The sequence below is a fragment of the Paenibacillus apiarius genome, from assembly GCF_017052585.1.
GTDB classification, from domain to species: domain Bacteria; phylum Bacillota; class Bacilli; order Paenibacillales; family Paenibacillaceae; genus Paenibacillus_B; species Paenibacillus_B apiarius.
Window position 1 is genome coordinate 3,272,672 of record NZ_JAFFHZ010000001.1, and the last position, 230,686, is coordinate 3,503,357.

The 230,686-nt window shown below is 47.8% G+C and carries 186 protein-coding genes, 1 tRNA gene and 1 pseudogene (1 of these 188 only partly in view); 143 read left to right on the forward strand and 45 right to left on the reverse strand.

Translation table 11 applies throughout. The features are described 5' to 3' along the window. The first annotated feature begins 377 nt into the window (after window positions 1-377). From JSQ80_RS14760 to JSQ80_RS14820, 13 genes are all read left to right on the forward strand, one after another. Complete coding sequence (locus tag JSQ80_RS14760; RefSeq protein ID WP_206095803.1) at window positions 378-1,541, forward strand: hypothetical protein; 1,164 nt, start codon at window positions 378-380, stop codon at window positions 1,539-1,541. 1 nt (window position 1,542) lies between these two features. Beyond that, window positions 1,543-2,181 carry a hypothetical protein gene (locus tag JSQ80_RS14765; protein ID WP_206095804.1) on the forward strand — a complete coding sequence of 213 codons (639 nt, stop codon included), beginning with the start codon at window positions 1,543-1,545 and terminating at the stop codon, window positions 2,179-2,181. A gap of 5 nt (window positions 2,182-2,186) precedes the next feature. Then, the gene (locus tag JSQ80_RS14770; RefSeq protein ID WP_206095805.1) at window positions 2,187-2,978 is read left to right on the forward strand and encodes a toll/interleukin-1 receptor domain-containing protein; all 792 of its coding nucleotides are present in this window, start codon (window positions 2,187-2,189) and stop codon (window positions 2,976-2,978) included. 650 nt (window positions 2,979-3,628) lie between these two features. Further along, window positions 3,629-3,877 carry a BlaI/MecI/CopY family transcriptional regulator gene (locus JSQ80_RS14775; protein WP_336245845.1) on the forward strand — a complete coding sequence of 83 codons (249 nt, stop codon included), beginning with the start codon at window positions 3,629-3,631 and terminating at the stop codon, window positions 3,875-3,877. Window positions 3,878-4,619: 742 nt separating this feature from the next. After that, a complete protein-coding gene (locus JSQ80_RS14780; RefSeq protein ID WP_206095807.1) occupies window positions 4,620-5,246 on the forward strand; it encodes a hypothetical protein in 627 nt (208 codons plus the stop codon). A gap of 86 nt (window positions 5,247-5,332) precedes the next feature. Further along, window positions 5,333-6,484 (forward strand): SAP domain-containing protein, encoded by a 1,152-nt coding sequence (locus JSQ80_RS14785; RefSeq protein WP_206095808.1) that lies wholly within the window; start codon window positions 5,333-5,335, stop codon window positions 6,482-6,484. Between the two features lie 67 nt (window positions 6,485-6,551). Next, a complete protein-coding gene (locus JSQ80_RS14790; protein WP_206095809.1) occupies window positions 6,552-6,749 on the forward strand; it encodes a hypothetical protein in 198 nt (65 codons plus the stop codon). Between the two features lie 137 nt (window positions 6,750-6,886). Further along, a complete protein-coding gene (locus tag JSQ80_RS14795) occupies window positions 6,887-7,708 on the forward strand; it encodes a hypothetical protein (RefSeq protein ID WP_206095810.1) in 822 nt (273 codons plus the stop codon). Window positions 7,709-7,877: 169 nt separating this feature from the next. Then, on the forward strand, window positions 7,878-8,261 hold the full coding sequence (locus JSQ80_RS14800; protein ID WP_206095811.1) for a hypothetical protein: 384 nt from the start codon (window positions 7,878-7,880) through the stop codon (window positions 8,259-8,261). After that, window positions 8,177-8,680, forward strand: coding sequence for a hypothetical protein (locus JSQ80_RS14805; protein WP_206095812.1), 504 nt, complete (start codon window positions 8,177-8,179; stop codon window positions 8,678-8,680). Before JSQ80_RS14800 ends, JSQ80_RS14805 begins: the two co-directional genes overlap by 85 nt. A gap of 510 nt (window positions 8,681-9,190) precedes the next feature. Continuing rightward, entirely contained in the window at window positions 9,191-10,141 is a 951-nt protein-coding gene (locus tag JSQ80_RS14810; RefSeq protein ID WP_206095813.1) for a nucleoside hydrolase, read from the forward strand. Then, window positions 10,141-11,097, forward strand: a complete 957-nt coding sequence (locus tag JSQ80_RS14815; protein WP_206095814.1) for a nucleoside hydrolase — start codon at window positions 10,141-10,143, stop codon at window positions 11,095-11,097. The genes JSQ80_RS14810 and JSQ80_RS14815 overlap by 1 nt, the downstream gene beginning before the upstream one ends. A gap of 76 nt (window positions 11,098-11,173) precedes the next feature. After that, window positions 11,174-12,388: a NupC/NupG family nucleoside CNT transporter gene (locus JSQ80_RS14820; protein ID WP_206095815.1), complete on the forward strand. Its 1,215-nt coding sequence runs from the start codon at window positions 11,174-11,176 to the stop codon at window positions 12,386-12,388. A 107-nt stretch (window positions 12,389-12,495) separates the two neighbouring features. On the opposite strand, the gene JSQ80_RS14825 is transcribed toward JSQ80_RS14820, so the two are convergent. Then, complete coding sequence (locus tag JSQ80_RS14825; protein ID WP_206095816.1) at window positions 12,496-14,025, reverse strand: flavocytochrome c; 1,530 nt, start codon at window positions 14,023-14,025, stop codon at window positions 12,496-12,498. A 283-nt stretch (window positions 14,026-14,308) separates the two neighbouring features. Here JSQ80_RS14825 and JSQ80_RS14830 point away from each other — a divergent pair, with 283 nt between their 5' ends. Both JSQ80_RS14830 and JSQ80_RS14835 read left to right on the forward strand, forming a co-directional pair. After that, on the forward strand, window positions 14,309-14,833 hold the full coding sequence (locus JSQ80_RS14830) for a DUF4241 domain-containing protein (protein ID WP_206095817.1): 525 nt from the start codon (window positions 14,309-14,311) through the stop codon (window positions 14,831-14,833). 436 nt (window positions 14,834-15,269) lie between these two features. Further along, the gene (locus JSQ80_RS14835) at window positions 15,270-16,433 is read left to right on the forward strand and encodes a copper amine oxidase N-terminal domain-containing protein (protein WP_336245738.1); all 1,164 of its coding nucleotides are present in this window, start codon (window positions 15,270-15,272) and stop codon (window positions 16,431-16,433) included. Window positions 16,434-16,632: 199 nt separating this feature from the next. Here the strand turns inward: JSQ80_RS14835 and JSQ80_RS14840 are convergent, their stop codons facing one another. From JSQ80_RS14840 to JSQ80_RS14850, 3 genes are all read right to left on the reverse strand, one after another. Further along, complete coding sequence (locus tag JSQ80_RS14840) at window positions 16,633-18,687, reverse strand: serine hydrolase domain-containing protein (RefSeq protein WP_206095818.1); 2,055 nt, start codon at window positions 18,685-18,687, stop codon at window positions 16,633-16,635. Window positions 18,688-18,825: 138 nt separating this feature from the next. Next, the gene (locus tag JSQ80_RS14845) at window positions 18,826-20,097 is read right to left on the reverse strand and encodes a sensor histidine kinase (RefSeq protein WP_206095819.1); all 1,272 of its coding nucleotides are present in this window, start codon (window positions 20,095-20,097) and stop codon (window positions 18,826-18,828) included. A gap of 1 nt (window position 20,098) precedes the next feature. Next, entirely contained in the window at window positions 20,099-20,839 is a 741-nt protein-coding gene (locus tag JSQ80_RS14850; protein ID WP_206095820.1) for a LytR/AlgR family response regulator transcription factor, read from the reverse strand. A gap of 263 nt (window positions 20,840-21,102) precedes the next feature. Between JSQ80_RS14850 and JSQ80_RS14855 the strand changes: the two genes are divergently transcribed. Both JSQ80_RS14855 and JSQ80_RS14860 read left to right on the forward strand, forming a co-directional pair. Continuing rightward, the gene (locus JSQ80_RS14855) at window positions 21,103-21,285 is read left to right on the forward strand and encodes a DUF3934 domain-containing protein (RefSeq protein WP_206095821.1); all 183 of its coding nucleotides are present in this window, start codon (window positions 21,103-21,105) and stop codon (window positions 21,283-21,285) included. 38 nt (window positions 21,286-21,323) lie between these two features. Next, entirely contained in the window at window positions 21,324-21,767 is a 444-nt protein-coding gene (locus JSQ80_RS14860; protein ID WP_206095822.1) for a HEAT repeat domain-containing protein, read from the forward strand. A gap of 157 nt (window positions 21,768-21,924) precedes the next feature. Here JSQ80_RS14860 and JSQ80_RS14865 read toward each other — a convergent pair whose 3' ends face one another. The 5 genes from JSQ80_RS14865 to JSQ80_RS14885 all read right to left on the reverse strand — a co-directional run bounded on the left by JSQ80_RS14865 (window position 21,925) and on the right by JSQ80_RS14885 (window position 28,448). Further along, the gene (locus JSQ80_RS14865) at window positions 21,925-22,713 is read right to left on the reverse strand and encodes a response regulator transcription factor (RefSeq protein WP_206097611.1); all 789 of its coding nucleotides are present in this window, start codon (window positions 22,711-22,713) and stop codon (window positions 21,925-21,927) included. After that, window positions 22,706-24,406 carry a sensor histidine kinase gene (locus tag JSQ80_RS14870; RefSeq protein ID WP_206095823.1) on the reverse strand — a complete coding sequence of 567 codons (1,701 nt, stop codon included), beginning with the start codon at window positions 24,404-24,406 and terminating at the stop codon, window positions 22,706-22,708. The genes JSQ80_RS14865 and JSQ80_RS14870 overlap by 8 nt, the downstream gene beginning before the upstream one ends. A 153-nt stretch (window positions 24,407-24,559) precedes the next feature. Continuing rightward, window positions 24,560-26,215, reverse strand: a complete 1,656-nt coding sequence (locus JSQ80_RS14875) for an ABC transporter permease (protein ID WP_087434498.1) — start codon at window positions 26,213-26,215, stop codon at window positions 24,560-24,562. Next, window positions 26,212-27,318, reverse strand: coding sequence for an ABC transporter ATP-binding protein (locus tag JSQ80_RS14880; RefSeq protein ID WP_206095824.1), 1,107 nt, complete (start codon window positions 27,316-27,318; stop codon window positions 26,212-26,214). The genes JSQ80_RS14875 and JSQ80_RS14880 overlap by 4 nt, the downstream gene beginning before the upstream one ends. A 107-nt stretch (window positions 27,319-27,425) precedes the next feature. Next, window positions 27,426-28,448 (reverse strand): ABC transporter substrate-binding protein, encoded by a 1,023-nt coding sequence (locus tag JSQ80_RS14885; protein ID WP_206095825.1) that lies wholly within the window; start codon window positions 28,446-28,448, stop codon window positions 27,426-27,428. A gap of 699 nt (window positions 28,449-29,147) precedes the next feature. On the opposite strand from JSQ80_RS14885, the gene JSQ80_RS14890 reads away from it, so the two are divergent. From JSQ80_RS14890 to JSQ80_RS14905, 4 genes are all read left to right on the forward strand, one after another. Then, window positions 29,148-30,614, forward strand: coding sequence for a type I restriction-modification system subunit M (locus JSQ80_RS14890; RefSeq protein WP_206095826.1), 1,467 nt, complete (start codon window positions 29,148-29,150; stop codon window positions 30,612-30,614). Further along, complete coding sequence (locus JSQ80_RS29750) at window positions 30,607-31,764, forward strand: restriction endonuclease subunit S (protein WP_206095827.1); 1,158 nt, start codon at window positions 30,607-30,609, stop codon at window positions 31,762-31,764. The genes JSQ80_RS14890 and JSQ80_RS29750 overlap by 8 nt, the downstream gene beginning before the upstream one ends. A 31-nt stretch (window positions 31,765-31,795) precedes the next feature. Then, a complete protein-coding gene (locus JSQ80_RS14900) occupies window positions 31,796-35,143 on the forward strand; it encodes a DEAD/DEAH box helicase family protein (RefSeq protein ID WP_206095828.1) in 3,348 nt (1,115 codons plus the stop codon). A 98-nt stretch (window positions 35,144-35,241) separates the two neighbouring features. Then, window positions 35,242-36,225: a restriction endonuclease gene (locus JSQ80_RS14905; RefSeq protein ID WP_087434504.1), complete on the forward strand. Its 984-nt coding sequence runs from the start codon at window positions 35,242-35,244 to the stop codon at window positions 36,223-36,225. Between the two features lie 223 nt (window positions 36,226-36,448). Here the strand turns inward: JSQ80_RS14905 and JSQ80_RS14910 are convergent, their stop codons facing one another. Beyond that, a complete protein-coding gene (locus JSQ80_RS14910) occupies window positions 36,449-36,904 on the reverse strand; it encodes an IS1 family transposase (protein ID WP_206095829.1) in 456 nt (151 codons plus the stop codon). A 178-nt stretch (window positions 36,905-37,082) separates the two neighbouring features. On the opposite strand from JSQ80_RS14910, the gene JSQ80_RS14915 reads away from it, so the two are divergent. From JSQ80_RS14915 to JSQ80_RS14935, 5 genes are read left to right on the forward strand one after another with little or no spacing between them, the layout of a single operon-like run. Next, complete coding sequence (locus tag JSQ80_RS14915) at window positions 37,083-37,520, forward strand: nucleotide-binding protein (protein ID WP_087434506.1); 438 nt, start codon at window positions 37,083-37,085, stop codon at window positions 37,518-37,520. Between the two features lie 31 nt (window positions 37,521-37,551). Continuing rightward, entirely contained in the window at window positions 37,552-39,099 is a 1,548-nt protein-coding gene (locus JSQ80_RS14920; protein WP_087434507.1) for a TIGR02677 family protein, read from the forward strand. Between the two features lie 20 nt (window positions 39,100-39,119). Then, complete coding sequence (locus JSQ80_RS14925; protein ID WP_206095830.1) at window positions 39,120-40,358, forward strand: TIGR02678 family protein; 1,239 nt, start codon at window positions 39,120-39,122, stop codon at window positions 40,356-40,358. Window positions 40,359-40,370: 12 nt separating this feature from the next. Next, window positions 40,371-44,501 carry a TIGR02680 family protein gene (locus JSQ80_RS14930; RefSeq protein WP_206095831.1) on the forward strand — a complete coding sequence of 1,377 codons (4,131 nt, stop codon included), beginning with the start codon at window positions 40,371-40,373 and terminating at the stop codon, window positions 44,499-44,501. Between the two features lie 36 nt (window positions 44,502-44,537). Further along, entirely contained in the window at window positions 44,538-45,956 is a 1,419-nt protein-coding gene (locus tag JSQ80_RS14935; protein ID WP_206095832.1) for a DUF2399 domain-containing protein, read from the forward strand. 298 nt (window positions 45,957-46,254) lie between these two features. Here the strand turns inward: JSQ80_RS14935 and JSQ80_RS14940 are convergent, their stop codons facing one another. After that, a complete protein-coding gene (locus JSQ80_RS14940) occupies window positions 46,255-47,610 on the reverse strand; it encodes a helix-turn-helix domain-containing protein (RefSeq protein ID WP_206095833.1) in 1,356 nt (451 codons plus the stop codon). Window positions 47,611-47,970: 360 nt separating this feature from the next. On the opposite strand from JSQ80_RS14940, the gene JSQ80_RS14945 reads away from it, so the two are divergent. The 3 genes from JSQ80_RS14945 (at window position 47,971) to JSQ80_RS14955 (ending at window position 49,584) form a co-directional block, all read left to right on the forward strand. Continuing rightward, complete coding sequence (locus JSQ80_RS14945; RefSeq protein WP_206095834.1) at window positions 47,971-48,495, forward strand: hypothetical protein; 525 nt, start codon at window positions 47,971-47,973, stop codon at window positions 48,493-48,495. A gap of 6 nt (window positions 48,496-48,501) precedes the next feature. Next, the gene (locus JSQ80_RS14950) at window positions 48,502-48,996 is read left to right on the forward strand and encodes a hypothetical protein (RefSeq protein WP_206095835.1); all 495 of its coding nucleotides are present in this window, start codon (window positions 48,502-48,504) and stop codon (window positions 48,994-48,996) included. A 210-nt stretch (window positions 48,997-49,206) separates the two neighbouring features. Continuing rightward, complete coding sequence (locus JSQ80_RS14955; RefSeq protein WP_206095836.1) at window positions 49,207-49,584, forward strand: hypothetical protein; 378 nt, start codon at window positions 49,207-49,209, stop codon at window positions 49,582-49,584. A gap of 65 nt (window positions 49,585-49,649) precedes the next feature. Here the strand turns inward: JSQ80_RS14955 and JSQ80_RS29755 are convergent, their stop codons facing one another. After that, a complete protein-coding gene (locus JSQ80_RS29755) occupies window positions 49,650-50,105 on the reverse strand; it encodes a GNAT family N-acetyltransferase (RefSeq protein ID WP_336245739.1) in 456 nt (151 codons plus the stop codon). Window positions 50,106-50,301: 196 nt separating this feature from the next. Continuing rightward, a complete protein-coding gene (locus tag JSQ80_RS14965) occupies window positions 50,302-50,538 on the reverse strand; it encodes a hypothetical protein (RefSeq protein ID WP_206097762.1) in 237 nt (78 codons plus the stop codon). Window positions 50,539-50,970: 432 nt separating this feature from the next. On the opposite strand from JSQ80_RS14965, the gene JSQ80_RS14970 reads away from it, so the two are divergent. The 13 genes from JSQ80_RS14970 (at window position 50,971) to JSQ80_RS15030 (ending at window position 66,043) form a co-directional block, all read left to right on the forward strand. After that, the gene (locus tag JSQ80_RS14970) at window positions 50,971-52,131 is read left to right on the forward strand and encodes a CdaR family transcriptional regulator (protein WP_206095837.1); all 1,161 of its coding nucleotides are present in this window, start codon (window positions 50,971-50,973) and stop codon (window positions 52,129-52,131) included. A gap of 85 nt (window positions 52,132-52,216) precedes the next feature. After that, window positions 52,217-53,965 (forward strand): sugar phosphorylase, encoded by a 1,749-nt coding sequence (locus JSQ80_RS14975; RefSeq protein ID WP_206095838.1) that lies wholly within the window; start codon window positions 52,217-52,219, stop codon window positions 53,963-53,965. Next, entirely contained in the window at window positions 53,962-55,125 is a 1,164-nt protein-coding gene (locus JSQ80_RS14980; protein ID WP_206095839.1) for a glycerate kinase, read from the forward strand. Before JSQ80_RS14975 ends, JSQ80_RS14980 begins: the two co-directional genes overlap by 4 nt. Continuing rightward, window positions 55,122-56,471 carry a glycosyltransferase family 4 protein gene (locus JSQ80_RS14985; protein ID WP_206095840.1) on the forward strand — a complete coding sequence of 450 codons (1,350 nt, stop codon included), beginning with the start codon at window positions 55,122-55,124 and terminating at the stop codon, window positions 56,469-56,471. Before JSQ80_RS14980 ends, JSQ80_RS14985 begins: the two co-directional genes overlap by 4 nt. Further along, entirely contained in the window at window positions 56,468-57,805 is a 1,338-nt protein-coding gene (locus JSQ80_RS14990) for an ABC transporter substrate-binding protein (RefSeq protein ID WP_087434516.1), read from the forward strand. Before JSQ80_RS14985 ends, JSQ80_RS14990 begins: the two co-directional genes overlap by 4 nt. A 61-nt stretch (window positions 57,806-57,866) precedes the next feature. Then, window positions 57,867-58,769 (forward strand): carbohydrate ABC transporter permease, encoded by a 903-nt coding sequence (locus JSQ80_RS14995; RefSeq protein ID WP_206095841.1) that lies wholly within the window; start codon window positions 57,867-57,869, stop codon window positions 58,767-58,769. Window positions 58,770-58,782: 13 nt separating this feature from the next. Beyond that, the gene (locus JSQ80_RS15000) at window positions 58,783-59,601 is read left to right on the forward strand and encodes a carbohydrate ABC transporter permease (protein ID WP_206095842.1); all 819 of its coding nucleotides are present in this window, start codon (window positions 58,783-58,785) and stop codon (window positions 59,599-59,601) included. 17 nt (window positions 59,602-59,618) lie between these two features. Beyond that, entirely contained in the window at window positions 59,619-60,314 is a 696-nt protein-coding gene (locus JSQ80_RS15005) for a GDSL-type esterase/lipase family protein (RefSeq protein WP_206095843.1), read from the forward strand. Between the two features lie 5 nt (window positions 60,315-60,319). Continuing rightward, window positions 60,320-61,960 carry an MGH1-like glycoside hydrolase domain-containing protein gene (locus JSQ80_RS15010; protein WP_206095844.1) on the forward strand — a complete coding sequence of 547 codons (1,641 nt, stop codon included), beginning with the start codon at window positions 60,320-60,322 and terminating at the stop codon, window positions 61,958-61,960. Window positions 61,961-62,029: 69 nt separating this feature from the next. After that, window positions 62,030-63,844, forward strand: a complete 1,815-nt coding sequence (locus JSQ80_RS15015; RefSeq protein ID WP_206095845.1) for a class I mannose-6-phosphate isomerase — start codon at window positions 62,030-62,032, stop codon at window positions 63,842-63,844. After that, on the forward strand, window positions 63,837-64,745 hold the full coding sequence (locus JSQ80_RS15020; RefSeq protein WP_206095846.1) for an ROK family protein: 909 nt from the start codon (window positions 63,837-63,839) through the stop codon (window positions 64,743-64,745). Before JSQ80_RS15015 ends, JSQ80_RS15020 begins: the two co-directional genes overlap by 8 nt. A gap of 284 nt (window positions 64,746-65,029) precedes the next feature. After that, window positions 65,030-65,542, forward strand: a complete 513-nt coding sequence (locus tag JSQ80_RS15025; protein ID WP_206095847.1) for a ferritin — start codon at window positions 65,030-65,032, stop codon at window positions 65,540-65,542. Between the two features lie 132 nt (window positions 65,543-65,674). Next, window positions 65,675-66,043 carry a DUF4180 domain-containing protein gene (locus JSQ80_RS15030; RefSeq protein WP_206095848.1) on the forward strand — a complete coding sequence of 123 codons (369 nt, stop codon included), beginning with the start codon at window positions 65,675-65,677 and terminating at the stop codon, window positions 66,041-66,043. 91 nt (window positions 66,044-66,134) lie between these two features. Here the strand turns inward: JSQ80_RS15030 and JSQ80_RS15035 are convergent, their stop codons facing one another. Continuing rightward, window positions 66,135-66,722: a TetR/AcrR family transcriptional regulator gene (locus JSQ80_RS15035; protein ID WP_206095849.1), complete on the reverse strand. Its 588-nt coding sequence runs from the start codon at window positions 66,720-66,722 to the stop codon at window positions 66,135-66,137. Between the two features lie 65 nt (window positions 66,723-66,787). Continuing rightward, entirely contained in the window at window positions 66,788-67,411 is a 624-nt protein-coding gene (locus JSQ80_RS15040) for an HXXEE domain-containing protein (protein ID WP_206095850.1), read from the reverse strand. A 256-nt stretch (window positions 67,412-67,667) separates the two neighbouring features. Here JSQ80_RS15040 and JSQ80_RS15045 point away from each other — a divergent pair, with 256 nt between their 5' ends. From JSQ80_RS15045 to JSQ80_RS30020, 4 genes are all read left to right on the forward strand, one after another. Continuing rightward, window positions 67,668-68,942, forward strand: coding sequence for a DEAD/DEAH box helicase (locus JSQ80_RS15045; protein ID WP_206095851.1), 1,275 nt, complete (start codon window positions 67,668-67,670; stop codon window positions 68,940-68,942). Window positions 68,943-69,005: 63 nt separating this feature from the next. Beyond that, window positions 69,006-69,293, forward strand: a complete 288-nt coding sequence (locus tag JSQ80_RS15050) for a hypothetical protein (RefSeq protein WP_087434528.1) — start codon at window positions 69,006-69,008, stop codon at window positions 69,291-69,293. Between the two features lie 228 nt (window positions 69,294-69,521). Continuing rightward, window positions 69,522-69,980, forward strand: a complete 459-nt coding sequence (locus tag JSQ80_RS15055; RefSeq protein ID WP_206095852.1) for an Abi family protein — start codon at window positions 69,522-69,524, stop codon at window positions 69,978-69,980. Further along, window positions 69,925-70,425: an Abi family protein gene (locus JSQ80_RS30020; RefSeq protein WP_206095853.1), complete on the forward strand. Its 501-nt coding sequence runs from the start codon at window positions 69,925-69,927 to the stop codon at window positions 70,423-70,425. The genes JSQ80_RS15055 and JSQ80_RS30020 overlap by 56 nt, the downstream gene beginning before the upstream one ends. A gap of 316 nt (window positions 70,426-70,741) precedes the next feature. Here the strand turns inward: JSQ80_RS30020 and pgtP are convergent, their stop codons facing one another. Then, window positions 70,742-72,109: a phosphoglycerate transporter PgtP gene (gene pgtP / locus JSQ80_RS15065; protein ID WP_206095854.1), complete on the reverse strand. Its 1,368-nt coding sequence runs from the start codon at window positions 72,107-72,109 to the stop codon at window positions 70,742-70,744. A gap of 377 nt (window positions 72,110-72,486) precedes the next feature. On the opposite strand from pgtP, the gene JSQ80_RS15070 reads away from it, so the two are divergent. The 5 genes from JSQ80_RS15070 (at window position 72,487) to htpG (ending at window position 78,342) form a co-directional block, all read left to right on the forward strand. After that, entirely contained in the window at window positions 72,487-73,407 is a 921-nt protein-coding gene (locus JSQ80_RS15070) for a substrate-binding domain-containing protein (protein WP_206095855.1), read from the forward strand. Then, the gene (locus tag JSQ80_RS15075) at window positions 73,404-74,864 is read left to right on the forward strand and encodes an ATP-binding protein (protein WP_206095856.1); all 1,461 of its coding nucleotides are present in this window, start codon (window positions 73,404-73,406) and stop codon (window positions 74,862-74,864) included. The genes JSQ80_RS15070 and JSQ80_RS15075 overlap by 4 nt, the downstream gene beginning before the upstream one ends. Next, the gene (locus tag JSQ80_RS15080; RefSeq protein ID WP_206095857.1) at window positions 74,833-75,501 is read left to right on the forward strand and encodes a response regulator transcription factor; all 669 of its coding nucleotides are present in this window, start codon (window positions 74,833-74,835) and stop codon (window positions 75,499-75,501) included. Before JSQ80_RS15075 ends, JSQ80_RS15080 begins: the two co-directional genes overlap by 32 nt. Before the next feature lie 124 nt (window positions 75,502-75,625). Continuing rightward, window positions 75,626-76,126, forward strand: coding sequence for a hypothetical protein (locus JSQ80_RS29135; RefSeq protein ID WP_240463671.1), 501 nt, complete (start codon window positions 75,626-75,628; stop codon window positions 76,124-76,126). A 335-nt stretch (window positions 76,127-76,461) separates the two neighbouring features. Beyond that, complete coding sequence (gene htpG / locus JSQ80_RS15090; RefSeq protein WP_206095858.1) at window positions 76,462-78,342, forward strand: molecular chaperone HtpG; 1,881 nt, start codon at window positions 76,462-76,464, stop codon at window positions 78,340-78,342. Window positions 78,343-78,427: 85 nt separating this feature from the next. On the opposite strand, the gene JSQ80_RS15095 is transcribed toward htpG, so the two are convergent. Beyond that, on the reverse strand, window positions 78,428-78,673 hold the full coding sequence (locus JSQ80_RS15095) for a type II toxin-antitoxin system RelE/ParE family toxin (RefSeq protein ID WP_206095859.1): 246 nt from the start codon (window positions 78,671-78,673) through the stop codon (window positions 78,428-78,430). Between the two features lie 370 nt (window positions 78,674-79,043). On the opposite strand from JSQ80_RS15095, the gene efeO reads away from it, so the two are divergent. The 3 genes from efeO to JSQ80_RS15110 are packed head-to-tail and all read left to right on the forward strand — an operon-like array spanning window position 79,044 to window position 83,060. Further along, entirely contained in the window at window positions 79,044-79,931 is an 888-nt protein-coding gene (gene efeO, locus JSQ80_RS15100; RefSeq protein WP_206095860.1) for an iron uptake system protein EfeO, read from the forward strand. A gap of 3 nt (window positions 79,932-79,934) precedes the next feature. Continuing rightward, complete coding sequence (efeB, locus tag JSQ80_RS15105; RefSeq protein ID WP_206095861.1) at window positions 79,935-81,251, forward strand: iron uptake transporter deferrochelatase/peroxidase subunit; 1,317 nt, start codon at window positions 79,935-79,937, stop codon at window positions 81,249-81,251. 30 nt (window positions 81,252-81,281) lie between these two features. Next, entirely contained in the window at window positions 81,282-83,060 is a 1,779-nt protein-coding gene (locus tag JSQ80_RS15110; protein WP_206095862.1) for an FTR1 family iron permease, read from the forward strand. Between the two features lie 12 nt (window positions 83,061-83,072). On the opposite strand, the gene JSQ80_RS15115 is transcribed toward JSQ80_RS15110, so the two are convergent. Continuing rightward, window positions 83,073-83,642 (reverse strand): SLOG family protein, encoded by a 570-nt coding sequence (locus JSQ80_RS15115; protein ID WP_206095863.1) that lies wholly within the window; start codon window positions 83,640-83,642, stop codon window positions 83,073-83,075. 224 nt (window positions 83,643-83,866) lie between these two features. Between JSQ80_RS15115 and JSQ80_RS15120 the strand changes: the two genes are divergently transcribed. The 8 genes from JSQ80_RS15120 to JSQ80_RS15150 all read left to right on the forward strand — a co-directional run bounded on the left by JSQ80_RS15120 (window position 83,867) and on the right by JSQ80_RS15150 (window position 93,995). Beyond that, window positions 83,867-84,718: a DUF6612 family protein gene (locus JSQ80_RS15120; protein ID WP_087434541.1), complete on the forward strand. Its 852-nt coding sequence runs from the start codon at window positions 83,867-83,869 to the stop codon at window positions 84,716-84,718. Window positions 84,719-84,839: 121 nt separating this feature from the next. Further along, window positions 84,840-84,974, forward strand: coding sequence for a hypothetical protein (locus tag JSQ80_RS29510; protein ID WP_272491215.1), 135 nt, complete (start codon window positions 84,840-84,842; stop codon window positions 84,972-84,974). Between the two features lie 247 nt (window positions 84,975-85,221). Further along, window positions 85,222-86,661 (forward strand): SWIM zinc finger family protein, encoded by a 1,440-nt coding sequence (locus JSQ80_RS15125; RefSeq protein ID WP_206095864.1) that lies wholly within the window; start codon window positions 85,222-85,224, stop codon window positions 86,659-86,661. 12 nt (window positions 86,662-86,673) lie between these two features. Next, window positions 86,674-88,542 (forward strand): HEAT repeat domain-containing protein, encoded by a 1,869-nt coding sequence (locus JSQ80_RS15130; RefSeq protein ID WP_206095865.1) that lies wholly within the window; start codon window positions 86,674-86,676, stop codon window positions 88,540-88,542. A 78-nt stretch (window positions 88,543-88,620) separates the two neighbouring features. Then, window positions 88,621-89,724, forward strand: coding sequence for an ATP-binding protein (locus JSQ80_RS15135; RefSeq protein WP_206095866.1), 1,104 nt, complete (start codon window positions 88,621-88,623; stop codon window positions 89,722-89,724). Beyond that, a complete protein-coding gene (locus JSQ80_RS15140) occupies window positions 89,682-92,063 on the forward strand; it encodes a DUF5682 family protein (protein WP_206095867.1) in 2,382 nt (793 codons plus the stop codon). The genes JSQ80_RS15135 and JSQ80_RS15140 overlap by 43 nt, the downstream gene beginning before the upstream one ends. Window position 92,064: 1 nt before the next feature. Further along, window positions 92,065-93,276 carry a VWA domain-containing protein gene (locus JSQ80_RS15145; protein WP_206095868.1) on the forward strand — a complete coding sequence of 404 codons (1,212 nt, stop codon included), beginning with the start codon at window positions 92,065-92,067 and terminating at the stop codon, window positions 93,274-93,276. A 278-nt stretch (window positions 93,277-93,554) separates the two neighbouring features. After that, complete coding sequence (locus tag JSQ80_RS15150; protein WP_206095869.1) at window positions 93,555-93,995, forward strand: OsmC family protein; 441 nt, start codon at window positions 93,555-93,557, stop codon at window positions 93,993-93,995. Between the two features lie 498 nt (window positions 93,996-94,493). On the opposite strand, the gene JSQ80_RS15155 is transcribed toward JSQ80_RS15150, so the two are convergent. The 3 genes from JSQ80_RS15155 to JSQ80_RS15165 form a co-directional block, all read right to left on the reverse strand. Continuing rightward, entirely contained in the window at window positions 94,494-95,096 is a 603-nt protein-coding gene (locus tag JSQ80_RS15155; protein WP_206095870.1) for a hypothetical protein, read from the reverse strand. A 188-nt stretch (window positions 95,097-95,284) separates the two neighbouring features. Further along, window positions 95,285-96,772 (reverse strand): hypothetical protein, encoded by a 1,488-nt coding sequence (locus JSQ80_RS15160; protein ID WP_206095871.1) that lies wholly within the window; start codon window positions 96,770-96,772, stop codon window positions 95,285-95,287. Between the two features lie 128 nt (window positions 96,773-96,900). Continuing rightward, window positions 96,901-97,590, reverse strand: coding sequence for an RNA polymerase sigma factor (locus tag JSQ80_RS15165; RefSeq protein ID WP_240463672.1), 690 nt, complete (start codon window positions 97,588-97,590; stop codon window positions 96,901-96,903). Between the two features lie 190 nt (window positions 97,591-97,780). On the opposite strand from JSQ80_RS15165, the gene JSQ80_RS15170 reads away from it, so the two are divergent. The 14 genes from JSQ80_RS15170 to JSQ80_RS15235 all read left to right on the forward strand — a co-directional run bounded on the left by JSQ80_RS15170 (window position 97,781) and on the right by JSQ80_RS15235 (window position 116,003). Beyond that, a complete protein-coding gene (locus JSQ80_RS15170) occupies window positions 97,781-101,263 on the forward strand; it encodes a DPP IV N-terminal domain-containing protein (protein WP_206095872.1) in 3,483 nt (1,160 codons plus the stop codon). Between the two features lie 340 nt (window positions 101,264-101,603). Next, the gene (locus tag JSQ80_RS15175) at window positions 101,604-102,200 is read left to right on the forward strand and encodes a 5' nucleotidase, NT5C type (protein ID WP_206095873.1); all 597 of its coding nucleotides are present in this window, start codon (window positions 101,604-101,606) and stop codon (window positions 102,198-102,200) included. Beyond that, entirely contained in the window at window positions 102,182-103,999 is a 1,818-nt protein-coding gene (locus tag JSQ80_RS15180) for a LamG-like jellyroll fold domain-containing protein (protein ID WP_240463673.1), read from the forward strand. The genes JSQ80_RS15175 and JSQ80_RS15180 overlap by 19 nt, the downstream gene beginning before the upstream one ends. Window positions 104,000-104,042: 43 nt before the next feature. Next, entirely contained in the window at window positions 104,043-104,855 is an 813-nt protein-coding gene (locus JSQ80_RS15185; protein WP_206095874.1) for a DeoR/GlpR family DNA-binding transcription regulator, read from the forward strand. A gap of 356 nt (window positions 104,856-105,211) precedes the next feature. Beyond that, on the forward strand, window positions 105,212-105,946 hold the full coding sequence (locus tag JSQ80_RS15190; protein WP_206095875.1) for a glycerophosphodiester phosphodiesterase: 735 nt from the start codon (window positions 105,212-105,214) through the stop codon (window positions 105,944-105,946). A 34-nt stretch (window positions 105,947-105,980) separates the two neighbouring features. Continuing rightward, window positions 105,981-106,952 (forward strand): ABC transporter permease, encoded by a 972-nt coding sequence (locus tag JSQ80_RS15195; protein ID WP_206097614.1) that lies wholly within the window; start codon window positions 105,981-105,983, stop codon window positions 106,950-106,952. A gap of 78 nt (window positions 106,953-107,030) precedes the next feature. Beyond that, window positions 107,031-108,758, forward strand: coding sequence for an extracellular solute-binding protein (locus JSQ80_RS15200; RefSeq protein WP_206095876.1), 1,728 nt, complete (start codon window positions 107,031-107,033; stop codon window positions 108,756-108,758). 128 nt (window positions 108,759-108,886) lie between these two features. After that, window positions 108,887-109,756 carry a carbohydrate ABC transporter permease gene (locus JSQ80_RS15205; RefSeq protein WP_418888903.1) on the forward strand — a complete coding sequence of 290 codons (870 nt, stop codon included), beginning with the start codon at window positions 108,887-108,889 and terminating at the stop codon, window positions 109,754-109,756. A gap of 25 nt (window positions 109,757-109,781) precedes the next feature. Next, window positions 109,782-110,672, forward strand: coding sequence for a CehA/McbA family metallohydrolase (locus JSQ80_RS15210; protein WP_206095877.1), 891 nt, complete (start codon window positions 109,782-109,784; stop codon window positions 110,670-110,672). 9 nt (window positions 110,673-110,681) lie between these two features. Then, window positions 110,682-111,593 (forward strand): metallophosphoesterase family protein, encoded by a 912-nt coding sequence (locus JSQ80_RS15215; RefSeq protein WP_206097616.1) that lies wholly within the window; start codon window positions 110,682-110,684, stop codon window positions 111,591-111,593. Then, on the forward strand, window positions 111,577-112,932 hold the full coding sequence (locus JSQ80_RS15220) for an MATE family efflux transporter (RefSeq protein WP_206095878.1): 1,356 nt from the start codon (window positions 111,577-111,579) through the stop codon (window positions 112,930-112,932). Before JSQ80_RS15215 ends, JSQ80_RS15220 begins: the two co-directional genes overlap by 17 nt. Before the next feature lie 214 nt (window positions 112,933-113,146). Next, window positions 113,147-114,202: a Delta(5) desaturase DesA gene (gene desA / locus JSQ80_RS15225; protein WP_206095879.1), complete on the forward strand. Its 1,056-nt coding sequence runs from the start codon at window positions 113,147-113,149 to the stop codon at window positions 114,200-114,202. Between the two features lie 68 nt (window positions 114,203-114,270). Then, on the forward strand, window positions 114,271-115,407 hold the full coding sequence (locus JSQ80_RS15230; RefSeq protein ID WP_087434564.1) for a sensor histidine kinase: 1,137 nt from the start codon (window positions 114,271-114,273) through the stop codon (window positions 115,405-115,407). Then, a complete protein-coding gene (locus JSQ80_RS15235) occupies window positions 115,404-116,003 on the forward strand; it encodes a response regulator transcription factor (RefSeq protein WP_206095880.1) in 600 nt (199 codons plus the stop codon). The genes JSQ80_RS15230 and JSQ80_RS15235 overlap by 4 nt, the downstream gene beginning before the upstream one ends. A gap of 812 nt (window positions 116,004-116,815) precedes the next feature. Here JSQ80_RS15235 and JSQ80_RS15240 read toward each other — a convergent pair. From JSQ80_RS15240 to JSQ80_RS15265, 6 genes are all read right to left on the reverse strand, one after another. Then, the gene (locus JSQ80_RS15240; protein WP_206095881.1) at window positions 116,816-117,193 is read right to left on the reverse strand and encodes a DUF3899 domain-containing protein; all 378 of its coding nucleotides are present in this window, start codon (window positions 117,191-117,193) and stop codon (window positions 116,816-116,818) included. After that, window positions 117,194-118,852 (reverse strand): peptide ABC transporter substrate-binding protein, encoded by a 1,659-nt coding sequence (locus JSQ80_RS15245; RefSeq protein ID WP_206095882.1) that lies wholly within the window; start codon window positions 118,850-118,852, stop codon window positions 117,194-117,196. 63 nt (window positions 118,853-118,915) lie between these two features. Continuing rightward, complete coding sequence (locus JSQ80_RS15250; protein WP_087434568.1) at window positions 118,916-119,869, reverse strand: ABC transporter ATP-binding protein; 954 nt, start codon at window positions 119,867-119,869, stop codon at window positions 118,916-118,918. Next, entirely contained in the window at window positions 119,850-120,884 is a 1,035-nt protein-coding gene (locus JSQ80_RS15255; protein ID WP_206095883.1) for an ABC transporter ATP-binding protein, read from the reverse strand. Before JSQ80_RS15255 ends, JSQ80_RS15250 begins: the two co-directional genes overlap by 20 nt. Window positions 120,885-120,896: 12 nt before the next feature. Then, entirely contained in the window at window positions 120,897-121,844 is a 948-nt protein-coding gene (locus JSQ80_RS15260) for an ABC transporter permease (RefSeq protein WP_087434570.1), read from the reverse strand. A 1-nt stretch (window position 121,845) separates the two neighbouring features. Further along, window positions 121,846-122,772: an ABC transporter permease gene (locus JSQ80_RS15265; RefSeq protein ID WP_206095884.1), complete on the reverse strand. Its 927-nt coding sequence runs from the start codon at window positions 122,770-122,772 to the stop codon at window positions 121,846-121,848. A gap of 526 nt (window positions 122,773-123,298) precedes the next feature. Here JSQ80_RS15265 and JSQ80_RS15270 point away from each other — a divergent pair. From JSQ80_RS15270 to JSQ80_RS15305, 8 genes are all read left to right on the forward strand, one after another. Beyond that, window positions 123,299-125,119 (forward strand): sensor histidine kinase, encoded by a 1,821-nt coding sequence (locus tag JSQ80_RS15270; protein WP_206095885.1) that lies wholly within the window; start codon window positions 123,299-123,301, stop codon window positions 125,117-125,119. Then, window positions 125,097-126,638: a response regulator transcription factor gene (locus JSQ80_RS15275; protein WP_206095886.1), complete on the forward strand. Its 1,542-nt coding sequence runs from the start codon at window positions 125,097-125,099 to the stop codon at window positions 126,636-126,638. Before JSQ80_RS15270 ends, JSQ80_RS15275 begins: the two co-directional genes overlap by 23 nt. Window positions 126,639-127,225: 587 nt before the next feature. Beyond that, entirely contained in the window at window positions 127,226-128,002 is a 777-nt protein-coding gene (locus tag JSQ80_RS15280; protein ID WP_206095887.1) for a DUF4367 domain-containing protein, read from the forward strand. A gap of 315 nt (window positions 128,003-128,317) precedes the next feature. Beyond that, window positions 128,318-129,556, forward strand: a complete 1,239-nt coding sequence (locus tag JSQ80_RS15285) for an ABC transporter substrate-binding protein (RefSeq protein ID WP_206095888.1) — start codon at window positions 128,318-128,320, stop codon at window positions 129,554-129,556. A gap of 113 nt (window positions 129,557-129,669) precedes the next feature. Next, window positions 129,670-130,620, forward strand: a complete 951-nt coding sequence (locus tag JSQ80_RS15290) for a carbohydrate ABC transporter permease (protein WP_087434578.1) — start codon at window positions 129,670-129,672, stop codon at window positions 130,618-130,620. 5 nt (window positions 130,621-130,625) lie between these two features. Next, a complete protein-coding gene (locus JSQ80_RS15295; protein ID WP_206095889.1) occupies window positions 130,626-131,450 on the forward strand; it encodes a carbohydrate ABC transporter permease in 825 nt (274 codons plus the stop codon). A 202-nt stretch (window positions 131,451-131,652) separates the two neighbouring features. Further along, window positions 131,653-133,737, forward strand: coding sequence for an amylo-alpha-1,6-glucosidase (locus JSQ80_RS15300; protein ID WP_206095890.1), 2,085 nt, complete (start codon window positions 131,653-131,655; stop codon window positions 133,735-133,737). 129 nt (window positions 133,738-133,866) lie between these two features. Next, entirely contained in the window at window positions 133,867-135,480 is a 1,614-nt protein-coding gene (locus JSQ80_RS15305; protein ID WP_206095891.1) for a glycoside hydrolase family 13 protein, read from the forward strand. A gap of 948 nt (window positions 135,481-136,428) precedes the next feature. Here the strand turns inward: JSQ80_RS15305 and JSQ80_RS15310 are convergent. The 4 genes from JSQ80_RS15310 to JSQ80_RS15325 form a co-directional block, all read right to left on the reverse strand. Then, on the reverse strand, window positions 136,429-137,700 hold the full coding sequence (locus tag JSQ80_RS15310; RefSeq protein ID WP_206095892.1) for an IS110 family RNA-guided transposase: 1,272 nt from the start codon (window positions 137,698-137,700) through the stop codon (window positions 136,429-136,431). 148 nt (window positions 137,701-137,848) lie between these two features. After that, a complete protein-coding gene (locus JSQ80_RS15315; protein WP_206095893.1) occupies window positions 137,849-138,778 on the reverse strand; it encodes a DUF5677 domain-containing protein in 930 nt (309 codons plus the stop codon). A gap of 152 nt (window positions 138,779-138,930) precedes the next feature. Further along, window positions 138,931-140,367 carry a UvrD-helicase domain-containing protein gene (locus tag JSQ80_RS29760; protein WP_206095894.1) on the reverse strand — a complete coding sequence of 479 codons (1,437 nt, stop codon included), beginning with the start codon at window positions 140,365-140,367 and terminating at the stop codon, window positions 138,931-138,933. 23 nt (window positions 140,368-140,390) lie between these two features. Further along, window positions 140,391-142,295 (reverse strand): ATP-dependent helicase, encoded by a 1,905-nt coding sequence (locus JSQ80_RS15325; protein ID WP_206095895.1) that lies wholly within the window; start codon window positions 142,293-142,295, stop codon window positions 140,391-140,393. A gap of 147 nt (window positions 142,296-142,442) precedes the next feature. On the opposite strand from JSQ80_RS15325, the gene drmA reads away from it, so the two are divergent. The 7 genes from drmA (at window position 142,443) to JSQ80_RS15360 (ending at window position 153,645) form a co-directional block, all read left to right on the forward strand. Beyond that, on the forward strand, window positions 142,443-145,739 hold the full coding sequence (gene drmA / locus JSQ80_RS15330; protein ID WP_240463674.1) for a DISARM system helicase DrmA: 3,297 nt from the start codon (window positions 142,443-142,445) through the stop codon (window positions 145,737-145,739). Between the two features lie 5 nt (window positions 145,740-145,744). Beyond that, a complete protein-coding gene (gene drmB, locus JSQ80_RS15335; RefSeq protein ID WP_206095897.1) occupies window positions 145,745-147,496 on the forward strand; it encodes a DUF1998 domain-containing protein in 1,752 nt (583 codons plus the stop codon). A 22-nt stretch (window positions 147,497-147,518) separates the two neighbouring features. Further along, a complete protein-coding gene (locus JSQ80_RS30025) occupies window positions 147,519-147,695 on the forward strand; it encodes a phospholipase D-like domain-containing protein (protein ID WP_418888875.1) in 177 nt (58 codons plus the stop codon). A 6-nt stretch (window positions 147,696-147,701) separates the two neighbouring features. Then, window positions 147,702-149,768 carry a 3'-5' exonuclease gene (locus JSQ80_RS15345; RefSeq protein ID WP_206095899.1) on the forward strand — a complete coding sequence of 689 codons (2,067 nt, stop codon included), beginning with the start codon at window positions 147,702-147,704 and terminating at the stop codon, window positions 149,766-149,768. A gap of 547 nt (window positions 149,769-150,315) precedes the next feature. Beyond that, window positions 150,316-152,058 (forward strand): AIPR family protein, encoded by a 1,743-nt coding sequence (locus JSQ80_RS15350; protein ID WP_206095900.1) that lies wholly within the window; start codon window positions 150,316-150,318, stop codon window positions 152,056-152,058. 70 nt (window positions 152,059-152,128) lie between these two features. Next, window positions 152,129-153,397: a DNA cytosine methyltransferase gene (locus JSQ80_RS15355; RefSeq protein WP_206095901.1), complete on the forward strand. Its 1,269-nt coding sequence runs from the start codon at window positions 152,129-152,131 to the stop codon at window positions 153,395-153,397. 68 nt (window positions 153,398-153,465) lie between these two features. Next, complete coding sequence (locus tag JSQ80_RS15360; protein WP_206095902.1) at window positions 153,466-153,645, forward strand: hypothetical protein; 180 nt, start codon at window positions 153,466-153,468, stop codon at window positions 153,643-153,645. A gap of 231 nt (window positions 153,646-153,876) precedes the next feature. On the opposite strand, the gene JSQ80_RS29765 is transcribed toward JSQ80_RS15360, so the two are convergent. Further along, window positions 153,877-154,104, reverse strand: a complete 228-nt coding sequence (locus JSQ80_RS29765; protein WP_418888876.1) for a DoxX family protein — start codon at window positions 154,102-154,104, stop codon at window positions 153,877-153,879. A gap of 376 nt (window positions 154,105-154,480) precedes the next feature. Between JSQ80_RS29765 and JSQ80_RS29140 the strand changes: the two genes are divergently transcribed. From JSQ80_RS29140 to JSQ80_RS15385, 4 genes are all read left to right on the forward strand, one after another. Next, entirely contained in the window at window positions 154,481-154,717 is a 237-nt protein-coding gene (locus tag JSQ80_RS29140; RefSeq protein WP_240463675.1) for a helix-turn-helix domain-containing protein, read from the forward strand. A gap of 666 nt (window positions 154,718-155,383) precedes the next feature. Beyond that, entirely contained in the window at window positions 155,384-155,935 is a 552-nt protein-coding gene (locus tag JSQ80_RS15375; RefSeq protein WP_206095903.1) for a hypothetical protein, read from the forward strand. 10 nt (window positions 155,936-155,945) lie between these two features. Then, window positions 155,946-156,908, forward strand: a complete 963-nt coding sequence (locus tag JSQ80_RS15380; protein WP_206095904.1) for a hypothetical protein — start codon at window positions 155,946-155,948, stop codon at window positions 156,906-156,908. Window positions 156,909-156,958: 50 nt separating this feature from the next. Continuing rightward, window positions 156,959-157,693, forward strand: a complete 735-nt coding sequence (locus JSQ80_RS15385) for a hypothetical protein (RefSeq protein WP_206095905.1) — start codon at window positions 156,959-156,961, stop codon at window positions 157,691-157,693. An 806-nt stretch (window positions 157,694-158,499) separates the two neighbouring features. Here the strand turns inward: JSQ80_RS15385 and istB are convergent. Both istB and istA read right to left on the reverse strand, forming a co-directional pair. Continuing rightward, on the reverse strand, window positions 158,500-159,225 hold the full coding sequence (gene istB, locus JSQ80_RS15390; protein ID WP_206095906.1) for an IS21-like element helper ATPase IstB: 726 nt from the start codon (window positions 159,223-159,225) through the stop codon (window positions 158,500-158,502). A 117-nt stretch (window positions 159,226-159,342) separates the two neighbouring features. Next, window positions 159,343-160,716: an IS21 family transposase gene (gene istA / locus JSQ80_RS15395; RefSeq protein WP_206095907.1), complete on the reverse strand. Its 1,374-nt coding sequence runs from the start codon at window positions 160,714-160,716 to the stop codon at window positions 159,343-159,345. Window positions 160,717-160,894: 178 nt separating this feature from the next. Here istA and JSQ80_RS15400 point away from each other — a divergent pair, with 178 nt between their 5' ends. From JSQ80_RS15400 to JSQ80_RS15440, 9 genes are all read left to right on the forward strand, one after another. After that, entirely contained in the window at window positions 160,895-161,149 is a 255-nt protein-coding gene (locus JSQ80_RS15400) for a hypothetical protein (protein WP_206095908.1), read from the forward strand. A 56-nt stretch (window positions 161,150-161,205) separates the two neighbouring features. After that, a complete protein-coding gene (locus JSQ80_RS15405; protein ID WP_206095909.1) occupies window positions 161,206-161,523 on the forward strand; it encodes a hypothetical protein in 318 nt (105 codons plus the stop codon). 497 nt (window positions 161,524-162,020) lie between these two features. Continuing rightward, complete coding sequence (locus JSQ80_RS15410) at window positions 162,021-162,671, forward strand: hypothetical protein (RefSeq protein WP_206095910.1); 651 nt, start codon at window positions 162,021-162,023, stop codon at window positions 162,669-162,671. Between the two features lie 167 nt (window positions 162,672-162,838). After that, window positions 162,839-164,059 (forward strand): IS256 family transposase, encoded by a 1,221-nt coding sequence (locus tag JSQ80_RS15415; RefSeq protein WP_206095911.1) that lies wholly within the window; start codon window positions 162,839-162,841, stop codon window positions 164,057-164,059. A 191-nt stretch (window positions 164,060-164,250) separates the two neighbouring features. Next, a complete protein-coding gene (locus tag JSQ80_RS15420; protein WP_206095912.1) occupies window positions 164,251-164,658 on the forward strand; it encodes a hypothetical protein in 408 nt (135 codons plus the stop codon). 127 nt (window positions 164,659-164,785) lie between these two features. Continuing rightward, entirely contained in the window at window positions 164,786-166,399 is a 1,614-nt protein-coding gene (locus JSQ80_RS15425; RefSeq protein ID WP_206095913.1) for a glycoside hydrolase family 13 protein, read from the forward strand. 250 nt (window positions 166,400-166,649) lie between these two features. After that, window positions 166,650-166,910: an ATP-binding cassette domain-containing protein gene (locus JSQ80_RS30030; protein WP_206095914.1), complete on the forward strand. Its 261-nt coding sequence runs from the start codon at window positions 166,650-166,652 to the stop codon at window positions 166,908-166,910. Beyond that, window positions 166,840-168,180, forward strand: a complete 1,341-nt coding sequence (locus JSQ80_RS15435; protein WP_206095915.1) for an ABC transporter substrate-binding protein — start codon at window positions 166,840-166,842, stop codon at window positions 168,178-168,180. The genes JSQ80_RS30030 and JSQ80_RS15435 overlap by 71 nt, the downstream gene beginning before the upstream one ends. Window positions 168,181-168,566: 386 nt before the next feature. Further along, the gene (locus tag JSQ80_RS15440; protein ID WP_240463676.1) at window positions 168,567-169,163 is read left to right on the forward strand and encodes a hypothetical protein; all 597 of its coding nucleotides are present in this window, start codon (window positions 168,567-168,569) and stop codon (window positions 169,161-169,163) included. Between the two features lie 376 nt (window positions 169,164-169,539). Here the strand turns inward: JSQ80_RS15440 and JSQ80_RS15445 are convergent, their stop codons facing one another. Beyond that, entirely contained in the window at window positions 169,540-169,758 is a 219-nt protein-coding gene (locus JSQ80_RS15445) for a helix-turn-helix domain-containing protein (RefSeq protein ID WP_206095916.1), read from the reverse strand. A 121-nt stretch (window positions 169,759-169,879) separates the two neighbouring features. Between JSQ80_RS15445 and JSQ80_RS15450 the strand changes: the two genes are divergently transcribed. The 9 genes and pseudogenes from JSQ80_RS15450 to JSQ80_RS15485 all read left to right on the forward strand — a co-directional run bounded on the left by JSQ80_RS15450 (window position 169,880) and on the right by JSQ80_RS15485 (window position 180,512). After that, a complete protein-coding gene (locus tag JSQ80_RS15450) occupies window positions 169,880-170,179 on the forward strand; it encodes a hypothetical protein (protein WP_206095917.1) in 300 nt (99 codons plus the stop codon). Window positions 170,180-170,413: 234 nt separating this feature from the next. After that, window positions 170,414-172,192: an MrcB family domain-containing protein gene (locus JSQ80_RS15455; protein ID WP_336245742.1), complete on the forward strand. Its 1,779-nt coding sequence runs from the start codon at window positions 170,414-170,416 to the stop codon at window positions 172,190-172,192. 26 nt (window positions 172,193-172,218) lie between these two features. Continuing rightward, window positions 172,219-172,620 carry a hypothetical protein gene (locus JSQ80_RS29775; RefSeq protein WP_336245743.1) on the forward strand — a complete coding sequence of 134 codons (402 nt, stop codon included), beginning with the start codon at window positions 172,219-172,221 and terminating at the stop codon, window positions 172,618-172,620. Window positions 172,621-172,819: 199 nt separating this feature from the next. Next, window positions 172,820-175,008, forward strand: a pseudogene (locus JSQ80_RS15460) (DUF2357 domain-containing protein). Window positions 175,009-175,582: 574 nt separating this feature from the next. Next, window positions 175,583-176,023 carry a hypothetical protein gene (locus tag JSQ80_RS15465; RefSeq protein WP_206095918.1) on the forward strand — a complete coding sequence of 147 codons (441 nt, stop codon included), beginning with the start codon at window positions 175,583-175,585 and terminating at the stop codon, window positions 176,021-176,023. Window positions 176,024-176,096: 73 nt separating this feature from the next. Continuing rightward, on the forward strand, window positions 176,097-177,113 hold the full coding sequence (locus JSQ80_RS15470; protein WP_206095919.1) for an ABC transporter permease: 1,017 nt from the start codon (window positions 176,097-176,099) through the stop codon (window positions 177,111-177,113). Beyond that, a complete protein-coding gene (locus JSQ80_RS15475) occupies window positions 177,110-178,396 on the forward strand; it encodes an ABC transporter permease family protein (RefSeq protein WP_206095920.1) in 1,287 nt (428 codons plus the stop codon). The genes JSQ80_RS15470 and JSQ80_RS15475 overlap by 4 nt, the downstream gene beginning before the upstream one ends. Beyond that, entirely contained in the window at window positions 178,396-179,070 is a 675-nt protein-coding gene (locus tag JSQ80_RS15480) for an ABC transporter ATP-binding protein (RefSeq protein WP_206095921.1), read from the forward strand. The genes JSQ80_RS15475 and JSQ80_RS15480 overlap by 1 nt, the downstream gene beginning before the upstream one ends. A gap of 101 nt (window positions 179,071-179,171) precedes the next feature. Then, complete coding sequence (locus tag JSQ80_RS15485) at window positions 179,172-180,512, forward strand: extracellular solute-binding protein (protein ID WP_206095922.1); 1,341 nt, start codon at window positions 179,172-179,174, stop codon at window positions 180,510-180,512. A 495-nt stretch (window positions 180,513-181,007) separates the two neighbouring features. Here JSQ80_RS15485 and JSQ80_RS15490 read toward each other — a convergent pair whose 3' ends face one another. Next, window positions 181,008-181,421: a phage holin family protein gene (locus JSQ80_RS15490; protein ID WP_206095923.1), complete on the reverse strand. Its 414-nt coding sequence runs from the start codon at window positions 181,419-181,421 to the stop codon at window positions 181,008-181,010. 453 nt (window positions 181,422-181,874) lie between these two features. On the opposite strand from JSQ80_RS15490, the gene JSQ80_RS15495 reads away from it, so the two are divergent. From JSQ80_RS15495 to JSQ80_RS15545, 11 genes are all read left to right on the forward strand, one after another. Beyond that, on the forward strand, window positions 181,875-182,099 hold the full coding sequence (locus JSQ80_RS15495; protein WP_087434593.1) for a helix-turn-helix domain-containing protein: 225 nt from the start codon (window positions 181,875-181,877) through the stop codon (window positions 182,097-182,099). 232 nt (window positions 182,100-182,331) lie between these two features. Further along, window positions 182,332-183,549, forward strand: coding sequence for an AraC family transcriptional regulator (locus JSQ80_RS15500; RefSeq protein WP_206095924.1), 1,218 nt, complete (start codon window positions 182,332-182,334; stop codon window positions 183,547-183,549). 48 nt (window positions 183,550-183,597) lie between these two features. After that, complete coding sequence (locus tag JSQ80_RS15505; protein ID WP_206095925.1) at window positions 183,598-184,626, forward strand: ABC transporter substrate-binding protein; 1,029 nt, start codon at window positions 183,598-183,600, stop codon at window positions 184,624-184,626. Between the two features lie 13 nt (window positions 184,627-184,639). Continuing rightward, window positions 184,640-185,482 (forward strand): alpha/beta hydrolase, encoded by an 843-nt coding sequence (locus JSQ80_RS15510; RefSeq protein ID WP_206095926.1) that lies wholly within the window; start codon window positions 184,640-184,642, stop codon window positions 185,480-185,482. A gap of 15 nt (window positions 185,483-185,497) precedes the next feature. Then, complete coding sequence (locus JSQ80_RS15515; protein WP_206095927.1) at window positions 185,498-186,283, forward strand: 2,3-dihydro-2,3-dihydroxybenzoate dehydrogenase; 786 nt, start codon at window positions 185,498-185,500, stop codon at window positions 186,281-186,283. Between the two features lie 26 nt (window positions 186,284-186,309). Continuing rightward, a complete protein-coding gene (gene dhbC / locus JSQ80_RS15520) occupies window positions 186,310-187,548 on the forward strand; it encodes an isochorismate synthase DhbC (RefSeq protein WP_206095928.1) in 1,239 nt (412 codons plus the stop codon). Between the two features lie 3 nt (window positions 187,549-187,551). After that, window positions 187,552-189,189, forward strand: coding sequence for a (2,3-dihydroxybenzoyl)adenylate synthase (locus tag JSQ80_RS15525; RefSeq protein WP_206095929.1), 1,638 nt, complete (start codon window positions 187,552-187,554; stop codon window positions 189,187-189,189). A gap of 20 nt (window positions 189,190-189,209) precedes the next feature. After that, the gene (locus JSQ80_RS15530) at window positions 189,210-190,178 is read left to right on the forward strand and encodes an isochorismatase family protein (protein WP_206095930.1); all 969 of its coding nucleotides are present in this window, start codon (window positions 189,210-189,212) and stop codon (window positions 190,176-190,178) included. 15 nt (window positions 190,179-190,193) lie between these two features. After that, entirely contained in the window at window positions 190,194-197,396 is a 7,203-nt protein-coding gene (locus tag JSQ80_RS15535; RefSeq protein WP_206095931.1) for an amino acid adenylation domain-containing protein, read from the forward strand. Beyond that, complete coding sequence (locus tag JSQ80_RS15540) at window positions 197,389-197,616, forward strand: MbtH family protein (RefSeq protein WP_206095932.1); 228 nt, start codon at window positions 197,389-197,391, stop codon at window positions 197,614-197,616. The genes JSQ80_RS15535 and JSQ80_RS15540 overlap by 8 nt, the downstream gene beginning before the upstream one ends. Further along, window positions 197,613-199,064, forward strand: coding sequence for a DHA2 family efflux MFS transporter permease subunit (locus JSQ80_RS15545; protein ID WP_206095933.1), 1,452 nt, complete (start codon window positions 197,613-197,615; stop codon window positions 199,062-199,064). The genes JSQ80_RS15540 and JSQ80_RS15545 overlap by 4 nt, the downstream gene beginning before the upstream one ends. 11 nt (window positions 199,065-199,075) lie before the next feature. Here JSQ80_RS15545 and JSQ80_RS15550 read toward each other — a convergent pair whose 3' ends face one another. Then, window positions 199,076-199,291: a hypothetical protein gene (locus JSQ80_RS15550; protein WP_206095934.1), complete on the reverse strand. Its 216-nt coding sequence runs from the start codon at window positions 199,289-199,291 to the stop codon at window positions 199,076-199,078. Window positions 199,292-199,832: 541 nt separating this feature from the next. Between JSQ80_RS15550 and JSQ80_RS15555 the strand changes: the two genes are divergently transcribed. Next, window positions 199,833-200,033 carry a hypothetical protein gene (locus JSQ80_RS15555; protein WP_206095936.1) on the forward strand — a complete coding sequence of 67 codons (201 nt, stop codon included), beginning with the start codon at window positions 199,833-199,835 and terminating at the stop codon, window positions 200,031-200,033. 82 nt (window positions 200,034-200,115) lie between these two features. On the opposite strand, the gene JSQ80_RS15560 is transcribed toward JSQ80_RS15555, so the two are convergent. After that, window positions 200,116-200,838, reverse strand: coding sequence for a MerR family transcriptional regulator (locus tag JSQ80_RS15560; protein WP_087434632.1), 723 nt, complete (start codon window positions 200,836-200,838; stop codon window positions 200,116-200,118). Window positions 200,839-200,948: 110 nt separating this feature from the next. On the opposite strand from JSQ80_RS15560, the gene JSQ80_RS15565 reads away from it, so the two are divergent. Next, window positions 200,949-201,683, forward strand: a complete 735-nt coding sequence (locus JSQ80_RS15565) for a CPBP family intramembrane glutamic endopeptidase (protein ID WP_240463677.1) — start codon at window positions 200,949-200,951, stop codon at window positions 201,681-201,683. 703 nt (window positions 201,684-202,386) lie between these two features. Here JSQ80_RS15565 and JSQ80_RS15570 read toward each other — a convergent pair. Further along, window positions 202,387-202,830, reverse strand: coding sequence for a MarR family winged helix-turn-helix transcriptional regulator (locus JSQ80_RS15570; RefSeq protein ID WP_206095937.1), 444 nt, complete (start codon window positions 202,828-202,830; stop codon window positions 202,387-202,389). Window positions 202,831-203,022: 192 nt separating this feature from the next. Next, window positions 203,023-204,075 (reverse strand): NADH:flavin oxidoreductase/NADH oxidase, encoded by a 1,053-nt coding sequence (locus tag JSQ80_RS15575; protein ID WP_206095938.1) that lies wholly within the window; start codon window positions 204,073-204,075, stop codon window positions 203,023-203,025. Window positions 204,076-204,768: 693 nt separating this feature from the next. Here JSQ80_RS15575 and JSQ80_RS15580 point away from each other — a divergent pair. From JSQ80_RS15580 to JSQ80_RS15595, 4 genes are read left to right on the forward strand one after another with little or no spacing between them, the layout of a single operon-like run. Further along, the gene (locus JSQ80_RS15580) at window positions 204,769-206,187 is read left to right on the forward strand and encodes a Toprim sub domain-containing protein (protein ID WP_240463678.1); all 1,419 of its coding nucleotides are present in this window, start codon (window positions 204,769-204,771) and stop codon (window positions 206,185-206,187) included. Then, window positions 206,163-207,572, forward strand: a complete 1,410-nt coding sequence (locus JSQ80_RS15585; RefSeq protein ID WP_206095939.1) for a hypothetical protein — start codon at window positions 206,163-206,165, stop codon at window positions 207,570-207,572. Before JSQ80_RS15580 ends, JSQ80_RS15585 begins: the two co-directional genes overlap by 25 nt. Beyond that, the gene (locus tag JSQ80_RS15590) at window positions 207,526-208,236 is read left to right on the forward strand and encodes a hypothetical protein (protein ID WP_206095940.1); all 711 of its coding nucleotides are present in this window, start codon (window positions 207,526-207,528) and stop codon (window positions 208,234-208,236) included. The genes JSQ80_RS15585 and JSQ80_RS15590 overlap by 47 nt, the downstream gene beginning before the upstream one ends. Continuing rightward, the gene (locus JSQ80_RS15595; RefSeq protein ID WP_206095941.1) at window positions 208,233-211,451 is read left to right on the forward strand and encodes an AAA family ATPase; all 3,219 of its coding nucleotides are present in this window, start codon (window positions 208,233-208,235) and stop codon (window positions 211,449-211,451) included. Before JSQ80_RS15590 ends, JSQ80_RS15595 begins: the two co-directional genes overlap by 4 nt. Window positions 211,452-211,608: 157 nt before the next feature. On the opposite strand, the gene JSQ80_RS15600 is transcribed toward JSQ80_RS15595, so the two are convergent. After that, complete coding sequence (locus tag JSQ80_RS15600) at window positions 211,609-212,475, reverse strand: LysR family transcriptional regulator (protein ID WP_206095943.1); 867 nt, start codon at window positions 212,473-212,475, stop codon at window positions 211,609-211,611. Window positions 212,476-212,609: 134 nt separating this feature from the next. Here JSQ80_RS15600 and JSQ80_RS15605 point away from each other — a divergent pair, with 134 nt between their 5' ends. Continuing rightward, window positions 212,610-213,599: a zinc-binding dehydrogenase gene (locus JSQ80_RS15605; protein ID WP_206095944.1), complete on the forward strand. Its 990-nt coding sequence runs from the start codon at window positions 212,610-212,612 to the stop codon at window positions 213,597-213,599. Window positions 213,600-213,838: 239 nt separating this feature from the next. Next, a complete protein-coding gene (locus JSQ80_RS15610) occupies window positions 213,839-214,390 on the forward strand; it encodes a delta-aminolevulinic acid dehydratase (RefSeq protein WP_206095945.1) in 552 nt (183 codons plus the stop codon). A gap of 315 nt (window positions 214,391-214,705) precedes the next feature. Here the strand turns inward: JSQ80_RS15610 and JSQ80_RS15615 are convergent, their stop codons facing one another. Next, window positions 214,706-215,809 (reverse strand): mechanosensitive ion channel family protein, encoded by a 1,104-nt coding sequence (locus tag JSQ80_RS15615; protein ID WP_206095946.1) that lies wholly within the window; start codon window positions 215,807-215,809, stop codon window positions 214,706-214,708. Window positions 215,810-216,039: 230 nt separating this feature from the next. Here JSQ80_RS15615 and JSQ80_RS15620 point away from each other — a divergent pair, with 230 nt between their 5' ends. The 8 genes from JSQ80_RS15620 to JSQ80_RS15655 are packed head-to-tail and all read left to right on the forward strand — an operon-like array spanning window position 216,040 to window position 223,878. Beyond that, complete coding sequence (locus JSQ80_RS15620; protein WP_240463680.1) at window positions 216,040-216,306, forward strand: acyl carrier protein; 267 nt, start codon at window positions 216,040-216,042, stop codon at window positions 216,304-216,306. Continuing rightward, window positions 216,299-217,744 carry a peptide ligase PGM1-related protein gene (locus JSQ80_RS15625; protein ID WP_206095947.1) on the forward strand — a complete coding sequence of 482 codons (1,446 nt, stop codon included), beginning with the start codon at window positions 216,299-216,301 and terminating at the stop codon, window positions 217,742-217,744. The genes JSQ80_RS15620 and JSQ80_RS15625 overlap by 8 nt, the downstream gene beginning before the upstream one ends. A 47-nt stretch (window positions 217,745-217,791) precedes the next feature. Continuing rightward, entirely contained in the window at window positions 217,792-218,886 is a 1,095-nt protein-coding gene (locus tag JSQ80_RS15630) for a hypothetical protein (RefSeq protein ID WP_206095949.1), read from the forward strand. After that, on the forward strand, window positions 218,883-220,058 hold the full coding sequence (locus JSQ80_RS15635) for a radical SAM protein (RefSeq protein ID WP_087434614.1): 1,176 nt from the start codon (window positions 218,883-218,885) through the stop codon (window positions 220,056-220,058). Before JSQ80_RS15630 ends, JSQ80_RS15635 begins: the two co-directional genes overlap by 4 nt. A 27-nt stretch (window positions 220,059-220,085) precedes the next feature. Continuing rightward, the gene (locus JSQ80_RS15640) at window positions 220,086-221,141 is read left to right on the forward strand and encodes an ABC transporter ATP-binding protein (protein WP_206095950.1); all 1,056 of its coding nucleotides are present in this window, start codon (window positions 220,086-220,088) and stop codon (window positions 221,139-221,141) included. Beyond that, window positions 221,095-222,000, forward strand: a complete 906-nt coding sequence (locus JSQ80_RS15645) for an ABC transporter permease (protein WP_206095951.1) — start codon at window positions 221,095-221,097, stop codon at window positions 221,998-222,000. Before JSQ80_RS15640 ends, JSQ80_RS15645 begins: the two co-directional genes overlap by 47 nt. 6 nt (window positions 222,001-222,006) lie before the next feature. Then, window positions 222,007-222,846: an ABC transporter permease gene (locus JSQ80_RS15650; RefSeq protein WP_206095952.1), complete on the forward strand. Its 840-nt coding sequence runs from the start codon at window positions 222,007-222,009 to the stop codon at window positions 222,844-222,846. A gap of 36 nt (window positions 222,847-222,882) precedes the next feature. Beyond that, on the forward strand, window positions 222,883-223,878 hold the full coding sequence (locus JSQ80_RS15655; RefSeq protein WP_240463681.1) for a hypothetical protein: 996 nt from the start codon (window positions 222,883-222,885) through the stop codon (window positions 223,876-223,878). 251 nt (window positions 223,879-224,129) lie between these two features. Here the strand turns inward: JSQ80_RS15655 and JSQ80_RS15660 are convergent, their stop codons facing one another. The 3 genes from JSQ80_RS15660 to JSQ80_RS15670 form a co-directional block, all read right to left on the reverse strand. Further along, window positions 224,130-225,335, reverse strand: coding sequence for an MFS transporter (locus JSQ80_RS15660; RefSeq protein WP_206095953.1), 1,206 nt, complete (start codon window positions 225,333-225,335; stop codon window positions 224,130-224,132). 278 nt (window positions 225,336-225,613) lie between these two features. Next, on the reverse strand, window positions 225,614-226,462 hold the full coding sequence (locus JSQ80_RS15665) for a WYL domain-containing protein (protein WP_206097621.1): 849 nt from the start codon (window positions 226,460-226,462) through the stop codon (window positions 225,614-225,616). After that, complete coding sequence (locus tag JSQ80_RS15670; protein WP_206095954.1) at window positions 226,437-227,768, reverse strand: helix-turn-helix transcriptional regulator; 1,332 nt, start codon at window positions 227,766-227,768, stop codon at window positions 226,437-226,439. The genes JSQ80_RS15665 and JSQ80_RS15670 overlap by 26 nt, the downstream gene beginning before the upstream one ends. Before the next feature lie 185 nt (window positions 227,769-227,953). Here JSQ80_RS15670 and JSQ80_RS15675 point away from each other — a divergent pair. The 3 genes from JSQ80_RS15675 to JSQ80_RS15685 all read left to right on the forward strand — a co-directional run. Beyond that, a tRNA-OTHER gene (locus JSQ80_RS15675) sits at window positions 227,954-228,018 on the forward strand. Window positions 228,019-228,365: 347 nt separating this feature from the next. Then, window positions 228,366-229,895 carry a TROVE domain-containing protein gene (locus tag JSQ80_RS15680; protein WP_206095955.1) on the forward strand — a complete coding sequence of 510 codons (1,530 nt, stop codon included), beginning with the start codon at window positions 228,366-228,368 and terminating at the stop codon, window positions 229,893-229,895. Between the two features lie 24 nt (window positions 229,896-229,919). Then, window positions 229,920-230,686: the 5' portion of a nucleotidyltransferase domain-containing protein gene (locus tag JSQ80_RS15685; RefSeq protein WP_206095956.1), read on the forward strand. The gene runs 34 nt beyond the window's last position; only the first 767 of its 801 coding nucleotides appear in the window; the start codon lies at window positions 229,920-229,922; its stop codon lies off the right edge, out of view.

A 230,686-nucleotide genomic window follows, 5' to 3' on the forward strand; every position in this document is an offset into this window, starting at 1 on the left:
GTTGTTCAAACACCGTGAGTGTAGAATGTAACCCCACGAAGCGCTCCCCTAGCAAGACTAACAAAACATGAATTTTTACAATAATTTTCTGTTGAATGATGTGTGCGAACAGTGTCATTTTCTAAAAATAATTATGATATATAATAGCTGACCTGTAACATTTAAATTGTTAGAGATTGCAAGTCATCAATATGTGTTGTAAAATCGAATTAAGGGGAACTAATGTTCCCTTATGAGTGAAAATTCGGCAATTTATTCATCTTAATATCCAAATTAAGTATTGGATTGAATCTCTCGCTGTGCTAATTTAAAGGAGGAAGAGGAATATGTGGAAGCTATGTGCATAAAATTATAGTTGCTTACTAGGAGGCGCTACATTGGCCAAACAATTAATTCTACAAAACATTCCGGAAGAGAAGGAAATTATAACTTTAGAGCACTCACTCAAAATGTTAAATTATAACGAGATAATAGAAGTAACTAAACAACATAAGGTCAAAATTAGTGAGAAGATTAGAAAGAAAAGTGATTTAGAAAAATATCTATGTCAGCAGTTTAAAGCAGGGTATATAGCGTCTAATTTTTTTAATGCTATAAGAGAAAGAGCTTTTAATCCGGAATTGAATGTATCAGATGGTTTCTATTTATCTTTTTCTGAACCGATTAACCTTACAGAAGAAAATTTAAAACAACATGTAACAAGTGCAAATGCTGAGATAAACGAGTTTCAAGATATCTATGAGGCAGAAATAGAATTACTTGACTATAGAAATCGAATTGGAAAGTTGTTGTTTATGAGAAAACAGAATAAGTTTGCTTACGATAGAAACAGTATGTTTAGTACGAAATTTCTTGAAGAACATAAGATACTTGTTGAAATAAATTTCGCAAAACAAATAGTGTATTTTCAAACCTCAAATGTCGGTAAGTTCAGGATAATCAGAACAGTAGTACAGGATTTTCTAAGTATAATATTGGGGGTAGATAAACTGAAATTATTTCCTCCAAAAATGTCACAGCAGTTAAGTTTTGTAATAAATGAGGATGGTGACTCTGCAACAAGATATGAAAAGATTAATTCAAACACAATTAAAGTACTTGATCTACTCCTTGAAATAAACAATCACACATCAAAATTCAGTGAGTTTGAATGTATTGATATCACATTAGACCATGAGGATTCAAAAAAGAAGAATACTAAAGCTAAAATAACCACACAAACATTTGGTGGCGGAGATTTATTAGCGACTGATGCTGTCAAAAATTTAGTTTTAGAAGGAAGAATTATTTTAGAAGTGGATTTTAAGATTGTTTATAATGAGACACTTGAGGATGAACAAACTAGAAAACATACTGTAATGGCAGGAATAGTAAGCAACAACAGGGAATTTTTTCGTATTTATATGCATAATAATGATCTCGATATGAAACAAGTTATTAATAGAGCATATAACGAGTTGAACAGTGTATTTATTGAACATTTTTCAGCAAAGGAACTTAGAAACGAGGACGGGATAAAAAAATTATTAGGCTTAAGATAGTGTGGTGATTACCATTTTTCCCACAAAGTATGCCTTTGTCTATACTAATCAAGAATCAAATCCCGATACTTTTCGGTTCGGTTCACATGATGAGGAAGTAAGTCGATGGAAGAATAAAGATGATTATAATACTTTCGATAGTGTTTTAGGTATTATTTGTAGAGAACAATTAGATATCTTAACGGTAGGTATGAATGTTATTAGTGAAGATGGTATTATATGGATATTACTAGAAGGTAGTGAGTTTAATGGAGAAAACCATACAGTATTAGAAGAATTGTTTTGTAATAGCATAAGGAAATGTATGGTTACAGATAAGAAACTAGTCAGTAGCTTATTTACTGAGGATTTTAGTGATAATTTACTTGAAATATCCATTGAACGACACGATTACTATGAAGTTCTTCCCAATAATTTTTATTACGGAAGTCAGCTTAATTATTCTTCAGAGTACGAATCAATTATTAATGAAGATGGAGTTGAAATAATGAGTTTTAAACTTCAGCCGCATAATAGTGATTCAACTATTACTTTCATAAACGAAAACCTTATTGAATTTAGCCAGTTTAGCCACGAAACAGAAATGAGAAATCAAATATGTGCTTTATCAGCACTTTTTAATAAAACTATAAAAGGATAGTTGATATGAGGAAAATATCGATTACGATTTCAGAAACCAATACGCAAACGATTCACTTAACGGAACACGAAGATTGGGAAGAAGATGGATTTTGTGCGGATTTTTTTATAGTAAACAAAAATATTCCGGAAAAAGAGTACCTATACATAGTCAAAAAGCAGTCAGCTAATTTGAAATGGTTGAATGTTGAAGGTAATAGGTTCATTTTTGACTTAGGTTTATTAAAGCAAACTTATGATAAATTATTTATTGATTGCGATTGGATGAAAGGTATGGTTTGTCTACCTCCACATAATGATATTGATATAATCAACAAGATACCAGTCGTAAGTTTCCATATGTCAAAGGGGGAAATAGAAATGAATACTCCCAAAAAAATATTCTTGAGTCATAAAAGTAGTAATAAACCTATGGTAAGAAATTATTTCAATCTCCTTAAAGAACTAGGGTATGAGCCGTGGTTAGATGAGGATGCTATGGTAGCAGGAGTTAATCCAGATAGGGGGATTGTTGAAGGTTTTAAAGACTCATGTGCCTGTGTGTTTTTTATTACTCCAGAATTTAAAGATGAAAAATTTTTAGCTGATGAGATTGATAATGCAAGGCACGAAAAAAGACAAAAAGGAGATAAATTTTCAATAATTACTCTACAATTTCAAGACGAACATGGTAACGTGGGTGTAGTACCGGAATTGCTACAAAGGGCCATATGGAAAACCCCCTCTAATGAATTGGAAGCTTTTAAAGAAATCGTTAGAGCATTACCTATTAAATTAGGTAGCCCAATATGGAGATAATTAAAGCGACATCATAACAGCAATATATTCATCTTGGATGAATAGTTTTGTAGGGTAACATAGAAAATAAAAATGTTTTTCAAGCAAAGACTTCCACATCATGATTTAGCAAAATAATTCAAACTGAACTTCTAAAAAAGCAAGAGTTGCTAAACCCTTTCAGTCCAAGTTAACTTGATGATTGGAGACCTATGAAAGTTGTAACCGAAATGATCACTTCGAAGCCCACTGATGAGGCCGAAATAGATAGCCACTATTCCCTTCTCGAATTTAGACTTAGACGATGCCACAACGGTCCAATTATTAGAAACAGCAAGGCTAAGTGAAAAGTTGGTGCAGTTATCGTGAGTAGAATTGAACACATCCCCCTTCTACGTTAACATGAAGGGGATTTGTTTTGTCAACAACAGTCTCCAGTGACGACAAACCTGCTTATTATCAGAGGTTTAATGATTTGATAGTTAGGAACAGAAGATAGAAATGATATTCGTGCCATAACTATATTACAAGGTGTAGTGCGAATCAAAAGAATGAATGTGGATGGGTCAAGGATTGAACCGTTTTTTGGTCCACTCGAATCCAAAGTAATGGATATGGTCTCTTAAGCATTAGTCAAGTACAGTCAATCTTAACGAAAGAAACCCATTACAATCAATGCAGTGATGACAGTAATGAATCGGCTAGTGGAGAAAGGTCATCTGACGAAAGAGACAGCGGGGACGAGAAAAGGACACGAACTTGTTGTCAAAAACGCCTACTTTGAAAATATTTTGCAATATTTTGCATTGGCTTGTGTTGGCGTAGATATTGAGAAAATGCTTTTTCGATTTGATGATTGGAATTCGCGAGCAGTCTTAATTCCGTCAATAGATGAGCAACGAAAAATCGTATTCATTTAGGATAAGATCGAAAAACTGGAATTGTTCAAGAAGTGCATGATACAGAAAATCTTCTCAAAGAAGATTCGGTTCAAGGATAATAATAGGTTTAATTTCCAATTATGGGAATGATTGAAGCTGAGCAGTATAGCAGAGTCTTTAGACTACGGATTAAATGCAGCAGCAACAGAATATGATGGGGAAAATAAATATATTCGAATTACTGATATTGATGATAGGTCTCACATCTGCAGCGCTTGCCCACAATTAGAGAGAGTAAATATTTCAGAGAAAAGCACGTATATATTCATTTCAAGTCTGGTCCTAGAGGCTGGGACCATTCAAGAAAAATCCTGAGACTTTGAAGAACATAGGTCAACTTCATGCTAACGTGCCATTAGATATAATAATACCATTGATCAGGATGAGACGGTGGTAAAGTACTCAGCAAACTTATTGCAACAATGGAAACAAAATCACGAGTATAGAATTCTTACTGTTACAGGAATTTCTTTAAATAGAAAATCGTCGCATGTTGTTTTATATGAAAGTAATATTGGTGAACAGAAGTCAGTTACTTAGAAATCAGAGGCAATTGAGGCAATGTCTCCTGAACACTATCCCGCCGAGGAAAGGCCTAGCATTATATCAATGGCTTATTCCCATCAAGATAAATCACCAAAGTTTTGGGTCACCGAATGTAACCACAACAAAATATATCACTTATTAAGAAATAATAATTGATCTTAAGGATGATGATAGAATGAAAAAACGAGTATTTGTTTTTGATGAAACCTTTAATAGTAACAATAATTCATGCCCAATGATTAATCTTAGAAAAGAATATAGCCATATAAGAGGATATCACGGATGCCGTGCTCTTAATTTAGATGATTACTATGAAAATGGAATTGTTCCGATTAATGAGAATGAAACCTTAAAACGCGCTTTATATTTGTTGCACAATGATAAGATTAGTGAAGATATGATAGTCAAGGTATTTAAATCGCACTGGATTAGATTAATGGAAACGCAAAAATATGTGTGGTTTACTCTAACAAAAAATGAGTTGATTGATTTTTGTGGGCATTATTTAATATACGGCAGCGAATTTATTTGTGGTATGGCAGCAGAACTGCGTTGCCAGGAAAATTTAAAAAAAGGAATTCCTACGATTTTTCATTGTGATATTCCGATTGAAAAGATTCCATCTGATTATTTAGAAGATTTAAATGAAAAAGTTCAAACGGGAGATGGATATAATTGCGGATTTAAAATTATTGGATCAATTAGTAAAAACGAGATTGTAAAGTGTGAACATCCCAGAAAGATTTTAGATCCTCTGAATGGTTATATACCGTATTATTGTCACCAGAATGCTACCGAGTGATAAGGAAGGAGTTTCATGGCGCTAAATGAAATATTATATTATGTCCAATGTGGGGCTTTTCATATAATTGGAGAGAGGGGGATATCATGTCATTCTTTGACTTTTTCAGAAAAAAAACAGTTAAGGCCGAGAAGCTTTGGGTGCAAAATAAAGTACCAACCGGAAATTCAAAGCAAACTAAATCAGTTACATCACCAATAGTGAAGGTGACGACGCAAATAATGCCATCTGGGACAGATGACGTCATTCCGGCCGAGAAAAGAATTAAAAATGCCAATGTAAGCAAGCATGGATTATATCCTCACGAGGTTTTAGTGCTTTATTATGCCGGTTCGTATTTCACCGAAGGAAATTCTTTTCAAGGCTTTTGGTGGTACAAATATGGTGTGAGGGATGTTGATAATTGCCTCCGTTCCCTGCTTGACCGAGGATTTCTGCAAGTTGGAAACTTACAGAGTGCCATTGAGAAAGAGACCGCAACAGTCTTAAAGAGTGAATTGAAAAATCACGGGCTTAAAGTGAGCGGTAAAAAAGACGAGCTAGTACAGCGTCTGATGGCAGAGGTATCTCATGAAGAGCTTAACTCTCGTTTTGCTAAAAGAACATATCAATTAACTGAACTTGAAAAGAAGGCACTTGAAGAGGAGGATTATGTGCCATATATACATCGGCATCCAATTGAAAATATGGATATATGGTCACTTAATAAAATAATATATGAACCCCCATATATGTCATATCGCGATAAAATATGGGGTTATCTTAATAAGCGTAGTATGGAGCATTTTTCAGTTGGAGATTTTGGCCTATATAGAAATTGTCGATATCATATGTATCTTTTTCTGATGGAAGAGAAAAGGTTAAAAGATGCTCTGGGTATGTTATCAGAAGTGGTATTTTATGATTTAAGTGGGCTTGGCAATAACTACAATCCGCAGTATCTCTCCATTTTTGCTAAGAACTTCTTCCCTTACAAAGATTCTACCGTGACAATGGCACCTGGCATCACAAGTGCTGTTATACAATGCCAAAAAGAACTTGATCTAACGGACAAGGAACTCAAAACAGCAATGATTGACCGAATGAATTGCCTGAGTACTCCTTTACATCTTTTCACACCAGAAGAATGTGTGGATATTGTATTTATGGAAAGCCGTGAGGATACCGAGGCAATAACAAAAATATATGCAAAGGCAAAGCGGCGATTCAAGCAGAGTTTTCCTGAAATTAAATGTTGAAATCAGAGCTAAAACTTCGAACGATGATCATATTAAAAATTGGTTGTGGTTGAAAGAGGGGGGGAATATGAACTGGCAGCATTTTCAAACACATAATGAAGCACCAACACAGGCTTTTGAATCAATGTGCAATCAATTGTTTGACCTATGGTGCGAAAAAACATATCCTGATTCTTTAAAGACAGTTACCATTGTAAATGGTTCAGGAGGTGATGGTGGCGTTGAATCTTTTGCAAGATTAAAAAATGGAACTATTTTCCCTTAGTCTATGCGTGGATGTTAACTACTGTTAATAATATTGAAAGAGTTGGTTATAAACGAGGATTAATGAAGTGGGCTTCTACACAACCTTCTGAATTTTATAAACTGTTCGAGTGTACATGTAGCACTAATGATCCCCAAATGAAAGAAGATTTACTTTCAATAGCAATGGGGACTGTATTTATGCTTGAAAAAGGATATCCTTACATTAAATTATTCAGTGATTGGATGATTAAAAATGTTTTCGCTCCAGATAAAATTAGTATGTACTATAGTTGTGCTATTCGCTATTACAGCAGAGCTATTGTTGAACGATCCTATGCCTTTGGTGAAATAAAAGATGAAGATGTCGATAAGAGCCGTCCACCATATCATACAAGTGGAACTATCCCTCTTAATCGCGAGGCTACTTCTGGTACCCGGATGGGCGGCTTTGGACCAATTGATTATGATTTGGCAAGATATGTTCTATGTGAGCCTATGGAGAGGATGTTTTTTAGCCGCCGCGGTAGTGATAAAACTACAGAAGGGGGTGACTTTACATGGTATTTTTCTGAGAAAGAAATTGAAGAAATGCTGTCTAACGAAGAAATTTTTCTTAATGAGAAATGCAGCACCAAATTGAAAGAAATTCAACTTGCACATAAACAGACAAGGAGATTCTGGTATCGTCTAGATGACTTAATTGATGACAATACAGATGCCAGCATATCAAATTCGAAATCTCCTACTTACGTATACAATAAAGAAGCAGATAGCTTTTTGCTAGAACATGCGCATATTTTGGAAATGGAATCACTTAAACCTAATCAATTTGTTCTTTCAGCCGCATATGCTTACATCTTGTTACAGGGATGGAATGAAGAAGTGTTCCACTGTCATCCTAATGGAGGCAAACCTGGAGAAGTAATTGGTGTTGATATTGCAATTATGCGGCAACTCATGGTTCCAAAAGTAGCGTAACGACTTCTTGCGAGAAGTATATATGGTGTGCACGCAATGAAATTTTAGGGTATCTATCAGATCGATTACCGTTTAGAGATTTTGAAAGAGAACCATCATTGCTGAACGATTATGGATTACTTGATCTTGGTTTATTCCGGAGGAACTATCACCTTCAATAAATGAAAACATGGGAGAAGATGTTATTAGAGATTGGATTATAAATGCTCCTACCCCTAATTTTGAAAAATGGATTGATATTCGAGATTTCAATCATGAAATTGCACAAGAGGAGAGAAAGACTTGGATATCCTTATATAGTTTTAATTCTGTATCTAACAGTTTGGGCGGAGAATCACTTATGTGGATTTCTTCAGCAATCGCAAAAGACCATTTTAAATATTTGATAAGCGACATAATAAAACGAAAAGATTTTATAGCCCGTGAATTAAGTAATCCAGAAGATTTACATTCTTCTACTGAAACACAGTGTTATATCACCCCAAAAGAAATATTAGTTGGAAAAATGAATGTTATAATGAAATCGCTAATATTTCCATTGATGTTAATGTAGGGGGTTTTGTAAATTATACAATTGAAAAAGCAGTTGAAGAATGCACGGCTAATTATCCCGAATTTGGTGATGTATATTATAAATTGCCTTCCAGAATTATTCGCGAGATGCTGGGTATCTGTGATGGAGACGGATATAAGTATTACAATGGAGAAAAACAGCTTAAAGCAATTTGTTTTAAAGCAGGAGAAAAGTGGCATGACTCACAATCCTATCTATGTGTGGATCGCGAAAAACTTCTTTTGCAGTTAGACCATCTCAATTTCAAGATCTTTTGGACAGTTAGATTACTTAGACAAGCTACTTCAAAATCGCATGAGAAATATCCTAAGCTTCATAGCCGAAATGATAAATGCTGGTTGGTTTGGTTTGAAGACGGAGAATTAAGAACTCAGCTATTTTCAGATCAGATTGACTAAAATTAACTCTAATGATAGGAAACGATTTTAATTTGGAAAATCTTTACTTAAAAGGTGTAATAGTGCCAAGAAAATAATCCAAATAGGTAAATTTTCTGAAATAGATACCCTGCCGCAATGGGATAACAGCTTCGAACGTCATCTTTTTTTATCAGCAACACATGCGGAGTGTCCGCCTCATTGCCGATTTGAAACGGCTCTAACAACTGTGAATTCAATTCCAACCAGCCCTCTCCCCGCAGAAGGCTTTTTTCTTATCTTGAACGCCTGAGCAGGATGAGTGTCAGGCACCACATTCTCCAGCGGTTTGCTAGCTCATCACTTTCACCCGCCCCCACTTTTTGGATTCTTATATTTTTTCATTAAGTATATATTTTTTAGAGAAATTTTAGTATTATTTTTAATTGGAATCCGAATAATAAATATTGATTTAATATTTTTGTTCGGTTTTACAACGTCTTATACATTGATACAAAACTTACATTTACTGCAAATGGGAATGGAGATAAGATGAAGAAAAACATTTATTTTAACCATGATGGCGGCGTTGATGATTTAATTTCGTTATTTTTGTTATTGCATATGGACAATGTGGAGTTGACGGGTGTGTCGGTCATTCCGGCGGATTGTTACTTGGAACCGGCTATGTTTGCCAGCCGTAAAATCATCGACCGTTTCGGTAACGGCGGTTTGGATGTAGCCGCGTCGAATTCCCGCGGGAAAAATCCGTTTCCGAAGGACTGGCGCATGCATGCGTTCTATGTTGACGCCCTGCCGCTTCTGAACGAATCCGGTAAAGTGGTGACTCCTGTAGCGGACAAGCCGGCACATCTTCATATTATAGACACGCTGCGCGCAACGGAAGGCAAGACGACCTTGCTGTTTACGGGCCCGCTTACCGACCTTGCCCGCGCATTAGATATCGATCCGGCGATTGAAGAAAAGGTAGAACGCCTGGTATGGATGGGCGGCACCTTCCGCGAAGCAGGCAATGTGCATGAGCCTGAGCATGACGGAACGGCAGAGTGGAACGTATTCTGGGATCCGGAAGCGGCTGCTCGCGTATGGGCCAGCGGGATCGAGATTGATCTGGTGGCACTGGAAAGCACGAATCAAGTGCCGCTTACGCTCGATGTTCGTGAGCGCTGGGCTGCGGAACGCAAGCATATCGGCGTTGATTTCCTCGGCCAATGCTATGCGATGGTGCCGCCTCTTGTTCATTTCTCGACGAACTCGACATACTATCTGTGGGATGTCTTAACGACAGCGTTCGTTGGCAATAGCGATCTTGTGAAGGTGCAGACGATTAACAGCATGGTGATTACGGAAGGCGCAAGCCAAGGCCGTACTGTTGAAACAGCGGACGGACGCCCGGTACATGTCGTTTATAACGTGAATCGTGATGCATTCTTTGATTACATTACGGAATTGGCGAAAAAAGCAACGGAGAGGGATTTGTAATGTCAGAGAAAAAGCGAGTTATTATTGATACCGACACGGCTGGCGACGATACGATTGCCATTTTAACGGCACTTCACTATTTTCAAGTCGAAGGCATTATGATTACCGGCGGCAATGTCCAGTTCGATCAGCAGGTTGAAAATGCGCTCTACACCGTTCAAGTCGCGGGAAAAAGCGGACAAGTCCCTGTCTACAAAGGGCATGAGCGCCCAATCATGGGGCTTGGCCAAAAAGAGCATCGCACGGTTGAGGATGTACACGGCAAGGATGGAATGGGCGATTCGTTTTTTGAAAAAGCAGTTCAGTCTCCCAAAACAGGACATGCCGTCGATTTCCTTATTGATGCAGTTCATAAAAATCCAGGAGAGATCCATCTTATCGCGATTGCGCCGTTAACGAATATTGCGATGGCGATCAAGAAGGATCCGACCATTGTGCCGAAAATCCCGCATCTGTACATTATGGGCGGAACGAACAATGCGCTAGGAAATATTACGCCGAGTGCGGAGTACAATTTCTACGTTGATCCCGAAGCGGCCAAAATCGTGCTTCATTCGGGTATTCCCATCACGATGGTTGGTTGGGAAATGTGCACGCAATATTCCATCATGGACGATAACGACCATGAAGAGATCGAGGCGCTGGGAACGAAAGGCGCGAAATTCTTCAAAGATGTCAACAAGGTCGTCATGAGATTCAATAAAACGGTTCATCGCCTGAACGGTACGACGCATCCGGATACGCTGCTCGCAGCCGTGGCGGCGGACGAGAAGATTATGGCGAAGTCCAATCTGTATCACGTTGATGTCGAAACCGTCGGTGAGCTGACAAGAGGCTACAGCCTTGTGGACATTAACAATCGTTTGGAACGCACGCGCAATGTTCGCGTCTGTGAAACGATTGATCGAGATGCTTTTAAAGAAATGCTGTTGGACGTATTGAAAGCCATTAACTAACGACTGCGAATAGCCGCTTACAGCCCTTTCGCTTTTACATTCTGGGTCATTGACACGATGAAGAAAGGATAGGTATATGCAATACATTTGGGGACTTGTAGGAATCTTAGGCATTTTTTTGATAGCATTTGCGTTTTCGAAAAATCGCAAAGCGATTAATCCGAGAACGGTGATTGGTGCGTTTGCGATTCAATTCATTTTTGCATTGATCGTGTTGAAGTGGGAATTCGGCAAAAAGATGCTGAACTACTTGGCTGCGGCCGTTCAGAGCATCATCGATTCCACGAATGCGGGCATTCAGTTCTTGTTCGGCGGGATACTGGGTGCGGAAAAGGCGGGCTTTACGTTCGCCCTGCAGGTACTGCCGATTATCATCTTCTTCTGTTCCTTGATAGCGGTTCTGTACTATCTCGGCATTATGCAGTGGGCTACGAAAATCATTGGCGGATTTTTGGCAAAGGTGCTCAAAACGAGCGAAACGGAATCGATGTCAGCGGCTGCGAATATTTTCCTGGGTCCGACAGAAGCGCCACTTGTGGTCAAGCCTTATATTGAGAAAATGACCAAGTCGGAGCTGTTCGCGATCATGGTCGGCGGACTGGCGTGCGTCTCTGGTTCCGTTCTGGGCGGATACGCGATGCTTGGCGTTCCGATTGAATATTTGCTTGCAGCGGCATTCATGGGAGCGCCGGGCGGCTTATTGCTGGCCAAAATTATCATGCCTGAAACCGATCATCATCTTCGAGTGGAACGGGTGAGCATGGTAAAGGATACAGAGTCCCGAAATGTTATCGATGCCGCGGCTCGCGGAGCTTCGGACGGGCTCAAGATCGCTGCCGGCGTAGGCGCCATGCTGCTGGCATTTATATCGCTCATTTTCTTGGTGAACATGATCATTGGCTGGGTTGGCGGCGTGTTCGGAATCGAGGCGCTGACGCTGGAGCAAATTCTAGGCTACCTGTTCGCGCCGATTGCCTTCCTGATCGGTGTTCCATGGAATGAAGCGCTGCAGGCAGGTTCCTTCATCGGTCAAAAGTTCGTCTTGAACGAATTTGTAGCGTACACTTCGTTTGCGCCTGAGATTGTAAATCTGTCTCCAAAAAGTGTTGTCATCATCAGCTTCGCGCTCTGCGGCTTTGCCAATCTGGCTGCGATTGCGCTCCTCATTGGAGGCTTGGGCGGGATTGCGCCTTCAAGAAGACAAGATCTTGCCGAGATGGGCTTCCGTGCGGTCTTTGCCGCAACCTTGGCTAACCTGATGAGTGCGGCTATTGCCGGGATGCTCGTGTAGCAGCACCGGCATCATAAAAAGGAACAGCTAAGCAAATAAACAAACGCTTGGACTATGATGAGCCCAAGCGTTTGTTGTTTGCTACGTGAAAAGAGGAAGCTGATATCTTATTGTGCTTTTACGAATTCAGCCGATTTTATGCCGGCTTGGCGGCCGAAGATGATGATCTCTGCAACGGAGTTGCCGCCGATACGGTTTTGACCGTGCAAGCCGCCTGTAAGCTCGCCTGCTGCGAACAAGCCAGGAATAGGTTGGCCGTCTTTATTCAACACTTCTGTGTTCGTATTGATTTTCACGCCACCCATGGTGTAGTGAATTCCAGGGGCGATTTTGATTGCATAGTATGGCGCGCCGGACAAGTCGTTGTCCATCGCAGTTGTTCTGCCGAATTCGGCATCCTTTTTATTCTTCACTGCGCTGTTCCATGTATCCAGCGTCGCTGTTAGCTGATCTGCCGGAACACCAATTTCTTTGGCTAAAGCCTCGATCGAATCGCCCTGAATGACAAAGCCCATTTTTTCATACTGCTCAATCGCTTTAGCGCGGGATTTTACGCCAGAATCAAATACAAGATAAGCTGATTTTTCAGGCAGCTTATTGATTGCAGCCGTGACATTGTCACGAGTGTCCAGCTCGTTGGTGAAACGTTTGCCCTCACTAGAAACAAGGATCGCTCCTTCACCGCGGACCGCTTCCCCGATGAGATAGGATTTGTCCTGCTGTACCGTAGGGTGAACCTGGATTTGATCCATATCTACCGTTACACCGCCGAGTTTTTCAATCATCTTAATGCCGTCACCGGTGCTGCCTTCTTGGTTTGTTGTCACAAGACCTTTCAGATCGGAGCGAACCTCGCCAATCATATCCATGTTAGCGCCATAACCGCCGGTTGTCACAACGACAGCATCCGCTGCAATCGTTTTCTCATCCTTCTTGTCGAAGAGGACCTTAACACCGTTTACTTTGCCATCCTTCTCCGTAATTTCCGTCACATTAGCATTTACAAAAAGAGGAATTTCTTTCTCGTGAATATTTTTCACCAAGCCGTTGACAAGATATTGACCTACCGCTGAGCCGTCTTCAGGACGGTGTGTGCGCTTTTCGTTCATACCGCCTGTAATTGTGATATTGTTCAAACGAATCCCGATCGAATCGAGCCAATCAATCGCACTTGCGGAATTATCAACGAAGAAACGAAGCATCTCTTTGTCGTTCGTGTCATGACCGCCTTTTAAAGTCTCTTCGTAAAATAGATCATTGTTGTCCTCAATGCCTTGCTCTTTTTGGAACTTGGTTTGGGAAGCATTCATCCCGGAGGATGATTTCATCGTATTGCCGCCGGCAATCGGCATTTTTTCGAAAATAACCGGGTTCATGCCTTTTTCTTTTGCCTCAAGTGCAGCAGACATTCCGGCACCGCCTGCACCGACAATGATGATATCATAGTTATCTTTTAATTGATCGATGGGTGTATAGTTGGTTGCAGAAGCTCCCGAAACGGCTTCCGTTTCTTTCGACTCCGCCGGTTTTTCATTGCCCTGACTCTGGTTTTGATTCTGGTTCCCGCTGCCGCATCCCGCGATCACGAGCATGAAAGTGAGAACGAGAATTAACGTTGCTGCTACTTTCTTTTTCATGTTAACCACCCCGTTTTTCTACGATGTTATTTAGATGAACATAAAGAGCCCAACGAAAAAGAAGAGCTTTTTTAGGTTCACTTTATTTTAATATACTATCGCCTCCATTTCTAGTGATTTATTTCACAATTTTTCGTCTGTGATCTTGCATCGGGTTTCTAAAATACAATTTCCAGCTCTTATGAGAGATCCTTCCGGAAAAGGATACGCCTGGCATATATCGAATATGGACGGAAGAAATGCTATTGTATGTATAGGGAAAAAGGAGAGAGGAGGAATCGCGATGATTACTTCATTGGGCCAATTTGAAATTACATCCGGTAAAGTGGTTGTATCCGATCCTTGCTATGAACGGAATGAAAATACGCTGATTATGGGTGTGCTGGACAATGTAAGCAACGGAACGTGGGCCGCTCAGGTACATAAAACCGAGGTTCGGGATTGGGGCGAAGCTTGCGCCAAGCTCATTGCTTGCCACATATCGGCTGCTGATAAGCAAGATGAACTCGAATGGGTGAAGTGCCATTTTATTGTCGGGGTGGATAGCGGTCAAGCGGGGATCTTTGACGTCGGCAAGTATCGAATTCCGGACACCGAAGCTCAAGGGACAGATTCCGATACGGATAGCGACTGGTATTTATCCTGCTGCGACATTACGGAAAGCGATGAGGATGCCGGTGTCATGGACGGGGGCGTCGTCTCGCATTCCGGCTTTGGAGATGGAGGCTATGCGGCGTATGCTGCCACAAATACTCAGAACCAAGTTATAGGAGTCAAGATTATTTTCATTAAAGATGCAGAGCTATAAGAGAAGAAATGGCGGCAAAGTCTTAGACGGGAGTGCCGTCCAATGCTTGCTGTGGATGTTTAAGTTAACTGTCAAAGCCCAAGCATAATGATGTCGTGAAGGGGGGCTTTTTTGTGCACTCAAGAATATGGCCAGCTTTGCTAGGTTCTATTAAAATTGGACTTCGGGAAATTGATTTAAGCAGGTGACTGGGCAGATGCCTAGGCAGGGAAAGATAACTACAGTACGGACATCCTGCTTTACAAAATTGCGCAACTTGGTTCATAGGGTGGATGTTCTGACAAGTGTTGCATATTATATAATCCCTTTGTGCGACGTTTGAATAGAAAATCCGAACCCATCGGAGAAGCTGAGGTAGTGTCATATGAGCTGTATGAGAAAATTTCTTTTTTGCATGTTAGCTATAGCTTTAAGTTCAGGAATCTGTCTCCCCAATGTGAGTGCTTCCCCCATCCGAGTCACCGTGGACGGGCATGATGTGGCTTTCCCGGATGAACCTCCGTATGTTGATAGAAAATCGAACCGTACGATGGTTCCAGCCAAATTGGTCTCCGAAAAGCTCGGAGCAAAAGTAAAGTGGAACGGGGCATTAAATCAAATCGCTTTTACGCATAAAAATGACACCATCACTTTGGGGATTGGCGACAATCATGCGCAGGTGAACGGAAAGACGGTAACCTTCGGTGGGGGAGCGATGGTCAAAAACGGCCGCACGATGGTTCCGCTTCGCTTCATCAGCGAAGTCTTTCATGCTGATGTAGATTGGAAGCCGGAGCGCAATCAGGTCATCATCACCACTTCTGTACATAACGTTCCTAAAGGCACGTGGATGTGGGATAGCAAACTCATCGAAAGGGACCCGGACAAACTAATCAACTTTGCAAGCGATAATCATGTGACATCCGTGTATCTTCAAATTGATGTCGATATCGCTCCGACAATATATGAAGACTTTATTCGAAGCGCCAAAGAGAAGCATATAAACGTGGAAGCACTCGCGGGCCGTCCCGATTGGGCCTACAAGTCGAAGCAGGATCAAATCAAAAAGTTTATTGCATGGGTCAAAAACTACAATGCATCTGTAGGAACGGAAGCGAGGTTTGACGGTCTGCACTTTGATATTGAACCTTATCTTTTAGCCGAATGGAAGACAGACAATAAGGCGGTTCTTGAAAGCTGGATGGACAATTTGAGGTTGATCGAGAAGGAAACCAAAGATAGCGACATGAAAATTACGTTAGATGTTCCTTATTGGCTGAATACCGTAAAGGTTCCGGGCACGGAATACAGCTTCAGCGCATGGTTATTGGAGAAGTTCGATTGTCTTGTGATTATGGATTACCGCAATTTTGCATTAGGCAAGAATGGGATTGTGGAAAATGCGAATGCGATGATGAGAGAAGCATCGACTCTTAACAAAGAAGTGATCGTTGCCGTGGAGACCGCTAAAAATTTGGAGAGTGATCGGACATCGTTTTATTCCAAGAGGATAGAAGCCATGGAAAAGGAGCTGCAAGCAGCTCATCAAAAACTGTCTCGATATTCAAGTTATGCGGGCTTTGCGATTCATGACTTCAAAAGCTGGGAAGCGATGAAATAAGCAAATTCTGAATCAGATCGCGAGTAAAGGGACAAACATCTCCGTAAGTCTTAAATTCCCCACCCTGATTAGCCGTCATTTTCGCATGAGCTACTTACAATAAAAAGTCCCGATGAACACTTGCTTCACCGGGACTGACTTTGCGGTTCACGACTAACTTTACTGCCGCTTCATTCAGAATAAGCATGATTCCATAGATTTATTCATTATTCAAATTGATTTTAAATACGTCCCCTCCATTACCACCAAAAACGATCATCCCGCCTTCAGGCAGTACTGCCGAATGATTGTGGCTTGCCTTCGAAAAGTTCACAACCTTTCCCTTCGCGTCATAAACGGCAAATCCCCCGCTTACCGGAGCCTCAACGGTCATGACTCGATTGGCTGATTTTTCATTAATCGTATACCATACAGCCTGACCATTGGATGGTATGTTGCAAAATGAATCATTCCCTTCATAAATGGGTTGAATCGCATCTTCACTGATATAGGATTGTCCATCGATCACTAAATGCTCTGCAAGGTTCTCGTTATAGAAATTCAAATCAAAAACATCTCTTCCGTTTATAATAGGGATATTAGTTACATTTGCGGCTTTATTCTTATCAACAATTTTAGTGCCGGATGCGTATCCATGGTTGATATCGACGGATATATTTTTAGCCAGAAGCGCTTTGATCAGATACTTGACTGAAGTTATTTTTTCATCCAATGCGTAGTAATTTTTTCCGTCTCTATGTTCCCATACTGTTTTAGTTGATTGATTTAGAGGATTGGAATCTAGCTTTTGATATTCATACATCACCATAACCGTTTGACCTAATCCCGGAAAATTGATATAAGTGTTAAGTTTTAAATAGGTTTTTCCATTCTTCGGTTGGTCAAAGCTTATGGCTACATTGCCATCGTTGTTTTTAAATTGTCCATTGCCCGTATATACATATTTTTGAGGCGGTATCAATCCGCTTACTAGAGCGGGTAAATCAATCTCTCCGTTCTTTACCTCCAGATTTACCGTTTTACCTACGGTACCGTATAATCCAGAGTAAGCAAGCAAATCCGATGGCATGTCGACTTTCAATGGTGGTTCAAATGTTTTTTCAGGCAGGAGCTCTTTAATGATGCCTTTGGTTCTTGCATATTCTAATAAAACATTAGATGCAAGAATACTATTGTAGATAGAACTCCCTCCAGATGAAAGCACAGCGATAGAAATATCATGTTCGGGTAGGGTAGTCAAATTCGCGTGATACAGTTGCGTATCTCCACCTTTGGATAATGCGGTTATTCCGTAATCACTAAACGGTGCTAAACGGACGGCATCCCAACCAAGACCATAATTAATGGTGTTTGTCTCTTCAGAAACCCACACTCCCTTTCTATACTCATGACTTTGCATCGCTTTTGCTGACTTCTCAGATAAAATATCCGTTCGATTCCCGATTAATACATCAGCGAACTTAACTACTTCTTCGGCAGTGGAGTAGATGCCCCCTGTCCCAATGAGATTGACATTCTCAACGGGTAAAGCCTGATCTATCGCAGGAAAATAAGTTTTTGCGAGCTTGTCTCTATCAAATGAATCACGTGGTGTTTTAGTAGAGATTAAGTGAAGAGGCTTGCTAATAGAGGTTTCAAGGAATTCACTGTAACTTAACCCGCTTACTCGTTCGATCAAGATTTCAAGCAGCTGAAAACCATCGTTACAATATACCGCTAATTCGCCTGGGTTTGACTTTAAGACTTCTGATTGTAATTTGACCAATAATTCATCATGGTTTTTCGTATCATTGTCATTAAACAAAAAGCCATTCTCATAGTGAGAACCGTAAAGTCCTGAAGAATGATTCATTAACATGCGCGGCGTAATCTTTTTGTATCGTTCATCTGCCATTTTAAAGTCCTTGATATACGTGATTAGTGGTTTATCAATATCAATTTTTTTAGAATCAGCTAACATCATCGTTGCAGCAGATACATACATTTTACTTACCGAGCCTATTCCCAACATCGTGTCTTTGGTTATCGGATCCTTGGTAGCTTTATCGTATACACCAGCGCTATCGGATAAAACAATGGATCCATGATCCATAATCGCATACTGCAATCCACTTACACCATAATCGGACACGATCTTCGAAGCCAGCCCCTGTGCCTTTTCTTTTACAGTATCATTATTCAATTGAGCAAAAGCAGGGGTGGCCGGTATTGCAATAAGCATAGCGGTCATTAATATAGAAACCATCTTCTTCATTATTAATTCCTCCTCCGTAATTCTTTCCAGATTTTACTTGCTGAATTCATCATACAAGGAAGAAGGCTGTTATATTAAAAAGCACCCTGAAACGAAAAAAACAATCCCTAAACAACATGTTGTCTAAGGATTGTTCGTTTAAAATGGCAGCAGGACCATATTATTAAATACTTTATGTTTCGTTTCAAAGGTCATATGACCACCGTATTTGTCGCAGATTCTAGCTATATTTGTTAATCCAATACCATGAAAATCCGGGTTTGGTTTTTGGCTGCATAAGTGTGCAACTTCATTCTCCATATGATTCAAGATGTGAATGAGAAGGGTAGACTCGGTAGAATGTATTTTTATAAGAATGTACCTATCTTCTGCGATTTTTACATTTTTAGAAGCTTCTATTGCGTTATCTAGCATATTTCCAATGACAACACATAAGTCATAACGGTCAATATGGACTTCTTGTGAACATAAGTTAAGCTTTGTATCTATTCTTATGCCATTGGCTTGTCCAATATTAAGCGTATTTGTGACAAGGGCATCTATAACCAGATTCCCCGTATTAACCCGTTGATAGGCTCCTTCGACTTTATTTAATGTAGTCTTAATATGTTCCATTGCTGCTGCTAACTCATTTCGCTTAATACACTCTTCAATATACAAAAACTGTTGATTCGTATCATGAATGATTCTTTTAATGGATTTGAAGCTGTGAACGACTTTTTCGTAATTCGCATCCTGATAGTCCATCTGATGTTGCAGCTGAGCATTCTCATGCATGAATTGAAATTTATCAACGATATTATCAAAAATATAGACAATCATAACGTTTAAGAAAAGAAATCCAATGATGGAAATGAAAGAATAAACGTTCTTATAAGTTAGAATATTCAGCTGGTATATACTTACGATAGGAATAACCAAAAATAATGCATAGTAACGATAATGCAAAGAGAAACTTCTACGTTTTACAAGTAGTCGTATGATCTGAATGATAGCAAACATGATCATGCAACTGAGTAAAATAGCTTTCGTGTAGGCTATTTGATCTTGTTCATTTACAGGGTCAAAGCTAAAGTCAACTGAATCTAGGGTATAAAAAAGATAAAGGGATATAAAATTAGTTAGAGACATTAAAACACCGTAAAGTATAGTAAAAATGAACTTGGTTTTAAATTCTACTGTATAAGATTGCGCAAAACTAAATATCACAAGCAAGGGTAAAATCGAAGATAGAATAGGAGCGACGGGAACAACTAGATATAGGTAATCAAGCACCCCAAAGATAATGAAGTAAATGAATCGGTTTTGTTTTTTAGCTGATTTATCAAAAACCGAGTTGAAGAAAAAATTAACTTGAACACCCATCAGAAGTACAATGCTTAAGACAATAGGCACATTATTTTGAATCATATCAATCGACCCTCATAATCATAAATTTGGTGTAAACATCTTTAACCTCTTTAATTTTAGAACGGCCTATGGGTAATTCCATACCATTGGACATTAGAACAACTCCGCTAGCAAACTTCCTCACATGAAGCAGGTTAATAATAATGGAACGATGGATTTGCAAGAAGTTACAGTCTTTTAGGGCCAAAGCATAATCTGAAATGGTGCCTTTGCTTTCATAGATTTGGTTAGAGGTAATAAAATGTAGTTTGCTTTTTATGGTTAAGCTTTTGGCAGCTTCAATACTAATGAGGTCATCATATTTTAAAACGACTTCTTCGTAGGCTGATTTAATGACCATAAACTTTTTATCAAGTGCTCGAAAGTATTGGCATAGCTTGATGATTTTCTCCTCCAAGATCGAGGGGGCAATGGGTTTTATCAAATACTGGAATGTCATGACGTCAAAACTTTCCACCATATATTTAGGGTAGCTTGTCAGAAAAATAATTTGTTCATCCAGGTTATTTAACCCTCTTATTTTTCGGGCTGTTTGAATTCCGTTCATTCCACCCATTTCAATATCCAAAATCAAAATATGGAATGGAGTTTCATGACGCTCATAATAGGATACCAACTGCTCTCCCGAACCGAATAATTCGATTTCAAACTCTATATTTGTCTTTATCGACAAAGTAAGCAGAATGCTTTTAACAAGCTCTCTTTGTTTTCCCTCATCATCGCAAATAGCCACTCTGTACATAAATGATACACCCCTCATTTCAGTAAAATACTGGAGCTGTATGTAAACATCATACAATCATTTGTCTTTTTATAAACAACTTTTGGATGAAATGAATATTCAAATCCCTCAAATGCATTTCAACTGCAAGCCTCTCTCAGAGATAGGTTGTGTCGGGTTAGGCTTTTGATTTTAGTACCTAGCTTTGATATAGTAAGCTAGTTAATGGATAAAACCAACCAAGGACGGGGAACTCTACATACAAACAATCATGGAGTGATTATATGAGTAAAGCTAAGAGTAAAGGTGGAACAGGTAGAGGAACGGACAAAAAGGGTTGGAATAGATGGCAAGCTAGTGCAAAGAGAGCAAAAAACAAACCAAAACCTTATACAAGCAAAGGTACTAAAAAAGTGGATGGCGCAAAGACGGATGGCGCAAAGAGCACCAGCAATAAAAAAGGATAAAGGTGTGAAATCCGGGATTTGAAAGGAGATGGGATCGTTTGGATAATCAAGAAGTGATAAGCGAATTACCTTCAAATTATGAGGAATTAAAAAAATCTGTGAATCGCACGTCTAATTGGAGAGAACGTTTGGATGCTGTTGAAGAGTTAGGTCAGTGGAAAAACAAACAAACAATCAATCTACTAAGGCATAGAATGATTAGCGATGATGTGTATCAAGTTCAAGAGGCTGCTTTTCGTAAGCTCAAGGAATTTGGCGAAGATGTCCAATTGCCATCAAGGAAAAAAGGCGACTTGATTAAAGGAGTTACTAAAATCTTGTTGAGAATTAAGAAGAGTTTGCCAGAAGGTCATACGTATGAAGAGTTCAAAGAGAAGTTAAAAAAGATGAGAATTGATGTGTATGATACGTACGAAGGCGACAAGGGCGCTGACTTCGATAAATGGCTTGAAAATACGTGGGCATCGTTATCATACGCCTGAGTACGCAACAGTGATGAACACCTCCAAGAAATCGTGATGGGCAGCGATGAAATAAGCAACTTCGCCGTAGCAGAAAAACACCTCTTCATTTTGCCGTGTGAATGAGCCAAGCCATCACCGCCTTACAGAAGAGGTGTTCTCTGCATGAGTTACGATGCTAAGCGTTCTTATCTCCGAAATATTCTTGATACTGGCTTGGCGTGACGTGGGCGTACTTTTTGAAGATGCTAATAAAGTACTTGTAGTCGCTAAATCCGATATCCTGCGCAATCGTATATACTTTGTTATCGCCAGATTTCAGTAAATCCATCGACTTGTGGATACGATAGCGGTTGAGAAACTCATTGAACGTATAGCTTGTCTCTGCCTTGAATTTCTGATTCAAGTAATAGGCGCTTAAGTCAAGCTGATCCACAAGGTCATGGATGCTGATTTTTTTCGCATAATTCTCCTGTACATAGGCGATCATTTGGGACACATATTTCGATGTCTTCGTTTCTTTCTCTAAAAATTTGCTGTTCAGAATCTCTTCTTTTTCTTGCGGATGATTGGAGATGATTTCATATTTGCGTATGAGATCGACTTTTGCTTTGGCAGATTCCAGTGCTGCAATCAATTGCTCATCCTCTAATGGCTTCACCAGAAACTCCGTCACGCCTAACTGTAATGCTTGCTTGGCGAGATGAAATTCATTATAGCCCGAGATGATAATGCTGCTAAAGGTATGCTTCTGCAGTCCCTCTCGAATCATGGAGATGCCATCCATAATCGGCATGTTGATATCCGTAATGACAATATCCGGCTCAAGCTCGCAGATTTTTTCATAGCCATCCTGTCCGTTAAGCCCTTCTTCAATCACGATACAATCGTATTTCAGCCAATCAATGCTGAATCGTATTCCCCTGCGGATCATATCTTCGTCTTCAACAAGCAGAACTTTAAACATCATTTCCACTCCCTTCGTAAGGAATTGTCAGTGTCACACAGGTGCCTTTTCCTTGCGTGCTGTCGATGTGGATGCCGGATTCCTCGCCATAGAGAAGTATTAAACGGCGATGGACGTTATATAGCCCGATATGCTGTGTCGTGTTATTTTGGCTTTGCAAGATTTGGTTTACCTTCTGCAACGTTTCCTCATCCATGCCTTGCCCGTTGTCGCACACCTCCAGCATCAGCTTCCCGGCAGAAGGGTAGATCCGGATTTCAATAAGCACATTGCTTTGGTTCTGATAGCCGTACTTGATAGCGTTTTCAATTATTGGCTGTAGCAAAAGCTTTGGAACATACACATCCTGGGTTTCCTCCGCTACTGAAATGCGGTACTCCAGCCGTTCATTGAACCGAATGTGCTGCAGCTTCAAATAATCCCGCACATAATTCATGTCATCCTTCAGCTGGACGCTGCGATCATTCCCGATACTGTATCGAAGCAGTCTCGATAGAATCATGACGATGTCCTGCGCTTGATTCGCGTCAATCTTAATCGCATAGCGCAAGGTTTCCAGCACGTTGAATATAAAATGCGGATGGAACTGCGATTGCAGCTGCTTCACTTCGATAATCGTACGGAGCTCGGACAGCTCTTTATTTTTCGCCATCAATTCCTTTAACCGATCAAGCATCGCATTATACTCATCGCCGAGAATCTCGAACTCGTCATTCGTCTGGATGTCGACATAGCCATTGAAATTCCCTTGGCGCAGCTGTGCCAAAGCAAGAATTAATTTATCGATCGATTCGGAATTGCGGGCAGACATTTTGTTCGACAGGAAATGAATGATGACCCATAACAGCACGCTGGCAGCAAGGACAAAGATAGACACCGTATAGTAGGTGTATTGCTCGGACTTGTAGGAGTTGAGCGTGATCACTTCAATGGGTGTGCCCGGTATGCGCTTGGAATACATGTAGTACGTGCCATCGTTCAACAAAACATGTCCTTGATCGTCGAGCTTGGGGCTGAATTTGTTCAGCACGCCCTTGGTGACATTGCTGGTCGTGGCAATGATCGTGTTATGTTCGTCGGTGATCATCGCAATTTCATTGTTTTGTTCAAAAATAAGCTTCTGCATGTCGGATTCATACAGTTGATAGACGATATAGCCTATCGTTTGCTTGTCCTTGACAATCGCTTTGCCGAACGTATAGCTCGTATCGCGATCATGCGAGTAACGGAAGCTGTTCATTTCGGTCAGTGTGTCGTTCGGTCTCTGCTTAATCCGGTTAATGAGATTGCTGAAGGCAAAGTTGGAATACAGCGCATCCGGCGAGTCGGAGCTAGCCCGGAAGATGCCATTCGTATCGACGATATGGAAGATACTCTTGACCTTCTGATGACTGTTGAATTCATAGAATTCGGAGTACACATGTTCACTGCCCAAATGCGTAGTCATATAGTTCATCACAGCAGGCGAGACGGCCATCCGATTGATTTCTTCGTTGTATTGTCGAAATACCTCTGCCATGGACTGGCTGATGGACTGGGCCGCCTCCGTTGTTTTTTGAGTCAAGTTCATTCTTCCGTTAATGATGGTGAAGATGAAAAATAATACGATTAAAATGGAAAATGGAATCACCGTATAGAGTCGAAATAAGTGACGGGTTGATTCCTTGAAGTTACGAATCTTTTTCTGTTCCATGTCGCCCTCCACCTATAGTAAGCCCTTTCAACACTATTATACTGACTTGCAGTTGACAGAGATAATCCAAATACAACCAAGCCGGCCCTCATGCTGGAGGTACCGACTTGGTTGTAGATGAATCTATTAAATTACGTGTTCAAAAGAGACCTCTTAAAGTGAGACTTCTTTTTGTCCGGATAATCGAAGGAAGACGAGCAGCGATACGACCGTAATGACGGTAAGAATCGTGGACAGTGCTGCGGCAACGCCATAGTTCCCGCGAATGACCTCGGTATAAATGGCAACCGTAACGGTTTTCGTCTTGCCTGTATATAAGATGATAGAGGTACTTAGTTCGGTAATGATGGTAATCCAGCTCAATATTGCACCGGACACCACGCCCGCCAGCATCATCGGCAGGGTAATCTTGAAGAATGTCTTCATCTGGGAAGCTCCCAGGCTGATGGCTGCTTCTTCAATCCCATCGTTAATCTGATGCAGAATGGCTGCACTCGATCGAATCGTATAAGGCAGACGCCGAATGACGAACGAGATGATCATGATGAGTGCGGTTCCGCTTATTGCCAGCGGCTTATTGTTGAACGTAATCAACAAGGCAATCCCTAGAATGGAGCCAGGCACGATATAAGGGAACATCGTGAAAATATCCAGCGTGTTCGTTAAAGCATTCTTTCTGCGAACGGTTACATAAGCGATCAGAATCGCGAGCAGGATAATGACGACCAGCGACACGATGGCTAGGAAGAACGTGTTCGTAATGACGCCGCCGATATTATTGAAGGCATCCCGATAGCTTTGCAGCGAGAATCCGTCAACAAAGATTCGGCCGTTCGATTTCAGGAAAGAAGTATAGATGACATATAGCTGCGGCAAAAGCGCGATTAACGTATACAGATAGATGACCGCATGTGCTGCTATGTTGCCGATTCCTTTTTTCTTCTTGGCTTCAATCGGGTGCAGCGCGCTCATCGTGAAGGCTTTGCGATTGGCCACGAATTTTTGCAGCAGGAAGATCGCGGTTGCGAACAATACGACAATGACGCTGATTGCGGCCGCAAAGCCGTCATCGCCGCCGACCTCACTGATGAATTCGTTAAAGATCAATACAGGGACTGTCTTGAATCCTTCGCCAATCAGCATCGGCGTACCGAAATCGGCGAGTGCGCGCATGAATACGAGCAGACCGCCAGCGAGCAAGGTTGGCGTAATGAGCGGGAGCAGCACTTTGCGCATTTTGCCGAAGCCCTTATAGCCCATGCTTTCTGCAGCTTCCATCAGCGATTGGTCGACATTCTTAAGTGCTCCCGATACGTACATGAAGATGAGAGGCACCATTTGCAGGGTCAATACCACCAAAATACCCGTAAAGCCATATATGTCAGGCATCGTAATTCCAAATACATTGCTTACGAACTTGGTAATGACGCCGCTTCTGCCTAACAGCAAGATCCAGGAGTAAGCTCCAATGAACGGAGCCGACATCGACGAGAGCAGGATCAATATCCGAATGGTTGAATTCCCTTTAATCTTAACGGTAGCCATGATATAGGCAAGCGGTGTTGCAATGATAGCCGCAAGGGCGGTTACACAGACGGTTACTTTTATACTGTTGAATAGTGCATTGGTATAGTAAGGCTTACTGAAGAACTTCGTGAAATAGGCGAGTGAAAAGTCGCCTGTCGTGCCGTTGTAAAAGCTTTTGAACAGCATCGTAAATAAAGGCAGGGCCAGGAACAAAATATAGAAAGCAAAGATCAGGAACGAAATGTTAGTCCAGACGTCAAATCGTTTGCGTGTCCCCTTCATAGTTGACCGCCCCTTGTGTAGTTCAATTCACCTGCAGCATCGTACACATTGATTTTATCCGTCTTCACTTTCAGATAAATGATTTGGCCAGGTTCTAGTATTTGTGCGGTTTTCGATTCCTGCGTAATTTCAACGCGTTGACCGGATTCCAAATCGACAAAGTAATGCGTGTTCTGCCCTAAAAATACGCTGTGCACAATGGTTGCCTTCATGCCGGTTTGTTCATCGGTGATGATGAATTCCTCAGGTCGAACCGAAATTTTGACGTTAACTTCAGCTTGCTTATTCGATGCCGGCAATTGAATGTTAGAAAGTTCTTCGGAATAGCTTGAACCGAAATGTACATTATAGCTGCTTCCTTGACGCGTTACGCTTCCTTCGATAATGTTCGTGCGGCCGATAAAGGTAGCAACGAATACATTCGCAGGACGTTGGTAGATTTCTTGTGGCGTGCCCAGATGCTGGATGACGCCTGATTTCATAACCGCAATGCGATCGGACACGGCCATCGCTTCTTCCTGATCATGCGTGACGTATACGGTTGTAATGCCGACTTCTCGTTGAATGTCTTTGATCGCGTTCCGCATGTCGACCCGCAGCTTGGCATCCAGATTGGATAGCGGTTCGTCCATCAGGAGGACATCCGGGCGGATGACAATCGCTCTGGCTAGCGCAACGCGCTGCTGCTGGCCGCCGGACAGGTTCTTCGGCATGCGATCCTTGTATTGTTCGATTTGCACGACTTTTAAAATATCTTCCACTTTGGAGTTAATCTCAGCTTTGGATAATTTGCGATTCTCCAGCCCGAACGCGATATTTCCTTTAACCGTTAGGTGAGGGAAGATGGCATAGCTCTGGAACACCATCCCGATATTCCGCTTACCCGGTTCGACCTGATTAATGACACGCTCGTTAAAATTAATCGTTCCGCCTTCAATGCTGTTGAAGCCGGCAATCATGCGCAGCAGCGTTGTCTTGCCGCATCCCGAAGGACCGAGAAGGGTGAAAAATTCACCCTTCTTAATCTCCAGGGACAACTCAGGAATGACGGTGGTATCGCCATATTTTTTTACTAGGTCTTTTATCGTTATTGTCACGCTCATTGTTGTCACCTAACCTTTTAGAGGTAGTCAAAAAGTCCGTTTTTGATCACGAAGCACGGCAGAAGGTAACTCGCTGAAAACCGGACTTTTTGACACGCTATTATAAATTATTTGATGCTTGTGAACAGAGAGATGTATTGCTCGATGATTTCGGATTTGTGCTCACTTACATAGTCCGTATCTTCATCAATCATGTTGATGTCGGCATATGGCGTCATGTAGTCCCCAAGCTTCGTATCTATGCGAAGCGGACGGTTCGTCAACTGCGTGCCGAACGCGTCTTGCGCTTCTTTTGAAAGAATGAAGTCGATGAACTTCTTGGCATTGTCCATATGCGGTGCGTCTTTAATAACAGCGGATGCTGCATCCAGGAATACGGCGCCTTCTTTCGGATACACGACTTCTACAGGCGCACCGTTTCTGACATACGTGCTAGAAGGGTCTTCGTAAGTTAAGCCAACAACATATTCACCGTCAGCGACACTCTTGTGAACGGCACCGGAACCGCTTGCAATTTTACCGTCCAGATTCTGAATCAATTTGCTAACATAGTCCCAGCCTTTCGGATTCTCGTAGTCGCCGCCCATTGCTTTCAGCATATTGGTAAGCTGAGCGAAGGCGGAGCTGGAGCTTGCCGGGTCGGCAGAAGCGATTTTTCCTTTCAGCTTTGGATTCAGCAAATCTTCATAGCTTTCAATTTTGATATCGCCGATCAAGTTCTTGTTCACGAGGAGCACGCTTCCATCTGAAATATAAGGAGTAGCGAAGCCCGTCGTATTGCGATGACCTTCAATTAAATATTGGTCTTCAGGTGATACGTAAGGCTCGTAGAGGTCGGCATGTTCACGGAAACCCGCCATGGAACCGCCGAACATTACGTCAGCGTAAGGATTTTGTTTTTCCGACTGTAAACGCTTAAAAATTTCGCCCGTTCCAGCCGTTACAAGCTCAACCGTAATCCCTGTTTTCTTTTCGAACATTGGAATGATGGTCTTGATGATTTCTTCGCTGTTCGGACTGTAGATGACGAGTTTATTTGATGAAGCTGAATCCGACTCACTATTTCCACAACCGCTTAGCGCTCCCACAACCAGCATGCAAGCTATCAGCAACATAGAAAACCTTTTCATTTTTATTCCCCCTGAACTGAGTTCATTTTCGTTGCATGTTTATTGTAGCAGTGTTGGTACCGCTTACAGAATCCCACAATCCGAAAACATTGTCTAAAATTCGCAAGTGATTTTTGGTAGTCTGGTTTGATGTTTCAATTGAAAAAGAACCTATCACTATAGGTTGGTTAAAAGGTAGTCCATTAGAAGGATGTGTGGATAGTTCTGTAGAATCATGTATATATCTGTGGAAAATTGTTGAGGGAACGAGAAGAATTCTTGAGAATTATTTTAAGTTTTTTGGAAATATGGACATTGATGATTTTGAGATGAATTAAAAATAATTTGCCGATCATTATTGTCATGGTTAAATGATGGATCACATTCTATCTATGAAGACTTATATATTGAAAGTAATAGTGATGCACTAGATAGATATAAGGAAGTATTTGGGGATATATTTGTGAAAACAAAACATTATACACATTGAAATGATGATGAGGGATGTAACAGAGTCTGCAAATAACAAGGTATCCGGAATGAAGAAAGCTGCAAGTGCCGTTCCCAAGACGATATGATGGGATACATAGAGGTAGCTTGCTCATATCTAGCAAGATTTAATAGTGTATAATGAATTGAAAATAGGTAGTAGTAAAGTGCTAGTCATGTACGATTTGGCAGAACTTTTTAGAACTTTGAACTCGAGATAGGGGAAGAAGCATGCTAACAGGAGAAATTCGCAACAAAGTAGATAAAATATGGACCGATATGTGGGCGGGCGGCATTAGTAACCCGTTGACGGTTATTGAACAACTTACGTATTTGATGTTCATTCGTTCTCTCGATGAGAAGGAATTGGAGAATGAGAGCTTCGAGGCACTGGGTGGTGTAGCATCCAAAATTTTTCCGCAAGATGAAGAAGGACAGGACATGCGTTGGAGCAAATTCAAGACGAAGGATCCTCGCGAGATTTATGAAATTGTGGGAACGAAAGTATTTCCTTTTATTAAAGAGATGAATGGCGAGAATATGACAGCCTTTTCACGATATATGCAAGATGCGATGTTTTTGATCCCGACACCGCAAGTACTGCAGAAGATCATTACGGGTTTAGATGAATTGTATGAGCACGACATTAAAGACTTAGACATGCAAGGTGATCTCTATGAGTACATGCTTGGCAAGCTTGCAACTTCAGGACAAAATGGTCAGTTCCGTACACCGAAGCATATTCGAGATATGATGGTGCGTCTACTCGCGCCAACGCCTGATGATAAAATTTGTGACCCTGCATGCGGGACGGCAGGTTTCTTGATCTCCTCGGCGGAATATATTCGTGAAACATATGAAGCGAGTATGACGAGTGAACAATGGGAGCATTTTGCAGGAGAGATGTTCTCGGGATTCGATACAGACCGTACGATGCTTCGTCTCTCGGCAATGAACTTAATGTTGCATTCGATTAATCAACCGCATATTGATTATGTGGATAGCGTATCGAAGCAGAACGACATTGCTTCAGCATATGACATGATTCTTGCCAATCCGCCGTTTACAGGTACAGTGGATGCGGAGAGCATTCATGATAATCTAAAGACGATTTGTGATACGAAAAAAACAGAGCTCTTGTTTGTGGCACTCTTCTTGCGCCTTCTTCGTAAAGGTGGTCGCTGTGCATGTATTGTGCCGGATGGTGTATTGTTCGGAACGACAAAAGCGCATAAATCATTGCGTAAAGAACTGGTGGAGAATCATCAATTACAAGCGGTTATTTCCTTGCCGAGTGGTGTGTTTAAGCCTTATGCAGGTGTAAGTACGGCGATTGTGATTTTCACGAAGACAGGTGCCGGCGGAACTGATAAGGTCTGGTTCTATGATATGAAAGCGGACGGCTTCTCCTTGGATGATAAGCGTTCACAGATTGATGAAAATGATATTCCCGATATTCTCGCTCGATTCCACAACCTTGCGGGTGAGACAGATCGTAAACCGACAGAACAAAGCTTCTTGGTAGACAAGTCTGCGATTGCCGAGAAAGATTATGACCTATCGATTAATCGGTATAAAGAGATTGTGTATGAAAAGATCGAGTACGATGCTCCTGAGGTAATTATGAATCGCCTGGATGAATTGAACCTGAACATTGCTTCCAAGATGGAGGAGTTAAGGGGGATGTTGGGTGAGTAAGGTGAGGGTGCAAAAATTAGGTGAAGTAGCTACGGTTGTTTCAGGTTCAACACCTAAGACTTCAGTAGATGAATATTGGAATGGAAATTATAATTGGGTAACACCAGCTGAAATATCTGAGAATACCGTTATCATTACTCATACTGAAAGAAAGATAACAAAAAAGGCAATTAAAGAGGCAAATCTAAAATTGTTACCTGTTGGAACAGTGCTGCTCTCATCAAGGGCTCCAATTGGTAAAGTAGCGATAGCCGGTACGGAGATGTATTGTAATCAAGGATTTAAGAATCTCATCTGTTCAGATGAGATTCATAATATGTACTTATTTTGGTTTCTAAGAGGGAAAACAGCTTTATTAAATTCAATGGGAAGAGGAGCAACATTTAAAGAAATTTCCAAATCGATTGTTGAACAAATTGAAATCCCACTCCCCCCCCTTGAAACACAAAAACAAATCGCCAAAACCTTAAACACAGCCGCTGTATTGCTTGCCATGCGCAAACAACAGCTTGCTGAGTTGGATAACCTTATTAAATCAATTTTTTATGAGATGTTTGGGGAAAATAATATATATATTGAAAAGTCTTTAATAGAGTTGATTGTTGAGGGATCCGGATTGTCATACGGAATTGTCCAACCAGGTGAAGATATAGGAAAAGGGATTGGAATACTTCGTCCAATTGATATTAATCATGGTACTATTTCCATGACCAATATTAAGCGAATCCCACCAGATGTTGAAGAACCATACAAAAAGACACGTTTAAATGGAAATGAAATTTTGATTACTGTTAGGGGCACTACTGGGGAAACTGCTCTCACTGATCAAAAGCATATGGGAATGAATGTGACAAGAGGAATAGCGGTTATCCGACAAAATAACAGTCTTATTAATAGGATTTTTCTTAATGAATATCTAAAATCTGGAATAGGCCAAAGGTTTATTCGTGAAAACACAAAAGGGGCTACATTAAAGCAAATTAATTTATCTGTATTAAGGGAGATGCGGATATCACTTCCACCCCTCCCACTCCAAAAACAATTCGCCGCCCGGGTCACCAAGATCGAAGAGCAGAAAGCTCTCGTTCAGAAGGCGATTGATGAAACGCAATACCTGTTTGATAGTCTAATGAGCGAGTATTTCGAGTAAATGATCAACCACTAACATCGAGGTGAACATCATGTCGGCAAACTTTGATTTCTTGCAAGACCAAGCGGAATATAAAATGTTTGCGAATGCTTGTATCGAGGCCGAACGTGTACTGGCGACCTCACCGGCCATGTCGGCGGTGGGGAGCCGGAAGGCGTTCGAGTTAGCGGTGAAATGGGTTTATGCCGCAGATAATACAATCACTATGCCGTATAAGGATAATCTGCAATCGTTAATCCATGAACCTACTTTCCGATTTGCAATGGAAACGCAGACATGGGGCAAGTTGCCATACATTATTAAGTTGGATAATCTAGCCGTTCATACAGATAAAGCGGTTAGTCGTAGCGATGCGGTTTTGGCGCTTGCATCTTTATTCGAATTTGTACAATGGCTTGATTACTGCTATGGTGCTAATTACGAGGAACGTATATTTACAGAATCTAGTATTCCTAAAGAGAAAGTTATACTTGATGAGGCGAAAATCAAAGAGAAAGATAGTTTGATTGAGCAAAAAGATTCCGAGATTGAGGCATTGCGAGCTCAAATTGCGGCCATGAGCGATCGGCTTACGGCAGATAAAGCACTGCATAAGGAAGAACGCCATTTTGCACCAGAAGATCTCTCCGAGTATAATACACGGAAAAAATATATTGATGTGGATCTGAAATTGCTAGGTTGGATACTAGGTGATGATGCTCGTGAAGAAGTAGAGTTGTTCGGTATGCCGAACTCGCAGGACAAAGGATTCGCAGACTATGTACTATACGGCAAAGATGGATTGCCGCTTGCTGTTATTGAAGCAAAACGGACATCAAAAGATCCGAAAGTGGGTACTCAACAAGCGAAGCTCTATGCGGATTGTCTGGAGCGGATGACAGGACGTCGCCCGATAATGTTTATTACGAATGGATTTGAAACCTATCTGTGGGATGATAAGACTTCACCCCAGCGGAAGGTTAGTGGTATGTTCTCGAAGTCGGATCTGGAGAAGCTTATGCATCGACGTCGGGAACGTAAAACGTTAAGTGAAATCGTCATCGATGATAAAATAACAGATCGCTACTATCAGAAAGAAGCCATACGGGCGGTATGTGAGAGTATTGAGACCGGTCATCGTCGGGCGTTGTTAGTTATGGCAACAGGGACGGGCAAGACACGAACGGCCTCTAGCTTAACGGATGTACTATCCCGAGGTGGATATGTAACGAATATTCTGTTCTTGGCTGATCGGACGGCGCTGGTGAAGCAAGCGAAGGATGACTTCAAGAACCATCTTCCCGATATGTCTCTGTGTAACTTGCTAAGCAATAAAGATGACAAGAATGCTCGTATTGTGTTTTCCACCTATCCAACAATGTTGAATGCGATTGATACGGCGCGTCAGGATGACGGTAAACGGCTATTTACACCTGGACACTTTGATCTAGTAATTGTGGATGAGGCGCATCGTAGTATTTTCAAGAAGTATCGCGCTATTTTTGAATACTTTGATGGCATTGTCGTCGGATTGACCGCAACACCTAAGACCGAAGTAGATCGGAACACCTATGATTTTTTTGAGTTGGAAAGTGGAGTGCCTACATATGCTTATCCATATGAAACGGCGGTAGAACAAGATCATGTCTTGGTTCCTTATCATAATATCGAAGTAACGACTCGATTTTTAGAAGAAGGCATTACATACGATAAATTGTCACCAGAAGATCGGGCGCGTTATGAAGAAGATTTTGCCGATGAAGACGGTGCTATACCGGACTTTATTCCTTCTCCTGCTGTGAATGAATTTATATTTAACCAATCGACAGTGGATATGGTGTTAGAAGATTTGATGACCAAAGGAATCAAGGTGGCAGGCGGGGATAGACTTGGTAAGACGATCATTTTTGCTCAGAATAAGAAACATGCGGATTATATCCTAAAACGATTTGATAAGCTGTATCCGCAATACGCAGGAACATTTGCTAAACGCATCGTATCATCAGACAATTACGCGCAGAGTTCCATCGATGAGTTCAAGGTAGCTGATAAAGATCCTCATATTGTGGTATCTGTCGATATGTTAGACACAGGAATTGATGTGCCTCAAATCGTGAACCTCGTATTCTTCAAACGGATTCGATCGAAGACGAAATTCTGGCAAATGATTGGTCGTGGGACAAGGCTTTGTAAGAATTTGTTTGGTGAAGGACAGGATAAGACCACATTTGTCATATTCGACTATCTGGGAAACTTCGAATTCTTCCGGCAACATAAGGAAGGGCTCATGGGGAGTGAATCTCAGAGTCTATCGGAAGCGATATTCGCGAAGCGTGTGCGATTAATTCAACATTTGCAGACAGCATCCTTCATCGACGATGCTCATCAATCGATTCGCGCATCCCTTGTGGATATCGTACTCACTCAAGTCTGCGAACTTAATACTGAGTTGGTCTCGGTAAAACTACAATTGCAACATATTGAGAAGTACAAGGAACCAGTAGCTTTCATTTGTTTATCGGATACGGAGCAGCGTCAATTAGTAGACCATATCGCGCCCCTCGTCTTTATGGAGGATACGGATGAGCATGCGAAGCGTTTTGACAATTTCATGTACGGCTTGATGATTGCTTTAATTGAAGGGACATCGCAATTCAAAAGAGGAAAAAAACAGTTGATGGATGTAGCGATACAATTATCAAAACGTGCGACTATTCCGCAAGTCAAAGATAAACTATCAATTCTGAGTACCATTGCTTCGGAAGACTTTTGGACTGATGTCAATATTACCAGCTTTGAGAAGATTCGTGTAGAACTCCGTGATCTCGTGAAGTTTCTGGTTGATGAAGGTGGAGAAAGCCCAATATATACGAATCTTATGGATGAAGTGACTAGTGTCAAAGAAGGAAAGCCGATGTACCAAGCGTATGATTTTGAAGATTACAAACTCAAGGTCAACCGCTATATCGAACAGAACCGGGATACTCTTGCCATACATAAACTTCGTAATAATATTCCGATGACTGCGCTGGACTATGAAAGTTTAGAGCGAATATTTACGAATGAACTTGGATCCGCTGAGGATTATCAACGGGAGTATCAAGATACACCATTCGGGTTGCTGGTACGTAAAATTGCAAAGCTGGAATTAGAAGCAGCCAACGAAGCGTTTTCTGACTTTATTAATGATCAATCCCTGAATCAGTCGCAGATCGTATTTGTTCGTAAGATCATTGACTATATTGTCCAAAATGGTTATTTGGAGGACGTTTCAGATCTAGTGAAGCCACCCTTTGATAAACCGCAAAGCTTTATCAAGTTATTCGATGGGACAAGGCAGAAGCAGCTTGTGCAAGTTGTTACTCAGATTAAGGAGAATGCGATTACTGTAATTGGTTGAGTTCATAGGAATGTTTGTAACTCAGGCTAGGTGATTTTCTTGTATCCCTGGTAAGTCTGTTATTATGGCAAACCATACTCCATTCATAGAGGTGACAAATGTCTAAGAAAATGTGGTTGGTTCGTGCTGGTGAGGGAGCCTATCTGATTCATGAGTTCAAAGATAAACAGGCAATAGCAATTGGCTGGGGAGAGTTAAAGGATATTAGCAATGTAACCTCGCTTCAAGACATCAAGACATTGCTGAAATCTAATTATCCAGAATATAAAGACGGTAAGGTCAATATTACTGCAGGACAAATTTATAGATTTGTCTCTGAATTTCAGGTAAATGATGAAGTAATAACCTACGATCCTGAAGAGCGTCTTTATTACATCGGTAATATCACTTCAGGTTATACTTACAACCCGGACATTATTACAGATAGCCCTCATGTTCGTAAAGTTGTTTGGCAAAGCACTGTATCGCGGGATTCATTATCTGCTGGTGCTAGAAACACGTTAGGATCGATTATGACGATTTTCTCTATACCTGATGGGGTGAGAAAAGAAATATATGACCAGTTAGGCAAAAAGCCGAGTCCACAGGAAGAGGAAGCGGCTGAACTGGATCTCATTAAAGAAGATGTTATGGAGAAATCCAAAGAGTTTATTAAAGATAAAATTGTTAATCTTGATTGGGAACAGATGCAGGAGTTAGTTGCGGGTATACTTAGAGGGATGGGATATAAGACTCATATCTCTCCCAGAGGGCCGGATCGAGGGAGAGATATTCTAGCTTCGCCAGATGGCTTAGGGTTAGAAGAACCTAGAATTATTGTTGAAGTGAAGCACCGTTCTGGTCAAATGGGCGCTAATGAGATACGTAGCTTTACTGGGGGACTTCGCTCGGGAGATCGTGGTATTTACGTTTCTACAGGTGGCTTTACTAAAGAGGCAAAATATGAAGCAGATAGATCTAACCACCCTTTGTCTTTAATAGATCTGGGTTTTTTAGTTGAGCTGGTTATCCAATACTATGATCAATTTGATTCGGAGACTCGAACATTGGTGCCTTTAAAGAAAATATATTGGCCTGTTTAATTACTTGGAATATTATCTATTAATTTGTCTTATCATTTATGGGAGCAGACTAAGCCTTTAAGGAGGTGGTCTGCTCCTTTATTTTTGAATTCACAAAAAACATTCAACGGGATTATTTAGGTTAATTAATACTAGTAGTTAATTGTGGAGAGATAAAAATTAAAAAGCAATTATCATAAGTCCATAAATAATACTCAAAATATAGGTCAAAGCCAGAGGTTAGCTACTTTTTGCGTCTATTTTTGAATTTGTCTTGTAGTTGAGGGAAAAATGATAAAATTTGCTTTCTCCACTCATAATAAGTTTTTATTGATATACCGAGCTGCTCAATGATATTTGTAATGCTTTTGTCAGTTGTATAAATAGCGACGATAAGGTCAATAATTTTGTCACGGTTTTTTCTTCTATAGTAGAGTGGCTGCCTGTCTTTGGTATAAGTTATCTTGCAATCTACACAAAAAAAACGTGGAACTGGATTTTTTGCATGAGCTTTTATGTTGCTGGAATGGCAGTCAGGGCAATCGGGGTAAGAAGTCTGAGCATTCTTAGAAATGGAGTGTAACTTTTCTTTTACAGATTTAAGTTTGGTACACAAAATCTTTTGAAGCTCTTTTAGACCTCTTTCGTCTAGCTCCACACAATTACTCAAAGCAGATTGTATATCCTTTAATGTGCTCATCCTTATTTTACCTCCTGGTATATGATTTGAATAATATATCATCTTTTTCACTTCTAAACCACAATTTACTACAAATATGTCCCATGTACATGTGTCAGGGCTAGGCAAATAGATTTTGATCTTGTAATATGGGAATAATTGCTTGTTTCTTTATTCAAATCGAGAGGAGTCGCGATAAATGAAGGTTTTCCTTGGAAGTTCGGGTTCTGCCGAATCGTTAGATGATCTCAGAAAAATAGCAATTCTGATAGAAGAAGAAGGTCATACACCGGTTTCATGGAAAAAAGAAGGACTTTTTCCGTTAGGGAACTACATGTTAGATAGCTTAATAGAGATCAGCAAGCAAGTTAATGCTGCAGTTCTAATTTTTAATGAGGATGATCCCGTTTGGTATAGAAATGAGTATGTTAAACAACCGCGAGATAACGTATCGATGGAATATACTCTTTTTGCTGCGACCTTAGGACGAGGAAAAACCATTATTTGCAAGAGAGGAAGGCCTAAAATGCCATCAGACTTACAGGGACTCATATATTGCAGCCTTGATAAAGAATTTCGGGCAGAGAGCGAAATAGTTATGTGGTTAAGGTCACTGAATTCAGATAAAATCAATTAACTTTTTTATTTTGTAACTACAGGAGGTTATCTTGAGTAAAATTCCGAATTTACAATCCTTGCGTGGAGTATCCGAATTAAAGTACGTTAATGCAGACAACGTGATTCGATATCGTGCCATTATGCGTTATCTTTATCAGCAGTATCAAAAGTTGAACTATTGGCTTAAACCTGAACAAATATATGATGGGATAATGGAGTGGAATTTACACAAAAACTATACGCTCGATCAATGTCAGATTGATTTGGAACAATTAGTGGAATGGGGCAACCTGTCGTCGCGACATTATGGGGAAAGAGCCGTTTCTGTGGAAGAGTATTTACGGAAGAAGTATCAGTATTTACTAACCCCTTATTCTATCGAAATTGAACGCTTACTTGAAAGTTTGGAAACGGTTCGGGGCTATGGAGGATCTCTGGAGCCTACATTATTTGATACGATTGCAGATTCATTATTCAAAATTAGAGAACGATCAGATATTTATCAACCAGGAGAAGCACTTGAGTTGTGGAATCTAGTGTACGATTCATTTCAGAAGTTGCATGAAGCATCAGTGGATTATATAGCTAGTCTTCAGACGGGAACGGCGGAAGAGCTAATGGTCACAGATGCTTTTTTATTATATAAAGACGCGATTACTCATTATTTGAAGGATTTTATACATGCCTTGCAGCGACGTTCTTATAAAATCGAAGGTAATCTAACCAAAATATCGCATTATGTACGGGATATCTTCCTACATGCCGTGGTAGAAGATGAATGGAATATTCCGAAGTTGGAGGAAACAATAACGAAAGAGCAATATTTTACTGAGCTATCAGATAAATGGAATATACTACATCGGTGGTTTCTTGGTAAGAATGGTTCTCCGAGTGAACTGTCGTTATTAGAACGAGCTACGAAAGAAGCCATTGTGAAGATGGTTCGCAGCGCATTGCGCATTCAAGAAAGAAAACGTTCCAATATTAGCAGAATACGGGAATTGGATTATTTAGGACAGTGGTTCTATCGGTTGGAGAGCTTGGAAACGGCACATCAGTTAGCTGCCTATGCCTTCGGGCTATTTCCCACACGTCATTTACAGGGCGAGGATACGAGAGAATCGGATAGCCAAGGAATGTCGATATGGATAGAAATGCCTATTATGAAAACGTTGCGATCTCGAAGTAGGAAGAAACATGAGCGTCACGACACGGAGGCTGTTATTGATAACACAAGGGATAAAGAGCTTCTAAGGGCCGAGTTTATCCGGCGGCATAAACAGGAACTGCAATTTTTAATTCAGATGGTAGATAAGGGAGAGACGAGTATCTCGCATCTTGGGGAAATCTCTACGACGTCAAGATTGCAAATATTGGGTTGGATTAGCCGCTGTAATGCTTCGTCAAATTTAGCTATTCAGACTTCTGAAGGCGTTCGTATCCAATTGATTCGACCTGTGAACAAAGAGCGTGCGAGCCTGTTGTGTGAGGACGGTGAGCTGGAGTTGTTAAACTATAGTTTCACGTTTCAGGTAGTGGAACAACATAGCTGGGATGATTTGCTCCAATGGATGGATACCAGTGAAACAACACTTTAAGAAGTCTGGGGGTAATTAGGATGGAAACGATTAAAATAGGAAAGTTGAATAAGACCAAGAGAAGAAGAACGAACATCGTAGATAGGGAAGAACTCTCTGATAGAAAAAAACAGTGCATGAATGCTTTGTTGAACCGTCCATGGATTGCGAAAGAGAATGATCCTCAATTGTACTACTGGATTAAAGAACAGTATGCAGAGTTAAAAGATTGGTTCATGAATTATGCTGGTTATTCGCTTGTTGTCAATAGGAAGATCGCCAAATTGGAGAAGGTCCCGGTAGTTGCATATCCATGGATGGGTTTTCAAGAGTTTCGCGAACCACTAGACTATGCATTGTTCACCTATAGTTTGTGGTTTTTAGAGGCGAAGACAGAACGCGAGCAATTTCTATTAACCGATCTGGTAAAAGAAGTGCGTGATTACATGTTAGAGCAAGGTATGGAAATAGATTGGCGCAACTATTTTCATCGATTGTCTATGGCAAGGGCACTAAAAAAATTGAAAAGTATACATGTGATACGGGCAGTGGATGGACAAGAATCGGATTGGGCTTCACATTCGGATTCAGATGTTGAAAAACATAATGTCCTATACGAGTGCAGCGCTTACGTGCGATATGTATTGCGAAATTTTCCTACCGAACTGACGAGTTATACAGATATGACAGAACTTAGAGACACGATCAATTATGGAGAAGGCGTAGATGAATTAAATCGAAAACGAAAACATCGCCTTTATCGTCGATATTTACTTGAACCAGTTGTAATGGATGATCAATGGCAGGAGGAGCAGCTTTATTTTCATGGCCAAAAGAATCATATAATCAAACATTTAAAGACAATGTTTGGTTGGGAGGGGAGTAAGTATCGCGAAGGTGTCCTCTTTTTTGAACCAGAAACGATGACAGAAGCGGAAGTGTTTCCAACTTTATCTTCTATCTCTGATATAACGTTGCTTGTGCTTGGACAGGTGCGACAGGAGGTAGTCTCTACTTTTGAAAAGGAGTCGGAACAGAATGGAAGGGTACGCCTTACGAAACATGAAATGGAGCGCATACTCATTAGACTGAAAGAGGAGTATGGAGAGTATTGGACCAATGATCATCGGAAAATGAAGTCCACACAACTGGCGCAGCAAGTATTCGATCATTTGATGGAATGGGGATTTGGAGAATGGGAAGATGAGACTTTTTTTGTGTTAAATGCAGCAGCCGGAAAATGGATGGCTCAGTACGGAACAGTGGAATTGGATATATAGGGGGGACATGTCTTGGTATTGGAAATAAATCTGAAAGAAGAAAAGACGCTTTTGAACACGGTAGATCGATGGCAGATGAGCCGGGCAGGCGTTCTTAATTTCTGGTATTACGATGAGGAAGAGTTTCATTTCGAGGAAGGCAGAATGATCTTAAGAGGCACTAATGGATCGGGGAAGTCGGTTACGATGCAAAGTTTTATTCCATTGGTTCTTGATGGAGATAAGAGACCGGAACGTCTTGATCCTTTCGGCTCTCGTGATCGCAAACTGGAATATTATTTGCTTGGTGACGAGGAGAAGGGGCATACGGATCGAACGGGTTACTTGTGGCTAGAATTTTATCATCCGCACAAGAAGATATATAAAACAATTGGCATTGGGATTAGGGCACGTCGTGGCGCGGCCCAATTAGGGTTTTGGGGTTTTTTGTTAGAGGATGGGCGGAGAGTCAATCAGGACTTTTGGTTATATGATTACAAGCTGTGGTTGGAACAAGGGAATAAAGTTCCTCTGAATCGGAAAGAGTTAACCGATCAGATTGATTCAGGCGGACAGGTGGTGCAGGAACAAAGCAGCTACAGAGAGATGGTTAATAAAGCTTTGTTTGGTTTTCAAGATCCTGATTCCTTTAAAGATTTGCTGAAACTTTTGCTGGAGTTGCGAAGTCCTAAGTTATCTAAAGATTTTAAACCTTCATCGATGTATGAAATTTTGACGAAAGCCTTACCGCCATTAAAGGAAGAAGAGTTAGGGCCTTTATCAGACGTAATAGAGGATATGGATCAAATCACGGATCAATTAGAAGAGCTTCGCATTCATGTGGATGAACTCGGAAAAGTGAATGAGAAGTACAATGAGTATAACCGTTTTTTGTTGAATCTACATTCAGAGGAGGTATTAACCAATTCTGAAGTATGTGCTCAATTAGAAAAACAGGTTGCCGAATTAAGAGGACAAGTTCTTGCCCTTAAAAATGAACAATTTAATATTATCGCAAGTATGGAGCAGGACAAGACAAAACTAGGAACGGTAGAAGTTGAATTAGATATTTTAAATCGGAGTGAAGTGATCGAAAAGCAAAGAGAGTTGGAAAGAGCAGAGGAACAACTAAAAGAAACATTAGGACAGTTGGGTGATATCAGAAAAAGAAAGAATAAAAACGTTAGTGCTCTTAATCAGGTTGAACAGGAGATTGAGCAAGCAGAGGGAAAATTAAATTTAATAGTTCAAGAACAACATGAAACAGTAGAAGAACTTGAAGATCTTGCACGAACAATCGAGTTTGGAGAACATGATATTTATCACAGAGCATGGACGCGGGGAATACCGGAGGATCAGCAATGGGCGCATAATTGGCTCAAAGATCTTGAGCGCCATAAGGAAAACCTGGTAGTTGCCCTGAAAATTGCACGTGAGGAAAGAGAAGCTTTTCGAGCGGCATCCGAAGCAGAAATTCGATTAGGAGAAATACATCGTGAACGTAGTATCGCTGAGGATGAGCAAGCAGCACAAGATAGCCGATTGGAAATCGAAAAGGAGAAGATTAGAGAAAATTTGGTTCGCTGGCAACAAGGATTACATCAGTTGCCTGTAGATGGAGAAGGGTTACGAGATTCTTTACGGGCACTGTCTTTACTAACCGCCAAGGATCGCCAGTATGATCGGGTTCGTCAAGCAGCTGTTCAAGCTTATGAACATAGAAACCAAGAGTTATTGGAACAAGGGCTTCAATTACAGCACCACAAGAAAGTATTGCTAGATGATTGCCATAACCTTGAACTGGAGCAGGAACAGTGGAGATCGACTAAGGAGCCTGAGCCGAAGCGGACAGAGAAAAGAAAGGCTACGCGTGGGCAAAGAAAAAAAGGCATAGGTGCTCCTCTCTTTGCGGTCTGTGAATTTAATGATGTGTTAACAGAGGATGAGCAGGCCCGCTTGGAGGAAACATTAGAACAAGTAGGTTTGTTGGATGCATGGATTTTTCCAGGGGGAAAAGTATCGGTATTGGATCAAGAAGAGGGTGAGGAAGTATGGATTGAACCTACAAATTCACTGCATGAGATGACGCTTGCCAATATGCTGCAAGCTACGCCTTCTCAGGAGAGCGGTTTGTCTGATAAAGATATTCAGGCGGCTTTAAAGAGTATAGGTTGGGCGAGAGAGGGAGAAAATACACAGATTGATAAGGAAAGTCTTGTTATAGGGGATGGCACCTTTCGCTTGGGAGCTTTAACAGGTCAGGGCTTTTCAAAGTTACGCGCAGAGTACATTGGCAAAGAGACGAGATTACGTACCAAGCAATTGGCGATGGCCCAATTGGAAGCGGATTTACAGCAGTTAGTAAACAAAATCTCCGATATAGATGAGCAGCTAACAATGTTAGAGGAGAACAACCGAGCTCTAAAGACGGAGCTAGAATCTTTCCCTGATGATAAAGAACTGCAAGTTCAAATCGATATTTTCATTCAGTTTTCTTACCGTTTAACAGAAATTATGAATCAAGAGCAAAAAGTCGAATTATGGTACAAAGAAAAGATGGCTCTATTAAGGGGACTCCAGTTAAAACTAGCTGAACAAACGGCAAATTGGTCTTTACTAAAGGGAGAAAAGCAGATTAGTGAAGCACTTGACTTGTGTATGAATTATCGTAGCCGTATTTCAGCGTTGAAGTCATCTTGGTTGCGTTACAGTGAAATTTCCCAATACCAATCCAAGCAAGTCGATCAACAAGCTAATCTGTTGCTAGAAATAGAAGAAGATGAATTTCAACGAAAAATAATTGAAGAAAAGAAAGAAAAGTATACTGCACAAGTTGGTCAGCTCAAAAATCTGATGGTGGAGATGGGTCTTCAAAAGGTTCATGAGCAAATAGTGACATTAAAACAAGAAAAAATAACTCTCTTGAATCGTATTGATACGTTACATGAGAAAAAAGAAAAATTAATTGCAGGCTTATCTGGAAAAGAAACAACTTTCAATATATTTTTAGAGCAATTAAATGACTGCCAAACTCAATTTTATCATACTGTAGAGTTGTGGAAGGGTGAAGTGCAACTTGCTCTTGTTCCTAAGTGGAAAGAGGCTTTAGATCAATTGACTGATGAAAACGAGATTCCAAAAATATGTCGGCAAATAAAGAAAGAGTATGGTTCACAGTTCGGAACTAGAACGAAAGAGCGTATTGGAAATGAGCTTCAACTGGAATATAACGCGGTTCGCAATAACTTGCGAGACTATGTGGTCGAAATGGATTTTTTATCATCAGGGAGAATGGTGATTACGTCAAAGCGCGATCGAATGAATCCCATGACCCCGTCAATGCTTCTGGATGAACTAATTAAGCAGCGAGATGAGCAGCGTACGTTGCTGACTGAGAAAGATCGACAGTTATATGAAGAAATTATTATAGGCAGTGTCGGTAAGGCCATTCGACACCGTATACATCGCGCCCGAGATTGGGTAGATCGAATGAAGGCTCTAATGAGTCAGCGTGACACATCAAGCGGATTGCAATTGTCCTTGGTGTGGGAAGCCAAAGCCCCGACAACAGAGTCTGAACTTGATACAGAGTCGTTAGTCGAGCTGCTACTTCGCGATGCCCATCGGATGGAAGATGAAGAAATTGAACTAATTATTGAGCATTTTCGAAAGCGAATATTACAGGCCAAACAGTACTCCGAAGAAGAGCAAGGGGCTTTGCGCAGATATATATATAATTTGCTCGACTATCGCTCCTGGTTTGAGTTCAAACTTCATTATCGTAAAGGCGATCAGACCGGGTACCGAGAATTGACGGATGCAAAATTCAACGTATTAAGCGGTGGCGAAAAAGCGATGGCCATGTATATCCCTTTGTTTGCTGCTACTTATTCCCGGTATAGTGATGCAAGTGCAGACGCGCCTAAAATTATTTCGTTGGATGAAGCTTTTGCTGGTGTAGATGACGCTAATATGCGAGACATGTTCCATTTGCTTACGGATATGGGGTTCGATTATATGATGACGTCACAAGTATTATGGGGCTGTTATGATACAGTGCCGCGATTGGCTATTTATGAAATTTATAGACCAAAAGATATTAACGTAGTGACGTTATTTCATTACCGTTGGAACGGAAAAAGCAAAGTGCTTATTGAAAACTAACATCTAGGCGGATAAGTGAAGTGAGGGAAGTCAGCAATGGAGATTGGATATCTTAAAACAGCCAAGCAATACTATAGCGATCCACTCTTAGGCAATCTGCTCAATGCTGTATTTAAAAAATATCAGGGGCAGAATGGAATACGTGGGAATGCGAAAATAGTAGTTCGTTCAGATGCTGAAGCGGACAGGTTACAACATTATTTCGGTAATCGGGTAAAGCGATTAATTCGTCCTCATACTGAACTTGTGGTGCCTTTGAAAATATTTTCTGAAGAATTAGAGTTAGGCTATAAACTGAATATTCCAGATTTATATGAAGTGCTGTATGAGCAACAACTGTTAACCAAATCCGAACAACGGGAATTGAAAGACATGCAATGGATAGAGTTGTTCGAACGGGTTAACAAGCGATTTGAGCACGATTGTAAATCGGTTTTATATAATGGAATTTTGAGTCGAAAAATATTCAATTGGTATGAACGCCTAAAAGCAGGAAGTGCTCCGGGATATCAAATTTTAAAGGGTGTGCTGCGTAATGGTGGAGCAGGAGATGACGATCTTTTTTATTGTGTGAAAGCATTGTGGTATTTATTTTATAATAATAATGAACTTAGAGAAAAATTAAAAATTTGTACACAAAATGTGAGGATTCCAATATTCTCTAATTTCGTAACCCAAGATCCTCATAGATTTGACTTGAAATTTCCTGCTGGAAGATTGCTATTAGCAGCGCTAGAGGATATTTATGCTCAAAAGATAAGAACTGGGGAAATAGCATCTAATGAATACTTAATTGTACCCGAGTTCATGAAACGTAGACAAATTTATCGTACCTTTGGACTTATGGATGACGATATAAGTTCTATATCACATGTTTTTGCATCATCTTTTATTTATGGTACATCCCCAAGGACATTAAACTTGCGAGAGATTGAGTCGCGTGAGGATTGGCCTAAATATTCTGCCTTATATATTCTTGAAAATCCATCTGTATTTTCCTTTTTGGTAGATGAAACATTACATTTTCTTGATATTAACGGTTACTCATTTGAACAACTTTCAGGCGATAGTCCACCGCTTATTTGTACGTCTGGGCAGGCACGTAGTGCCACTAAATATTTTATAAGAAGAAGTCTTGATGCGAATCCAGATTGTGAGATCTTTTATTCGGGGGATTTTGATTTGCCAGGGGTACAGATGCTTGTAGGGATGGAAGAATTAATACAAGGTAAGGTTAATGTTTTTCGAATGGACTCAGATATGTACCGACAATATATTGATCCTGATAGTTTACCTCTATCAATGAAAGACAAGAAAATATTTCTTAGTATCGAAGGTGATCTAGCCAAAACAATGGCTGAAGCCGGGGTGAAAGTGTATCAGGAATCAACAGTCGGAGAGCTAAAGGAAGATTGGATAGAGGTAGTGAGTGGAGCACTAAAGAAAGTGGTTTGAATAGTTGGATCTAACGGGTAAGAGAGTGGGCGAAGTAAAGCGCGATAGCGACCCTTGATTTCAAGAGTCGCTATCCGTAACGCCTTGAGACTATACGTTTTTACTAATTCCAAGATCGCTGCCCAACGGACTCCATCCCGAGCTGATGTTGCTCGCTTGCCACCCTGTTCCAATATCGCTGCTCAAGGGTGACCATCCTGACCCGATGTCACTGTTTAATGGAGACCATCCTGTTCCGATATTGCTAACCAGCCAACCCGACCCAATGTTGCTGAATGGAGACCATCCCGATCCGATGTTATCCAGACTCGTTCCCAAAGACGAGCCGGTAGAACCGAACAAGAAAAGAGCTATGGACATCGTGATTAATGCTTTCTTCATCTGAACCCACCTCATTTAATAGAATATTCGTAAAACGATTCTTGTGCTTTGTTGAAGCATACATCTCATATTCTTGAAAGGTAATGACAGCCGTTCCTACATACTGCATATTTTTGAGTGTGAGAGCCAATTCCAACGATAGGGCATTATATTCAAACCCTAAATCATGATGAGCCGTTTTCAGGTAATACTGTGTTAATGCTTGGGTGAGACGTAATTTATGTTTCAAGTGGAAAGGGTCTTTCCTGGATAATAAATCGTCGACGTTGGATTTGTATTTCTTCAGATACTGTGCAGCATCATGGAACGCATCATTGCTGACATAGCTTTCCAACGCAATAGGGAGTACCAGAAGTACTTGATCGCCCTTCAGGAGGCTCATAAGCTCCTCGATAGGTTCCGTTTGCTTCATCTCGATGTGGATGTAAAGCTCGTTGCATTTGGAGAGCCACGCGTAATGGTCGCCGTATATGGCATACTGTTGAGTGACCTTTAATGCGCCTTCAAAGTTTTTCATTCCCATTAATGCGACCGACTCATACAACCAGCTTTCTGCCACATAATCATCTTGCCCTTCCTCAAACGCAATACATCGTAACTCTTTTGCATAGAGGAGCAGTTTCGACCAATTCTCTACTACATTATAGAACGTCAGGATACGGTAATACGCATCCAGTCTCAATTGATCTGGCAGTATTGGCAAATATTCAATCAGTTGACACAATGCTTCGTTTCCTGCTCCGCTTGTATCCAAATCTCTCAATATGAGAAACCTTCTGTAGTAGGAGATGGCTATTTTTTCGCTTCGGCTGTATCCGTTGCGGACGATGATGTCATAGAAAGGGAGTGAGTAGTTGCGCTTGGTTGACTGGAAGATGCGTTCGGCTATTTTGAAGGTGGTGTCGATCATTTTGGAACGATTGGTTTCTTCGTAGAGGAGTTGTACAAGTTGTTTGACAAGGTCATATTTTTCAACTTCAATGCAGTGGAGGATAAAATCGCTTGTCTTGTCAGGCCTTAATCGGCCCATTTCATTGCAGCATTCCCCTATAAATTCTTCATAGAATGCATGCTTCGGTAATCCGAAAGCTTGATTAATGGCATGGAGCTGGGGCAACATAAGTGACTGCTTTTTGTTAAAAATATAGCTAATAGATGAACTGTCTATGCCTGAAGCCTCTGCTAATTCCTTTTGCTTCCACCCCCTTACGTTCAGTTCCTCTTGTAACCTTTGGCGGAGTTCCATTGGAGCTACATGAAGATTACTTGTCATTTTGTATCCTCCTCATACAGTAATTCATCACGATAATTCAAAATCCTTCCTTCGTTTCAATATTATTGAAATATCCTTTTGCTTTTAAGTATACTTTAAGATGGTGTAAATACCGAATTGACATCTGGCTGAATTATGACACTATTTTTGTCGAAATTTGAAGAGTTGTAACATGTATTTCAGATAGTGGGGTAATGGCCATCAAGCTTTATTACAAAATATAGATTTGGGTTCATGGTGAAAATAACAACGAAAGGAAGCAGAGTCGTCTTATTGCGGAGGGCCTGGGATACATGATTACGATCAAATCTTATATGGTAACATATGGGACGGATTTGGAATATGAAGGAGGATTGCAAAGTGTTTGCAAAGAAGATTTTTTTGATTTCCGCATGTACCCTGCTATTATTTTCAACAGCTCCAGTTGCCAAAAACGCGAGTGCAGATCCTGTTAATGAAAGTAACGTCGAAGAATTGACAGAAAGATATCAAGAGCTATCAGTTGCAAACTGGGTGAAAAAAGCATTTCAATATGCATTCAAGGCAGCTCCGTGGGATTGGCTTGTTTTTAACAGGGATCCGATTATTGAAGAACATGAAAGAACAACCACTGTAAGTTCGGGGACAATTAAATTTAACACGGAGGACAGAGGACCTACATATGTAAGAAAAGATTTGGTTTTTGACGAATATGCGGGCCAAGACGCTTGGATATGGGGGTCAAGGGCGCCGTTGTTTACAGGGAAAATAGCTGTGGAGATAATCAATCAAAAAACCAATAAAACAGAGGAAGAGAAAGTACTAGAACCTCTAGCCCAGTTCCATTTTGACCCAAATGATATGGGGAGCTGGTATATAAAATGGACTAATACAGAATCTAATTAATGGAATTTGTTCTTCACATATCGTCATAGATATAAGCAGTTTCCTGGGCAAAGTGTTGCACCAATTGAACATGTGAATGTTAATGATAAAATGTATATAAAGCCCTCAAGTTCACACAAACAGGAGTTCAATTCACTCGATGTTAAGCCCCACTATACTCTAGATGACCTTTTTAATGAATTGTGGGATAAACAATTAGGGGAATTTGTATATGAATTTAAAAATTTGAGCGTTGGGGATGCAGTTCATTTCAAAGATAATTTAGCTGCAATTCACTATGATTCCGAAAAAAATGTAACCAATTTAGATTTTAAGTCATCGAAATTTGAGAATGTTTCTTGGCCATTTAAAGGTGATTTGACTAAATTATTCAAGTTAGGGGATATCATCAACTTGAAGTTTACCGTTGAACAAATTGATGGTCAGTTTGAAATACTAGATTATATTCGAATGGATTACAACAATGAAGTTGCCGATATCAAAGATTTTTTAATTGAATAGCAATTAAATCTTCCCCCCTCTCTTAATAGAGATAAAAAGTTCTTAAGCTGAACTCTTTATCCGTTAGCTTGAGGGGGTTACTTGTTTTGTTTCAATTTATGTAAAACTAAAGAAGGATATTGTTGAATGTAACTATTTGTTAAAATAAGAAGAGAATCTAGGGTTACGGCAATTTAGTAAATCATGACGTTGTATAAAGGAGGGCTATGGATGAAGTCAGTAAAGGTTATTGTAATTTTGCTATCATGTGTAATGCTTATTGGTTGTTCTAAAAAAGATGTTTTGGAAGGAGTGGATTTTACAAAGGTATTCGATGAGGTTATTGGTTATTTATATATCGATGATACACTCTATAGTCTTAAAACCAGGGATAATTTCTCGGAAGAGGACTTAGGCAAACAAATAGGTGAGGTTCATGAAATCGTAGAGAAGCCCGTAGTTGATGGAGATGTGGTGTATCCAGAGGCCACTCGTACCTATGAAATTCGCAAAGGCGATAAAATATTCAGGGTAAAAGACGGTGATAAGTTACTAGTTGTTATCCAAACGAGGGATGGCTTTATATTAGGAGTCATTTTTCCCACTTAAATGGCTACAAAAGTATGATTTAAGTTCTTGCAAGACCCCTATCCGAACAGAAATTACATTGAGCATTAACAGGAATCGGAGTCTTCGCGACATGGACTTTGTTTTTGATAGAACATACAATAAACATGTACATGATCGAATCTGTTTAACGTAAATCCAAACCGCCGATACAAGTTTACGTTTACTTCATTTTCCATATCGAGAGCGACGCCCTGCCAATTCATGTCCGTCTTTACCATATTCAACAGGTGATGCAGCAGGGCTTTGCCGATTCCCTTGCCTTGCTCATCCTGTTTTACTCCAATCATAATCAGGTAGTGATGCGCGAATGAAGGAGCAGCGGATCTTGTGACTCGCATATAAGAATTAATGAGGCGTAACGTGTTTCCAGACAATTGAAATAATAAAGAAATTACCCTCACGATAAGCAGTAACCCTTTCATTTTCTGAAGCTTGCTTGCATGCGGCTTTTCTACGATGTAAGCCCCCCGAAGGTTTTCATTTTCGAAATAACCCCACACACCTCCTCATGGAGCAGGAAGCTTTTATCGAACAGAAAGGAAATAAAAGCGGTCACGCTGCTGCTTGTTTGGTTATCGACTTCCGAATCGCCGAATAGATGCAAGAATAAGGGATCGCGGGCGAACGCTCCCCCCATGAGCTTCACGAATGAAGCTTTGTCCGACTTGGTTAGTTTGGATACTCGATACGGGCTACTCATGCTATTGTACCGATACTGTTCATAGCTTTACCATAATGATCGACGGCGAAGCTAAACAGCACCTTCAGCATAAATAATAGGCAAATCGTCAGCATGTAAGGCTGTATGTTCGGCAGCACGGGGATACCGCTCAGGCCCAAGGAGAGAAGCAAGCGATAGAGCGTATTCTCCTGTAACTGCATGATGCTGGCAGCTCTCTTCGGCACTTTTGGCTGCAAATTTTTTGCTTGCAAAACGCAGCATCCCCTATTTGTAAGTTTTATGACTGATCTTGCTCCCCTTAGCACTCCCCAACAGTTAAAGTATCCATTTGGAAACATTGAGCTAACGCTCCCCTAACACCAACATGATGGAAGTATAAGCGCACTTTCTGTCCCCCCTTATCCTTTTCGAAAATTATCCCATGAAATTCATACATTGGTTATCGCGCCTTTCCCTCTACATGGAATAACAACAATACAGGGTTAGTTGGTTTTTGATGCGAAAGAAAGCCACCTGTAATGAAAATATCATTCATAGGAGAGACTTAATTTATTGAATAACGCTTCAGGGGAAATATGTTAAAAAAATGCCGTGATGTCAAGATTTATCGACTTAATTCGACATGATATGATATATTTAGACAATTCTTAGGGCTGGAAGACACCAGGAAAGGTGATGATAGAATGATATCCGGAGAAAAATCCCAACACATTGTAGAACAACTTTCCAAAATTGTCGGTCAAAATATCAATTTCATGAATGATGAGGGAATAATCATCGCCAGTACGGACGCATCGCGTATTGGAACTGTGCATGAAGGTGCGCTTGTTGTGCTGAAAACGAAAGAAAAGCTGTTCATTCATACTGAGAAACGGTTCCCGGGAACGAAGGCCGGCATTAATCTGCCTATCTATTTCGAAAACCACGTCATCGGCGTTATCGGCATCACCGGTACGGAGCCGGATGTGCTCAAAATGGCGGAAATTATCCGGAAAATAGCAGAAATATTGGTTAAGGAACAGTTGAACGACGAGAAGAACGAGATGATCAACCAAGCGCGAGAGGTATTTATCAGGGATTGGCTGGAGGATAGATGGAAGGATGACAAAATGCTCTCTTCGAAAGGGTGGATGCTAGGACTCAATGTCAATCTGCCCCGCGTTGCCGTTACCATTCAAATTCATCACGAAGACTCGGCGCTGTATGATCTGCATCGGGAGCAGAATTACTATACTGGTTACTTGCGGGAAGCGATCAAGTTCAACGATCAGGATCTTATTATACCTGTCGGTTTTATGCATTACGCCCTGCTTATCACTTGTCCCGGTACCGGCGATGACGAGAAGCGCAAAGAATTCATTACCCGCAAAATGCAGTACATTATACGCCAAATGCCTAAATCCGACATCTTCACAATCAAGGCGGGCGTCGGCGGTTATTATGATTTTACCCGGGGGTTGCCTGCTTCCTATAAGGAATCTGAACAAGCTGCCCTGCATGCCAAGGCGCACCTTGATGAGAATATTGTGTTCTATGATGACCTGCGGCTGGAAATGCTGTTGGACGGTATTAAAGACGAGTACAGCAGCAAATTCGTACAAAAAACGCTTAACCTGAGTCAGTTTCCCAACCCGAAAGAAGTGATCGATACATTGGCCCTGTTCTTTGCTTGCAACCAGTCCATCAATAAAACGGCTGAGCAGCTCTTTATTCACAAAAATACATTGCAATACCGGCTAATAAAAATCAAGGAAGCGACCGGATACGATCCTCGGGTGTTCGAGGAAGCGGTTCTGCTGTATCTATCGGTATACGTAACAAAAAACAAGCTTTGTAATGACTGATTTATCGTTATTGGTAACATATAAAACGCTTTCTTAACCTGATACGATAGTTGCAACAAAGACAAAAAGGTGGTTGAGAAAGCTTATGACTTCGAATAGGTACACCACATCTCTCCTGCAAAAGCTGGAATTCATATATGGAAAAAATAAAGCCAAAACCCTCCTTCAGGACATCGATCGTTTGGTTGATAGTTACGCCGATGCTAATCGGAAATCAAATAATCGCTGGGTATCGGAACAAGATGTCATGCTCATTACGTACGGGGATTCCATGCAGTCAAGCGGTGAGTCACCGCTTCAGACGCTTCGGAAATTCGTGCAGCGCTACTGCGATGGATTGTTCTCTTCCATGCACATCTTGCCGTTCTACCCATACACTTCCGATGACGGATTCTCTGTTACGAATTACCGCGAGGTCAATCCGAAACTGGGAGATTGGACAGACATCGCCGACCTTGCGGTTCACGTTGATTTGATGTTCGATGGCGTTATCAATCACATCTCCCAACATAGCCATTGGTTTCAGCAGTATTTGGCCGGAAATCCGGAATATGCGGATTATTTTGTCGAAGCTGATCCCGCCGAAGATTACAGCCAGGTTACGCGCCCACGCGCATTGCCGCTGCTCACGAAATTCGACACTGCTTTGGGTGAGAAGCATATCTGGACGACGTTTAGCGACGACCAGATTGATTTGAACTATGCAAGCGAGCGAGTGCTCCTGGAAATTCTCGATATTCTGCTTATGTATGTCGTACGCGGAGCGCGCTATCTCCGTCTGGACGCGATCGGTTTCATGTGGAAGAAGCTAGGAACAACCTGCATGCATCTGGATGAAACCCATGCGATCGTCCAGGTCATTCGGGAAGTGCTGGAAACTTTCGCGCCTGGCACGATTATTATTACTGAAACGAACGTTCCCCATAAAGACAATATCAAATATTTTGGCAACGGTTCCAATGAAGCTCACATGGTCTACCAATTCCCGCTCCCTCCGCTAACGCTGCATACGCTGCATACCGGAAACAGCGACAAATTAATGGAATGGTTGCAGTCACTCGAGCCTACCACCGATTCAACGGCATTTTTCAATTTCCTTGCGTCGCACGACGGTGTTGGAGTTCGGCCGGTTGAAGGTATTTTATCGAAGCAAGAAGTGAATGCAATGGTCGATAAGGTTCACGAACACGGCGGATTTGTCTCGTACAAGGACAATGGAGACGGGACCAGAAGCCCATATGAGTTGAATATTAATTATCTGGAGGCACTGTCTCACCCAGATGATTCGATTGAAATGAAAGTGAAGCGATTCAGAGCGGCCAGCGCCATCCTGCTATCGGTTATGGGAATGCCGGCGATATATATTCATAGCTTGCTCGGCTCCCGGAACGACACAGAAGGCGTGAAGAAGACCGGGAGGTACCGGTCCATTAACCGGGAGCAACTTCGATACGAGCAGGTCGAGTCGGAGCTGCAGCAAGAAGGTTCTTTGCGGAACGAAGTATATAGTTCGCTTGCAGAGTTGATTAAATTTCGGATCGGTGAACCATGCTTCCACCCGAATGCTGCCCAGCGTGTCGTCGTATGCGATAACCGTTTGTTTACGATTATACGAACGTCGGCGGAAGGCGGAGAAGTGCTTGCGCTGGTCAATGTTGCCGACGAATCAGTAAGCGTGCCATGCTCACAGCTTCAGACAGGCTGGAAGGAAGGGGAGGCGGCGGTTGATCTCGTTGGGGCCGAGACGTTCAAGTGGTCAGATTCCTTGCAACTCTGCGTCCAGCCTTACCAAGTGATGTGGATAAAGCAGCTAAAAGGAGGTGACGATGCGTGAAGATTATTGTAGCTCCGGACTCGTTCAAGGGGTCCATATCTGCACTGAGGGCCGCCGATCAAATCGAGGAAGGGATACGCACCGTATTCCCTTCTGCCCATATCGTCAAAATTCCGATGGCCGACGGGGGAGAAGGAACCGCTGAGACAATTCGGATGATTACCGGAGGAGACATCATTGAGCATGAGGTAAGAGATCCGTGCAATCGACCCATTCGTGCCGGATATTGCTGGATTGACAGTGATCGGACGGCGGTGATTGACACGGCGGCAGCTTCCGGCCTGCCCCTTCTAGAGGAACATGAGCGTAAGCCGGAGGAATTGTCAACTTACGGAACTGGGCAGCTTATCCGGCATGCGCTGGACCGGGGCGCTGCCAAGATTATTCTCGGTCTCGGTGGAAGCGCCACCATCGATGCAGGCACTGGATGCCTGCGGGCGCTAGGGATGCGCTATCTTGACAGGAGTGGCAACGAGATAAGCGGCGGCGGCTCCCTGCTTGGCAAGGTTGAACGCATCGATGCGGACCAGTTGGATCCCCGACTGGAGAAAGTCGAAATAGTAATTGCCTCGGATGTCCGGAATCCGCTGCTCGGATCGGAAGGAGCCGTCCATGTATTTGGTCCGCAAAAAGGATTGCAAAAGCATGAACTAGCCGACTTCGACAACAAGATGAGCCACTACGCGGATATTGCGGAGGCAGCAACTGGACGCAGCAGCAGAGACAGCCCTGGCGCCGGCGCCGCCGGCGGATTCGGATTTACGCTGATGTCGTTCTTTCCGGGCGGGAAGATGATGAGCGGCTTCGAGTTGATTGCCGAGCTCAGCGGGTTGGAGCGGCAGTTGCAGGATGCGGACCTCGTCATTACTGGCGAAGGGAAGTTTGATGCGCAGTCACTTTATGGGAAAGTTCCTGTAGGCATTTCGAGATTGGCCAAGCCCTATGGCGTGCCAACTGTCGTCTTCGCTGGACTAGCGGATGGGGATATGCGGGATGCGAATCGGGAAGGCATACATCTAGTCGTGCCGATTGTCGATCGGATTATGACACTGGATGAAGCGATGAAGCAGGGTGAGACACTGTTGAAAGGCACGGTCGTCCGCATGTTTCAGATGATTCGCTTAGCAGGTCTGATTAATGCCAAGGGGGTGAGCAATTGAAAGTTGCACTGGTCCATTTTCGGGTCGGCGAAACGGACGGGGTATCCCTTGAAATGGAGAAGTGGAAAAACGTCCTGACGCGCTTGGGACACGAGGTTCTGTTCCTTGCGGGCAGCGAAGGCATGACACAAGCTTATGTCATTCCGGAGCTTCATTACAAGCATCCGATGAACGAGAAATTCGTGTTCAATGCCTTCGACAAACTGCTTGATTATGAATCGGATGAGGCGTTTGCGGAAGATGTGCTGGCCTTCTCGCGAACGATGGAAGCAAAGTTAATCGACTTTATTGTATCCGAAGACATTGATGTAATCGTTCCGCATAATTTGCTGTCGTTAGGCTGGAGCTTGCCCGCAGGTATTGCCTTGAGCAAAGCGCTGAAAGCAACCGGTATCGACTGCATCGCCCTTCACCACGATTTCTACTGGCAGCGGGATCGATATGCGAAGCCGACTTGCAACATCGTCAAGGAATGGCTGGAGCGGATGTTCCCGCCGGATCTGCCCAATATCCGTCATGTGGTGACGAATCGGATTTACCAGGAGGAACTGCGTCGTCGTCGGAATATTGACTCCGTCATCATTCCCAATGTATTCGATTTCGAACATCCTGTCTGGGTGAAGGACGATTACAACCAATCGCTCAGACATGACATTGGGGTGGGTGAAGATGACATCGTCATTTTGCAGGCAACCCGTATTATGGAGCGTAAAGCGATTGAATTGGGAATCGAAGCGGTAGCGCAGCTACAGCGTAGATTGGCATCATCTGAGCTAACCCTTTACAACGGGAAATCAATTACCAATGAAACGCGGTTCATTCATGTGCTGGCCGGCATGCCCGAATCCAGTTATGAGTATACGGAGCAACTGCGGACGAAGGCAGAATGTCTGGGCGTCGATTTGCGATTCATCAATACGTTGATCGACCATTCGCGCATTCATTCGAACGGGAGGAAGATTTACTCGTTATGGGATGCTTATGTAATCGCTGACATGGTTACATTTCCTAGCATAGTGGAAAGTTGGGGCAATCAGCTGCTGGAAGCCGTTTTTGCGAAGAAACCTTTGCTTATCTATGAGTACCCCGTTTATGAAAAGGATATAAGGCAATACGGATTCGATTTTATTTCTCTCGGCAACCGGCACCATATTGATTCTGACGGTTTAGTCGTCGTCGATGGCGGCAAAGTGGAAGAAGCAGCAGACCGCATGGCAGAGATATTGACCGATAGCCACCAGTATGACCGGATTATCGAGCATAATTACCAAATTGGCAAAACCCATTTTTCATATGAATCGCTTCGCATCTTATTGGAACCACTACTTGAGGAGGTAGCAAGATGAAGAAGAAGTTGGGAGTCATTGCAATGGTAGCCATCATGGCGTTCATGACAGCATGTGGGGGAGGCTCTAAGTCGGGTACCGCCGAGGGGAATACAGCATCTAACAACAGTGATGGCAAAGTAACGAATATAAGCATGCAGATTGCATGGGCCAGCGATTCTGGCAGAGGGGTCGCCATTCGGGAAATGTTGGATCAATTCGAGAAGGAAAATCCTGATGTTAAAGTGGAAATGCTCGGCGGCGTCCAATATGGATCGAAGCTGCTGACGCAAATATTGAGCGGCAAAGCGCCAGAAGTGCTGCAAGTCAATTATGGCGACGTTCAGTCTTTGGCTCCTGAAGGGGCATTCATCGATCTGTCGGGCGATTTTATGGCCGATAAAGATAACTACGCTCCGGAAATATGGGATCTGTCCGTCAGCGACGGCAAACTGTACGGTATGCCTTGGTTAGGACACAGCATTCAATTGATCTATAACAAGACCATGTTTGAGAAAGCCGGCATTACATCACCTCCGACAACGTGGGATGAGCTGTACGAAGTGGCCAAGAAGTTGACGGTCGATACGAACGGTGATGGCAAGCCGGATCAGTACGGTATCGGATTGTCAGGAAAACAAAGCCCTGACATTACGTGGATGTACGGCATGTTTGCCGCACAGGCCGGAGCCGAGTTGGTGAAAGAGAATAATGGCAAGTATGAGGTCGCGATCAATTCGCCCGAAGGCCAACAGGCATTGGAGTTCTACACGAAGCTGTTGAAAGAAACGTCGCCTCCGGATTCCTTGAACAAAGACGGCGGAGCGATTATGGCCGACTTCCGGAATGGGGTCGTAGCGATGGAATTGCAAGGTCCTTGGGGTGTTTCGGACGTGTGGAAGTCAGGCAGTTCGTTCGAGACGGGCGTCGCTGAAGTGCCGGCCGGTCCGGCAGGCAAAGCGACGGAAGTGACCGCATACCTGCTGTCCATGCCTAACGGAGTTGAGGGAGAGAAGCTTGAAGCATCCAAAAAGCTGATTAAATACCTATCTTCCAAGCCGGCGCAAGAGTTAATCATGAAGGGCGAAAAAAGCGAAGACGGCAATTATTATCCTTTCCGTATTCCGATTCGTAAAGATATGGCCGATATGCAATATTTCAAAGAACATCCGGAGTTCCTTGTGTTCCAGGAAGGATTAAAATATCCGTTCACCCTGTTCCCGATTCCGGAATGGTCGCAAGTGAGCGATGAGGTATATCAGAACGCGCTGAACCAGGTCGTATCAGGAAGAATATCGGCAGCTGAGGGACTTAAAATGGTACAGGACAAAGGAAATGCCATCATCCAGAAATAATTCCGAAAAAGAGGAAAGCGCCCTGTCATCTGGGGGCTTCCTCTTTCATAGGGGGAACTTTATGAAATTACTAAGAAGAAAACTCGGAGATTTAAGTGCGTATTTGTTCATATTGCCTGCTTTCATCATTTTAGGTTTGTTTCTAATTTTCCCTGTTGCTTGGTCGGTTGTCGCCAGTTTTAAGGATATTAAGCCGATCGCGTTGCAAAATTCTGGATTGTTCGAAATTCCAGGTTCGTTTGTCGGATTTGACCATTATGTAGCTGCACTTTCCAATCCATTGTTTATTAAAGCGATTGTAAATACGACGTACTTTGCCATCATATTCATCCCGATTACGATGTTCGGGTCGGTCATATTGGCCTTGCTTGTGAATCAGAAGCTGCCGGGCGTCAACTTCGTCCGCTCGATCTTCTTTGTGCCTTATATTTTCTCGATTGTAAGCGCAAGCTTGGTGTTTATGTTCCTATTTAACGGAGACCGGGGGTTGATTAACGCCCTGCTGATGAAGATTGGATTAGATGGACCGAATTGGCTGGCCAGCACTCTCTGGGCAATGCCTGTCATTGCAATCATGTCTTGTTGGAGAAACATCGGGTATTTCATGATTATTTATCTGTCCGGATTGCAAAACATTCCGAAAGATCTCTATGAAGTAGCCGATGTTGAAGGCGCCACTGCAGTGCAAAAGTTTCGTTACGTCACATGGCCTTTGCTTGGACGAATCTCGCTCGTTGTTATGATTTTGTTATTGATTAATTCGCTTAACGTGTTCCAGGAAATTTATATTATGACCGGAGGCGGCCCAGCCGATTCCACGGTAACGGTTCCGTTCCTTATTTTCAACCGAGCGTTCAAATATTACGAAATCGGTCCGGCGGCAGCCATGTCTTACATTTTGTTTGTAATCGTTGTCATTATTACGATCATTCAACGCAAAGTCGTCGCCAAAAGGTTAGGATAGGAGGATGCGTATTATGAAAATGAAAAAGTGGTTACCTACCATCACACTGTGGGCAGTCGGCATCCTGTTCCTAATTCCGATCTATTGGTTGGTGGCATCAAGCTTGAAGAGCGATGCAGAGATTACCCAATTTCCTCCAACATTCTGGCCGAAAGAGATGGTATGGAGCAACTTCCCTGAGATTTGGAACATGCTTAAATTCGATCAAACCTTCATAAACTCGCTTATCGTAACTGTGCCGACGGTGCTGCTGACGGTCTTATTTTCCAGCATGGCCGGATACGCATTTTCCAAGAAGCGATTTTTCGGAAGGGACACGATGTTCGTCATTTTGATCGCGACGATGACCGTTCCCCCAACCGTGCTGCTGCTTCCGTTATATTTCATTATTACGAAGCTTGGCATGTTCGACTCGCTGCTTGCCCTGATCATTCCGTTCTCTGTTACGGTGTTCGCGATCTTCTTCACCAAACAGTATATTGACGACATACCGGACGAGATGCTGGAAGCAGCGAAGATAGACGGAGCCGGCGACTTCCGGACGTTTTTCCAACTTGTATTTCCGCTGATCAAGCCTGCTTTGGTAGCACTTATCATTATTGATTTCGTGCAGAACTGGAACTCGTTCACCATGCCGCTCGTTCTGTTGCAAAGTGAATCTAAGTTCACGATACCGTTGAAGCTTGCGTTAATAGCTCAGGATTCTGTCGCTGTTCCGTGGTCAAAAATATTGGCTGCCAACGTGCTATCTCTGCTTCCTGTGCTTGCCGTATTCCTGTCGATGCAGAAGCAATTCGTCTCGGGGTTAATGGCCGGGGCTGTCAAGGGTTAAGAAAGGGGCTGCAATCGGTGAAACGCACATACAAAATCGCCTGTCTGGGTGATTCAATGACTGCATTCTGGGGAGCGGAGATAACCGAGCTTCAGGATGCGCTGCAACGGCAATATCCGGATCAGCCTTTTGAGCTGTTCAACTACGGGGTGAGCGGCACACGGGCCGAATACGGCATCTATCGCGTGACCCATGAATATCCAAATCCGTTCGGACCCGGCAATCGTAAGTGTCTGTCGGCCGTCAGTCCGGATCTGGTTATCGTTGAATCCTTTGCTTACAACCATCGTCTGGATGGGAAGCATCGCGTCGACAATTATCAGCAGGTGCTTGGCCAGCTGCGGGACGTGCTGCGTGCCGCGACTCCCGCCAAGCTGTTGTTCCTCGTTACGATTCCGCCCGATAAGGAGCGCTTCCTGGACAATGTGCCGACACATAAGGACGTGACGCTGGCGCTCAGACAGGAATGGGCGGAAGGAAGCGAGATGTATCTGGAAGCCGCCGCCTCGTTCGCAAAGAAGGAGAGCGTTCCATTCATCAATATCTATGAACGCGTAAAAGAGCTGGTAGCGAAGGGAACGCCGATCCGTTGGTTTATTGATCAGAATGACAACATCCATCCAAGCCGATATGCCTATGAGCTGATCGCGGATGAAATTGTCCAAGCTATTCGTGAGCACTATCCTGATGACTTAAATACGAGCATGGAGTGAGGAGCATGTCAGAAACCGGATTGTTTTTTAACAAGAGAAAGTATGAAGACAAGCCTCTGCTGACATTCGAGGAAGCCCGGAGCCTGCTGCCCGAGCCTGTCATGGATTCGCGACCCGATTACATCGCGTGTTATTGGCGGACCTGGGAGATCGCGTATCAGAATATGCATGTGCCGACCGAAGAAAGCGGCTTTGTCAGCAATTTCGTGGATGCAGCATTCAATGACAACATCTTTTTGTGGGATACCGCTTTTATTACGATGTTTTGCAATCTCGCGCACCCGTATATCCCAGGGATTCGTTCACTCGACAACTTCTACTGCAAGCAGTTGGATGACGGAGAGATTACTCGGGAAATCGTGCGGAAGACGGGAGAGTTGTTCACGCGATGGATTAACCATGACCGGAAGCCGCTTCACTCCTACTTCCATAACCATTACCAGTTCAGGGGACTGGTTAAAACCGAGCATCCGAAGTATGACGACATGTATAAGCCGGATCTCGGCCGTACGGTTGAACATCCTCCTTACTTGACGCTCGATTCGCTCAATCATCCGATTTTGGCATGGGCGGAGCTGGAAAGCTACACGCATACGGGTGATGGGGAGCGGTTGGAGCTGGTATGGGAACCATTGAACCGTTATTATGACGCGATGTGCAATCATCTATATAATCGATTCGGACTGTTCGTTACAGATTGGGCAAGTATGGATAATTCGCCACGGAACAAGTATTTGGGCAGCGGCGTAGACATTAGCTGCGAAATGGTGCTGTTCAGCCGGAATCTTATCGAGATTGGTCAAGTGTTGATGGCGAGAATGGAGCGTCAGGGCGAGACAGCAAGGATGCAGTCTATCGCGGAGCGTGTTGTCCAATTAGAGCAAGATGCGGAGCGGTTCGCAAGCAGCATTAATAAGCAAATGTGGGATGAGAACACCGGATTCTACTATGATGTGACGGATGACGGTCAGCGGGCGCCGGTGAAGACGATTGCCGCGTATTGGTCACTTCTCGCCGGAATTGCCGATGAGAAGCAGGCAGAGAAGCTTGTCTGGTGGCTGAACGATCCGAAGACGTTCAATCGCAAGCATCGGGTGCCGGTCTGTGCGGCGGACGAGCCAGGGTATAATCCGCGGGGCGGCTATTGGCAGGGATCGGTCTGGGCGCCGACGAACACGATGGTCATACGTGGATTAGAGAAGTACGGCTACGATTCGCTGGCAAGGGAAATCGCCTTGAATCACCTGGACAATGTGGTGAAGATATATGAAGATACCGGGACGATATGGGAAAATTACCCTCCTGATTTCATTGATTCGGGTGATGCGGATAAGCATGATTTTGTTGGCTGGTCGGGAATTGCGCCGACGCTCTACTTGCTTGAACATGCGATCGGGCTCAAAGGCGACGCCGCAAATCAGGAATTACGGTGGCGGCTCCACTCCGGCATGGGAACGGTAGGCTGCAACCGTTACTGGTTCGCAGGCAAGACGCTGAACCTGCTGGCCGTTGAGCAATCGGATGGAAGTTACCTGATCACCGTGACAAGTGATGCCCCTGTCATATTGAATGTTCAATACGGAGCTGAGGAACAACGGTTGGAAATTAACGGTTCCGCACAATTGCGTATACATTGCCCGGAATAGTCTATGAAATAACAAGCGAAGGGTCCTTATCTATCGTACTTCTAGTTAACAGAGAGGAAGGATTAAGAAATGTTTAACAAATGGCCTGTTAACCCGGTTCATGAATCTATCGTGTTGTCGCAGGATAATATAGGCATTCAGTCGGGGCATGAGGCGATCGTTCAGCAAATAGCAAAATGCGTCGAATCATCGGTAAAGGATACGATCGTCATCGCAATGGACGGTACTCACGGCGCGGCTTTTCAACCGATTGTCCAAAAGGCGGTTGAGCTTCTGGAAAATAAGGAGCTGTCTGTTAACGTTATCAGCAGCTACAGCTTTCTGAAGACGGGAGAAGAGCTGCGCGTTCACTTCAAAGACAACATCACGAGCAATCGGGCGTTCGGGTATGAATTACAGGGAGCCACAATTGAAGAGTATTTCTCCTCAGGGGCCAAAGCGGCGTATAGAGAGAGTGTGCAAGCGGCTCAAGCGGAAGAAGACTCGGCGGCGAAGCGTGTTATTGTCGTGTTCGGTCCGGGCGCTCGCTGGCTGAGCAGCGGCAATGTCGAGCTGTCCCTTTTCCTCGACGTGTCGCGGGAGTATCAGCAGGTTCTGCATCGCGGGCAACTGCTCAACTTCGGCATGAGCTGGAATCGTGATTCGGTGGAGAAATACAAGATTGCCTTATTCGTAGAGTGGCCGATTTTGGAAACCTATCGCAAACAGACGCTGCCGCAGTTCGATTACTATGTAGACATGAATGACGAGCAAACACCGCATCTGGCACGGGTGGACGAGCTGGAAAAGATGATCGAAGCGATTTCGGCTAATCCGCTGCGCGTGAAGCCTTTCTTTGCCCCAGGAGTGTGGGGAGGACAGTATTTGAAAAAGCTCGCCGATTTGCCGGATGAGTGGGAGAACTGCGCATGGAGCTTTGAACCGATCGCACCTGAAAACTCGATCTTGATCGGATGCCAAGAAAAGGTCATTGAAGTTCCTTTTCTGATCGTTATGTCTTACGCGTATCGCACAATTTTGGGAGATCGGCTTGTACGCTTGTTCGGCGATTATTTCCCGATTCGTTTCGATTATCTCGATACGATGGACGGCGGCAAGCTGTCTTGTCAGGTTCATCCGAAGCAAGCTTATCTTCGCGAGCATTTCAATGGCATCATGGAGCAGCAGGAATCGTACTATATCATGGAGAAACAGGCCGAATCTAAAGTTTATCTGGGGCTGACTGAATCGTGTACGAAAGAAAACTTCTACAATGCGATACAGACCGCTCAAGAGACGGGCGTTCCGATGCAATTAACGGATTACGTCAATGAATTCGAGGCGGAAAAGGGTGATCTGTTCCTGATTCCGACCGGCACGGTGCATCTCTCCGGGGAAGACAACATGGTGCTGGAGATTTCTGCGACAACGTGGTGGTTTACGTTCAAAATTTACGATCACTTGCGGAAAGGCATGGATGGCAAGCCTCGCCCGATTAATGTTGATCACGGGTTCGATAATATTGATTTCTACAAAAATACGGACTGGGTCAAAGCGAACCTGATCCCGGCACCGGTGCTGCTGCAGGCGCAAGGAGACAACGAAGAATACCGGCTTGGTCAACGAGAGGACCTGCTGTTCTACGTCCATCGCGTACATCTGACGGATGAGTGGAAGGACGATACTGCCGGGGAACTCGTACTCTTCAACTTGGTGGAAGGAGAAAGAGTGAGAATTGTCTCTGTTCAGGATCCGTCCGTATTCGTCGAGTTCGGCTATGCAGAATCGTATATTCTTCCTGCCTCCTTCGGAGAATACAAGATCGTCAATATCGGCAATGGCCCTTGCAAGCTGATTAAAGCCGGCGTAAGTCCGGAATGGAATGTGAGCTTCATAGATGGCTAGTGGCATCATTGCTTTGGATGTGGGAGGCACGTCCATCAAGGCGGCACTAGTAATCGGTGGGCAATTGAATGAACAGTCCGTGAAAGTCTACCCGTCGAGAGCGAAAGAATCAATGGACGTCATTGTTACTCATCTTCTGGACATTATTAAACATCAGGCGTTAACTATGCAGCATCCTCATTCCATTGTTGGAGTTGCTTTGGCGTTTCCTGGGCCTTTCGATTATGTCCGGGGAATTAGCCTGATGAAGGGAATCGATAAATATGACGCCATTTACGAAGTGAACCTGAGAGAGGAGCTCCGGCAAAAAATCGAAGCCGATTCGGAGCTTTCGTCTCGCTTTTACGCAGACTTGCGTATCGTATTTGAGAACGACGTGCGGGCGTTCGCGCTCGGCCAATTGCTGTCAGGCCAGGCCGCTGCTTATGATCGTTCGCTATGTTTGACGATCGGAACAGGGCTTGGATCAGCTTTCCTGGACCATGGCGCAATCGTGACAGACCACGAAGCTGTACCGGATGGAGGGTGGATTTTCAACCAGCCTTTTAGGGAGGGCATTGTGGACGATTACATCTCCAAGAGAGGGATATTGCGCATTGCCTCGGAGCTAGGTTATCAACTGGAAGGCATGGATGTGAAAGAACTGGCGAATCGCTCCCGGCAAGGGGATCGGGCGGCTGGGGAAGTTTTCGAACGGTTCGGCTCGGTGTTTGCGGCTGCGTTGAATCCTTATAACGAAGCATTCCGGCCAGAGGCTTTAATCCTTGGGGGGCAAATCGCCAAGAGCTTCGATCTGAGCATGGACGGTTTCCGCCGAACGGCTTCCCGGCAGGTCGAAATCGTGATCGTCGGCAATACGTCCCACAGCACGTTTCTCGGAGCAGCTTCTCTTCTAAAATAATGTTTTGCAGCATAAGCATCAGGGCGCATCTCGCATCCTGGTGCTTGTTGTGCTGCTTCTCCAGGTAAGATAATATCGTTACGTCCAAACATTCGGCTTGTTCAATACAGCCCCCTTTACATCTCCGCTCATTTCCAACATACTGAGAATAGAAGGAAGCATGTCTGTACAGGATAATGATAACAGTAACAGTCAACCTACATACCATTAGGCCACGTTAGTTCCTTGTACAAGCGGTTGTGCTTACCTTTCATCTAGACAAGCTATTAAGGGAGAGTGATCCGATGTTAAGTGAGAAGCTGCTCGCGAAGTTGAACGATCAAATGAATTATGAATTTTATTCTTCCCAGGTGTACCTGGCTATGGCGGCTTATTGTTCGTCGGAGAGCTTTGATGGGTTTGCGAACTTTTTTATCGTGCAGGCGGAGGAAGAGAAGTTCCATGGAATGAAAATATTCCACTTCATTAATACATTGGGCAAACGTGCCGTTGTTACTGGCATGGAACACCCTCAGAATGAATACAGCTCATTGCTGGACGCTTTTGAGCATTCCTATGCGCATGAGCAAACCGTGACGAAGCGTATTTATGAATTGTCCGATATGGCGTGGAATGAGCGCGAGCATGCGACGATTAACTTCCTCAAGTGGTTTATTGACGAGCAAGTGGAGGAGGAAGCCACCTTCGACAGCATCATCCAGAAGCTGCGCCGCATTGATAATGACAGCAACGCCTTCTATATGCTTGATTCCGAGCTGGCCAAACGCACCTTCACGCCACCGGCAGGCGAAGCTTAATTCATTCAGCAACCCAGAAGCTGTTTTCCCTGAGCGTACATGAGGGAAAGCAGCTTTTTTGGTCGCTCCCAGCCGTGCGGAATCAGTTATAGCTGCAACGAACAAATCACTTGGAATGGGATGTGAAGATAAATGGAGATCAACATGAATGAGCAGAATGGTTCTAAAGTAGCCGTCATTTCAAGCGACAGCGTCATAATAAACAACGTCAACGACGCCCTGGATCTAATGGGCAATGTTCGATATAACGGCTGCGATAAAATCCTGGTCAGGAAAGAGCATCTGACAGAAGATTTTTTTGAACTCAAAACAAAACGTGCCGGTGACATTTTGCAGAAATATACGAACTATCACATCATCATTGCGATCGTTGGGGAATTTGAATCTTATCACAGCAAAAGTCTGAATGACTTTATCTATGAATGCAACCAGGGAACACGAGTATTTTTTAAGAAGACGGAAGCTGAAGCTTTAGAAGCGTTTCACAGCGTAGATGTATAACCGAAGTTTCAGCGCAATTTAGTCATGGTATCTCCAGAAAACACAGCAGAGCGGGTTTACAATAGTTGCTCCCAATCTATCTATGGAGCGATTATCGTTGGCCCGCTTCATTCACGACATTCCCATACATGACAGTTGACAGCACCATGTCAAAAACATCGGAGAAGCGGTAACTATGGTGCGCCAAAAATTCAGTGGAGGTTAACTCTTCAATAGAAGCAAATATGATGCAGGCCACAACCTGTTGATCAATCTCTTGGCGAAAGATCCCCTGCCTCCCTCCATCCTCCAATATTTTCACCAGGTGATGGATAATGACCTCTTTACGGAGGCGTGTAAACTTGTCATGCAGAACCGCTACGCTCTCTTTGATATCCTCCAGTGCAGACCTCTCTATGGCGCTTAATCGCTGCGTCATCAACGTCATAAAAGTACGAAGCTTCTGTAAGGGATCGAGCTCGCTTGCGCTTAGTTCAGAAATATCATGTTTAATCTCTTGGAACATGTTTTCAATTACAATCTCAAGCAGGTCATATTTGGATGTATAATACCGATACAATGTGGCTTTGCTCATGCCAATGCCTTTCACCAGATCATCGACAGAGACGGCTGAATAGCCATATTGGAAAAACAGAGATGTTGCATGCTTGAGGATCTTATCTTCTGTCTTTTTGCTCATAATGCATTCCTTCCTGATGATGATAGAGGGGAATTGGCCGTAACCGGCACTTCGATAGCTTCATTCTAAACAAGTGCCCAAATTAATGCAATTGGCAGTAAGACGACGTAGGGGATGATAAGCTTTAGCGTAACGCTCCATGCGCCTGTCAGCCGTCTGAGGAACAGCGGCGCAAGAATCCAATACAACTGCGCGGTGTAGAGTCCCGGAAAGTATTTCCCGAAGTAGATGCTCCATGTTGTATGGGCGATTGCATTGCCTAAAGCGCCGTATGCAATGAAGAAGAGCGCCGGAATGAGAAGGAAAGGCAGACGTTTAACAAAGGCTAGTATTGCGGTGACCGTAAACAAGGAATAGGAGATCATATTGAGCAGTAAAAAGAAAGGAACGGAGTAGGCCTCTCCCCCATAAATAGCAGGAAATTGACTGGAGAAGCCAGTTATAAATTCTTCGGAAAAATGAATAAACTGCCATGACAGTATTCCGAAGTAAAGCGGGAGAATGCTCAGCGGTTCGCTTAAAGACCAGCCTCTTCGATATAAGGTTAGAAATATAGCAAATGCAAAAAGAACCCCGATAACAAACGTCACAATCAATTCATAACCCGAGCTCAGATAGGTAAATAAACAAACCAGAAACAAAGAAAGGAAGGAACCGATCATACAATCTTTTTTTGTAATGTTGCTCATGTTACAACCTCCATTCCGTAATAATGAAACTTATGATACTTAAATAGTTTCATAGTATCATTATATCGTTGGATTCAAACGTATGTCAAGAATAACCAGATCCAGCGCTATGGAGCGGGCAATGCCCCGCTTCTTTTTTGCACTCATTTATGTTATCTTAATATGTTAGGATATAAGGGGACAGTTTGTGGAGATGCTAGAAGAGATGCTAAAAGTACGGGATTGCGATAAAATACATGTACAATGAAGGAGACCAATGACATTTAAAGAATTGAATATTATACCCGCGATTTTAAAAGCTTTAAGTAAAGAGAACTATACGACGCCGACACCCATACAGGAACAGGCGATTCCAGCTGTGTTAGCCGGCAGAGATTTGCTTGGCTGCGCTCAAACGGGAACAGGGAAGACGGCCGCGTTTGCCGTACCGATAGTCCAGCTATTAAGCGAACAGCAAAGGCAAGGCAGACCCCATTCAGAACGCCGCATTCGCTCATTGATTTTAACACCGACAAGAGAACTTGCGCTTCAGATTTCTGATAACATGCAAGCGTTCAGTCAATACACCGATTTGCATTGCACGGCTATCGTTGGTGGCGTCTCCCAAAAAGCACAGGAACGGTCGCTAAATCAAGGTGCGGATATTCTGATTGCAACGCCGGGCAGACTCATCGACTTAATGAATCAGAAGCGTATCGATTTGCAATATGTCAAAATATTAGTACTGGATGAAGCCGACACCATGCTGGATATGGGATTTATCCATGATGTGAAGAAAATCATCACAAAAATGCCCAGGAAGAGACAAACTCTTTTCTTCTCGGCTACCATGCCGCCGGAAATATCCAAAATGGTAAAATCGCTGCTGGTTAATCCAGTGAAAGTAGAAATCACGCCGGTCTCTTCTACTGTGGATAGAATAAAGCAATCTGTTTATTTGGTAGATAAGGAAAACAAGCAAAAGCAATTGAATCACCTTTTAAAGGATAAGTCCATTGTTTCGGCACTCGTGTTTACCCGTACAAAGCATGGCGCTGACCGTGTTGTGCGTGAACTGGCTAAAGTGAAAATTTCTGCTCAGGCCATCCACGGCAACAAATCTCAAAATGCCCGCCAGATTGCATTGAGCAATTTTAAGAGTGGCGTAACGCGAGTGCTGGTAGCGACGGATATCGCAGCGAGAGGAATTGATATTGAGGAGCTTTCTCATGTGATCAATTTCAATCTCCCTAATATTCCAGAAACCTACGTTCATCGAATTGGCCGTACCGGTAGAGCAGGAATGAGCGGGATTGCGATCTCCTTCTGTGAAATTGAAGAAATTCAGTATCTCAAGGATATTGAGAAATTGATCGGAAAGGTCATTCCTGAAGTGAAAGACCATCCCTATCCGATGCTGCGTACAACTCAGCCATTAAAGACGGAGGGCTCAGCGAGATCAGCGATCTTAAAACCAGCCAAATCCAAGGCAAACCCTATGCATAAGCCCAAGTCCAAGTGGTTCAAAAAGGGAAGTAAAACAAGTAACTAACATTGTTGGAAATCATAAAATAAATCTAGGGGTGGTACTCTGAGAAAGCCAAAGAAAAAACCAATGTCATTTGACGAACTGCTGAAGGAATTGCAAGGCCAGGGAACGAGTGAAGAAGATGCGAGCCATGTTTCATTAGACGAGTTGTTTAATGAATCATTCATGGTCAAGCATTCCAGCTTTAAAAGTTTTGGGGAGTTTGTAGAGAAAGGCAACTTTCAAGTAAAGACGCAAGAAGATATCAATAACATTCCTGACGAGCTTTTTGATCGGCATGTTGCAAGAGAGACGGGGTTTGCTGATTGGAAGTCCATGCTGGATACAGCAACTATGGAGTATGACAGTAAATAATGAATATAAGAAAGAAGCTGAGTTAAGGATGCCGATTTAGGCTTGACCTTAGCTTAGCTATAATCAGGTGTTTGCTTTACGGCACATGTGGAGCGCGCTGTGCGTTGTTGGTAGAGCAGAACAGAGCATTTACCTGATTGTATCTCCTTAAATGTTCCACTCGTACATTGACTATAGTCAACATCTTTAGTAAGATTAAGTCAACAGTTCCCACCACGCCTCTTAACAATGCGTACCAAGGTGGGCCTTTTTATTTGTGGAGAACATGTTCCTGCTCAGTCTGTCAAGCCCCCGGCAACATATGAACAACAATTAAATATTCTCAAAAGCCGTGGACTCAATGTTAATAATGAGGATATGGCCGTTCGTGCTTTGCAACGAATCAATTATTACCGGTTAAGCGCATACGGATTAAGTCTCAAGCATGATGATAAATATCATATCGACACAACTTTCGAACAGCTACTCGCTTTATACGAGTTTGATCGTCGATTTCGCTACATCATTATGGAAGTGGTTGAGCAAGTGGAAATTTCTTTCCGTACTCATATTTCATACTACATCGCTCATACATACGGCGCTTTGGGACATTTAGAACAGGAACATTTTAGAAATCATGAAGCGTTTCTGATTGAACTCGAAAAAGATAAAGCGTTCTCAGGAGATATTCATAAAACATCATATTGAGAAGTATGAAGGGAAAATACCCGTCTGGGTAGCTATTGAAGTTCTTTCGTTCGGAGCGCTCTCTAAACTTTTTTCCAATATGAAACATGATGATCAGAATCCCATTGCGAAAAGTAATTATCGTCGAGCCCCTGCTATTTACCTCGAAAGCTGGCTTAAGTGTTTGTCCTATATTCGCAATATATGTGCTCATTACGGTCGATTGTATAACCGACCACTTACAAGCAAACCGAGACTCGATCGGAAATCAAAACAGCTGGGAATTGAACAAGGAAAAATTTTTGCACACTTATACGTATTAAAGGAACTCATTCCTGATCGAAATAAGTGGAGAGATTTCGTAACTCGCTTAGAAGCATTGCTCACTGAGTACAAAGACGAGGTTGAATTAGAACGAATCGGATTCCCTGAGGACTGGGAATCCATCCTGATGATGAGGGGATAATCTTGGAATGGTTGCGACAATTACTCATGTCATTATCAATCCAAATCCGTCAAACCATTGACCATAATGAACCAACAACCCATCCCAACCATCCAGTCTAAAGTGCTTACCTCATCCTACAACAAATACAATGAGTCGTATGATTCTCAAGTTGGAAGAAGCTCCTACTGAAGTATTTATAAATCGTTCGGCATGACTTCGTTCTTTCTGATTATGGAATGAATACTTGTGAACTGGAGCCCGCAGGGGCACTCTCTTCTCTTTTTACAGTGTCCATCCTGCGGGTTATGTTCTTACTCATAGTTCAGGCCGTTTTTTATGATTCCGCAGCTGCCTGTTTTTTGTTGCGTTCGAGCTCTTTTGCTCCCAAATGGGTCAGTATGCAGAAAATAACGCAGCAGACAACAGCAGTCAATAATACATAAAAACCGCCATTCCAGCCCACCTTGTCAACCATTACGCCAAAGAGGGTAGTACCTAAAGACGCACCCAGAATGTAGCTCATGAAGCCGCGCAAGCCAACTGCAGACCCTACGGCGAATGGCGGCACAACCTCCAAAGTCTGCACGGAAGCCAAAAATTGCGGGACGTAAATCAAACAACCGATAATGGCGGCAAAGATCGTAGTTCCAAGCAAAGTGCCGCTCTGCCAGTAGCCGATGATGCAGAAGAAAATCAACACCATGGCAATGATAGCCGGCGGCATGCGGTATCCTTTGAAAAACCTGTCCGACAGGTATCCGACCAAGAGCGTAGAAGGAATGGCGGCCCATTCGAAAAATAAAAAGGCAACGCTCATTTCGGCTTTGGTGAAATGTTTCACGTGCAACAGATAGATGGGCAGCCAGCTTATGATGCCAAAACGAACCATGTATACGAACACGTCTACGAAGGATACAAACCATGCATTTTTGTTGAACAACACATAATTTTTGAAGATTTGCCAGGCCGACATATCTTCTGGCGGTGTGGAATCCGCCTTTTGCTTCATAACCGGCTCCGATTCGTCCTTGACGATTTCGTTCAACGGCGGCAAGCCTTCGTTTACCGGGGAGCCTTTGGTCAGGGCTAATACGACTATGGCGAACACGATAGCGACCGCTGCCGGCACTTGGTAGCTAGCCGCTTGCCAGTGCTCGGAGCCAAGCATGGCAAAGCCGACGCCAACGATAGGCGCTACGATTCCGCCGCCCACATTATGCGAGATGTTCCAGATGGCGCCGACAACGCCTCTCTGCTTGCGCGGGAACCAGTTCGCGATGGTTATAAAGCTAGGCCCGACTCCCATTCCTTGAAAAATTCCGTTCAGAACGACGAGCGCGGCGAATATCCAGAATGCCGTCGTGAATCCCATCATAATATTGACCAGCCCGCACATGAGCAAGCCAAGCGCCATATACCTTTTCGGATCGGCTTTATCCGCCAGACTGCTCATGAGGCCCTTGCTGACTCCGTAAGCAATGAGCAGACAACTGCTCAATAGCCCGACTTCCGTGGCGCTAAGGTGGAGCTGCTCCTTCAGATAAGGAGTGGATAATGCAAAATTATTGCGGACAATATAATAGGCCATATAACCGAAAAACACACCTAATAAAGACTGCAGCCGGAAGAGCTTATAAGTTTTTTGAACATGTTCCGGCGCTATTTTTTTAGCAGCGGTTTTAGGCTTTAAAAATGAAATCATACCATCATCCCCGATTCTTAGCTGTTAATGAACAAGACATCATACGCTTCATGATAGTGCTTTCAAAAGTTTCCTAGTGTCATCATGACCTCCCCGTTTTTTGATGATCATGTTCCTCGCTTTTTTATTATGGTGCCAGTTCAACCTGCAAAACTATCAGCAAAGTTCTGATTTTTTGTAGGATAAAAAGGAGGTGCTGTCAGAAAAAATCCTATAGAAGATGTAAAGATGATGAGCAATATCGTGAAAATGCTGGAAATGGCTTAGTTTATAGAGGATGCATCCAGTTTCATGCTATACTTGGGGATGCGAAATGCGACCCAGAGCGCAGATGCCTTCTGGGGGAATCTCATCTCTTGCGAAGAATGGAGTCAATCATGCTCAGGCTGCCGAGGTTACTGCTTATTATTTTGCTTGCCGTACTTGTGTCAGGATGTTCCAACAGTCGTTCGAATTATCACATTGTTTTTTCCGAGCCGGACGACGCGCCTGTCGATTCTCAAGATGGAACACCATCCCCGGTGCGTGTGGCCATTTCAAGTGTGCTGCCACCGAGCGAGACGATTAAGCACTACAGAACAATTGCCGATTATGTGGGGGAGAAGCTTAACAGACCTGCTATTCTCATTCAGCGCAAGAGCTACAACGAGATAAGCATGTTAATGATGAATGGCGGCGCTGACATCGCTTTGCTGTCGTCAGGCGCGTATCTAACCTACAAGCAAATGGAGGGGCTTGAAGCGATTGCGATGCAGGAGCGAATGGGAGTGCCGTATTATTATGGTTATCTGGTCGTAAATCGTGACAGCAACTGTACCGATATTAACGATTTAAAAGGAAAAAGCATCGCGATTACCGACCCGTTCAGTTATTCCAGCTATATTTTTGTGAGCGAAAGGCTGGCTGAATTCGGTGAAACGCCGGAGCATTTCTTTGGCCGCTATGTGTACACGTACAATCATGAAAGCTCGCTCAAAGCCGTTATTGACAGGGTTGTTGACGCCGCAGCCGTGAATAGCCTGGTCTACGAACAAGCCAAGCTGAAAAATCCTGAATTAGCGGACACCTTGCAAATTATCGCCAAATCAGAACCGGCAGGCACCGGTCCGGTGGTAATCAGCAGCAGCTTGCCGGATCAAGACAAGAACATCATTAAGGAGTTATTTTTGTCCATGCACGAGCAAACAGCCATACAACCAGCGCTGCAGGGTTTGTTTATTGACCGGTTTGTTCCTTTTGACCCGCAATTCTATGATACCGCTTACAGTAAAAGGTTCTATAAACGAGGCCGCCTATGAGATGGATGCGCAAGCTTCGGATCAATCAGAAAATATTTGGGACGATCTTCGTGGCGCTGCTCTTTCTGGCCTCTGTCTTAGGGTGGATCATTTGGGATTCGCTTACGAACATGATGGCTGAAGAGCTTAAAAAACGCGGCGCCAATATTGCGAATAATATCGCGGCCTTGTGCTCTGACTATATTCTTACGGATGATCAATTTTCGATTCATCTGCTCATCTCCCAGGCACAAAAGGCGAATGAGGACGTTCGCTATATCCTGATAATCAATAGCAATAACGGGCTTGTGGGGGATACGTTCTCCGGCAATCTGCCGAAGGGGATATTAAGCGCGCATACTCCCGATGGTCTGGATGGCCAGCAAGTTGCGGCACTAACTTCAGATGAAGGGACTATCCACGATATCCTTGTCCCCATCGAGGGGGGAGATGTAGGGTTCGTTCGCGTTGGCATGGCTGAAACAGCCGCTCAAACCTATATTTTCAGTAAAATTGGCGATTTGATTTTTGCAACATTATTGGTTTGCATAGGCACAGCCGGAATTACTTATTACGTTACCCGCTTTATCACGAAACCGATCAATAACTTGGTTGCTGTTGCAACAGGCATATCAGCCGGGAAGTTGTCCTTGCGGGCCAAAGTCGCGAGTAACGATGAAGTGGGAAAGCTGGCGCAGGCTTTTAATGAAATGGCTGACAGCTTGATTAGCTCCAACACCGAAGTCGAAATGCTGTTGAAGGAGCTGCAAGATAAAGAGCGGCTTCGCGACACGCTCATCTTGAAGCTATTAGCCGCTCAGGAAGATGAGCGAAAAAGAATCTCCCGCGAGCTTCATGATGAAACAAGCCAAGCCCTTACTTCGCTAATGGTTACGATGCGTGTGTTGGCTAATGAAGCGAAAGATGCCGAACAGCAGGAACTGCTTCATGCCAGCCGGGAGATCGCAGCGAGTATTTTGCGGGAAATTAGAGATTTAGCGGTAGAATTAAGACCGCCTATTTTAGATGATATGGGATTAATTCCGGCCATCAAGAAATATGTGCAAAAATTTGAAGAGAAGCACGATATTGCAGTCAATCTATTCGCCCCCGAAGATGATATCGATATTGATAGTCATACTGCCGTAGCCTTGTACCGGATTCTTCAAGAAAGCCTGACGAATGTAGTCAAGCATACGGCAGCGACCCAGATTGAGATTACGATGGGAATCGCAGATCATGGTATACAACTGACTATCCATGATAACGGTCACGGTATCCGGCCGGAAGATTTTGAAAGGGCTCGTCAGCAAAATCGGATCGGAATATACGGCATGAAGGAGAGAGCCGAGCTGCTTGGCGGTTCTTTCGGTGTCACAACTACGAGTGTCGGCGGGACCGAGCTTCGAGTGTCTATCCCGCTAAAACTGGAAAAAGGGTGCAGTGATGGAACAGACAATAACAATCATGCTAGTTGATGACCATGCTTTGCTGCGGGCAGGCTTAAAGCTGCTGCTGCAGAAGAAGCCATCCTTGGAAGTTGTAGGTGAAGCCGCCGACGGAGTTGAAGCCCTTCGGCTTTACGAAGAAGTAAGGCCCCATATTTTATTACTCGACATCAGTATGCCGCGCTTAGACGGAATTCAGGTTCTCAGAGAGATCAAATTGCGTCATGATCAAGCGAAGGTTATCGTGCTCACGATGCATGAAGATGAAGATTACATCACTTCAATCATGGAAGCGGGGGCTTCCGGATACATTCCTAAGGCGGCAGTAGATGAGGAATTGTATACGGCTATTGATTCCGTTATGAACGGATACGTATACCTTCGTCCGCAAGAAACTCGGACATTGCTGTCATCGATGCTCAAAAAAACGCCAAAAGAAGCAGAATCGCGGAATCCTTACGTCATTTTAACCCCGCGCGAACGCGAGGTGCTGCGGTTTCTTGCAAGAGGATATACGCTGGTTGAGACAGCTCAGGAATTAACGGTAAGCATCAAAACGGTTGATACGCATAAGACGAGAATGATGAATAAACTGAATGTTTCTAGAAAAAGCGAGCTTGTTGAATATGCGATGAAATATAAACTTATAAATGACGAACAGGCATAATGCGTCCATGTATATAGGTCAAAAGGAGCGAAAAGAAAATGAAGGCGGTGAAGGAGGATTTTGGCAGCTCGTGTCGAATGGTTCAATATACCTATAAACACGCAGCTGAAGGGAGTCAAAAGAAGTGCAACAACGTACAACCGGAACGAGACTAAATCCGCCGAACAAGTCATCTGCCTACCAAGGCAATAAAACGGCCAGCGATCAAACAAGGGCGGCTGGTTCTCAAACAAACAGAGTGTCAGGCGCTCAAGCGGCAGGAGCGAGAAAACACGGTGATGGCACAAGGAACGAACATACGATTGTTTGCCGGAAATGCAAGTCACCGCAAATTGTAGCCAACAAAAGAGGTTATAGCTTTGCCAACTTCTTCAAAACTTTAGGCTGGATGGCATTGCTTCCTCTCTTGATAATTATATTGGGCATGGTTGCGATAAATGCAATTATGTGGAAAACAGACTTGCCGTTAAATGACGGGCTAATAAGCTTTATTAGTGTTATTTGTTATTTTTCATTAAGCTTGTCACTACCTGTCAGTATCCTTGTTGGATTTGTGGGAAGAAGTGAAATCGTAAACGGCTGCATGAATTGCGGTTTTAAGTGGACACCTGGAAAAAGAAAGTAAAAGGAACGGCAACAACCCGGCTGACTTCATTGTCTTGGCCGGGTTGTTGCGATCTGATTACTGTCTCGTAAACCAGATAGCATTCATCAGAAGCCCAAATAATCTGAAAACGCTGTAACTCCATGCTGCGAAAGGGTTGCCGCGTTTTTATATGAAAGCAACATATTGACATCCAAAATTAGTATATGTTATATAAAAATAAGGTGTTAGCACTCTGTTAGTTTGAGTGCTAAATGCTTGGCCAGCTGATTTTAAGCACATCTGCAATAAGCTTATATACTATACTCACATACATTCTTCATTACTTTTTATATTGAAAGGAGACCTATTCATTTATGGCAAAGAAACAGTTTAAAGCAGAATCGAAAAGATTGCTGGAGATGATGATTAACTCCATTTATACGAAGCGGGAAATCTTTTTGCGGGAGCTCATTTCCAACGCCAGCGATGCCATTGACAAAATATATTACAAAGCGCTAACCGATGATCAATTGGTGTTCGACAAAGAAAATTATTACATTAAAGTAGCTGTTGATAAGGCAAGCAGAACATTAACCATCTCCGATACGGGGATTGGGATGGCGAAAGAGGAACTTGAAAATAACCTGGGGGTTATCGCCAAGAGCGGCTCGTTGGCATTCAAGAACGAAAATGAATTGAAAGACGGCCACAATATCATTGGCCAATTCGGAGTTGGATTCTATTCCGCGTTTATGGTGGCGGATGTGGTTACGGTAATCAGCAAGGCTCTCGGCAGCGGCGAGGCGTTCAAGTGGGAGTCCAAGGGCGCAGACGGATATACCATTGTGCCGTGCGAGAAGGATTCGGTAGGTACCGAGATTATTTTGAAAATCAAAGAGAACACTGAAGATGACCAATACGATGAGTATCTGGAAGAGTATCGCTTGAAAACGATTATTAAAAAATACTCTGATTTTATCAGATACCCTATCAAAATGGATGTGAAGGGACAACGACCTAAAGAAGGCAGCGAAGACGAACTCGAAGAATATCAAGAAGAACAAACGGTAAACAGCATGGTTCCGATTTGGCGGAAAAACAAGAATGAGCTTACGCCAGAGGATTATGAGAATTTCTATAACGAGAAGCGTTACGGCTTCGATAAGCCTATTAAGCATATCCATATCAGTGCCGATGGCGCTGTCGTATATAATGCAATTCTATTCATTCCGGAAAATACGCCGTTCGACTATTACACGAAGGAATATGAGAAGGGGCTTGAACTGTATTCCAATGGCGTCTTGATTATGAATAAATGCGCGGACCTGCTGCCTGACTATTTTGGCTTTGTCAAAGGGATGGTTGATTCCGAGGATTTATCGCTGAACATTTCGCGCGAAATGCTGCAGCATGATCGCCAACTAAGCCTCATCGCCAAAAACATCAAGAACAAAATCAAAAGCCAATTGCAAAGCTTGCTGAAGGATGAAAGAGAGAAGTATGAGCAATTCTACAATTCCTTTGGCAAACAGTTGAAATATGGGGTATACAGCGATTACGGCACCAATAAAGAAGTGCTGCAGGACTTGCTGATGTTCTACTCTTCCACTGAGAAGAAGCTGGTCACGCTGGATGAATACGTATCGAGAATGCCTGAAGATCAGAAGTATATCTACTATGCTTCCGGCGAATCGATTGACAGAATCGAGAAGCTTCCGCAAACCGAGCTGGTAGCCGATAAAGGCTATGAGATCTTGTACTTCACCGATGATATCGACGAGTTCGCGATCAAGATGATCATGAGCTACAAAGAAAAAGAGTTCAAATCGGTATCAAGCGGCGACTTGGGAATTGAAGCGGATGACAATGAAAAGGATTCCGATGCGGATGAAAATGACAACAAAGAGCTCTTTGATGATATGAAAAACATTTTGGCCGACAAAGTGAAAAACGTCAGAGCGTCGAAGAGACTGAAATCCCATCCGGTCTGCCTCTCTACCGAGGGGGAATTGACGATCGAGATGGAAAAAATATTGAAGGCAATGCCGAACAGCCAAGACGTAAAAGCGGACAAGGTGCTGGAAATCAACATGAATCATGACGTATTTAAGTCCTTGAAGGACGCTCATGAGAATGACAAGGATAAGCTTGCTCTCTATACCAACCTGCTGTACAATCAAGCGCTGCTGATCGAAGGCCTGCCGATTAGCGATCCTGTAGAATTCACAAATGATATTTGCAAAGTAATGGTGTAGTGCAAGCTGATAAATGAGTAACGAAAATGACCCGTCTCTGGCGAAATCCAGGGCGGGTTATTTGTTGTTTTACAACGTTACTCGTTCAATTTTGTATTGCAAATAACTCGCGGAGATAATCCCGACCCCCATGCAGGATACGATAGATAACGATATCATGGTCCATTATTCTGTAAAAAATCAGATAGGGGGGCACAACAATGAATCGATATCCGCGCTGCACTAAGCTATAGTCCTCATCTGACAATACAGAGCCCATATTTGGAAACTCTGCAAGTTTACCGATTTGGTCATTTAATTTCTCCAGCATGATTTCTGCGTTTACTCCCATCAGGTGTGACCCTTTCGTATCTTTTGCCCACTCTCCCACACGGGCAGGAAAGGTTGGAAATGTGGATCTGGCAGATGCCGATTCGTATAGAAAGCACGGTTTTAAGCGGCCAATCGTGATGTTAGTAGTTAATTATTAGCTTTCCAGCCTCCACAAGGGTCTTCTGAAGGAAGGGGAGAATGAAGCAAAGGTGTTGATGAAACAGATCATTGTCACTCTGGACGTGCCATAATGCCAAAAATGGGCAGAACAAATTTTTTGCCTCAATTATTGACGAGACCATTTTATGGTTTTATTATAATAAAATGATATCGAGAATCATTATCATTTACATGCTGTTGCATGATACCAATTTAGAGGAGTGTCTCATATGAATTTTCGCAATGCCATCCCCGCCGCAGTATTCGCTGCAACTCTGCTTGTAACCGGCTGTGGTTCAGGATCTGGCGCAGAGGATAATAAAGCCGTCTCGCAAACGCCTGATCAAACGGCATCTTCCAACACGGCAGCTGATGCCGCCTCAGGGAATAAAGAAGATTTCAAGGGTGCGATTGATCAATATCGTCAATATGTGGTCGAAGAATGCGATGAGTTCGTAAAATTAACGGGTGAGTTCACAGCGGCTGTCAAATCCGGTGATATGGAAACAGCGAAATCTTTATATGCTCCCGCTCGCATGCACTATGAACGAATCGAACCGATTGCGGAAGCGTTGGGGGATCTTGATCCGAACATCGATGCCCGCGAGAATGATGTGGAGGAACAAGAGTGGCGCGGTTTTCACCGGATTGAGAAGGCGCTGTGGGAACAGAAGACTACCGATGGACAGCAAGAGTATGCAGATCGCTTGTTAAGCGATGCGAAGCTGCTGCGCGCCAAGGTGGAAACGGCCGAGATTGATGCTTCATTGTTAGTGACAGGAGCAGTCGAGCTATTGAATGAAGTGTCTACCTCCAAAGTGACGGGCGAGGAGGAAAGATATTCGCATACCGATCTGTATGACTTTGCGGCGAACGTAGAAGGCGCTCAGAAAATCTATGAATTGCTGAAGCCGCAGCTGGAGAAGAAGGATGCAGAGCTTGATAAGCAGATCGGCGCCCGATTTGCCGCATTGAACAATGAATTGGCTCCTTTCAAAAAAGGTGACGGCTACGTATCCTATACAGAACTGAATGAGGACGAGGTGCGCAAGCTAAGCCAGAATCTCGATGCATTGGCCGAACCGCTGTCCAATATGGGGAAATTGCTGGGAGTGTAAGCGATGAGCAAAAAACAACATGGAATTAACGATCTTGAATTAAGTTCAGAGCATAAAGGCTCCGGCAAACAACTAAGCCGGCGGGAGCTGCTGAAATTAGCGGGCGTCGGCGGGATTGGGTTGATGCTGGGCGGTACTGGCGTAGGCAGCATATTGTCTGCCACAGGCGGCAAGGGTCAATCCTCTTCTGCTCCAAACGGTGGCTCCGCCCAGGAGTCCATCGTGCCATTCTATGGTTCTCATCAAGCGGGTATCGCAACACCTGCTCCGAATTTCCTTTGCTTTGGTTCATTTGATCTGACCGTTTCGTCTTTAAGCGAGGTCCGGACGCTATTCCAAGCGTGGACGAAGGCCGCAGCCGCCATGACATCCGGACAGATGATAGGCGAGTTCAATGACAATCCCAACATGCCGCCCTCGGATACCGGTGAAGCGGCGGGCCTGTCTCCGTCTCGAATGACGATCACGTTTGGCGCAGGGCCGTCCTTATTCGATAGCCGGTTTGGCCTGGCTGGCAAGCGGCCTGCCGCTTTTCCGGATTTGCCCGTATTCCTCGCGGATGATATTCAGCCGCAATGGTCGGGCGGAGATCTGTGCGTTCAAGTATGCGCAGACGATCTGCAGGTAGCCTTCCACGCGCTGCGCAACTTGGCCCGAATTGCGCGAGGAACGGCCGTGCTGCGGTGGACGCAGGACGGCTTTCAACGTTCTGGCCAAGCCGATCCGTCTGGCGGCACGCCGCGCAACCTGATGGGATTCAAGGATGGAACCGGGAATCCGGATACAACGGATGCGGCGAAGATGAATGAGACGGTGTGGGTTCAGCCTGGGACAGGCGCTTCTTGGATGGAGGGCGGCAGCTATATGGTCGTGCGCCGGATACGGATGCGTATCGAGATATGGGACCGTTCCACCCTGCAGGACCAGGAAGTGACCTTCGGACGTTATCGAACGACGGGCGCCCCGCTAGGCGGCAAAGATGAGTTCGAGCCTCTTGATCTGGAGAAGCGCGACGCCTCAGGCAATCTGGTCATCCCGGAGACGGCCCATTCCAGACTGGCGCATATGGACGGCAAGGTGCAAATATTGCGCCGCGCCTTTTCGTATTCCAGCGGCATTGATGCGAAGACCGGGCAGATTGATGCGGGCTTGTTCTTTATCTGCTTCCAGCAAGATCTGCGCAAGCAGTTCATACCGATGCAGCATAAGCTGGCGGCTGCGGATAAGTTGAATGAATATATCGTGCATGTAGGCAGCGCCACATTCGCCTGCTTCCCCGGAGCCCGTGAAGGAGGATATATCGGGGAGACGCTCTTTTGAACATGCATTTTAATAGGAAGGAAGATCTCCATGCGTTGTGCCCACAGTGGAATCATTAGAAAATTAATAGCCGTACTTATCGTATGCATGCTGCTTGTACCGGCAGAGTGGTCGGCGGCAGAAGAGGCGGACTCCCCGATTGATCAATTGCTGCCCTTAGTCGGAGGAGCGCTTGTTGAAGCCGGGCAGCAGAATTGGGAGATGGCTTCCAAGGAGCTTGAGCAGTTCGGCCAATTATGGAACGGCGTCAAATCAGCCTCCGAGCTAACAGACGCCATCGATTCGGAGTTGGCTGCGGCGGGTGATGCTGTGCAGCAGAAGGATCAGAAGCAAGCGAAGGACAGCTTGTCCGTATTGGCCAAGAAAGTAAATGAATATGTGGACAGCACGCAGGAGCGACAAGCCAAGCCATCCGGCAAGGACGTTGCCGAGATGCTGCTGGGCATGGTGAAGAAGACGCATGACAGTCTGAAGCAGGGGGCAATCGAGCAGGCAAAGAAGGATTATCGGACTATCGTTAACGATTGGAAGAAAATTGAGAATCCGATCCGCAACGATAATTTTACGGTGTACAGCCAGCTTGAGACCAAGATGACATTGATACGGGTTGCCCTGCAAGCAGAACCTCCCAAGGCGGAACAGGCGGATAGTGAATTGACGCAATTAACTTCCGTGCTAAAGGATTACACTGCAGGGAAGCTGGACGGAGCTTCGGACTCCACTTCAGGCAGTCATCGCTTGACGGATGCAATTGCATTGCTGCAGCAAGCGGATCAAGCTGTAACGGCAGGAGATGCCGATCTGGCTTCGCAGCATATTCAAGCCTTTATCACGATGTGGCCGTTGGTTGAAGGAGAGGTATCCATCTCATCAGCAACCGTCTATACGGATACAGAGAATCAAATGTCGGAAGCACAGGGCTATTTGCTATCGAGCCCGCCGAATCTGGAGAAGGCGCAGGAAGTTATCGGCAAGATGCAGCTGGCTTTGGAGCCGATAGCAAGCACATCCTCTTATACAGCTTGGGACGCAGCCGTAATATTGCTTAGAGAAGGCTTGGAAGCAATATTAGTGCTTGCCGCATTATTGGCCTATGTGAAACGAACGGACAACAAAACGGCACGCAACTATATATGGGCCGGTTCAGGCGCTGGCCTCGTTCTAAGCGGGGTTCTGGCGATTGTGCTGACCTATGCGATTTCGCAAGCCGCATCAGGCAGCGCGCGCGAATTGATCGAAGGCATCACGGGATTAGTCGCGGTCGTGATGATGCTGACCATCGGGAATTGGCTGCACAGCAAGTCGAACATGGCTTCATGGAATGCTTATATCAGCAAGCAGGTAGACGGCGCTTTGGCCAGAGGAAGCCTGTGGTCTCTGTTCGCGGTAGCGGGACTCGCGATTCTGAGGGAGGGCGCCGAAACAGCCATTTTCTATATCGGCATGGCGCCGTCGATCGAGCCGCTGCAGCTGGCGATTGGTATAGGCGGGGCATTGCTGGCGCTCGTCGTCCTTGGTTTCGCTATCATTCATTTCAGTGCGAAGCTGTCGATTCGGCCGTTCTTTATGGCGGCTACCGTGCTTATCTATTATTTGGTGATTCGCTTCTTGGGCGAGAGTATCCATGCCTTACAGGTAGCAGGGAAGCTGTCTGCCCATAGTCAGGCAGGCCTGCCTTCAATCGGATGGCTGGGGGCTTATCCGACTTGGGAGACTTTTGTGCCGCAGCTTGGCGCTTTGCTGCTTATTATGTTCATGCTGCTGCGCGGGTCTTTAGGCAAAGGCAAGCAACAGAAGAGTATGAGTTAGGCAGAAGGCTGCCTAACTCATATATTCGCCGAAGTCATAGCTCTGCTCCTCATCCGCGATTGCCTGAATCTCTTCCGAGCCAATATTCAAATAGATGTAGCCGCCTTGCGCCTGCTTCTTCAGCGCGCGTTCCTTGACGAACTTGGGGCTCGCTTCGCCGGCGTCTTCATCATAGACGAGCAGAATGCCGTCCGTTTTGCGGAACAGCAGGTCATCCCGGGCGGCGAACTGCCATTTTCCAACGTAAGGGCCGTTGCTCACTGCGCCATAATAATCGACTTCTTGCAGGATTTGCTCGAAGTGCGTTTTTTTCTCCTCGCTCCATTGCTCTGCCTGTTCGCTATAAGCCGTAATAATGGAGCATTTCAAGTGCGGATACTGCTCTTTCAGCGAGAAGGCGGCTTCGCATGCCCATAGATCGACCCCGTACTGGCCGGGCGTGATGACCCATTCCAATCCTTCTTCCAGCAGGGGGATCAATCTGGCTGCAATGGCTTTGCGGATATAGGGGATTCCTTTATGTTTATTGCCGTAAATACCGAGCTCGTGCGCGCGGTAGCCGGTAATCAGAAGATTTTTCACACCGAAATTCCTCCACGTATGCAATAGTAGAACGTTTCTATTTAGTATTATACCTTTTAGTATTATACCTTTGTCGAAAAATGAATGTTAACGCCCAAGAATATAGTAAAAATAGACCATATATTCAGGACCTTGGTTTTATCTACTCGGGACCAAATTCCCTGTTACGTCCCCTTGCCAATTGGTTAATATGAATAAGAATACAAATCTAGGGGGACAATCGCTTGAAGAAGTGGACAGCAGTATTATTGTCAGCAATGTTGGTGCTAGGAATTACGGCATGCGGAAATGCGAAGGAAGCAACAGGGGGGAATAACACGGCTGCCGAGCAACCGGCGGGTGAGACAAAAGAAACCGCGGCGGCGCCGACAGTAGATGAACTGATTCAGAAGACAGCCGATGCCAGCAAAGACTTGAAGAGCTTCTCTATGGATGCTTCAGTCAAGCAAAACATTACGGTAAGCCAAGGCGACCAAAAGCAAGAGCAGAAGGTCGACATGCAGATGAAGACAGACATGACCAAAGAGCCGCTGAATATGTACCAGGAAATTAAAATGTCCATTCCGGATCAAGGGGAACAGGATATTAAGCAGTATATTACGCAAGAAGGCATTTACTCGCAAGTCGCCGGAACCTGGACGAAGGTTCCGGACGAGATGAAGGATCAATTGATGGCAACCGTTGAGGCATCTGCCAAACCGGAGCAGCAGTTGGAACAATTCAAATCGATCTCCAAAGACGCGAAGGTGTCGGTTGAAGGGAACGATTATGTGCTGTCTGCCGACTTGTCCGGGGAAGGCTTGAAGGAACTGGCCAAGTCCCTGATGAGCCAGTCTGGCAATGACCAGCAAACGGCTGCCTTGATGGAGCAAATGAACATCAAAAACATTAAAATTACGTATGGCGTGAATAAAGATACGTATTTGCCTACGAAATCCGACGTCAACATGACGATGGATATGGAGCAGGATGGTCAAGGCATGTCCATGGAGATGATCATGACAAGCACTTTCTCCAAGCATAATGAAGTTGGCGAGATCAAAGTGCCGCAAGAGGTGCTGGACAGCGCCAAGTAAGACAGATGGCACCGCCGGATCCTCTGGATTCGGCGGTTTTTTATTATCACAGAAGGAAACGTATGTTCGGTGTCGAATTAATTGAAATAATATATTGCAAATAAGAGAGGTGACGATCGGAATGGACAAGAAAGCCAAGCAAATAGTAATGAGAACCTTTTGGAGCAGCAGCGGCTGGAAGGATACCCGCACGATTACTTTTTCGGGGGAAGATTTCGAATACGAAAAAGAGGAAGTTCAAAAAGCCCCCTTTTGATCACGAAGCCATGCAGGAAGAGATTCGGATCGAATCTTGCATTCACTCTAGAAGTCCGATGCTCATGTAGTCTGTCCTACACTGCGCTTCTCCTTCTTCGAGTTCTTGCAACCTGACGAGGTGTACCATTTGAAATAGGACTTTAGATAGTGTGATGTGGTGATTGGTTTAGGTATCATTTTACTATAGTGTTAGATTTCACATGCACATATAAGAGAAAAGAAGGACAGATAGGAGGGGATTTTGCGTGATCGAAATAACGGAAGCATACGTCGATTCACTTGCGCCGAATGCATCAGCCATTAAAAATGCGCAAGGGCTCGTCAAAAAACGCACCTTCGTGCAGCTGCACCGCTCGGAGGATGAGTCGCTGCTATTCGGGGAGTGCTCCGGCAGCGGCAAGTCTAACTATCAATGCTCGGCAGATTTCATTCACCCGGAGAAGCCGGTGCTGCGCTGTTCCTGTCCAAGCCGGCAATTGCCTTGCAAGCACGCGCTCGGTTTATTGTATGCCTATACTGGCGGGGGGGCGTTCGTCACTGCACCGGTGCCTGAAGATATCGTTGCGAAGCGGGAGAAGGCGGAAAAGCGCGAAGAGAAGAAATCGCAGCAAGCCGCTGAAGGCGCAGAGGCGAAGCCGAAAAAAGTGAATAAATCCGCGTTGAAGAAAAAAATCCAGGCCCAGCTTGAAGGATTGGATGTGCTGGAGAAGCTCACCTTGTCGCTGATTCGCGGAGGACTGGCCACGATCGATAAAAAAGTGTTAAAGACGATCCAGGATCATGTAAAGCAGATGGGCAACTATTACTTGACGGGGGCGCAGACGGAGCTGCGCCGCTTGGCTCTATTGCTATCCAATGCGGATGAGCGGGAAGGGATCTATACATATGCCGTCGAGCAATTAACGCTGATTCATGCGTTTATCAAGAAAGGGCGCGCGCATCTAACGGCGAAGCTCGCCGATCCGGACTTGGCCTTGGACCATGAATCAACGATAGAAGAATGGCTTGGTCATGCGTGGCAGCTCGCGGAGCTCAAGGATTGCGGCCTGATGACGGAACAGGTCGAATTGATTCAGCTCGCCTTTTTGAGCTACGACGATCAGGCCAGACAAGAATATGTCGATCAGGGCTATTGGCTGGAGAAAGCAACCGGAGAAATTCATCGCACGGTTCAGTATCGGCCTTACCGGGCAGCGAAGCATATGCGGGAGGACGACAGCTTCTTCGATGTTGCGAACGTGAAGTCGCTGTATCGCTATCCCGGTGACATGAACCGAAGAGTCCGTTGGGATGAAATGACCTCGCGGCCGCTGGAACCGCAGGATCTGGAACCTGTGTCAACGCTGGCTCATCGCTCCTATGCGGATGTTGTGAAGCGTGTGAAAAATCAGCTGAAAAACCCGCTCGGTGACAAAAACCCGGTGATGCTGCTTCATGTGGCAGAGGTTCATCAGACTGATCAAGGCCAATTTGCGATTACCGATGCCTCTGGCCAGCATCTGGCGCTGGGCGACGTGTTCGCGTTCGGCCATGCGACGGTATCGTTGCTGCCGCATATTCCTTCCGCAAGCTTGAAGGATACGGCGATGCTGGTCATGTTCGAGCACGGTCTCGACAGCGGGCGGCTCGTCGCGCAACCATTGACCATCATTAAGGGCGCGGACATGATCCGCCTCTTGTATTAAGGGGGAACGGCGATGAGTACAGCATTGCTGCAAGAGCTTCATCAAGAAGTGAGACGGCTTTATATTGCGGGGAGCGAGCTGGCGGCCGGAGATTTTCGCTTGAAGCGCCTCTTGCCCCAATTCCAGCAGCTCGGGGAACGGGCGCCGGTATTTAAACGGCTGGGAGAAGGGATTGCCGCTCTAGTGGATCCATCCGCTCCACAGACGCAGACTTCGGCGGAGACGCTGCAGGATCTGGGCCTGCTGCTAAGCTCGGTGCTTCGCACACAAGGAGCCACTTCGCCAGAGGGGGAGCTGGGGGCTGTGGAGAGCCGCCCGAACTCCTTGTCCACCAAGCTGTCGTATCGTAAGCTGGCGGCGGTTCAAGAGGCATTGACCACTACCGGAAGCGGCCGCTACGAGGTGATCGTGCAAGCATTCGAAACGGGGATGTTCCAAGATCTCCGCTTGCTGCAGCACGCAATCGCTGCGCTGAACGATCCGTATATCGATATCGCTGAGTATGCGATGACGCACATACTGCCTTCTTATGGAATGCAGATCGTTCCCCACCTTATCGAAGTGTTCAATCCTGCCGGCGGCAAGCTGGAAACGAGAAAGCTGCGCGTGATCGGACAAGTGGGCGGAGAAGAAGTCGCCGATCTGGTGTACCAGGCCGCAGATTCCGGTTCGGACGATGTGCGGGCGACGGCAATTGAGCTGTTGGCTGGCCATGAGCAATATGAAGAAGCGCTGGTAGGCTGGACGAAGGATAAGAAGAAGGCGATACGCGAGGCTGCTTATCATGCCTTGGCCGCAGGCGGATCGGAGCGTGCGGTGGAACGGCTGTATGAAGCTTTTTCCGGCAAGGATATAGAACTGGCGGCGGAGGCTTCGTTCAAGTGCCAATCGAGCGGGCTTGCCGCAAGATTAGTGCGGGACTTGAGCTTTGAACTAAAGCGGGCTCCCGAGGTGAAGGAACAGGAAGACAAGAAGAAAATAGAAGCCTTATGGACGAGGATTCAACACTTCCTCAGGGCATTGGAAGGCAAACGGAGCGAAGAGCTTTATGAACTATTTGTATATGTAATGAGCCATTATTCACTTTATTCCTCTTTGGGTTGGCTGGATCTGTGTGATCACGCCGCCTGTTACTTGGAGCGGGCAGATTCCGAGGAAGCCTTGGCGTTGCTGCACGAGTTGGAGCAGCAGCATGTGCGCTATATGCCGCATGCGTTTCGCGCTTCGTTCCGTTTGCTCTCTCCAGCGCAGCTATTTGAACGATACGTCGAGTCGATGCGCAACAAATGGAAGCTGCAGACGAACAGGGATCTGGCTAAGCGGAAGAAGCAGTTGCTCTCGTCTATCGAACAGAAAGTCATCTCTCGCGAGTATAGACCTTATCCGATATTGTGGAGCAATCCCAATGAGACCGTACCGCTTTCCACGGTTGTGATGCTGCCGCCGGAACAGATTGCAGCGCAGTGGGATCAGCGCTGGTTGGATTGGTTTATCGAGCAGAATGCGCTTGAGCTTGTGTGCGCATTCGCGCAGCCCGGACATGCGGCTGCCGAGCAGTTCATGATTGGTAAATTAGAAAGCAATCCGGAGTTGCGCAATGCTTTTGCAGGGATGCTATTGAGCGGCCTGGAACGCGCGGGAGCCAGCGATGACGTTCGCTGGGAAGCGCTAGTGACAGCGCTGGAAGATAAACGGAATACCAATTGCTACGTATTCGAAGGCCACGTGCTGGAACAGCTGTATCAGCTTCCTCCGGCATATTGCGACCGCTTGGAGGCTGTATTGCCGAAGTTCAAATATACGGCTGGCGAACAGCTGCGGCATGTAGTGGAGACGATGCAGGCTGGCGGAAGCGTGGCGAGCGCGGCGGAGTCTGTATAGACTTTCCTATAAGCATGACATACAACACGATAATCAGAACGATAGAGCGTGCGATATACCTTGAAGGAGATGAGCAGAATGGCCACTAGCCAAGAACAACTGCAAGATATGATGCGGCTGCCGGCTGAGCAGCTGTATGAAAAAGAATTAGAGGCGCTTCGCAAAGCGGATAAAGGGAAAATTCCGGCAGGCTGGCAAATGTCGCCGCAATCGGTGCTCACGTTCATCACAGGCGGGAAAGCGGGAAAAACCGTCATAACGCCCAAATATATCGGCAACAAAAGACTGGTTGAAATGGCGATCGCGACCTTGGTGACGGATCGGGCGCTCTTGCTGATCGGGGAGCCGGGCACCGCCAAATCATGGCTGTCTGAAAATTTATCCGCAGCGATATACGGACATTCCGGGCTCGTCGTCCAAGGGACGGCCGGAACGAGCGAGGAGCATGTGCGCTACTCCTGGAACTATGCGATGCTGCTGGCCAATGGCCCTACCCCGGAAGCGCTGGTGCAAAGCCCGATTATGCGGGCGATGGAAGCGGGGGGTATCGCGCGTTTCGAGGAAATATCGCGCTGTGCGTCCGAAGTTCAGGATGCGCTCATCTCGATACTGTCCGAGAAGACCATATCGGTGCCTGAGCTGGGCAAGGAAGTGAACGCCCGCAAAGGGTTCTCTATTATAGCTACGGCCAATACAAGGGATCGCGGCGTGAACGAAATGTCGGCCGCATTGAAGCGGCGGTTCAATATCATTGTGCTGCCTACCCCATCTGATATGGATACCGAGATCGAGATTGTGAAGAAGCGGGTGCAAGAGATTGCGTCAGCCTACGATTTGCAGGCTGCCGTTCCTGCGGATGAGGCGCTGCTCAAGGTCGTCACCATTTTCCGCGAGCTGCGAAGCGGGATGACGATCGACAAGAAGGAGAAGGTAAAATCGCCTGCGGGCGTCATTTCGACCGCGGAAGCGATCTCGCTGCTAACGAACAGCATGGCGCTGGCCGCCAGCTTCGGCAGCGGAGAGCTGACCGATGAAGATCTGGCTGCAGGCCTGCAGGGCGCGATCGTGAAGGATGACGTCAAAGACAAGCTCGTATGGAAGGAATATCTCGACAACGTGATGAAGAAGCGCGGGGAGGAATGGCGCGGCTTGTATACGGCTTGCAGGGAGATGAACGAGTGAGCGCGACTGCTGCTGCGGCTGCGGCTGTACATATTTTCGGGGTGCGGCATCTTTCTCCCGGCGGCGCGAAGCATCTGCTGGAGTTTCTTCGCGACATCCAGCCGACTGCGGTTCTAATTGAAGGTCCGGCTGATGCTACGCCGGAAATTCGCCATCTGACGAATCGGGTGACGAAGCCTCCTGTCGCGATACTGGCATTTACGGATGATTTGCCTGTGCGTACCGTGCTGTGGCCGTTCGCTGCTTATTCTCCTGAGTATCAAGCGATGAAGTGGGCGGAAGAGAATGGGGCCATGGCCGCCTTTATCGATCTTCCTGCTTCCGCGACGCTTGCTCTGCAGGACGTTCGGATGAATAAGGGCGCCGAAGAAGAGGAAGGCAGTTCTAATTCACTGGAGCGGCCATTGGAAGAGGCCCGTGGAGAGCGTTCCATCTATAGCCGCATTGCCGAGCTTGCCGGAGAACATGATTATGACATGTATTGGGAGCGGAATTACGAGCACAACTTGAATCCCGGTTCGTATCAAGAAGCGATTATTGCCTTCTCCACACAGATGCGGGAGCTGTCCGAGGAGAAGGAGCGGCGTGATGAACGCGCCGAGTATGCTTATAATGCGGTAAGAGAAGCCCATATGCGGCGGAAAATCCGGGAGACAATCGCGTCCGGCCACGAACCGGACAAAATCGTTGTCGTCTGCGGGGCATACCATGCGGCAGCGCTCGTTGATCTAACGGCAGCGATGACGGATGAGGAACTGGCGGGACTGCCATCCCGCAGCACGAAGCTGACGCTTATGCCGTACTCTTACTACAAGCTGTCCTCGATGTCTGGCTATGGAGCAGGCAATAATGCGCCCAACTATTATGAAATGATGTGGGAGCGAATGGTGAACGGCACGCTTGATGAGCTGCCGGAGCACTATTTATCGGCCATTGCCCGCTTGCTTCGGGATTCGGGCACCCATCGTTCGACGGCCGAGGTGATCGAGGCGGTGCGATTGGCCGAGTCGCTGGCCGCATTGCACGGCGGCAGCGCGCCGACCTTGCGCGACCTGCGTGATGCGGCGCAAACCTTGCTGGGGCGCGGCGACCTGGCCGTTATAGCCGAAGCGCTGGCGCGGACGGATGTGGGGACGGCTATCGGGATGCTGGCGGACGGCGTTAGCCAGACGCCGATTCAAGAGGATTTGAACCGGCTGCTGAAGCGGTTGAAGCTGGATAAATACAAAACGGCGGTTGCGGCCGATCTGGCGTTGGATCTGCGCGAGAACCGCCGGGTCGCATCTGAAGAGGCCGCCTTTCTCGATTTGAACCGCTCCTTTCTATTCCATCGGTTAACGCTGCTCGGCATCACGCTGGCGAAGGCGAGACCGAGCGGACAAGATCGCGCAACCTGGGCAGAGCATTGGGTCATCCAATGGTCGCCGGAAGTGGAAATCGAGGTTGTGGAGTCAACGCTGCTGGGCGAGACGGTTGAAGTCGCATCTGCTTATGTGCTGCAGCAGAAGCTTGATGGCTGCGGCACGATTGCCGAAGCCTCCAAGTTAATCCGCATCGCCTGTGAGTGCGGAATGCTGGCGCAGATGGAAGCGGCGCGCCGGACGCTGCAGCGTCTGGCCGTCGATAGCCGCGATGTCGTACAGATTGCCGCGGCGGCACGGGAACTGTCGACCATTATAAGCTATGGCGACATCAGGCGGATCGATACGGCGCCGCTCTTGCCGCTGCTGGAGCAGCTGTTCATGCGCGCCTGTCTGTTCCTGTTGGATGCAAGCGGCTGCAACGATGAAGCAGCCCATGCGATGATTACGGCGATGAATGAGATGAACAGCGTCGCTTTGGACCATAGCGAGCAGGTCGATGAACAGCTATGGCTGCAAGAGCTGCTGCATTTGGCGGAACGGGATGACCGCAATCCGCGGCTTTCCGGCTTTGCCTGCGCGATATTGATGGAACGCAACGCGATTTCTGCGCAGCAATGCGCGGAAGAAGTATCGCGGCGCCTCTCTCCAGGCATACCTGCCGACCTCGGCGCAGGCTGGTTCGAAGGGCTGTCGCTGCGCAATCGGTATGCCCTGCTGTCGCGGATGAGCTTGTGGGAGCAGCTGAACGACTATATCGTTTCCCTTGAGCACGATGAATTTGTGCGTGCGCTCGTCTTTTTGCGGCGTGCTTTCAGCTCATTCGCTCCCCGTGAGAAGACAATGATCGCCGAGCTGCTTGGCGAATTATGGGGCGTGCATGCCGAGCAAGCGGAGGAGATGCTGGCGGGAGAGTTGAAGGAGGACGAAGCGAAGATGATTGACGAGTTGAATGATTTTGATTTCGAGGACTTTTGACATGAGTGCGCCTGTGGAAGCAAGTGTAGTCTCACGTTGGCGGCTTATTCTCGGTCAACCTGCCGAACAACAGCTGGCAAGCTGTTGTGCCAGTGGAGGAATTGACTTGACAGAGGAAGAGCTGGTTATGGATCAAGCGCTTGCCGAAATATATGATGATACAAGCGAAGGAACGGATGGCAGCAGCGGCGACTCTTCGTCGGGCGGCAGAGGGGCCGGACTGGGCAAGTCGGCGCCGCGCTTATCGAAATGGCTCGGAGATGTGCGCACCTATTTTCCGGATGATGTCGTCTCGATCATTCAGAACGATGCGATGGAACGCAAAGGGTGGAAGCAGCTGCTGTTCGAGCCGGAGGTGCTGGCCCAGGTAAAGCCGGACATTCAGCTCGTCGGCACGCTGCTTGCTTTGAAAGGAAAAATTCCCGAGAAAACAAAAGACACCGCCCGCATGCTCGTGCAGGCAGTCGTCGATGACCTGGTGAAGCTGCTGGAGAACGATATTCGCCGCGCCGTAACCGGGGCGTTGAATCGCAGGCAGCACTCGCCGCTTCCGTCCGTGAGCGGGATCGATTGGAAGCGGACCATTCAGCGCAACTTGAAGCATTATAATGTGGAACGGCGTCAGATTATTCCCGAGAAATTCTATTTCTTCGATCGAGCGCAGCGGAGCAAGGAATGGACGATTATCGTCGATATCGATCAGAGCGGTTCGATGGCGGATTCGGTCATCTGGGCTTCGGTTATCGGTTCCATTTTTGCCAGCATTCCGTCGCTGAAAACAAGAGTGGTGGTGTTCGATACGGAAGTCGTCGATCTGACCGAGCAATGCGCGAACGATCCCGTCGATATGCTGTTTGGCATTCAGCTTGGCGGCGGCACGGATATTAACAAGTCGGTTGCTTATTGCGAGCAGTTTATCGAAGAACCGAAGAAGACGATCTTTATTATCGTGTCCGATCTATACGAGGGCGGCAACCGGGGGGCGCTTATCCGCCGCATGCGCGAGCTGCGGGAAGCGGGTGTCAGAACGATGTGCCTGCTCGCGTTGTCCGATCAAGGCCAGCCGTTTTATGACGAGAATCTGGCTAAGGTTCTGTCGCGGGATGGAACCCCTTGCTTTGCGTGTACGCCTGCCTTATTGCCTGAGTTAGTGGAAGGCGCGTTGAAAGGGCTTGATCTGGCAGACCTGGCGAAGCGAGTGGGAATGAAATAGGCAGAGAACGATTCGGAAGACTCGATTCATGCGGAGTTCATCATATTGAAGAACAGGAAGGGGGCAGATGATGCCCCCTATTTCGCTATGGATTTATAATAAGGGAGCAGAATTCATTCAATTGACGGTGTGTATGTACCAGTTATCTAGTTCTAAGTATTGAACGTGGCCAGTCAATTTTTTGGAAATGTCATACAAAAAATGCGGAATTATGGTAAGGTATAATCATATTTCTATCCGTTCTACATTCCACACTATCGAAGAAAAGAGGACCGAACATGCCACTTGAAACATTTAAAGCAACTGCACACTTGCAAAAAGGAATGGTTGTAAAGGCAAAGTCCAGAAATTTCGAGATTACGGTTGACGAGCCAAAAAATCTAGGCGGTACCGATACAGCGATGAATCCGGTTGAATTGGTGCTCTGCGCCTTGGGCGCTTGCCAATCCATCGTAGCCAGAGCGTATGCTCCTAAATTTAAAATTAAATTAGAGGAATTTTGGGTTGAGGTTGAAGGGGATCTGGATACGGACGGCTTCATGAATAAATCCGATGTGCGCCGCGGCTACTCCGATATTCGATATAACATCCACATTAAATCTGATGCTTCGCGCGAACAAGTGGAAGAATTCGTCCAGTTCATTGAGCGCACATGTCCTGTAGGAGACACGATCAATAATCCGGTTAATCTGGTCTTAAACGAAATTATCCTGGAATAAGCTGAACATAAGTTACTTTGCTTTTTCAGGAACTCAACTTATTAATTCTTATGAATGATCAGGCACTTGCTTAAACGGCAAGTGTCTTTTTGACTTAAAGAATGGTTACGTTCATAGCGCGCTACAGAAAATCTAGTTATTTTCATTATCCCCTCTGGAGAAAGTATGTCTCTTTCGTCCCTTGATCCACTCTCCCCATCCTTCAGAATGGCAGCACCCAAATTTTTATGATGAAATTGTAAAGAGGGCGGCCCGCTCAGCCTATTTATTTTTGTTCAACCGTTTGATGACGAAATATACCGCTCCTGCAGCTGCCGCCAGAAGAACAATAGCAAGCAAGAGCAGAAAGACGATGTTTTCCCATACGATGCTCACAAACTCATCTCCTTCCTCAATATCCCAAGGTCAAGGCGTATATCCGCTGCTGAATGCTTCAACAACGCAAGCCGTAACTCCTGCCAATCCGGAGCCACGGCTTGAATTGTGCTACTGCTTAACTTAACCGATCGTATGCAACTCCGTGCCCAGCACGCGGGCGAAATAATCGAGGTTTCTGCTCAGCAAGTCTGAATTGGCCAACTTGGATGTCTGAAGCATGGTCTGAATGTCCTTCACAAATGCGGCCATGTCCGCCGTATTCGCACTGTTAAAATGGCTGTCTATGTTTGGAGCGGGCGCCTCTGTCCGTGTCTTGGAAGTTTCCTCGCGATAGGTGTTCAGCCAGTCTTTGTTCTCCGGTATTTTGTGCGCGAACTTCATCAGAACACCGGACCAGTCGCCGCCGTTCACGATTGCTTCCTGCAGCTGGCGGTGGCTCTCGGGCTCAAACCTTTTCATCAAGTCGGCAATGTTCACATAGTCATCGGGTGCGCCTTGCGGCTTCTGGGAAGGGGTGTTGTAGGGAGCATTGCCATAGTGGGCCGCCGCGTGATGTTCAATCGCGCCCGCCGCCAACTGGCGTCCCGCCGGGCTGATATCAACCGTATCGTGCTTCAAGCCGGGAATCGTTCCCGTTTCCATCTTCGGCTGTTTGTTGACATGTCCTTGCTCATTGAGGCTGTACAGCTTCGGATCAAGTGTTGCGCTGCTATTGATTTTCATGTAATGCCTCCTCGTTGCGATGAATTCGAGAGTTGTGGACCGTATCATGATAGTCGTAATTTCCACATTCAGGATGATGTTTACTATATCGACCAATATTCCGGCTGCTTTTACACGAATGTCCCAAAATAGTAAAAAAATATACCATGCGCGCGTAAAGCAGAGTGCGCACATGGTATAGGGCGATATTATCCTCTTCCTCCGTACAGGCTATAAGCAAAATGGTAGAGTATATCCGTTGCGCTCACATGCGGCCGGTCGGCCACTTTAACCACTACTCCGCTCAAATCGTAGTAATGCGTAAAGTTGATCGCTCCCGGCAAAAACTCGCTAATGCTTGCCGTCGAGGACGGAAGACTGAGCGTCACGGAGAACTCTCCGCTGTTGTTTGTATAGACGGTTCCGGTTCGGGTGCGGTTGCCGCTTCCTTCCGTCCAGTTTTCATTCAGCCAGAGGACGTCTACTTTCGCGTTGGCTACGGCATAATTGTCTGAGGTGGCAACCACGCCATTGACGGTGAGCGTGTTGTTGATAATTCTAAAATAGCGCCCATACCGGTAGGACGGATAGTCGTTCGGGCCGCCGCCGGAGTTATATCCCTTAATGACGATTTTGTCCGCCCGCAGCACTGGTTTGATTGACAATGTATAGTTAGACGTGTCATATTGCCCGGTCGTATAGACGCGGACGTAGTAGCTGCCTGTTCCGAGCGGCACATTGTTGTCCGTTGTGGAGAGCAGCTTCATCTGGTTGTTGGCTAACACCCCATACACTTCCACCTTATATCCTTTGGCTGCAGAAGCGCTGTCCAAGGAGAAGTTCATGACATCATAATTGCGGTTCTCCGGCACCGTAATGACATACCAGTCATTGTCGATGGGAGAACTGATGGAGCGGTTGTTCAGCGAGGAACCGCCCGGCGCTACCGTAAAGCTGTAGGCGCGGAAGGCGTTCTCGTCGGTCTCGAATGCGTCATAGTCTGTGCTTGTCGCAAGCGTGACGTAGAACGGATCGTTAATGCTGCCGCCCTGCTTGGCATGCACCTCGACCAGGTATGCTTTATCTGACGATGTCATATTCTTCGCGCCTACATTCTCCGATAACGTCCGCATGCCGTTCGGGTATTGGTTGAAGTACGTTCCGTATACGGAGTAATCGATTGGTGTCGTAATCAGATTCCCGGTCGCCATATCGAATTCATACAAATATAAATCGTAGTTAAGCTGTTGCGACAGCGGCGGATCGAGCTGCACTTGCAAAATATCGCCCGGCTTCACATAGATCGGGTATAGGTGGACGGCCTCTCCCTCCTTCGGAATGACACCCGAATAGGTGGCGGTTGTTACAGTCGCGTTCGAAGGCTGGGCCAGCGCGCGCAGTGAATCGGGGAGGCTTGCTTCTTGCAAGGCAGCGGCATCATGCAAGCTGACGGGCGCCGTGACGGTGTGCCCTTCGGCGTACTCGATGCCGCCAACAGGTCCGGCCTTCGTCAGCTGGTCGATAATCTCCTCCTCGGCGTGCAAGACGCGAACGGTGTCGGTCGTGACGTGTGTCTGCTCCGCCGTCATATCCGGCCCGGTGCTAAGGCTGCTGCCGTCGGCCGCGAATGCGCTGGCCTGAAATACGAGCAGCAAGACGAGGCTCACAATGGTTACGATGGACATCCTCTTCTTCATCAATATGTACCCCTCTCGTCATAATAGAGACAGCTCCCAACCACAACTTGATGCGGTCTCACTATATACGACGTATCCGCGCCCAACAATCTAACGGACAAAATAAGCGATTCCCATATAGAAGTTCCTTAACACCATTTTCTCATCAATTTGTGCCGCAGCTTCTTGCGCGCTCTAGCCAGCCGCTGGCTGATTACTTGTTCAGAGAGATGAAGCTCTTGGGACATCTCTTTGTAGGATTTCTCTTCGAAATAATGGAGCAGCAGCAGCACTTGATAGTCGGATTGCAATTCGCGAATGGATTGATGCAGCAGCTTGTCTCTGAATCTGTCTTCAACAAGATGGGCGATGCTTGGTCCGGTGTCGGGAAGGAGGATGGAGACAGCTGGATCGCGGAAAAAATCTAAGGTTACCATTTGGCGGTATTTGCGGTTTTTCCGGATGGCATCCAGCGCCGTATTGCAGGCGACGCGTTTGAGCCATGTTCTCATGCCGGGAGCATGCCTCACCTTTGGACCGTGTGCTACTGCTTTCATAAAGGAGTCCTGAATGACATCCTCGGTTAAACCGTGATCCCGCAATATTGCATAAATATCCCGGTATACGAGTTCGTGAAATGAATGATAGACCAATTCCTGCGTATCGGCGTCAGCGTTCATGACGTTTCGCTGCAGCAGGTACAGCCACTGTCCCATATACAATTCCCCCCAGTCTTCTCTTCTTAATAAGAAAGGGGCGACGACTTGTTCCATGTTAAAGATAACCCGGCTGCCGACAAGGACGCCCGCTGCAGGTACGGTGCATAGATGTGCATTCATTATAACCTATATATTCCATAATGTTACAAATAATAGATTTAATTCACGAGAAATACACAATAGAGGAGGAGCCAAAGCATATCTGTCAGCTTAGTATGACATTCCCTCACATCCCAGGAATTCATATTCCGTTCACATTTCCTCTTTATCATCAATATGTAATATAAACCAATATAAGGCAAGGAGTGTAATGATGATGAGCAAAGGGATGCCCCGTGAGCAGTATGAGCGTGCCGAGCAGATGTTGTACACGCATTGGATGAAGCATGTGTTCAACGGACGTGTCGTGCCCCGCTGGATAGGCGGCGCGAATCGGTTCTGGTATCGCCGCGACGTGCGGATCGGCAAGGAGAAGGAGAAAGGCACTGAATTCATCGTCGTGAGCCCGGTCAACGGCAAGGCCAAGCCAGCCTTCGACCACGAACGGCTGGCAGCGTCCTTGAGCGCTGTACTCTACAAGGCGGTGACCCCGTACCATATTCAGATCGATAAACTGGAATTCCCGGAAGACGGGAATGTCATCCGATTCCAAGCGGAAGGCGAACGGTGGGAGTGTGATTTGTGCAGCTATCAGTGTGCGAAGATGCCGCCGCTGCCGAAGCCGGCTGCGCACGAGCTGCTGTCACCGGATGGTCGATGGGCAGCCTATACGGAGGAAAATAACTTGTATATCCGTCATATGGAGACGGGAGAAATCCGTCAGTTGACGCATGACGGAGAACCGCACTATGACTATGCTTCCGAGCCTGAAGCATCGCACAAGATAGCTGGAGGAACGCGGAAGCTTCCACCGGCCGCCCTATGGTCACCGGACTCGAAGAAGCTGTTGACACTGCGGGTTGACCAGCGACTTGTGCGCGAGCTGCACCTTGTGCAGAACGTGCCGGCGAATAAGAAGGATAAAGAGCCTATCCTTCATTCCCAGCGGTATCCTTTCCCTGGTGACGAGCATGTGGCGCACGCCGATATCGTCATCTGCGACATCGAACGGCAGATATGCATCACCGCAGATGCTCCGCGCATGACGGTGGGCAACAATTCCATATTCACCACAGTTGCTCCCCAAGCGGCATGGAGCTTGGACAGCAAGCAGGCATATTATGTGGACATGGCGCGCGACCACCGTTCAGCCAAGCTGATCGTAGCAGACGCGAAGACGGGGGCGGTCCGCACGGCGGTTGAAGAACGCAGCGGCACATTTTTATTTTTTGACCTGTACCACTTCGGCAATCTGGATGCTCATATCCGCCTGACGCCCAATTTTCAACTTCTGCAGGACAATACCGTCATCTGGTTGTCCGAACGCGACGGCTGGGCCCATCTCTATCTGTTCGACAGCTTAACGGGACGGCTTGTGCGCCAGATCACGTCAGGCGCATGGACCGTAAGACGCCTGATCTCGGTCGACGAGCGTCAAGGATGGATCTATTTTACGGCTGGAGGACGCGAGAAAGGACGCGATCCGTATTATCGGCACCTCTATCGAATTCGTATCGACGGGACGTGCTTGAGCTTGCTGACGCCGGAGGACGCAGATCATACAATCGAGTTCTCGCCGGACCGCCGCTATTTCGTCGATACGTATTCGCGGGTCGATCGGCCGCCCGTCTCCGTCTTGTGCGAGGAAGATGGCGGCATCGTAAGGGAATTGGAGCAGGCGGACATCGAGCAGCTGCTGCAGCAGGGCTATCAGATACCGGAGCGCTTTACGGTCAAGGCGCGCGACGGCGTCACCGATTTGTACGGGATTTTGGTGCGGCCTGCCTCTTTTGACCCGAAGCAAACCTATCCGCTAATCGACTATTTCTATGGCGGGCCGCAGCTCCTCAATACGCCCAAATCGTTCATCTGGGACGCGGCCGAGCTGGGATTCGACTTCTCCGGCGGCGCTCAATCGTTCGCCCAGTTGGGCTTTGTCACGATCGTCATGGACGGCATGGGCACCCCGTTCCGTTCGAAAGCGTTCCATGACGCATCGGACGGCAAGCTGGAGGAAGCGGCCGGATTACTGGACCACGTCGCGGCGATCCGCCAGTTGGCTGAGCGTTACCCGTTCATCGACCCGGAGCGGGTCGGCATCTGGGGCGTCTCCGGAGGCGGTTATGGCTCGGCCCGAGCCATACTGCAGCACCCCGGCGTGTACAAAGTGGCTGTCTCCGCAGCCGGGAATCACGACCAGCTCACCTACATCTCGATGTGGGGCGAACGCTTTCAGGGCCTGGTTGACCCCGCTCACCCTGAACGCTATGCCAGCCAAGACAACGCGCAGCTGGCCGGCAATCTGAAGGGCAAGCTGCTGCTCGCCCACGGGGATATGGATGACAACGTTCATCCGGCCCATACGCTGCGGCTTGTAGACGCCCTTATTAACGCCAACAAGGATTTCGACCTGCTCGTCATGCCGAACGTTGACCATAGCATCGACGCAAATCCATATTTCATGCGGCGCAAATGGGACTATTTCGTGCAGCACTTGTTAGGTGTCGAGCCGCCCAAGGAGTATCGGATTCAGAGCGGCGCTGCTGATCAGACGGATTTTGACTTTCAAGAGCCGGCAGGTCCTTATAAGATAGGAACGGTCTCCTATCATTGGGTCGATGGCACCCGTAAGGAGACGCTGACAGAGAGGCCCGGCGACAAGCGCGAGCTGATGGTGCAAATATGGTATCCGGCAGACGAAGAGATGTGCGGCGAGCGGCTGCCTTATTTCCCGGACCGTTACCTGTATGCCCGAGCGCTCCATAGCAGTTTGGAGCTTCCTTTGCATTTGGCGCTCCAGCTCGGCGCCGTATTGACGAATTCCGTGTTCGATGCGCCGCTGGCCAAGGGCAAGCGGAAATATCCCGTCCTCATCTATTCGCATGGCTTCGGCGCGCTCGCCAATTCATCCACCTTCCTGGTGGAACAGCTGGTGAGCCGAGGGTATATCGTGTTGGGCATCAATCACACGTATAACTGCTCCATTACGGTGTTTCCGGATGGCAGAATTGCGAAGTTCAAAGACACAGGCAGCCAAGGAGCAAAGTTCATGAACAAATTAGCGGCCGACGTATGGGCACGGGATGTCCGCTTCATTATCGATCGGCTGGAGGGGCTCGCCCGACACGATGCCGGCCGTTTTGCCGGCAGAATCGATACGAGACGCATCGGCATATTAGGCCATTCTTTCGGCGGGGCGACGGCAGCGCAAGCGATTATGCAGGACCCAAGGCTCAAGGCGGGGCTTAATATGGATGGCACCTTCTATGGTCATCCGATTCCGGCAGCTGGCTTGAAGCGTCCGTTCTTGTACATGTATGACGGGACGACGTTCACGCGCGACAACTTGGAAGCCCTCATTAAGGAGTATGAGAAGCTCGGAATAAGCAGAGAAGAAGCACTGAAGGAATTATCCGTCATTTTCGATCGTCATGATCACGTTGTAGCCAACGGTCATTATTCGCTCAAATTCAAATCCGCGAATCACATGAGCTTCACCGATTTCACGCTGGCCCTGAGCGCCCATGATTCGGCCGAAGCCCTTGCGGCCCGCCGCTTGCATGCGATTATTCATCACTTTGCGCTCGACTTCTTCGACCACTATATAAATGGCAAGCCGTCGTCCTTGTTCCCCGGCGGAGGAGGGGGTAAATACCCGGAAGTGGAGCTGGCCCGGGGCAAGGCTCAATGCTAATTCCCATTCCAGTTTTCATGACGGAAGGGGATAATGGAGCAAAGGAGTGGATGATGAGCTTCGCAGCTTCGCTGTCACTCCGAGCGCCCCCCCATTCACGAATGGAGGATTGCGCTGATCATGCAGTGCCATACACGGTCTTTGGCGTGACTGATGTTTCTTTGCCCGAACGATACAACTCGTTCGGGTATTTGCGTTGCATGGTCTTTTTTTACAATATTTTTACAAGGGATTAAAATGATGAAAACATATTCCTTCTATGATTGTGGTATGTGGTTGTTTGTTTACGTTTTGTTTGAATTGTTGCTTGGTTGTATGACAGTCATAAGGAGGAATACCTGTGGAACGCATCGCAATCGATATGGATGAAGTGATGGCAGATACGGCGGCTACGCATATGGAGTGGTATAACAGGGACTACCACGATAACCTTACTAGTATGGAACTGCAAGGTATGACATTGGTGCAGGCCCGGCCCGGACGCAGACAAGAAATCGAGAGCTATTACGGCCGCGAGGATTTTTTTCGCCAATTGAAGGTGATGGAGTATAGCCAAGAGGTGATTCGTGAGCTCAGTGAGCATTACGATATCTATATCACCACGGCGGCAATGGAGGTTCCGGCTTCTTTTCGGGCCAAATATGACTGGTTGAAAGAGAACTTCGGCTTTCTGTCCGACATGAACTTTGTTTTCTGCGGAGACAAGAGCATCGTTCGCGCCGAGTATATGATTGATGACAACGTGAAGCAGCTCCGGCGCTTCCAAGGGCAGGGCATTCTCTTTACCGCTCCGCATAATGTGAGGGAAACGGGGTATGCGCGGGTGAATAACTGGCTGCAAGCAAGAGCATGGTTCCTGGACCGCGCACGGCTAGGCGGAGACGGCAAGACTGACGCTGCACAGGATGGTGGCATGCGATGCATCGTGAACGCATGATGCAGAGCCGGGAGCTTCAACGGCCCGTTCGAGCTCTGGCACATTGGAGGTTCGCGGCCGAGATGGTCAAGTCGGGTTCCATTCAAGCAGGAGCACTGGTCATGGACGATATGAGCGGCAACGGGAATCTGATCGAATCCGTCGCAGTGCTGCACCTGCAACACGAATCCCAAGGGCAGACCAAGACCAGCCTTCCGCTATCGTGGACAGACAGCGCTGAGGGGACAGAAGGGCTTAGCTTTTATAATGATCGCAATCTGTCAGGCAGAGGCTGTTATTTTCAAACGGTGAAGAACGCCCCCATCAACCGGGAACGATTCGAGCAGGGCTATACGATCGAAGCGATCGTTCGGCTTCCCCGGCCGTTCCAGGAAGACAAGCACAGCTGGATGGGCGTGTTGACGAGACAGGGGCGGGGAGCGGATATGGGCCGCAAGGGAGAAAATGAGCTGCTTGCCACATTATCCGTATCGAACTGCATGGAGTATCAATGGGTGTGCCATTCAATGAATCGGGATACACCGGCGACGAATTGGTCGCGCTATCTGAAGGCGGATGAGTGGCATCATGTCGTCATCGTCAATGATACGGAACAGACGCTTCTGTATGCGGATGAGTGGCATCATGTCGTCATCGTCAATGATACGGAACAGACGCTTCTGTATGTGAACGGAATATGCGACTACAACAGCCCGGCGCGAGATATTGCAGGCATAGCCGCAATTGAGGGAAAAGGCTGGAATCTCGGAGCTTCCGAATGGGGCGGACGTCTGGACAAGCTGTTCTCCGGAACCATTCGGGAGATACGCATAACGGGCGAGCCTCTTGACAAGGCGAACTGGCTCATGGATTCGAAGCCACAGCAGGTGCTGCAAGGCACCAATGAGCGCATCGTTCTGCTGAATCGGGCGGACAATTATAATTTTGCCTTTATTCCGGATCCGCAGAAGCTGGTCTATCTGAATCCCGAGATGTTCGAGGCGCAAACAGAGTGGCTCGCGCAGCAGCATGCCGGAACCCGTATCGCCATGACCGCCTTTCTGGGTGACATTGTCGATCACAGCGAGGCACGGGACGAATGGGAGCGGGCGGCGAATGCGATTGCCGTCATGGATCAATGCCATATCCCGTATATGATGACTGCGGGAAACCACGATTATGACGCTGCCGATACGTACTTGCGTTACTTCGGCCCCGAGCGGTTCAAGCACAAGGACTATGTAAAAGGCTTCTCCCCGTCCCGCTACAGCTCGTACGGCATTATACAGGCGGGAAGCTATTGTTACATGTGGCTGATGGCGGATATGAAGCATCTCTTGCATGATATGGACTGGTGCAAGGGGGTGCTGAGCAAGCATCGGCATCTGCCCACCATTCTAGTGTCGCATGATATCCTGTATGCGGACCGTGACGGCGGCGGGCGGCGAATTCCCCAACACTCCGAGAATGGCACAATCATCTGGGAAGAGCTGGTCGCTCCCTGCAATCAGGTCTTTATGACGGTGAACGGGCACTATGACGGGACGGCGCACCGGGTTCGGCACAACGCGCAGGGGCGGGAAGTCATTCAGCTGCTGATCAATTATCAGGACAGTTACCGTGGCGGCAACGGCTGGATGAGGCTGGCCGAATTCGACGAGCGGGCGAACCAGATCACGTTCCGCACCTTCTCGCCGTGGGTGGAGCGCTTGGCCGAACGCGCGGTTGCCGCCTATCCGGACTTTAGCTATTTAACAGGGCCTTATGATTGCTTTCAGCTTCCGTTTCCATTTGAAGAGCGCTTTAAGCGGCTCGAATAGGATATTTTTCATATTTTCATAATGAAATGAGGTAGTGATGTCGATGTCTCTCTTAGCGGAAGAACGCAAGCGGCACATTATAGAGCAGCTCGATGCGGGCGGCAAGGTGCGCGTCGTCTCGCTGGCCGAGCAGCTTCATGTCTCCAATGAGACGATTCGCCGCGATCTCGCGGTGCTGGAGGAAGAGGGAAGGCTGCGGCGCGTATACGGCGGAGCTGTCAAGGTGCAGTATGAAGAGGGCGAGCCTCCGTACCAGCAGCGGCAAGTTCTCAACCATGAGGCCAAGCAAGCGATCGGCCGGCGGGCTGCGGAGCTTGTTCAGGATGGGAACACTGTATACATGGATACGGGCACGACGATACATGAATTGGCCCGGGCGCTGAAGGGGAAGAAGCGCGTAACGGTCATAACCAATTCGTTGACGGTGGCCAGCCTGCTGCGGGAGTCGTTATCCCAAGGCCTGTTCAGCGGAAGGGTCATCATACTGGGCGGCGAGATCTCGCCCGAGCAGCAGTCTGTAAGCGGACATCTATGTCAGGAAATGCTGGGCAACTTCTATGTAGACAAAGCGTTCATTTCGGTGGGCGGGCTGTCGATTATGACGGGAATCAGCGACTATGATATGAACGATTCCGTTATCTCCAGAATCGTGACGTCGAACGCGAAGGAGGTCATTGTTCTGGCCGATTACAGCAAGATCGGCATACAGGCCTTCTGCCATATTGCGCCGCTGGACAAGATCGACGTTATCGTGTGCGATCAAGCGCATCCGGCGTCATGGACGCAAGAGTTGGAGATTAAAGCGATAACTTGGATCGATGCCAATTGCATGGTGTATACGAGGAACCGGACTTAATTCCGGTTCTTTTTATTTTGATTGGAAAAATAACACAACAAACCACATTCGGTTCTGAACAGATCAGCCCATTCATACCTTATAATCTGTCAGCTTGTTCAAAACAAATGAAATCGGGCTTAAAAAAACGTTAATATCCCGTTCATATCACGAAAACATTCATTAATTATAGTGTAGATATCACAAGATCAGAAGACAAACAAAAGAAACGTACAGCAAAGCGTTGCAGGTTGCAGTCAAGCGCAGCATGGAGCTAATCAGTCTAATCGGCTGAAATAGATGCAGCCAAGAGCGGCATCCAAGTGTAATCAACAGTCCGCACTTATTAGCGGCAGTTATTCATAATCGAGGTGAGCATGTTGTCGAACAGAGAGAAACGCTTGCTTGTCACCGCCCATACCGGCTGTGGCGAAGCGCCCGCCAATACGTGGGCGTCATTCATGGAAGTGGCGGCCATGGGAGCGGATGTCGCCGAGCTGGATATCCGTATCACCTGCAAGGAGGAGCCCATTCTCTTGCATGATCATTCGCTCTTGCTTGAGCTATATGATGCCCGGCGGCTGAATCGCATGCCGGCCAGAGCGAGACTCGGGCCGCCGCACCGCGAGCATGGGCTGGTGCTGCTTGCAGATGTCGTTGAAGAGGCGAAGCGCCGCGGCATGAAGCTGAATCTGGACATTAAAAACGGGGATAGCGTCAATCCGACACTCCGGCTCGTCAAGAAGCTCCAGGCCGAACGGCTCGTATTCGTTACGGGCTGCACGGAAGGCATCGAGGTCGACACGGAGGGAATATCGCTGCTGCTGAATGCTCCAGAGACTGCGGATGCGGCGTCAGACGGGGCTTTCATTGTCCGCTTCTGCGAGCGGGCGAAGCAGCAAGGCTATCGCGGCATCAATCTTCATTATGAGATGTGCAGCCCAGCTTTCGTCAAATGCGCCCATTCGCTTGATTTGATGGTATCGGTATACACGGTGGACGAGGCTGTCACGATGCGGAGCTTGATGGAGATGGAGGTAGACAGCATTACGACGATGATGCCGGAACAACTGCTGCGGCTGAGAAGGGTGGACGAGCGGCATGAAGCGTAAGCAGTTGGATTGGCGTGAGGGAGGTGCCGGAGATATGGCACGGCATACATCCGTTGTAAATGCGGCGGCGGCAAGCGGGTTTGAACAGACAAGCGGACGGTCGCGGTTATGGAAGAGGATGGGCCGCCATTATCAGCTCTATTTGCTGCTGCTGCCCTGCATCGCGTTCTTCATTGTCTTTTCCTATATTCCAATGGCCGGGCTTGTGCTTGCCTTCAAGGAATATCAGTTCAACAAAGGGATATTCGGCAGCCCGTGGATTGGCTTGACTTATTTTGAAATGTTTTTTCAAGATCCGCAGAGCATCCAGCTTATCCGGAACACGCTCATTATCAGCGCCATGAAGGTATTTCTGGCCATGCCGTTCCCGATAGCGCTGGCGCTTATGTTCAATGAGGTCAAGAACTCCAAGCTGAGGAATCTGTTCCAAGGCATCGCGTATTTGCCTCATTTCTTCTCGTGGGTCATCGTCGTCGGGATGCTCCAGCGCATTTTGGCGCCGGATAACGGGCTCGTCAACCAGGTCATCTCTTGGCTGGGCGGGGATGGGAGCACCTTCTTCCTGATGGAAGAGAGCTCCTTCTATCCGACCATGTTCTGGAGCTATATCTGGAAGGATGTCGGGTGGAGCTCAATCATTTACTACGCGGCAATCGTGGGCATCAACCCAGCGCTATACGAAGCGGCGAAGATGGATGGAGCGAACAAGTGGCGCCAGATCTGGCATATTACATTGCCCGGAATCCGGCCGACGATTATCGTGCTGTTCATCTTGTCGCTGGGAAATATATTGTCCGCGGGATTCGACCAGATCTATCTGCTTAAGACACCGGGCAATATGAATGTCTCGGAAATATTGGATACGTACATCATCTACATGGGATTGGAGAGCGGGCAATTCGGCTTCGGGACGGCGATTGGCATGATGCAGGGCGTCATCGGCTTGATTCTCGTGCTGACCGTGAACCGGGTGGCCAGGAAATGGTTCCAATCATCGTTGTGGTAAGCCTGGAGATGGAGCCATTCTCCCATTACCAGCAGCTATACACCTATTCAATTCAGAGGAGAGGGAGTAGAAATAACAATGAATCGAACAAATCGAATGCTGCTTTGCTCCAAATTGACGGCACTGACGCTTGTATTTTCCCTGCTGCTGACGGCATGCGGCGGGTCCGGCGGACCTAAGGCCGCGCAGGAGTCCGGCACGGATAAGGAGGCAGCCGCAGGAAAGCCTTCCACGTGGATTGCCGATCGCAAAATCAAAGGTCTTATCTTCATGGGCAGCGATGTGACCGAAGCCATGAACCCGGATATTGCCAAGAAACTGAAGGAAATGACCGGGATCGAGCTGGAATTGCAGGCGGTCGGGCATGACGGATCGCAGAAAGCGTTGGCTGCGGGCCTGGCCGCAGGCGATTTGCCGGACTTCATCGCCTATTATTTGAATCATAGCGGGCGGCCGGAGATGGAGATGGTGAACAAGGCGGCCCGCGAGGAGATGTTCCATGATGTGGCGCCTCTCTTGAAGAATACGAGCATATACAAGAAATATACAGAAGACGGCTATTTGCCGCTTGATACGAAATACGGCGTGCTGTTCCGTCCGGAATTCAACGGAGCAGCCTATACCGTGCATTTGAATATTCCCCGCGAAGGCGGGTACGAGGTGCGCAAGTACGTGCCGGGTCCTTACATCCGCAAGGATATTGCCGATTCGCTCGGCGTAGAGCCGCGCTCCGTTACGACTTCGGAACAGCTCTATGAATTGGCCAAGAAGATTAAGGACGGGAACTTCAAGGACAAGAACGGCAAAGAAGTGTATCCTATCGGGCCGACGGTATGGGGAGGCATGGACCGGGCTGTCCTGTACAACGATTTGGTATGGACAGGCTTCAATGGCGAAGGCTTCAAGCGGGACGGAAACGGCGGGATACTGCATGAAAGCCAGACGGAGTACGGGTTGAAGCGTGTTGAGTTCGTGCAGAAGCTCATCCGCGAGAAGCTGATGCATCCCGAATATTTCTCGATGGAAGAGAATCGCGCTAAAGAAGGCGTGCTGAACGATTCCTTCGCCATCGTCGGCGACATGCACAACTATGTCATCGAGAACAAGGACAACCGCTACATTCCGATCGGACCGCTCGCTTCGGCGGACGGCCCTTACCAGATGAACTTGACGTACAAGGGCGGTTACGGCGCTTGGTCCATTCCGAAGACAACGAACAACCCGGAAGATATCGTCAAGCTGGCCGACTTCCTGGCGAGCCGCGAAGGCAAGCTGCTCTGGAAGTATGGGCTGGAGGGCCGCGACTACGGCTTGGATGCGAAGGGCAACCCGGTGCCGAAGCAAGAGGTGCTCGATCTGCTGGATAAGGATCCGGTCAAGGCGAAGGAGCTCGGCTTCGCCGGCGTAGGCAACGATTGGGGCTGGTACCTTGGCGGCACGGACTTGAACGACCTGGCCGACTTCGGCGAAGCGGGCTACGGCGAGTCTGCGAACCCGGATATGAACAAAGGGCCGCTCGACATCGCGCAGTATTGGCATTACGACGAGAAAAAGCAGCAGGCGAACATTAAGGACGGCTATGCGGCATTGGCATTCATCGGCGAGTTCGGCAAGGGCACTCAGCTGAACATGGCGCTCGACAAGTACAAGGAAAGCTTAATCCGCGCGTACTACGCGAAGGACATGAATGAAGCGAAAGCGATTCTGGACAGCGCGGCGGCGCAGCTGAAGACGGCGGGACTTGAAGATTACATCAAGCTGCTCGAAGAAAAGGACAAAGATCCGAAGACGAAGCTTCTATTCTAACCGGAAGGAAGCGGGCACAAGGAGAGCCTTTCCCTTGCTGCGGAGGGAAGGCTCCCCATCCATGAATGATTGGAGGGACGATGATGAGAAAGACGGCTGCGCCGCTGGCGGCAACGTTCGGCGGGCTCATGACGTTTCTGAATTACGGCTTGCTTGTCTTGTTGTGCTTGTCCATTATTTTGCCGACATTGAACGTGCTGGCGCTATCGTTAAACGCGGGGACGGACGCGGCCAAGGGCGGCATTTACTTCTGGCCGCGGGAGTTCACGCTGGACAATTTCAAGGAAGTGTTCAGCCAATCCAATATCGTAAACGGCTTCTTCATCTCGGTATTCCGCACGGTCGTAGGCACCTTTCTCAGCGTGCTGCTGACGGCGATGGCCGCATACGCGCTCAAGAGCAAGACAATGCCCGGACAGAAGCAGCTTACCTTCTTCGTGTTCTTTACGATGCTGTTCAGCGGCGGGCTCATCCCTTACTACATCGTGCTGAAGGAGCTGCATCTGACGAACAGCATATGGGTGTATGTCATACCGGCTCTGTACAGTGTGTGGAACATGATGATTATGCGCTCGTTCTTTCAACAAATGCCGGAAGGGCTGGAGGAGGCGGCACGGATCGACGGATGCAGCGATATCGGGATATTTACCCGTGTCATTCTGCCTACGAGCAAGCCCGTCATTGCCGCCATCTCTTTGTTCAACGCGGTAGGGCATTGGAATGATTGGTTCACGGGCACCTTCTATGTGCGCGATCCGAACCTGAAGCCGTTGTCGACGGTGCTGCAGGAGATGCTCACGAAGCAGCAGGCGCTGACCGAGACGCTGATGAGCTCGGCAGGTTCGCTGCAAATGCAGATGCTGGACAAGATGCAGGTTACCGGAACATCTCTGAAAATGGCGACCATCATTATCGTCATTACGCCGATTGTCCTCGTATATCCGTTTTTGCAGAAGTATTTTGCCAAGGGCGTGATGATCGGCTCGATGAAGGAATAGAAGATTTTGACAGGAGGCTGGCTGCATGAACATTAGAAATCCATATGCGCAAGAAGGACTGTGGCTGCGGGGAAGCTTCCACAACCATACGACGAACAGCGACGGGCATCATCCTTTGGCAACGGTATACCGGATGTACAATGATTATGATTTTCTGGGTATTTCCGATCACGATCAGATTACGCCGCATACGGACGAGAGCCCAATTCCGACCCTGTTCGAAGCGATCGAGGTAAGCAGCCCGCAGGCGCACATGCTGCTGGTGCAGCCGCCGGCTGCGCTGATGGACGATTATACGAACGAGTTCACGATTGGCAATTACGAGCGTCTGTCCGCCATGTGTCTGGATAACGGAGGGATATCCGTGCTCGTTCATCCGAACCGGTATTTCTCCCAGTACTGGAAGTTCACAGATATGCTCAAGCTGTCGTCTTATACAGGCATCGAGGTGATCAATGGCGACGGTCATCCGCAATATGACATTGCATTCGACAAGTGGGATGCCCTGCTGTCCTCAGGACGGAAGGTGTGGGGCTTCGGCAACGACGACTTCCATGCGTACGGACAAGAGCGCAGAGCTTGGAATATGGTGTATGCCCGCGATAACACCAGAGAAGCGGTGCTAAGCGCAATTCGCCAAGGCAGCTTCTACGTGTCAACCGGATACGGTTTCGACTCCATCCGGGTGGAGGGCTCCACTATCGTGGCGGAGCTGCTGTCCGACGTTCATCTGGACGGGATGTACAAGTACGCGACGCTGATCGGCCGTGACGGAAAAGTGCTGCACGAGGAGACAGGCAGGTTCAAGCAGATTGTGTACGACTGCAGAGGGGACGAAGGGTATGTGCGTCTGGCTGTCTATTTGGAGGGCGGCTTCGGAGCGTTCTCGCAGCCGCTGTTCCTGGAACGGGGGTGACTTATGGAGATGAGCATTCCGTTGAAATTTCGCCCAGACGGCACATTTACAATCGTTCAGTTAACCGACCTGCATGTCGGAGGCGGCAAGGAGGAAGAGGACGCCCGCACCTTAGCCTTGACCGAGCGCATCATCGACGCGGAGCAGCCCGATCTGATCGTCTATTCCGGCGATATGCTGTACGGACGGGAAGTGGAGCAGCCCATCGCCGCGCTGCGCCGGATCGCGGCGGTCCCGGAGCGGAGGCAGGTGCCGTTTGCCGTCATCTTCGGCAATCATGATGCGGAGAGCAGCGCGACCCGGGAGCAGCTGCTGGAGGGAATAGCGGCTTATCGGCTCTCACTGTCTCAATCGGGACCGATGGATATTCACGGGATAGGCAACTACAGCCTTACGGTGAAGTCGTCAGCAGATTCATCCGATGCAGCCCTGCTGTATTTGTTCGATTCGGGTGACATGGCTCCCGCATCCGTAGGAGGATACGCATGGATTCATCCGGATCAAGTGGACTGGTACCGCCGGGAGTCGCTTCGTTATCGTCAGCAGAACAACGGCTCCTTGCCCGGTTTAGCCTTCTTCCATATTCCGATACCGGAATTCAAGGAGGCGTGGGAAGCCGGACAAGCCTCCGGCATTCGGCATGAAGCCGTATGCTGCCCCCGTCTGAACAGCGGGCTGTTCACGGCGATGGTGGAGAGCGGAGATGTTATGGGCGCCTTCGCCGGCCATGATCACGATAACGATTATGCGGGTGTCTTGCACGGCATTCGGATCGGGTACGGAAGAGTGACGGGCTACGGCGGTTACGGCGCACTGCGGCGGGGAGCGCGCGTGATTCGCCTGTTCGAGGGGCAGCCTCGTTTCCGGACATGGATCCGGTTGGATGACGGGAGTGTTGCCGGATATGAGCACGTCGAATAGGTCTCGCTCCGGCATCCTGTCCTTGACATGGCCGATCTTCATGGAGTCCCTGTTCGGAATGCTGCTCGGCACCGCGGATACGATGATGCTGAGCAGCTATTCCGACGGGGCTGTGGCGGCCGTTGGCGTCGCCAATCAGATACTGACGGTAGTCGGCCTCATGTTCGGATTCGTTACCGTAGGCACGAGTGTCGTGCTCAATCAATGGCTGGGAGCGGGCAAGCTGCGCGATGCGGATCTAATCGGGAGAACCGCCCTCACGTTGAACGTGATGATCGGACTTCTGTTCAGCGCGGGATTGGGGACGCATGCGGATCTGTTCCTGCTCCTGTTCAAGCTGCCCCCGGATCTGCTGGCGGAAGGCAGCGCCTATTTGTCCATCGTCGGCAGCTCCGTGTTCATGGTCGCCATGAGTATGACGCTAGGCACGATGCTGCGCTGCCGGGGAATGGTGAAGGACATGATGGTCATCTCGTTCGGCGTCAATCTGCTGCATATCTTAGGCAACTATTTGGTTCTGATGGAGCCCTTCGGGCTGCCGGTTCTGGGCGTGGACGGCGTGGCTGTATCCACTTGGATCAGCCGGGCTATCGCTTTGGCTGCTTATTGGGCCGTGTGCAATCGGCGGCTGGAGCAGCCGGTACGCTTGATGAATCCTCTTCATATGAGGAAAGGGAACCTTCGCCTGATTTTCAAGCTGGGCATTCCTTCGGCGGGTGAACATGTGTCCTATAACCTGTCCCAGGTGGTCATCACGTATCTGGTAGCGCTCTTGGGAGCGGCGGCATTGACGACCAAAATTTATACGCAGAGCATTACGGCTTTCGTCTTCGTCTTTTCGATGGCGATCGGCCAAGGCACGCAAATTATGGTTGGCCACTTGATTGGAGCCATGCGCAAGGATGATGCCTATCAATCCGGCATCCGCCATCTGAAGCTGGCGGTTCTTGTGTCGCTGGGCATCGGCATCATCCTGTACAGCCTGTCCGATCCAATGATCGGCCTCTTCACATCCGATTCGGACATCTTGCAGCTTGGGAAGCAGCTCATGCTCTTGTCCATTCTGCTGGAGCCGGCCCGTGCCTGCAATATGGTGCTCATCAGCTCCTTGAATGCGGCAGGCGACGTCAAGTTTCCGGTGCTCATCGGCTTGGTGTCCATGTGGGGGCTCAGCGTTCCGCTGGCCTATCTGTTCGGGATTATATTCGAGCTGGGGCTGACAGGGATCTGGTTGGCGTTCGCCATCGATGAATGGGTGCGGGCGCTCGTGATGCTGCGCAGATGGAGGAAGCGCGCTTGGCAGCGTTTGAACATTTTAGCAGGGCAAGCAGGAGAATGAGAGAGCCATGGGCTGGTCCTATGGCTCTTTTGGCATGAAAATGAAAAACGGATGCGGCGCGTATATTTTTTCTCCCTATATGACATTTGTCATACCCTCGACTTGACGTTTATGACTACTGTGAGCTGGCCGTATTATCTATACTGAAGATAGGAATCTGCCGTTGTTGTTCGGATATGTTCCCCAAGCGTCAACCTAGGAGGAAAAACATACGATGACTCAATCCAAGCTATCCACTCTAAAGAAAAACGTTGCGCCATATGAAAAAAACGATCCAAAGTCCAGCATTCGGCAAATTATTAACACCTTGGGACCTTTATTGCTGCTCTGGTATGCTGCGTATTTAAGCCTTTCCGTATCGTATTGGCTTACCCTTCCTATCGCGATCGTCACCTCTGGATTTGTTATCCGGACGTTTATCATTTTTCATGACTGCTGCCACCAATCGTTCTTCAAAAGCCGCAAAGCCAATGATATACTCGGCACCATTACGGGCGTTCTGACACTCGTGCCATACCAGCAGTGGAAGAACAGTCATTCGATCCATCATGCAACGAGCAGCAATCTCGACAAACGGGGAACCGGAGATATGTGGGTTCTCACTGTAGAAGAATATGCCGCGGCTCCGTTATTGAAGCGAATTGCTTATCGCATATATCGCAATCCATTTGTTATGCTGGGACTCGGGCCTATTTTTATTTTCCTGATTGCGTACCGCTTTAACAGCAAAGGGGCGAGACGCAAGGAGCGCATCAACACTTACGTGACGAATGTGTCCATCGCCGCTCTGTACGCGCTGTTGTGCTGGGCCATTGGATGGCAGGCGTTTGTGATGATTCAAGGTCCGATCTTTTTCGTATCCGGCATGCTCGGAATCTGGCTGTTCTATGTCCAGCATCAGTTCGAGGATTCTTACTTCGAGAACGAGGATGAGTGGAGCTATGTGAAGGCGGCCGTGGAAGGAAGCTCTTATTACAAGCTGCCTAAGGTGCTGCAATGGATAACCGGCAATATTGGGTTTCATCACGTTCATCATTTGAGTCCCAAGGTGCCCAACTATAACTTGGAGAAGGCGCATAATGCGACTCCTCCCCTCCAAAAGGCAACGACGATTAATATCAGGACGAGCCTGAAGTCGCTCCGTTTCCGGTTATGGGATGAACAAAATAAAACGTTTGTCGGGTTCAAGGACATTAAGCATATGCTGGGCAAGCCCAACCGCGCGGCCGAACGCATGAAGAGAAGCGCCCCAAGCATGCAGGGAAAATAATCGCGTTCAGCAGCGTTTGTGTTATGATACAATTACATCTATTTCAACTCAGAGCAGGGAGGACGGCCATGCAGAAGTGGTATCAAATTTTTCACAGAAGCACGGGGCTCAGTCCATACGTATGGGTAGTCTTTTACATCCTCCCGTTCTATTTCATATTTCGTTCCTCTTCGACGTACCAAGTTGTAATCGGCATCGTTATGATTTTGATGTTCTTTATTTGCTACGTGCTGTCCTTTGTTGCGAAAGGATGGCTGGTGTACTTTTGGACGTCCTTGCAAATATTGATCTCCATTACGATGACCCTGCTGTTCGGCTATGTCTATTTCGCTCTCTTTTTAGCGTTTTTTATCGGCAATATCCAACACCGGATCGGATTTTTTACGTTATACTCGATTCATCTCGTCAGCACGATCGCAACGATCAACTTTGGCTTTGTCACGAAAAATCCGGTATTGATTTCCCAGCTTCCGTTTGTCCTTGTCAGCCTCATTGGCGTAATTCTCCTTCCGGTCACCACCTACAACCGCAACAAACGTGAAAAATTAGAGGGGCAATTGGAGGATGCGAACAAGCGGATTTCCGAGCTGGTCAAGCTGGAGGAGCGCCAGCGAATCGCCCGTGACCTCCATGATACACTGGGTCAGAAGCTGTCGTTAATCGGTCTGAAGAGCGACCTGGCCGGCAAGTTAATAAGCAAAAACCCTGCCCAAGCCCAATCGGAAATCAACGATGTCCGGCAAACGGCCAGAAGCGCCTTGAAGGAAGTGCGGGAAATGGTTACCCAAATGCGGGGGACGAGGTTAGAGGATGAGATGTTCCGCATCAAGCAAATTTTGAAGGCGGCGCAGATTGAATTCACCTTGGAAGGCGATCTGAAGCTCTCCAATACCTCGCTGTTGAACGAAAATGTGCTCGGCATGTGCCTGAAGGAAGCGGTGACCAACATCGTGAAGCATAGCAATGCGTCGGCTTGCTCGATCGTCATGGAGCCCTCGAACACCGAGCTGTGCGTGAAGGTGAAGGACAACGGGATCGGCATCGCAGGGGATGCTGCCTCTGCGCGGGGCAATGGGCTGCGGGGCATGAGGGAGCGGCTTGAGTTTGTGAATGGAAGCATGGACATCGTATCAGATAATGGAACAATGATCATAATTAAAGTGCCGAACGTATTCAAGCAACCGGAAAAGGAGGTGGGGATATGATTCGCATCGTAATCGCCGAGGACCAGCGGATGCTGCTGGGCGCGCTCGCTTCCCTGCTGGATCTGGAAGAGGATATGAGTGTCGTCGGCAGAGCGCGCAATGGCGAGGAAGCCGTGCAGCTCGTTCATCTGCATAAGCCGGATATTTGCATCATGGATATTGAAATGCCGGGGAAAAGCGGGTTGGATGCGGCCGAGGAGCTAAAGGGCTCCGGCTGCAAGGTGATGATATTGACCACTTTTGCCAGAGCCGGATATTTCGAGCGGGCTTTGAAGGCGGGCGCGAACGGCTATTTGTTGAAGGACAGCCCCAGCGAGGAGCTGGCTGACTCGATACGCAGCATTATGGCCGGGCGGCGCATCTATGCATCGGAACTGGTGGATGAGGCGTACGGCGAAGAAAATCCGTTGACCGAGCGGGAAAAGGAAGTGCTGGGGCTTATCGCCGACGGTAAAAATACGAAGGAAATCGCCGAGCAGCTCTATATTACGACGGGGACCGTCCGCAATTACATTTCCGTTATCTTGGATAAGCTCAATGTCAGCAACCGGATCGAAGCGATTACGCGGTTCAAGGAAAAGGGCTGGTTCAAGTAACGAGTTCGGTCGGTGCAAATAACTACCTTTCGAATCCCGCAAATGGCTTGCGGGATTTTTGCAATGGCAGCAGTTCGAGGCCGCGGAGTGCGTTGCGGAACTGCCGTTCATTATTGGAGCAAACGGAGTCTCCCCATCATTCAGGTCGCACCTAACACGGTGCGGCCTTTTTTATCTTTGGCTCACTCTCCCATAGCGTCAGAAAGGATGACGATCTGGATGGTATATGCCGATTCGTATCGCTAACGAGGAATAAAGCGACTGATGATGTGCCAGTTGCAGCTGCCCGGAGGGTGATCATTGGACGTGCCGCTTTCTGAATGATTGGGAGAGTGAAGCAAAGGGGCGAATGAAGCAGATCTCCTCTCAGTCTGAATGAGAACCATGTATTTCAAAAGGCCTCGGTAGAGGTTGGAGTGTGGCGAAATGTATTTGTACAGTTATTTTTGTGAAATAGAGCCTTTTTCGGCGTTTGAACTGCAAATATGCAGCTTAAAGCGATGTTTCTTCCATTATTTGTACGATAGTGTGAAAGTTAACTGTACGATTGCAGTCCAGCGTGGCGAAAGACGCAAAAAGAGAATTATCAAATGTATATTTGCAGTTGGAGACGCAACGTTGGGCCATAAACATGAGGGGCTGAGTGATAAACAAATCGTTATTACTGAAGAAAGGGGAGAGTGCGAGGAAGGCAATGAATTGCATATATGCCGTATCCTCACGCCGCTATACAAATAAGCAGGCTATCCCCGCTGCAGAACAAAATCTGCGCAAGGGACGGCCTGTTTGTGCGATCATACGATGAAGCAGCTTCAAAAATAGAAATGCATGAGACTTATAGAGCCGAGCAGCATGCCGGAGCCTCCGCCCAGGGCATAAGCTCCCAGCTTGCGGCCAAGAGAGGCCTTCCAAGCGAGCAGGGAGGGATCGGCCCGAATGAGTTCGTCTTCTTTCCGCAGCGCTTTTGATTTGTGAACGAATAATGACCCGAGACCCGCGAACCCCCGCAACAAAGGCGCCAAAAATCCGCTGTGCAGAACATAGCTGCTTGCGCCGATGACGAGCGCGATCAAGCCATACAGAAATAGCTGATTGACGATGGCAATGTCCGCGGCTGTGCCGAAGGCAGATGGCGAGCACGTGATGAAGAGCGCCACCATGAAGGTAACAGCAATATAACGCTTGAGCATTTATTGTTCGACCCGTGTGGCAAAGCGCAGATCCGGGTTGGAACGAGCATCGAATATGATGCCTGTTACCTTAGGACTTACCAAGGCTGTGTCTGCCGAGAACAGGATCGGGATAATCGGAAGGTCTTCCATCAGCACCTTCTCCGCTTGTTGCAGCAGTTCCACCCGTTTGTTCGGGTCCAATTCGTACGTGGACTTTTCGATCAGATTATCGTACTCCTTGTTGCTCCAGTTCGTGAAGTTGTTGGAGTTGCTGGACGTATAATGGCCCAGCACGCCAAGCGGATCCAAATAGTTGCCTTCCCATCCCATGCGGGCAGCTTGGAAATTTTTCTGCTTGAACGTATCGATGTAGGTCTTCCACTCCTGGTTCTCCAGCTTGATTTCCACGCCCAGATTTTCTTTGAGCATTTCCTGCAAGGCTTCTGCCACTTTCTTGTGGTTATCAGCCGTGTTGTACTTGAACGTCACCGGCGGAAGCTGAGTCAAGCCCTCTTCCTTCAAGCCTTCCGCAAGCAGTTCTTTCGCTTTTTGAGCATTGAACTCATAATATTTCTCCGGAGCATCGTCGCGGAAGTCTTTGCCCGACGGATTGGTCAACCCATAAGGCACATATCCGGTAGCAGGCGTTTCTCCGCCTTTCGTCACATTTTTCGTGAGGGACTCACGGTCGATGGCGTACGAGAAGGCCTGTCTGATTTTTTGGTTGGTGAACGGCTTTTCCTTCACGTTGAACGAATACGTATAAACGCTAAAAGAAGGATGAGACAAATATTCTTTATTTTCCTTTTCCTGATCGATCGTATCGAGCGGCAAGGACAGGATCATGTCGAGATCGCCTGTTTTGTACATTTGGTAGTAGGTCGTCGCGTCCTGCACCATCTTGAAATGAATCGTCTCCATCGAGATGGCATCCTTGTTCCAATAGTGATCGTTCTTGGCAAGTGTAATCTGTTCGTTATGCTTCCATTCCTGCGGAACGTAAGGCCCGTTGCCGACAATCGTATTGGACTCGGCTGCCCATTTCTCGTCCTTGTCAACGACCGTCGAACGGACGGGGAGATAGGCATGCCCCACCGCAATAATAGGGAAGATGCTGAGCGGCGCTTTTAATTCCACGACTAACGTGTGGTCATCCTTGGCCGTTACGCCAACGTCTTCCGCGCTCCCTTTGCCGGTGTTATATTCCTCGGCGCCCTTGATGTAGTAGAGTGAGGACGGGTCATAAGCGGCCGTCTTCGGATTCAATACACGCTTCCAGGAGTACTCGAAGTCTTGGGCCGTTACCGGGTCGCCATTGGACCATTTGGCTCCATCGCGGATGGTGAAGGTGTATGTCTTGGCGTCTGCCGACACGTCCACTTTGCTGGCCGCGCCCTCTACGATCTTTCCGGATTTGTCATAGGTATACAGGCCTTCGTATAGATTGTCGATAATAAAATACGAAGTCGTATCCGATGCGAAGGCGGGATCGAGCGTATACGGTTCCCCGCCGGACAGATTCGTTGTCAGCACCTGCGGAATCTGCTCCGCAGCGTTCTCGGCAGCTCCTTGCGCTGCGCCGGACGGATTGGCGGCATTGTTATCCTTGCTTGCACATCCAGCCAAGGCGGCTGCCGCGAGTAGTAGAATAGCCAACATTACGTTCCATTTTCTCATTGTCTTTCCTCCGTTAATATAAGTAAGTGATCAAAAGGGGCCACTTGGAATAACCTCTAAAAACTAATATAAATGGCATGCGACCCAATGGTTGGGGCGCGCCTCCTTGCCTTCCGGCATGCGCTGCGCGCAGACATCCGAGGCGGCGGGACATCTGGCGTGAAACGGACAGCCGGTTGGCGGCGAGAGCGGGCTTGGCGGATCTCCTTGCAGCACGATTCTTTCGCGCAGCCTTCTCTCCGAAGGGTTCGAAGCCGGTATTGCCGAGAGCAGCGCCTGCGTATAAGGATGGAGCGGTTCACGGAACAGCGAGCTGCGGTCGGCGAGCTCCATCATTTTGCCTAGGTACATCACGCCGATTCGGTCGCTAATATGCTTGACCATGGCCAGATCGTGCGCAATAAACAAGTAGCTCAGCCCTTCTTCCGCCTGCAAGTCCTTGAGCAGGTTGACGATTTGGGCTTGAATCGACACGTCGAGCGCCGATATCGGTTCATCTGCGACGATGAACTGCGGCTTTACCGCCAAGGCGCGCGCGATGCCGATCCTTTGACGCTGTCCCCCGCTGAATTCATGGGGGAACCGCAAGGCGTGATCCGGGTGCAATCCGACTCTTTCCAGGAGCTCGGCGATGCGCTCTTTTCTTGCTTTCCCCCTCGCCAGCCTATGGGCGTCAATCCCTTCCGCGATAATATCTCCGACTCTCAGCCGGGGATTGAGCGAGGCGTGCGGGTCTTGGAAGATCATCTGCATATTGCGATTCAGTTCCCGTTTCTCTTTGGCCCGAGCCAGAGCTATGTCTTTGCCGTTAAACACCACCTTTCCGGATGTAGCGCCGAGCAGCCCCGTAACTGTTTTTCCAAGTGTTGATTTTCCGCTGCCGCTTTCCCCTACGAGCCCGAGCGTCTCTCCGGGTTGGATGGTCAAGCTGATTCCGTCAACCGATTTCACGACCCGATCGGAAGCGATGCGGAAATGCTTGCGCAGCTCGTGAATTTCAAGAATGGGCTCCGGCATATTCGTACCTCCTTGCTGCGATAGGCGTGTGCTCGACAGGGGAACGGGGATCGTTCAGCCAGCACCGCGCGCTATGGTTATCAGTGAATGACATGGCTTCAGGCAGATGTTGAACGCACACCTCCATCGCGTAAGGACATCGCTGCGCAAACGGACATCCTTGCGGCGGCGAATACAGATCGGGCGGCGAGCCTTCAATCGGAATGAGGCGCTCCTGCTCCGGCGCGTCCAGCTTCGGCGTTGATTGCAGCAGTCCCCATGTATAAGGGTGCTTGGGGCGGTCGAAAATATCTTCCACCGTACCCGTCTCCACAATGATTCCGGCATACATCACGGCAACGCGGTGGGCCACTTCGGCCACGACACCCAAATCATGGGTGATGAGAAGGATGGAGCTGCCCATGCGTTCCTGCAAGCCGGTCAGCATATCCATAATTTGCGCTTGTATCGTCACATCCAGCGCGGTAGTCGGCTCGTCTGCAATGAGTAGCTTGGGGTTGCAGGCAAGCGCAATCGCAATGGAGACACGCTGCCGCATTCCTCCGCTGAACTCGTGCGGATATTGGTGATACCGGCTGGCCGCGTCGGGAATGCCAACAAGCTGCAGCAATTCGATGGTTCTGTGCCGCGCCTCGGACCGGGTAAGCTTCTGATGCTGCAGCAGTCCCTCGCCAATCTGCGTGCCGACCTTCATGGTCGGATTGAGCGAAGACATCGGATCCTGAAAGACCATGCCTATCTCGGAGCCCCTCAATTTCCGCAGCGCGCTTTTTTTTAACCGGGTAATGTCCCGGCCTTGAAAACGTATCTCTCCACCCTTAATCATGCCGTACGGAGAGGGCAGCATGCCCATGATAGCCCGGGCCGTCACGCTCTTCCCGCTGCCGCTCTCGCCTACGATGGCGAGTGTTTCCTGTTCGCCTACATGGAAGGACACGTCACGCACGGCTTGAAGTTCCCGCTCACGGGAGCGGAAAGCGACATTCAGATGATGAACCTCCAGCAAATGCTTCATGTGCGCACCTCCTTAGTTGTCCGACCGGGGATCCAGAACATCCTGCAGCCCGTCGCCAAATGCATTAAACGCAAACATAGTGAGCGAAATCATCAATCCGGGGAAAAACAGCCGCCACCATTGCCCGCTCAGGATGACACCGAGCGAATCGTTAGCCATCGTTCCCCAACTGGCCGCAGGGGCCTGAACGCCCAGACCGAGAAAGCTGAGGAACGATTCGGAAAAGATGGCCGCCGGTATCGTAAAGGTCAAATTGACAATAATGATGCCTGCCGCATTCGGAAGCAGATGTTTAAAAATAATGCGGGCATGCGACGTGCCCAGCTTTTGTGCCGCCAGTACGTATTCTTGCTGCTTCAACTGCAGAATCTGGCCGCGGACCACCCGCGCCATGCCCACCCAGCCCGTAATGGACAACGCGATAATCATCGTGACGATTCCCGGCTTCATAATGACAAGGAGCAAAATGATGACGAGCAAGTAAGGAATGCTGTACAAAATCTCAACGATGCGCATCAGAATGCCGTCCACCCGATCGCCGAGGCGTCCCCGTCCCGCCATATAACCGGATACGCCGCCCACCAGAATTCCCGCCACCAAGTCGATGGCCGCCGCGGCAAAGCCGATCGTAAGCGAGATTCGAGCGCCTGCCCAGGTACGCGCCCATACATCCCGTCCCAGATCATCGGTGCCGAACCAATGCTCGGCTGAAGGGGGCAGGTTCGTCCGCGTCAATGATTGGGCGCTTGGCGAATGGGGGAGCAAGGACGGGCCAATCACCGCAAGCAATATAATCAATAACAGCAGGGCAAGACCCAGCACTGACAACTTGTTTTTCAATAATTTCCGGACCATATCTCTCCATAAGGGAACGCTTGGCCGGGTTAGGACCTGGTCTGCCATGCTGCTCCGGTCTATGGGATGAAACAGATGATCCAATTCGGCTGATGATGCTTTCATGCTAATCTCCTTTGCTGGCTAGTTTGATTCTCGGATCGACGAACCGATAGGACATATCTATCAGGAATAAAGTGACCACCAGGACGGCGCTGTAAAAAATCGTCGTGCCCATAATGACGGGATAATCCCGGTTGAAAATACTGTCTACAAAATATTTGCCGATGCCCGGAATGGCGAAAATCTTCTCGACTACGAAGGTGCCGGTGACGACCGAGGCGAACAGCGGTCCCATAAAGGACAGCACGGGAATCAGTGAATTCCGCAGCCCGTGCCGAACGACTATCTTCCAGGCGGATAAGCCCTTGGCTTCGGCCGTCTGTATGTAGTCCTGATGCAGCACCTCCAGCATGCTGGTCCTCACGAAGCGGGCGATGATTGCTACGGGAGTGACGGCTAACGCCAACGACGGCAAAATCGTATGCTTCCATGTTCCCCAGGATGCGACGGGGAGAAGCCCCCATTTCACGGCCATATACTTAATCAGCAGCGGGGCCAGGATGAAGCTCGGAATGGAAATGCCGAGCATGGCGATGAACATGGATATATAGTCAAGTGTGCGATTATGGTTTAGCGCCGCGACAGTGCCCAAGGCGATTCCGGCGACAAGCGCGCAGAGCATGGACTGTATGCCCAATATGGCGGATGGGAGAAAGCCTCTGGCAATTAGCGTGTTCACATCCGTTGTTTTGGATTGGATGGAAGGCCCCAAGTCCAAGGTGAGCAAGCTTTTCAAATAAAATATATATTGAGTGGGCAATGGCTTATCCAGGTTGTACCTGGCCCGCATATTTTCCAGTACGGATTCAGGGATTGTCTTGGAATCGGAAGCAAAAGGATCGCCCGGGATGATATGCATGATCACAAAGGTTAAGGTGACGATGATCCACAGGGTAACCAGCATGGTGAACAGCCGTTTTAGCACATACATATTCGTTTATTCTCCTGTCTTTATAATTCTAAGTAATATTATCCGAATAGTAAGTATATAGCTTAAAAAAAGAGATATTCCATTAAAAGGATGAGATGTTAACTAAATTAAAATAGTTAAATCTTATTGGAATAGTATGAATAATAGGACAGAACCGGGGAGTTGTCAACTTATGAATATGTAAATGTTAGAGTTTATGAAATGGCGGGAATGGAAGGCGTGCGAAGCAGTGGAGGCGGGGAAAGATTGGTTCCGCTTTCAAGGGCTGGACTGTTCGGGGACTGCTGTTACCGCGCAATAGATAGGCTGCCTCAATCGATCTGTTCGCCGATCAGTTGCCAGAAGCGCAGCACATGGAATTATGTGTTGCTTGAGTATATTGACTCATGCGTTACACTAAGATTAGAAGTTCATCCACACGCTGCTCACCTCAGATTATGCACCGAAGCCAACCAGCTTGCGATGGGCTTTTTGCTTTTGTTTCCATGTAAGCGCATTAATGGCGCTTCAGCGGGGAGAGGATTGAATGCGGAACATCAGGAACCGGCTGCGCAATGTAAGCTTGAAGCAGAAGCTCATTATCGTGTTTTCATGCTTTCTCATTATTCCATTCGTCATCATCGGCGGCACGTTATCGTGGCTGTATATGGATTCGAACCGGAATATGATTTTGGACGCAGCGGTGGACAATAACAATCAGATCGTCAAAAACATCGACACGTCCCTGCAGCCCTTGCTGCGGCTGGCGATGTACCCCGAGCGGGATCAGACGATATTTCAAATTATGCGCAAAAACTACGATTCGCTGCCTTATCCGTTATACGAGCGAGGCCGGGACTTCGATACGGTGAACGGGATTATCCGGAACAGCATGATGCTCTATACGGATCTGCTGGACTCGGCCGTCATCTACCAGAGCGCCAATCATGTCGTAGTGGGGCGAAGCAATAATGGTTATATGGATCACAATTATTTGGAACATGAATTTTACTACGAGCCGTATATCCAAACGATTTTGCAGCAAAAAGGGCTTGTCGTTCCGGTCGGCATCCATCCCGAGAAGCTGATGTCGTTCCATGACACTCCGGTCGTGTCGATTGGCCGCGCCATTGTCGACCCGTATACGAAGGAGAACCTCGGCTTGATTCTGCTTAACATCGGCATCGACAAGCTGGCAGGCTTGTGGAGCAGCATCCACTTCACGGAGCATACGCAATTCTATTTACTTGATGAGCAGAAAAACATCGTATATAGCAAAAATCCGGACGATATCGGGGCGAAGGCAGCAAGCGTGTTGGAACATAGGAATGGCGGCGGGGAGCTCGGAACGAAGGAAGATGCCGCTAACTACATCATCACGTCTGCTTCCGAGGTAACGAATTGGCAAGCGGTGACGATTATACCGAAGCAGGAGTTGTTCTCGTTCGTGAACGTTATCGTGCGGACGATTTTCATTTCGCTGCTCGTTCTGCTCGGCTTGTCCATTCTTGCTTCAATATATATCGCGACGAGCATTACGAAACCGCTTTCGGCCTTGAACGCGAAGATGAAGCTGGTCGCCCAAGGCAAGCTGGACGTCAACATTGATATTCAGCATGGGGAAGTGGGCCGAATCAGCATCACGATCGATCATATGCTGCAGGAAATCCGGCGGCTCATTCAGCGCATCTATGACGAAGAGCAGGAGAAGCGGCACATGGAGCTGCTGGCGCTGCAATCGCAGATTCGGCCTCATTTTATGTACAATACGCTCAACGTCATCAAGTGGATGGCCAAAATTCAAGGCGCGACGGGAATCGAAGAGGCATTGACCGCTTTTTCCTCGGTCATCAAGTTCACGGCGAAGACAGAGAGCGATGTGGTGACGATTCAGGAGGAAGTCGAGTTCATCAAGAATTATACGAACATATTGGATTTCCGTTATTTCAACAAATTCGAGGTGGAGTATGACATTGACCCGGAGGTGCTTCCTTACAAGACATTGAAATTTCTGCTGCAGCCGCTGGTGGAAAATGCGGTTTTTCATGGCTTCGACGGCATTCCTTACAAAGGGAAGCTCAGCATTCGCATCTACCGGGATGGCGAGCATGTCGTTATGATTGTCGCTGACAACGGCAGAGGCATGTCAGGTCCGGAGCTGGAAGAATTGCAGCCTGGTCCGGGTTCGGATCCGATGAACGGAATCGGGGTGAAAAATATACGCTCGCGCATCGAACTGAACTATGGGACAGAGTGCGGGCTGTGGATGACGAGCGCAGAGAACGCCGGAACGACCGCTACCATCATCATTCCGGCCATTACAGAGGGAGAACGGGGGATTGGCAATGAGAGTATTAATCGTGGATGACGAGCCCTTGGTTCGTATCGGACTCAAATCGGCCATCCGCTGGGAAGCGGCCGGCCTCGAAATCGCGGGCGAAGCCGCCGATGGCGAGGAGGCGATAAAGCTCATATTGGAGCGGCAGCCGGATGTCGTCATGCTTGATATTAAGATGCCGAAGAAGGACGGTCTGGAAGTGTTGCAGGAAATGAAAGCGCTGCATGTTCCGGCCAAGGTTATCATTCTGAGCAGCTTTGACGATTTCAATCTGGTCAAAAAGGCGATGAAGCTGGGGGCCGCGGATTATTTTCATAAGCCGAGCATGAATGTGCAAGAGATCGAAGCGGTGCTGGCCAAATTAAAGGAAGAAGCCGAGTCCGGTTCCGAAGGAGCGCCCAGCCAGAGCGGCGGATCTGTTCGGGGCAAGGAGGATGTTGTGCGCCACCTGCTTCGCGGCAGCATGGATGGCGTCCGGCAGACGAAGCTGCAGGAGGGCAACTTGTATGCGCTGCTGTTCACGATTAAAAATTACACGCACGTCGCCAAGCGGTACACAAAGGACAATGCGTCCATCCTGCCCAATACGATCGGCAACATCGTCTCCGAGCTGCTGTCAAAAGAGCCAGAGGCGGAATATGTGCAGCTGGAGGACAACCTGTACGCCGTATTGGTGAGCCATAGCGGCACGAAGAGCGTGCAAGCCTCGTTCGCGCATGTGAATGAGCTCGTCTATCTCATTAGCGCTGCGCTGAAAAGGTTCGTCAACATCGACACCGTGTTCGGAATAAGCGGGCCTGCACAAGTCTATCAGGAGTGCGGCCAGGCGGCCATGCAGGCGCGGCAGGCGCTGGCAAGGAAGTTCTATCATCCGAACGACCCGATCTTTTATGCCGAGGCGCACCGGAACGGGGATGCCGAGCAAGCGCTGGAGCAGGTTAACGCTCATATCGCGGCGATGAAGAACGGGCTGAAGGACGAGAAATACGATGAATTCGCCCGCAGCCTGTCCGCGTGGGAGCAGTTCCTGCAGCAGAGCGAATGCATGGACGAGAAGGATGTCCGCAAAATTTATCAGGGACTCTTGTTCATGCTGAAGGACGGCGAGGAATATTGGGGCGATGCGAACCGGCTGGAAGAGATTGAGGATTTCAGCGAGCTGTCGGTTGTCTATCATTCGCTGTTCAATGAGCGGCTGGCGGAGAAGCTGGCGCAGCAGCATAAGGAATACAGTCCGCTCATCCGCGGCATTTTGCAATATATCGACACGAATTACCGGGAAGACATCTCGCTCAAAAGCTTGGGGGAGCAGTTCCATGTCAGTCCGAACTATATTAGCCGGCTGTTCAAGCAGGAGGTGAACCGGGGCCTGTTCGATTATCTCAATGAGGTGCGCATCGAGAAGGCGAAGGAGCTGCTGCTGGATTACCGCTACAAAATTTACGAGGTGGCGGATATGACGGGCTTCAACAGCCAAGTCCATTTTGCGATTGTGTTTCATAAGTATGTCGGTATGTCGCCCAAGGAGTACCGCAAAGAAACGGTCTGAATCCCTTTTGATCACGAAGTATAACTGTAAGCGGTCTCGGCATCGAATCTTGCATTCACCCTCGAAGTCCGATGCTCATGTAGTCTGGCCTACATTCCGCTTCTCCTTCTTCGGGTTCTTGCAACCTTCTCGGTGCTGAAAAGGGATCCCTTTTGACCATTAAGGAATGCTCAATCTCTGTGAAGACTAAAGCAGAAGGAAACATTCCTTATGGCGATAAAACCAACCTTTAAACGCGGTCGCTCATCCTCGAAGGGCCTCGATAGAGGTTTTCTCATCACGAAGTATAACTGTAAGCGGTCTCGGCATCGAATCTTGCATTCACCCTCGTAAAGCTTATGTTTCCGAAGCATGTTTCCTGCGGAAACATTTCAGATGCTCATGTAGTCTGGCCTACATTCCGCTTCTCCTTCTTCGGGTCATATGTAAAGCGGCAACCCTCAGCGGGGACTTATAGCAATATGAGTTCCTCTGTGGTTATTTGTACTTTTTTGAACATTGCCGCGATTCATGTCACAAATAAGCGACTTGAGATTGTTATATAGATGAATCCAATTAGTTCTGTAAGAAGAGAGGAGCAATAACAAATGAAAACGACGATGAAATTGGCAATTGCCACTCTCAGCAGTATGCTGCTGTTCAGTTCCATGAATCTCGCTGTGGAGGCAGCTTCCCCCCAGTCCGTAAGCGACAGAGCGGTGAAGACGGCGGCTGCTAAGCCGAAGGCTGCAAATGAAGGGGAGAAGCTAGAGAAAGAAGAGCAGGCGAGAATAGCCGAATTGCTTGAAAAAAATCCAGATGATACGTATATGGTATACGTCAGCAATGAAGTATCGAAAAGAAAAAACGCTAAAGTTTATTCCATGGGGAACCCTTTTCCAAAGTTCGATACATATGAAGATTACCAAAAAAAGGCATCAACCTTGAAAGATACGGTGCTGCAACAACCTGCTGACCTGCCGGAAGGTTATCAATTCGTGACGGCAGGAATCGCCGGTCCATACAGCACTGATTATACAAAAGAACTGGAGGCCGAGGCGAAGAAGCTTGGGAAGAAGATTTATTCCAAAAAGATTAACTGGACGCGAGCGAACGGAATCGTTCTAGAGTATGCGAATGGAGAAAATCAATTGTTCTTGGAATATAAGCGTCTTGATCCGAAGGAATCTGTCGATCAAAAAGGGTATTCCTATGAATCCGCTGAGGAAATGAAGAAGAAATATCCACATCTAGAGAAAGAAGACCTGAAAAACACCCTTATTTGGTTCGAGAAGGGCAAGCAATTTACAATCACAACGAATCCAGAGAACCCCTTGACGAAGGAGAAGCTCATCAAGCTTGCTGAAACGATGGTCAGAAAATAAATACACAAAGTCGCAATAAACGGCAATGCGGGCTGTCTAAAACAGACAAATAAGCATGAAGAGCGGCAACCCTCAGAGGGGAATTAGGGCACTAAGTATTCCTCTGGGGGTTGTTTGTGTTTAATAGTTCGATTTCGTTAAAGAAATGTCAATCGCGTTAAATAAAAAGGTTCTTCTAGGAGGTGCTGCTGTTAAGCTCCAGGAACAAAGTCAATCCTGATAAATGAATCATCATTTCAATAATGTCGCCAGCCGGCTGAAAACGGTACCATTGTAGTCAGAGGTTCACAACCGAAGAGATTGGGAGGAGAGGTCATGAACAAAATGAAAAGGCTTACCGTATTGCTGCTGGTGTCGCTGCTGCTGTTGGTCACGGCTTGCGGCAAGGATAGCGGGAATGGCACTCCGGCGGCGGGCAAGGACGAGTCACAGGAAAAAGCGACAGTGACGATGGGGTTCTGGGGCACGGCGCAGGATTTGAAAATTTATCAGGATGCGGCGGCTTCCATTAGCGACCAGTATCCGAACTTGGAATTGAAAATCAAGCAGTATCCGAGCAGCGAGCAGTTCTGGAATGTGCTGCCGGGCGAAATTGCGGCGGGTGTAGCGCCCGACTTCATAAAGATTTCCAACGAAGGGGCGTACGAGTATATTAACAAAGGCCTGTTCACTTCGTTGGACGAGCTCATCGCCTCGTCAGATGTGGATATGAACCGCTTCGCGGCTTCGTCGGCGGATATCTGGAAGGTCGATGATAAGCTGTATGGCATTCCGAACTTGACGATGCCGTCGATGTTCTTCATCAACGCCGACATGTGGAAGGAAGCGGGTCTTGGCGAGTATCCGCAGACATGGGACGAAGTGGAAGCGGCCGCCAAGAAATTGACGAAGGATGACGTGTACGGCATTACGATCAACATCGATGCGTATCACATTACGAACTATGTGAAGAGCTACGGCGGCGGCTGGGGCAACGGGAAGACGATCAACTCGGCCGAGAACGTGCAGGGGCTGCAGAAAATTTTCGATATGTACAAAGAGGGCGTTGCCGTGACGCCGAAAGCGCTTGGCTATGGCTGGGACGGCGAAGTATTTGCGAATGGCAAAGCGGCGATGACGACGGGCGGATACTGGTACAAAGGTTATTTGAAGGATGCCAATCCGAACCTGAACTATGTCGCGCTTCCGGTGCCTAAGGGAACGGTCAACGGCGGCACGATGATTTCCGACGCTTATGTCGTATTGAAGGACGCGAAGAACAAGGAAGCGGCGCTCAAGGCTGCGTATTATTTGACAAATGACAAGACACAGACCGAGTTCCTGAAGCTTGGCTTCAATTCGGCGGTAACGAGCTTGTCAGCCAAATATTTCGAAGAGAATCCGGAATTCAAAGCGGTCGAGAAGGCGCTTGACTATAGCACTGACTTCGCTTATCCGGCAGAAACGAAGAAGTTCATTGATGAATTGGTGAAACAGCTTGAAGCGACCATCTTGGGCGGCACGAGCCAGACGCCGCAGCAATTGCTCGACGGCATTCAGCAACAATTTCAGTAGGTAATCGGGTTCCCGTTTCCGTCTTGTGAAGCGGGAACAGCTTTATTCGTTGATATGAGGACTTAATAGCGGAACAACTTCCAAATTAATTTGAACATTCAGGAGGCTTGCTTATGGCTGCCTATGACAATAAACATGCAACGGCGGATTACAGCCGCTTGAACAAACGCCCGTCGCGGTTCCGTTCGCTCGCGGATTCGGATACCGCGGTCGGCTGGCTGTTCACGCTGCCGTTTCTGGTGCTGTGGGTATGGTGGTTTTTGTACCCGTTCGCGCAATCCTTCCTGCGCAGCTTTCAGGAAGTCAGCTTCACGGCGCTAGGTGATGCGTCCTTCATCGGGCTGCAGAACTATATCCATATTTTGCAGGACCCCGAGTTCTATCAGGCGGTGCTTCATTCCTTGCAGATCGTCGTTATCGCCGTTCCGGTGCAGACGCTGCTCGGCTTGCTGATGGCGGTGCTCGTCAATCAGAAGATGAAGGGCCGGGGAATATTCCGCACCGTGTTCTTCATTCCGTATATTACGTCGCAGATCGCGGTAACGACGGTGTTCATGATGCTGTTCAAGAAGGGAACCTTCGTGACGAAATTTTTCACGCTGTTCGGGTTCGCGGATACGACGTGGTTCGCAGATACGCGCTATGCGCTTTTGTTCGTCAGCATTCTGTTCATTTTCCAGCAGTGCGGGTTCAGCATGATCGTATACTTGTCCGGGCTGCAGGAGATTCCGCGCGATCTGTACGAAGCGGGGCAGATGGACGGAGCGTCCAAATGGGCGCAGTTCCGCTATATTACGCTCCCTTCCCTGAAGCCGGTCACGTTCTTCGTCGTCTCGGTCGCGACGCTGCTCGGCTTCCAGATCTACGATCAGATTGCCGCGATCTCGCGTTACGGCGCTTTGGGCTCTCCGGCCGGGGCGACGAGTACGGTCGTCACTTATTTCTATCAGCACGGCATCCGGTATATGAATATCGGGTACGGAAGCGCGGCCGTCGTACTATTTTTCCTCATTATTCTGTTGATTACGTTCCTGCAAAAAAAATGGCTGGGCGATAAGGAGTGACAACGATGCAGGCTAACAAACGCTTTACCGGATTGCTTCATTATGCCGTCGTCCTCTTGCTCGGACTGGTGTTCCTCCTTCCCTTCGCCTATACGCTGTATACGTCGTTCGTGACGATGCAGGATGTGAACAAGCTGGCGGGGATGCCGCATTGGACGCTGGACAACTATAAGCTGTTCTTCACGAATGAAGCGTACAACGTGCCGAAATGGTTCCTGAACACAGTCATTATGACGGGGCTCGTCATTATCGGCAACCTGATAATTAACCCGATGGCGGGCTTCGCGCTTGCGAAGCTGGAGTTCCCGGGCAAGCGGATCATCTTCTGGATCGTCGTGGCGACGATGATGGTGCCGTATCAGATGATTTTGATTCCGGTCTACGTCAATATGGCGCAGATTGGCTGGCTGAATACGTTCGCGGCGTTGACCGTTCCGTTTCTGTATCAGTGCCTGTACATCTTCATGATGAGGCAATTTTTCATCGGCGTGCCGAATGAATTCATCGAAGCGGCGCGGCTGGACGGCTTGACGAAGATGGGCTCGTTCTGGCGCATCGTCTATCCGCTCGCGAAGTCGCCGCTCATTACGATGTCGATACTCGCATTTGCGGGCACATGGAACAGCTACCTCATTCCGAGCACGCTGGCCAACAGTCCCGATCAATATGTGCTGGTCGTGGGTCTCAACAGTGTCAAGGATATGTTTTTCGAGAATACTCCGCTCATTATGGCCGGGGTTGTGCTGTCCACCTTGCCGATTCTTATCTTCTTCTTCCTGTTCCAGAAGCAGTATGTCGAGGGGATATCCAGCTCCGGCATTAAGGGATAAGGGATGAAGCGCCAGCAGAAGTGGAGAGGAATGGACAGATGCTGCATGGAGTCTGCTTCTTTGCTTCTGTATCAGGTATTCAGCAGTAAGATGAAATGGTTGGGACAGATGCGCGGAGACTGACGGCATGGAAGCGGATTGCTGGATTGCATAGATGACTTGCGGTCATGGCTGCAAAATGACAAGGGAATGAGGCGGGAACATGGACTATTGTGTGATTAAAGAAGGCGATCTGTTCTACTTGACGGATAAAAATGGCGATATCGCCGCGGAGCACGACGGCGGATATGGGCTGTATACGAAGGATACGCGGTTCTTGAGCCGGATGGAAGTATATATTGACGGCGAGAAGCCTGCGCTGCTGTCCTCGTCGTCGGATAAAAGCTACTTCGCGTCCATCCGGGCGATGAAGGAACGCAAGGACGAAGGGGCGATCGAGCTCCAGCGGGAGCGGTTCATCTTCGACGGCGTGTTGTACGAGCGGATGACGGTAACGAACTATTTCCCGCAGGCGGCTGCTTGTGAGCTGGCGGTTGCGTTCGATGCCGACTTCCAGGACATGTTCCTCGTCCGCAAATACCGGACGGGTGAAGTGGGCCGGATTAGCGGCCGCGAGGCGGGGGAGCGGCATGCGGCAATCCGTTATGCGGGCGCAGATGGCATGATGCGGGAAACCGTGGTGCAATGGGACCGGGAAGCGGGCCGCGTGGAGGAAGATAGTGCGGTAAGCTTCGCGCTGGAGCTGGCCCCGAAGGAAGCGGCGCGCATCTGCTTCGCCATCATGCCGGTATTGGCAGGGCAGCAGGCGGCTGTGCTGCCGTTCGAGGAAGGCCTGCGCCGCTTGGAAGAGTCCTATGCGGCATGGGAGGAGGAGACGGCCAGCGTCACGACCGATTCCGAGCTGTTCAACGGCCTGTATCGTCGCGGGGTGCAGGATCTGCGCATGCTGATGACCGATGTCGGTTACGGCGATACGCCGGTGGCCGGACTGCCATGGTTCGCCGTTCCGTTCGGCCGCGACAGCCTGATCACATCCTTGTTCATGCTGCCGCTGCAGCCCGAGAAGGTGAAGGGCACGCTGCGTACGTTGGCCGCTTACCAAGGGAAGGCCTGGGATAAATGGCGCGATGAACAGCCCGGCAAGATTATGCACGAGATCCGCTTCGGCGAGCTGGTGACGACGAAGCAGTCGCCGTTCTCCCCTTACTATGGAACCGTCGATTCCACGCCGCTGTTCCTCGCGCTCATCGGCGAATATGTGCGCTGGACGGGCGATCTGACGCTTGCTGAAGAGCTCAAGCCGAACATGCTGCGCGCGCTCGAGTGGATCGACCGTGCCGTCTTGGCAGGCGCAGGGTTCGTGACGTATCATCAGGAGGCGGAGAAGGGATTCCCGAACCAGGGCTGGAAGGATTCAAGCAATTCGATCGTCCACGCTTCGGGAGAATACGCCGCTTCGCCGATTGCTTTGTCCGAGGTGCAAGGGTATGTGTATCAGGCGAAAAAGAGCCTGGCTCCCGTATTCGCAGCCATGGGCGAAGCGGTGCTGGCCGAAAGGCTGGAACGGGAGGCGCAGGAACTGAGAGCCAGATTCGAGCGGGAATTCTGGATGGAGCGGGAAGGCTTCTATGCGATCGCGCTCGACAAGGAGCAGCGTCAAGTAGAGTCCGTTACCTCCAATCCGGGGCATCTGCTCCTGTCCGGCCTGCCGGATTGGGAACGTGCCGAGCAGGTCGCCGCGCGGCTGCTCGCCGTAGACATGTTCAGCGGCTATGGCATCCGTACGATGAGCACAGAGGCGGCCGGATATTATCCGATGAGCTACCACAACGGCAGCGTCTGGCCGCATGACAATGCCTTGATTCTGCTCGGCTTGAGCCGCTTGGGCTTCAAGCGGGAAGCAGGCAAGGTGATTTCGGGGTTGCTTGCGGCGTCCCGGCATTTTGAGTATCAAAGGCTGCCTGAATTGTATTGCGGACACGGCGCGGAACTGGGCGAGCCGGTGCCGTATCCTTCGACATGCTCCCCGCAGGCCTGGTCGGCAGGCACGGCGGTCGCCTTTGTGCAGGCGATGCTGGGCCTCGATCCGAACGTGCCGGCAGGCGAGATTCGCATCAACCCGATGCTGCCGGAAGGGATTGGCGAGCTGACGGTCGAGCGGCTGCGCATTGGCGCGGGCGAGCTGTCCTTGAAGGTCACACGCTTGCGGGAAGGCGCGGACGAGGTTGGCGTCGAGGTGCTTGGCAATACTACAGGCTTAGCCATTGTGCAATTCGGTGTAGAATAGTAGTGTTAGTGTATATAGAGTAGTGTATATAGAGTAATAGACAACGGCCGTCTTCGTGACGGCCGCTTCTCGCAATAATCACAATAGATGAGAAGGATAGCGGCAGAAGATGCAGGAAGGAGCAGGCAGATGAAGCGAACATGGTGGAAAGAGGCTGTTGTGTATCAGGTATATTGGAGAAGCTTCAATGATACGAATGGGGATGGATACGGAGATTTGGAGGGGGTCATCCAGAAACTTGACTATATCCGCGATCTCGGCGTTGACGTCATCTGGCTCAATCCGTGCTATGGATCGCCAGATGTGGATAACGGCTACGATATTGCCGATTACCGCTCGATTATGCCGAAGGCGGGCACGATGGACACCTTCGAGCGCTTGCTGCAAGAAACGCATGCGCGCGGCATGAAGCTCATCATGGATTTGGTCGTGAACCATACCTCTGATCAGCATCCGTGGTTCACGGAGTCGCGCTCGGCGAAGGACCATCCGAAGCGGGACTATTACATCTGGCGGAAAGAGCCGAATAACTGGCGCTCGTACTTCACCCCTTCCACCTGGGAGTATGACGAAGCGACGGGAGAGTATTACTTCCATTCCTTCGCCGTGCAGCAGCCTGACCTGAATTGGGACAACCCGCGCGTGCGCGAAGAAATATATGATATGATGCGCTTCTGGCTGGATAAAGGCATCGACGGCTTCCGCATGGATGTCATCAACCTGCTTGCGAAGCAAGCCGGATTCCCGGATGCGGCAAACCCGGACGATATTTCATACTTGGGCAACAACCCCGGCATTCATGAATACCTGCAAGAGATGCACGACAAGGTGCTGCGGCATTACGACATTTTCACGGTCGGGGAAATCCCGTTCGTCACGCCGGAAGACGGCGTGCTGTATGTGGGCGAGGAGCGCGGCGAGCTGCATACGCTCTTCCACTTCGAGGTGTGCGACTATATGGCGCATTGGGACATGCAGCGCTTCAAAGAAATTCAGAAGCGGTGGTATGAGGGCATGTGGGGCAAGGGCTGGAATTCCCAATTCCTGAACAACCATGACCATACCCGTGTCGTCACCCGGTTCGGCAACGATACGGCGTACCGCGTGGAGTCGGCGAAGTGCTTCGCGACACTGCTGCATACGCTGCCCGGCATGCCCTACATCTTTCAAGGCGAAGAGATTGGGATGACCGGCGTCCGCTTCGATTCCATCGACGACTACAACGACATCGCGATGAAAAACAAATATAAGGAAGAAGTTGGCAAGGGCCGCGATCCGCAGGAAGTGTTCGCGAGCCTGCTTCACTTGGCGCGGGACAATTCCCGCACGCCGATGCAGTGGGACGATTCAGCGAATGGCGGCTTCACCGCCGGCACTCCATGGATGAAGGTGAATCCGAACTACCGGGATATCAACGTAAGCGCGGCACTGTCCGATCCGAACTCCGTCTTTTATTACTACAAGACGCTTATCCAGCTGCGGAAGCAGCATCCGGTGATGGTATACGGCAGCTACGAGCCGCTGTTGGAGGAGCACGAGCAGATCTATACTTACACCCGTTCGTTGGATGGGGAGAAATGGCTGATTGTGCTGAACATTTCGGAGCAAACGGTGGCGTGCGAGCCGCCTGCTTCTGTCTCATTAGCGGGAGCAGAACTGCTTATTGGGAATTATGCGGTGGAATCGGATGCAGGCGAGCTGCGATTGAAGCCGTATGAGGCGCGGGTGTATCGGTTGGCGTAGAAGTGAATAGAGTAAAGCGGGAACATCCTTTACTGGGGCGGGGGCCTTGGTAGGGGATGTTTTTTTTGAGATGAGTTTGATTAAAATGTACAAATTATGCATCAATTGATGGGATCCATTCTCCCTATGTTTTCTAACCATCCATCGAAAAGCACCCGTTGAAAGGCTTGCATATCCTCATAGTCTAATGTATGTTATTGCTGACAGGCGCGAAAATGATCACTATATTCCAAGGTTGTATTTTAAATATTTATGAGATCATTTACCCTTTGCCCAACGTAGCAAGCAGGCTCTTCACCGAGGCGAAGGAGCTGTTATCAGGAGACAACTAACATTGTCAACTTCCTGATATTATGTATCAGCAGTAACACATTAATGGGGTATACCCTGAGACTCTAAATTCAATTGAAAATTAAATTATACACTAAAATGTACAGTGAAATGTGTAGAGTGTGGATACTTGAGGTCGGCAACTTAAAGTTTTAATCACACGTAGAAATGAATTATTGAAAACTAACGAAAAGCAGCCGATGTATAAAGTCCCAAGAGTGAACTACACAACTCCCTCGGTACGATTTAATTTTCTCACGAATGCTCGCTTATTCGCAGGATTTCACCCTTGCCAGAAATCCAGAAAGATAGTAAATGGAAGACCATAGAAGACCAGGATAACATGAAGGCGCGAGGAAATAGAGGGGGAGGTCGAAACCCCATATCCTTCCATATACTGCACGCATTCTCCACGCCGCCCCTAGAGGTTATCACTCCCATGTCTCAACGGGTCTATGCCCTCTCATTCCTTCGTTACACCTGTCCAAGGGGTGGAGGCTGGTCTAGCTAACGGTACGGGTCGGTGCCCTTTGGTTGAATACATCCGGTACTCTGTGCTTTCTTTTTGAAATCCCGCGAATAAGTCAAAATTCGTACGACGAAATGGTAGGATATTGCTTAAGCTGCTAGTTGAATTGGTATTGTTTTATGAGGTTTGTAGGCTTCACGGCTCCGAGCCATTCCAATGAGTATTCGAGCTAATTTACCACATAGCTTCATAAGAGACCTCATTTTCTTCATCTTTTTTCCCTGTACATTGTACGCGTGCATGGCTTTGAATTCCGGATTGTTCGCCACTAAACTCATGGTCATCATGAAGATGAAACGGCGGAGGCGAGATCGTCCTCGTTTACTAATTTTCATCTGTCCAGTCCATTTTCCTGAGCTTGCTTCCGCAAGGTTGAGGCCAGCATGTCGCAAAAGTGCATTGCCGTGAACAAAGCCGCTTAAATCTCCTGCCTCACCAAGAATACCGGCCAGTGAAATGGCGCTAATCCCTTTGACAGCAAGCATAGACTTGGCAAAGGGAATACGATCCAACACGGCGATGATCTCCATTTCAACCGTTTTGAGCTGCAGGCAAGCAAGGTCGTACTCATCGAATAATTGCTTTAAGTGAAGCTTGTAGGCATTCGTGGCTTGTTTAGAACCAACGGAACAGCTAGCAAGCGCGATGAGAGCACGAGCTTTTCGCTCACCAGAATGACGCTTCATCAGCGATTTCCACCCTTCAATGATATCTTTAGGCTGTAGTTTACGAATTTCTTCAGGCGTAGGGAAAAGACGAAGGGTGGCCAACGAACCGGTGCACATCAGGCTCTTAAAGACCTGACGCAGCTCCGGGAAAACAATGTCTACCCAACGATGGATTTGGTTTTTGGCACTAACGAGTCTCGTTACGACAGAGTCCCGATTTGAGAGAAAGACTCGAAGCTCTTCAAAGGCTTCGGGCGTGTTACGAGTGAATGAGTAGTAGCCATTCTTAACCATGTCGGCTATGACTAGCGCATCTTTCTTGTCGCTTTTGGATGGTGTATTGTCGCGGTTTTCTTTATTTTTCTTAACCAGGTGTGGATTAACAAGAACGACTTCAAACTGGCGCTCGGAGAGCCACCTGGAGAGATTGAGCCAGTAATGCCTGGTAGGTTCCATGCCAACAATGGCTGCCGTTAGTCCATGCGCGGCTTGCAGCGAAAGGATCCACTGGAGAAGGCTGTGAAAGCCTTCTTCATCATTTGAGAAGGATAAAGGATTACCGACAACAATTCCACGAAAGTTAACAGCACGTGCGATATGCATTTGCTGAGCGATGTCGATCCCGACGACGAGATGCTGAGCAGTAATTTTTTCAATGAGTTGATTTTGTTTGTCCTGCGATTTAAACTTCATAGTAGAGCGTCCTCCTAGATGATGGGATTTTAATGGCTATGACCCGTTGCGTACTCCCATCGTACCGAGGCGCTTTTCTTTTTTCAAAGACGAAATTAATCCATCTACAGGAATGCTAATGGGACTTAATATTATTACAAATATAAATTCATTCTTTGTTCGTTGATGATGCTTCCCTTGATTTATTCAATTCGGATACAGTTTTACTACCGTTCTCATAGTATTCAATATTGATCCAGTTTCTATAATGTTCCTCGACCTCTTGAGAGAATGCAATGGTTTTTCTTTTTAAGTTGTGCATTGACGTTACATCCAGGTTGTACAACTTATAATAAATTTCAGTTCTTATCGCGGCATAGGAAAGGATGGCCGTAGCCATTCTAACGCCATGTGCCAATTCCAGCGCGATTCTGCGCTCCTGCTCTCGCTTGTTCCTGTCCCAGATAACTCCGATTGCATCGCCATCCATATGGACCAGATGGCTTCCTATAGCATAATCATGATAAGTTGAGACAAGAGTGTCATATGCGGGTTCGCCACTCGCAGATAAAGTTCTGACAATTTCGCTAAATGACCACTTCTGCTCCATTTGTTTTCGGATTTTCTTTGGGTATTTATTTTCCAATGCTGCTAACTCTTCTTCAGTCAGGATAATGTCTTTCATTGGTTTCTGCATGTCAAAGTCTGATGAATTTTTATCTATTGACAAGGAATCCAGCGCTTTTTTGTGTCGGCTGATTAACTTCAATTCAGGAATTACATGCCAAAACTCGTGACATTTATCAAGAATCATTTCGTCACTGTCATGAGCAACAAACATTAGCTTAACCGTTCCTTCGAGCAGCGATCTGTAAAGAATATGGGCGTCCCATAATCTGTATCTACTTATCAGAAATAGGACACTTTCACTGGTTGAATAGCAGGAAGTAAACAGGTTTGACACAACAAACTGAACCAGTTTAGGAACAGTGGAATACTCTTTGTAAAGGGGGGGGCTGATATCCAGGGACTCTCTTAATAGGAATGACGCCTGGTTTGATATGTTGCTAAGAGACAGTTGAAGTTCAGTGGTATTCATTTATAACCTCCTGGTAAGATGGGAATATCTGTGAAAGAGACAACATTTCATAATATTACCAAGTGTGATATATTTCAATTAGTCGAAAAGCACCCGCTAAAAAATCCCATGGTGAATTCACAGGGACTTTTTCTTTTTTATACTACCAAATTTTATCCATACAAATCTGGATTCAGCTCATTTACAAATGGTGATATGGGAGCTACAGCCAAAAGAGTGAGTGTCAATCGTGCTCGTGTCATGGCAACATACAGTTTTTTTCGCTCAGTTGCTTTAAATGCTTCCGGATCATCACCCGGATCCATTATTCCAAACGGTATTTTTCCATCCTGAAGCCCGGTTACAATTACATGTTCAAACTCCAAGCCTTTGGAGGAATGGAAGGTGACCAACTTTACGCCAGGAACAAGAAAATTTGCTTCTTCGGATTTAATGTGTATACTTCCGATCTTGTTCTGGGAAAGGAAGTTTTCATATTCATTCAACCTGTCTTGCGAATACGCGATGATGGCAATTGTATCGTTTGGATATAGGTCCTTCAATTGCCTTACTTTTCTCAGAACAAAGTTCTTTTCATTTTCCAAATTGTCAGAAATAATAAGCTCCGGTTTTGGCCCGCTACCTTCTGGATCCTGTGAAGGCAAGAAATCTTCATCCGCCAAAAGTTGCTTGTCATGAGATTGTAGACTCCTGGCCAACTGTATAATCTCCTTGGTAGACCGATGTGTTATTCCTAGTAGCTTACTTCTTGCTCCTCGAATCTCAATACCCACACTTTTCCATGTAAAGTGTCTCCGATATATTTGTTGTCCTTTATCAGCGGCAATGGTAAGGCTTTTGGCAGTCATTAGTTTGATTGCACGAAATTGCGCTGGTGAAAGATCTTGAGCTTCATCTATAAGAATGTGGCTTGCCATTTTGTCTTTTGGTATGCGAGTCGCGTTTTTAATAATCAACAAAGCAACATCATCAAAATCGATACATCGTTCACTTTTCAAAAGCTCTTGATACTTTTCATAGATATCGTAAATGGATTCACGATGACTCTTGGTGATTTGAATCTGAGTGCCACGACCTGTTCTTTGAATTTCTAAATATTCAGAGCGGCTTTTGATATTATTGCTTTTGATCCAAGTAATTTCCTCGGAAAGAAAACGGAGCAAAGCACGATCTTCACTCAGTTTGGCAGCCTGGACACGTGGCAAGTCTGGATTTCCATATTTATTTATCGTGTTTTTCGCCCATTTTACAAAACGTGGCTTTTCATCTGTTGTACGATAATTGGAAATTCCCGATTCCCGTAGCAAGGAGGAGCCCCATCCATGAAATGTGAGTGCTCCGACAGGCTCCTCTTTCGAAGAACGCGCCATCTGTGTAATGTAAGTGGCCAATGCCTTATTATATGTCAAGAGTAAAACCTTTGGACCGGTAGTTATTTGAACGCCTTTTTTTTGAAGAAATAAAGCCCTTTCAATGATAACAGTAGTTTTGCCTGCTCCGGGAATTCCGCGTACCAACAATTCGCCATCCGGACGGAAATTGACGCAACTTTCTTGTTCAGGGGTTAGCTTGATAATTTTCACTGCCACGATTTTTCACTCTCCGTTTATGACTAGTACTCTTCTTCGAACAATTTCCAAAGATTTTCCCGTTCTTCTTTTTCTCTTGCTTGTTGGACGGACCGAGCCTGTTCTATGGAAGCTGCAATTTCCGTATCAAAACGTGTTTCCTTTTCGTCGTTCGCCTTGCCTCCTAGGACCGAATATTCCAAGTAGGAAGTATTCGGACCTTTGCAATTATCAAAGAAACTTTCGGAATGAATACCCGGCCTCCCAATGACATATAGTCTTTCTTGTGCTCTTGTAATGCCGACGTAGAGAAGCCGTCTTTCTTCATCCAAATCCGGTTGACTTCCATGAGGAAATGAACGGTCGCCAAGGTAAAGAAGAAAGACAACCCGAAATTCTTCGCCCTTTGCCGAGTGTACCGTTCCAATTTTTATGTGGCAATTCCCTTGTTCGTCCGAATCTTCCGTGGTCATGTTATCGAACAAAAAGTCTGCCGCTTCATAACAATACGAGGCACCGGAATCGAGAGCTTCATGGATATAGGAATGAAATTGTTCGTTTGTCATGCTCGATGGTAAGGTTATTTTCAAATCAGTCGATATAAGATCGCTCAATGATTTTCCGTAATGTTCTGGATCTTGAAAGAGGGAATACAGAAATTGGAAGTGATCATGACGATCCTTTTGTGTTTGTGTCGACATCACATCGTTTTTTATCTCAAAAAGATCCAGTGCTTCCCTGACTGCACGAGCTTGCGGGGAATATTCGGAATCTTTTCTGACCAAAACAGCTATACTATCAATTTCCTCATCATTTACAAGTCTATCAATTTCTTTTGCAACAAAATCTGCTGCTAGTTCGAGTTTGGGAGCATAGACAAGCCGAACGGGAAAATTTCGTTTGCGGTAAAGTGCAATGTTTTTATCAGATAAGTCGGAAGCAGGCAAAAGTTTGCGATCATCAGTCAACTCCTTTCGAATCCGATTTGCCAATTCCAAAATCGGTGTAGCAGAACGATAGTTCTCAGTCATACTAATGGATGTTAAAACGCTTATATCCGTTTGGGCGGCCATTGAAAGGAAGTTGGCCATATTTGATGCACTTGATCCATTAAATGTATAAATGGTTTGATCGATATCGCCTACAACGTTTACTGGGATGTCATTACCTGCTAATGCAAATAGAAGCTTTTCCTGAGCCCGGGAGGTATCTTGGTATTCATCAACCACGATCGCCCTGAGGTTTTCCCTGACTCTTTTTCTTGTTTCAGTTTCAGGTTGTGAAAGAATATTGACAGCTTCAACAATCAGTCCCCAGTAATCGATGATGTTGTACTGTTTGAGCATGTTTTCGTATCTTCGCCACACAGTAAGTACTTCCGCAGATTTCAGTCTTATCAAGGTGTTTTGTCCTATGTCCACTTCAACAAGTACGTTACTATCTAGGTCTTCAGGAGCAAAACAGGGTTCCATTTCATCTGATCCTTGCCGCAAACTGTCTATGGCTTTCATGCAAGCCTCCCAAGCAATCTCACTGTCAAGTTGCTTGAACACTCCATTAAGAAGTGAGCTATGCCGTCTGAAAATTGGGTTATTGCCACGGGATAAAGACTCTATTATTTCAAAGCCTGGTTTTAACCAAGTTTCGCCCATGCCGGCTGCAATTCGAAGGATTCTGAAAGAAAGACCATGGAATGTATAAGTGGGAACAGGGCTCCCGAACTTGGTTTTCTTGCATAATTCTTTCAGTTTCTCAATCAAGCGGGAACGAGCCGTTCGTGAAAATGAAATCGCCATGATCGAGTTTGGAAGAAGATCCAATTCCGCTTGCAGGTATTGAATGCGAGCTGCAAGTGTGCTGGTTTTTCCAGTGCCCGCCGCGGCGTTGATCGCCATATGGGCCAAAGGGGCAGTTATCGCCCGGTTTTGGTTTTCATTATAGTCTGTCATTGTGTTATCTCCGTAATATGTGGTTGGAAATCTTTATGTGGTATTTTGTTCGACAGGAAGGGACTTTTGTCCTGCCTGTCGAATTAATTATATAGGAGAAATCGGGGATCATTTTGTCGAAAACCATGAATAATGGGGGATGAAATTATGGCTTTATCGAATAAATTGGAGATAAGGAATGAATTGATTAATAGAATGAAGCTTGAATTGATTGGGCCTAATTTGGTAACGGAAGAGTTGAACGAATCCCCAACACAGCGCTATCTGACAGGAATTCTCTGGCCGATCGGTTCTGAAATCGAAAAAGAGGATGACGAGGAGCATGCCACGGAAGAAGATGGGGAGGAGTCGGGATTGGCCGATCGTGCTGCACCTCTCATGCAGGCCATGAAGCCTTCTGCCATTGGTCTGTCCTTCGTGCTGGACGAAGGAGTGGAATCTTTGAACCTGAAAGTAAGCTGGGGTCAGTATGAACAAAAAGGGGATAGGAAAAACCCTGCTTGGCACAGAAAGTCTATTCAATTTGAGTCCCCAATTGCCATTCTTCCCGCCGATGAGAAAAGACGAGCCATGCCTACCGATGATCCGGAGGTATTCATCGAGTGGATGTCACGTCCGCTAAACGACGGATTTGGGCGACATGCAATCAGTTTATTTCTCGTAAACAGAAAACCCAAACAGGAGAAGCGAGCCAAAGATGTGTTTTGCCTATTTCAACCAGAAATCAGCGTGAACGGAGCAGAGGGGGAGCGCCCATTTTCTATTCGAAAAATGTCGATCAAGCAAAAAACAAAGTACCCCGATGTAGCGGCAGATGAGTTGCTCTATCGCAACCAAACGGTGTTTGCTGTTGGTCACGGGGTGGCGGTGGGATGGGAAGACGTTTCAGAGAACAGAAAAACCGCGGGGAAATTGAAAACGATAATCATGCCGATACATGAAATTCCGCGTGTTGTCCCTCCCGACTGGAAGGGGGATGGATCTCTGGATATGACAAAGCTCGCGAACGCTTCCGATGGGGAGGAAGTTTACGAATACTTGAACCCGCTTCTTGAGGCATATGATCAGTGGATATGGGATAGGGAAGATGAAATCGAATTTTTGGACGGAGAATTTAAAACCACTGCAAAAGAACATACTGATTCGTGCAGAGAGTCCCTCAATCGTATGAAAAAGGGTTTGGACATGATACGTGCAGACGGCGAAAACGGAAAGGTTCTGGATGCTTTCTGTTTTGCCAATCGTGCGATGGCCTTGCAAAGAACATATAGTGAATGGGCAAGAGTTGCTGGCAAGAATAAAGATTGGTCTGGTGGTCCTCAAAAGATCAAAACGGAATGGAGGCCATTTCAAATCGGCTTCATTTTACAATCCTTGACGGGCATCGTGGAACCGTCTCATGGTGAACGTCAGATTGCCGACTTGATTTGGTTTCCAACGGGCGGAGGGAAGACGGAAGCATATTTGGGCCTTGCAGCTTTTGTAATGGCATTGCGAAGATTGAACGGCGAAGTGGATGGATTGAGGGGGGACGCCGGGGTTGCAGTATTAATGAGATACACGCTTCGGTTGTTGACGATTCAACAGTTTCAAAGGGCTGCCACGTTAATATGCGCGTGTGAAAATATACGAAAAGAAAATCCTAACAAATGGGGGGGAGAACCATTTCGAATTGGTCTGTGGGTGGGTCAGAAAAATACTCCGAATGATTTTGATGAATGCGAGGAAGTTTTGGAATCTAAGACCTATAATCCTTCAGCTTCAACACCGGTACAATTGGTTTCTTGTCCTTGGTGCGGTGCTGAACTGACAAGAAAAAATTACTTTGCCTATAGAAAAAAGCGTAGGGTACTGATTGGATGTTCGCGTGCCGATTGTGAATTTCACCGTTCAAAAAATCCGGAAGGCATTCCGGCCGTGGTATCCGATGAAGAAATTTACCGCTTGTTGCCGACGCTTATCATTGGAACAGTAGATAAATTTGCTAGGATGCCATGGGTTGGAAATACGCAATCCTTAATGGGCAATGTCAAAGGACAAGCATGCCATTGGGGATTTGTGAGCGAGGGCTTGGATAATGAAACAGGGGGTTGGATGAAGGCTGTTTTTCAATCGAATTCATCAACTGGAGAGATTGTGGATGGAAGGCCTTTATTGCCACCCGATTTGATTATTCAGGATGAACTTCATCTGATTTCGGGACCATTGGGTACGATGGTCGGAGTATATGAAACGGCCATCGATTATTTGGCAGGGCGTGAGATTGGCGACAAAAGAATCGGTCCAAAGGTTGTTGCTTCCACGGCCACGATTCGCAGGGCAAAGGAGCAAATTCTTTCTCTGTTTGCAAGACGTGTTGCTATTTTTCCAAGTCCTGGGCTTTTGGCCGGCAATTCATTTTTTTCTGAAGAACAACCATTGGAGAATGTTCCGGGAAGGTCGTATGTCGGCATTTTTGCTCCTGGACGAAGCATGAAAACTGCGTTAGTCCGTGTATATGCAGCTCTGCTCTCCGCTACCGAAGCCATGGAAAAAGACATGGAGGATTTGGACTCTTACCGTACTTTGGTCGGCTATTTTAACAGTCTAAGGGAGCTTGGTGGCGCGGTCCGACTGATCGAGGATGACGTAAAAGCGCGCATCAAAGTGTTATCCAAGAGAACAAAGGGACAAATTTACGGTTACAAGACGAGAGTTATCAAAGAAAATGTTCCGGAATTGACCAGTCGTGTTGACTCCAGCGCAATCCCTTCTTTATTGCAAAGACTGGAGCAACCTTTTTATGTAAAAGACGACAAAATTGCTCCCGTGGATGTGGTACTTGCCAGCAATATGATATCAGTTGGAGTTGATGTCAGCAGATTGGGGCTTATGGTAGTGACCGGACAACCCAAAACGACTGCGGAATACATTCAAGCCACGAGCCGTGTTGGACGTTCGAATCCGGGTCTTGTTTTTACTGTTTATAACTGGGCGCGCCCGAGAGATGTATCCCACTATGAACGATTCGATTCTTATCATGATGCTTTATATCGTTATGTCGAGGCCATAAGTGTCACTCCATTTTCGTCAAGAGCTAGGGACAGAGCGCTTTCCGCCACGCTTGTCATGATGTCCAGACTTAATATTCCAGGATTGTCCAAAAAGGACGATGCAAAAAAATTCAAGCCGGCGCATCCTCTTGTTGCTCGTCTAAAGGATCATGTCAGGAAAAGAGTAGAGAGTATTGAGCCCTTGAAAGCAAAAGAAGTTGCCAAACATCTTGATTCTCACATTGAACAATGGCAACTGAAAACGATGGAAAAGTCATTGGTCTATAGTAATGCCACCAAAAAGCCGAATTTGATGTTTCCTTTGGGAGAAAAGTCGAAAGGAGCCGTATTTGGTGTACCCAGTTCCATGCGTGACGTTGAAAAAACAATCGGAATTTATTTAAAGGAGTAGAAGCCATGCGTGACAAAGTGGGTGAAGTTCGAAATAGCCACTTAATTTCAATTTTTGGACCCGGAGCGATCATGGATTTGCCCGACTTTTCGGTCATTATTGCAAGTTTGGACCATTGGAATAAAAAGCAGTGTGAAGTGATCAAGGAGCCCCGGTTGCAGAAAAAACTCAAAATCAACAAGATTTATGCCCCTCCTGCATTGGAGTGGGATCCGGACAATCGGTTGGGAACACTCCCGGCTTTTCGATTCCCGAAATACATGGTTTGTCCTAAATGCAGGAAGTTGGCACCCTATCATAAGTTTTTTATTGAAGAAAAAAGCCAGATCGTGTACTGCCAATGCGAAGAAGAAGTGAAAGTGTTTCCGGCTCGTTTTATTGTTGCCTGTTCGAAGGGGCATATTGAAGACTTCCCTTGGAGTTTTTATGTACATTCCAAAAGCGGAAATTTGGACTGCAAGGGAGAATTGGTTTTGAATGACAAGGGAGTTACAGGTTCCATTTCCGATGTGGAAGTGGAATGTAAAGAATGCAAAGAGAAAAGAACACTGGAAGATGCTTTTTCGGGATCAGGTCTTCCTTCATGTAGAGGACACAGACACTGGATGGGAGCTTGGAGCAGAGAAGAGTGTACGGAAAAATCTAGAGCACTGCTGAGGGGGGCTTCTAATCTTTATTTTCCGATTGTGGCTAGCGCCCTATCGATCCCCCCATATACGAATCCCGTTCATCAGGCTGCTGCCGAAGAAATGGAACGTCTTGGGAAAATGGATGCAAAAGAGAAACTGAAGGTGTATATAGAGGACGATGTATTTCCAACATTTAAGGATTTTGATCTGGACGAGCTCTGGCAAGCCATTTTACATCAACGTGGACTTGGAAGTGGAGAGGAACAGGATTTGTTATTTCCTGAATGGGAAGTTCTTCATCGTGGCGGTGTAGAACACTTCGAATCTGAATTCGAGACAGAGGAGCAGCAAGTGCCGGAAAGATATGTACACAAAATTGCAAAACTGATGATGGTCAGGCGTTTGACTGAAGTTCGTGTCTTGGATGGCTTCAGCCGAATTGAACCATTGCCTGACATGACTTCCTTGGGGGAAGAGGATGAAACGGTTAAAGAATCCTTCAAAGCTTCGTTAAGTGAGAAAAGAATTTCTTGGAGGCCAGGCCTCATTACGCGTGGAGAGGGGATCTTTATAACGCTGAATGAAGAAGAGTTGAACAGATGGGAACAACAAGTTGAATCCGCCGTGGCACCCATGAAACAGGAATTTATCAAGTATTGCATGGATCGCAATGTTGAGGGTGAACCGGAATTTCCAGGTACTCGCTATGTATTATTGCACACATTGTCTCATGCGCTAATGCGGCAATTATGTCTTGGTTCGGGCTATTCATCTTCTTCATTGAGAGAAAGGATATATTCCCGAACTGCAAACGCTCAAAAAATGGCAGGAATACTCATATACACAGCAACACCCGATTCCGAAGGAAGTTTGGGTGGACTGGTTGAACTAGGGAAAACCGAGAAATTTGAAGAGGTTCTGTTTCACGCTTTAGAAGATGCCCGGTTTTGTTCCGGAGATCCTCTTTGCTCAGAACACAAACCGGATGCGATTGGTGATCTGAATGGTGCCGCATGCCATGCTTGCCAATTGGCTGCTGAAACCTCCTGTGAAAAGTCCAACCGTTTCTTGGATCGTGCATTTTTGGTTCCCACAGTATCCGAACATAGCTTGGCCTACTTTGATTGATGAGGGCTAGTCTGCATGCAAAATGCTATTGGTTGATCGGAAAGAGTTTCTGGTTACATCTGCAAACTTGACCCAACATGGATTAAGCTCGAATATTGAAGTGGGTGTTCGGATTAAAGGAAGCATAGCAAACCAAATGGAAAATCACTTTATTTCACTTGAGAGAGCTGGCATTCTCCAGCGTATCGAAGGGAGTTAATAGCGTATGAGTCTGTCAAGGGATATCAATATTAAGCCATCTTTTATGAGGGAACTGCACGCCCTTCCTTCCCAAATGGGAGATCAGGTATGGGAAAAAATCAATTTTCTAGCCCAAAATCCGATACCTGATGGTCGTCTTAAAAAGAAATTAAACAAATGGGACAATATTTATCGATTGAGAATTGGTGATTTCAGATTGTTTTATTCTTTTGGAGGGAATTGGATTCGCCTGTTAAGCATTCGCCCTCGCAAGAATGCGTATTTGAAAAACGTGAACTATGAAGAACCCTTGGATTTGGGGATGGATGCAGATATAGCTGATGATGAAGAACTGGCGGCGGGAGTGGAGCACGCTTGGACTGGAAATAATAATCTGTCCTTACCTCAGCGATTGCCGGACATCATCACGGAGGATTGGTTGGAACAATTACGTATTCCGGATGAATACCATGGTCGATTGATAAACTGTAAAACGGAAGATGATTTGTTGCTATCAAATGTTCCCGATTATCTGATTGAAAGGGTAATTGATAATCTCTTTCCCAGACCCGTTCAGGAAATTTTGCAGCAGCCGGATTTTATTGTTTTTGACACCAATGATCTTATTCGCTACAAGGAAGGGGATTTGTTTGGATTCTTATTGCGTCTTGATTCCGATCAAGAACGGTTGGTGGATTGGGCATTGCAAGGGCCAGCTTTAATTAAAGGTGGACCGGGGACGGGCAAATCGACAATAGCATTGTATCGTGTTCGCTCATTATTGGATAATTTTTCAAAGCAGGGAAAGTCGAATCCCAAAATTCTGTTTGCCACGTTTTCTGAAGCATTGTCCCGTTTCTCTAAACAATTGCTGGAGCAATTGCTTAAAAATCGATTGCACCAAGTGGAAGTTGCAACTGCTGATGAATTGGTTCTAAAAATTGCGGTACCCCATTCAGAAAAGCCAAACTTTGCTGAACGCAATATGTTAAAGAATATTTTAGAACGCTCAATAAATGCAGCCGGGAAGGGCTCCGTACTCAAAAAACTACGTGCGGATTACTTGTTGGATGAATTCGAATGGGTTATTGAAGGGCAAAACCTGAAACAATTGGATGACTACTTGTCGGCGAATCGAAGCGGCAGGGGGATTGCTTTGACCGGACAAGTCAGAACGGAAGTCTGGGAGTGCTATCAGATTTTTTCAGAAGCTCTGCAAGACCAAGGATTCTTCTCTTTATCCGGTATGCGATGCAAAGCTTTGGAGCTCGTAAAAGCTGGGATATATGAGCAGCGTTATGATGCCGTTATCATTGATGAAGCCCAGGATCTTACTCCGGCAAGCTTGGCATTGCTGGCCGAACTCTCCCAAACAAGCAAGGGCATTTATTTGACTGCGGATGCATCCCAGTCAATTTATTATAGCGGATTTTCATGGAATGAGGTCCATGAACGTTTATTGTTTCGGGGAAGAGCCATCAATCTGCGCAGAAATTACAGGACGACGCGTGAAATTTCTGAAGCCGCTGCTCAGTTTATGAGTTTTTCTTCAGAGGGTGACCCCGAATCCTTGGCACTGCGTTCCATACAAAGTGGTCCTCAACCTTTATTGTTTTCTTACGACTCTGAAGGGGAGCAAGCACAACTCATAGTGAAATTCATTAAACAGATGAGCAGACATTTACGATTGAAGGCTTCTTCAGCAGCCGTACTGGTACCTTCTTCAGCGATCGGAAAAGATCTAGCTATGGCTGTTTCCAATGAGGGGCTTCCTTGCAAGTTCATGAGAGGAACTCAGTTGGATCTTCAGAGTGATGAGGTGAAAGTATTGACGCTCGCATCCTCGAAAGGCCTCGAATTTCCCATGGTGTGCATCGCCGGATTGAATAAAAAGTCGTTTCCCAGATTGTCGGATCCAGTAGAAGAGGCAGAAATAGCGGAATTAATGAAGGTGGCAAGACGTACGTTGTATGTTGGTATGACAAGAGCGATGAGAGGATTGATGGTTCTTTATTACGGAAAGGGCCCGTCAGCTCTGATTAAGGAACTGAATACGCAACATTGGTTTACAGGAAGCTATAAGAATAAATGATAAATATTTCAAATTAGTGATCGGTATCTATCAATTTCAGCATGATCAAACCTGCCTTGCAATTGGAGTCCAGTAAAGTCTCTACCATTTTACGAGATTGTGCAATATTTGGCTATCCATTGTAACCGAACACCGACTGCTGATGACAATCGTTGGGTAGATCCGGCTCTTCATGTCTTTTTAAAAGGATGAAATGACGGGTTTTCAAACACCGGGAACAATCCTATCTGGATATTGTGAATCGGTTCATGCGCAGCAGACAAAATGTATTCAGTAGTCTAACTCTTAAAAAAAGTGAATTAGAAAATTCCAAGACTGTTTGGTAAACCGGCATCAAACATCAGATTTTCAAGTGTCCAGTTTGCTGGTGAAAAGTATTGGTCTGATGGGAGAACATTGGTACTAACGGACTATTATTTTGATTGACGTTGGAACATTCTTAGGATTTGGGAACACGACCTTAAGACTGATAATTATGGTACAATAAATATGATGAAAATGCATATTAAGAATATCAAGGCAAATTGCCCCTGAGAGAGTGGAATCAATGAACAAACCACTGCACGATTTTGCGGAATCTTTTAAACAACATATAGAAGGAATTGCTGCGGCAAAAAGTGAAAATAAAAGCATAGAGTCTTTCACTGATGCCATGTGCGGTTACATGCAAGAATCCGGTGAACTGGATGGATTTGAGGTAATTGAACAGTTCAAGAGAATTGGTATTCAATTGAACGGTTATGCAATTCACGAGGACGAGGAAAGACTAGCCGTCGACTTGTTCGTTTGTTTACATACCAGAATAATACCTCCTATCTCCATACACAAAAACGAATGGGAACCCGTCATTAAAAGAGGAATTGGATTCCTGAGAAAATGCCTGTCAGGTTTGCATTATTCGCTTGTTAGGGAATCGGAGGTTTATGGGATTTCAAAAATGATTCATGATAACAAAGAAAAAATTAAACTAGCGCGTATCTTTTTCTTTACTGATGGTATCACCAAAACAATCGCTTTGGACGATGTGGAAGTAGAGGGTATACCGATAAGCTTTCATGTATGGGATCTGGAAAGATTGTTTAGAATGAAAAGCTCTGGAAGAAAGAAAGAGCCTATATTCCTTAATTTGGAACAAAAGTATGGATTGGAGTTGCCTTGTTTACCAATGCCGGAAACTAATGAAGATTATGAATCTTTTCTGGCCTTTATTCCTGGTCAGCTTTTGGCACGGATCTATGAGGAATATGGAGAACGATTAATAGAGAGGAATGTGCGGTCCTTTTTACAATTTAGGGGTGTAAACAAAGAGATCAGGAAAACTGTTTTGAAAGAACCACATATGTTTTTGGCGTACAACAATGGGATTGCTGCGACTGCAGAACAGGTGGATTTCGGTCAAAGTACACAAAGTGGTTTACCTGTAATCAAGTCCATTAAAGATTTGCAAATTGTAAATGGTGGACAAACTACGGCAGCGATTTATCATGCAGCTAAAAATGACAAAAATGCCGATATTTCAAAGATTTATGTACAAATGAAGCTGACTGTCATTAAGGATACTGAGAAAATGGATGAGATGGTACCCATCATTTCTCTTTGTGCAAACAGTCAAAACAAAATACAAACCGCTGATTTCTTTTCGAATAGTCCTTATCATCGAAAGGTGGAACACTTCTCTCGAAACGAGTGGGCACCAGCGAAAGCAGGAAGTCACCGACAATCCAAATGGTTTTATGAACGTGCAAGGGGACAATATTTGGATTTGAAAAACAAACAGGAAACAAAAGCAAAAAAACGGCTTTTCGATGAGGATCACCCCAAATCGCAAGTTTTCACAAAAACTGACTTGGCAAAGTATGTTAATTCATGGGAGCGGCTTCCTCATATTGTTAGCCGCGGCAATCAAAAAAACTTTTCAGAGTTCTCGAAATCTTTGGATGATCTTGATGTTGAGCAACTTGATAAAAGCTATTATTGTGATACCATCGCAAAGGCAATTATTTTCAACACGATCTATGGAATGGTAAAAACCCAATTTCGTGCAAATATTGTTACATACACGATGGCATGGTTGTCATATAAAACACAGCAGAAAATAGATCTTGAAGAAATCTGGAGAATGCAATCCGTACCGGCATCCATGATTGAAACCATAAAGATTGTTATCAAGGCTGCTTTTTCGCATATTTCCAATCCACCAAATGGTGAGAATCCGACTGAGTGGTGCAAGAAAGAAGAGTGTTGGACAAGTTTCAGAGATATGGATATTGAAACTTTTCTTGAGTTATAATTAATGGTTTGGAGAGGGCTTTTTCCTTTGTTATAATTGGAACAAGACGTCTATTTTAGGAGCAATGATTATGTATTTCATTGATTTGTTTGCAGGAGCAGGCGGGCTGTCGGAAGGTTTCATGCGTCAAGGATACAAACCGATCGCCCATATCGAAATGGATCGATACGCTGCGCTAACGCTAAAAACGAGAGCTGCATATCATAATTTGAAAAATAATGATCGGTTGGCTATTTATCATGACTATTTGCTAAAAAAAATGTCTCGTGAGGATTTGTATGAGCAAATACCTAAGAGCGAGGCAGATGCAGTTATCAATTTGGAAATTTCTGATGAGACCATAGACTATCTCTTTCGGGAGATTGATCATAGATTGGTGAGCATGACGGGTCAGAAAAGTACTGTGGATGTTTTGATAGGAGGACCGCCTTGTCAAGCATATTCCTTGGTTGGAAGGGCTAGAGATCCTTATGGAAAGGAGAAGGATCCCCGCAATTATCTGTACAAACAATATGTGAAATTTCTTGATAGATATAAGCCAAGCATCTTTGTATTTGAAAATGTTCCGGGTATCTTGAATGCGGCTAAAGGTAAGCTCTTTGAAGACGTTCAATCAATTATGAGAGACGCGGGGTACAATATTACTGCCAAAACACTCAATGCAGCAGATTTTGGTGTATTGCAACAAAGAAAACGTGTCATTCTAATTGGTTGGAAAGAAGAATTGGATTATGAGTATCCGGAATTCAAAAAAGTAAATCATAATTATATAGTGCGTGATCTGCTTGAGGATGTGCCATCCTTGCAGCCAGGAACGGAAAAAAACTTTTTTTACACCAAAGAGCCGAGCAACTATTTAAGCAAATTTGACATCAGGGGTAAAGATGATATTCTCACACAACACATGGCGAGAATTCACAATGAAAATGACAGACAGATATATGAAACTGCTATAGCTATGTGGAATAATCATAAACAGCGATTGAAATATACAGATCTTCCAGAAATCAATCGTACTCACAAGAATCTGAAATCCTTTTTGGATCGTTTTAAAGTGGTCAGTGAAGATCTTCCATTTTCACATACTGTTGTCGCTCATATAGCAAAAGACGGTCATTATTATATTCATCCGGACATTTCTCAAAGGAGATCTTTATCAGTAAGGGAAGCGGCCAGATTGCAATCATTTCCGGACAATTTCTTTTTTGAAGGTCCAAGAACTTCTGTATTCACTCAAATAGGAAATGCAGTTCCTCCACTTATGGCAGAGCAAATTGCAAAACATGTCGGGTTCATGTTAACAGATAAAGTTGAAAAACAATTGTCCCTCAACTTATAGGGCAATTGTTTTTGTTATATACAGAATAACTTGAGAAAAGTGCGGGCGGCCATTACGTATACCACGCGTTGTTTACGGCGAAGTCGCTCTTTGACCGGGCCCATGAAGTGGCGGAGCTCCGGTTAGAGAGTGAGGCGAACACTCGGGTATGGCGTGAGGCACGCCGTCAAGGTAAAGCGAAGGTAAAGCTGGATCAAGAGCCTGCGGACTTGGCTACACGGGTGACGCAGGTGGTACAGGAAGATTGAGCTTGAGTATTGAATGAGGCAGGATAGAGCTAAGTAAAGCTTTTATAGTATTAACGTATAAAGGGTTGGCCTTAAGTAATCATCTTAGATAACTTAGGCCACCCTTTTTGATTTAATAGGAAACTATACAACCATGAGCGTAATGGAGAGCAAGAGCATGACAAGAAGCGTTAATCGCCATGACAGGCTTATGCTTCGCGCGGAATAAATGAGCGTATATGGCTCCGATCATCAGGACGACAAAAGGGCAGCAGCATATTTCAAAATTCCTGGTATCCACAAGGCAGCAATTATTCCAATTACCCCGGCTACCTCTAAGAGAGCCGTTATGTTCATGATCCACATCGGGTATTGATAGTCGTTCCAATGCTGAACCATGGATTTCGTACGCAGTAACTTAATAGACGCCGAGAAGGCAAACATGCATGATAATATGATTTGAATGATAACGGCACTCAAATACTGTACTCTCCTCTATTTGAACAGTAATCGGCACTTGCATTACAGTATAATTTGGTGAATTCTTATGTTTTGTAGTCCAGACTACAATGTGGAATAGGAAAGGATGGAGATGCTTGGATAAGGTCAAATATTTGTCGAGAATCAATCTCTTGCATGATATGAATAGGGAGCAATTACAGCAGCTGAAACCAGTGACGCCTATCGATGTTGCTTAAAAAAGGGACACTCACGATAAAGCTCAATTCGAGAAGCTAATCCGTGAAAGGCCCGAACTTGCCCTGAAATTTATCGAAATTTTATCTGCGCGGTTAAAAAAAGTGGAAGAGATGCTCGAGCTCATGGCCTATGGAAGCGCTAAAAGCGGCTGCTTTACTTGCTGTATAAGCTTTCTTTGAAGTTTGGCGCTCCTCAATCGGCAATCGAAGGCCAAGATCCCCAATGGGTTCTGAAGCTTACCCATCAAGAGTTGGCCAGCATTACCGGAAGCATTCGTGAAACGGTGACGGAATTGCTAAGCACCTTTGCTGCGGAAGGCATTATGGATAAGGAGGGCCTGCGAAAATCTTTGTGGGTTCACACGGAACGCTTGAAAGAGGCGTTGGACATATGAACAAAAAAATATCCCGGGTGAATAGGACATCAATACATGTATCGGTCTCGGGACACGAATGTATACGAGAAGAAGCTCCAACAGCATCGCTTCCATAAAAGTATCGATTGGGGGTATTGCCGTTCTTGCCGAACGCGACGAAGGTGGTGGAGCAGTTTCTGGATGATGCGAACGTTTCCACGCGGCCAAGAGGGACGGATCATTACTAAGCGGAGAAGCTAGCAGGTAGGTAAAAACGTGCTCGTCGGCGTCTTGGACAGAACGAAACGAAGTAAAGCTAGAAGCATCGTTAACGAATCGTTATTACCATGTTCCGATACAGCAGATTACTGAACACCGCCAGCTTACCCAAATTGAATATGTAGTGTTATATCAATCTATGTAAGCTATTTCGGACTAAAGCTGGAATACAAGTTTTTTAACGCATTTAAGGCTTAAGAGATTCGTGGCCGACTATCTCCTCGATGAGGCATTCTACGCTAATTATAGTTAAGTGCATTATCCGTCTGAATTTCTTTACTCTCCTTTTTTATGAGAAAGAACCTCACGTACAAAATGATGGAGAAAAGTCGTTTCTTTATCTTCTTTTTACATATTAATGCTTGTCATATGAAACACTCTCTGGTAACATAAGGTATAAATGTATCGTATGGGGTGTTTTTACAAATGAATCCATCGAAAAAGATGAGAATTTTGATATTAGTGGGAATGTGCTTATGTATTTTTTTAGTTGTTAATTTCATTTCAAAGGATAGATACGGAGTAATAACAGATAGTCAGATAGGTAATGTGGTTGCTGAAGAAAAGATAACTCTTCTAGCAGAGGAGCGATTAAATCATCGTAGTAAGCCTATCGCTCTGTTGTTCTATGAAAAAGATAATCTGATTGGAGCATATGATGTAACAAATAAAAATGGTAACATTCACTATCTGAAGGCTATCACAGTAGAAAAAAGAAATGAAATGCCAGTACAATTTATAGGTGCACAAGGTGAATTTGCTTATATCATGGTATCCATAAATGACAAAGATATTTTAAAAAACGCAGAAAAATTAACGGTTACGTTTGGTGATAATGTGTCATATTCTAAAGAAGTGAGTCCCCAGAATGGAAATTATATCATAGTACATGAAAATCCTTTGAAAGGAAAGCGCATGGTTCAGAACCTTAACATTGATCTCTATAACAGTAGTGGACAGGTTATATATAGAAAATGAGGTCTAGATTATGCACAAAAAAATATCCCTATATATAGTAATCTTAGCTAGTATCATATCCCTTTTGGTTTTAAATAAAAAAAATATTGATTTTGAAAGTTATTCAATAATTGATGAAGGTAATCAAGAAGAAATCCCCCAGATAGATCTGTATACTTATCATTATTCAACAAAAGCTATTGACAAAATAAATAATACAATTAGTGTTACCAACTCAGAAAGGAAGAACTTAGGAAACTTAGACATAAAGCAGTTTGCTCATGATAATAATAAAGGAAGTTTATATGATATATGGTTGTATACTCATTCTCTTGATGCAACTGATGTTAAAGTTGAACAAATCTCATTTATTATAAATTTTCTTAATGAACTTCAAGCTGAAGAGGGTTTTTTTTTATCTTATAAAAAAGAGTATAAAAATGGAAAAGAAAACAATTATATTTTAAGCACAAAAATGGCTCTAGACATTTATCGATATTATAATCATCCAATTCCTAATGTGAAATATATCAAAGAATGGTTGAATAAAGTGATTTATGATTTGGGGGAAAAGGATGATTTTGTAACTATTGGGAGTTATGTTTATTTAATGAAAGTGATGGAAAAATATATTGTGGAAAACAGTGATAATAGCTTTTTCCTGCCTCAAAGAATAATTGAATCATTTATGGAAATATTAAAAGAATTATACGAAAAGGAAGAGGAAAGCGTTGAAAAATATGATACTGCACTTAAGTTAAATAGTTTGTTCAAGAAGTCGCACTTTGAAATGGATAAGGATGTTGTTAGTTATTACTTTAATTCTATTCAGTTGGAAAACGGCTCTTTCCCATTATATGGTGTGATTGCTGAATCTGATGTACTCACTACATATTTAGTAGTTAACATATCGAGAGAATTAAATATTAGTATTCCTAATAAACATAGTCTACTAGAGTATTTAATGAAAATACAGGGAGAAAGTATCTTCTGATATCAATGTTAATTGATATAAAAACTCTTTCCTAAGGAGGTAATTTATCAATGAAAAAGACATTTTTATTAGTATTAAGTTGTTTTGCGTTTTTATCAATTTCAAGTTCTGGTTTTGCAGCAGAAGATGATTTTAAAAAGATGTCTCTTGAAAAAGTGAATACGACTCAGCACGAAATACTAGGAGAAAAATTTGAATTAATTACTTGGAAAGATGATAAAGGGAATTTGATTCATACCATTCCTACAAAAGTAAAAAACAAACAGGCGGTAGCAGGTTATGCAGATGAAATTATCAAAAATAATACTGAAGAGAAAATAGTACCTTTAGGCACTGTGCGTAATTGGTCCCACAACTTAAAGGGGTCATCTACTGACTCAAGGATAAATTGGAAAATAAGCGGCTATAATGAAGAAGCTTATCTTTATCCTATAACAACAAATAAGATGAAAATTCACGATGGCATTATAAATACTCATTATATGGGTTCAGGTAACGCCGATAAAATAGTTGTATCATATAGTTATACATTTAGTGGAACCACTATTTCAATCTCTTATCCTCCAGCTCTTGAAAAGAAAGAAAATAAGGTAAGTTGGACATCACTTCCTATAGAAAATCAATGGTACGCTGTCACTGAATCACATGGTGCCGAAGGAAATTCTAGAACATTCCTGCATGGTACTGACATAGAAACATCTGCTGATATATACAAGGGTTCACTCATTTATCGTCCTAGAATCACTAAGCACATTTCATATCCACTTGAAGAATCTACTGAATAATTTTATATAAAAAAGTGCGCAGTGAAGGTATTGCGTACTTTTTTTTGCTAAAATTAATTGTCATTTGTTTGAGCTTCTCAGAGCAATCTGATTCCAAGTTATTTATCCATGAACTCCTAAACTCATTGTAATCCAATAAGGCCAGACAGAAAAGATGTTCATAACAAAACGAAAAAAAATGAAATAGATTTTTGCCCCTTCAGTTTACGGGGAAAAGCGAGGTGAAGCTAGAGCATGAGCCTGCTGACCTCGCTACAAGGTTGACGAAGTGGTCCAATAACTAAAATTTTGACCAACGAACGTAAAAGACACGAGAAAAGTAGATCTGTCTTTTTTATTTATGGGATAATTTATATGTATGAATAAAATGGTGGGACAAAGAGAATAAGAAGATAAAAGCTAAGTTACCCTCAATTTTACTTGTGGCTTACTAAATATACTGGGCGGGCTGACCTTGCTTGGTAATGGCAGTTATTATTTTGAGGGTGAAAAGTTTAACTTTAAGCGGCCCAAATCAGCTCAGCCGTTTTCTGCGCAATCATATTGGATTTATAGTACAACATTATGCGCTTATATATGATCGAACGGTGTATGACAATGTCGAGTTGCCCCTAAAATACAATAAACGTTCAAAGGCTGATATCACTGACAGAGTATCAATAATTCTTAGAGAAATCGGTCTAAGTGTTCAGGTGGACAACCAGCAGACTGCCATCGCGAGAGCCATTGTTAATGATTGTTTTTTGCAAGTGAAAAATGCTCAATTTTGCAGCCAAAAGTGTCAAGGGCACTTGCCAGCCCCAAAGCTACAAAGGAATCCGTTCCATCGCTTGCTTGAAGCGGAAACTCTCACCCGTGAAGGAGAGAATATGAGCATGGTGCACCAAACGGTCCACCAGCGCAGACGTTAGCTTGGTGTCCCCAAAAATCGAGGTCCACTGGCCAAACTCCAGGTTGGACGTCACAATGACACTCTGCCTTTCGTAGCAATCGGCAATCACGTTAAACAGCAATTCAGACCCCGTTTGGCTGAACGGCACGTATCCGACTTCATCCAGGATAAACAGTTCCACCTTTTTCAGCTTCTCTCGGAACCGACTAACTGTGCCTGCCGCGAATTTTTCCTGCAGCACCGCCACTAGGTCCGAAGCCCGGTAAAATTGCACCGCTTTACCTTGTCTGCAGGCTTCTATCCCTAAGGCGATCGCCATGTGCGTCTTCCCGGTTCCCACAGCACCCATCAGCAATAAGTTTTCTTTTCTTTCCAACCATTCCAGCTCTCGGAGCATGTCCGGACTGCTTTCGCTCGGAAACGAGATGTGGTCGTAGACATATCCTTCAAACGTCTTAATGTGAGGAAAACCAGCCTGCTGGACGAGCTTCCCCAGTTTGGCGCGACGTCGGCCATCGAGTTCGGCCGTTAAAAGTTGTTCCACCCATCCGCTCACCTGCTCGTCCTGCTGTAGCACCACGTACTCCACCACATGTGCCAGCCGAAGCTGCCGGCATAAATCCGTGAGATCTGCCCGCATTTCAGTTCACCCCCATGAGTCGGTCATAGCGCTGGAGCGATCCGCTGTTTTGAGTTCCCGGAGGAGACAGCGTTTCTTGCCAAACGACAGGGATTTCCCGGCTCCCTTGCTTCACGCCTAGCGCCGCTGTGAGGCGGGCAACCGTTGCTTCACTGCTTTCCTGCTCGAGGGCTTCTTGAATCTGTTCCACCGTGTTACACATCGCACCAGTGAGCTAGCGCTTGCAGGCGCTCCTTGCGCACCTCCAGTTCCTTCACCAAGACATACTGTTGCATTGCATCCGGCAACATGCGAATAAACTGGGAATGCGTGACGCTGCGCGGCTTTCTCAGCAGGTTCGTAAATACCTGCGGCCAAGGAATCTGTGCCGTTTGTCCCGTATACGGACGTGGCACTTCCCGTATTCGCTGGTGTTGGCTGCTTAGGATTACCAGGCGATCCCAAAACGTTTGGATCAGCACTTCGCTGCCCGGTTGGAACCAGGCCCAGCAGTGGAATCGTCGTCTCGTCGGCCCGAATCTCCCCGTACTTGTTGACCACCGCGGTACTCATGCGGAAGGCTTGTAAGCCGGTTTCCGGCAGGGTTAGCAAATGCCTTCGATCTGCCTCCCACAGATCCGCGATACGAGTCTTTTTGGCGTAATGTACACGCTCCCGATCCTGCCGAGCCTGCTCTGCGAAAGAAAACGCAAGCTGTTCATGGCTTTCATAGACTGGAATGGGTACGGCCCAATTACGCTTGGCATATCCGCATTTGTTCTCCACATGCCCTTTTTCATGTCCGCTGTATGGATTACAAAACACGGCTTCAAACCGGTAGTGGGCACAGAAGCGCTGAAATCCTTCCGTGAGCTGCCGCTCGCCTTTCTTTTCGATGTGAACCACCGCGGCCGACAGATTGTCGAACCAGATCCGCTGTGGGACACCTTCCATTTGTTCGAAGCATTGCTTCAGCGCTTCCAGAAAACATTCCTGATTCTCAGCTGGTGTCGGATAGACAAACGCAGCATTGCTGTAGGGGAAAGATACCACCAGCAGCTTGTAGGTGAGCAACTGCTGCACTTGACTAACCTGGATGGTGGTAAAATCCACCTGTGCTTCTCCCGGCGGATGCTCCAGTCGTTCGTAGGTTTTGGCGCGTTCCAGTTCCATCTCGCTTTTTCGTTTTTGTAAATACGCCAGCACGGTCCGCTGTCCGCCAGCGAACTGATGTTCATCTCTCAGTCGTTGATAGATACGTATGCCCGTGTGCCGTTGCTTACGGGGAAGGAGCCGATCTTCTTCCAGCCATGTATCCACCATCTCCATGTATGGTCCCATGACTGGACTCCGGCTTTTTCTTTTTCCCATAGATTCGTTCCAGTTGGACTGATCTGCATACTTCTTCGCTGTCCGCCAGTGGATGCCCATCTGTCTAGCGATGCCTCTGACCGAACACCCTTCTGCTTCACGTAAAAATCTGATATAGTGTTGTTGAGGCATTTTCAGCATCCTTCCAGTCCCCTTCGTTAAGTTCGTAGCAAACCTAACGATAGGAGGAATTTAAGGGGCTGGCAAGTGCCTTTTTTGCATCTGACTTGAGCACTTTTACGCTGCAATTTTAGGCACTTTTAGTATGCAATAAACAAATGATTCCGATGTTCTGTTGCCTGACGAGCCTACGGGAGCTTTGGATGAGAACACAGAAAGTTCCATTGTGCGTAGTCAAGTGGGAGAAAGTATGAAAAGAATCAGGACTGAGGTGAAAAAAATGAAAAAGGAATATAAAATATTAGCAGTCGGAACGATTTTTAGTTTGATTCTTGGTGTTTTTTTTGCAATAGGCTATAATCATTTCAATTCCAACAAAGTGTATGCTCAAGCAGAAAAGGGTACTCAAACATTAAGTATTGAAGAAGCATTAAAAAAATATCATTCAATGTAAAGCAACCTTTAAATATACCATTTGAAGTTTCGAGTAGTTTTGCTTCGGTTTCAAACATGAATAGTAAACAAATGATTCAAATCTATTATATCAATGACCAATCAGGAGATGTTCTCACATTAAGAGCAATTAACTCGAAGGTTGAGCCGCTTGATAGTAATCATTTACTTCAATCCTATTCATCCGATGATTTGAGTGATATTAAATATTTGAATAACGGAAATGCTCAAATTTTTTATTGGAACGAGGCAGGAGTGTCCTATACACTTATTGGTGAAAAGGGAGATTTAAATAAGAAGTACGAATCAATAGCAAATGAGAATAGTTTCTTTAGCCCTAATGAACTTGAGTCTATTGCAAAATCAACAAAATAAAAACTTCACTTCATGCGAAAGGGCAGATGGATACCAACCATCTAATTAGTTCTAATGAATAGACTTATTAAACTATGTAAATATCTATCCGCTTTAGGTGTAATCATGTTTGGAGCATTGGCTGTCTCTATAAAAGGAGATAAAGTCATATACTTGGGCTTAATGACACTGTGCATGTCTCTGCATGTTTTCTCTCAGGCCTTCGATTTGCAGGTAAGGAAGCAAAATTGAGTACAGGCAGTCACTTCGTTTATAGTGGGAGCTTTAATATTCGTCATTTCATTGTTTATTATTTTTGATATCATGAACTGGTGACGTTTGATCTGGAAAAACTGACCGGTTCGAAAAAATATGAAATGAATACCGAACATGCCCTAGACTTATAAGCAGGTCATGTTGTTTTTCCTACATCCGCGCAGACCTTCAAAGCTTCTGGAAATATCAAAAAAAAATGTGGAAATAATTAAATATATCAAGTTAAGTGAGGAGTGAAAATTATGTTCAATAATGTCTACTTAAAAAAAATAATAATGTTTGTTTCAATCATGTTTATTACAGGATGTAGTTCCGGAGCAAATATAGAGAACAATAATAAAGATGTAAATGAAAATAATCCTTTTAAAGTTGAAACTTCGACTAAAAAGGACAAACAAAACGAAAACAAATCTCTTGAAAAACTAATACTAATACAAGTTAAAGAAAAAGTGAAATCCGAAATATTAGAATTATCCGTGAGCAGTACATACTATGAAAACAAAATGGTATTTGCTACATTTGAATTTAAAACAGAAGGACGGGCGTATACTGGACTCATCTACGCTCAATTAAATGAAGAAACAAAAAAATGGATCCCTGGTTATATGGATGTATTCTCCACAGACGACACTAAAGCCCTTAGTGTGGTAAAAGTATCAGGAAAGTTGATTGATCAGGATAGAAATTTTGATGCTGTGTTAGGAAATGTAGTTGATAATAGGATTAAAGAGATATATATTGAATATCCATCAAATATAATAAATTTATTGAAAATAGATGAGGGTCAAAAAACATATTTAGATGTTGAGATTGGTCGTAACATAAAACCTCTATCGGTTACTGCTAAAGGTAATAACGGGAAAATTATAATTGAGTATGATATGCGAAAATAATGTTTTAAAAAGAGGCGCCTTCATGGAAAAAGTCTTCTTGTGTTCATTGAGATAAAAAAGTTTCTTAAAATACCCTGCTTTTGTAAGCAGGGCAGAGTCTGTAAAATAGATTGTGTAAACTCCAAAACCTACTAAAATGGAAGTAGAAGAAAAGTTGTGGAGAACACATGGGACTGTGGACGAAAGAGCAACTGCGAGCATTTATCAAAGAGAATAATCTGGTCACCGCTCAGGATGCGCAAAATGCCCTGAAAGACCTCTTTGCCGAAACGATCCAGGAAATGCTGGAGGCTGAGATGGACACGCATCTGGGATACGAAAAGCATCAGACCAAGAATAAGGCAACGACAAATAGCCGGAATGGCAAAAGCCGTAAAACCATCACGAGCGAATACGGTGAGCAGGAAATCACCGTTCCACGCGATCGTCATAGCGATTTCGATCCGCTCGTTGTCAAGAAGCACCAATCCAACGTGACGGGGATTGAAGAACAGATTATTGCGCTCTACGCCAAAGGAGTAAGTACGCGAGATATCCAAGACCACCTAAACAACCTGTACGGAATCGACGTCTCACCGACGCTCATTTCCAGCGTGACTAACAAAATCATGCCACTCATTAAGGAGTGGCAGAATCGGCCGCTTCAGAGCGTGTATGCCGTTGTCTTTCTTGATGCCATTCACTTTAAGGTGAAGCAAGAAGGCGCTATTGTCAACAAGGCTGCGTACATGGTCATCGGCATCGATCTTGACGGTAACAAGGACGTGCTGGGCATGTGGATCGGCGAGAATGAGTCCGCCAAGTTTTGGCTCAGCGTACTCAATGAGTTGAAGAATCGTGGTGTACAAGACATTCTGATCACCTGTGTGGACAACCTGACCGGCTTCTCTCAGGCCATCACGGCTTGCTATCCACAGACCGAAATTCAGAAGTGCATCATCCACCAAATCCGTAATTCCACGCGCTACGTTTCCTATAAAGACCTCAAGAAGGTAACGGCGGATCTTAAACCGATCTACAAGGCCACAACGGAAGAAACTGCTCTTGTTGAGCTCGATCGCTTCGAAGAAATCTGGGGAACAAAGTATCCACTCATCGTTCGTTCCTGGCGTAACAATTGGGCGGAGTTAGCAACCTTCTTCAAGTATCCTCCGGAAATTCGAAAGCTTATCTATACCACGAATATGATCGAAAGCTATCATCGTCAGCTGCGCAAAGTAACAAAGGGCAAGAGTATTTTTCCGTCGGACGAAGCCTTGCTCAAAATGCTCTATCTCTCGACGATGGATGTTGTTCGCAAATGGACGGGGCGTGTACAGAATTGGGGGCAAATGCTGCTCCAGTTCTCTGTATTCTTTCCAGATCGGGTCGGTCAACATTTACGCTAAGGAGTTAATCCCCCCTCCGAAGGGGAGTTTCTTATAAATGAGTTTACACATATTTCTTGACAGACCCGCAGGGCATTTTTTATGCCATCGTTCCTAGAAGTATGCATCTTATTAAGTTAGATTCCAATTACTGAAGGAGCCACAAGCCCTCATGTAGTTGAGTTGTCCATGTAGGCGAAATGTGTGCTTAGATGCACCTCGACAATAGACCCGTAAAGGTCATCTCGGGATTGCTTGCGGCGTCCCGGCATTTCGAATATCAGCGGCTGCCTGAATTGTATTGCGGACACGGCGCGGAGTTGGGCGAGCCGGTGCCGTATCCTTCGACATGCTCCCCGCAGGCCTGGTCGGCAGGCACGGCGGTCGCCTTTGTGCAGGCGATCCTGGGCCTTGATCCGAACGTGCCGGGAGGCGAGATTCGCATCAACCCGATGCTGCCGGAAGGGATTGGCGAGCTGACGGTCGAGCGGCTGCGCATTGGCGCGGGCGAGCTGTCCTTGAAGGTCACACGCTTGCGGGAAGGCGCGGACGAGGTTGGCGTCGAGGTGCTTGGCAACACGACGGGTCTAGCCATTGTGCAATCCGGTGCGGTAGAGTAGCGTTAGTATATATGGAAGTAGTATAAATAGAGTAATAGACAACGGCCGTCTTCGTGACGGCCGCTTCTCGCAATAACCACAATAGATGAGAAGGATAGCGGCAGAAGACGCAGGAAGGAGCAGGCAGATGAAGCGAACATGGTGGAAAGAGGCTGTTGTGTATCAGGTATATTGGAGAAGCTTCAATGATACGAATGGGGATGGATACGGAGATTTGGAGGGGGTCATCCAGAAACTTGACTATATCCGCGATCTCGGCGTTGACGTCATCTGGCTCAATCCGTGCTATGGATCGCCGGATGTGGATAACGGCTACGATATTGCCGATTACCGCTCGATTATGCCGAAGGCGGGCACGATGGACACCTTCGAGCGCTTGCTGCAAGAAACGCATGCGCGCGGCATGAAGCTCATCATGGATCTGGTCGTGAACCATACCTCCGATCAGCATCCGTGGTTCACGGAGTCGCGCTCGGCGAAGGACCATACGAAGCGGGACTATTACATCTGGCGGAAAGAGCCAAACAACTGGCGCTCGTACTTCACCCCTTCCACCTGGGAGTATGACGAAACGACGGGAGAGTATTACTTCCATTCCTTCGCCGTGCAGCAGCCTGACCTGAATTGGGACAACCCGCGCGTGCGCGAAGAAATATATGATATGATGCGCTTCTGGCTGGATAAAGGCATCGACGGCTTCCGCATGGACGTCGTCAACCTGCTTGCGAAGCAGGCGGGATTCCCGGATGCGGCGAACCCGGACGATATTTCATACTTGGGCAACAACCCCGGCATTCATGAATACCTGCAAGAGATGCATGACAAGGTGCTGCGGCATTACGACATTTTCACGGTCGGGGAAATCCCGTTCGTCACGCCCGAAGACGGCGTGCTGTATGTGGGCGAGGAGCGCGGCGAGCTGCATACGTTATTCCACTTCGAGGTGTGCGACTATATGGCGCATTGGGACATGCAGCGCTTCAAAGAGATTCAGAAGCGGTGGTATGAGGGCATGTGGGGCAAGGGCTGGAATTCCCAATTCCTGAACAATCATGACCACACACGCGTCGTCACCCGGTTCGGCAACGATACGGCGTACCGCGTGGAGTCGGCGAAGTGCTTCGCCACGCTGCTGCATACGCTGCCCGGCATGCCGTACATCTATCAAGGGGAAGAGATTGGGATGACCGGCGTCCGCTTCGATTCCATTGACGACTACAACGACATCGCGATGAAAAACAAATATAAGGAAGAAGTCGGCAAGGGCCGCGATCCGCAGGCAGTGTTCACGAGCATGCTTCATCTGGCGCGGGACAATTCCCGCACGCCGATGCAGTGGGACGATTCAGCGAATGGCGGCTTCACCGCCGGCACTCCATGGATGAAGGTGAACCCGAACTACCGGGATATCAACGTAAGCGCGGCACTGTCCGATCCGAACTCCGTCTTTTATTACTACAAGACGCTCATCCAGCTGCGGAAGCAGCATCCGGTGATGGTATACGGCAGCTATGAGCCGCTGTTGGAAGAGCACGAGCAGATCTACGCTTACACCCGTGCGTTGGATGGGGAGAAATGGCTGATTGTGCTGAACATTTCTGAGCAAACGGTGGCGTGCGAGCCGCCTGCTTCTGTCTCATTAGCGGGAGCAGAACTGCTTATTGGGAATTATGCGGTGGAATCGGATGCAGGCGAGCTGCAGTTGAAGCCGTATGAGGCACGGGTGTATCGGTTGGCGTAGAAATGAATAGAGGAGAGCGGGAACATCCTTTACTGGGGCGGGGGCCTTGGTAAAGGATGTTTTTTGTTTCTCGACGTTCGACGTGATTTTTGATTTTACGGTTATCTTACCTGCTAACCGTTGGTGATCATGTTGCAATGTCTCAAAGAAATTAAAGAGGAATTAGGGCCTGAACATTCGCTCTCAATATCGCTTCCTTTAAATCTGGAATTTTGGTGGAAGGCCTATCTTTTAAATATCCCAACGCAATATGCATTCAAAAAAGATTGCTTTTCAAATACGTTCAGGTGAAAAAGCAGCTATTGTTGGAGAAAAGGGCTTAGGAAAAAATGCCTTAGTCAAGCGGATAACAGGTTTGTACAAGACTAATTATGACAGATTCTGTATGATGGAATTGACTTGCAAAATATTATCAAAGTATGTCACTTGTGGAGGTAAATATGATTCAAAAACAGTTAAAGACCATATTACTGCTCGTATTTGTGTTTTTTCTGGCAGCATGCCAAGCTGAGAAACAAGAGATCGAAAATCCCCAGCTTCGGATATTATATTGGGATGAAGCAAGCTTCTTGAACAAATATGGGAACATGTTTATTGCCACGCATCCTGATTATAAAATTGAAGTTATTCCTTTAAAAGGCGAGCTTGAGCCAGGCAAAGACCCGATTGAAGTTATCAAGAAAATGATCCAGAATAAACAACCTGATATTATTCAGACGGATTTGGATGCTTATAAGATACTGGTTAAACAAAACCTACTGTTGTCGTTAGATGAGTTCATGAACCAAGAAGGCTATAGCCTTGATGATTATGTTCCTTCGGTGCTCAATGCACTTAAGGGTAAGGAGAGCGGGGAATTGTACGGGTTGTCGGCTACCTTTAACGGACTGGGACTCTATTATAATAAGGATTTATTTGAGTCTCATGGAGTCCCGCTGCCAAAGGATCGTATGACCTGGGATGAAGTATTTCAACTCGCAGAACGATTTCCGAAACAGATTATGAGTTCGGAGAAACCTCTGTTCGGATTTTATCATAAATACAGCTTGAGCCCTTTTATGATGGCTTTAAATATAGGTGAGGGCGGCGGGCTCTCTATTTACAACCCGGCGAATAAGCAATTTACGATCCATACAGATGCTTGGAACAAGGTGTTTGAAACGATTATAAGGTGCATAAAGTCAGGGGCTTGCTATCAAGCTTCGGAAGCAAATGAACCAGACAAAATGGATGAATACAGTATTCTTAAAAGAAGCTATCCCTTCTTGGAAGGCAATATCGCAATGGCTGTAGAACAATCCAGTATGCTAAGAACGATGATATCGAGCCAGAAATCGTTCGGCGAGTTCGAATGGGGTGTAGTGTCCATGCCTGTGCATCCGGAAAATCCGGATATGGGAAACGGCATTAGCATGAACGAAGTGTTTTCAATCCGCAGCGGTTCTTCAAATAGAGAGGCAGCATGGGAATTCATTAAATATATATCGGGTGAATCATATGGAAAAATAGCGATGCGTACAAATGGAGAAGAATTGCCCGCACGCAAGTCTTTGTCAGAGAAAGAAGATAACCTCGGCATTGAATCTTTCTATAAGTTGGAGCAAACGAACAATAACATTGTGGAATACCTGCGGCAGCTTCCTCCAGAGATTATCAGCCAGCTAGATCAAAGCGCGAGCAAATATCTAGGTGAGGTATTAGTTGGTAAGCTGGCGGTAGCTGAGGCACTGGAAGCGATACAGAATGAAGTGCAATCTGTAATGGAGAAGCCTGCGTTGTAGCATTATATAACAGATGAGAATTCGGATTATAGACAATACCTTTGGAGCCTGTGCTATAGATTTGTCCCAAGTAGTTACATTGTATTTTTAGTCTGTGCTAGGCATTCTCGAATACGGCCTGGCACAGACTTGCACTTGCCTTAGTGCCGTTTCTTATTCTTATACACTCTTTATATTTCTCTTTTTGAATGATTATATAGCACTAAGTAGGACAATTGTCATAAATTATTGATCAATTTCATAGTCATATATGTTCATATAATGATATATTTAAATAATAAAAAAGGGGGAGAGACAATGAGAAAAAAAAAGCAGCTATCCTTTTAGCATCATTGTTGTTAGCGCTATCCATAGCCGGATGCAGCAGCAACACGTCAACAGAGGCATTGGAACAGAAAATAGCGGCTTTGGAAAAGGAAAATGCAGAGCTTAAGGCAAATTCAGTCAAAAATGCCGACGGTCAGAAGTCGAATGCAGAAGATAAGACAAAAGAAGAGGCTGTTAAAGAAGAAGCCCCGCCTGCCAAGGCGCCAGAAGCAGATAACAAAGTAATTGAAGTAAACAAAGCGAAGGAAATCGCGGATTTCGCCGAGCTTACCATTAAAGGCGCAAAGTTCGCAACCAAAATAGAGCCGCCCAAACCAAACAGCTTTTACTCTTACTATGAAGTGAAAGACGCCGCCAATACCTACTTTGACGTGGTGATCAAAGTAAAGAGCTTGCTGACTGTAGGGAAATCGGCAGATGATTTTGCATCGGTCAAAGTAGTATACGACGACAAGTATGAGTATAAAGCTTTTTCTGTAATCGAGGAGGATGGCGGCGGTAACTTTACGTATACCAATATTACACGGATTGAACCGTTAAAAGCAGGGACATTGCATTTCTTGGCCGAAGTTCCGGCTGAGGTAGCGAAAGATAAGAAACCTATCAAAGTCATTATTTCTTGTAATGGTGAAGATTATACGTATACGTATCGTTAAGAGTGGGGCTTTGTTGGTTTAGCTACAGCACTTTCTTCACTGGTTTCAAGTTCATTACTTATTGGATTTGCAAGGATTATTAGTCTTTTGCAAAGTATAAATTCGAAAATGTAAAAATGGTATTAAAGGCTTGCGATTGTCGCAGGCTTTTTTTATGGAGCGGAGGTGTTTAAGCGCATATCCAATAAAAGGAATGCTAACAACCCCTGTCGCTCCTTACGCAGGAGCGTGAGTTGAAACACAAAAGAGTTCCACTATTCCGGCGCCGCGCGGGGTCGCTCCTAGTATGGAAGTGTCGGTGGAAAAAATACTTAATGTCTTTGCTCCGCTTAATATGGAGTATTAGATTCTAGTGAAGTTTTCTAAGGTAATGAAATTATTTATTATCAACTAAATCAATAATCTCCCTAATATCGTCGATGCCCAGTGCGTTGGCGATTTTTTCGATGTGGGCGAAATTGATGTTTGAGCGCTTTCCATTCGAAAGCTCACTTAATGCAGCATGGCGAACATCAGCTAAGCGGGATAATTCCCGAAGAGAAATTCCGTGTTTCTTGGTTAGTTCACCAATTTTTACAACGACTTTTTTGCCCATTTCTGTATCCTCCAGATCTGACAACGTTTGACTATACGCATCAACGTACCATATAATAATTTTTGACCTGGTACGCATATGCGTATAACAAGGGTGCAAAATAAAATTTGGGGGAAATATCATGCCAGATTGGGTGAAAGAAACGTTTTGCCAGCGTCTAGATATGCTTACAGGGAACGCCGAAATGTTACATGATGTCCTTCTACTAAAGAACAAGTTAAATCGGTTAGAGCATCTATTCATGCACAAATTAGAGAAAACGGGCGAGAAAAAGTTGCATCGTGAATGGTTGGCTTTACATGAACAGATTGTATCTCTTCAAAAGGGCTGGCTTTATGCAAAGGGCGTACAAGATGGTATAAAGATGATGATTTTTTTGCAAAAATCAGAGCAAGAATTGAACACATACGAAGAACAGTAGCAAGGTGTTTAGTCAAATCAAGCTTTGACGCTCAATGGTCATGACTGTTGGGCTTTTTTTCGCCGTTATATGTCCTATATCGACAATGAAAGAGGATCTTCTTCCATAATCTCGAAACATACATATATAAGTCTGTAGAAGTAGTCGTACATTCCTAACGAGGGTGAAGTGCTTCGATGGAGGGTACTACCGTTTTTCTTGTATAACCACAATACTTACATTCGGGTGAACGCCATGAATTTACCAGCTGAACTACAGAACATTTTCAAAACTAAGCAAAAATCGTACAAGATGGTTCTTATTCTTGCGTTGTTAGCGGAAATGAAGGAGTTAGGGCAAGAAAAGGTACTCTTTTCAAAAGTTAGAGAACGCTTCTTAAGTGCGTTACAGGAACGTGAACGAAACGGAAGACGTGTAGATGCTCCACCGTCGAGTGTCGGGTCCAATTGGCGAGACATTAAGGTTAGTCAAATACATACGATTATCGATAACCCCATTAATGCGTTGTTTCATATCATTGGGCGTGACATAGCAGATCAAACTATTGGTTTTAAGCCTACTTTGTTAAGTCAGTGGAGTGAGCAGGTTCACGATGAGCTCCAACAATATGCCGAACGTGAATTAGCAGCATACTATCAAGAACCACACTTTTCTTGGTCCTTAAGAGAAGAGCTCCAACATGTCATGGATAATTATCTACAAGCCAAGACAGAGCAGTTTAAGGGTCATCAATTAGGCAACATGGTACGTAGAACGATTCCAAATGAGATATCAGGTTTTTCCTTTATTCACGACCAATTAAAGGTTCAAGGTTCAGTCGGACAAGGAAATTGGGCGACCGTACCTTGGATTGCCATTATGGATAACCGTGTGACGACGACTACACAACGTGGGGAGTACATCGTGTACCTTTTTGCGGAGGATATGAGTACGGTCTATTTAACATTGATGCAGGGTGTTACGATTCCATTGCGAGATTACGGGAAGGTAGAAGGTTATAAGTATCTTCGTGAGAAGGTTGAGCAATTACGAGGACAGCTACCACTAACTGGGATGAATAAAGACGACAATATTCATTTAACATCAGGCGGTCTCGGCTACGACTATCAAGTATCAACTGTCGCCTACTATCGTTACGACCGGGATCAACTGCCAGACGACGAGCAACTAATAGCCGACTTGCATAATGTCGTTGCTAACTACAAGCAATACGTGGAGGGGCAAATGAACGAAGAGCAAATACCTCACGATGACACAGAACCCGATCAGGAACATATCGAAGCACCTCTCGTTGTAGCAGATGAGCTTCAACGTATTCAGGCATATATTCGCCACAAAGGCTTCTCTTACCCTGAGCATCTTATTGAGAACTTCTACTTATCTCTGAAGACGAAGCCGTTTGTCATTTTGGCAGGGGTATCAGGTACAGGGAAAACGAAGCTGGTAAAGCTGTTCGCAGAGGCGCTAGGGGCAACAGCGGGCAATCAGCAGTTTACGCTGATTCCGGTGCGGCCAGACTGGAGCGATCCATCTGATTTGTTAGGCTATAAGGACTTGTCCGGTGCGTTTCGACCGGGACCGCTTGCCTTGGTGCTAGAGGAAGCGATGAAGCCAGAAAATCGGCGTAAGCCCTACTTTGTGTGCTTAGATGAAATGAACTTGGCACGGGTGGAGCATTATTTCAGTGATGTGCTTAGCGTGTTGGAGACGCAGGAGTGGCAAGGAGAGCGTATTGTAACAACGCGGCTACTTCAGCCGGAGATGCTGTCACAGGAGGAAGACCGTGCTCGCTTCGGTGATTTACATATCCCGGACAACGTTTATCTGGTCGGAACGGTGAACATGGATGAGACGACGCATCCTTTTAGCAAAAAGGTATTGGACCGAGCCAACACCATCGAGTTCAACTATATTGAACTCAATCAGTATCCTCTAGCCTTGAGGAAGCGGACGAGCGGCCTTCGATGTATCCTGTGTCCAATGGATTTCTGCGCTGTGAATATTTGCAGTTAGTCGATGTTTACCATGAGCAGCGTCAGTTGGTCGAAAAGGTTACGGAAAAGTTGGTCCGAATCAACCAAATTCTTGAGCCCATTCATGCGCATATCGGGTTCCGGATTCGGGATGCCGTGTGCTTTTATATGATCTATAACGAGCAGTTCGGATTAATGAGCGAAGACGAGGCCTTCGACCATCAGCTGTTGCAGAAGCTTCTTCCCCGAATTCAGGGTAGTAATATGGCGATCAAACGGGTGCTCTTGTTACTGATGCAGGAAGCATTGGGGAGAAATTTCTCAATCGATGAACATATGGAGGATGCGTCTCCATTATATTTGGTACAAAATGGATCCGAAGCACGTTATCCACGGAGTGCACGGAAGCTTGGCTTCATGCTAGGGAGGTTGGAGGAGGATGGCTTCACTTCATACTGGCTCTCTTAAGGAAGTGGTGGAGCTCCTTCGGATCGATACGAACTTGTTTACTTTGTACATTCAGGGAAAACCATTTCATCCTACGGTAGAGACGCTCCAGTTGCACCGTGATACTCAGCAAGCGTGGGTGGATGCGCATGTCCATGTTGCTGCTGCTTCGCGTGTTCAAGTGGAAGGGATTTATCTATATTCCCCTGTTGATGGCAAGATGCGACTCTGGCAAGAAGGCGATGCTTTGGCGCCGCTGTTCTATGAGACACAAGCTTATGAGCTAGTTGTGGAAAAAAAGGAAGATCTGCCGCTTGCGTTCTACCACGAGCATGTTCAACTTCGGAATGCGGTCAGGCCGTTAGGGAGCCGAATTCTATCCGGTATATTGCGGTTTACGAATGAAATCGGGTTGACGGAGCTGGAGCTTCAATTGCACGGAGAAACGGTGCTGCGCATCCAACTCGAGATTTTTCCGTCCAAAATGGATTATAAACGCGATTACCTCCTCATCTTGAATGATGTGAATGCACAAATTTCGAACTTAGCGTTTGATTTCTTGCGCAAAACGTTTCATCTCAGCGGTCTCAAGGAGACGAAGCATCAGAGCTTAACGGAATTTTTCGTTATCCTTCAGCATCTGTTTACACAGCTGGTACAGGCCGTAGAACGCATTCAGGCTGCTCCACATACGAAGCTGCAGAGCGAGTACCGCAAGGTGGAGGCGGCTCGAGTAAGAAGGGCGGACAAGGGCAATGCGACTTATTTAACGAAGCGACCTCATTTGCTTCAAGAAGCTGGGGCTAACGGAATCATCTCTATTCATGGTAAACGTTATACCGCCTCACACTTGCTGGAGCAGCGGCGGCAGGTGTCGTTCGATACAGCCGAGAACCGTTTTGTGCGGTGGGTGTTCCTGCGGATTGAGCAGAAGCTGAAGCGCATTAGAGCGAGCTTGCTGAACATGCAACGAACGCGAGATGAGCATCTACTTCGTCGTCTCGATCAGATGAACAACCAGATTCGGCGAGTGCTGCAGCAGGATTTTCTTCAGGTCGGCGAAATGAGACAGATGTCGATCTCGCTCGTGCTGCAAATGGCACCGGGATATCGTGAGGTGTACCGTTACTATCTCATGCTGATGAAAGGCTTGTCCATTCAGACGGACCTGTTCCGGCTGTCGATGAAGGATTTGGCGCAGCTGTATGAGTATTGGTGCTTTCTGAAAATTCACCAACTGTTAGGCGAAAAATATGAGCTCATCCAGCAGGATATTATTAAGGTGAATCGGGGCGGACTATTCGTGACGCTGGACCAGTCAAGGAAGGCGAAGGTGAAATACCGCAATCCTCGGAATGGAGAGGAATTTACGCTCTATTACAATGCCCTGCCTGCGGGTGAGGTGAGCAAGACACTGTCGCAACGCCCGGATACAGTGCTAACCTTGAAGAAAATGAGTCGGCAACGGAGTACAAATATATTTTTGATGCGAAATACCGCTTAAATCCCGCCTATGAGAGCACACCCTATTGGTCGAAGTATAAGCAACCCGGACCGGAGGAAGAGGACATCAATACGATGCATCGGTATCGGGACGCGATTGTGTATGAGGACACTGCTAACCAGACGTATGAGCGCAGTATGTTCGGGGCGTATGTATTGTTCCCTTATGCGGACGAGGAGAAGTTCCAACAGCATCGCTTCTATAAGAGTATTGAGTTGATTAACATCGGGGCATTGCCGTTCTTGCCGAACGCGACGAAGCTGATGGAGCAGTTCCTGGATGAGATTATCGAAGATAGTCCGGAAAAAGCCTACGAACGTTCCACGCGGCCAAGAGGGACAGAGCATTACTATGCGGAGAAGCTGGCAGGCAACAACGTGCTCGTCGGCGCCTTGGGCAGGGCGGCTGAGAAGCAGCTAGAGGCAGCGTTAGCGAAGCGTTATTACCATGTTCCTCTGCAGCAGATTACTGATCACCGCCAGCTTACCCAAATTGAATATGTGGCGTTATATCAATCGATGAAGCAATTTGGGAGTGAAGCGGGAATCCGGTATTACGGCCGCGTGCAGGAATGGAAGGTGCTGCCACGTCACGAGATTACATATATCGAGTCCAGCCGCGGGGCTGCGGATGAGCTATATGTGCTCTTCACGGTCGAGGCATGGCAGAAGCGAGAGCAGCCGATTGTGCCGGGTGGCCATTACGTGTATCACACGCTATTTACGGCGAAGCCACTCTTTGACCGGGCCCGCGAAGTGGCGGAACTCCGGTTGGAGAGTGAGGCTGACATACGGGTATGGCGCGAGGCACGCCGTCATGGCAAAGCGAAGGTCAAGCTGGATCAAGAGCCTGCGGACTTGGCTACACGGGTTATGCAGGTGGTGCAACAAATAGAATGCGAGTAAGAACGTAAAAAAGACACCTTAATAATAGAGGTGTCTTTTACATTTTCATGGGATAATCTGTATATAAAAATTCTCTTTTCTTCAACTAATAAACAGCTAATAATCAAGTACCATGAATCTTCCTTAATTTTCTCACTTTATATCGTATCAATTGGTGCCTCTTGATTGTAATGGTAGCCCTCATAAGTTGTCGTTTTATACAAGCTTACTTTAAAGCTTATCATCTTGCCTCAAAAAAACGCTTCTACTGACTTACAACTAAATTTAGTGAAACTTTATATTAAATGGAATAAAATATCTTGATTTACAATGTGAAACTAGGTATTTTTTTAGGTGTGGTATGGTATAAATGTATATTTTTACTTTTATCACTTTGGTGTTTATAACCAGACTATCAAGAGGAATATATATCATACCATGTAATATTTTAAAATAATGGGAGGATATTCTATGCCAAGTATTAGAGCACCTAGCGAATCAGATTTTACTTCTATGACTCATTTAAGAATAATAAAGGAGGATGTAGGAAAATGAAGAAAAGTATCTATACCCGATTATTACTCGTTGCAATCAGTTGTATGTTATTAGTTCCAACAGTTTTGCTACAACAGACGAAGGAAATAATTCGACTGGTGGAATTTATATTGATGAATTGAATAGAAAGTTTGTTATTAATGGTAACGGACAAGAAAATCTGCAGTTGTTCAACACCATTTCGGAAGATTGTACTCCAGTCGAAACGGTTACAGATGGTATAACTGTAACACATTGTGGCTGGAGAGATTATGATCATAATGGTGGAAAATGGAGGGCTAAAGCATGGACGACTGCAATTAAGAATGACGTTCACCAATATCATTATACTCGTGCAAGAGTAGTTCATGCGATTTTTGGAAACACCATTTACGATTCGGAAAGAAAATGGGGATATTCTAAAACTACAGCACAAACCGATTACGTAAAGGCAAGTGAACCTCTATTTTCTATGAGAACAAACTGGGGGTTCAAAGAGTAAGGAATAGATAGTTTATTAAAGTGTTCCACAGTAATGTACGTTACTGTGGAACATTTATACTAAGGATGAGAATATGGAAATAAGAGCTAAATTACCCTCGATTTTACTTATTATTGTATTTACTGCCGTAGGTTTTTGTACGAACTGGGTGGCTTCGACTTTATTTGAGTATCAGCTATTAGAGAAGATTAGCCAAGGTTATGTAAGCAATTCAGCTATTTCTTTTTCGCTTCAAAATGCTGATTCAGCAGAAGTTAAGGACTTTGTGGATTACTTGAATCCGGGTGATATTCTATATAAATCTATTAGTGAGAATTTCAAAGCGGTATTTTTTAAAGAGACCACGAGTCGAATGCCTCTAATCCAGGGGAGGTTTTTTACGAAGCAAGACTTTTTCTCTGGACAAAGCTTGGCCTTATTGGGGCAAGCGAAAAGAACTCAAATATTCACCAAGGGGGGAGTTCCATTATATAAATACGAAGGGCAAACCTATGAGGTTATTGGGATTATAGGGATGGATACACTTAGTAAATTGGATGACATGATTATGGTGAATATTGATGGAATCCAAAATTTGGATAACAACGGAGTGTGGTCATTGGATGGAAGTGGAAAAGGGGACATAAATACTACTTTTGAAAAGCTGAAGGGTTATGCTATGAAGCAAGGCTGGACGATAAAGGAAATTGATTCATCTATAGAGGGAACAAGGCGTTTCTTTCGCAATGAAAACATCTATCAGTTTATTTATTTTGCTGTTTTTTTTAGTTTTATCACTTGTGCAGCGGTCATTACCGCCTATTGGGTGGAAAGAAGAAAACATATCATCGCGATTCAGAAATTGTGCGGCTATAGTTCATTTCTGATATTTTGGGATTCTTTCAAGACATATTTCTTTATCTCTATAATAAGTTATACCATTGGCATTCTGCTTGGTATATTCGCTTTATCGGCGAATTTAACGTTTATTTCTGAGTTGATTCCTGCGTATGTGACTACAATCTTAACAGGGATGGCGTTTTGCATGTTACCTTTGGCATATTTCATGAGCAGATGGACCGATCGGGCAGTTAGGAGCGTTTCCAGATGATGTTTTCAGAAGCACTAAAAAGTATAAAGAATACTAAAGTATTTACTAGTCTGATCATATTGCAATTTACTATATCATTTATTGTAGTTAATACAGTGTTTTACAACATTGAAAGCATGCAAAATTCAAAACAGAAGTATGACGGAAAGTTGACAGAGAAAACAAGGTATCAAATATCGGATAATTTAGAAGGAAGTCAGCTTAATCAATTTTTTAAGAGTGACTATGGATTGAGTCACCTCAAAGGTTTTTATTCTGAACTAAACCAGGGTGAAGGATATACATTTTTAGAAACGATAATTCAGCCCATCTATGTTGCCAATTATACGGGTGCAGATATGTTTCGTGAAGGATATGAAAATGGCGATGATTTAGACAGTTATAACTACGAGAATGAAGGGATTACATATGCATTTATAAAGGCCGTGATGCTCAACGAAAATGCATGGGATGAGTTCAAGCTGCGAGTGGGTCAAGGCAAAACATTTTCCTCAGATGAATATATTTTACCCCCTCATGATTTTTCCCTTCCCGTTATTTTAGGTTACGAATACGCTTCTGATTATAAGTTGGGAGAGCGGTTGAGTATCATTCATTATACCAAGAAACTTACGATGGAAGTGGTCGGTTTTCTGGAGCAAGATTCAGTCATGAGACGCAGGGACGGGAGTCTGATGTATCTGGATCGGTATGTGCTCCTTCCTGCTGTCATAGATCCGAATGAGCCTGTCTCGGAAGAAGATCGATCGTTCCAAATGATTAATTATCTCAGTAAAGTAAACGGCACCATTCAAATGGCAGAAGGGTATTCTTTGGGCAGCTTCATTGCGGCGTTTGAACAGCTACGGCAAAAATATGATATGTTTGATTTTTCTGTTTGGGATGTATCGAATTGGGAAGTAAAATTACTGAAATTAACAGCCGGTAAAAGCATACATTTAATGATGTTGATTGGTTGGATTATGATTGGATTCGCTACCATCAGCTTATCCGTAATCATGACGACCAAACTGCAGCGAAACAAGCTTAATTATGGCATTCATTTGATGTGTGGCGGAACCATCCGCAATATGATGTCTTATGTATTTACAGAATGCTTCCTAATCTTTATCGTATCTCATATTCTCGCATATTCCATTACGGCTATGCTATTTAGCAAAGCTGTTGGTTACAGTCTTTATTGGATTTTGTTCAGCAGTATTATCGTTATCGGAAGCTGTGTACAACCGCTGGTATATTTGTCGAAATTGAATATTGACACGATGCTAAGGAGGAAGGATTGATGTCGAAAATCGTATTAGAACATGCAGCAAAAACATACGGGCACGGTGATGCAGCTGTGAGTGCATTAGTTGATGTAAATCTAGAAATTGAGAGTGGAGAGATGGTTGCGATAATGGGACGGAGTGGTTCAGGTAAATCTACTTTACTGAATATACTGGGCGGGCTGACTTCGCTGGATCAAGGAGAATATTATTTTGATGGAGAAAAGATTAACTTTGAGCGGCCCAATCAACTCAGCCGTTTTCGGCGCAATCATATTGGATTTATAGTACAACATTATGCGCTTATATATGATCGAACGGTGTTTGACAATGTCGCACTGCCTCTTAAATACAATAAACGTTCAAAGACTGATATTACTGCCAGCGTATCGAAGGTTCTTAAAGATGTAGGGATTTATGACTTGAGAAATCGGTATCCTTCTGAGTGTTCAGGAGGACAATGCCAGCGGACTGCCATCGCGAGAGCCATTGTTAATGATGCGGATGTTTTGTTGGCCGACGAGCCTACGGGAGCTTTGGATGAGAACACAGAAAGTTCCATAATGGAGCTCTTCCATTCGCTTCATAAACAAGGAAAAACAATTGTTATGGTTACGCATGATACGGATATTGCCGGACAATGTGCACGAATCATTGACATGAATGATGGTATGGCCAATCCGAGACCATAGATTAATGTCCGAAGTTTACATGATTTTCGAAGTGCGTAGTCAGGTGCTGCGCATATTTTCTTTTTTCACCTAAGGAAGGAAAACAAGATGAGGGAGGAAGCATGAAAAGAATCATCATTATGCTGCTGATAGGATCATTACTTATACTAGGATGCACCCAAAAAGAATCAGAAGATATGGATGCTGCTAGTGAAACTCTTAAGGTTATGTACCATGACGAAAAGTCTTTTTATAAGGATTACGGGATGCTGTTTTCTTCAAAATTTCCAAATTTACAAGTTGAAGTAATTCCAACAAACGGTGTGTTGAACCAAGAAAATGATCTTGTTAGTGAAATGCGCAAACTAATTCAGGAAAAGAGTCCTGATGTTCTTATGTTAAGTCCAATTACATACGAGCAATTTGCGAACGAAGGCATTTTGTATAATTTGGATGCACTGATAAAACAGGATAACTTTGACATAGACGGTATATTGCCGCAATCTATTGAGTTAATAAAAGGACTTAGTAATGGGGAGCTATTCGGATTAGCGCCGTTCTTTAACAGTATGGCCGTTTTTTATAACAAAGATTTATTCGATCAGTTTCATATTCCGTATCCGGAAGATCAGATGAGCATAGACCGTTTTTTTGAAATCACTCATCTATTTGGGAATCAATATTCTGATGAAGTCCAGATTTACGGTACAGATAACGTGTTTAATAACAACTTTTTTAGATTTATCGAATTATACGGAAACTCCTTGGGGTTAAGATTAGTAGATAGGAAAGAACAGAAAGTGACCTTCAACACAGAAGCCTGGACAAAGTTTGTTGATCGTACGATACAAAGTGTTAAAAATGGAGCTATTTACACTGGACCAAGCCAGCCATCGGAAGTTCAATCATATGAAGAGTCTTTGTTCAGTCAGCCATTCATAGCTGGTAAAGTAGCAATGACCATAGATTATTATTCTTTTGTACATCAATTAAAAGAGGCGAAGCAGCGTTCAAAGAGCGAAACGTTCCCAAATTGGGACGTGGTTACCTTTCCTGTGGACATGACCTCGCCCGGTACCACGAGCTCCGCAAATCCCGGCATTATATTTTCTATTAATAGTAAAGCTTCAAACATAAAGGCAGCATGGAAATTTATACAGTATATTCATAGTGATGAATTTGCAAAAGCAATCTCTAAAGCATCTAAAAATGTGCTGCACGTTAGAACGAAATACATTCCAATTGATGAAGGGCATCACATGGAAGCTTTTTATAAATTAAAATGGAACCCGATTTCGACTGGATACAGTAAAATTCCTCCTGAGTTTTGGAAAAAGTTTAGAGAGATGGCAGAGTTAGAAATCGCTCAATTGTTAGAGGGAAAGGCTAGTACAGAAGAGGCTGTAAAACGAATAGAGGACCAAGGGAATGAACTTATGAAGATGGAGTTGCAAAAAAAGTGACCAACCATACTTATCCTTTGGGACACAGCAGTAACGAAGTAATTAAAATTGCTTATAATCTTTTAGAAAGAGCGGATGGATACCAACCATCTAATTAGTTCTAATGAATAGACTTATTAAAACATGCAAATACCTAACCGCTTTAGGTGTAATCATCTTTGGAGCATTGGCTGTCTTTATAAAAGGAGATAAAGTCATATACTTGGGCTTAATGACACTGTGCATGTCTCTGCATGTTTTCTCTCAGGCGTTCGATTTGCATATAAGGAAGCAAAATAGAGTACAGGAAGTCACTTCGTTTCTAGTGGGAGCTTTAATATTCATCATTTCAATGCTGATTATCTTCGAGATCATGAACTGATACCCAACATGCCCTAGCTTTGCAAGCAGGGCATGTTGTTTTTCCTGCGTCCACAAAATAATGAAGCAAAATGGAACGAAAAGTGTTATTATGGAATATAAGTAAATTATTTTTGCCGCTCTAACGACAAGCCGTCATTCCTTGGCGCTCCTTTCGTCCTCCTCACTTAACTCCTTGAATTTCAGTATGGCTCTGCGGAATGCGCCCGGGACAGGCACTCCCAGCTTGATTCCGTTCTCTAAGATGCTGATCAGACCGTTAGCAATATAGAAATAAGTGGCCGCGTCCTGAAAGTAATGCGTCTGGCCCAGTACCAAATCAATGTGATGCGCAATCGCAATCAACAAATACATAAAGATTTTTCTTGCAATGCCGATCAGGGCTGACTTGCTATGCAATTCACCTCTTACTTTCGATATGACGATCCCCGCAATCGAGTCGATGACAACGATAACTGTGAGTACCTGCAACAATGAGTTCCATTCGCCGTATAAAATGCTGATGCCGCCGCCCATAATTGCCGCCATGCATTCCAATACACTCTCCATACTTCAAACCTCCCTTATCAGTAGGATGTACACATATAGGAGATGAGTCAGACCGATCTACAACCATCCGCGAGTTTTGAAGTATGAACATATATGAGGTTGTAAAAACATTCTATATATTCCCTTAATTTATGAGAGGATGATATTTATGGAGGTGATTAGGATGTCTTCTGTGCCTACTTATCGTCATTATCAGCAGGAGTTAAGGAGGATCGCATGGAGACTTCAGTATCGTGCCAGAGTGAAGCACACAAGGGAAATGGCTTTGAAAATTGAAATTGTCATGGGCTCAAATTTCACGGAACAATCGGATTCCAAGCTATTTATTCATGAGCTGCTAAGCTCCCTTACATCCGACAAGGCCAGGCATATTATAAGCGAAATATATATTCACGACAAAAGCGAAAAGGAAGTGGCGCTAGACATGCAATTAACCCAGCAGGGGGTGAATAAATGGAAAAGGAATTCCCTCAAAACGTTATCACAGAAACTGAATTCCTGGAGTTGATTCAGAGAGCGCAGGGCGATGACAAGGAGGCCATGTTACAAATTATCGAGCTCTACGAACAGGAGATGATCGATCTTAGCCGCTACATTAAAATGCCGAAGGAAGATGCGCTGCAGGCCATGATAACCGGATTAATCGAACTCATTAAAAGGGGAAGAACGAATGTATAATTATATGTGAGAAGGCCTTCAGCTGACGTTGGGGGCCTTTATTTATTTTAAGCGCTGTGAACCGCTAAAAAGGTTGCGGAGCCTGCTTTTTAAGCCGCCGAATTTCCAAAAATTGATTGACTGGAAGGAATGCTTATGCTAGTTTAATAATTGATAATGATTATCATTTTCATACAATAGCAACATCAATTTCATAAGCTGCTCATGGTTTATAACCAAAAGGAGGTTCCTCGTGCTTTCAAAAAAAGAGCTGCAGACAGACAAAAGCTTGTTCACGCCGGGCCGGAATCGCAAAACGAATCTGATGGAGATCAGGGAATTCATGGATCAGCACTATAATGAACCGCTTTCGATTGGACAACTGGCACAGATGGCGAACATCAGTCCCAAATATTTTGTTGATCTCTTCAAGAAAACATATGGGCAAAGCGCCATGGACTATTTGACGGATCTGCGCATCAATCGCGCAAAGCGTTATTTGGCCGAATCGGGCGAGCGCCTGCGGGATATCGCCTTGAAGGTGGGATATAAGGACGAATTTTACTTTAGCCGCAAATTCAAGAAGGAGGTTGGCGTGTCTCCGTCTGACTTTGTGAAAAACTCCAGGCGATCGATAGCTGCGTGCTCCTCTTCGGTTACAGGACAACTGCTTGCTCTGGATGTCATGCCGGCAGCAGCGCCGCTTGATCCGAAGTGGACCCCCTATTACTATAACGCCTATCGTACGCAGATTAAGTCCCACCTGAAGCTTACTGATCCCTACACCAATTGGACATTCGAGGTGAATCTGAACAAGCTCGTTCAGGGGCGTCCCGATGCCATTATCGGAACCGACCAGCTGTACCCCTTCGAGAAGACAAAACTGATGGACATCGCGCCGTCTCTCATTGTTCCGGCAGACGCCGGTTGGCGGGACCAGCTGCGGATGATTGCCCGATTTTTGGATAGGGAAGATAAGGCGGAGCAATGGATACAACGATATGAACAGAGAGTCCAGTCTGCTCGGCCGCAGATTGACAGAGTGCTGGGACAGGACAAAATGTTAGCCTTGCGCATCTATGGGCAAAGCATCCATGTCTATGGGAACCGCGGGTTGGAGGACGTTCTCTACCAAGACCTCAAGCTTGAAGCAGCTTGCCGGAGAGCTACGTCCTGCAGCATGCAGCTGACGCTGGAGCAAGTGTCTGAGCTGAACCCGGACAGGATTCTGGTCTTGGTGTGTCCCGAGGCAGCATCCCGGGCATACTGGCTGGCGCTGCAGCATTCAGCCGGGTGGCGTCAGCTGAAAGCGGTAAAAAGCAGACACGTGTACCCCATCACATCCGATCCGTGGTTCGAGTATTCGGCGGTTGCGATCATGAGGATGCTGGATGAAGCACTGCTCCTGTTTACAGGAAATTGTCCAAATGGATTTCTGGATAATGGCTATGGTGAATCGTTCGCCACATGATTTATACTCAAGCCAATTGAGAATTATTATCACAGGAGGAGATATACCGTGTTGGAACGTCTCGTTAATGTAAAGTCTGGTTTTACAGCCCGAATTTCGGCATTGATGTGCTGTGTGCTTATAGGAAGCTTGCTGACGGCCTGCGGCTCCAAGGTGGAGAGCAGCGCTACACCGACCGGACAGCAAGGCTCAATTGCAACAACCTCTGAAGTGTCCGCAGCAGGGGAGAAAAGCGCGGAACCAGCCGGTGAGCGGACCGTAACTGACGAGCTTGGCCATGAGATTAAGCTTCCGGCAGAACCGAAGAACATTTTCGCTCCCAATCTGGAGGACTCTCTGCTCAAGCTCGGCGTTAAGCCGGTAGCTCAATGGTCCAACGGCAATATGGGACACGACTATTTGCAAGAGGAATTGAAGGATGTGCCGAAGCTTGACCTTTCGGGCGGGCTGCCATCGCCGGAGGTGCTAATGACCTACAATCCCGATCTGATTATCCTGCACACCGAGACCTATGCTCAAAATGGAAACTATGAGAACTATTCCAAAATTGCCCCAACCTATGTGTTCAAAAACGCTTCCGGAAATATTGAGAAGTCTCTCGCTGCGATTGGAGAGCTGCTCGGCAAATCTGCCGAAGCCGGCAATGCGCTGCAGGCTTATCAACAAAAAGTGAACGATGCCAAGGAAAAGCTGAATACAGCGGTTGGAGAAAAAAAGGTGGCGATTATCCGTTTTGCGGCCAGAGGCGTCAGCCTGATGGGCGGCAAATATTTGTGCGGTTATGTTGTGCATCAGGATCTGGGGCTCGGCATGTCCAAGCTGGTGGAGAATGAGAACAGCGCCAATGTATCCATGGAGATACTCCCGGAACTGGACGCAGACTATATTTTTGTCATTAATGCCTATGATCAAGGGACTGAGCGCATGAAAGAGATGATGGAAAGTCCTATCTGGAAAAACATGCCTGCCACCAAGCAAGGACATGTGTACGAGGTGAGCAATAAATATTGGCTTGGCAGCGGCCTGATCGCTTACGAGAAAATTATTGACGATACAGTTCGGCTGCTGGCCCAATAAGCGGAGGGATTAGATGAAACAGACAACCACGCTCAACGATATCGCGCGCCGCAAGGTCGATATTCCCCGTGCGGAACAATGGATGATGCGCTCGCGCGCAGAGAACCGGACATATCGGCTTATCGTGGCGCAACCTGAGGGAGCGCCTCCTCCCTCAGGATTTCCAGTTATCTATTTGCTGGATGGAAATTCCGTATTCGGGACGATGGCGGAGGCGGTGCGTCTGCAGTGCCGCCGGCCGGATAAGACTGGAGTGTTGCCTGCGATAATTGTAGGTATCGGCTATGAGACGGATGGACCGTATGTGCCGGATCGCTTTTATGATTTCACGCCGGTTCCAACTAACGAATACCGCCACAAGTCCGATGGCACGGCTCTGCCTGAACAAGGCGGAGCCGCGGCTTTCCTGCAATTCATCGAGGAGGAGCTGAAGCCGCAGATAGAAAGCGAGTTCAAGATCGACCGCAATCGACAGACGATTTTCGGTCATTCTCTTGGAGGCCTTTTCGCGCTGTATGCGCTGTTTACTAAGCCGGGCGCATTCCAGTGCTATATAGCGGGTAGTCCATCCATCCATTGGAACAAGCAATATTTGCTTGAACAGGAGCGGATATTCACGGCCCGTGTGAAGGAGGAGCCTGTCAACGTCCAACTGCTGCTCGGTGTGGGCGAGCTGGAGAAAAGTCATGTCTCCGGCAATTGCGACAGCGCGAGGGAGCTCTCGGAACGGTTATCCGCTCTCTCAAGCCACGGAGTGGGAGCAGTGTACCGAGAGTTTGAAGATGAAGGCCATGTATCGGTGCTGCCGATTTTGATCAGCCGGGCTTTGCGTTTTGCTTTAAGTCCAGAGAAATAAAGAGGGGTTGAAGAAGTGGAGAGTGCAGGGATAAGGGGAAAAGTTGCCATAGTCACTGGCGCTGCTCAGGGCATTGGAGAAGCGGTGGCACGGGCCCTTGCCGGGCTTGGGGCCATCGTTGCGGCAGTGGATCGGAATGCCGATGGAATTAACGGCCTTGCGGCTGATCTAAGTGCCAGCGGTCTCCATGCTGCGGCATACCAGACAGACGTGGGTGATAGCTCAGCCGTTGAAGAGACGGCGGATCGGATCGAACGTGAGCTGGGCCCCATTGAAATTCTCGTTAATGTGGCAGGGCTGCTGCGGACAGGGCCGATCGAGTCGCTCAGCGATGAGGATTGGAAGGCGACCTTCGCCGTCAATGTCAACGGCGTGTTCTATATGTCCCGTTCTGCAGTAAGGCGCATGGCGCCCCGCAGTTCGGGCTCTATCGTGACAGTGGGATCGAATGCTTCCGGGGTGCCGCGCGCGCAGATGTCGGCTTATGCGGCTTCGAAGGCTGCGGCAACCATGTTCACCAAATGTCTCGGGCTGGAATATGCCCGGCACAATATTCGCTGCAATGTCGTGTCTCCTGGTTCCACGGACACGGCGATGCAGCGATCTTTATGGAGCGATGACGGCGGGGCTCAGGCAATCATCGCCGGTTCGCCGGAGGCGTTCCGCTTGGGAATACCGCTGGGGAAGCTGGCCTTGCCCTCGGATATTGCCGATGCAGTGGCCTTTCTCGTATCCGATCGGGCGCGGCATATTACGATGCATGACTTGTGTATCGACGGCGGTGCGACTTTGGGGTGCTGATCTATACATGGAAGGAGAGGGTAGACATGTTGAAATGTGATGCGGCTCCTGTGGCGTCTGCTGCAGAGCTGCTGGAACAATACCGGGCGGGTTCGTCCTTCTTTTTCTCTTCACCGCGCCGGACCTTGCTGGCACAGGGAGAATGGGCGCGGTGGCACGCTCAAGAGCAGGATGAAGGGAATAGCCTGACGCGCCGCGTTGCCGACCTTCTGGCCGCGGCCAGACAAGCCGGGCATGAGGTGCCGGTTGTTGCAGGAGCGATTCCTTTTGATGTTACGAAGCCTGCACAGCTTATTGTGCCGAACACGGCTCAATGGGCCGGGCCTTTGCGCTTCGATTCAGAGAATCAAATGGAAAGGTCCCTGGCGTCAGCTTATGAGATGCGAGAGATTCCCGAGCCGGAACAATTTAAGGAAGGTGTGGACCAGGTTTTAGAGCGTTTGAATCAGGGCGCGCTTGAGAAGGTGGTGCTATCAAGAACGCTGCACATTACATTGCCGCAAGCAGTCGATATTCATCAGCTGCTGCTTAATTTGGCCTGTCAAAATGCCCATGGATATACCTTCGCAGTCAATCTAGGCGAAAATGACTGTGCAGCGGATTCGTGCGAAGCTCCCAGAACGCTGATTGGAGCCAGCCCGGAACTGCTCGTCACAAAGACGGGAATGCAGCTCAAGGCCAACCCATTGGCAGGTTCTGCGGCGCGCAGCGACGATCCTGTCGAGGATGAGCGGCGGGCGGCTGCACTGCTGGCCTCCGTCAAGGACAGACATGAGCATAAAGTGGTCATTGATGCTGTCGTGGCCGCGCTGCGTCCCTATTGCAAAAAATTAGATGTTCCTGCTGGACCATCGCTTGTTCAAACGAAGACGATGTGGCACCTCTCCACCGAAATAAACGGGGAGCTTGCCGATGCTTCTACCTCTTCGATAGAGCTGGCAATGGCGCTGCATCCGACGCCTGCCATCTGCGGAACGCCTACGGATTTGGCCCGGGACGTTATTTACGAGACTGAGCCCTTTGATAGGGGGTTCTATACGGGAGCGGTCGGCTGGTGCGATGCGAATGGCGACGGAGAATGGGCGGTCACGATCCGCTGTGCAGAGGCGGAAGGACGGTCGCTGCGTCTATTCGCGGGAGCGGGGATCGTTGCCGGTTCACATGCGGAAGCCGAGCTTGCGGAGACTTCAGCCAAGTTCCGCACCTTGCTGCTTGCGATGGGGCTGAATAATCAACAACAATTATCGATGGCTCGGGAGGGATAATTGATGCTTCCAGGATGCCCAACATGGCCCAAGGAGTATGCCGATCACTACCGTAAGGAAGGATGCTGGCGGGGAGAGACATTCGGCGGCATGCTGCGGCAGCGCGCCGCAGCTCACGGGGAGCGCGTTGCCATCGTCAGCGGCGAACAACGGATAAGCTATGCAGAGCTTGACGCCAAGGCAGAACGTCTTGCTGCCGGATTCCGCAAATTGGGGATTCAGCCGCAGGATCGGGTTATCGTCCAGTTGCCCAATATCCCGCAATTCTTTGAAGTGATCTTTGCGCTGTTCCGCTTAGGCGCGCTGCCTGTCTTCTCCTTGCCGGTGCACCGCAAGAGCGAGATTACCTATTTATGCGACTTCACCGAGGCGGTGGCTTACATCATTCCTGACACAGATGCGGGATTTGATTACCGGGAGCTTGCCGAACAGGTGAAGGAGGCGGCTCCGGCCTTGCGCCACATCATTGTGGCAGGAGACCCGGGGAAGTTTACGCCGCTGGGTGATTTGTATGCCGATCCTGCGGAAGGCATGGAGGGGCCAAGCCCTGATGATGTCGCTTTTCTCCAGCTGTCCGGCGGAACGACCGGGCTGCCGAAGCTGATTCCCCGCACGCATGATGACTACATGTACAGCTTGCGGGTGAGCGCGGAGATCTGCTCCTTGAATGAGAATAGCGCATATTTAGCTGTGCTCCCTGTCGCTCACAATTACCCGCTTAGCTCGCCCGGCGTGCTTGGGACGCTATACGCCGGCGGCAGAGTAGTTCTTGCGCGCGGAGGAAGCCCGGACGAGGCATTCCCTCTCATTGCGAAGGAGCGTGTCACGATTACGGCCGTAGTGCCCCCGCTGGCATTAATCTGGCTTGACGCGGCGGCATCAGGCCGTTACGACCTGTCCAATCTTCAGGTGCTGCAGGTCGGCGGGGCCAAATTCAGCGCGGAGGCGGCCAAGCGGGTTAGCGGGACGATGGGCTGCACGCTGCAGCAAGTCTTCGGGATGGCGGAAGGTCTGGTGAATTATACCAGATTGGATGATCCGGAAGAGATTATCGTCAACACGCAGGGCAGACCGATGTCGCCTTATGATGAAATCCGGCTGCTGGACGATGATGATTGCGAAGTCGCCCCGGGAGAGGCAGGACATTTGCTGACGCGCGGGCCTTATACCATTCGCGGATATTACAAGGCCGAGAAGCATAACGCCAAGGCATTCACAACGGACGGATTTTACCGTACGGGCGACCTTGCCAGGTTGACCTCATCCGGTTATTTGGTCATTGAGGGACGGGACAAAGACCAAATTAACCGCGGCGGAGACAAGGTGGCGGCAGAGGAGGTAGAGAATCACCTCCTGGCTCATCCCGGCGTGCATGATGCGTCGGTCGTCTCGATGCCGGACGAGTTCCTCGGCGAGCGCACATGCGCATTCGTTATCCTTTATGACTCTTCGCACCCTTCGCTGACAGCAGCCGAACTCAAGGCCTTTCTTAGAGGACGCGGGCTGGCGGCTTACAAAATTCCTGACCGGGTGGAGTTCGTGGATTCGTTCCCCCAGACAGGGGTGGGCAAGGTGAGTAAAAAGATACTGCGCGAGCTGATTGCCAAGAAGCAGGAATCCTTAGCACACGTTCCAAAATAACGCTGAAAAGAGGAGATAATATGGCTCTTCCTTCTATATTGCCTTATACGATGCCTGTGGAGTCCGAGCTGCCGGTGAACAAGGTGGCTTGGACGCCTGATCCAAGGCGTGCCGTTCTTCTTATACATGATATGCAGCAATACTTCATTGACGCCTTCGACGTCAATGAATCGCCTGTCACGGAGCTGCTGGCGAACATCCGTAAGCTCCGTGCTCATTGCGCCGATCTCGGGATACCCGTTGTGTATTCGGCGCAGCCTGGCGGCCAGACGGCTGAAGAGCGCGGACTGCTGCAGGATTTCTGGGGCTCGGGCATTGACGATGGGCCTTATCAGAAAAAGTTCGTGGACGAGGTTGCTCCGTGCGAGCACGATATCGTGATGACCAAGTGGCGCTACAGCGCATTTCAAAAGACCAATTTGCTGGATATGCTGCGCCAGCGCGGCCGGGATCAGCTGATGGTGTGCGGCATTTATGCCCACATAGGCTGCTTGCTGACCTCGTGCGAAGCATTCATGCAGGAGGTGCAGCCCTTCTTCATCGCCGATGCGGTCGCGGACTTTTCGGAGGAGAAGCATCGGATGGCACTCACTTATGCGGCCGAGCGGTGCGCGGTCACGATAACGACGCAGCGTCTCGTTGCTGAACTGAGTCATTCGCAGGCCGCAGCGCCTGCAGCTGAAATGGAGGACGCATCTCAAGCGGAGTCTGAGGCCGGAAGCTGGCCATTGACGCAGCAATCCGTGCGTGAAGAAGTGGCAGAGCTTCTGCAGGAACAGCCGTCCAAAATTGCGGATAACGACAACCTGATTATGTTGTGGGGACTGGATTCCATCCGGATTATGAGTCTGGTGGAGCGGTGGCGCCGCATCGGAGTTGCGGTTAGCTTCGTGGAATTGGCCGAGCAGCCTACATTGGCCGATTGGTGGAAGCTGTTGTCGTCCAGGCTGAGTAAAACCTTGCCCAACTATGATTATTTTACTGTATAGAAGGAGGTCATCATCATGCCTGACCATGAGAGGGTCCGCTGGTCTCTGTCGGGGGCGCAGTCCGGTATTTGGTTTGCTCAACAGCTTGATCCGGACAACCCGATTTTCAATACCGGTGAATGTATAGAAATCCATGGACCTGTTGATCCAGCACGCTTCGAGACCGCTTTGCGCCAGGCCGTGACGGAGGCGGAAGCGCTGCATGTCCGTTTCGGAGAGGACCGGGACGGACCTTGGCAGACGATAGCCCCGTCTTCAGGCTGGCCGCTTCATCTCATCGATGTCAGCGGGCAGGAGGATCCGCACGAAGCGGCAGAAGCATGGATGAAGCATGATTTGGCTCAGCCTGTCGACCTGCTCTCCGGCCCGCTGTTTACGGAAGCGCTGTTCAAGCTCGCTTCCGATCGTTTCTACTGGTACCAACGCATTCATCATATTGCAATCGATGGCTTCGGCTTCGCGCTTTTAGCGCGGAGGGTAGCTCAAATTTATACGGCGCTTGCCTATGATCTTCCGTCCAGCGAGGGAGCCTTTGGTTCTGTGCGCTCCATTCTGCAGGAGGATGCGGCTTATCGGGCATCAGATCGGATGGAGGAGGATCGGCAGTTCTGGTTGGCGCGCTTCGCCGATGAACCCGAAGCGGTCAGTCTAGGCGATCGTGCCCAGCGGACATCGCGCAGCTTTTTGCGCCGATCCGCGCAGCTGCCGTCATCCGTCATGAGCGGTTGGCAGGCGGCCGCAAGCGGGTCGGGGACAAGTTGGCCCGATGTCTTGATTGCGGCTGCCGCCGTCTACGTGCATCGGATGACTGGCGCAGACGACGTCATACTCGGCTTGCCCGTGATGTGCCGGCTGGGCTCTGCAGCGCTGCGCGTTCCCGGCATGGTCATGAATTTGCTGCCGCTGCGTGTGGCGGTCCGGCCGGACATGAGTCTGAGCGAACTGCTGCAGCAGGTCTCACGGGAAATTCGCGAGATAAGACGGCACCAGGACTATCGTCATCAGGACCTGCGGCGCGACCTGAAAGTGCTGGGGGATAACCGGAGATTGTTCGGCCCTCTCATTAATGTGATGCCGTTCGTCGAGGAACTGAGCTTTGCCGGATATCGGGGAAGGATACGCAACCTGTCGGCGGGGCCTGTGGATGACCTGACGATTAACGTGTACTGCAACTCCGACGGCAGCGGACTGCGTATCGACTTTGATGCGAACCCTGCGATTTACAGCGCAAGCGAGTTGATGCTGCATCAGCGGCGCTGTCTGCATTTGCTGGACAAGATTGCGGCTGCTGCTCCCGGCCAACCGATCGGGCAGCTGGAGCTGCTCCTGCCCGAAGAACGCCGTCAGGTGTTGAGCGACTGGAATGACACCGCGCATGAGCTGCCGCAGACGAGCGTGCCGGGATTGTTCGAGGAGCAGGTTGCCCGCACCCCTGATGCGGTTGCGGTCGTCTTTGATGATGCCACCCTGCGTTATGACGAGTTGAATACCCGGGCTAACCGGCTTGCGCATTTGCTGATTGCCTGCGGTGCCGGGCCGGATCGGATCGTGGCTCTGGCGCTGCTGCGTTCGGCAGAGATGGTCGCCGCCATACTGGCTGTGCATAAGACGGGAGCGGCGTATTTGCCGCTGGACCCGGATTATCCGTCCGAGCGGCTTGCTTATATGCTGGAAGACGCGAAGCCGATGTGCCTCATAACGGCAATGGAGGTTGCCTCCAAGCTACCGGACTGCGGTGCCGCTGCCACGATCGTGCTGGATGATCCCGCAACCATCGGCAGACTGGAGCAGCAGGCCGGGCATAATCCTGATGACGCAGACCGAACGGACCGTTTATTGCCCCTCCACCCTTCTTATGTGATATACACCTCCGGCTCGACTGGAAGACCTAAGGGGGTGCTGCTTACATTTGAAGGTCTAACCAACCTGCTTGTTGCGATGCGGGCCCGCTTTCAGCTTGACGGTCAGGAGCGGCTGCTGTCCGTAACTACGATTTCATTTGATATTTCCGTCATGGAGGTGCTGCTCCCTCTCGTGAGCGGAGCCAGCATAGATATCGCCCGGAAGGATACGATTCTGGATCCGTCTGCGCTGGCGCAAAGGATCAGGGACACGGGGGCCACCATTATGCAGGCAACCCCGACACTGTGGCAATCGCTTGCTGCAAGCAAGCCTGACAGGTTCGACGGCCTTACGATCATAACCGGGGGCGAGGCGTTGCCAATCGGACTTAAGCTCGCCCTGCAAGACCTGAATTGCCAAGTCAACAACCAATATGGCCCGACGGAAACGACCATTTATTCAACTGCCGCGCTGCTGGACGATTCACGCACGGGCAAGCCGTCCATTGGAGGTCCAATCTGGAATACGAGGCTATACGTGCTGGATGCAGCGCTGGAGCCTGTTCCGCCGGGAGTGGCGGGGGAGCTGTATATTGCCGGCTCCGGATTGGCACGCGGCTACTTGGGCCGCCCTGACCTGACAGCGGAGCGTTTCGTTGCGGATCCATTCGGTCCGTCTGGCACGCGGATGTACCGTACGGGCGATCTCGTGAGATGGCTGGAGGACGGCTCCATCGACTACTTGGGGCGTGCCGATCACCAGATTAAGCTGCGCGGTTTTCGGATTGAAACGGGCGAAATCGAAGCTCAGATTGCGCAGCACGTTGACGTTGCTCAAGTGACGGTGATGGTCCGGGAGGATCAACCCGGGGAGCGGCGCTTGATCGCTTATGTGGTTCCAGCCTCTGCGTCTGGAATCGATCCGGCCGAGCTGCGCCGTTATGCGGCTGACAAGCTGCCCGATTATATGGTCCCAGCCGCTGTCGTCACGCTTGACGCCATGCCTTTGACGCCGAACAAAAAGATCGATCGCAAGGCATTGCCCGCGCCTGATCTCGGCATGACGGCTGCGGGACGCGGACCGCGGACACCGCAGGAGGAGATTCTATGCGCTTTATTCTCCGAGGTGCTAAGTCTGTCCCGTGTCGGCATCGATGACGATTTCTTCGCTCTGGGCGGCCATTCCTTGCTTGCCGGGCGGGTGATGGTCCGCATACGCGAGGCATTTGGCGTCGAACTGAACATCGGCAGCCTCTTCGAGTCGCCTACGGTTGCGGGTCTCGTCAAACGGATCGATTATGCGCAGGAGGCCAGACCGGCCATACGGCCGGCCGTGCGGCCGGAGAGCGTTCCGCTGTCCTTCGCCCAACGGCGTTTATGGTTCCTGTATCGTCTGGAAGGACCCAACCCAACCTATAATATTCCGCTTGTAGCCCGTTTGTCCGGAGAATTGGACCTGAAGGCTCTGGAGGCGGCCCTTGGTGATGTGGTGAACCGGCACGAGACGCTGCGCACGGTGTTTCCCGATACGCTAGGGACCTCGCGTCAGCTTATTCTGGATGCCGGAGAGGCACGGCCTGAGCTGATCCTGACGGAAACGAGCGAGGCTGAGCTGCCTGAACTGCTTGCGGAAGCCGTGAGGTACAGCTTCCAGCTATCGGCTGAGTCTTCGCTGCGGGCCCAACTGTTCGTGCTTGCTCCGAACGAGTATGTGCTGCTGCTGCTGTTGCACCATATTGCCGGGGATGGCTGGTCGCTGACTCCGTTAACCCGCGATCTGTCCGCTGCATATGCGGCACGCTGCCGGGGCGAACTTCCCGAATGGCAGCCGTTGCCCGTACAGTATGCGGACTATGCGATCTGGCAGGAGCGCCTTTTGGGAAGCGTTGGCGATCCCGGCAGTCTGATTGCCCGCCAGCTCGATTTCTGGACGCGGACGCTTAAGGACCTGCCGGAGCAGTTGGAGCTGCCAACCGATTATCCGCGGCCGGCAGCAGCAAGCTACCAAGGCGGCACCGTTCATTTCCATATTAACAGGCAGCTGCACGGCCAGCTATTAGAGCTTGCACGTGACAGCAAGGCGAGCCTGTTCATGGTGCTGCAAGCCGCACTGGCCGTTCTGCTTACGCGGCTTGGCGCGGGCAACGATATTCCGATCGGCAGCCCGATCACCGGACGGAGCGACGATGCGCTTGACGGCCTTGTCGGTTTGTTCATCAACACATTGGTGCTGCGCACCGATACTTCAGGCGAACCGAGCTTCCGCGAGCTGCTGGCCAGAGTCCGCGAGGTCAGCTTGGCTGCGTACGAGCATCAGGATTTGCCGTTCGAGCGTCTGGTCGAGGTGCTTAACCCTGTCCGCTCCCGGGCCAGACATCCGCTCTTCCAGATTATGCTGGTGCTGCAAAATACGCCGGATGCAGCGCTGGAGCTGCCGGGTGTGACATCCAGCCTTCACATTCAAAGCGCGGGCACGGCGAAGTTCGACTTGACGGTGGAACTGAATGAGCGCCGCGATGTGAATGGGGAACCTGACGGGTTGGATGGAATTGTGGAATACAGCGCCGATTTGTTCAAGCGCAGTACGGCCGAAGCATTGGCAGCCCGTTATTTGCGCGTGCTGGACACTGCTGCCGCCGAACCAAGTAAGCATATCGGAGAGCTTGATATTTTGACGCTGGAAGAGCGGCACAGCATCCTGCAGGAATGGAGCGCGCCTGTAACCGCAACGCGGCAAGGCACTCTTCCAGAGCTGTTCGAGGCGCAGGCCGCCCGTTCGCCAGAGGCTGTATCTGTCGTCTATGAAAGAGACTCCTTGAGCTATGAGGAATTGAACATCCGGGCGAACCGGCTCGCGCATCTGCTCATCGCAGAGGGTGTAGGACCCGAGCAAATTGTAGCTTTGGCGCTGCCGCGGTCTGTGGAGATGGTTGTCGGCGTGCTGGCCGTTCTGAAGGCTGGGGCTGCCTACCTGCCACTCGATCCGGATTATCCTGTCGAGCGGCTCGCTTATATGCTGGAGGACGCCGATCCGGTCTGTATGATAACCAACACTCACGTATGCGGCAAGCTGCCTGATACGGGAAGCCTTCCGCGGATTGTGCTGGATGAGGCCGGCATCGGGGAGCGGCTGCGGCAGTATTCCCCTGCCAACCCAAGCGATCATGAACGCAGGGGGCGCTTGTCTCCGCTTAGTCCGGCTTATATCATCTACACGTCAGGGTCTACGGGCAAGCCGAAAGGGGTGCTCATCCCGCACCAGAACGTGGTGCGCTTGTTTGCAGCTACAGAGCACTGGTTCCAATTTGACTCTGATGATGTATGGACCTTGTTTCATTCGTATGCCTTTGATTTTTCGGTGTGGGAAATATGGGGCCCGCTCCTGCATGGCGGCCGTCTCGTAGTGGTGCCTCATACGATCAGCAGGTCGCCGGGCGAATTCCTGCAGTTGCTCTCACAAGAGGGCGTGACCGTCCTGAATCAGACGCCGTCCGCCTTCTATCAATTGATGCAAGCCGACCGTGAACATCCAGAGCTAGGGCAGACGCTCTCCTTGCGGTACGTCATTTTCGGCGGAGAGGCGCTGGAGCTTGGCCGGCTGGAGGACTGGTATGAGCGCCATCCGGATCATGCTCCGCGGCTGATTAACATGTACGGCATTACCGAGACAACCGTGCATGTCAGCTACAATGAGCTTGACCGGAACAGCGCCGCCCTGGGTGCCAACAGCCTAATTGGCGGGCCTATACCGGATCTTCGGGTATATGTGCTGGATGATGCGCTGCAGCCTGCTCCGCCCGGAGTGACGGGGGAGATGTATGTTGCCGGCGCAGGTCTGGCCCGCGGTTATTGGGGTCGCCCGGGGCTCACGGCTGAGCGGTTCGTCGCCGATCCGTTCGGTCCGCCAGGCACCCGAATGTACCGCACCGGAGATTTGGCGAAGCGGCTCGCCGACGGTTCTCTAGATTATCTGGGCCGGGCCGACCATCAGGTGAAGATTCGGGGCTTCCGTATCGAACCGGGCGAGATCGAAGCCGTAATTGCCCGGCATCCCGGGGTGGCCCAGGCGGCAGTCGTGGTGCGCGAGGATCAGCCGGGAGACAAACGTCTGGCAGCTTATGTGGTGTTCGCCTTGGGCGCGAACCTTGAACCGGCTGATTTGCGCCGCCATGCTGCTTCCATTCTGCCTGATTACATGGTCCCGGCTGCGATTATAGGCATGGATGCTTTGCCGCTCACTCCGAACGGCAAGCTGGATCGCAAGGCGCTGCCGGCGCCTGACATCTCCTTGGCGCTTGACGGCCGTAACCCAAGAACGCCACAGGAGGAAGTTTTGTGTGATTTGTTCGCCGAAGTGCTCGGGATGCGGCGCGTGGGGATTGATGACAGCTTCTTCGAGCTGGGCGGCCATTCGCTGCTGGCGGTCCGCCTCATCAGCCGGATTCGCGAAGCTATGGGCAGGGAATTGAGCATCGCCGTTCTCTTCGAGGCTCCTACCGCAGCCGGGCTTGCCGAAAGGCTCGATATGGGCGGCGGGCACAGCGCGCTGCAGGTGCTGCTGCCGCTTAGAACGCACGGAGCTCAGCTGCCGCTGTTCTGCGTCCATCCCGCAGGCGGACTCAGCTGGTGCTATGCAGGACTGATGAAGCATCTTGGCATGGATTATCCGATCTATGGCCTGCAAGCCCGCGGCATTGCCGAGGCCGAGGAGCTGCCGAATACACTCGAAGAGATGACGGCAGATTATATTCGGCATATCCGATCGGTTCAGCCTGCTGGTCCGTATCGGCTGTTGGGCTGGTCCCTGGGGGGCAATGTGGCTCACGCCATGGCCGTGCAGCTGCAAGCAGAGGGAGAAGAGGTCGCTTTTCTCGCCATGCTCGACGCATATCCGAGCCACTACTTGCCTATTCGCGGAGAACCGGATGAGGAGGAGGCGCTGACCGCGCTGCTTGCTTTGGGCGGCTACGATAGGGACAGCATTGGGGACGTTCCGCTCAATATTGCAAGCGCGATTCAGATTTTGCGCAGCGACAGCAGTGCTTTGGCTACTCTGGATGAAGCCACCATCATGAATTTGAAAACAACGTATGAGAACTCGGTTCGCCTGCTGGGCGCTTATGTTCCGCGGCGGTTCGAGGGAGATCTGCTGTTCTTCCGTTCGACTATCATACCGGACTGGTTCGATCCGATCGAACCGGACATGTGGGTTCCCTATATAGGCGGACAGATCGAACGGCACGATATCGCATGCCGGCATAAGGATCTGTGTCAGCCTGGACCGCTCGCCGAGATCGGCGGGCGCATCTTGGTCAAGCTGCAGGCTGCGCATGGCGCGGCGACTAGACTTGAAGGGAGGGAGCTAATCTATGACTAATCCTTTTGAGCAAGCGGACGGCGCTTATCTGGTGCTGATGAATGACGAGGGGCAATATTCGCTTTGGCCTGCCTTCGCCGCGGTGCCGGACGGCTGGAGCCCTGTTCTGGGGCCGGAGACGCGCCAAGAGTGTGTGGACTACATCAACTTGCATTGGGTCGACCTGCGGCCCCGCAGCCTATACGGCTCTTCAGAGCTTGTTTATGGAGAGAGGCAATGAAGGCTTGGCTGAATCCGAAAAAGGTAGTGTGCATCGTATACGTGGCAGCCATGTTCGTGGTTGCCATGGACGCCACCGTTTTGAACGTTGCGCTGCAGACGATCAGCCAAGAGCTTCAAGTTCCGCCAGCCGCATCGGGAGCGCTTAATGTCGGCTACTTAGTGAGCCTCGCCATCGTTCTCCCGGTGGCGGGCTGGCTTGGCGACAAATGGGGGACGAAGCGCACTTTTTTGCTTGCGCTGGCCCTGTTCACAGGAGCCTCGGCATTGTGCGGCTTAGCCGATAATTTGACAACTCTGACCGTGTATCGAGTTGTTCAAGGCATCGGCGGCGGCTTGCTTACTCCCGTAGGAATGGCGATGCTGTTCCGCACGTTTCCTCCGCAGGAGCGGGCCAAGGTTTCACGGGCCCTCGTTCTCCCGATTGCCCTTGCCCCTGCGGTAGGGCCGATTGTGAGCGGATTTCTTGTCGAGCATTTCTCTTGGCGCTGGATATTTTATATCAATCTGCCGATCGGGATTCCGGCTTTGCTGTTTGGCTTTATGTATTTGAAAGAGCATAAGGAGCCGGAGGCGGGACGCTTGGATATTCCAGGCCTCCTCTTATCGGCTCCTGGCTTGGCTATGTTGATGTATGCGCTTAGCCAAGGCCCTATGCAGGGGTGGAATTCCCCTGTGATCTTAACCATGGGGGTGACGGGCCTTATCTTGATAGCCGCCCTTGTCGCCGTCGAGCTGCGCGTGAAGCAGCCGCTGCTTGATCTGCGTCTGTTAGGCGACCGCCTGTTCCGCACGACGGGTCTTGTCGCCATGTTCGCTGCAGCGGGCTTGCTGGGCATGCTTTATGTATTCCCGTTGATGTACCAGAATGCCCTGCAGGCCTCGGCGCTTGACACCGGCCTGACCACCTTCCCGGAGGCGCTGGGCCTCATGCTTGCTTCCCAGCTTGTGCCTTGGACTTATCCGAGGCTTGGACCGAAACGCGTCATCATCATAGGGCTATTGTGTACGGCTTCCATATTTGTGCTGCTGAGCATGGTAGGCTCCGAGACGAATCCATGGTTTATTCGGAGCTTGCTGTTCGGTGTCGGCATCTTCCTGGGGCATACGGTCGGAGCAGTGCAGATCGCGGCCTTCGCCAACATTCCCCCTTCATCGATGGGGCGCGCCTCGACTTGGTTCACCGTACAGAACAGGCTCGGGCCGGCAATAGGCTTGGCGATTCTGTCCGGCATTCTAGCCGCTGCAGGCACCAGTACGGTGAATGCCGCAGGAGGCATGGAGCCCAATCTGCTGGCTTACCGCGCGGCCCTGCTCGGCGCCGCAAGCTTCCTGCTTGCAGGTCTGTGCGTTGCGCTTCGAATCCGTAATAGCGATGCCGCTGCCACCATCCGCAAGCGGGCCCCGGTCAAGCCGGCGGAGGAAAGGCCTGTTCAAGCTGAAGGATAACGGTCCTTGTGTTAACAGGCATCTCGCTGGCCAAATATGTAAGAATACTTTCCAGACCTTGGTTCAGTTAATCTGAACTGAGGTCTTGCTTTTATGCCTTTAACTGGACGATTTCCAATAGAAAGGCGAGCTTTCGCTCCAAACTCGGCAGTAAACTGTATATTTTCCAATGGATCGAATGGTGATTGGAATGAAAAAGTAACATTATGCTGTTTGTCTGCATTCATCCAACAGGAAGTTCTCTTTCCTCCTTAGGCCCACTCTCCCAATGGTTCAGTACGGTGAGGAGAGCGTTGTATGGCAAGCATAGCCCCGCAGTTCCCAGATTGTGCGCCTGTTAATCGTTGACATGGGAGAAGTCATCGAACAATATACCACTGTCGAGATGTTCTTCTTATCCATTCCGCGCTTATGCCCACTCTCCCCTTCGCTCAGCATCTAGCGATTTCCGCATGTCTCAGTCGCTAGACGATGTTATCTTACGGTGATGTTGCTGCATCATCTGGGAAGCAACGGGTACATATGACTCAAAGTTAACCTCACCTATCGGCGGGATACCCATTCTGAACGAGTGGGAGAGTGGAGAAAAGCGATTGTCAGCGTATCGTGATTGGCTGGAAGTCCATTGAGGAAGGCGGCTTTAAAGGCCGTTCAGGAGCTGGATCCATCACAAACGGCTTCTTTTGATGCAGCGCAACGCTCCTATTATAAAGATGGGGAGACACTCACAGCATTAAGAAATAAAAAGGTGCTGAGAAGCTGTTACAGTTGTTGAATGCAAGTAAATCCTTCAAAATAACGGCAGATAATTTGACCTTTATCAAGAATAAATCTTCTTGGGGCTTTACTGCCCAAGGCAAAAATAATGAAAACATTCAGATAGGGATTGATGGAGAAACGGGTACGCCAACAAGTTACTTTATATCCTCGGCTTCGGTTGGATCTTTATTTAGAAGTGTTTGGCATTGATTCGACGGGTTACAGCGTAACGCGGGGAAAAGGCGAAACGGCTAACCTGTTTACGTTTATCTCTCTCTTGAATCACCCGAATTCATGAATGAGTCAGACAATCCTCGATAAATTGAATGACCTCTTGACGAATAGGAACCAAGCCCTGATCCGTCGAGGCGGGGTCCTTCCGCAGCTCCCAAAATTTATTCATCAGCGCCGTGTCTCCCGCAAAGGTCAGCTCCGAGAGCCGATCGATCTCGACTGCAATCGCTGCGCCCTCTGCCGATTGCGGCTTGGCGCCCTCTTGAATGCATCTTTCAATGCGGACGATGAGCCCAATCCACTGCCGAGTTATCTCGTCGTTATTTTCCAGCTTGGGGAGGCGGGCTTTAAGCACCTGCAACTCCTCATCATTAAAATAAGCCTGCCATGGCTTTGGACCCGGCTGGGAGCTTTGCACGAGCGGAAGCAGCGTATCCCAGCGGAACTCTCCTTCAAGCTCATGGAAATGAAGCAAGGATGTCGTATTATTCAAGCTCTCTTGAAGCTGAGCTAACTGATTCTCCAACAGTTTCTGATGCGCTTCTAGAATTTGCCGGATCGACAGCTCGTCCAGCAGTTTCTGAATGTCGCCAAGAGGCAGAGATAATGACTTCAGCAGCATGATTTTCTCGAGTCTGAGCAAATCTTCTTCTGAATAGAGGCGTTTGCCTCCTGCCTCCTTGTTCCCCGGACTGACCAGCTTAATCTGATCGTAATATCGGATGGTGCGAACGGACAGGCCGAGTTTGGCTGCCACTTGTCCGGTGGTCCACTGGTTCATCGTCATGGTATCCTCCTGATCGAACTTTATTTGTTATCAAAAATAATGCTTGCAGGTGACGTAACGTCATCTTTTAAACTGGCCCTAAAGAAAACAGAGGGGGAAGCTGAATGACTACTGTAAGTGTAACAGAATCTATGATAACCAAAAAAAGCAAAGAGTGGAGCGACAAAGATCCTTGGTCCGTCAAGGAGCTGATCGCTCTGCTGCTGCTAACGTTTGTTCTGGTGCCATGGCTCATTGAAAGCCGGCTGCAGGCTCTATTTGAACATATTTTTCATAACTCGCTGTACTCGGGAACCTTGACGGGACTTGTGATGGGAATTACTTTTACCAATGGAGTCTATATTATTGCCTTGCTCCCCAAAAAGATGGGATGGGCTGAGGTAGGCATACGCTCCTTTCCCCGCAAATACCTGATCTCCATCGCCATTTGGTCTTTCGTTCTGCTCGCGGCGAGCGTGCTGATATTATACCTGATGTCCCTTTTGGGAGGCAGCTATGAAAATAGCAAAACAGAGAGTATTCAGAGCCAGATATCCCTGTTCACCGTCCTGATTGCCGTTGTGTCAGCAGGCATCGTATCGCCCGTCTATGAGGAAATTTTCTACCGCGGCTTTCTGTACCGCTGGTTGCGCACGCGCTGCGGCAGGGGATGGGCTTCATTCTTAAGTTCGGCCATCTTCATGGCGGCTCATATTCCGACCTACAACACACTCGCAATCAATTTTGTCGCAGGCCTGATTTTCGCTTGGACTTATGAGAACACGAAATCAGTCATTCCCGGCATGATCGTGCACGGGCTAACGAACACCATTTTCGTGCTGCTAACGGCTGCCGGATAATAGGTATACTTCTTTTTGTGAATGAGTTGAATAGATGCATTTTTACAGTTGTAGAGATAAGCGCTGCGGTCGAATGCTCCTGCTGTTCCTCTCGCTATGGCATGGCTGATGTGTTTAAAGGGATACAGGAGCACCCCGAATCGCCGTCCTCGCAACAGCTTGCTGCTCGTATAGCAGCCTACGCTTGTAAAATTCAAGACGTTAGTATCCCTTGAGCAAACTGGCTGCAATAACTTGAAGCTGCTCATCAAGTGAGTAAGGATCTTCAAGGGCGAATCGATATGGATTACTTTTGTTGAGAGCGCCGCCTATCAGTCGAAGCTTCTCCAATGGACTGGCACTTTGATAAGGGATCAAAAGCGTGGGTGCGGATTTGTTCGAGCATCTCGTATTGGTGTTCATTTTGCGTCACAATCAGATCAGGCTGTAATCTGGTTACACGGGACAGGCAGATGGGATATATGGGTATGGAGCCAGCGTCTCAATGGAAATCCAGGCAATTTTTTTATACTTTGGAACGATAGAAGACATCAACATTCCTAATCTATACTTCGTGGATAATTGTGACCGTTTCTTCCCGTTCCGAGACCACATAGAAGACAATGTCACGATTAGGCTCCATCAAAACAGAAAAACCACTTCGTATAAAGTGGTTTGGATTCTTGTGTTGGTGAGCCTAAGGGGTGCACGGCAGCTAAGGGCTTTACTCGGATTTGGCCTGTTTGACATGAAGCATGTGTTGCAGCAGCTGCTTTATTTGTTTCTCAGGAAAGACCGCTAATAATACTTCTTCAAAAGTCTCTTGTGCCCTGTCGACCTTGTCTTGGCCTATTGGTGTCAACGAAGTATAGATACTTCTGCGATCATCATCGCAGGCAAGTCTTTTTAAAGCTCCGCAGCCCTTTGCTTCAAATCGGCTAACAAGTCTGGATACGGCGCTCTGGCTTAAACCAACCATGGACTCCAACTGTTGTAATTTCAATTTTTTCTCTGGAGCCTCTGACAAAAACAAAAGCAAATAAAATTCTTTTAAAGACAACTGATACTTCTCTTGCAAATTCGCTTCCAATTCATTGGCTACGTTCATTTGTATATGAGTCAAAGTCAACCAATTCGTTATAAGGTCATGGTTAAGAGCATTCTCCATCTCACAATTCCTCTCCTGAGCTGTAAGTTACTGATACTAATGAATCTTAATTATCCTTTCAGAATTATAACATTAATGAGCGCAGCTGTCTGAATTCAAGCTTTTGCCAGCTCAACACCGGTTGGGTGTAAAAAAGAGACCAGCTCAAGCTAATTCTGCTGGTCTCCTAAAAGGAATCATCATATGTAGTCTTTATTTTTTCGTTCTAGGAAATCCAAATTTATATTGTTTAGGAATATCTGCCTCTTTATTAAGTTGAACGGCAGCCTCCAACGCCCAGTAAGGATTTCTCAACATCCCCCGTCCTACCGCAACAAGGTCAGCCTCTCCATTGCCTATTACCGTATCGGCAAGCGCCGGTTCATCCAACCTTCCAACCGCTATAACCGGAACATCCAGGCTCTGCTTGATTGCTCTGGCTAACGGCACTTGATAAGCTGCATGGGAACCCGGTTTTTCGCTAGTGGCGATGGGTCCAACCCCAATAGGCCCTTCACCGCCTGTACTAACATGGAAAATATCTGCTCCCGCTTCTTTATAGGCCTGGCTGAACTCCAGACTCTCGTTAATTCCGTATCCGCCCTCCACATATTCCTTGGCAGAAATACGCAGAATTAGAGGCATCCCTGCCGGCATTTCGCTTTTGGCAGCGCGAATGACTTCCCGACCGAACCGAGTTAAATCTTGTCCATACTCATCCGTTCTGTGATTGGTTAAAGGTGAATGAAACTGATGAATGAGATAACCGTGCGCACCGTGAAGCTCAATAACATCAACTCCCGCTTTGACAGCTCGCGCTACGCCTTGACGGAATTTCTCGATCATTGCTTTTACTTCTGCAGTCGTTAGTTCTCTCGGCGTTTTAGACTCAGCGTCAAACGGAATTGCCGATGGCGCTACAGGAACCGCCGCATCTTCGGCCTTGCGTCCTGCGTGAGCAATTTGAATGCCCACCTTGGCGCCATAAGCATGACAACCCTCAACGATTCTAGCTAATGCAGGAATTTGTTCATCGGACCAGATCCCAAGATCAAAATCAGAAATGCGGCCATCAGGCTCAACATCGGTCATTTCAATAATAATTAACCCGGCTCCACCGATAGCCCGGCTCACATAATGCATATAATGCCAATCCGTAGCGATCCCATCTTTGTCGGTGACTGAATATTGACACATCGGAGGCATAACTACACGGTTTTTCAGTTTCAGATCCATCATTTCGTAGGGGGTAAATAAATCCTTCATGACTTATCTCCTCTTCATATGCTAACTGTATTTGGCATGATCATATATGCTGAACAAAATGTTCGAATGATCACTATATATGCATGCTCATGCATTTAATGTAATGAATACAGCCGAGTCTGTCAACATTTTTTTCGAGAAATACGGAACTCGCCGCTGCCAGCGATGCGATCTGTCGAGAAACCCTGAACTCCGCCGTATGATTCCGTCCATTGAAGTTTGGGTTTCCCGGCCAGATGTCACCAAGATGCGTCTAGCTTTGTGGAACAGTCCCGATTACGGGCTCTTTTTCCTTGTCAGGGGAGCGTGATCCGGTTGAAGGCTCTGGCGCATCACTTGGCTTGCGTGCCGGAGCACATGCGCCCAAGAGCGCCAACGTACAGCTCACCACCATCAATTTCATGTAAAGCGCGCGTGTCACCCGTCTCATTCCTTTTCCGTCTGTATTGTCTGGATATGATCACAACTATATGTATATATACGGTAAAAAAGGAAAAATACCTCTTAGTTTTGTGGTGAATTCATGAAATTGCCTTATTGACGTGCTATGGTTGATTATGTGGCATCAACTTGCCATTCAGGTCTTCTGCTTTGTGCCGCTGTGAGTAACAGGAGAGCATCTTTAGCGACCTCTTTTGATGCATATGTTACAATGACCGTAATAACACTTACCAAAATGGACGGGCGGTTATAATGAACGATGCATCGACTCAGCTATCTCAAATGATCGCATTTATTAATAATCACTATGTCAAGAAAAGCGAAGAGCTTCAACTTGTACGGCAAACCGACAGCTCGTTCGACATCGATGTGATGAAGCATTCGGCAAGGACGTATAAACGGGTGGGCATGTTTACGGGAATTATTCCGGACAAACCACTGGACTCGGTGGAACACGGGCGCATTCAGCCGCTGCTGGCGATATTTCATAGCACCCATGTGAAAAAAAACGAGCGGGACCTGCTAGCCTCTGCTTCGAGCATTGATCAGGAACGGTTGAATGATTTGCTGGAAGAGGGCTTGATCTACCGAAAGACAGAGTATTATGCCGACGGAAAGACGGCGAAGCGGGTGTTCTATGTGATGGGACTAGCTCTCTACCATATCCGTCAACAACTAGAGCAGCTAGAGCAAGCGACGATGCTTGAGCAGATTGAGATCTGGATTGGCCAATCCGAATTTCTCTTGAGCAAGCTGGCAGGAATAAAAGAAGGAAGCGGACAGAATCAGGTGTGTCATGATGAAGTTTTGGCAAGCCTGCAGGCGTACATCCAAAGATTGCATGCTGCTCTTTCCGATGCACGGAAGCTGCATTCTATGACCTTAGTTGCGGAGGCTTTTGGCGTCCGTTGGAGAGATGGCAAGCTAAGAAGATACATGGAATTCGTGCTTGCGGTCGCCATGGCGCGAACGGAGCAGCCTGCCTTTGATTGGAAGCAGATCGGAGCGGCTTACTATGGCCACATAGGCGGCTCGAAAGCATTCGATAGTGACAAGGATGACTTTCTGAACAAGCTAGAAAGCGATCTGGAGCTTCCGCTCCATTGTATAGGCCTAGTCAGTCTCGGTGCCGTGACGCCGATCCTGTTTGCGGGTAAAATGCAGAGCAACTTGGGCGTTTCATATCCTCAAGGATTTATACATGCGACCACCGATTTAACCCTGTTTGATATGACATTTTCCACGTCCTGCCGGAATGTATGGCTTGTGGAAAATCGTGCGCTATTGACCCGAATGTGTGCGGAACCGGCTTTTCTGTCTGATACGGACAGCTTGGTTATTGGACTGGATGGTCAGGTGCGAAGCGGACATCGCAAGCTCATCAAGGATGTCATGACAAGCTCGTCCTCCATTGTTCAGGTGCTTGTCTGGTGCGACACGGATCGCGCAGGCGGGATTATATCCGCACATGTGCGAGAGCTTCTTCGGATTCATTCCCAAATTCCGGTAAAATGGATTCTTTCGCATCCGTTGACGCAGCGGGTGGAAGCTTTTAAAGCATGGGAGGATTATGAACGGGAACTGCAGGATGTGCTAAACAACGAGAGGCTAATGGAACAAGAGGAATTGCTTGGAGGGGTGGAGCTGTGGAAGAGTTGGATCATCGGTTAATCTCGATATTTGATATCGATCATGATGCGCCCCTGCTGAAAGAATCGCTTCGCGACATCATTAAGCTGTCAGGTGTGTTGAATGAACTGCGCGAATATTTTGAAGAGCCGTTGAAAGTGCTGCATATGCTGCAATTACTCAACTTAATTCATGAAGAAGCGCTCGGTCTTGAACAGCCGCTTGAAGATGCCAATGCTCTTTATTACCGCTACCGGAACCGTTATGGGATAGAACCCCCGCTGTCGGTCGAACGTTTGTTGAATATATTGGAAAAGTACAACTGGATCGTGCGCACGAAGCGGCGCATTTTGATGATGGATGTGGGCAAACGCCTCATGGATACCCTGATTCGTCTTGCGAACGACTCATTGGCGTATTATATGCGGGATGAAATTGCGAGATCGCTATTTCAGGCGTCACGGGATGCCGATTTGAGCGAAGCATACGACGACAAAGGCATTTCGGGCGGCAACCGTCTGGCCAGCATGATTCGTAATGTGGAGGAAGCGGTGGACAAGCTGAAGGAGCGGCAGCTGGAATTTTTGGCAGATCGGCATGCTCTTCCCCAAGTTCAGATCATTGTCGAACTGATGAGGCAATTGGATCAACGCGTCAATGAACGGATGGATAAGCTGAAAACGTTTGAAGAAGGCTTGCAATGGAATCGGTTGTTCAAAAAAGGGACCGACGTCATGCTCGAAGGGACGCAAATCAGCCTGTCTACTTTGCAGAAAATATTGAAATTCGCTCATATCCAGCAGACAGAGGTTGGCGTCCAAATTGACCCGAAAGCCTTCAAGCAATATGTGATCGATTCATTCCATAAAAGGCCGGAGTCAGCCTTGCCGAGTGGTACGGAAATTTTAAGCTTTATGGAACAAAATCGCGATGAAGGCGAGCGGCTGGATGGACTGTGGGTGCCGGTCAAATTTGCGTCGCCGATACCAGAATCGCAAGTCATGTCCGCGATCCGGTATTTAGAAAATTACACGCCGTCCACAGAGCCGATGAATGAGTACGATGAAGGAACCTTCGAGGATGCGAAGGAGTGGACGGAGGCTGAATTGAAGACGCATCTGGACGATATTGAGTGGCAACTGACGAAGGCGATGATTCGCACGGAAGACGTGGAGCGAGTATTGGCCGAGAAGCGGCAGGTCGGGATTGAGCCGCTTGTGCTGGAAGCGGGCTCGGAGCAATGGGCGGATGCGATCAATGCCTTGCTGGCTGTATCGGCGGTCGTATCGAACCGGCATGCCGTGATGTCGCGTGACGCCGATGAAGAAGATGGACGTGACGCAGAACAAATGACGCAGAAGAAGGAGTGGGAGTGGGCTGATGAATCAGACAGGCAATATGTTATTCGAACAACCCGAAGTGAATGACAGCTATGTGGACAACCACCGGCCATTATCCGCGATGGCTCAACTGGCGGCGGTGCTGAATCCGGACGAAGAGCATGCGTTCATGCAGATACTATTCTCCTCCTCGGCGACTGTGCGGAATGACAACTTCGGGCTGCCGCGCCGCGAGGTAATGCGACTATTGCAGTTGAAGCCGGAAGACGTCGAAGCTTTTCATCAGTTTATCGAGCGCGTCAACCAGTCGGTGACGCGATATTTTCAGCTCGTATACGATGAACGGCGGGATCAGACAATCGTGCTGATGCGCGTGCCAGCGCGGCAGGCGAAGGATATGTTGTCTGCGGAGAGCTTGGCATTGTTAATGTTTATCTTTTATCATCAAGACGTATTGCAGAATGAATTCACGCTGTTCACCCAACTGCTCGAGGCGTTCGGGCATGAGACATTGGATATTCGCCGGAAAATGCAAGTCAATCTTAGCGCGCTCATTCGTATCGGGGCAATAACGAAGTTCGAGAGCGTGTCCGAAGAAGAGGCATACGAGCTAACGGCTATCGGAAGCCGGATGTTCGGCAACTCGTACTTGAAGCGTTTCGCTGAATTCAGCCAGTCGCAGCAGCTGCATATGGACGAAGTGCTCAAATTTTTCAAACGATACAATCTGGGAGGCGCCGATACGTTATGATTCCTTGGGAACTCAGCATTTCCGGAGTGCGAGACTATCCGGCGACACGCTTGGATTTGTCAGGCATCATGGAACATATTCTCATTACGGGGCCCAATGGATCGGGCAAATCCACGCTGACGTTCTGCCTGGGAGCGGTGCTTGGATCGGCAAAAGTGGAATTGGAGGGCTTGCGCTCGAAAAATATTCAACCGAATGAAGCATGGCATGCCAAAATCCAACTCACATTCGCTAATGTCGGTCCACAGCCGATTGATGCAGCGAGCTTTATTCAGTTCTCCTTGTATCTGGAACAGAAGCCTGGCGACCCTCTCAAAAAAGAATATTGGATTCGCGAAGGGGATCTGCAAGGGGAATGGGAGCGGGAAGCCCGATTTACGTCGGGGGACAGTGTGAACAGCTTGCGGGAATATCGGTATCAGCTGCAGCACAAGTATGTCGTCGATCCTGATTCTTTCTATCTCATCTGGTACCAGCAGGATGTGAATCAGTTCGCTACGATGAGACCGGAAGAAAGATTCCGTATCTTCAGCGAGATGACGCAAATCGACCGATCACAGCGCAACTGGGAAGCCGCCAAGGAGCAATTGCAGGAGGGAGCCAAATCGCTGCAAGAGGCGGAGCATAACCAGTTCCATCATAAGTTTGAACTGGACCAATGGCAGAAGGAACGCAATCGGTTGCTGGATCGCAATCAGAGAAGGCTGGAGAGCTTGCAAGTATTCGCGCATGCCTCTACGGTGCTCATGGGCCGTTATCAACAAGAACAGTGCGCATTGGAAGGCCAGATGGAACAGCTGGCTATCGATATCGTGGAGCTCCGCGATCGCAAGGCGCTGCTGCTCGTGGATATGGAACGGCTGGAATCGGAGCAGGCGGATCGGCAGACGGAGAAGCAGGAATGGGCTCTGAAGCTGCAGACGACAGAGCTGCGGCTTATACAGTTGAAGTCAGACATTGAAGAGCGCGAGCGGGAGCAGAGGGAACTTAATGAGCGATTACGAGAGCTGGCCGACCAAGTCAAGATGATAGCGCATACGGCAGAGGAAGTGAAGTTGCTGTTGGCGGATACCCGGAACCAGTCAGAGCGGATTCAGTCTGACATCCGGCAATTGAACGAGGAACGTGATTCTCTGCAGCAGAGATTGGATAAGCTGCAAGAAGAAATCGGCGGCTTGTCGGCACGTATTGAACAGGATCGGGAAGGCGAGAAGAAATCGCGGGATGTGCTGCGGGAGTTCGGCGACAGCCATTTCGTTCAACTGCAGATTGAAAGCTTGGACGCTCAATATCTCATGCTGCAAGACGAGACGCGGCTGATGGCTCAGCATATGGAGCAGCTTAAGCAGGAAGCGTCTTCGTTGCAAGCGGAACAGGTGCTATCGAAGCGACAAGAGCAGTCCATTCGCGCCTTTAAGCAGATAGGGATACATGTATATACAATGCAGCAGCTGCTGGAAATGGACGAGCAAGCTCCCCTGAACCAGGAATTTAAGCTGGAAGCGGTTAAATACAGCGTATTTGTCGAGAGTAAATTGTTTGTGCCGCCCAACGACCTGATTCATATCGAGCTGCCTTCTGTCGTGCCGGAACGCTCGCTGGAACGTCTCGAAGGGTACGGCATTCAAGTGAAGAACGGATTAAGCGACGAAATGTATGCGGCTGCGATGAAGGCGCTGTGGTGGCTGCATGAATTAACGCAAGGGGTGAGCGATACGAAGCTGCAGGAGGGGGTGCTCGTTGAACGGTATGCGCGTCGAGGCCCTCAGGAAACGCAACAATGGCTGCTCAATACGAAAGGAGTACGGATCCGCTTGCAGAAGCTGCAAGAGAATATAGCGAAGCAACTGCTTGCGTATGAGAATAAAGAGAGTGAGTGGGATCGGGTCAAGGAGCAACTGGCGTTATTTCGTTCCGTGCTGCTGCAGGTGCAGCAGGCGGAGACCTTCCTGGCCGATTCCGCCGAACGGGAGCTCAGAGCGAAGCAACTGGCGCAATATGTTGCCGAACGCGATGTATGCAAGGAACGCCGAAGCGCTGTGGATACGGGGATGGCGGAATTGAACGGCAGGCAAGCAGCATTTGATCATCAATGCCGGCAGCTGCAACAATACGCAGAAATCTATGAACAATACGATCATGAGCGGGAGCAGATTGAGCGGCTTCAACAGTTAGGACGGGAGCTGGATGAATTAGAGCAGGAAGAAGCAGAGTTAACCCGCGCAGGAAGAGACATTGGGAACCGGTTGGAACGTCTTGATACCTCGATCGAAAGCTGCAAGCGCAGGCTGCGGGAGAAACGCAGCTCGCTCCAGGATACCGAAGGCTCGATAGAACAGGCAGTGCGCCAGCATCGCAGTCGCGCGGAAGAGCGGGATGTCAGCCAGCAGAACTGGGCAAAAATGGAGTTGGAAATGCAGCAATGGCATGGACGGCTTTCATTTTTGTGGGACGATCTGGAAGTGGAGCAAGCTGTAACAGAGGACGATGTAGAACCTAAAACCGATACCGCTTGGCGCTCTGAACGCGAACAGGCTCTTATTCAATTGCAGGTTGCTTGCAGTGAGCAGGTAAATGAGTATGCGATTGAAAACTATGAGCGGACATTGGAAGCATACGAACGCGGCGCTCAGGATGTGCAAAATTCAAAAATACTCATGAACCAGTTGGAAGAGCAGCTTCAAGACTTAGAAGACAAGCTGTTCAGCTCCATAAAATATCAAGTGCATCGCGTCAATGCCAAATTCATTGCCTATATGGACATGTTCGGCTTCGCTGGCGAGGTCGATTGGCATCACCAAGAATCTAAGCATGGAGAGATTAAATACTTCTTGAATGTCCGGGCACGCAAGCAAGGACATCGTGGACCTTTGGAAGAAGTCAGCTTGAAAGGACGCGGAAACAAAGTAGGCAAAGGCGTCTCTGGCGGCGAAGAATCACTAAGCTCGCTATTGTTCGCACTCGCGCTATTGAAGACGATTGAGACGAACCCCGGCTATATCGTCCTCGACGAATTCGACAGCGCCCTAGACGAGAGCCGCAAGGCCAGAGTGTTCGAACTGTACGAGCAGGAGCTTGCCCGGAAGATGATCATTCTTTCGCCGAAGTCGCAGAATGCGGACTACTTGCAGCATTTCGACAAGACATTCGTCGTGTACCACGATGCTTCCATCCCGCAGAGCCAGGTGATAAGGATTAAAAAAACGCGAGGTTAGTGGAAGCAAGACAGCATTAGAAATGGGATTGTATACTTTGTTGTGGGCAACGTATTCCCTTTTTGGGTGAATAATAGACTGATAACAGGAGGATAGCTTAACTGCCGCTCTTTTATCAGTCTAATTTTTTTCGATCAGCTATCGGTCTGCTATCAACCTATGTGCTAGACCCGGGGGCTTTCATAAAATCAATAAATGTTCGAAAGGCATTCGTCATGAACAAATCCCGCCGGTACACGAATAAAACATTGACCTCCCGATAGGGCTCCGGCAAGCGGTAAGAACAAATCTCTCCTGTGCTTTCACGGCCGGCAACAAGCGATTTGGGCAATAAGGAAACTCCCAATCCGGCGGATACTCCCCCTAATATCGACTCCAACGTGCCGAACTCCATAATATGATTGGGGGTGATGCCTTCTTCCAGCAGCAAGCGTTCCGTCCTTGCCCGATGAGAGCAGCCTGCGCCAAAGAAAAGCAAAGGTCTGGCCAGCAGCTCCTTCAGATTGGATTCGCACGGTTCGGAAACCAACACCAATTCCTCCTCGAACGCGGTAAACTGTTCAATATCAGGATGGGCCAGCGGCCCGTATATGAAAGCGCCGTCCAGTTCATAATGGAGCACCTTCTGCAACAAAGCGTGCGTGTCGCCCGTAATGAGCGACAGCTTGACCTCGGGAAATTTCTTATGGTATCCCGCCATCAGTTGGGGAAGATGAATGGCTGACGTCGTTTCCAGCGCTCCCAGCCGCAGCGGGCCTGCCGGATGTTCCGCATGTTGCGTTGATTTTACGGCCTCGTCCAGCAAATATAAAATTTTATCCGCATACTCCAATAAGTTTTGCCCGGAGGCGGTTAACTTCATGCCGCGGTTGGTGCGATAAAATAGCTGTATCTCTAACTCCGCTTCTAACTGCTGCACACGGTTTGTGACATTGGACTGCACATAATTCAAGGCTTGAGCGGCTTTTGTAATGCTCCCTTCGCGCGCAACGGCTTGAAATATTCTCAGATCTCCGCTTTCCATCTCCATGTTCCTTTCTTGGTATTGTTTTTACTGATATCCGCATTCGATTTTGTTCATTTTACTTGATGATAACCTCTGTGTAAAATCAAATGCAAATCACAAATAAAAAGATATGAAACATGGGAGGGAACATCGTGAAAGCGATCGTGCATGTGGGCAAGAGCGGCATAGAGGGACTGCAATATAAGGACGTATCGTCTAAAAGCCCCGGTTATGGGGAAGTGAAGGTGAGATTGAAAGCAGCAGGGCTGAACCATCGTGATCTGTTTATTATGAGGGCTAGAACGGAAAATGATCAGCCCTTGATTCTGGGTTCCGACGGAGCCGGTGTTATCGAAGCTGTTGGAGAAGGCGTTGCGGACTTGACCGTAAACCAAGAGGTGATTATTCACCCGAGCCTGAACTGGGAAGCGGTTGATGATGTGCCGCACAATCTGCAAATTTTGGGCAGTCCCGCGGATGGCACATTTGCCGAATCGGTCATTATTCCTGCTAAAAATGCGGTGGAAAAACCGGCCTGCCTATCATGGGCGGAAGCGGGAGTGCTGCCCTTAGCCGCATTGACCGCTTATCGGGCCTTGTTCACGAAAGGCCGGTTAAAGAAAGGCGAACACATCATCATACCTGGCATTGGGAGCGGCGTGGCCACTTATGCGATGATGATGGCCAAAGCGGCAGGGGCCACAGTAACGGTGACGTCTCGCAGCGAACAGAAGAGAGAAGCGGCGCGCACATATGGAGCCGATAGCGCCTTCGATAGTCACGGCGATTGGAACGAAGGCCTGCACGGCGAGAAAGCAGACCTTATTCTCGACAGCATCGGGCCCGCGACCTTTTCCAACTATTTGGATGTGCTGAAGCCCAATGGCCGGATTGTAAGCTTTGGCGCCAGCTCAGGCGATCGGATTGAACTCCCTTTGCGCGCGCTCTTTTTTCCTCAACTCAGTATTATAGGCACATCAATGGGAAGTCTTGAAGAATTTCAGCAAATGCTTGATTTTATGGAGCAGCATGCGCTTAAACCAATTATTGACCGGATGTATCCTTTGCAAGACACGGTGCAAGCCTTCCATCGCATGAAGCAGGGGGAGCAATTTGGAAATATAGGTCTGCTTATCGGTTGAAAATCGATACGTTTGGTAAGGGAATTTTAATAATATTTTAATATTTGGAAATTTTTTTGCAGGATGGTATAGTATTAACAATGATTTTTGATAGATATGGAGAGGAGTATACAGCTATGAAAATAACTATATTGTAACGCGGCTTTATTCCGTGGCGGGCCCGACCGCCTCCATATGACAGGCAATTAGACCATGATTGAATCAAAATAACGCCTATATGCATATGGAGGATGAAAAAAATGAGTAAGCCTGAAATGAATGTTGCTTTGGTATGCGGTCCAGATTGTGATATGGATACGCAAGCGATACGCGCTGCGTTGGAATATTTTGGCGCGCGAGTGTTTATGTATTGGGTCGGGAGACCGAGTGATTTTATGTCGGTGTTGTCTGGCGAAGACATCTACCCCGGCACGGATCTGATTATCCTCAATTTCCATGGCGACGAGGGGAAGTTCGTCATGCCGGAGCTGGGAGAATCGGTCTATGAAGAGGGGGAACCGCGGGATGACTTTGGCCCTGCCGAGATTCGGCGTTTTGCGAACCTGGATGGCCGGACCATATTGGCTAACGGTTGCGATCTGGGAAATGCCGAGCTGGCTCAGGCCTTTCTGGAATGTGGCTGCAAGACCTATATCGGGCCGAACGACTATCCAGATGGCAATGCGGCGCTTATGTTCGCCCTGCGCTTTTGCTATGAGCTCATCCAGCATAAAAAGAGCATTCGGGATGCTTGCCATATCGCCCGAGCCACGGACGATGACACAACGATGTACCAAATTTATGAGCAATAACCACATATGAATCATTAATGTTATAGGGAAACGGCATGTCGTACCAAGTACGGCATAGCCGTTTCTTTTTTTGGAAAAGTATAATGTATCTGAATGCAGCGCCGTGCATGAGCTGTCGAAAAACTTTTTGATTCACTCTCCCCATTATTCAGGTGAGGCAAGGCGAGAGCCGTCGAAATGCTCTTTTGTTCATTGTGAAAAGCGATTGAGCCTTACCAAGTGATTCGATAGGGTTCGCGTTTTTCTGAATCAAGGGGATAGCGGACAAAAGGACTTTTTTAGAGCCCTCCCTCTCCTTAGAGCAGAGAGCATAAATCAAGAGTCGCAGCTGAAGGACGATTTTGAGAATTCCTGCTCCTTCGCTTCGAGAAATACCCGCTGCGCCGGCATGGCGAGACGGACTCCTTCTTGCTCCAAAATGTCCATAATCGCGAAGTTAATTTCCTCCCGCACACGCAAATGCTCCGCCCACACCGTCGACTGTGTAAAAAAGTAACACATAATGCCGAGCTGGTCCGCATGAAACTCGGTGAACCGAATCATAATCGTTCCCGGAGCGACCTCGGGATGGGCAGTAATATGCTCCCGAATCCGTTCTACCGCACGAAGCAGGCTTGCCCGCCCCGTGTCCACCGCGACGCCTAGCGTAAACGTGATGCGGCGCTTGCCCATCCGGCTGAAATTCGTAATCGCCTGGTCGGCCAGCGTAGCGTTCGGGACGATGACGAGCGTATCCGCGAACGTGCGGATTCTTGAGCTCCGGAACGAGATGTCCTCGACCACGCCTTCTACGGTAGACGTCTGGATCCAGTCGCCCCGCGCGAACGGCTTTTCCGTTATGATGATGACCCCGGCAATGAAATTGCTGAACGTATCCTTGGCCGCCATAGCGACCGCCAGACTGCCAAGTCCGAGTCCCGCCACCAGGCCGTTGATGCTGTATCCCCATTCGGAGGAAATCATCGTAATGGCTATGGCCACGATAACGATGCGCAGAATGCGCGACAGAAACGGGATCAGCATGCTCGACTGCTCGACTCCCAAGCGCGTGGTAAATCCGGTAAACAGGTTGGAGGAGCGTCCGGAAAAATTGTATAAGCCCCACCCGACGATGGCAATGAAGGAACTCCGGCTCAACTGTTTGAATAGCGGCCAATAGGGCCATTGATCGGGAAAGTAGAAATGAAAGGCCGCGTTCACGCCTCCCAAAATAAGCAGCATGCGGACCGGCTGTTCGAAGGAATGCATGAAGCTGGCGATATTGGTGCTTCGCGTTTTGTCCGCCATGCGAACGATGAAGCGGAACAGATAGCCGGCGACCCAGTTGCGAAAGAACAGAAACAGAAGCAGGATACCGATGGCGATGAGCAGCCTCGTCCCGTCGATCTGTTCGAAGAACGAGTGAAATGGTTGATCCATCTCGTTTTCACCCTCCTTTTCCTTGTAGATAGTTCCCCATTATAGCATATAATGCTCAGCTGACTGAGAACGGAAGCGACGGGCAGGGCCTGCCTTGATGATGCTCTCATATGAAAATTATTGAAAAATAATATCGATATCATGAAAGAAGATTGTCATATTTTCATCATGCGGTCATATGTTGGTTAAGGATGTTCGATATCCGACTCATAGAGAATAGGAGTGGTGATATGATGCACGCAATCGACACGTTGGCCCGTTTGGTGAGCGAAGCGAAGGAGGACCCTTCTTGGGAGCTGCGGCTTACCCCGAAGACGAACCTTATCGAGGAGGTCGGTTTGGATTCGCTCCAGCTTATTCAGTTCATGCTGAAGGTGGAGGAGCAATTTAAAGTGCAGATGGATTTCGAACGGTTCGATTATGAGCATTTGCAGTCGGTGCGGGCGTTCCTCGGCTTCCTGCAAGCATTGGGCGCCGAGGTGGGGCTGCATGCGTAACCCGCTGCCGGAAGCAGCGGGAGTATCGCCAGCGCCTAAGCCGCTCTATGACGGGCCGCGCATCGCGCTCGGGACGTTCGACGCCGAGGCGTATTGGCGTCCGGCTGAGCTGGCGGCGCTGCCTGCCATCCGGGCCGCGCAAAGGCACTCCGCCGCCGGATTCATGGACGAGCTGTTGTTTCCGCTCAGCGGCGAGGGCGGCGTGCTGGTGACGCGGCACGCGATGAATGAGGCCCATAAGGCTTATTTGCGGGACATAGGGTTCCGTTTCCGCTCGCTATCCATAGGCAAGACCGCTTCACGTGGAGCCGACCGCCGGGATGACATCTTTCAGGCGATTGCCGGACATCCGGCACAGGCGGAATGGCGCAACCTGCTGCGGGAGCTTCCGTGCGCGCCTTATGCGGTTATCCCCTCCGCGGCTGAATTGGCGCGCCGTTATAACTTGGCCGGAATGATTCCTGCAGCGGACGTCGTCGCCAAAGTTAACTCCAAGGCGTATTCCCTTCGGCTAGCGGAAGAATTGGAATTGAAGCCGCAAGGACGCCTTGCGGTGGATGCCGCCGAAGTGGAGCGTATCGGTACGGAGCTGCTGCGGCAGAGCGGCAGGCTGGTGATGAAGGACCCTTACGGCGTGTCGGGAAGCGGTAATCTGGCCGTCGATTCCTCTGCGCTCCTCGGGCGGCTGGCCAGCTATCTCCGCGTGCAGCAGAAGGCCGGCAAGCGAGTCATGCTGCTGCTTGAACCTTGGCTTGCGAAGCAGGCAGACTTCTCCTGCCAGCTATTTATCGCTGCGGACGGGCGCATTACGCTGCTCGGCGTGCAGCGCATGGTGAACCGTCAGCTTAATTACGCTGGATCGCGCGCGGCGGAAGCCGAACTGACGGAGCGGCTGGCGGAAGCCGGGTATTTCGCGGCGATGGAGCGGCTGGCTGTCCGACTCTATCAGGAAGGTTACTTCGGTCCCGTATGCGTTGATTCGATGCTGCTGGAGAATGGTGACGTGTATCCCGTCGTAGAGATCAATGCCCGGCATTCGATGGGAATGCTGAATCATTGTCTTGATACTCATTTTGAAGGGGACGGCCGGCAGAGCTTTTTAACATGTCTCCAGCTGGGACTGCCGGAATGGGCGCTGCACCGAGCGGAACGAGCAGAACCAGTGATCGCATCCGGTTCGGCAGACATTGTCCGCACAGCGGCAGCGGAAATGTTCGCACGGCTGCTGGATCAGCTGGATCAGGCCGGGCTGTTGTTCAAGCCGGAGCACCGTACAGGCATTGTTCCGCTGTCCGCCAATACGCTGTTCACGCCGACGGGCGGCAATACGTCCGGGCGCTGGTATGTATCGCTTGTGGCAGACAGCCTCCGTGAAAGCGAAGCCTTAAGCAAGCAGCTTCATCATATGTTATCAGAGCTCGGATTCCGGCTCTATTGAGAATTCAACAAGAGCGCATCTTGAATAAGAGTAAGAAGGTGTCTTTCATGCAATCCGCTTCACCCGTTACGATACTGACGTCAGGGAACTCGCTCGGCGCTTATGTGCCTGGCATTCGGCTGCAGGAGCGGCTCAGGCGGCGCGGCATTCCAGCGGAAGCCGAGGTGCTGGAGCGCCTGTTCCCGGAAGAGACGCGGCGGAAGCTTGTCCGCACCAAGCAGGCGTTCCACAACAGCTTCGGCGCAGCCTTGATGGGAACCCGCCTCGCGCGCGACATTAGGCACGCATTCGACACGGAGTCGGTCGATGCGCTGCTCGAGCGCTGGCAGGCAGAGGGCCGGCGCACGTTTCTGGCCATGACGGGCTTCTGGCTCCCCGTTCTGGATCAATATGTCCGGCGCATGCGCCCAGATCCCGTACGCGCGGAATTCCTCCGGCTCGATGCAATCGACACGCCGTCATATCGGGCCTATCGCGATGCGTATCAGTGCTACCGCCACCATTGGCTGTTCCGGCTGGAGGGGGAGCATCCCGTCCTCCAATATCGGCTGGCGATGTCGGATGAGCCGATCGTGCCATACGCCGAACGGGACGAACGGATCGTCGTCCATGGCGGCGGCTGGGGCATCGGCACCTATCGCAGCGCGATCACCGCTCTGCAGGAGCGGTTTGCGCTTGACCTCGTGGCCTATGAACCGGAAGAAGCGGGCGGGGCGCGCCCCTGCGACCGCATCTACATGACCGATCCGGATTGGCATCCGTGGTCGGACGAACCGGAGCTGCGCGATGAGGCCGCCTACCCGCCGACGGCGGAATGGAAGCCGAACGAGCCGCCCGTCTACGAGCGGGGCACGGATGGCCCGCGTTTGTATGGCGCCATTCGCCGCAGCCTCGCCATCGTGAGCAAGCCGGGCGGCGGCACGCTTGTCGATTCGCTCTCGGCGGCGACGCCCCTCGTATACCTTGAGCCGTTCGGCGACCATGAGCGCGCCAACGCTTTGCTATGGGAGCGGCTCGGCTTCGGCATCGCCTATGATCGTTGGGCTCGGTCGGGCTTTGCTATCGGCATATTGAACCAGCTTCACGACAATCTGAAAAGACATGCGCTTTCATTATCTGATTACGGGGGGATGTATCCATGACGCAACCGAAGACAAGCGCCACATTGACACCGGCAGAGTTCCGTTCCTTGAAGCAGACGCTGCACAACATGAGCGCCGCGAGCCGCGGCTTGAAGCAAGAGCCGTCCTACGCGTTCGATCTGCCGCGAGATATCGGCATTAAGCTGAATAATGGCTGCAATTTACGCTGCAAGCACTGCTTCGAATGGAATCCGGACGGGTACCATCATGAATTCGAGCGTCAGGAGGCGCGGCGGGAGATTGATTTCTCCTTGATCGAGCAGATCTTCGCGGAGACAAGGCCGTATCGCTCACGCATGTTTTTGTGGGGCGGAGAACCGCTCATGTACTCCAAGCTCGATGAGCTGTGCGAGCTGCTCGCCTCCGATCCGCGCATCTCCACCATTTGCTCGAATGCGGTGCTGGTCGAAAAGAAGCTGGAGTCGCTCCTGAAGCTGCCTGAAGGCGTAACCCTGCTTGCCAGTCTGGAAGGCTTCGAAGCGGAGAACGATGCGATTCGCGGCCGCGGCATCTTCCGCACCGTAATGTCGGCCATCGAACTGCTGCTGGAACGGAAGCGTGCGGGCGAATTCAAAGGGGACGTGTCGGTCAGCCTGACGATTAACGACGCGATGGTGACCCGGCTGTACGAGTTTATGGAATATTTCGAATCGGTCGGGGTCAATTCCGTCTACTTCGTCTTTCCGTGGTATATCCCGAATGAAGTTGCGGAGCGGATGGACACGTATTTCGCCGAACGCTTCGGCTGGCTCGAAGCGGCGCAGGATCCAGGCAAGAAGAGCTGGCATTCGTTCACGTACCACTTGTCGCCGGAGAACGTCGAGCCGCTGCTCGCCGAGATGGGGAAGCTGCGCTCGCGCGTCTGGAAGAACCGCATCCGCTTCCAGCCTGCGCTGGAGGCGGACGAGGTGCGCGGCTTCGTGCTTGGGACGGATCGCCCCGGCATGAGGCGTACGGAATGCCTGGCGCTCTCGACGCGCATGGATGTGCTGCCGAACGGCAAGGTGAATCCGTGCAAGTTTTTCCCCGAGTTCACGATCGCCGACCTGCGCCAAGCCAGCTTGAAGGACGTATTTCACGGCGACGCCTACACCAGGCAGCGCGAAGCGCTGGCCTGCGGCTTGACGCCCGTCTGCTCGAAATGCGTGCTGCTGTACAATAATGGGGCTTAGCCGCTGCGCCGGGAGGGGGAAGCTGCGATGAGCGCCATTACGGTGCGGGATTTGAGCAAGACGTTCGCCTATTACCGCAAGCAGAGCGGCCTCAGACACTCGCTGCGGAGCTTGTTCCGCCGCGAGCAGCTGTACCGCCATGCCGTCGCCAATGTTTCGTTCGATATCGCCCAGGGCGAAGCGGTCGGATTCATCGGGCCGAATGGAGCCGGCAAGACGACGACGCTCAAGATGCTGTCAGGCATCCTTCATCCGTCGGAAGGGGAAGCGCGGGTGCTCGGCTATGTGCCGTGGGAGCGCCGCCGGGAGTTCAAGCGCCGCTTCGCGATCGTCATGGGCCAGAAGAGCCAGCTCTGGTGGGATCTGCCGGCGAACGAATCGATTTATTTGAATAAATGCATCTATGGAATCGATGACCGCGAGTATCGGATAACGCTGGATGAACTGGCCGACATGCTCGACGTGAAGCATCTGCTTGGCGTGCAGGTGCGCCGTCTGTCGCTCGGCGAGCGCATGAAGATGGAGATCATCGCTGCCCTCATCCACCGGCCGAAGCTGCTGTTTCTGGACGAACCGACGTTAGGGCTGGACTTCGCCGCCCAGCAAAACGTGCGACAATTCCTCAAAGCATACAAGGAAGAAAAGAACGCGACCATCCTGTTGACGAGTCACTACATGCGCGATATCGAGCACGTCTGCGCCCGGGCGCTCGTTATTCATAACGGGCGGATCGCTTATGACGGGGAGCTCTCCCGGATGAGCGAGTCGTTCGGGCGCCGCAAGCGGATGAAGGTGCGGTTCGCCGCATTCATTGCGCCGGAAGAGCTGCACGAGCTCGTGCGTCTGTTGGCGGATGTCCGTACCCACGACGGCTTGACGGCCGAGCTGGAGGTGGCGTCGGATGAGGTGAAGCCGCTGGCGCGTCTGTTGCTCGATCACGACCTTGTCGAGGATTGGACGGTCGAGGAGGTTCCCATGGAGGAAGTGATCGAGCGGCTGTATGAAGCGAAGTCTGCGGATGAAGGAGAAGGAGACGATGGGGAAGCACCCGGAACGAGGCCGCGGCAAACGTCAGAGGGATAGCGGCGGGCCTGGCAGCCTGCAGCCTGAAGATGGCGGTGCGCGCGTCGAGCAGGCACGCAGTGGCAAGTACGCCGCCGCGTTCAAGATCGGTCTGCAGGCATCGGTCGAATACAGGCTCCAGTTCGTCATCGGACTTGTCAGCCTTGTGTTCCCGGTCGGCATTCAGTCTCTAATCTGGACAGCGGTATACCGCTCGTCTGCCCAAGATGTATTGTACGGATACGATTACGGCCAAATGATACTGTATACCATTCTGTCGGGCATCGTGGCGAAGTTCGTCATGACCCAACTGGAGCACACGATTGCGGAGGATATTAAGAGCGGCGGACTGAACGCATATCTGGTGCGCCCCGTCAGCTATTTCGGCTATCGGCTGTGCGCCTATGCGGGGAGCCGTGTCGTGTCCGACGGCGTGCTGATCGCCTTGGTGACGGCGGTGCTGCTGACCGCAATCCGCTATGGGCATGCGTCGTTGTCTCCGGTTCGGATCGGGCTGTTCGCCGCAGCCCTTGTGCTGGCGGCGGCGGTGCAGTTCTTGCTGTCGTACGCCATATGCGCGCTGGCGTTCCGGCTGGCGGAGATTTCGTACTTTTTCGTCATTACCGGACTCGTCGTGCAAATGTTAAGCGGAGGGATGGTGCCGCTCGAAGTGTTTGGTGAGACGCTGAATGGATGGTTCCATTTTCTGCCGTTCAAATATACGATTTATTTCCCGGTCAATGTGCTTAACGGCCGGCTGGCCGAAGGCGAAGCGCTGACAGGCATCCTCATCCAATGCGGTTGGATCGTGCTGCTGGCCGGAGCTGCGCATCTGGCGTGGCGGCTTGGCTTGAAACGGTACGTCGGGTTGGGAGGGTGACGTTCGATGAGCACCGGATTGGGATTGCTGGCACAATGCCGCGCCGCACTGGGAACAGGGATCGAATATGTGCGGTTATATGGCGTATTCGTCAAAAACTGCCTTGCTGCCGGCATGGAATACCGCTTTAACTTCTGGATGGGCATTGCGGTCGAGATCGCTTTTTTATGCGCCAAGGCGTTGTACATTCTTATCGTATATCAGACCGATCTGCATATCGGCAAGCTGACTCCGGATCATATCCTGCTGTTCATTGGCACCTATACGATGATGACGGGTCTCTACATGGGACTGTTTTACGTTAATTTTATCCGGCTGCAGCAATATATCCGGGACGGCACGCTCGATCTGCTCATGACGAAGCCAATCTCGCTGCAATTTCTCGTCTCGCTGCGCTATGTCGACATTGGCTTGCCCGTGCCGAATGTGCTTGCCGGGGCGATGATGATCGCCGTCGGCTGGCATCGCGCCGGACTGCCGCTTAACGGCAATATTGCAGGCTTTGCCGGTTTGCTGCTGGCGGCGCTGGCCGTCACATACGGGATTATGCTGCTGCCGGCCTTGCTGGCCTTTCGCTTCGTGCAGACCGGTGCGGTAACGGAAATCTCGCATTCCATCTGGGATGCGAACAATATGCCGCTCGACATCTTTCCGCAATGGCTGCAGCGCATTGGCGTGTACATCATTCCCGTGTTTCTCATTAGCAACTATGCGCCGAAGTTCGTCTTGAATGAGCTCGCCATGTGGGATATCATCTGGGCTGCTGCTGCGCCCGTCTTGCTGTTCGCGCTTGTGAGATGGTGCTGGAAGCGGGCCGCCCGGGGTTACAGCAGCGCCGGCAGCTAGCTGGTGCGGACTTGGATATGGAGGAAGGAGATCGGCATGATGAATAAAACAGAAGAGAGACTGCGCTATGAGCTCAGCTTTTTCGACTGCCGGAACATTCAAGTGTCCCTGGCGCTGCAGGACTGGGGGGTTCCAGTCGAGCTGCTCTATTACAATGCATGGGAGAGCACGAGTGACATTTACGAGCATTTATATGTGAAAAAGTCGATGCCGTGGTCTTACGCTTCCCCATGTCTTGAACCGGCGGAGCTGGAGCTTGTCGGAGTTCCGTTCGATCTCGTGCCGTACACGTGCTATGACGATATAGCACCGCTCCTGAAGGAGACGGATTATGCCGCTCGCGCCGTCTTTCTCTGGATCGCCTGCGGGGAAGTGCCATATGCGAAGCCAGGGGTATTCGGTACCCCGGAAGCGGAGCATTCCATATGGATACGCGGGTGGGCTGCGGAGGAGCGTCCGGGCATACCCGCAGGCTATTGCGTACGTGACACGTATCCCGAGTACGAAGGGATGGTGTCGGAGGAGGATATACGCAGAATGTGCGAGGTTCCGCACATCAAGGAGGAAGACAGGAAGGCGTTCATCCTCTGGAAACAGGAACAGGCGGAACCCGCAGACGCAGAACGGATTATGGAGAGGTATGCCGATAGGAATAGCGTGCTGGAGGATGATTTGTCTTTCTATGATAAGGTGTGCGCATACGCGGAGAGCGGCGGCCCCGGACCATTCGCTGACCTGACGGAGCTGTACGATTGTCATGCGCACGCCTTCAAGTTCATTGCGGGTTCACGCTATGTATTTTCCGCTTTCGTGGAAGCGGTCGAGGGCGCAAGCGAACGGTCGCGTTTGCTGCGGGACATTGCGCGCAAGGCGGACACGTTGAAGAATGTCTTCCTGATGGCCGTCCATAGCGGGCGCGCAGACTGCAAGGCCATCATTCGAATGTGCCGCGCTTTGCAGCAGCTGGAGTATAAATGGAAGAGCAGCGGTGATATAGAGCTGTGCCGGAATGTTTTTGCGATCAAGCGCTAATGGCATTCAAGGCGGTTCCAGCATCATACAGCAAGGTGCTCCCAGACATTTCCCGGCCTCCTGCATCTCCGGCATGCAGTACTCCTGACTCATAGGGAGAATGAATCAAGCATTGTTTTGACAGGGGGTCTATCATGCCAGCCAACGGCGGCACCGCCCATCGTTGTCACCTCGCCCGCTGTAACGGCATAGCAAAACCCGGGGATATCCCCGGGTTTTTCACGTGCATACACCTCTAAGCCACACCGTCATTACATGCCGCGGTTGACTGCAGCGTGCTGCTGCTTCGCATGGCGCTGCGACCAGTATCCAAGGCTCATCGTGGCGAGCAATAGGATACCGGTCACCCAGAAGACGGCGTGAATCGAGAACACGCCGCTTATGGCGCCGCCCACGAGCGGTCCCAGCATGCCGCCGAGCTGGCTTGCGGTCTGGTTCAAGCTGAAGGCGCGGCCGCGGAACTCGCTTTCCGTCGTGCGGACGACAAGACCGTTCAACGCCGGGAACACGGCGCAGAAGAAGATGCCGTACATGAACCGGATGATGGAGAACCACCATATGTTGTGGAACGGAATTTGGAGCAGCGTCCCAATGCCTCCGGCCAGCAGGCCGATTAACAATATTTTGTGAAAGCCGATCCGGTCGGCCAGTTTCCCCCAGCGGGGGGCGAACAGAATGCCGGCAATCCCGACAAGGGAAAAGACGAAGCCTGCAGCCAGCGAGGCGTCCTTCGCCGTAATGCCGAGCTCGACAATGTACAGCGGCAGCACCGGTTCAATCGTCATGACGGAGAATTGGGTGCAGAGTGTCAGGATGAGCACGATCATGAACGGCTTGTTATGAGCCGCGAGACTGATCGTATGGACGATCGAGCCGCTGTCCTTGCTGGGAACGAAGGATTCCTCCTTGACCCAGAACATAATGAGCAGCGTCGCAATGAAGCAGAGCACCCCTGCGCTGCCGAAAGCGATCCGGTTATCGAAAATTTTTGACAACACGCCGCCCAGCAACGGTCCCATAATGCTGCCGGTTGCGGTAGCCGTAGATATCATCGACAGCGCGTAGCCGACCTTTTTCTCCGGAGTATTCGTGCCGACAAGCGCTATGGATCCAGGAATGAAGCCGGACAGCAGGCCCTGCAGCAGCCGCAGCGCGAGCAGCTGATACGGACTGGTGACGAATGCGGTTAGAACATAAATGACGCAGAGTGCCAGCCCTGCCCGGATAATCATCGGCTTGCGGCCGTATTTGTCGCCGATGGCGCCCCAGAAAGGCGATGCGATGGCCCCGGCCAGAAAGGCGCTGCTGAACAAAATCCCGGACCACAGCTCGACATGGTCATTGACGCCGATCTGGATCAGGAACAGCGGCAGGAACGGAATGACCATCGAGAAGCTGGAGGATACGATGAATGAGCCGACCCATAGAATCCATAAATTTTTCTTCCACGTTTCCATTAGAGCTTCACTCCCCCTATTCCTTTTTAGTAGTGCGATTCCGTTGGAGTGTCTTTCTAACGGGAATCCATTGCTAACTCAAATTCCTCAGACCGAACACTTTAGACCTAAACTATTATACAGCAATATTCCTCCTTTTTCTCCTCTGACGCTGTTGCAGAGTGTCACTCTCCCTTTCAAATGCCTGTCGTTGCAAGCAAAATGAATAGAAAAAAGGCTCCTTCCCTAATGTCGGAAGAAAGCCTCGTTATTGGCTTCACTATTCCTAGCTGTACAAATTACACGCTCTGCTCCTCCTTGCGCTGACTTTGCTGACTTTCAAGCTCATCGCCGATCCGGTATCGCGCGAGCGCCTTATCCGCACTTTCACGCATGCGCCGCTGCAGCTTTTCGCCTTCGATGATGCGCACCCGTTTGCCGAGAAAACGGATTTTGGACAAAATATATTCGCATTCGTCTCCCATAAATGCAAGCCGGATCAGGTATGTATCCGTGTCATCCAAATATTCCACTTCCTTCTCGAAGCAGGAGAAAGCGTACATAATGCGGGACAGCTCCCGATTGTACATCCGCATCACTTCGATGACTGCGTGCTCTTTGCGGGAATCAAGGATAGCGGCGATCTTAATGAGCAATTCCTCCGCTCTGGGAGCGGAAATGGGCTCTGCCCGCACGTCCGTAATATTCCGCAGTCTAGTGGACATGAACATATGACGGCGTGGATGGTGCCATAACAGGTACCACTCCCGTTTGACCATGGAATATTCCAGCTTATAAGGGAATCCGGATTGCGCCGGCTGCATGCCTCCGTGCTTGAGCCGATAGGAAATGCGGATGCCCTGGCGCTCTGCGATAATTCGGCGCAAGGGGCGCAGGAGCGGGTGGTACACTTGGCGCTCGACACTGGCTGCCTTTTCGGCGACATGCTCGGCAATATCAATGTCCGCCTCGGATTGCAGCACGGACGCCAGCTTAGCCATCGTCTCCGGCGTGAACGCTGCGGCTTCGGCAGGATGGTCCAGCATCGCTTTTAACCATGACCGTTCGTGTGAAGTGACGGCGAACGTGCCGGATTCCTCCAGCCGCGACATAATCTGATAGTTAAAAATCTTCTCGAACAGGTTCATCGCCATAGTATGATTGAATCTCCTTCCACTCGTCGATCAGCTCCTGCCGGAGCTTCTGCGGCTTCAACACTTCGCAGCTGGAGCCGAAGCTGCGCAGCCATGGTTTAATTTCCGTAATCCCGTTTACCGTGATTTCATACAAGAACGAATCGTTATTCTCCTCGATGACGCGCCCCCACTGGCCCTGCAGCAGCACGCGCTCCTTGATGAAATTCGCGCGCGCGCCTTCGGGGTTATAGAACCGCGCCACCACCGTCATTGGATGGCCGGTGTCCACAAGCCAGCTGTGACGCGTCCGCTCCTCCAGCTCCTGCAGCTTGCGGTTGAACAGTTCCTCGGGCACGGCTTCGCCTGCTTGAACTTGAGTCAGCCCCTCCATCCGGTATTTCATGAGCCCTAGCCGGGAGGTGTGGCCGAGCAAATACCATCTGCCGTATTGATGGTCGTAGACCACCTTCAATGGCAGCACGCTTTCCTGCTTTCCTTGCGTGTCGCGCTGGAAGAGCGGATTCGTGTTCTGTGAGGCGTACTTCTTCCGCGCCTTGGGCGAGAAATAGAGGAATGACAGCTTGCGGCGCTCCCGTATCGCCTGCAGCAGCGGATACAGATGCGCCTCATCCAAAATGCGAGAGTAATAATGATATTTGTATAGAAAGAGTTCCGCCGTGCCGGCGTCCATTTCCTTCCGCTTTAACGCCTGCTTCAAATTATCTCTGAGGATATAGCCTTGAACGGAAGGCACCTGCGTATTCGCCATGACATCGACGAAGTCGTAGAGGTCGATCAATTCGTCGTCCGTCAGCTCGTTGACGATGTCATGATGCATCGAGTACCGGTAAGGCCGGCCGCCTTTCATTTTACGGATGACGCCGACGTCCTCCAAATATTTCAGATCGGAACGAATTGTCTTCTCGTCCGGAAGCGGGTACTCTTCAGGCAACTGGCAGCTGCAAGCGTCAATCAGCTCCATCGCGGTCATCGCCTGCTCCTGCAAAGCCGCCAAGATGACCGATAAGCGATAGCTTTCTGATTCCTTCAACGATTTGGCCCGGAACAAGAACAGGAGCATCGGATCTGCCGATTCATAGTAATTGAAACGGAGCGTGTCTGCGAACTCCCGGCCCTCATCTTGGGGGAGCTGCCGGGAGATTGTATGTACGATTTCCTTCAGGCGCCGAATCGTCTTGTCGAACGTATGCACCGAAATGCCCAAGCGCTGCGCAAATTGCTGCCGGCTGTAAGCGCCGCTGGTCAGCACAAGCATGCGGAGAAATTGAATTTCTTTATCGAAGCTTTCTTTCGCCATGGGAGGAGCCTCCTTTCCGGTCCCAGAGGGGTCTATATTCCATTTTAGCAGGGGAGACATATGGGGAAAATGGGAAACTTTTTTTCATGTCGTAATACTTCCGCCATGTTCGCGCCTGCAAAAATGAGCGAAGATAAGGATGTGTTGCCGGGCACCCCGAGTGAAGGCGGCACGGCGCTCCATGAGGCGCATGGACGGGTTACTTCGCCTTTTAAGCGACAGGTCGTTGGTTCGAGTCCAACTCCCGCCACGTATGGCGGGATAGCTCAGGTGGTAGAGCAGTTATGTTCCTGTCCGCCCAACTTCCTCATGGACCGTCTTCAAAAAAACAATCTCGCAAAGCGAGGCGCTTGAAAGGGATCCTTCGACTTTTATGGGAAAAGTAATGACGGTGTTCACCGGTTCGTCCGGAGCATCATGTGGCCTTTTCACTCTTTTCCTCGCTTCTGTTATGAAACTTGCATGTAAATGAATGAATCCGGCGAGGCGCCGGGGAGGGTTCCTTCGCATCCAGCGCTTTGAGGCAGGTTCGAGCCTGCACGACCTTCCCCTCCTTTCCTCGCCGCTTATTTCTATGAACCGGGAGGCTGAACAATCATGAGTTTTGCGCGGAAATTGTTTTCGGCCGCGAAGCCGACGACGAGAAATTGCGACGGTTATCCAGCATATGCGCGTTCTGCGGAGGAGCAATATTTGCAGACGCTTTTGACGAATACAATGGGCAATACATTTTACGCGGATCGGAACGAGCTTCTGGAAGACGCCAGTCTCATGCATATGGAGATGGCAGAGCGCAATCCGCAGTTCATGGCGAAGGCGCTTGTCTATGCGCGCAATGAAGGCTATATGCGCCTGCAGCCGCTGTATGGGCTGGCCGTGCTGTCATGTTACCGCTCGGATCTGTTTGCGAAGGTATTTCTGAAGGTAGTCCTCATCCCTTCCGATCTGTCCGACTTCCTTACTATCCTGCAGGGCCTGGGACGCGGTGAGGGCGGCCGCGCCGTGAAGCGGCAGGTGAACCGATTCCTGGCGGGCGTCTCGGAATATTGGGCGCTCAAGTACAATGGCCGCGGCCGCGGATACAGCCTGGGCGATGCGATTGCTACGGCTCATCCGAAGCCGGCCGACCTGAAGCAGCAGGCGCTGTTCCGGTATTTGCGCGGTCGCGAGGCGAATCTGGCCTTGCTGCCGCAGGTGGAGGCGCTGGAGAACCTGAAACGCGCGAACACGGAGAAGAAGCAGCTCCGCTGGATTACGCAGGGGAAGCTTCCCTATTCGACCGTGACGGGAGCCATCAAGCCTACGAAGGCGATATGGGAGGCTTTGCTGTGCCAGATGCCTGCGTTTGCGCTGCTGCGCCACCTGAATGCGCTGCTCCGTGCGGGCGTGTTCGAGAACGAGGCGAACTTGCAGTATGCCGTGCAGCGGCTGACCGATCGCGAAGCGCTGGCCAAGGCTAAAATATTGCCGTTCCGCTTCGTTCTAGCGTATGAGCAGGTCGACCATCCCGTACTGCGCGACGCGCTGCGGGAGGCGGTGGAGCTGACATTCGGGAATTTGCCGGAGCTGGGCGAGCAAACCGCGATTTTTCTGGACATCTCAGGCTCGATGAGCGGTGAATATTTGCGCATCGGGTCGGTGTTAGCGCTGGCGCTATACAAGAAAACGCAGGGCAACTCGCTATTCTGGCTGTTCGACACGAAAGTGCTGGACGCCAAGCCGTCACGGCATGACAGCATCCTGAGCCAGGCGGAGCGCATTCGAGTCCGCGGGGGAACCGACACCGGAGCGCCGGTGCGGGAGCTTCTCCGGCAGGGGAAGAAGGTCGACCAGCTCATCATCATTACGGATGAGCAGCAGAACAGCGGCAGCCCGTTCTATGAGGCCTTGTCTGCCTACCGTGCGCAGGTGAATCCAGAGGTAAAGGCGTTCATCGTGGACATTGCGCCTTACCGGACTGCGATGGTGCCGCCGCAGGACACGAAAACGCACTACATCTATGGATGGAGCGATAACGTGCTCACGTACATTGCCCAGACCATGCAAGGTTATAAGACGCTTGTGGAGCGCGTGGAATCAATAACTGTGGAAGAGGCCCGGGATGAGTCGGCGGATGGCCGCGAATAAGGGCAATAAGAAGGAGGGAAGACCATGTCCGATATAAAGCAAACGATATGGCAGGAGCTGCGGCAAATTGAACGGCAGGAGGACGTATGCATCGTATACGCCTGCGAATCCGGCAGCCGGGCATGGGGGTTCCCGTCGCAGGATAGCGATTACGATGTCCGCTTCCTGTATGTCCGGCCGGTGGACTGGTACTTGTCCATCTTCGAGCGCAGAGACGTCATCGAACGGCCCATCAGCAACCAGCTTGATATCAACGGCTGGGACTTGCTCAAAGCGCTGCGGCTGTTCCGCAAGTCCAATCCCCCCTTGCTGGAATGGCTGCAGTCGCCGATACAATATGAAGAAACGCATTCGGTCGCGGAACAGATCCGCAGCCTGTCTCCGCTCGCCTTTTCGCCCCGATCGTGCATGTACCATTATCTCAACATGGCGAAGGGAAACTACCGGGAGTATTTGCAAGGGGAACAGGTGAAGATTAAGAAATATTTCTACGTGCTCCGTCCGATATTGGCGTGCGGCTGGATTGAAAAGCACAACGCAATGCCCCCGATGGAATTCGGCGTTTTGGTGCGCGAGCTGCTGCCGGATGGCAGCGATCTGCGGGAAGCAGTGGATCAATTGCTGGCACGGAAAATGTCCGGGGAGGAACTTGACTGCGAATCGAGAATACAATCCATTAATGAGTTTATTGAAGAGCGCATCGATTATTATGGGCGTGCGGCCGTTAACCTGAAATCTATGGAGGGGCGGCAACGGCAGGATCGGGCTTTGGATGAGCTGTTTCGGGCGGC

Bases quoted from the DNA above. Each gene is read 5' to 3' on its own strand.
- JSQ80_RS14770 (WP_206095805.1), top strand. From the start codon at position 2,187: ATGAGGAAAATATCGATTACGATTTCAGAAACCAATACGCAAACGATT.
- JSQ80_RS14780 (WP_206095807.1), top strand. From the start codon at position 4,620: ATGAAAAAACGAGTATTTGTTTTTGATGAAACCTTTAATAGTAACAAT.
- JSQ80_RS14785 (WP_206095808.1), top strand. From the start codon at position 5,333: ATGTCATTCTTTGACTTTTTCAGAAAAAAAACAGTTAAGGCCGAGAAG.
- JSQ80_RS14790 (WP_206095809.1), top strand. From the start codon at position 6,552: ATGAACTGGCAGCATTTTCAAACACATAATGAAGCACCAACACAGGCT.
- JSQ80_RS14795 (WP_206095810.1), top strand. From the start codon at position 6,887: ATGAAAGAAGATTTACTTTCAATAGCAATGGGGACTGTATTTATGCTT.
- JSQ80_RS14800 (WP_206095811.1), top strand. From the start codon at position 7,878: ATGGGAGAAGATGTTATTAGAGATTGGATTATAAATGCTCCTACCCCT.
- JSQ80_RS14810 (WP_206095813.1), top strand. From the start codon at position 9,191: ATGAAGAAAAACATTTATTTTAACCATGATGGCGGCGTTGATGATTTA.
- JSQ80_RS14815 (WP_206095814.1), top strand. From the start codon at position 10,141: ATGTCAGAGAAAAAGCGAGTTATTATTGATACCGACACGGCTGGCGAC.
- JSQ80_RS14820 (WP_206095815.1), top strand. From the start codon at position 11,174: ATGCAATACATTTGGGGACTTGTAGGAATCTTAGGCATTTTTTTGATA.
- JSQ80_RS14825 (WP_206095816.1), bottom strand. From the start codon at position 14,025: ATGAAAAAGAAAGTAGCAGCAACGTTAATTCTCGTTCTCACTTTCATG.
- JSQ80_RS14830 (WP_206095817.1), top strand. From the start codon at position 14,309: ATGATTACTTCATTGGGCCAATTTGAAATTACATCCGGTAAAGTGGTT.
- JSQ80_RS14840 (WP_206095818.1), bottom strand. From the start codon at position 18,687: ATGAAGAAGATGGTTTCTATATTAATGACCGCTATGCTTATTGCAATA.
- JSQ80_RS14845 (WP_206095819.1), bottom strand. From the start codon at position 20,097: ATGATTCAAAATAATGTGCCTATTGTCTTAAGCATTGTACTTCTGATG.
- JSQ80_RS14850 (WP_206095820.1), bottom strand. From the start codon at position 20,839: ATGTACAGAGTGGCTATTTGCGATGATGAGGGAAAACAAAGAGAGCTT.
- JSQ80_RS14855 (WP_206095821.1), top strand. From the start codon at position 21,103: ATGAGTAAAGCTAAGAGTAAAGGTGGAACAGGTAGAGGAACGGACAAA.
- JSQ80_RS14865 (WP_206097611.1), bottom strand. From the start codon at position 22,713: ATGTTTAAAGTTCTGCTTGTTGAAGACGAAGATATGATCCGCAGGGGA.
- JSQ80_RS14870 (WP_206095823.1), bottom strand. From the start codon at position 24,406: ATGGAACAGAAAAAGATTCGTAACTTCAAGGAATCAACCCGTCACTTA.
- JSQ80_RS14875 (WP_087434498.1), bottom strand. From the start codon at position 26,215: ATGAAGGGGACACGCAAACGATTTGACGTCTGGACTAACATTTCGTTC.
- JSQ80_RS14880 (WP_206095824.1), bottom strand. From the start codon at position 27,318: ATGAGCGTGACAATAACGATAAAAGACCTAGTAAAAAAATATGGCGAT.
- JSQ80_RS14885 (WP_206095825.1), bottom strand. From the start codon at position 28,448: ATGAAAAGGTTTTCTATGTTGCTGATAGCTTGCATGCTGGTTGTGGGA.
- JSQ80_RS14890 (WP_206095826.1), top strand. From the start codon at position 29,148: ATGCTAACAGGAGAAATTCGCAACAAAGTAGATAAAATATGGACCGAT.
- JSQ80_RS14900 (WP_206095828.1), top strand. From the start codon at position 31,796: ATGTCGGCAAACTTTGATTTCTTGCAAGACCAAGCGGAATATAAAATG.
- JSQ80_RS14905 (WP_087434504.1), top strand. From the start codon at position 35,242: ATGTCTAAGAAAATGTGGTTGGTTCGTGCTGGTGAGGGAGCCTATCTG.
- JSQ80_RS14910 (WP_206095829.1), bottom strand. From the start codon at position 36,904: ATGAGCACATTAAAGGATATACAATCTGCTTTGAGTAATTGTGTGGAG.
- JSQ80_RS14915 (WP_087434506.1), top strand. From the start codon at position 37,083: ATGAAGGTTTTCCTTGGAAGTTCGGGTTCTGCCGAATCGTTAGATGAT.
- JSQ80_RS14925 (WP_206095830.1), top strand. From the start codon at position 39,120: ATGGAAACGATTAAAATAGGAAAGTTGAATAAGACCAAGAGAAGAAGA.
- JSQ80_RS14935 (WP_206095832.1), top strand. From the start codon at position 44,538: ATGGAGATTGGATATCTTAAAACAGCCAAGCAATACTATAGCGATCCA.
- JSQ80_RS14940 (WP_206095833.1), bottom strand. From the start codon at position 47,610: ATGACAAGTAATCTTCATGTAGCTCCAATGGAACTCCGCCAAAGGTTA.
- JSQ80_RS14955 (WP_206095836.1), top strand. From the start codon at position 49,207: ATGAAGTCAGTAAAGGTTATTGTAATTTTGCTATCATGTGTAATGCTT.
- JSQ80_RS14970 (WP_206095837.1), top strand. From the start codon at position 50,971: ATGATATCCGGAGAAAAATCCCAACACATTGTAGAACAACTTTCCAAA.
- JSQ80_RS14975 (WP_206095838.1), top strand. From the start codon at position 52,217: ATGACTTCGAATAGGTACACCACATCTCTCCTGCAAAAGCTGGAATTC.
- JSQ80_RS14990 (WP_087434516.1), top strand. From the start codon at position 56,468: ATGAAGAAGAAGTTGGGAGTCATTGCAATGGTAGCCATCATGGCGTTC.
- JSQ80_RS14995 (WP_206095841.1), top strand. From the start codon at position 57,867: ATGAAATTACTAAGAAGAAAACTCGGAGATTTAAGTGCGTATTTGTTC.
- JSQ80_RS15000 (WP_206095842.1), top strand. From the start codon at position 58,783: ATGAAAATGAAAAAGTGGTTACCTACCATCACACTGTGGGCAGTCGGC.
- JSQ80_RS15010 (WP_206095844.1), top strand. From the start codon at position 60,320: ATGTCAGAAACCGGATTGTTTTTTAACAAGAGAAAGTATGAAGACAAG.
- JSQ80_RS15015 (WP_206095845.1), top strand. From the start codon at position 62,030: ATGTTTAACAAATGGCCTGTTAACCCGGTTCATGAATCTATCGTGTTG.
- JSQ80_RS15020 (WP_206095846.1), top strand. From the start codon at position 63,837: ATGGCTAGTGGCATCATTGCTTTGGATGTGGGAGGCACGTCCATCAAG.
- JSQ80_RS15025 (WP_206095847.1), top strand. From the start codon at position 65,030: ATGTTAAGTGAGAAGCTGCTCGCGAAGTTGAACGATCAAATGAATTAT.
- JSQ80_RS15030 (WP_206095848.1), top strand. From the start codon at position 65,675: ATGGAGATCAACATGAATGAGCAGAATGGTTCTAAAGTAGCCGTCATT.
- JSQ80_RS15035 (WP_206095849.1), bottom strand. From the start codon at position 66,722: ATGAGCAAAAAGACAGAAGATAAGATCCTCAAGCATGCAACATCTCTG.
- JSQ80_RS15040 (WP_206095850.1), bottom strand. From the start codon at position 67,411: ATGAGCAACATTACAAAAAAAGATTGTATGATCGGTTCCTTCCTTTCT.
- JSQ80_RS15045 (WP_206095851.1), top strand. From the start codon at position 67,668: ATGACATTTAAAGAATTGAATATTATACCCGCGATTTTAAAAGCTTTA.
- JSQ80_RS15050 (WP_087434528.1), top strand. From the start codon at position 69,006: ATGTCATTTGACGAACTGCTGAAGGAATTGCAAGGCCAGGGAACGAGT.
- JSQ80_RS15055 (WP_206095852.1), top strand. From the start codon at position 69,522: ATGCGTACCAAGGTGGGCCTTTTTATTTGTGGAGAACATGTTCCTGCT.
- pgtP (WP_206095854.1), bottom strand. From the start codon at position 72,109: ATGATTTCATTTTTAAAGCCTAAAACCGCTGCTAAAAAAATAGCGCCG.
- JSQ80_RS15070 (WP_206095855.1), top strand. From the start codon at position 72,487: ATGCTCAGGCTGCCGAGGTTACTGCTTATTATTTTGCTTGCCGTACTT.
- JSQ80_RS15075 (WP_206095856.1), top strand. From the start codon at position 73,404: ATGAGATGGATGCGCAAGCTTCGGATCAATCAGAAAATATTTGGGACG.
- JSQ80_RS15080 (WP_206095857.1), top strand. From the start codon at position 74,833: ATGGAACAGACAATAACAATCATGCTAGTTGATGACCATGCTTTGCTG.
- htpG (WP_206095858.1), top strand. From the start codon at position 76,462: ATGGCAAAGAAACAGTTTAAAGCAGAATCGAAAAGATTGCTGGAGATG.
- JSQ80_RS15095 (WP_206095859.1), bottom strand. From the start codon at position 78,673: ATGGGAGTAAACGCAGAAATCATGCTGGAGAAATTAAATGACCAAATC.
- efeO (WP_206095860.1), top strand. From the start codon at position 79,044: ATGAATTTTCGCAATGCCATCCCCGCCGCAGTATTCGCTGCAACTCTG.
- efeB (WP_206095861.1), top strand. From the start codon at position 79,935: ATGAGCAAAAAACAACATGGAATTAACGATCTTGAATTAAGTTCAGAG.
- JSQ80_RS15110 (WP_206095862.1), top strand. From the start codon at position 81,282: ATGCGTTGTGCCCACAGTGGAATCATTAGAAAATTAATAGCCGTACTT.
- JSQ80_RS29510 (WP_272491215.1), top strand. From the start codon at position 84,840: ATGGACAAGAAAGCCAAGCAAATAGTAATGAGAACCTTTTGGAGCAGC.
- JSQ80_RS15130 (WP_206095865.1), top strand. From the start codon at position 86,674: ATGAGTACAGCATTGCTGCAAGAGCTTCATCAAGAAGTGAGACGGCTT.
- JSQ80_RS15135 (WP_206095866.1), top strand. From the start codon at position 88,621: ATGGCCACTAGCCAAGAACAACTGCAAGATATGATGCGGCTGCCGGCT.
- JSQ80_RS15140 (WP_206095867.1), top strand. From the start codon at position 89,682: ATGGCGCGGCTTGTATACGGCTTGCAGGGAGATGAACGAGTGAGCGCG.
- JSQ80_RS15145 (WP_206095868.1), top strand. From the start codon at position 92,065: ATGAGTGCGCCTGTGGAAGCAAGTGTAGTCTCACGTTGGCGGCTTATT.
- JSQ80_RS15150 (WP_206095869.1), top strand. From the start codon at position 93,555: ATGCCACTTGAAACATTTAAAGCAACTGCACACTTGCAAAAAGGAATG.
- JSQ80_RS15155 (WP_206095870.1), bottom strand. From the start codon at position 95,096: ATGAAAATCAATAGCAGCGCAACACTTGATCCGAAGCTGTACAGCCTC.
- JSQ80_RS15160 (WP_206095871.1), bottom strand. From the start codon at position 96,772: ATGAAGAAGAGGATGTCCATCGTAACCATTGTGAGCCTCGTCTTGCTG.
- JSQ80_RS15165 (WP_240463672.1), bottom strand. From the start codon at position 97,590: ATGAATGCACATCTATGCACCGTACCTGCAGCGGGCGTCCTTGTCGGC.
- JSQ80_RS15170 (WP_206095872.1), top strand. From the start codon at position 97,781: ATGATGATGAGCAAAGGGATGCCCCGTGAGCAGTATGAGCGTGCCGAG.
- JSQ80_RS15180 (WP_240463673.1), top strand. From the start codon at position 102,182: ATGCATCGTGAACGCATGATGCAGAGCCGGGAGCTTCAACGGCCCGTT.
- JSQ80_RS15185 (WP_206095874.1), top strand. From the start codon at position 104,043: ATGTCTCTCTTAGCGGAAGAACGCAAGCGGCACATTATAGAGCAGCTC.
- JSQ80_RS15190 (WP_206095875.1), top strand. From the start codon at position 105,212: ATGTTGTCGAACAGAGAGAAACGCTTGCTTGTCACCGCCCATACCGGC.
- JSQ80_RS15195 (WP_206097614.1), top strand. From the start codon at position 105,981: ATGGCACGGCATACATCCGTTGTAAATGCGGCGGCGGCAAGCGGGTTT.
- JSQ80_RS15200 (WP_206095876.1), top strand. From the start codon at position 107,031: ATGAATCGAACAAATCGAATGCTGCTTTGCTCCAAATTGACGGCACTG.
- JSQ80_RS15205 (WP_418888903.1), top strand. From the start codon at position 108,887: ATGACGTTTCTGAATTACGGCTTGCTTGTCTTGTTGTGCTTGTCCATT.
- JSQ80_RS15210 (WP_206095877.1), top strand. From the start codon at position 109,782: ATGAACATTAGAAATCCATATGCGCAAGAAGGACTGTGGCTGCGGGGA.
- JSQ80_RS15215 (WP_206097616.1), top strand. From the start codon at position 110,682: ATGAGCATTCCGTTGAAATTTCGCCCAGACGGCACATTTACAATCGTT.
- JSQ80_RS15220 (WP_206095878.1), top strand. From the start codon at position 111,577: ATGAGCACGTCGAATAGGTCTCGCTCCGGCATCCTGTCCTTGACATGG.
- desA (WP_206095879.1), top strand. From the start codon at position 113,147: ATGACTCAATCCAAGCTATCCACTCTAAAGAAAAACGTTGCGCCATAT.
- JSQ80_RS15230 (WP_087434564.1), top strand. From the start codon at position 114,271: ATGCAGAAGTGGTATCAAATTTTTCACAGAAGCACGGGGCTCAGTCCA.
- JSQ80_RS15235 (WP_206095880.1), top strand. From the start codon at position 115,404: ATGATTCGCATCGTAATCGCCGAGGACCAGCGGATGCTGCTGGGCGCG.
- JSQ80_RS15240 (WP_206095881.1), bottom strand. From the start codon at position 117,193: ATGCTCAAGCGTTATATTGCTGTTACCTTCATGGTGGCGCTCTTCATC.
- JSQ80_RS15245 (WP_206095882.1), bottom strand. From the start codon at position 118,852: ATGAGAAAATGGAACGTAATGTTGGCTATTCTACTACTCGCGGCAGCC.
- JSQ80_RS15250 (WP_087434568.1), bottom strand. From the start codon at position 119,869: ATGCCGGAGCCCATTCTTGAAATTCACGAGCTGCGCAAGCATTTCCGC.
- JSQ80_RS15255 (WP_206095883.1), bottom strand. From the start codon at position 120,884: ATGAAGCATTTGCTGGAGGTTCATCATCTGAATGTCGCTTTCCGCTCC.
- JSQ80_RS15260 (WP_087434570.1), bottom strand. From the start codon at position 121,844: ATGAAAGCATCATCAGCCGAATTGGATCATCTGTTTCATCCCATAGAC.
- JSQ80_RS15265 (WP_206095884.1), bottom strand. From the start codon at position 122,772: ATGTATGTGCTAAAACGGCTGTTCACCATGCTGGTTACCCTGTGGATC.
- JSQ80_RS15270 (WP_206095885.1), top strand. From the start codon at position 123,299: ATGCGGAACATCAGGAACCGGCTGCGCAATGTAAGCTTGAAGCAGAAG.
- JSQ80_RS15275 (WP_206095886.1), top strand. From the start codon at position 125,097: ATGAGAGTATTAATCGTGGATGACGAGCCCTTGGTTCGTATCGGACTC.
- JSQ80_RS15280 (WP_206095887.1), top strand. From the start codon at position 127,226: ATGAAAACGACGATGAAATTGGCAATTGCCACTCTCAGCAGTATGCTG.
- JSQ80_RS15285 (WP_206095888.1), top strand. From the start codon at position 128,318: ATGAACAAAATGAAAAGGCTTACCGTATTGCTGCTGGTGTCGCTGCTG.
- JSQ80_RS15290 (WP_087434578.1), top strand. From the start codon at position 129,670: ATGGCTGCCTATGACAATAAACATGCAACGGCGGATTACAGCCGCTTG.
- JSQ80_RS15295 (WP_206095889.1), top strand. From the start codon at position 130,626: ATGCAGGCTAACAAACGCTTTACCGGATTGCTTCATTATGCCGTCGTC.
- JSQ80_RS15300 (WP_206095890.1), top strand. From the start codon at position 131,653: ATGGACTATTGTGTGATTAAAGAAGGCGATCTGTTCTACTTGACGGAT.
- JSQ80_RS15305 (WP_206095891.1), top strand. From the start codon at position 133,867: ATGAAGCGAACATGGTGGAAAGAGGCTGTTGTGTATCAGGTATATTGG.
- JSQ80_RS15310 (WP_206095892.1), bottom strand. From the start codon at position 137,700: ATGAAGTTTAAATCGCAGGACAAACAAAATCAACTCATTGAAAAAATT.
- JSQ80_RS15315 (WP_206095893.1), bottom strand. From the start codon at position 138,778: ATGAATACCACTGAACTTCAACTGTCTCTTAGCAACATATCAAACCAG.
- JSQ80_RS15325 (WP_206095895.1), bottom strand. From the start codon at position 142,295: ATGACAGACTATAATGAAAACCAAAACCGGGCGATAACTGCCCCTTTG.
- drmA (WP_240463674.1), top strand. From the start codon at position 142,443: ATGGCTTTATCGAATAAATTGGAGATAAGGAATGAATTGATTAATAGA.
- drmB (WP_206095897.1), top strand. From the start codon at position 145,745: ATGCGTGACAAAGTGGGTGAAGTTCGAAATAGCCACTTAATTTCAATT.
- JSQ80_RS30025 (WP_418888875.1), top strand. From the start codon at position 147,519: ATGCTATTGGTTGATCGGAAAGAGTTTCTGGTTACATCTGCAAACTTG.
- JSQ80_RS15345 (WP_206095899.1), top strand. From the start codon at position 147,702: ATGAGTCTGTCAAGGGATATCAATATTAAGCCATCTTTTATGAGGGAA.
- JSQ80_RS15350 (WP_206095900.1), top strand. From the start codon at position 150,316: ATGAACAAACCACTGCACGATTTTGCGGAATCTTTTAAACAACATATA.
- JSQ80_RS15355 (WP_206095901.1), top strand. From the start codon at position 152,129: ATGTATTTCATTGATTTGTTTGCAGGAGCAGGCGGGCTGTCGGAAGGT.
- JSQ80_RS15375 (WP_206095903.1), top strand. From the start codon at position 155,384: ATGAATCCATCGAAAAAGATGAGAATTTTGATATTAGTGGGAATGTGC.
- JSQ80_RS15380 (WP_206095904.1), top strand. From the start codon at position 155,946: ATGCACAAAAAAATATCCCTATATATAGTAATCTTAGCTAGTATCATA.
- JSQ80_RS15385 (WP_206095905.1), top strand. From the start codon at position 156,959: ATGAAAAAGACATTTTTATTAGTATTAAGTTGTTTTGCGTTTTTATCA.
- istB (WP_206095906.1), bottom strand. From the start codon at position 159,225: ATGCGGGCAGATCTCACGGATTTATGCCGGCAGCTTCGGCTGGCACAT.
- istA (WP_206095907.1), bottom strand. From the start codon at position 160,716: ATGCTGAAAATGCCTCAACAACACTATATCAGATTTTTACGTGAAGCA.
- JSQ80_RS15405 (WP_206095909.1), top strand. From the start codon at position 161,206: ATGAATAGTAAACAAATGATTCAAATCTATTATATCAATGACCAATCA.
- JSQ80_RS15410 (WP_206095910.1), top strand. From the start codon at position 162,021: ATGTTCAATAATGTCTACTTAAAAAAAATAATAATGTTTGTTTCAATC.
- JSQ80_RS15415 (WP_206095911.1), top strand. From the start codon at position 162,839: ATGGGACTGTGGACGAAAGAGCAACTGCGAGCATTTATCAAAGAGAAT.
- JSQ80_RS15420 (WP_206095912.1), top strand. From the start codon at position 164,251: ATGCACCTCGACAATAGACCCGTAAAGGTCATCTCGGGATTGCTTGCG.
- JSQ80_RS15425 (WP_206095913.1), top strand. From the start codon at position 164,786: ATGAAGCGAACATGGTGGAAAGAGGCTGTTGTGTATCAGGTATATTGG.
- JSQ80_RS30030 (WP_206095914.1), top strand. From the start codon at position 166,650: ATGCATTCAAAAAAGATTGCTTTTCAAATACGTTCAGGTGAAAAAGCA.
- JSQ80_RS15435 (WP_206095915.1), top strand. From the start codon at position 166,840: ATGATTCAAAAACAGTTAAAGACCATATTACTGCTCGTATTTGTGTTT.
- JSQ80_RS15445 (WP_206095916.1), bottom strand. From the start codon at position 169,758: ATGGGCAAAAAAGTCGTTGTAAAAATTGGTGAACTAACCAAGAAACAC.
- JSQ80_RS15450 (WP_206095917.1), top strand. From the start codon at position 169,880: ATGCCAGATTGGGTGAAAGAAACGTTTTGCCAGCGTCTAGATATGCTT.
- JSQ80_RS15455 (WP_336245742.1), top strand. From the start codon at position 170,414: ATGAATTTACCAGCTGAACTACAGAACATTTTCAAAACTAAGCAAAAA.
- JSQ80_RS15470 (WP_206095919.1), top strand. From the start codon at position 176,097: ATGGAAATAAGAGCTAAATTACCCTCGATTTTACTTATTATTGTATTT.
- JSQ80_RS15475 (WP_206095920.1), top strand. From the start codon at position 177,110: ATGATGTTTTCAGAAGCACTAAAAAGTATAAAGAATACTAAAGTATTT.
- JSQ80_RS15480 (WP_206095921.1), top strand. From the start codon at position 178,396: ATGTCGAAAATCGTATTAGAACATGCAGCAAAAACATACGGGCACGGT.
- JSQ80_RS15485 (WP_206095922.1), top strand. From the start codon at position 179,172: ATGAAAAGAATCATCATTATGCTGCTGATAGGATCATTACTTATACTA.
- JSQ80_RS15490 (WP_206095923.1), bottom strand. From the start codon at position 181,421: ATGGAGAGTGTATTGGAATGCATGGCGGCAATTATGGGCGGCGGCATC.
- JSQ80_RS15495 (WP_087434593.1), top strand. From the start codon at position 181,875: ATGGAAAAGGAATTCCCTCAAAACGTTATCACAGAAACTGAATTCCTG.
- JSQ80_RS15510 (WP_206095926.1), top strand. From the start codon at position 184,640: ATGAAACAGACAACCACGCTCAACGATATCGCGCGCCGCAAGGTCGAT.
- dhbC (WP_206095928.1), top strand. From the start codon at position 186,310: ATGTTGAAATGTGATGCGGCTCCTGTGGCGTCTGCTGCAGAGCTGCTG.
- JSQ80_RS15525 (WP_206095929.1), top strand. From the start codon at position 187,552: ATGCTTCCAGGATGCCCAACATGGCCCAAGGAGTATGCCGATCACTAC.
- JSQ80_RS15530 (WP_206095930.1), top strand. From the start codon at position 189,210: ATGGCTCTTCCTTCTATATTGCCTTATACGATGCCTGTGGAGTCCGAG.
- JSQ80_RS15535 (WP_206095931.1), top strand. From the start codon at position 190,194: ATGCCTGACCATGAGAGGGTCCGCTGGTCTCTGTCGGGGGCGCAGTCC.
- JSQ80_RS15540 (WP_206095932.1), top strand. From the start codon at position 197,389: ATGACTAATCCTTTTGAGCAAGCGGACGGCGCTTATCTGGTGCTGATG.
- JSQ80_RS15545 (WP_206095933.1), top strand. From the start codon at position 197,613: ATGAAGGCTTGGCTGAATCCGAAAAAGGTAGTGTGCATCGTATACGTG.
- JSQ80_RS15550 (WP_206095934.1), bottom strand. From the start codon at position 199,291: ATGAATGCAGACAAACAGCATAATGTTACTTTTTCATTCCAATCACCA.
- JSQ80_RS15560 (WP_087434632.1), bottom strand. From the start codon at position 200,838: ATGAACCAGTGGACCACCGGACAAGTGGCAGCCAAACTCGGCCTGTCC.
- JSQ80_RS15565 (WP_240463677.1), top strand. From the start codon at position 200,949: ATGACTACTGTAAGTGTAACAGAATCTATGATAACCAAAAAAAGCAAA.
- JSQ80_RS15570 (WP_206095937.1), bottom strand. From the start codon at position 202,830: ATGGAGAATGCTCTTAACCATGACCTTATAACGAATTGGTTGACTTTG.
- JSQ80_RS15575 (WP_206095938.1), bottom strand. From the start codon at position 204,075: ATGAAGGATTTATTTACCCCCTACGAAATGATGGATCTGAAACTGAAA.
- JSQ80_RS15580 (WP_240463678.1), top strand. From the start codon at position 204,769: ATGAACGATGCATCGACTCAGCTATCTCAAATGATCGCATTTATTAAT.
- JSQ80_RS15590 (WP_206095940.1), top strand. From the start codon at position 207,526: ATGAATCAGACAGGCAATATGTTATTCGAACAACCCGAAGTGAATGAC.
- JSQ80_RS15595 (WP_206095941.1), top strand. From the start codon at position 208,233: ATGATTCCTTGGGAACTCAGCATTTCCGGAGTGCGAGACTATCCGGCG.
- JSQ80_RS15600 (WP_206095943.1), bottom strand. From the start codon at position 212,475: ATGGAAAGCGGAGATCTGAGAATATTTCAAGCCGTTGCGCGCGAAGGG.
- JSQ80_RS15610 (WP_206095945.1), top strand. From the start codon at position 213,839: ATGAGTAAGCCTGAAATGAATGTTGCTTTGGTATGCGGTCCAGATTGT.
- JSQ80_RS15615 (WP_206095946.1), bottom strand. From the start codon at position 215,809: ATGGATCAACCATTTCACTCGTTCTTCGAACAGATCGACGGGACGAGG.
- JSQ80_RS15620 (WP_240463680.1), top strand. From the start codon at position 216,040: ATGATGCACGCAATCGACACGTTGGCCCGTTTGGTGAGCGAAGCGAAG.
- JSQ80_RS15625 (WP_206095947.1), top strand. From the start codon at position 216,299: ATGCGTAACCCGCTGCCGGAAGCAGCGGGAGTATCGCCAGCGCCTAAG.
- JSQ80_RS15630 (WP_206095949.1), top strand. From the start codon at position 217,792: ATGCAATCCGCTTCACCCGTTACGATACTGACGTCAGGGAACTCGCTC.
- JSQ80_RS15635 (WP_087434614.1), top strand. From the start codon at position 218,883: ATGACGCAACCGAAGACAAGCGCCACATTGACACCGGCAGAGTTCCGT.
- JSQ80_RS15640 (WP_206095950.1), top strand. From the start codon at position 220,086: ATGAGCGCCATTACGGTGCGGGATTTGAGCAAGACGTTCGCCTATTAC.
- JSQ80_RS15645 (WP_206095951.1), top strand. From the start codon at position 221,095: ATGGGGAAGCACCCGGAACGAGGCCGCGGCAAACGTCAGAGGGATAGC.
- JSQ80_RS15650 (WP_206095952.1), top strand. From the start codon at position 222,007: ATGAGCACCGGATTGGGATTGCTGGCACAATGCCGCGCCGCACTGGGA.
- JSQ80_RS15655 (WP_240463681.1), top strand. From the start codon at position 222,883: ATGATGAATAAAACAGAAGAGAGACTGCGCTATGAGCTCAGCTTTTTC.
- JSQ80_RS15660 (WP_206095953.1), bottom strand. From the start codon at position 225,335: ATGGAAACGTGGAAGAAAAATTTATGGATTCTATGGGTCGGCTCATTC.
- JSQ80_RS15665 (WP_206097621.1), bottom strand. From the start codon at position 226,462: ATGAACCTGTTCGAGAAGATTTTTAACTATCAGATTATGTCGCGGCTG.
- JSQ80_RS15670 (WP_206095954.1), bottom strand. From the start codon at position 227,768: ATGGCGAAAGAAAGCTTCGATAAAGAAATTCAATTTCTCCGCATGCTT.
- JSQ80_RS15680 (WP_206095955.1), top strand. From the start codon at position 228,366: ATGAGTTTTGCGCGGAAATTGTTTTCGGCCGCGAAGCCGACGACGAGA.